Source organism: Nonomuraea sp. NPDC052116 (assembly GCF_040680035.1).
GTDB classification, from domain to species: Bacteria; Actinomycetota; Actinomycetes; order Streptosporangiales; family Streptosporangiaceae; genus Nonomuraea; species Nonomuraea angiospora_A.
On sequence record NZ_JBFAWA010000021.1, the window covers coordinates 1 to 226,572 of the forward strand.

At 70.9% G+C, this 226,572-nt stretch carries 203 protein-coding genes and 4 pseudogenes (1 of these 207 only partly in view); 95 read left to right on the plus strand and 112 right to left on the minus strand.

Annotation, left to right across the window (positions count from 1 at the left end; all coding sequences use genetic code 11):
* Positions 1-172: 172 nt before the first annotated feature.
* Both AB0L65_RS34840 and AB0L65_RS34845 read right to left on the minus strand, forming a co-directional pair.
* Positions 173-1,363: a cytochrome P450 gene (locus AB0L65_RS34840; RefSeq protein WP_364254111.1), complete on the minus strand. Its 1,191-nt coding sequence runs from the start codon at positions 1,361-1,363 to the stop codon at positions 173-175.
* A gap of 328 nt (positions 1,364-1,691) precedes the next feature.
* A complete protein-coding gene (locus AB0L65_RS34845; RefSeq protein WP_364254114.1) occupies positions 1,692-2,138 on the minus strand; it encodes a hypothetical protein in 447 nt (148 codons plus the stop codon).
* Between the two features lie 10 nt (positions 2,139-2,148).
* Here AB0L65_RS34845 and AB0L65_RS34850 point away from each other — a divergent pair, with 10 nt between their 5' ends.
* The gene (locus AB0L65_RS34850; RefSeq protein ID WP_364254117.1) at positions 2,149-2,490 is read left to right on the plus strand and encodes a hypothetical protein; all 342 of its coding nucleotides are present in this window, start codon (positions 2,149-2,151) and stop codon (positions 2,488-2,490) included.
* A gap of 211 nt (positions 2,491-2,701) precedes the next feature.
* Here the strand turns inward: AB0L65_RS34850 and AB0L65_RS34855 are convergent, their stop codons facing one another.
* The 4 genes from AB0L65_RS34855 to AB0L65_RS34870 form a co-directional block, all read right to left on the minus strand.
* A complete protein-coding gene (locus AB0L65_RS34855; RefSeq protein WP_364254120.1) occupies positions 2,702-3,580 on the minus strand; it encodes a hypothetical protein in 879 nt (292 codons plus the stop codon).
* Positions 3,581-3,656: 76 nt separating this feature from the next.
* Positions 3,657-4,703, minus strand: coding sequence for a CU044_5270 family protein (locus AB0L65_RS34860; RefSeq protein ID WP_364254123.1), 1,047 nt, complete (start codon positions 4,701-4,703; stop codon positions 3,657-3,659).
* Positions 4,703-5,287, minus strand: coding sequence for an RNA polymerase sigma factor (locus AB0L65_RS34865; protein ID WP_364254126.1), 585 nt, complete (start codon positions 5,285-5,287; stop codon positions 4,703-4,705). The genes AB0L65_RS34860 and AB0L65_RS34865 overlap by 1 nt, the downstream gene beginning before the upstream one ends.
* A 67-nt stretch (positions 5,288-5,354) precedes the next feature.
* Positions 5,355-8,060, minus strand: a complete 2,706-nt coding sequence (locus tag AB0L65_RS34870; RefSeq protein ID WP_364254129.1) for an AAA family ATPase — start codon at positions 8,058-8,060, stop codon at positions 5,355-5,357.
* A gap of 194 nt (positions 8,061-8,254) precedes the next feature.
* Between AB0L65_RS34870 and AB0L65_RS34875 the strand changes: the two genes are divergently transcribed.
* Positions 8,255-8,818 carry a permease gene (locus AB0L65_RS34875; protein ID WP_364254132.1) on the plus strand — a complete coding sequence of 188 codons (564 nt, stop codon included), beginning with the start codon at positions 8,255-8,257 and terminating at the stop codon, positions 8,816-8,818.
* A gap of 13 nt (positions 8,819-8,831) precedes the next feature.
* Positions 8,832-9,614: an alpha/beta hydrolase gene (locus AB0L65_RS34880; protein ID WP_364254135.1), complete on the plus strand. Its 783-nt coding sequence runs from the start codon at positions 8,832-8,834 to the stop codon at positions 9,612-9,614.
* Between the two features lie 6 nt (positions 9,615-9,620).
* Here AB0L65_RS34880 and AB0L65_RS34885 read toward each other — a convergent pair whose 3' ends face one another.
* The 5 genes from AB0L65_RS34885 to AB0L65_RS34905 form a co-directional block, all read right to left on the minus strand.
* Positions 9,621-9,968, minus strand: coding sequence for a DUF2809 domain-containing protein (locus AB0L65_RS34885; RefSeq protein WP_364254138.1), 348 nt, complete (start codon positions 9,966-9,968; stop codon positions 9,621-9,623).
* Positions 9,969-10,033: 65 nt separating this feature from the next.
* Positions 10,034-13,468, minus strand: a complete 3,435-nt coding sequence (locus tag AB0L65_RS34890) for a DNRLRE domain-containing protein (protein ID WP_364254141.1) — start codon at positions 13,466-13,468, stop codon at positions 10,034-10,036.
* A gap of 59 nt (positions 13,469-13,527) precedes the next feature.
* Positions 13,528-15,168, minus strand: coding sequence for an extracellular solute-binding protein (locus AB0L65_RS34895; protein WP_364254144.1), 1,641 nt, complete (start codon positions 15,166-15,168; stop codon positions 13,528-13,530).
* A gap of 83 nt (positions 15,169-15,251) precedes the next feature.
* Entirely contained in the window at positions 15,252-16,136 is an 885-nt protein-coding gene (locus AB0L65_RS34900) for a carbohydrate ABC transporter permease (protein WP_363968083.1), read from the minus strand.
* Positions 16,133-17,107 carry an ABC transporter permease subunit gene (locus AB0L65_RS34905; RefSeq protein WP_364254147.1) on the minus strand — a complete coding sequence of 325 codons (975 nt, stop codon included), beginning with the start codon at positions 17,105-17,107 and terminating at the stop codon, positions 16,133-16,135. The genes AB0L65_RS34900 and AB0L65_RS34905 overlap by 4 nt, the downstream gene beginning before the upstream one ends.
* Before the next feature lie 187 nt (positions 17,108-17,294).
* Here AB0L65_RS34905 and AB0L65_RS34910 point away from each other — a divergent pair, with 187 nt between their 5' ends.
* Together AB0L65_RS34910 and AB0L65_RS34915 are read left to right on the plus strand one after the other, a co-directional pair.
* Positions 17,295-18,332 (plus strand): LacI family DNA-binding transcriptional regulator, encoded by a 1,038-nt coding sequence (locus AB0L65_RS34910; RefSeq protein WP_364254150.1) that lies wholly within the window; start codon positions 17,295-17,297, stop codon positions 18,330-18,332.
* Between the two features lie 37 nt (positions 18,333-18,369).
* Positions 18,370-19,353, plus strand: a complete 984-nt coding sequence (locus AB0L65_RS34915; protein WP_364254153.1) for a hydroxyacid dehydrogenase — start codon at positions 18,370-18,372, stop codon at positions 19,351-19,353.
* A 27-nt stretch (positions 19,354-19,380) separates the two neighbouring features.
* On the opposite strand, the gene AB0L65_RS34920 is transcribed toward AB0L65_RS34915, so the two are convergent.
* The 7 genes from AB0L65_RS34920 to AB0L65_RS34950 are packed head-to-tail and all read right to left on the minus strand — an operon-like array spanning position 19,381 to position 26,999.
* The gene (locus AB0L65_RS34920) at positions 19,381-20,373 is read right to left on the minus strand and encodes an Lrp/AsnC family transcriptional regulator (protein WP_364254156.1); all 993 of its coding nucleotides are present in this window, start codon (positions 20,371-20,373) and stop codon (positions 19,381-19,383) included.
* Between the two features lie 19 nt (positions 20,374-20,392).
* Positions 20,393-21,232 (minus strand): alpha/beta hydrolase, encoded by an 840-nt coding sequence (locus AB0L65_RS34925; protein WP_364254158.1) that lies wholly within the window; start codon positions 21,230-21,232, stop codon positions 20,393-20,395.
* An 11-nt stretch (positions 21,233-21,243) separates the two neighbouring features.
* On the minus strand, positions 21,244-22,413 hold the full coding sequence (locus AB0L65_RS34930; RefSeq protein WP_364254161.1) for a Xaa-Pro peptidase family protein: 1,170 nt from the start codon (positions 22,411-22,413) through the stop codon (positions 21,244-21,246).
* A complete protein-coding gene (locus AB0L65_RS34935; RefSeq protein ID WP_363968068.1) occupies positions 22,410-23,264 on the minus strand; it encodes an ABC transporter permease in 855 nt (284 codons plus the stop codon). Before AB0L65_RS34935 ends, AB0L65_RS34930 begins: the two co-directional genes overlap by 4 nt.
* Positions 23,261-24,214, minus strand: a complete 954-nt coding sequence (locus tag AB0L65_RS34940; protein WP_357750328.1) for an ABC transporter permease — start codon at positions 24,212-24,214, stop codon at positions 23,261-23,263. The genes AB0L65_RS34935 and AB0L65_RS34940 overlap by 4 nt, the downstream gene beginning before the upstream one ends.
* A gap of 5 nt (positions 24,215-24,219) precedes the next feature.
* Positions 24,220-25,791 carry an ABC transporter substrate-binding protein gene (locus AB0L65_RS34945; RefSeq protein WP_364254164.1) on the minus strand — a complete coding sequence of 524 codons (1,572 nt, stop codon included), beginning with the start codon at positions 25,789-25,791 and terminating at the stop codon, positions 24,220-24,222.
* The gene (locus AB0L65_RS34950) at positions 25,791-26,999 is read right to left on the minus strand and encodes a membrane dipeptidase (RefSeq protein ID WP_364254167.1); all 1,209 of its coding nucleotides are present in this window, start codon (positions 26,997-26,999) and stop codon (positions 25,791-25,793) included. Before AB0L65_RS34950 ends, AB0L65_RS34945 begins: the two co-directional genes overlap by 1 nt.
* Positions 27,000-27,128: 129 nt before the next feature.
* Between AB0L65_RS34950 and AB0L65_RS34955 the strand changes: the two genes are divergently transcribed.
* A complete protein-coding gene (locus AB0L65_RS34955) occupies positions 27,129-28,130 on the plus strand; it encodes an ABC transporter ATP-binding protein (RefSeq protein WP_364254170.1) in 1,002 nt (333 codons plus the stop codon).
* A 7-nt stretch (positions 28,131-28,137) separates the two neighbouring features.
* Positions 28,138-29,112, plus strand: a complete 975-nt coding sequence (locus AB0L65_RS34960) for an oligopeptide/dipeptide ABC transporter ATP-binding protein (RefSeq protein WP_364254173.1) — start codon at positions 28,138-28,140, stop codon at positions 29,110-29,112.
* 42 nt (positions 29,113-29,154) lie between these two features.
* Here AB0L65_RS34960 and AB0L65_RS34965 read toward each other — a convergent pair whose 3' ends face one another.
* The 4 genes from AB0L65_RS34965 to AB0L65_RS34980 form a co-directional block, all read right to left on the minus strand.
* The gene (locus tag AB0L65_RS34965) at positions 29,155-30,120 is read right to left on the minus strand and encodes a metallophosphoesterase (RefSeq protein ID WP_364254176.1); all 966 of its coding nucleotides are present in this window, start codon (positions 30,118-30,120) and stop codon (positions 29,155-29,157) included.
* 88 nt (positions 30,121-30,208) lie between these two features.
* Entirely contained in the window at positions 30,209-30,436 is a 228-nt protein-coding gene (locus tag AB0L65_RS34970; protein ID WP_350741191.1) for an aldehyde dehydrogenase family protein, read from the minus strand.
* 58 nt (positions 30,437-30,494) lie between these two features.
* On the minus strand, positions 30,495-30,689 hold the full coding sequence (locus tag AB0L65_RS34975) for a ferredoxin (protein ID WP_364254179.1): 195 nt from the start codon (positions 30,687-30,689) through the stop codon (positions 30,495-30,497).
* 14 nt (positions 30,690-30,703) lie between these two features.
* Positions 30,704-31,924, minus strand: coding sequence for a cytochrome P450 (locus AB0L65_RS34980; protein ID WP_364254182.1), 1,221 nt, complete (start codon positions 31,922-31,924; stop codon positions 30,704-30,706).
* A 299-nt stretch (positions 31,925-32,223) separates the two neighbouring features.
* Between AB0L65_RS34980 and AB0L65_RS34985 the strand changes: the two genes are divergently transcribed.
* The 4 genes from AB0L65_RS34985 (at position 32,224) to AB0L65_RS35000 (ending at position 34,393) form a co-directional block, all read left to right on the plus strand.
* Complete coding sequence (locus tag AB0L65_RS34985; protein WP_364254185.1) at positions 32,224-32,865, plus strand: TetR family transcriptional regulator; 642 nt, start codon at positions 32,224-32,226, stop codon at positions 32,863-32,865.
* Positions 32,866-33,008: 143 nt separating this feature from the next.
* On the plus strand, positions 33,009-33,764 hold the full coding sequence (locus AB0L65_RS34990) for an SDR family oxidoreductase (protein WP_364254188.1): 756 nt from the start codon (positions 33,009-33,011) through the stop codon (positions 33,762-33,764).
* 13 nt (positions 33,765-33,777) lie between these two features.
* Positions 33,778-33,900, plus strand: a complete 123-nt coding sequence (locus AB0L65_RS34995; protein WP_364254191.1) for an SDR family NAD(P)-dependent oxidoreductase — start codon at positions 33,778-33,780, stop codon at positions 33,898-33,900.
* A gap of 67 nt (positions 33,901-33,967) precedes the next feature.
* A complete protein-coding gene (locus tag AB0L65_RS35000; protein ID WP_364254194.1) occupies positions 33,968-34,393 on the plus strand; it encodes a nuclear transport factor 2 family protein in 426 nt (141 codons plus the stop codon).
* A 4-nt stretch (positions 34,394-34,397) separates the two neighbouring features.
* Here the strand turns inward: AB0L65_RS35000 and AB0L65_RS35005 are convergent, their stop codons facing one another.
* The 5 genes from AB0L65_RS35005 to AB0L65_RS35025 all read right to left on the minus strand — a co-directional run bounded on the left by AB0L65_RS35005 (position 34,398) and on the right by AB0L65_RS35025 (position 39,961).
* Positions 34,398-35,399, minus strand: coding sequence for a LacI family DNA-binding transcriptional regulator (locus AB0L65_RS35005; protein ID WP_364254197.1), 1,002 nt, complete (start codon positions 35,397-35,399; stop codon positions 34,398-34,400).
* Positions 35,400-35,437: 38 nt separating this feature from the next.
* The gene (locus tag AB0L65_RS35010) at positions 35,438-36,529 is read right to left on the minus strand and encodes a glycoside hydrolase family 172 protein (RefSeq protein ID WP_364254200.1); all 1,092 of its coding nucleotides are present in this window, start codon (positions 36,527-36,529) and stop codon (positions 35,438-35,440) included.
* A gap of 11 nt (positions 36,530-36,540) precedes the next feature.
* The gene (locus AB0L65_RS35015; RefSeq protein ID WP_192783722.1) at positions 36,541-37,338 is read right to left on the minus strand and encodes a carbohydrate ABC transporter permease; all 798 of its coding nucleotides are present in this window, start codon (positions 37,336-37,338) and stop codon (positions 36,541-36,543) included.
* Positions 37,328-38,275: a sugar ABC transporter permease gene (locus tag AB0L65_RS35020; protein WP_364254203.1), complete on the minus strand. Its 948-nt coding sequence runs from the start codon at positions 38,273-38,275 to the stop codon at positions 37,328-37,330. Before AB0L65_RS35020 ends, AB0L65_RS35015 begins: the two co-directional genes overlap by 11 nt.
* Before the next feature lie 336 nt (positions 38,276-38,611).
* Complete coding sequence (locus AB0L65_RS35025) at positions 38,612-39,961, minus strand: sugar ABC transporter substrate-binding protein (protein ID WP_364254206.1); 1,350 nt, start codon at positions 39,959-39,961, stop codon at positions 38,612-38,614.
* Positions 39,962-40,588: 627 nt separating this feature from the next.
* Here AB0L65_RS35025 and AB0L65_RS35030 point away from each other — a divergent pair.
* From AB0L65_RS35030 to AB0L65_RS35055, 6 genes are read left to right on the plus strand one after another with little or no spacing between them, the layout of a single operon-like run.
* Positions 40,589-42,004: an L-fucose/L-arabinose isomerase family protein gene (locus AB0L65_RS35030; RefSeq protein ID WP_364254209.1), complete on the plus strand. Its 1,416-nt coding sequence runs from the start codon at positions 40,589-40,591 to the stop codon at positions 42,002-42,004.
* On the plus strand, positions 41,994-44,399 hold the full coding sequence (locus AB0L65_RS35035) for a glycoside hydrolase family 172 protein (protein WP_364254212.1): 2,406 nt from the start codon (positions 41,994-41,996) through the stop codon (positions 44,397-44,399). The genes AB0L65_RS35030 and AB0L65_RS35035 overlap by 11 nt, the downstream gene beginning before the upstream one ends.
* Positions 44,396-45,901 carry a sugar ABC transporter ATP-binding protein gene (locus tag AB0L65_RS35040; protein WP_364254215.1) on the plus strand — a complete coding sequence of 502 codons (1,506 nt, stop codon included), beginning with the start codon at positions 44,396-44,398 and terminating at the stop codon, positions 45,899-45,901. The genes AB0L65_RS35035 and AB0L65_RS35040 overlap by 4 nt, the downstream gene beginning before the upstream one ends.
* Complete coding sequence (locus AB0L65_RS35045; RefSeq protein ID WP_364254218.1) at positions 45,898-46,968, plus strand: ABC transporter permease; 1,071 nt, start codon at positions 45,898-45,900, stop codon at positions 46,966-46,968. Before AB0L65_RS35040 ends, AB0L65_RS35045 begins: the two co-directional genes overlap by 4 nt.
* Positions 46,965-47,936 (plus strand): substrate-binding domain-containing protein, encoded by a 972-nt coding sequence (locus tag AB0L65_RS35050; RefSeq protein WP_364254221.1) that lies wholly within the window; start codon positions 46,965-46,967, stop codon positions 47,934-47,936. The genes AB0L65_RS35045 and AB0L65_RS35050 overlap by 4 nt, the downstream gene beginning before the upstream one ends.
* Positions 47,936-49,375 carry an FGGY-family carbohydrate kinase gene (locus AB0L65_RS35055; RefSeq protein ID WP_364254224.1) on the plus strand — a complete coding sequence of 480 codons (1,440 nt, stop codon included), beginning with the start codon at positions 47,936-47,938 and terminating at the stop codon, positions 49,373-49,375. Before AB0L65_RS35050 ends, AB0L65_RS35055 begins: the two co-directional genes overlap by 1 nt.
* Here the strand turns inward: AB0L65_RS35055 and AB0L65_RS35060 are convergent.
* Positions 49,372-50,349: a LacI family DNA-binding transcriptional regulator gene (locus tag AB0L65_RS35060; protein WP_364254228.1), complete on the minus strand. Its 978-nt coding sequence runs from the start codon at positions 50,347-50,349 to the stop codon at positions 49,372-49,374. The two genes, AB0L65_RS35055 and AB0L65_RS35060, sit on opposite strands and share 4 nt — an antisense overlap.
* A gap of 306 nt (positions 50,350-50,655) precedes the next feature.
* Here AB0L65_RS35060 and AB0L65_RS35065 point away from each other — a divergent pair, with 306 nt between their 5' ends.
* Genes AB0L65_RS35065 through AB0L65_RS35080 form a run of 4 tightly spaced genes read left to right on the plus strand, consistent with a single transcriptional unit; the run spans position 50,656 to position 60,062 of the window.
* Entirely contained in the window at positions 50,656-53,259 is a 2,604-nt protein-coding gene (locus AB0L65_RS35065) for an FG-GAP-like repeat-containing protein (protein WP_364254231.1), read from the plus strand.
* A gap of 13 nt (positions 53,260-53,272) precedes the next feature.
* Positions 53,273-54,745 (plus strand): VCBS repeat-containing protein, encoded by a 1,473-nt coding sequence (locus AB0L65_RS35070; RefSeq protein ID WP_364254234.1) that lies wholly within the window; start codon positions 53,273-53,275, stop codon positions 54,743-54,745.
* A 14-nt stretch (positions 54,746-54,759) separates the two neighbouring features.
* Positions 54,760-56,790, plus strand: a complete 2,031-nt coding sequence (locus tag AB0L65_RS35075) for an N-acetylmuramoyl-L-alanine amidase (protein ID WP_364254237.1) — start codon at positions 54,760-54,762, stop codon at positions 56,788-56,790.
* Between the two features lie 11 nt (positions 56,791-56,801).
* Positions 56,802-60,062: a DUF2961 domain-containing protein gene (locus tag AB0L65_RS35080; RefSeq protein WP_364254240.1), complete on the plus strand. Its 3,261-nt coding sequence runs from the start codon at positions 56,802-56,804 to the stop codon at positions 60,060-60,062.
* A gap of 6 nt (positions 60,063-60,068) precedes the next feature.
* On the opposite strand, the gene AB0L65_RS35085 is transcribed toward AB0L65_RS35080, so the two are convergent.
* On the minus strand, positions 60,069-60,926 hold the full coding sequence (locus AB0L65_RS35085) for a helix-turn-helix transcriptional regulator (protein ID WP_364254243.1): 858 nt from the start codon (positions 60,924-60,926) through the stop codon (positions 60,069-60,071).
* 84 nt (positions 60,927-61,010) lie between these two features.
* Here AB0L65_RS35085 and AB0L65_RS35090 point away from each other — a divergent pair, with 84 nt between their 5' ends.
* Positions 61,011-61,853: an NAD(P)H-binding protein gene (locus AB0L65_RS35090; RefSeq protein ID WP_364254246.1), complete on the plus strand. Its 843-nt coding sequence runs from the start codon at positions 61,011-61,013 to the stop codon at positions 61,851-61,853.
* A 9-nt stretch (positions 61,854-61,862) separates the two neighbouring features.
* Here AB0L65_RS35090 and AB0L65_RS35095 read toward each other — a convergent pair whose 3' ends face one another.
* Entirely contained in the window at positions 61,863-63,203 is a 1,341-nt protein-coding gene (locus AB0L65_RS35095; RefSeq protein WP_364254249.1) for a serine hydrolase, read from the minus strand.
* 135 nt (positions 63,204-63,338) lie between these two features.
* On the opposite strand from AB0L65_RS35095, the gene AB0L65_RS35100 reads away from it, so the two are divergent.
* The 3 genes from AB0L65_RS35100 to AB0L65_RS35110 are packed head-to-tail and all read left to right on the plus strand — an operon-like array spanning position 63,339 to position 66,622.
* On the plus strand, positions 63,339-65,090 hold the full coding sequence (locus tag AB0L65_RS35100) for a histidine kinase (RefSeq protein ID WP_364254252.1): 1,752 nt from the start codon (positions 63,339-63,341) through the stop codon (positions 65,088-65,090).
* Positions 65,083-65,757 carry a response regulator transcription factor gene (locus AB0L65_RS35105; protein WP_364254255.1) on the plus strand — a complete coding sequence of 225 codons (675 nt, stop codon included), beginning with the start codon at positions 65,083-65,085 and terminating at the stop codon, positions 65,755-65,757. The genes AB0L65_RS35100 and AB0L65_RS35105 overlap by 8 nt, the downstream gene beginning before the upstream one ends.
* A 37-nt stretch (positions 65,758-65,794) precedes the next feature.
* On the plus strand, positions 65,795-66,622 hold the full coding sequence (locus AB0L65_RS35110; protein ID WP_364254258.1) for an alpha/beta hydrolase: 828 nt from the start codon (positions 65,795-65,797) through the stop codon (positions 66,620-66,622).
* A gap of 60 nt (positions 66,623-66,682) precedes the next feature.
* Here the strand turns inward: AB0L65_RS35110 and AB0L65_RS35115 are convergent, their stop codons facing one another.
* Together AB0L65_RS35115 and AB0L65_RS35120 are read right to left on the minus strand one after the other, a co-directional pair.
* Positions 66,683-67,867: an FAD-dependent oxidoreductase gene (locus AB0L65_RS35115; RefSeq protein ID WP_364254261.1), complete on the minus strand. Its 1,185-nt coding sequence runs from the start codon at positions 67,865-67,867 to the stop codon at positions 66,683-66,685.
* Positions 67,864-68,064 carry a ferredoxin gene (locus tag AB0L65_RS35120; protein WP_350741946.1) on the minus strand — a complete coding sequence of 67 codons (201 nt, stop codon included), beginning with the start codon at positions 68,062-68,064 and terminating at the stop codon, positions 67,864-67,866. Before AB0L65_RS35120 ends, AB0L65_RS35115 begins: the two co-directional genes overlap by 4 nt.
* 179 nt (positions 68,065-68,243) lie before the next feature.
* Between AB0L65_RS35120 and AB0L65_RS35125 the strand changes: the two genes are divergently transcribed.
* The 6 genes from AB0L65_RS35125 to AB0L65_RS35150 all read left to right on the plus strand — a co-directional run bounded on the left by AB0L65_RS35125 (position 68,244) and on the right by AB0L65_RS35150 (position 74,279).
* Complete coding sequence (locus tag AB0L65_RS35125) at positions 68,244-68,894, plus strand: helix-turn-helix domain-containing protein (protein ID WP_364254265.1); 651 nt, start codon at positions 68,244-68,246, stop codon at positions 68,892-68,894.
* A 102-nt stretch (positions 68,895-68,996) separates the two neighbouring features.
* Entirely contained in the window at positions 68,997-69,266 is a 270-nt protein-coding gene (locus AB0L65_RS35130; protein ID WP_364254268.1) for a cytochrome P450, read from the plus strand.
* 608 nt (positions 69,267-69,874) lie between these two features.
* A complete protein-coding gene (locus AB0L65_RS35135; RefSeq protein ID WP_364254271.1) occupies positions 69,875-71,020 on the plus strand; it encodes an epoxide hydrolase family protein in 1,146 nt (381 codons plus the stop codon).
* Positions 71,021-71,704: 684 nt separating this feature from the next.
* Positions 71,705-73,165 carry a sulfatase-like hydrolase/transferase gene (locus tag AB0L65_RS35140; protein WP_364254274.1) on the plus strand — a complete coding sequence of 487 codons (1,461 nt, stop codon included), beginning with the start codon at positions 71,705-71,707 and terminating at the stop codon, positions 73,163-73,165.
* Positions 73,158-73,853 carry a TetR/AcrR family transcriptional regulator gene (locus AB0L65_RS35145; RefSeq protein WP_364254277.1) on the plus strand — a complete coding sequence of 232 codons (696 nt, stop codon included), beginning with the start codon at positions 73,158-73,160 and terminating at the stop codon, positions 73,851-73,853. Before AB0L65_RS35140 ends, AB0L65_RS35145 begins: the two co-directional genes overlap by 8 nt.
* A gap of 27 nt (positions 73,854-73,880) precedes the next feature.
* Entirely contained in the window at positions 73,881-74,279 is a 399-nt protein-coding gene (locus AB0L65_RS35150) for a sulfatase-like hydrolase/transferase (protein WP_364254280.1), read from the plus strand.
* Here the strand turns inward: AB0L65_RS35150 and AB0L65_RS35155 are convergent.
* The gene (locus AB0L65_RS35155) at positions 74,237-75,172 is read right to left on the minus strand and encodes an AraC family transcriptional regulator (RefSeq protein WP_364254724.1); all 936 of its coding nucleotides are present in this window, start codon (positions 75,170-75,172) and stop codon (positions 74,237-74,239) included. The two genes, AB0L65_RS35150 and AB0L65_RS35155, sit on opposite strands and share 43 nt — an antisense overlap.
* A gap of 254 nt (positions 75,173-75,426) precedes the next feature.
* On the opposite strand from AB0L65_RS35155, the gene AB0L65_RS35160 reads away from it, so the two are divergent.
* Positions 75,427-76,071, plus strand: coding sequence for a TetR/AcrR family transcriptional regulator (locus tag AB0L65_RS35160; RefSeq protein WP_364254283.1), 645 nt, complete (start codon positions 75,427-75,429; stop codon positions 76,069-76,071).
* Here the strand turns inward: AB0L65_RS35160 and AB0L65_RS35165 are convergent.
* Genes AB0L65_RS35165 through paaA form a run of 8 tightly spaced genes read right to left on the minus strand, consistent with a single transcriptional unit; the run spans position 76,059 to position 82,094 of the window.
* The gene (locus AB0L65_RS35165) at positions 76,059-76,880 is read right to left on the minus strand and encodes a 3-hydroxyacyl-CoA dehydrogenase family protein (protein ID WP_364254286.1); all 822 of its coding nucleotides are present in this window, start codon (positions 76,878-76,880) and stop codon (positions 76,059-76,061) included. The genes AB0L65_RS35160 and AB0L65_RS35165 overlap by 13 nt on opposite strands.
* Positions 76,877-77,608, minus strand: a complete 732-nt coding sequence (locus AB0L65_RS35170; protein WP_364254289.1) for an enoyl-CoA hydratase/isomerase family protein — start codon at positions 77,606-77,608, stop codon at positions 76,877-76,879. Before AB0L65_RS35170 ends, AB0L65_RS35165 begins: the two co-directional genes overlap by 4 nt.
* Positions 77,605-78,444: a thiolase family protein gene (locus AB0L65_RS35175; RefSeq protein ID WP_364254292.1), complete on the minus strand. Its 840-nt coding sequence runs from the start codon at positions 78,442-78,444 to the stop codon at positions 77,605-77,607. Before AB0L65_RS35175 ends, AB0L65_RS35170 begins: the two co-directional genes overlap by 4 nt.
* A gap of 11 nt (positions 78,445-78,455) precedes the next feature.
* Complete coding sequence (paaE, locus tag AB0L65_RS35180) at positions 78,456-79,511, minus strand: 1,2-phenylacetyl-CoA epoxidase subunit PaaE (protein ID WP_364254295.1); 1,056 nt, start codon at positions 79,509-79,511, stop codon at positions 78,456-78,458.
* Position 79,512: 1 nt separating this feature from the next.
* Entirely contained in the window at positions 79,513-80,013 is a 501-nt protein-coding gene (paaD, locus tag AB0L65_RS35185; protein WP_364254298.1) for a 1,2-phenylacetyl-CoA epoxidase subunit PaaD, read from the minus strand.
* Positions 80,010-80,846: a 1,2-phenylacetyl-CoA epoxidase subunit PaaC gene (gene paaC, locus AB0L65_RS35190; protein ID WP_364254301.1), complete on the minus strand. Its 837-nt coding sequence runs from the start codon at positions 80,844-80,846 to the stop codon at positions 80,010-80,012. The genes paaD and paaC overlap by 4 nt, the downstream gene beginning before the upstream one ends.
* 13 nt (positions 80,847-80,859) lie before the next feature.
* On the minus strand, positions 80,860-81,153 hold the full coding sequence (gene paaB / locus AB0L65_RS35195; protein ID WP_192783751.1) for a 1,2-phenylacetyl-CoA epoxidase subunit PaaB: 294 nt from the start codon (positions 81,151-81,153) through the stop codon (positions 80,860-80,862).
* Entirely contained in the window at positions 81,150-82,094 is a 945-nt protein-coding gene (gene paaA, locus AB0L65_RS35200) for a 1,2-phenylacetyl-CoA epoxidase subunit PaaA (RefSeq protein ID WP_364254304.1), read from the minus strand. The genes paaB and paaA overlap by 4 nt, the downstream gene beginning before the upstream one ends.
* Positions 82,095-82,202: 108 nt before the next feature.
* Between paaA and paaZ the strand changes: the two genes are divergently transcribed.
* The gene (gene paaZ / locus AB0L65_RS35205) at positions 82,203-84,254 is read left to right on the plus strand and encodes a phenylacetic acid degradation bifunctional protein PaaZ (protein WP_364254307.1); all 2,052 of its coding nucleotides are present in this window, start codon (positions 82,203-82,205) and stop codon (positions 84,252-84,254) included.
* A 1-nt stretch (position 84,255) separates the two neighbouring features.
* Positions 84,256-85,059, plus strand: coding sequence for an enoyl-CoA hydratase-related protein (locus AB0L65_RS35210; protein ID WP_364254310.1), 804 nt, complete (start codon positions 84,256-84,258; stop codon positions 85,057-85,059).
* Positions 85,060-85,063: 4 nt separating this feature from the next.
* Here AB0L65_RS35210 and AB0L65_RS35215 read toward each other — a convergent pair whose 3' ends face one another.
* Positions 85,064-85,555, minus strand: a complete 492-nt coding sequence (locus AB0L65_RS35215; RefSeq protein WP_364254313.1) for an Lrp/AsnC family transcriptional regulator — start codon at positions 85,553-85,555, stop codon at positions 85,064-85,066.
* A gap of 119 nt (positions 85,556-85,674) precedes the next feature.
* Here AB0L65_RS35215 and pdhA point away from each other — a divergent pair, with 119 nt between their 5' ends.
* The 4 genes and pseudogenes from pdhA to AB0L65_RS35235 form a co-directional block, all read left to right on the plus strand.
* Positions 85,675-86,754: a pyruvate dehydrogenase (acetyl-transferring) E1 component subunit alpha gene (gene pdhA, locus AB0L65_RS35220; protein ID WP_364254316.1), complete on the plus strand. Its 1,080-nt coding sequence runs from the start codon at positions 85,675-85,677 to the stop codon at positions 86,752-86,754.
* Entirely contained in the window at positions 86,751-87,767 is a 1,017-nt protein-coding gene (locus tag AB0L65_RS35225) for an alpha-ketoacid dehydrogenase subunit beta (protein ID WP_364254319.1), read from the plus strand. The genes pdhA and AB0L65_RS35225 overlap by 4 nt, the downstream gene beginning before the upstream one ends.
* Positions 87,764-89,158, plus strand: coding sequence for a dihydrolipoamide acetyltransferase family protein (locus AB0L65_RS35230; RefSeq protein ID WP_364254322.1), 1,395 nt, complete (start codon positions 87,764-87,766; stop codon positions 89,156-89,158). The genes AB0L65_RS35225 and AB0L65_RS35230 overlap by 4 nt, the downstream gene beginning before the upstream one ends.
* A gap of 157 nt (positions 89,159-89,315) precedes the next feature.
* A pseudogene (locus tag AB0L65_RS35235) lies at positions 89,316-89,846 on the plus strand (aminotransferase class I/II-fold pyridoxal phosphate-dependent enzyme); the annotation flags it as partial.
* 150 nt (positions 89,847-89,996) lie between these two features.
* On the opposite strand, the gene AB0L65_RS35240 reads toward AB0L65_RS35235, so the two are convergent.
* From AB0L65_RS35240 to AB0L65_RS35250, 3 genes are read right to left on the minus strand one after another with little or no spacing between them, the layout of a single operon-like run.
* Positions 89,997-91,307 (minus strand): MFS transporter, encoded by a 1,311-nt coding sequence (locus AB0L65_RS35240; RefSeq protein ID WP_364254325.1) that lies wholly within the window; start codon positions 91,305-91,307, stop codon positions 89,997-89,999.
* A gap of 10 nt (positions 91,308-91,317) precedes the next feature.
* Positions 91,318-92,835, minus strand: a complete 1,518-nt coding sequence (locus AB0L65_RS35245; RefSeq protein ID WP_364254327.1) for an AMP-binding protein — start codon at positions 92,833-92,835, stop codon at positions 91,318-91,320.
* Positions 92,832-93,587, minus strand: a complete 756-nt coding sequence (locus tag AB0L65_RS35250) for an enoyl-CoA hydratase/isomerase family protein (RefSeq protein ID WP_364254330.1) — start codon at positions 93,585-93,587, stop codon at positions 92,832-92,834. The genes AB0L65_RS35245 and AB0L65_RS35250 overlap by 4 nt, the downstream gene beginning before the upstream one ends.
* Positions 93,588-93,704: 117 nt before the next feature.
* Here AB0L65_RS35250 and AB0L65_RS35255 point away from each other — a divergent pair, with 117 nt between their 5' ends.
* A complete protein-coding gene (locus AB0L65_RS35255) occupies positions 93,705-94,598 on the plus strand; it encodes a LysR substrate-binding domain-containing protein (protein WP_350742003.1) in 894 nt (297 codons plus the stop codon).
* Positions 94,599-94,622: 24 nt separating this feature from the next.
* On the opposite strand, the gene AB0L65_RS35260 is transcribed toward AB0L65_RS35255, so the two are convergent.
* On the minus strand, positions 94,623-95,558 hold the full coding sequence (locus tag AB0L65_RS35260; RefSeq protein ID WP_364254333.1) for an AraC family transcriptional regulator: 936 nt from the start codon (positions 95,556-95,558) through the stop codon (positions 94,623-94,625).
* Positions 95,559-95,640: 82 nt separating this feature from the next.
* Here AB0L65_RS35260 and AB0L65_RS35265 point away from each other — a divergent pair, with 82 nt between their 5' ends.
* Positions 95,641-96,477: an NAD(P)H-binding protein gene (locus AB0L65_RS35265; RefSeq protein WP_364254336.1), complete on the plus strand. Its 837-nt coding sequence runs from the start codon at positions 95,641-95,643 to the stop codon at positions 96,475-96,477.
* Positions 96,478-96,573: 96 nt separating this feature from the next.
* Here the strand turns inward: AB0L65_RS35265 and AB0L65_RS35270 are convergent, their stop codons facing one another.
* Entirely contained in the window at positions 96,574-97,173 is a 600-nt protein-coding gene (locus AB0L65_RS35270; protein ID WP_364254339.1) for a hypothetical protein, read from the minus strand.
* Positions 97,174-97,406: 233 nt separating this feature from the next.
* On the opposite strand from AB0L65_RS35270, the gene AB0L65_RS35275 reads away from it, so the two are divergent.
* The gene (locus tag AB0L65_RS35275; protein WP_364254341.1) at positions 97,407-97,700 is read left to right on the plus strand and encodes a hypothetical protein; all 294 of its coding nucleotides are present in this window, start codon (positions 97,407-97,409) and stop codon (positions 97,698-97,700) included.
* Positions 97,701-97,802: 102 nt separating this feature from the next.
* Here the strand turns inward: AB0L65_RS35275 and AB0L65_RS35280 are convergent, their stop codons facing one another.
* On the minus strand, positions 97,803-97,994 hold the full coding sequence (locus tag AB0L65_RS35280) for a hypothetical protein (RefSeq protein ID WP_364254343.1): 192 nt from the start codon (positions 97,992-97,994) through the stop codon (positions 97,803-97,805).
* 316 nt (positions 97,995-98,310) lie between these two features.
* Between AB0L65_RS35280 and AB0L65_RS35285 the strand changes: the two genes are divergently transcribed.
* Positions 98,311-99,051, plus strand: coding sequence for an SDR family oxidoreductase (locus AB0L65_RS35285; protein ID WP_364254346.1), 741 nt, complete (start codon positions 98,311-98,313; stop codon positions 99,049-99,051).
* A 96-nt stretch (positions 99,052-99,147) separates the two neighbouring features.
* Here the strand turns inward: AB0L65_RS35285 and AB0L65_RS35290 are convergent, their stop codons facing one another.
* A complete protein-coding gene (locus tag AB0L65_RS35290; protein ID WP_364254349.1) occupies positions 99,148-100,089 on the minus strand; it encodes an aldo/keto reductase in 942 nt (313 codons plus the stop codon).
* A gap of 92 nt (positions 100,090-100,181) precedes the next feature.
* On the opposite strand from AB0L65_RS35290, the gene AB0L65_RS35295 reads away from it, so the two are divergent.
* A complete protein-coding gene (locus AB0L65_RS35295; protein ID WP_364254352.1) occupies positions 100,182-100,802 on the plus strand; it encodes a TetR/AcrR family transcriptional regulator in 621 nt (206 codons plus the stop codon).
* A gap of 224 nt (positions 100,803-101,026) precedes the next feature.
* Here the strand turns inward: AB0L65_RS35295 and AB0L65_RS35300 are convergent, their stop codons facing one another.
* Complete coding sequence (locus AB0L65_RS35300) at positions 101,027-101,956, minus strand: hypothetical protein (protein ID WP_364254355.1); 930 nt, start codon at positions 101,954-101,956, stop codon at positions 101,027-101,029.
* Positions 101,957-102,276: 320 nt separating this feature from the next.
* Here AB0L65_RS35300 and AB0L65_RS35305 point away from each other — a divergent pair, with 320 nt between their 5' ends.
* From AB0L65_RS35305 to AB0L65_RS35330, 6 genes are read left to right on the plus strand one after another with little or no spacing between them, the layout of a single operon-like run.
* On the plus strand, positions 102,277-103,290 hold the full coding sequence (locus tag AB0L65_RS35305) for a LacI family DNA-binding transcriptional regulator (RefSeq protein ID WP_350742018.1): 1,014 nt from the start codon (positions 102,277-102,279) through the stop codon (positions 103,288-103,290).
* Positions 103,291-103,298: 8 nt separating this feature from the next.
* On the plus strand, positions 103,299-104,903 hold the full coding sequence (locus AB0L65_RS35310) for an FAD-dependent oxidoreductase (RefSeq protein WP_364254358.1): 1,605 nt from the start codon (positions 103,299-103,301) through the stop codon (positions 104,901-104,903).
* A gap of 19 nt (positions 104,904-104,922) precedes the next feature.
* Complete coding sequence (locus AB0L65_RS35315) at positions 104,923-106,176, plus strand: sugar ABC transporter substrate-binding protein (RefSeq protein ID WP_364254361.1); 1,254 nt, start codon at positions 104,923-104,925, stop codon at positions 106,174-106,176.
* Positions 106,177-106,183: 7 nt separating this feature from the next.
* Positions 106,184-107,119: a sugar ABC transporter permease gene (locus AB0L65_RS35320; RefSeq protein WP_364254364.1), complete on the plus strand. Its 936-nt coding sequence runs from the start codon at positions 106,184-106,186 to the stop codon at positions 107,117-107,119.
* Complete coding sequence (locus AB0L65_RS35325) at positions 107,109-107,939, plus strand: carbohydrate ABC transporter permease (protein ID WP_350742026.1); 831 nt, start codon at positions 107,109-107,111, stop codon at positions 107,937-107,939. Before AB0L65_RS35320 ends, AB0L65_RS35325 begins: the two co-directional genes overlap by 11 nt.
* Before the next feature lie 2 nt (positions 107,940-107,941).
* A complete protein-coding gene (locus AB0L65_RS35330) occupies positions 107,942-109,798 on the plus strand; it encodes a hypothetical protein (protein WP_364254367.1) in 1,857 nt (618 codons plus the stop codon).
* 23 nt (positions 109,799-109,821) lie between these two features.
* Here AB0L65_RS35330 and AB0L65_RS35335 read toward each other — a convergent pair whose 3' ends face one another.
* Together AB0L65_RS35335 and AB0L65_RS35340 are read right to left on the minus strand one after the other, a co-directional pair.
* Positions 109,822-110,916 carry a winged helix DNA-binding domain-containing protein gene (locus AB0L65_RS35335; RefSeq protein ID WP_364254369.1) on the minus strand — a complete coding sequence of 365 codons (1,095 nt, stop codon included), beginning with the start codon at positions 110,914-110,916 and terminating at the stop codon, positions 109,822-109,824.
* A gap of 33 nt (positions 110,917-110,949) precedes the next feature.
* Positions 110,950-111,366, minus strand: coding sequence for a VOC family protein (locus AB0L65_RS35340; RefSeq protein WP_364254372.1), 417 nt, complete (start codon positions 111,364-111,366; stop codon positions 110,950-110,952).
* 95 nt (positions 111,367-111,461) lie between these two features.
* Here AB0L65_RS35340 and AB0L65_RS35345 point away from each other — a divergent pair, with 95 nt between their 5' ends.
* Genes AB0L65_RS35345 through AB0L65_RS35355 form a run of 3 tightly spaced genes read left to right on the plus strand, consistent with a single transcriptional unit; the run spans position 111,462 to position 114,222 of the window.
* Positions 111,462-112,469: a WYL domain-containing protein gene (locus AB0L65_RS35345; protein ID WP_364254375.1), complete on the plus strand. Its 1,008-nt coding sequence runs from the start codon at positions 111,462-111,464 to the stop codon at positions 112,467-112,469.
* 44 nt (positions 112,470-112,513) lie between these two features.
* Complete coding sequence (locus AB0L65_RS35350; RefSeq protein ID WP_364254378.1) at positions 112,514-113,365, plus strand: phytanoyl-CoA dioxygenase family protein; 852 nt, start codon at positions 112,514-112,516, stop codon at positions 113,363-113,365.
* Positions 113,362-114,222 (plus strand): helix-turn-helix domain-containing protein, encoded by an 861-nt coding sequence (locus AB0L65_RS35355; RefSeq protein ID WP_364254381.1) that lies wholly within the window; start codon positions 113,362-113,364, stop codon positions 114,220-114,222. Before AB0L65_RS35350 ends, AB0L65_RS35355 begins: the two co-directional genes overlap by 4 nt.
* A 10-nt stretch (positions 114,223-114,232) precedes the next feature.
* Here AB0L65_RS35355 and AB0L65_RS35360 read toward each other — a convergent pair whose 3' ends face one another.
* Positions 114,233-115,111: a hypothetical protein gene (locus AB0L65_RS35360; protein ID WP_364254384.1), complete on the minus strand. Its 879-nt coding sequence runs from the start codon at positions 115,109-115,111 to the stop codon at positions 114,233-114,235.
* A gap of 114 nt (positions 115,112-115,225) precedes the next feature.
* On the opposite strand from AB0L65_RS35360, the gene AB0L65_RS35365 reads away from it, so the two are divergent.
* On the plus strand, positions 115,226-116,044 hold the full coding sequence (locus AB0L65_RS35365) for an APH(3'') family aminoglycoside O-phosphotransferase (RefSeq protein WP_364254387.1): 819 nt from the start codon (positions 115,226-115,228) through the stop codon (positions 116,042-116,044).
* 87 nt (positions 116,045-116,131) lie between these two features.
* On the opposite strand, the gene AB0L65_RS35370 is transcribed toward AB0L65_RS35365, so the two are convergent.
* From AB0L65_RS35370 to AB0L65_RS35390, 5 genes are read right to left on the minus strand one after another with little or no spacing between them, the layout of a single operon-like run.
* Positions 116,132-117,286, minus strand: a complete 1,155-nt coding sequence (locus AB0L65_RS35370; protein WP_364254390.1) for an alpha/beta hydrolase — start codon at positions 117,284-117,286, stop codon at positions 116,132-116,134.
* 13 nt (positions 117,287-117,299) lie between these two features.
* On the minus strand, positions 117,300-118,718 hold the full coding sequence (locus tag AB0L65_RS35375; protein WP_364254393.1) for a S41 family peptidase: 1,419 nt from the start codon (positions 118,716-118,718) through the stop codon (positions 117,300-117,302).
* Positions 118,715-119,767: an ABC transporter permease gene (locus tag AB0L65_RS35380; protein WP_364254396.1), complete on the minus strand. Its 1,053-nt coding sequence runs from the start codon at positions 119,765-119,767 to the stop codon at positions 118,715-118,717. The genes AB0L65_RS35375 and AB0L65_RS35380 overlap by 4 nt, the downstream gene beginning before the upstream one ends.
* The gene (locus AB0L65_RS35385) at positions 119,764-120,654 is read right to left on the minus strand and encodes an ABC transporter ATP-binding protein (protein WP_364254399.1); all 891 of its coding nucleotides are present in this window, start codon (positions 120,652-120,654) and stop codon (positions 119,764-119,766) included. The genes AB0L65_RS35380 and AB0L65_RS35385 overlap by 4 nt, the downstream gene beginning before the upstream one ends.
* On the minus strand, positions 120,651-121,043 hold the full coding sequence (locus AB0L65_RS35390) for a GntR family transcriptional regulator (RefSeq protein WP_350730930.1): 393 nt from the start codon (positions 121,041-121,043) through the stop codon (positions 120,651-120,653). Before AB0L65_RS35390 ends, AB0L65_RS35385 begins: the two co-directional genes overlap by 4 nt.
* Positions 121,044-121,249: 206 nt before the next feature.
* On the opposite strand from AB0L65_RS35390, the gene AB0L65_RS35395 reads away from it, so the two are divergent.
* Positions 121,250-121,435, plus strand: coding sequence for a hypothetical protein (locus tag AB0L65_RS35395; RefSeq protein WP_364254402.1), 186 nt, complete (start codon positions 121,250-121,252; stop codon positions 121,433-121,435).
* 216 nt (positions 121,436-121,651) lie between these two features.
* Here the strand turns inward: AB0L65_RS35395 and AB0L65_RS35400 are convergent, their stop codons facing one another.
* Positions 121,652-122,308, minus strand: a complete 657-nt coding sequence (locus AB0L65_RS35400) for a helix-turn-helix domain-containing protein (protein WP_364254405.1) — start codon at positions 122,306-122,308, stop codon at positions 121,652-121,654.
* Between the two features lie 65 nt (positions 122,309-122,373).
* Between AB0L65_RS35400 and AB0L65_RS35405 the strand changes: the two genes are divergently transcribed.
* The gene (locus AB0L65_RS35405) at positions 122,374-123,348 is read left to right on the plus strand and encodes an NAD(P)-dependent alcohol dehydrogenase (protein ID WP_364254408.1); all 975 of its coding nucleotides are present in this window, start codon (positions 122,374-122,376) and stop codon (positions 123,346-123,348) included.
* Positions 123,349-123,373: 25 nt separating this feature from the next.
* Here the strand turns inward: AB0L65_RS35405 and AB0L65_RS35410 are convergent, their stop codons facing one another.
* From AB0L65_RS35410 to AB0L65_RS35420, 3 genes are all read right to left on the minus strand, one after another.
* A complete protein-coding gene (locus tag AB0L65_RS35410) occupies positions 123,374-124,411 on the minus strand; it encodes a zinc-dependent alcohol dehydrogenase family protein (RefSeq protein ID WP_364254411.1) in 1,038 nt (345 codons plus the stop codon).
* A gap of 208 nt (positions 124,412-124,619) precedes the next feature.
* Positions 124,620-125,501 carry a helix-turn-helix transcriptional regulator gene (locus tag AB0L65_RS35415; RefSeq protein ID WP_364254727.1) on the minus strand — a complete coding sequence of 294 codons (882 nt, stop codon included), beginning with the start codon at positions 125,499-125,501 and terminating at the stop codon, positions 124,620-124,622.
* Between the two features lie 205 nt (positions 125,502-125,706).
* Positions 125,707-127,569, minus strand: coding sequence for a serine hydrolase domain-containing protein (locus tag AB0L65_RS35420; protein ID WP_364254414.1), 1,863 nt, complete (start codon positions 127,567-127,569; stop codon positions 125,707-125,709).
* Positions 127,570-127,736: 167 nt separating this feature from the next.
* On the opposite strand from AB0L65_RS35420, the gene AB0L65_RS35425 reads away from it, so the two are divergent.
* Entirely contained in the window at positions 127,737-128,867 is a 1,131-nt protein-coding gene (locus AB0L65_RS35425) for a histidine kinase (protein WP_364254416.1), read from the plus strand.
* Complete coding sequence (locus tag AB0L65_RS35430) at positions 128,842-129,495, plus strand: response regulator transcription factor (protein WP_364254419.1); 654 nt, start codon at positions 128,842-128,844, stop codon at positions 129,493-129,495. The genes AB0L65_RS35425 and AB0L65_RS35430 overlap by 26 nt, the downstream gene beginning before the upstream one ends.
* Positions 129,496-129,552: 57 nt before the next feature.
* Here AB0L65_RS35430 and AB0L65_RS35435 read toward each other — a convergent pair whose 3' ends face one another.
* Genes AB0L65_RS35435 through AB0L65_RS35445 form a run of 3 tightly spaced genes read right to left on the minus strand, consistent with a single transcriptional unit; the run spans position 129,553 to position 132,598 of the window.
* On the minus strand, positions 129,553-130,035 hold the full coding sequence (locus tag AB0L65_RS35435; protein ID WP_364254421.1) for a CoA-binding protein: 483 nt from the start codon (positions 130,033-130,035) through the stop codon (positions 129,553-129,555).
* On the minus strand, positions 130,032-131,369 hold the full coding sequence (locus AB0L65_RS35440; protein ID WP_364254424.1) for an O-acetylhomoserine aminocarboxypropyltransferase/cysteine synthase family protein: 1,338 nt from the start codon (positions 131,367-131,369) through the stop codon (positions 130,032-130,034). The genes AB0L65_RS35435 and AB0L65_RS35440 overlap by 4 nt, the downstream gene beginning before the upstream one ends.
* Positions 131,366-132,598, minus strand: coding sequence for a homoserine O-acetyltransferase (locus AB0L65_RS35445; protein ID WP_364254427.1), 1,233 nt, complete (start codon positions 132,596-132,598; stop codon positions 131,366-131,368). Before AB0L65_RS35445 ends, AB0L65_RS35440 begins: the two co-directional genes overlap by 4 nt.
* A 78-nt stretch (positions 132,599-132,676) precedes the next feature.
* On the opposite strand from AB0L65_RS35445, the gene AB0L65_RS35450 reads away from it, so the two are divergent.
* Both AB0L65_RS35450 and AB0L65_RS35455 read left to right on the plus strand, forming a co-directional pair.
* On the plus strand, positions 132,677-133,225 hold the full coding sequence (locus AB0L65_RS35450; protein ID WP_355196847.1) for an OsmC family protein: 549 nt from the start codon (positions 132,677-132,679) through the stop codon (positions 133,223-133,225).
* Between the two features lie 43 nt (positions 133,226-133,268).
* Positions 133,269-134,483, plus strand: a complete 1,215-nt coding sequence (locus AB0L65_RS35455; RefSeq protein ID WP_364254730.1) for an NAD(P)-binding domain-containing protein — start codon at positions 133,269-133,271, stop codon at positions 134,481-134,483.
* Between the two features lie 12 nt (positions 134,484-134,495).
* Here AB0L65_RS35455 and AB0L65_RS35460 read toward each other — a convergent pair whose 3' ends face one another.
* Genes AB0L65_RS35460 through AB0L65_RS35495 form a run of 8 tightly spaced genes read right to left on the minus strand, consistent with a single transcriptional unit; the run spans position 134,496 to position 140,946 of the window.
* Complete coding sequence (locus tag AB0L65_RS35460) at positions 134,496-135,377, minus strand: ABC transporter substrate-binding protein (protein ID WP_364254430.1); 882 nt, start codon at positions 135,375-135,377, stop codon at positions 134,496-134,498.
* Entirely contained in the window at positions 135,374-136,474 is a 1,101-nt protein-coding gene (locus tag AB0L65_RS35465; protein ID WP_364254433.1) for an LLM class flavin-dependent oxidoreductase, read from the minus strand. Before AB0L65_RS35465 ends, AB0L65_RS35460 begins: the two co-directional genes overlap by 4 nt.
* Positions 136,464-137,282: an LLM class flavin-dependent oxidoreductase gene (locus tag AB0L65_RS35470; protein WP_364254436.1), complete on the minus strand. Its 819-nt coding sequence runs from the start codon at positions 137,280-137,282 to the stop codon at positions 136,464-136,466. The genes AB0L65_RS35465 and AB0L65_RS35470 overlap by 11 nt, the downstream gene beginning before the upstream one ends.
* Before the next feature lie 12 nt (positions 137,283-137,294).
* Entirely contained in the window at positions 137,295-137,435 is a 141-nt protein-coding gene (locus AB0L65_RS35475; RefSeq protein WP_364254439.1) for a hypothetical protein, read from the minus strand.
* Positions 137,432-138,175: an ABC transporter ATP-binding protein gene (locus tag AB0L65_RS35480; protein WP_364254442.1), complete on the minus strand. Its 744-nt coding sequence runs from the start codon at positions 138,173-138,175 to the stop codon at positions 137,432-137,434. Before AB0L65_RS35480 ends, AB0L65_RS35475 begins: the two co-directional genes overlap by 4 nt.
* Positions 138,172-138,993, minus strand: a complete 822-nt coding sequence (locus AB0L65_RS35485) for an ABC transporter permease subunit (RefSeq protein WP_364254445.1) — start codon at positions 138,991-138,993, stop codon at positions 138,172-138,174. The genes AB0L65_RS35480 and AB0L65_RS35485 overlap by 4 nt, the downstream gene beginning before the upstream one ends.
* Positions 138,990-139,979 carry an ABC transporter substrate-binding protein gene (locus tag AB0L65_RS35490; protein WP_364254448.1) on the minus strand — a complete coding sequence of 330 codons (990 nt, stop codon included), beginning with the start codon at positions 139,977-139,979 and terminating at the stop codon, positions 138,990-138,992. Before AB0L65_RS35490 ends, AB0L65_RS35485 begins: the two co-directional genes overlap by 4 nt.
* Positions 139,972-140,946 carry an ABC transporter substrate-binding protein gene (locus AB0L65_RS35495; protein ID WP_364254451.1) on the minus strand — a complete coding sequence of 325 codons (975 nt, stop codon included), beginning with the start codon at positions 140,944-140,946 and terminating at the stop codon, positions 139,972-139,974. The genes AB0L65_RS35490 and AB0L65_RS35495 overlap by 8 nt, the downstream gene beginning before the upstream one ends.
* A gap of 126 nt (positions 140,947-141,072) precedes the next feature.
* On the opposite strand from AB0L65_RS35495, the gene AB0L65_RS35500 reads away from it, so the two are divergent.
* Complete coding sequence (locus AB0L65_RS35500; RefSeq protein ID WP_364254454.1) at positions 141,073-141,846, plus strand: IclR family transcriptional regulator; 774 nt, start codon at positions 141,073-141,075, stop codon at positions 141,844-141,846.
* Positions 141,847-141,894: 48 nt separating this feature from the next.
* Here the strand turns inward: AB0L65_RS35500 and AB0L65_RS35505 are convergent, their stop codons facing one another.
* Complete coding sequence (locus tag AB0L65_RS35505) at positions 141,895-142,509, minus strand: helix-turn-helix domain-containing protein (protein ID WP_364254457.1); 615 nt, start codon at positions 142,507-142,509, stop codon at positions 141,895-141,897.
* A 49-nt stretch (positions 142,510-142,558) separates the two neighbouring features.
* Here AB0L65_RS35505 and AB0L65_RS35510 point away from each other — a divergent pair, with 49 nt between their 5' ends.
* The gene (locus tag AB0L65_RS35510; RefSeq protein ID WP_364254460.1) at positions 142,559-143,509 is read left to right on the plus strand and encodes an NADP-dependent oxidoreductase; all 951 of its coding nucleotides are present in this window, start codon (positions 142,559-142,561) and stop codon (positions 143,507-143,509) included.
* A gap of 152 nt (positions 143,510-143,661) precedes the next feature.
* Here the strand turns inward: AB0L65_RS35510 and AB0L65_RS35515 are convergent, their stop codons facing one another.
* The 6 genes and pseudogenes from AB0L65_RS35515 to AB0L65_RS35540 all read right to left on the minus strand — a co-directional run bounded on the left by AB0L65_RS35515 (position 143,662) and on the right by AB0L65_RS35540 (position 149,125).
* Complete coding sequence (locus AB0L65_RS35515) at positions 143,662-144,237, minus strand: dihydrofolate reductase family protein (RefSeq protein ID WP_364254463.1); 576 nt, start codon at positions 144,235-144,237, stop codon at positions 143,662-143,664.
* A 113-nt stretch (positions 144,238-144,350) separates the two neighbouring features.
* Positions 144,351-144,840: pseudogene (locus tag AB0L65_RS35520) on the minus strand (transposase); the annotation flags it as partial.
* 101 nt (positions 144,841-144,941) lie between these two features.
* Positions 144,942-145,103, minus strand: coding sequence for a hypothetical protein (locus AB0L65_RS35525; RefSeq protein WP_364254466.1), 162 nt, complete (start codon positions 145,101-145,103; stop codon positions 144,942-144,944).
* Positions 145,104-145,205: 102 nt separating this feature from the next.
* Positions 145,206-145,898 carry a hypothetical protein gene (locus AB0L65_RS35530; protein ID WP_364254469.1) on the minus strand — a complete coding sequence of 231 codons (693 nt, stop codon included), beginning with the start codon at positions 145,896-145,898 and terminating at the stop codon, positions 145,206-145,208.
* A gap of 347 nt (positions 145,899-146,245) precedes the next feature.
* Positions 146,246-147,199 (minus strand): prolyl aminopeptidase, encoded by a 954-nt coding sequence (gene pip, locus AB0L65_RS35535; protein WP_364254733.1) that lies wholly within the window; start codon positions 147,197-147,199, stop codon positions 146,246-146,248.
* A gap of 300 nt (positions 147,200-147,499) precedes the next feature.
* Positions 147,500-149,125, minus strand: coding sequence for a DHA2 family efflux MFS transporter permease subunit (locus AB0L65_RS35540; RefSeq protein ID WP_364254471.1), 1,626 nt, complete (start codon positions 149,123-149,125; stop codon positions 147,500-147,502).
* A gap of 461 nt (positions 149,126-149,586) precedes the next feature.
* Between AB0L65_RS35540 and AB0L65_RS35545 the strand changes: the two genes are divergently transcribed.
* The 3 genes from AB0L65_RS35545 to AB0L65_RS35555 all read left to right on the plus strand — a co-directional run bounded on the left by AB0L65_RS35545 (position 149,587) and on the right by AB0L65_RS35555 (position 151,794).
* On the plus strand, positions 149,587-149,964 hold the full coding sequence (locus AB0L65_RS35545; RefSeq protein WP_364254474.1) for a hypothetical protein: 378 nt from the start codon (positions 149,587-149,589) through the stop codon (positions 149,962-149,964).
* Between the two features lie 41 nt (positions 149,965-150,005).
* Entirely contained in the window at positions 150,006-151,202 is a 1,197-nt protein-coding gene (locus AB0L65_RS35550; protein WP_364254477.1) for a serine hydrolase domain-containing protein, read from the plus strand.
* 172 nt (positions 151,203-151,374) lie between these two features.
* Complete coding sequence (locus AB0L65_RS35555) at positions 151,375-151,794, plus strand: hypothetical protein (protein WP_364254480.1); 420 nt, start codon at positions 151,375-151,377, stop codon at positions 151,792-151,794.
* A gap of 12 nt (positions 151,795-151,806) precedes the next feature.
* Here AB0L65_RS35555 and AB0L65_RS35560 read toward each other — a convergent pair whose 3' ends face one another.
* Complete coding sequence (locus AB0L65_RS35560) at positions 151,807-152,118, minus strand: beta-propeller fold lactonase family protein (RefSeq protein ID WP_364254483.1); 312 nt, start codon at positions 152,116-152,118, stop codon at positions 151,807-151,809.
* 104 nt (positions 152,119-152,222) lie between these two features.
* Between AB0L65_RS35560 and AB0L65_RS35565 the strand changes: the two genes are divergently transcribed.
* The gene (locus tag AB0L65_RS35565) at positions 152,223-152,867 is read left to right on the plus strand and encodes a methyltransferase domain-containing protein (protein WP_364254486.1); all 645 of its coding nucleotides are present in this window, start codon (positions 152,223-152,225) and stop codon (positions 152,865-152,867) included.
* Here the strand turns inward: AB0L65_RS35565 and AB0L65_RS35570 are convergent.
* On the minus strand, positions 152,864-154,378 hold the full coding sequence (locus AB0L65_RS35570) for a hypothetical protein (RefSeq protein ID WP_364254489.1): 1,515 nt from the start codon (positions 154,376-154,378) through the stop codon (positions 152,864-152,866). The genes AB0L65_RS35565 and AB0L65_RS35570 overlap by 4 nt on opposite strands.
* Positions 154,379-154,529: 151 nt before the next feature.
* Here AB0L65_RS35570 and AB0L65_RS35575 point away from each other — a divergent pair, with 151 nt between their 5' ends.
* Both AB0L65_RS35575 and AB0L65_RS35580 read left to right on the plus strand, forming a co-directional pair.
* Positions 154,530-155,192, plus strand: a complete 663-nt coding sequence (locus tag AB0L65_RS35575; RefSeq protein WP_364254492.1) for a response regulator transcription factor — start codon at positions 154,530-154,532, stop codon at positions 155,190-155,192.
* Positions 155,189-156,292, plus strand: a complete 1,104-nt coding sequence (locus AB0L65_RS35580; protein WP_364254495.1) for a HAMP domain-containing sensor histidine kinase — start codon at positions 155,189-155,191, stop codon at positions 156,290-156,292. The genes AB0L65_RS35575 and AB0L65_RS35580 overlap by 4 nt, the downstream gene beginning before the upstream one ends.
* Here AB0L65_RS35580 and AB0L65_RS35585 read toward each other — a convergent pair.
* The 6 genes from AB0L65_RS35585 to AB0L65_RS35610 all read right to left on the minus strand — a co-directional run bounded on the left by AB0L65_RS35585 (position 156,261) and on the right by AB0L65_RS35610 (position 162,032).
* Positions 156,261-157,424, minus strand: coding sequence for a DUF418 domain-containing protein (locus AB0L65_RS35585; protein ID WP_364254498.1), 1,164 nt, complete (start codon positions 157,422-157,424; stop codon positions 156,261-156,263). The two genes, AB0L65_RS35580 and AB0L65_RS35585, sit on opposite strands and share 32 nt — an antisense overlap.
* A 90-nt stretch (positions 157,425-157,514) precedes the next feature.
* On the minus strand, positions 157,515-159,026 hold the full coding sequence (locus AB0L65_RS35590) for a SpoIIE family protein phosphatase (protein WP_364254501.1): 1,512 nt from the start codon (positions 159,024-159,026) through the stop codon (positions 157,515-157,517).
* 155 nt (positions 159,027-159,181) lie between these two features.
* On the minus strand, positions 159,182-159,544 hold the full coding sequence (locus tag AB0L65_RS35595; protein WP_364254504.1) for a hypothetical protein: 363 nt from the start codon (positions 159,542-159,544) through the stop codon (positions 159,182-159,184).
* Positions 159,545-159,802: 258 nt separating this feature from the next.
* Positions 159,803-160,045 (minus strand): hypothetical protein, encoded by a 243-nt coding sequence (locus AB0L65_RS35600; RefSeq protein ID WP_364254507.1) that lies wholly within the window; start codon positions 160,043-160,045, stop codon positions 159,803-159,805.
* Positions 160,046-160,219: 174 nt separating this feature from the next.
* Entirely contained in the window at positions 160,220-161,389 is a 1,170-nt protein-coding gene (locus AB0L65_RS35605) for an MFS transporter (protein ID WP_364254510.1), read from the minus strand.
* Positions 161,390-161,567: 178 nt separating this feature from the next.
* Positions 161,568-162,032, minus strand: coding sequence for a MarR family transcriptional regulator (locus AB0L65_RS35610; protein ID WP_364254513.1), 465 nt, complete (start codon positions 162,030-162,032; stop codon positions 161,568-161,570).
* 81 nt (positions 162,033-162,113) lie between these two features.
* On the opposite strand from AB0L65_RS35610, the gene AB0L65_RS35615 reads away from it, so the two are divergent.
* Positions 162,114-162,494, plus strand: coding sequence for an ester cyclase (locus AB0L65_RS35615; protein ID WP_364254516.1), 381 nt, complete (start codon positions 162,114-162,116; stop codon positions 162,492-162,494).
* 80 nt (positions 162,495-162,574) lie between these two features.
* On the opposite strand, the gene AB0L65_RS35620 is transcribed toward AB0L65_RS35615, so the two are convergent.
* Positions 162,575-164,656 carry a hypothetical protein gene (locus AB0L65_RS35620; protein WP_364254519.1) on the minus strand — a complete coding sequence of 694 codons (2,082 nt, stop codon included), beginning with the start codon at positions 164,654-164,656 and terminating at the stop codon, positions 162,575-162,577.
* A gap of 144 nt (positions 164,657-164,800) precedes the next feature.
* Between AB0L65_RS35620 and AB0L65_RS35625 the strand changes: the two genes are divergently transcribed.
* The 6 genes from AB0L65_RS35625 to AB0L65_RS35650 all read left to right on the plus strand — a co-directional run bounded on the left by AB0L65_RS35625 (position 164,801) and on the right by AB0L65_RS35650 (position 170,091).
* Complete coding sequence (locus AB0L65_RS35625) at positions 164,801-165,184, plus strand: hypothetical protein (protein WP_364254521.1); 384 nt, start codon at positions 164,801-164,803, stop codon at positions 165,182-165,184.
* Between the two features lie 273 nt (positions 165,185-165,457).
* Complete coding sequence (locus AB0L65_RS35630; protein WP_364254524.1) at positions 165,458-166,210, plus strand: rod shape-determining protein; 753 nt, start codon at positions 165,458-165,460, stop codon at positions 166,208-166,210.
* Between the two features lie 31 nt (positions 166,211-166,241).
* A complete protein-coding gene (locus AB0L65_RS35635) occupies positions 166,242-166,583 on the plus strand; it encodes a TraR/DksA family transcriptional regulator (RefSeq protein ID WP_364254527.1) in 342 nt (113 codons plus the stop codon).
* Positions 166,584-166,638: 55 nt separating this feature from the next.
* Positions 166,639-168,186, plus strand: coding sequence for a helix-turn-helix domain-containing protein (locus tag AB0L65_RS35640; RefSeq protein ID WP_364254530.1), 1,548 nt, complete (start codon positions 166,639-166,641; stop codon positions 168,184-168,186).
* A 120-nt stretch (positions 168,187-168,306) separates the two neighbouring features.
* A complete protein-coding gene (locus AB0L65_RS35645; protein ID WP_364254533.1) occupies positions 168,307-169,551 on the plus strand; it encodes an FAD-dependent oxidoreductase in 1,245 nt (414 codons plus the stop codon).
* Positions 169,552-169,755: 204 nt separating this feature from the next.
* Complete coding sequence (locus AB0L65_RS35650; RefSeq protein WP_364254536.1) at positions 169,756-170,091, plus strand: hypothetical protein; 336 nt, start codon at positions 169,756-169,758, stop codon at positions 170,089-170,091.
* Positions 170,092-170,190: 99 nt separating this feature from the next.
* Here AB0L65_RS35650 and AB0L65_RS35655 read toward each other — a convergent pair whose 3' ends face one another.
* The gene (locus tag AB0L65_RS35655) at positions 170,191-170,637 is read right to left on the minus strand and encodes a helix-turn-helix domain-containing protein (protein WP_364254539.1); all 447 of its coding nucleotides are present in this window, start codon (positions 170,635-170,637) and stop codon (positions 170,191-170,193) included.
* A 130-nt stretch (positions 170,638-170,767) separates the two neighbouring features.
* Between AB0L65_RS35655 and AB0L65_RS35660 the strand changes: the two genes are divergently transcribed.
* The 3 genes and pseudogenes from AB0L65_RS35660 (at position 170,768) to AB0L65_RS35670 (ending at position 173,037) form a co-directional block, all read left to right on the plus strand.
* On the plus strand, positions 170,768-171,640 hold the full coding sequence (locus AB0L65_RS35660) for an aldo/keto reductase family oxidoreductase (protein ID WP_364254542.1): 873 nt from the start codon (positions 170,768-170,770) through the stop codon (positions 171,638-171,640).
* A 236-nt stretch (positions 171,641-171,876) separates the two neighbouring features.
* Positions 171,877-172,209, plus strand: a pseudogene (locus AB0L65_RS35665) (transposase); the annotation flags it as partial.
* A gap of 324 nt (positions 172,210-172,533) precedes the next feature.
* Positions 172,534-173,037, plus strand: coding sequence for an inclusion body family protein (locus AB0L65_RS35670; protein ID WP_364254545.1), 504 nt, complete (start codon positions 172,534-172,536; stop codon positions 173,035-173,037).
* Here the strand turns inward: AB0L65_RS35670 and AB0L65_RS35675 are convergent.
* The 7 genes from AB0L65_RS35675 to AB0L65_RS35705 form a co-directional block, all read right to left on the minus strand.
* Positions 173,034-177,347 carry a WD40 repeat domain-containing protein gene (locus AB0L65_RS35675; RefSeq protein ID WP_364254548.1) on the minus strand — a complete coding sequence of 1,438 codons (4,314 nt, stop codon included), beginning with the start codon at positions 177,345-177,347 and terminating at the stop codon, positions 173,034-173,036. The two genes, AB0L65_RS35670 and AB0L65_RS35675, sit on opposite strands and share 4 nt — an antisense overlap.
* Positions 177,348-177,459: 112 nt before the next feature.
* On the minus strand, positions 177,460-177,588 hold the full coding sequence (locus AB0L65_RS35680; protein WP_355196773.1) for a hypothetical protein: 129 nt from the start codon (positions 177,586-177,588) through the stop codon (positions 177,460-177,462).
* A gap of 165 nt (positions 177,589-177,753) precedes the next feature.
* Positions 177,754-178,446 (minus strand): hypothetical protein, encoded by a 693-nt coding sequence (locus AB0L65_RS35685; RefSeq protein ID WP_364254551.1) that lies wholly within the window; start codon positions 178,444-178,446, stop codon positions 177,754-177,756.
* A gap of 94 nt (positions 178,447-178,540) precedes the next feature.
* Positions 178,541-179,185, minus strand: coding sequence for a hypothetical protein (locus AB0L65_RS35690; RefSeq protein WP_364254554.1), 645 nt, complete (start codon positions 179,183-179,185; stop codon positions 178,541-178,543).
* Between the two features lie 236 nt (positions 179,186-179,421).
* Complete coding sequence (locus AB0L65_RS35695) at positions 179,422-179,949, minus strand: hypothetical protein (protein ID WP_364254557.1); 528 nt, start codon at positions 179,947-179,949, stop codon at positions 179,422-179,424.
* A gap of 595 nt (positions 179,950-180,544) precedes the next feature.
* Entirely contained in the window at positions 180,545-181,363 is an 819-nt protein-coding gene (locus AB0L65_RS35700; RefSeq protein ID WP_364254560.1) for a hypothetical protein, read from the minus strand.
* A 176-nt stretch (positions 181,364-181,539) separates the two neighbouring features.
* Complete coding sequence (locus AB0L65_RS35705; RefSeq protein WP_364254563.1) at positions 181,540-181,839, minus strand: SDR family NAD(P)-dependent oxidoreductase; 300 nt, start codon at positions 181,837-181,839, stop codon at positions 181,540-181,542.
* 122 nt (positions 181,840-181,961) lie between these two features.
* On the opposite strand from AB0L65_RS35705, the gene AB0L65_RS35710 reads away from it, so the two are divergent.
* On the plus strand, positions 181,962-182,396 hold the full coding sequence (locus tag AB0L65_RS35710) for an aldo/keto reductase (protein ID WP_364254566.1): 435 nt from the start codon (positions 181,962-181,964) through the stop codon (positions 182,394-182,396).
* 214 nt (positions 182,397-182,610) lie between these two features.
* Complete coding sequence (locus AB0L65_RS35715) at positions 182,611-183,513, plus strand: hypothetical protein (RefSeq protein WP_364254569.1); 903 nt, start codon at positions 182,611-182,613, stop codon at positions 183,511-183,513.
* A 129-nt stretch (positions 183,514-183,642) separates the two neighbouring features.
* Here AB0L65_RS35715 and AB0L65_RS35720 read toward each other — a convergent pair whose 3' ends face one another.
* Both AB0L65_RS35720 and AB0L65_RS35725 read right to left on the minus strand, forming a co-directional pair.
* The gene (locus tag AB0L65_RS35720) at positions 183,643-186,732 is read right to left on the minus strand and encodes a TIM-barrel domain-containing protein (protein WP_364254572.1); all 3,090 of its coding nucleotides are present in this window, start codon (positions 186,730-186,732) and stop codon (positions 183,643-183,645) included.
* A 727-nt stretch (positions 186,733-187,459) separates the two neighbouring features.
* The gene (locus AB0L65_RS35725; protein WP_364254575.1) at positions 187,460-188,560 is read right to left on the minus strand and encodes a hypothetical protein; all 1,101 of its coding nucleotides are present in this window, start codon (positions 188,558-188,560) and stop codon (positions 187,460-187,462) included.
* 442 nt (positions 188,561-189,002) lie between these two features.
* Here AB0L65_RS35725 and AB0L65_RS35730 point away from each other — a divergent pair.
* The 6 genes and pseudogenes from AB0L65_RS35730 to AB0L65_RS35755 all read left to right on the plus strand — a co-directional run.
* Positions 189,003-189,191 (plus strand): annotated as a pseudogene (locus AB0L65_RS35730) (alpha-L-arabinofuranosidase C-terminal domain-containing protein); the annotation flags it as partial.
* A gap of 100 nt (positions 189,192-189,291) precedes the next feature.
* Entirely contained in the window at positions 189,292-190,023 is a 732-nt protein-coding gene (locus AB0L65_RS35735; RefSeq protein ID WP_364254735.1) for a substrate-binding domain-containing protein, read from the plus strand.
* A 58-nt stretch (positions 190,024-190,081) separates the two neighbouring features.
* On the plus strand, positions 190,082-191,161 hold the full coding sequence (locus tag AB0L65_RS35740; RefSeq protein ID WP_364254578.1) for a LacI family DNA-binding transcriptional regulator: 1,080 nt from the start codon (positions 190,082-190,084) through the stop codon (positions 191,159-191,161).
* 180 nt (positions 191,162-191,341) lie between these two features.
* Entirely contained in the window at positions 191,342-191,929 is a 588-nt protein-coding gene (locus AB0L65_RS35745) for a hypothetical protein (protein WP_364254581.1), read from the plus strand.
* A gap of 5 nt (positions 191,930-191,934) precedes the next feature.
* Complete coding sequence (locus tag AB0L65_RS35750) at positions 191,935-193,098, plus strand: sugar ABC transporter permease (protein ID WP_364254584.1); 1,164 nt, start codon at positions 191,935-191,937, stop codon at positions 193,096-193,098.
* A gap of 5 nt (positions 193,099-193,103) precedes the next feature.
* Complete coding sequence (locus AB0L65_RS35755; RefSeq protein WP_364254587.1) at positions 193,104-193,733, plus strand: carbohydrate ABC transporter permease; 630 nt, start codon at positions 193,104-193,106, stop codon at positions 193,731-193,733.
* Positions 193,734-193,886: 153 nt separating this feature from the next.
* On the opposite strand, the gene AB0L65_RS35760 is transcribed toward AB0L65_RS35755, so the two are convergent.
* Positions 193,887-194,858, minus strand: a complete 972-nt coding sequence (locus AB0L65_RS35760) for a YafY family protein (RefSeq protein WP_364254590.1) — start codon at positions 194,856-194,858, stop codon at positions 193,887-193,889.
* A gap of 91 nt (positions 194,859-194,949) precedes the next feature.
* Between AB0L65_RS35760 and AB0L65_RS35765 the strand changes: the two genes are divergently transcribed.
* From AB0L65_RS35765 to AB0L65_RS35780, 4 genes are all read left to right on the plus strand, one after another.
* Positions 194,950-195,933 carry an NADP-dependent oxidoreductase gene (locus tag AB0L65_RS35765; RefSeq protein WP_364254593.1) on the plus strand — a complete coding sequence of 328 codons (984 nt, stop codon included), beginning with the start codon at positions 194,950-194,952 and terminating at the stop codon, positions 195,931-195,933.
* Positions 195,930-197,030, plus strand: coding sequence for a winged helix DNA-binding domain-containing protein (locus AB0L65_RS35770; protein WP_364254596.1), 1,101 nt, complete (start codon positions 195,930-195,932; stop codon positions 197,028-197,030). Before AB0L65_RS35765 ends, AB0L65_RS35770 begins: the two co-directional genes overlap by 4 nt.
* A 239-nt stretch (positions 197,031-197,269) precedes the next feature.
* Positions 197,270-197,575, plus strand: a complete 306-nt coding sequence (locus AB0L65_RS35775) for a hypothetical protein (protein ID WP_364254599.1) — start codon at positions 197,270-197,272, stop codon at positions 197,573-197,575.
* On the plus strand, positions 197,572-198,720 hold the full coding sequence (locus AB0L65_RS35780) for an NlpC/P60 family protein (RefSeq protein ID WP_364254602.1): 1,149 nt from the start codon (positions 197,572-197,574) through the stop codon (positions 198,718-198,720). The genes AB0L65_RS35775 and AB0L65_RS35780 overlap by 4 nt, the downstream gene beginning before the upstream one ends.
* On the opposite strand, the gene AB0L65_RS35785 is transcribed toward AB0L65_RS35780, so the two are convergent.
* Positions 198,698-198,898 (minus strand): hypothetical protein, encoded by a 201-nt coding sequence (locus AB0L65_RS35785; RefSeq protein WP_364254738.1) that lies wholly within the window; start codon positions 198,896-198,898, stop codon positions 198,698-198,700. The genes AB0L65_RS35780 and AB0L65_RS35785 overlap by 23 nt on opposite strands.
* A 504-nt stretch (positions 198,899-199,402) precedes the next feature.
* Here AB0L65_RS35785 and AB0L65_RS35790 point away from each other — a divergent pair.
* Complete coding sequence (locus tag AB0L65_RS35790) at positions 199,403-200,542, plus strand: hypothetical protein (RefSeq protein WP_364254604.1); 1,140 nt, start codon at positions 199,403-199,405, stop codon at positions 200,540-200,542.
* Positions 200,543-200,819: 277 nt separating this feature from the next.
* Positions 200,820-205,664: a DUF4132 domain-containing protein gene (locus AB0L65_RS35795; RefSeq protein ID WP_364254607.1), complete on the plus strand. Its 4,845-nt coding sequence runs from the start codon at positions 200,820-200,822 to the stop codon at positions 205,662-205,664.
* 98 nt (positions 205,665-205,762) lie between these two features.
* On the opposite strand, the gene AB0L65_RS35800 is transcribed toward AB0L65_RS35795, so the two are convergent.
* Together AB0L65_RS35800 and AB0L65_RS35805 are read right to left on the minus strand one after the other, a co-directional pair.
* Positions 205,763-206,395 carry a helix-turn-helix domain-containing protein gene (locus AB0L65_RS35800; RefSeq protein ID WP_364254610.1) on the minus strand — a complete coding sequence of 211 codons (633 nt, stop codon included), beginning with the start codon at positions 206,393-206,395 and terminating at the stop codon, positions 205,763-205,765.
* Between the two features lie 32 nt (positions 206,396-206,427).
* Positions 206,428-207,624 carry a cytochrome P450 gene (locus AB0L65_RS35805; protein ID WP_364254613.1) on the minus strand — a complete coding sequence of 399 codons (1,197 nt, stop codon included), beginning with the start codon at positions 207,622-207,624 and terminating at the stop codon, positions 206,428-206,430.
* A 152-nt stretch (positions 207,625-207,776) separates the two neighbouring features.
* On the opposite strand from AB0L65_RS35805, the gene AB0L65_RS35810 reads away from it, so the two are divergent.
* From AB0L65_RS35810 to AB0L65_RS35820, 3 genes are all read left to right on the plus strand, one after another.
* Positions 207,777-208,547, plus strand: a complete 771-nt coding sequence (locus AB0L65_RS35810; RefSeq protein ID WP_364254616.1) for a methyltransferase domain-containing protein — start codon at positions 207,777-207,779, stop codon at positions 208,545-208,547.
* A gap of 75 nt (positions 208,548-208,622) precedes the next feature.
* Positions 208,623-209,630 (plus strand): aldo/keto reductase, encoded by a 1,008-nt coding sequence (locus AB0L65_RS35815; protein ID WP_364254619.1) that lies wholly within the window; start codon positions 208,623-208,625, stop codon positions 209,628-209,630.
* Between the two features lie 170 nt (positions 209,631-209,800).
* Positions 209,801-211,201: a hypothetical protein gene (locus tag AB0L65_RS35820; protein ID WP_364254622.1), complete on the plus strand. Its 1,401-nt coding sequence runs from the start codon at positions 209,801-209,803 to the stop codon at positions 211,199-211,201.
* Between the two features lie 125 nt (positions 211,202-211,326).
* Here AB0L65_RS35820 and AB0L65_RS35825 read toward each other — a convergent pair whose 3' ends face one another.
* The 4 genes from AB0L65_RS35825 to AB0L65_RS35840 all read right to left on the minus strand — a co-directional run bounded on the left by AB0L65_RS35825 (position 211,327) and on the right by AB0L65_RS35840 (position 217,515).
* A complete protein-coding gene (locus AB0L65_RS35825; RefSeq protein WP_364254625.1) occupies positions 211,327-214,338 on the minus strand; it encodes an NEW3 domain-containing protein in 3,012 nt (1,003 codons plus the stop codon).
* 650 nt (positions 214,339-214,988) lie between these two features.
* On the minus strand, positions 214,989-215,816 hold the full coding sequence (locus tag AB0L65_RS35830) for a hypothetical protein (RefSeq protein ID WP_364254628.1): 828 nt from the start codon (positions 215,814-215,816) through the stop codon (positions 214,989-214,991).
* 312 nt (positions 215,817-216,128) lie between these two features.
* Positions 216,129-216,992 carry an SDR family NAD(P)-dependent oxidoreductase gene (locus tag AB0L65_RS35835; protein WP_364254631.1) on the minus strand — a complete coding sequence of 288 codons (864 nt, stop codon included), beginning with the start codon at positions 216,990-216,992 and terminating at the stop codon, positions 216,129-216,131.
* A 118-nt stretch (positions 216,993-217,110) separates the two neighbouring features.
* Positions 217,111-217,515, minus strand: coding sequence for a hypothetical protein (locus tag AB0L65_RS35840; RefSeq protein WP_364254634.1), 405 nt, complete (start codon positions 217,513-217,515; stop codon positions 217,111-217,113).
* Between the two features lie 1,034 nt (positions 217,516-218,549).
* Between AB0L65_RS35840 and AB0L65_RS35845 the strand changes: the two genes are divergently transcribed.
* Positions 218,550-219,905, plus strand: a complete 1,356-nt coding sequence (locus tag AB0L65_RS35845; RefSeq protein WP_364254637.1) for an FAD-binding protein — start codon at positions 218,550-218,552, stop codon at positions 219,903-219,905.
* A 9-nt stretch (positions 219,906-219,914) separates the two neighbouring features.
* Here the strand turns inward: AB0L65_RS35845 and AB0L65_RS35850 are convergent, their stop codons facing one another.
* From AB0L65_RS35850 to AB0L65_RS35870, 5 genes are all read right to left on the minus strand, one after another.
* Positions 219,915-221,345: a PLP-dependent aminotransferase family protein gene (locus AB0L65_RS35850; RefSeq protein WP_364254640.1), complete on the minus strand. Its 1,431-nt coding sequence runs from the start codon at positions 221,343-221,345 to the stop codon at positions 219,915-219,917.
* Positions 221,346-221,707: 362 nt separating this feature from the next.
* Positions 221,708-221,950: a hypothetical protein gene (locus tag AB0L65_RS35855; RefSeq protein ID WP_364254643.1), complete on the minus strand. Its 243-nt coding sequence runs from the start codon at positions 221,948-221,950 to the stop codon at positions 221,708-221,710.
* A gap of 10 nt (positions 221,951-221,960) precedes the next feature.
* Positions 221,961-224,126, minus strand: coding sequence for a hypothetical protein (locus AB0L65_RS35860; RefSeq protein WP_364254646.1), 2,166 nt, complete (start codon positions 224,124-224,126; stop codon positions 221,961-221,963).
* A complete protein-coding gene (locus AB0L65_RS35865; RefSeq protein ID WP_364254649.1) occupies positions 224,123-225,709 on the minus strand; it encodes a peroxidase family protein in 1,587 nt (528 codons plus the stop codon). Before AB0L65_RS35865 ends, AB0L65_RS35860 begins: the two co-directional genes overlap by 4 nt.
* A gap of 2 nt (positions 225,710-225,711) precedes the next feature.
* Positions 225,712-226,572, minus strand: partial view of a cytochrome P450 gene (locus tag AB0L65_RS35870; protein WP_364254652.1) — the 3' portion only. The gene runs 456 nt beyond the window's last position; only the last 861 of its 1,317 coding nucleotides appear in the window; its start codon lies off the right edge, out of view — the gene reads right to left on this strand; it ends in the stop codon at positions 225,712-225,714.

Sequence of the window (226,572 nt, forward strand, 5' to 3'; positions counted from 1 at the left end):
GGGGGGGGGCGCCGCCCGGGCCGCGGCCCGGGGGGGCGGCCGCGCCCCCCCCCCACGGCCGATGGAGATGGACTACCAGATGAACCATGCCTGCCGGTTGACCCGGCGGCCGGTGACCCGGCGCAGCAACTTCCTCACGGAGCTCACCTCCTTTCCTGACGACCGAGGGTGGTCAGGTCTGATGCGGGATCCGGCGCAATTGGAACGGGGGAGGGGTGATGATGCCCGCGACGTGGGGCTGCCCGTGACCGCCGCGTACCTCCAGGCGGGCGCCGTCGGTCACGGCGGCGAGCAGGTCGGAGGCCAGGTTGCGGGCGACGACGGCGCCGGCGCAGGTGAACGGGCCCCCGCCGAAGGGCAGGTAGGGCCCACGCGGACCGGGGCCGTCCCATCTGCCGGGCCGGAAGCGAGTGGCCTGCGGCCAGTGCCGTTCGTCGCGGTGCAGGAGATAGGCGCAGACCGACACGCTTTCTCCCGGTTCCAGCCGTACGCCGCCGACCTGGTGGGCGCGGAGCACGGGGCGGCCCATCAGCCAGGCCACCGGCCACAGCCGCAGCGACTCCCGTACGGCCGAGTCCGCGGGCACGGCCGCCAGGTCGACGCCGTCGGTCGCGGCCGCCAGCAACGCCCAGGCGACCACGTGGCCCACGGGCGCCACCGAGGTCCGGAACAGCAGCAGGTACACCTGGGCGAGCTGGGCGGCAGGCGTATCGGGCGGGGCGGCCTCGAGTATGGCGTCCAGCAGGTCGCCGGGCACGCCGCGCCGCGGACCGGCCCGCCGCGCTAGCACCTCGACGGCGAGCGCCCGCACCACGCGCACCCACAGCGCCCGCCGCATCGCGCTCGCCAGCCGGCCGCTGGGGCGGATCAGGACATCGTTCCGCACCACCTGCCCCATCAGCTCCCGCAAGGGCGGCGGACTGTCCGGCCGCAGCAGAACCTCGGTCAGGAACCGGTACGCGGCGGCGCGCCCGGCCGAGGGCCACTCGCTGACCTCCCCGAGTTCGGCCACCACGGCGGGCAGCCGCTGGCGATGCGCGGCCAGATGGGCGCGTAACGTCGCGCGGGCCGCCCGCCCGATCGCGACCTGCGTCTCCCGCGGCTCCAGCCGGCCGCCGCGGACATGGAAGAAGTCGGACACGTCGTCGTAGTGGCCCTCCTCGTCCTGCAGCACCCGCAGGGCCTCCGCCGGGTCGGCCACGCACAGCGAACCGTCGTCGGGCAGCCGGAACACCGGGCCCCGCTCGCGGGCCGCGTGCTCGACGAACCCCAGCGGGTCCCGCCGGTAGCACCGCGCCGCCCCACCCGGCCACGGCCGCGTCGCGCCGGGAGCGGCCCGATCAGGTCCTCCGACCGTCGTCATTCCCACCTGCCCATTTCGGGTATACGCGCACGCCCGCCGGTACGTGGTCGACACCAAATCAGGAATAGTGCCGGTTAATAAGTTAACGCCGAGGAGTATCGCCACTGAATTTACAGAATTGGTGGAATCTCGGCAATGAATGCGTTGCGTCGTAATGGCATTGCTGACCGTATACGCCGTGCGCGAACGGGGCTACTTCGATGTCAAAAGGAAGCTCGCGCTACATATCCGAGAGCGTGAAATGGCATTTCAAAGGCGGGCCGCCGCCCGGAGCCCGCGACGCCGCGCCGGGATCGCGGCGTCGCGGGCTCGGCTTTCGGGCGCCCCGCTACGAGCCGACCGCCCAGGCGCGGGTGATCGTCTGGACGACGCTCGCCCCCGCCTGGTCGCTGGCCGTCGCGCGGAGCGAGACGTGGCCCGCGCGCGGGTTGGTCACCAGCGCGGTCCATCCGCCGCCGGTACGCACGACGGGCACCGCCCGCCACGTCACTCCGTCGTCGGTGGACGCCTCCAGTGCGAGCTCGCGCACGGCCGATTCCGGCGCGCCCGGATCGCGCTCGACCCGGATCGGCACCCTGGTGACCGAGCCCGGACGCGCCCGGTTGGCCGCGTCGAGCCCGGCGGGTGCGAAGCGGACCGCCATCAGCGGCAGCCCCTGCCCCTTGTCCGTGTGCTGCGAGCGGAACGACCACACCGACTCCACCGCGGTGGACAGCGGGCCGGGCCGCGTGGCGGTGGCCATCAGCGTGTAGGCCGCGGGTTCGGGCGGCAGCATCGCGACGAGCGTGCAGCCCTCTTCGAACGTGCACTCCGCGACCGAGTTGCCGCCACGTCTGGGCGGCGGCGTCCTTACGGATGCCGCCCGCGGTCAGGCCGAGATCGGCGAAGCCGCGGGCCTGCCTGGCTCCCGCGGGCAGGCTCGACTGACTGATGACTGGGATGTCGGGACGGTCGGCGTCGCCGTACCGGGAGGAGAGCAGCCCGGTCACGTCGAAGAGCCGCTCGTCGAGGACGCCGCGCGCGATGAGCGGGGCGGCGTCGGAGGGGATGACGATCAGGTGGCCGGCACGTTCGCGGATCGTGAAGCGCACACGCCTGCCCTGTGCGGGCTCGACGCGATGGCCTGAGGCGCTCACCACGACCCTGTCCCCGGTCAGCAGCGTCACCGTTCCCGCGGCCGGGGGAGGAGCTCCGCCGGGAGCCGGGGGAGGCGCTCCGGGGACCGGGGGAGCGCCTAAGAGCGCCAGCGAGAGCAGAACCTTGATCATACGCACGCCTTTCTGCAGCGTGAGGGCGGGCCGCTCGGGGTGCTACGAGCGGCCCGCCGTCACCGTCCGGTCAGATGATCTTGCGGTAGATCCGGGACGCGATCGCCTGGGCCGCGCCCTCCCTGCCGAACTCCTGGTAGACCCGCGACGTGATCTCCACGGCCCTGGGCGAGTAGGCGGGGTAGAAGGCCTTGCCGCACTCCAGGTCCTTCAGCGCCGCCTTGATCTCCTTGTCCAGGTACGGCTTGGCCTCCGCCGGCTTCAGGTTCGGACGGAAGATGACGGTCTTGCCCTTCGGAGCCTTGGGGAGTTCGCCCTTCCAGGCCTTCCTGGCGACCTCCGAGGCCTGCCGCACGATCTTCGTGTGGCTCAGGCCGTCCAGCGCGGTCGGCCTGGTCTCGCCGACGCCCAGGCACGAGGCGAACTGCTTGCCCAGCCGCACGAGCTCCTTGTCCTGGTCGAGGACGCTCAGCGACTTGTTCACCGCCGCTTCGAGCCGGTCGTAGTAGTCCTCCTGGGAGGTGACGGTCTTGCCCAGCACGTCCTTGACCGCCTGGGAGAAGCAGGCGTCGTCGGCGGCGCGCCACTTCTTCAGGTCGGCGGCCGAGAGCGACATCAGCGTCTTGTTGTTCGGGTTGTCCGGCGAGGTGGGGTTGACCACCTCGTCCTTCGGATAGACGTTCGGGGACCAGACGCCGAAGCCGTACTTGGCCCGGTACGTCCGCAGCGCCTTGAGGTCGCCCGCGAGCCGTTCCCGCTCCCCGGGCTGCCACTGGCGCTGGGGCGCCAGTGCGGCCACGTAGGTCAAGCCCTGCTCCGTCATGCAGGCGACGCGCTTGTCCTCCATCTGCCGCTGCTTGTCGTACGCGGCGTCGTCCCCAGGCGCTGCGGCGAGAGCACCGAACGAGCCGGCGAGCAGGGTGGCCGCGACGGCCTTGGCGATGAACATGGATGTACTCCTTCGTTGAAATGTGGGCATGCGAAACTGAACTCCCGGCCGAAAAGGCCGGATCAGGGGGAAAGTCTCAGCAGGGGATCTTCATGCGGGACGCCTTCGGCGACACCTCGGGCAGCCCCGGGACGAGATCGACGGCGAGCACGGCGACGCCGTTCACCGAGCCCTTCTTCTCGAAGTACTCGCCCTCGGGCAGCTTCACCTTCTTGGCCTCGGTGATCACCGTGCGCTCGCCCAGGTAGCGATAGGTCTGCCGGTCGAAGATCAGCTCGGACCGGCGGCCGTCGCCCTCGTCCATGGCGACGGCCAGCCCGGGGCGGCCGGAGACGTCCACGGCGTCGCGGATGAGCACGATGCCGTCCAGCCCGGCGGCCACCTGGTAGAGCGCGGCGCCCAGGCTGGGCCGTACCACGGACTCGCGGATCAGGCTCTGGAGGGAGGACCAGATGCGCGGCGGCTCCTCGCCCGTGTCGGCCACGATCTTCGCGCGCACCTGGGCGGGGTCCGTCGGCCAGGCGCCCAGCCGGGCGTAGGCCGGCTTGCCGGGGCAGCCCGACGACTCGGAGAGGATGTCCTCGACGCCGCGGTCCCAGAACTTCCGGGGCGCCGGTCCCGTGGCCGACAGGGCCTGCTTGCGGCTCAGCCAGGGCTTGCCCGCGTCGGCGGCCTCCCAGCGCTCCTCGTTGACCATCACCTTGGTGTACTGCGTCGCGCCCGCCTTGTCCTTGGTGTACAGGCTTTGCTGGGCGAGCGTCTTGGTGTGGACGTACTGGCCTCGGGACGGCACCGTGTCACCCTGGTCGGTGGCGGCCCGCGCGGCCAGGGTGAGCAGCGCCTTGGCGTCGGCCGGAGGCGCGGCGAGCAGGTTTCCCGGGGTGTGCGGGGCGGAGCCGCCCAGGCCCACCTCGGTGACGAGGAGGCCGGCGGTGAGCGTCACCGCCATCGCGCCGACCATGATCACGCGCCGGGCCGGCAGCGCGGTGGCCCACCTGCGGCGCAAACGGCCGGTCTGGGACGCCTGTGCCTGCCGGAGGAAGCGGTCCCGCCCCGCCGCGGCCGCCTCCGGCGTGGGGTCCGGCTCCGCGAACACGGTCTCGATCAGCTTGAGCTCGTCCATCACCACTCCTTCATCGGGTTGACGTCGCCCAGGGCGGTACGCAGCTTCTTCCTCGCCCTGTTGATCCGGGACCCGACGGTCCCGACCGGTATGTCCAGCGCCGTGGCGATCTCCTCGTAGCCGAGCCCGCCGAACACGAGCAGGAACACCGCGTCGCGATCGCCCTTCGCGAGCCCCTTCAGCCCGCGTACCAGCTCCGGCCTGCTGGCCTCCGCCGCGAGCTGCGAGGTCACCCGGTCCTCGTGCCCGTCGGCGGAGTCCTCGGCCGGGACCTTGCTGAGGGCGTTCAGCCGGCGGCCTTCTCTGCGGCGGTGCCGGGCCACGACATTCGTCGCGATGCCGTACAACCACGACCGCACGGTGCCCCGGTCGGAGTCGAAAGCGCCTCTGCCGTTGAACGCGATCAGGAAGGCGTCCGCGACCATGTCCTCGACGTGTTCGCTGCCGAGCCGGGCGGCCAGATATCGGTAGAGCTCGTGGAAATACCGGTCGTACAGGAGGGCGAAAAGGTCAGGGTTGTCCATCGACCGCTCGACCACGGTGACGTCTTCCATCACGTCACTGGCGTCAGGTGGTGCAGCCATGGCGTCCTTTCGGAGGGAACTGTCACCCCGGAGTTCGCCGCTCAGCCGTTTTTCTTCACGGCCATTTTCAGCCCAGGTCGAGGCGGGCGAGTTCGGTGCGGGTGGTGACGCCGAGCTTGGGGAAGGCGCGGTACAGGTGGTGGCTGACGGTCTTGGGGCTGAGGAACAGCTGGGCGGCGATCTCCCGGTTGGTGGCACCCGTGGCGGCCAGGCGTACCACCTGGAGTTCCTGGGGTGAGAGCGAGGCGGCCAGGTCGGGGGCGCCCTGGGCGACGGTCTCGCCCGCCGCGCGCAGCTCGGCGCGCGCCCGCTCGGCCCACGGTGTGGCGCCGATGCGTTCGAAGGTCTCCAGCGCCGAGCGCAGGCGGGTCCTGGACTCGTTCTTGCGGCGGGCGCGGCGCAGCCACTCGCCGTAGAGCAGGTCGGTACGGGCCCGTTCGTACGGCCGGTTCGCGTCGGCGTGCGATCGTACGGCCTGCTCCCAATGCCGCTCCGCCGCCGCGTCGTCGGTGGCGAGGAGGGCACGGCAGCGGTGCAGGACGGCCTCCGCCCACGGATGGCGGGCGGCGGCGGCCCAGGACTCGAAGCGGGCCAGCGGTTGCGCGGCGCGGGCGGGCAGGCCCAGCCGTACGGCGGCCTCGATCTGGTCGGGAGCGAAGTAGACGGGCATGATCTGGTGCCGGAGCGGCCCGCGGGCGGCGGCGTCGAAGCGTTCCAGCGCGGCCTCGAAGCGGCCCTGACCGAGGTCCAGCAGGCCGAGCGCCCACTCGGCCCAGCCCACGATCGTCGCCACCGGATGGGCGCTGACGTGCGCGATCGTGCGCTCGGCGAGCTCCCGGCAGTCCTGCTCCCGGCCCTGGACGGCGGCCACCATGGCCATGACGCTCTCGAAGTGCGCGATGCGGTGCGTCTGGCCGATGTCGGTGGCGAGCCGGCGCCCCTCGGTCGCGGTCGTGACGGCGTCGCGGAAGCGCCCGAGGTACATCTGGTGGATCGCCAGCACCGCCTGAGCGAGCGGCAGCAGCCCGATCATGCCGTCGGCCCGGCATTCCTCGATCGCCGCATGGGCGATGGCGAGCCCGTTGTCGAAGTCGCCCGAGATCCCGGCCAGCGAGCAGATGCTGATCCGCAGGGCCGTCATGCCGGAGGGGATCGCCGCGGCCAGGTCGATGAGCTCGCGGAACGGCGGCAGCGCCCGGTCCAGGTCGCCGGCCAGGAAGTCGGCCATCGCGTGGGCCGCCCGGACGAACCCGTCGAGCCCGTCCTCCGGCGTCAGCGGCAGGCCGGCCAGCCCCGCCGAGGACTCGGCGACGGCCGCCGGATCGCTCAGATACCAGGCGTTGCGCACCGCGTCGAGCAGGAGGAGCGCCGCTCCCTTGCGGTCCAGGCCGGCGATGGCGGCGGCGCCGTCGACGAGGATCCGGTGGGCCTCCTGCACCGCGCCCCGGTCGAACGCGATCCGGCCGCGCAGCCCCGCCAGCCGGGCGAGGGTCAGCGGGTCGTCGCCCAGCCGCCGGGCCTGATCGGCCAGGACCTGCGCGTGCTCCAGAGCGCCGGCGTCTGCGGCGGCCTCGGCCGAAAGAGCCAGCCGCCGGGCACGCTCGGCAAGGCCGGGGGTGAGCCGGGCCGCCCGCTCCAGGGCCGCGGCGGCCGCGGCGTGGCCCGCGCGTTCGCGGGCGCGGCCGGCCGCCTGTTCGAGCGCGGCGGCGATCGGCTCGTCGCGGCCGGTCACGGCGGCGGCCAGGTGCCAGGCGCGACGGTCGGCGTCCTGCTCGTCGTCGAGCACGCCGGCGAGGGCGCGGTGCACGGCCAGGCGCTCGTCGTAGGCCGCCCGGCGCGCCGCCGCCGTACGCATCAGCGGGTGACCGAAGGACAGCCGCCCGCCGGTGGTGGACAGGAAACCGGCGCGCTCGGCCGGGCCCAGGGCGGCGGCGTCGACCCCCAGCCTCCCGGCCGCGCGCACGACCACGTCGAGATCCCCGGCGTCGTCAAGGGCGGCGACCATCAGCATCGTCTGGCTGTCCGGCGGCAGGACGGCGATCCGCGCCTCGTACGCCTCCTGGATCCGGCGCGGCAGCGGCAGCGGCTCCGGCGCGTGGTGCGGCGAATCGGGCATGCGGGGCAACTCGATCAGGGCGAGCGGGTTTCCGCCGCTCTCGGCGAGGATCCTCTCCCGTACGTTGGGGCCCAGACCGGGTGTGTGCTCGCGCAGCAGATCGCCGGCGGCCTGCCGGTCGAGGCCTTCGAGCCGCAACTCGGGCACCCCGGGCGCGTGGAAGGCGTCCCTGGCCGCGAACAGCAGGGCGATCCCCTCCGAGTGCAGCCGCCGGGCCGCGAACAGCAGCGCCTCGGCCGACGACCGGTCCATCCACTGCGCGTCGTCGACCAGGCAGAGCAGCGGGCCGTCCTCGGCCAGTTCGGTGAGGAGCGACAGGGCGGCCAGGCCGATGAGGAAGCGGTCCTCCGGTGCGGTGGCGAGGCCGAACGCGCCTTCCAGCGCCCTGGCCTGCGGCGCCGGAAGCCTGCCGATCCGGTCGAGCGCCGGGCGGAGCAGCAGGTGGAGCGCCGCGAAGGGCAGCTCGGCCTCGGTCTCGATGCCGGTGCCGCGCAGTGGACGCATGCCCTCCGCCGACCGGGCGGCGTGGTCGAGGAGCGCGGACTTGCCGATCCCGGGCTCGCCCCGCAGGATCAGGCTCCCGCTCCGGCCGCCTCTGGCCTGCGCGATCAACGTGTCGATCTGCGCCTGCTCCTTCTCCCGTCCCCACAGCACCATCAGAATGTAGCGCCCCCCGCTACCAGACAATCGTCCGATACCGGGCAGACGCCCTGTCTCCCTAACGTCGTACACGCCACGTAAGGAGAGACATGGATTTCTTACTTTTCTTGCTGTTGTTCGTCGTGCTGTGCGGGTGGCTCGACCGCTGGGCCACCCGAACCCCCGAGCCGGTCTCCCAGGAGGGACGCTGAATGTTCGTCGGACACTTCGGTCTGGCCGCCGCCGTCAAGGCCGCCCAGCCCCGCGTCCCGCTGTGGTCGCTCATGCTCGCCACGCACTTCCTCGAGGTCATCTTCGTGATCCTGTTCCTGGCGGGCGGGATCGAGTCCTTCCAGGCCGTCGCCCCGGGCACCTACGGCGAGGCGCTGATCGACGCGCAGTACTCGCACTCACTGCTCGGCGCGTTGCTGCTGTCGGCGCTGTACGGCGGCCTCGCCGCCTGGCGGTGGGGCCGCACGGCCGGGTGGGTGCTGGGCGCGGTGACGTTCAGCCACTGGCTGCTCGACCTGCTCGTCCACCGGGCCGACCTGCCGTTGCTGCCCGGTAACGCCGGTGACCTGCCGCTGCTCGGCTTCGGGCTGTGGCAGATCCCTTGGCTCACGGCCGTCGTCGAGGGGGTTCTCGTGGTGGTCGGCGCGGTCCTGTACTTCCGCTCGGTACGGGAGCGCGCCACGGTCACCTGGCGCGCGATGGTCTCCGGCGGCGCCATGGCCCTGCTGCTCGCGCTGGGGCTGATCGTGGACATCGTCAGTTAGGGAGGTGGCTGACATGTTCGTTGACGTTCCGGGCGGTCGCCTGGCCTACGACAGCGCCGGCGAAGGGCCGCTCGTCGTGTGCGTACCCGGTCTGGGGGACACCCGCGAGGCCTACCGGTTCCTGCGCCCGCCGCTGGTGGAGGCGGGGTACCGGGTGGTGACGGCGGACCTGCGCGGCCACGGGGAGTCCTCGGCGGGCTGGGACGACTACTCCCAGTCCGCGGTGGGCGGCGACATCGTGGCCCTGCTGGAGGAGCTGGACGCGCCCGGCGCCGTCCTGCTCGGCAACTCCTACGCTGCGGGCGGCGTCATCCACGCCGCCGCGGAGGCGCCCGAGCGGGTGGCCGGCATCGTCGCGATCGACGGCTTCATCAGAGCCGTCCCTCTCAACGCGGCCGTCCGCGCGCTGGTCCGGCTGATCGCCGCCTCCCCGCGGCTGTGGAGCCTCTACTACGCCATGGCACACCGTACGGCCAGGCCCGCCGACCTGGCCGGACACCGCGCCGAACTGGTGGCCATGCTGCGCGACCCGAAACGGCGCGAGGCGATGCGCGCCATGCTCCTCGACCGCGAACCGGACGCCGAGCGGGCCATCGCCCAGGTCCGCTGCCCGGCCCTGGTCCTCATGGGCGCCAAGGACCCCGACTTCCCCGACCCGGCGGCCGAGGCGCGGACCCAGGCGTCGCTGCTGCGCGGGCAGGCCGTCGTGATCGACGGTGCGGGCCACTATCCGATGTCGGAGTATCCCGAGCGTACGGCCGAGGCGCTGCTGCCCTTCCTGAAGAACGCGTTCTGACGGCGCTCATCCCGCCCTCCGCAGCCAGAGCGTGTGCGCGGCCCAGGCCGCCGCCGCGCCCACCGCGTACCAGAAGAGGTCGGGCGGGTTGAACGTGCTGCCCAGCAGCGGCCGCAGCACGGCCGGGATCTCCCCGAGCTGGGCGAACTCGATCGCCCAGCTCGCCCCCACCGCCGGCACCGCCGCCACCCAGGGGCGCACCCGGGGGAGGACCAGCACCACGAGCGTGTAGATCAACACGGTGTAGAGGGCGTCGCCCGCGTACTTCGACACCGGGCCGTCCAAGAACGCGCGCACCCCCAATCCGGCCGCGACGGTCAGGACGGCTGCGCAGAGAGCGACTGGGCGGGGCACCGGATCACGTTATCGATACTGCGACATCGGTGCGGCCGTCCTCGGCGACGGCGCCGTCGCGCGGGTCAGGACAGCGTCAGTTCCAGGTAGGGGTGGTTGTCGGTCGCTTCCTTGCTGGAGAAGGAGGTGAACGGCCCGTACGCCGTGGCGGTGGACGTGATCGCGAGGCTGACGTCCTGCCCGGCGGCGAGCCGGGCCTGGACGAACGCGGTCACGTCGACGGTGTGCCAGGACGCGGCGGTGTCGAGCGTGAACGTGCCGAGACCGGCGCCCAGCGGCGGCCGGGTGTTCCAGGTCAGCGTGGCTTCGCTCCAGGTCGCGTCGGTGACCGCGTGGACGGCGTCGGTCGCGCCCGCGGCGTCGCTGGTCGAGCCGTAGACGTGCAGGGTGGCCGAGACGACCGTGCCGTGCGCCGCGGTCAGCGGGAACGTCAGGTACGCGACCCGGTCGAATCCGCTGCCCAGGCTGGGATTGTTGCGTACTTCGAGGACGGAGCCCGTGCCGAAGGCGGTGGCGGCGTAGGCGCCGTCGCGGACGAACCCGTCGGCCACGGGTTCGATGTGCGACGGGTCGACCACCGACACCGGCACACGCACGACCTTCATCATGGGTGGGTGAATGACCAGCGCGCCGACTTTCGCGCTGCCACCACCGGCGGCGGTGACCAGGCCGGAGCCGTCCACCGTGGCCACGGCCGGGTGGCTGCTGGTCCAGGTGATGGTCGCCGTGGACAGATCGGCCGGGCGGCCGTCGGTCTGCTTGCCGGTCAGGCTCAGCCGCAGGGTGTCGCCGATTGACAGGGCCGGCGGGCCGGCCGGGGACGGGGTCACGGTACCGAGAACGACCGGCCGGGGTGCCGCGTCCGCCTGGGCGTCGGACTTTCCGGCGTAGACCCGGATCTCCGTGACGCTGTTGTAGCTGCTGACGGAGTTTCCGTGGCCGACCAGCCGGACGTGGCGGGCCGGCCGCGCCGTGAAGGAGAAGACTTCGGCGTCGTCGGACGTGCCGGCGGAGACGGCTCCCGTGAGCGCCGCGTTCCAGGTGGTGCCGTCGGTGGAGGTGAGGACGTCGAAGGTGGACGTTCGCGCGTGCCCGTTGAAGAAGGCGACGGCGACGGCGCCGACGGTGCGCTTGGCGCCGAGGTCGAGCGTGAGTGTCCGCCCGTCGCCCGCCGCGGCCCAGCGGCTGCCCATGTTGCCGTCGACGGCGTCGGCCGCGGGGCCGCCCTCGTTCGCGCTTGCGGTCACCGACGCGACGGGCAGTGCGGTGGCGGTCTTTCCCGCCTGCCGGAAGTGCACCTGGTAGGCAGGGCCGTAGACCTTCTGGCGGTTGGCGTCGAGCCGGAAGGTCGTCACGGTGGCCGTGCCCGGGATCGCGGTCGCCCGGGTGACGGTCGCGTAGGTGCCGCTCGGCGTCAGGGGGACGACCTTGGGCGGGGCGGTGGTGTTCGCAGGCAGGGTGATGTCGTAGCGGTAGCGCCGCGGATCGAATCCGGCCAGGTGGTCGGCGCCGATCATGATGTCGGTCAGGGCCGCCGGGCCGGTCGCGCTCGGCGTCCAGGAGGCCAGCGGGGTTACCGCCGGGGTGTCGGTGGGCGGCTTCTGCCCGGCGGCGAGAGGAACCATCCGCATCGCCACCGTGGTGGTCCCGGCCGCGGTCAGCTGGATCGCGAGGGTTCGTGAGCCGGGCTGGCGGCTCTGGCCGGTGGGGTCGGGGCTGTCCGGCAAGGGCCGGGAGTCCCCGATGAGCAGCCGCCCGTCGGTGGTGAGCAGTTGGACCCAGAGCCGCTGTCCGCCGCGGTGGAGGGTGGCCGACCGTCCGTCGGCGGCCACCACGACGTCGGCGCGGGTGTGCAGGAACGACCAGTAGCCGATCGGTTCGCTCGTCTTCACCTCGTCCTGGAGCAGCACCTGCCGCCGGTCGTCGAACAGCTGCAGGCCGCGCTCGGCGCGTTGCACCCGGCCGCCGTAGAGGCCGGTGAGGTCGGTGATCTCGTACCACTTCTGGGGCGTCGAGCTGACGGTGGTGATCGGAGCGCCGACGGTCAGCGCGGTGGAGGGGGTGGGCCCGGTGCCGAGCCGCATCGTGTTCTGGCCCTCGGGACGGGTCACGTAGTAGTCCCATCGGCCGCCGGTGTCCTTGGTCCAGTCGAAGTACCCCGGGAGGCTGTAGCTGTCGAGGCCGAGGTCGTCGAACCAGCGCACGCCCGCGGCGTCGAGGACGAAGTCTCCGGCGTCGAGGTTCTCGTGGGCGGCGATCTGGTCGTACCCGGCGCGCATGCCCTTGGTGGCGACGGAGACCGCGTAGGGGTCGTCCCAGGCGCCGCGGGCGGTGGCGATCTCGACGCCGTCGAAGAAGGCGTCGGTCGCCGCCGGATGGCCGGCGCCGCCGGCGTCGGCCGGGTCGTACCAGAGGATGTCCATCGGGCTGGCCGAGCGGTCGGCGAGCCGCGCCTGCCAGGCCATGTAGTACGGCTTGCCGTAGCGGGTGGCGAGCCACATCATGAACGGCGCCTGCCAGGTCGGGGTGACCGCGCCGAGCAGGTCGGTTCCGCCGTCGCCGTAGTTGAAGGTCAGGCCGGTCGCGCCGGTCACGTGGATGCCGTAGTCGCCGGTGCCGGCGAGGCCGGGCAGGTCGGACAGGCCGAAGTCGGTGCCGGTCGCGGTCTTCATGGCGGCGAGGTAGAGGACGAGGTACTCGGTGGCGTACTGCCAGTACTGCGGACTCTCGCCGCTGCCGCCGTCCGGGCCGTAGCCGCTGATCCCGTTCTGGATCGACGTGATGCTCGCCCTGAGCACCTGGTCGACGACGCCGCGCTCGTCGGCGGTCAGGCCCGGGTCGTCGCCGATGGCCAGCGCCCCGAGCGCGACCGCGTTGCAGACGAGGTTCCAGTTGTGGTTCTGGGTGTAGAAGCTGGTGGCGTACCCGTAGCGGACGAGGGCCGGTCGCAGGGCCTTGGTCACGATGGCGGAGCGGATCGTGGCCTTGTCACTCGCCGACAGGTAGTCGTAGAGCCAGTCGTAGCCGATCGCGACGCTGTTGGACAGCTCTCCGACCTCCAGGAACTGTTCCTTGTCCCAGGCCGGGGCGGAGGAGAGGGCGACGAGTTCGCGCGCCGCGCGTTCGGCGTACCGGGTCTCGCCGGTGATCCGGTAGACGAGCGCGAGGGCGTAGACGCGGCGTTTCGCCTCGTCGATGACGGAGGTCGACAGGGCGGTCGGCGGCGAGGTGGCGAGGACGCCGTCCGCGCCGGCCTTGACCTGCGCATACCAGGCCTTGAGCCGGGGGTCGGTGCCGATGCGCCGGGCGGCGGCGCTGAACGTCTGCGCGGTCGCCAGGAGGCGGGGGTGCTGCGGCGTCAGCAGCTCGACGACGCTGGCCGGAGGCTGGACGGGATCGGCGTGCGCGGGCGTGTCCACCGCCGCCAGGGTCGTCAACGTGGCGAGGGTCAGGACGAGGGCGGCGGCGCCCGCGCGGAGCCGGGCGGCGGTTGTGCTCAAGGACGGCATGGCACAGCCTTCTCTCTTCGATGGAGTTGCCCCCATGCGTCTGCGGTGGGTCAGTGGTTGGCCGCGTGCTGCTCGGCGAGTTCCTTGGCGATCGCGTCGCCACCCTGGGACTTCCACTGCGAGACGGCCCCGCTCCAGTCCGACACCGGGCGCTTGCCCGTGATGATCGCGTTGGTCACGTCGGTGATCTGCTGGTTGAGCTTCGTGCCCTGCGCGGCCTGGGTCGGCGAGACCAGGCCGTAGGACGGGTCGCCGACGCCGATGGGGACGATCTCCTGCTGGGCCTGGTAGCTGCGGCGGGTGGCGTCGGCGTTGCCGGGCAGGTAGAGCACGTACGGAGCGGCCGCGATGTACTGCAGGGGCAGGTTCGTCTTGTTCTCGCCGCCGGTGGTGGCCAGCGCGGTGGGCAACGGGTCGCCGTCGGCACCGGTGGTGAAGTGCACCCCGGCGACGCCGTAGTTGATCAGCTCGTACTCCTTGCTGCCGAACGGCGCGGCCAGGAAGTTCAGCACTCGAAGCAGCATCTTGATGCGCTCCGGCGACGCCTTCTTCAGGGCGGTGAAGCCGCCGCGGCCGCTGTTGGAGAACACCCCGTTGCCCAGCCATGGAGTCGGGTCGTCGCCGTACGGGCGGACGAAGTCGACCGTGAAGGCGTCGCCGACCCCGGAGACCATTCCCGGGTAGCCGCCGATGCCGCCGCCCAGGGTCAGCGTCGTGCCGTTCATGAAGAACGTGTTCGCCTGGGTCGCCTGGGTGCTCAGCAGGTCCGGGTAGAAGTAGCCCTTGGCGTACCAGTCGCGCAGCCGCTGCAGCACCTCCGGGTAGACCGGGTTCTCGTAACGGCTGGTGAACGCGCCGTCGGCGAGCACCCAGTTGCTGGGGACACCGGCCGCGCCGAGGTGGATGTTCTCGCTGAAGTTGTTGCCGCCCAGCGGGAACTGCTTGCCGGTGGCGAGCTTGGCCAAGCCCTCGGCGAACTGGGCCGTGGACACGCCGAGCCCCATCTTGACGCCGGCGGTCTCGAGCTTCTCCCTGTTGCCGAACATCACGCCGGCGAGCTGGGGCCGGGGCACCGGGACGCCGTACAGGCGGCCGCCGATTCGGCCGACGTTCTGCCATGAGATCGTCGGCAGGTTGGCCAGGTTCGGGTAGTCCTTGATCGCGTCACCGGATATGAACTCGGTCAGATCGGCACACTTGGCCTGGGTGAACTGCAGGGCGTTGGACATCGCCAGGTCGATGGTGGCGATGATGTCAGGCAGGTCGCCGCCGGCCATCATGGTGGCGTACTTGGCGTTGAGGTCGGCCGCCGGGACGAGGGTGAGGCGCAGGTCCACCCCGAGTGCCTCGTTGATCGCGGTCCACAGCTTGTTGCTCGCGGCCGGGGACGGCGCCGTGCCGTAGGTGATGACCATGCAGGTGACGACCGAGCCGTCGCCCGGCTTGCCGTCGACGGTCTGGGCCAGTTTCTGTGGATAGGTCAGGAAGGCGTCCTGGACGCCTTGGGCGGTGCCAGGCAGGTCTGGCTTCACCAGGTTGATCGGGGTGTAGGTGGGGAGCGGGGCGAGACCCTTGCCCGCGTTGCCCACCGAGGTGGCCGAGCCGTCGCCGCAGGCGGCGAGGCCGGGTACGGCGGAGGCGAGCGCGAGGCCGCCGGTCAGTCTGAGCAGCGATCTCCGGGTGATGTCCATGGCAAGCGCTTTCCCTTCCGGGTGGGTTGTGCGGTCCGCGCCGGGCGCGGAAGGTGTGCAGGGGGGTGGGCCGTCGGGCCAGGTCAGCCCTTGATCGCGCCGGTGAGCACGCCTTTGGTGAAGAAGCGCTGCACGAGCGGATAGACCGCGAGAATCGGCAGCACCGCGACCACGACTGTGGCCATGGTCGTGGTCTGCGGGGCGACACTGGCCCCGGCACCGGCCGCGATCGACGTGTCGGGGTTGGCCCCGAGCATGACGATCTGCCGCAGCATCGGCTGCAGCGGCCAGGTGGACTGGTCGTCGAGGTAGAGCATGGCGTTGAAGAAGCTGTTCCAGTAGCCGACCGCGTAGTAGAAGCCGACCACCGCGATGATCGCCTTGGACAGCGGAAGCACGACGTGCCACAGCACGCGGCCGTCGCCGGCGCCGTCGATGCGGGCGCTCTCCGACAGCTGGGCCGGCAGGCCCTGGAAGTAGCCCCGCATGATGACCAGGTTGAAGGAGCTGATCAGCACCGGGGCGATCAGCGCCGCGTAGTGGTTGCGCAGGTCCAGGTTGCTGACGACCAGGAAGCTGGGGATGATCGCCGGCGGGAACAGGAAGGTGAGCAGGACGCCCAGCATGATCGGCTTGCCGCCGAAGACGTTCGGCCGGGCCAGCGCGTAAGCCATCAGCACGGTGGCGGTGAGGCTCACCGCGGTGCCCACGATCGTGACCACGGCGGAGACGAGCACCGCGTGCGAGATAACCCCGGAGCCGAACAGCCGCCGGTACGCGTCCAGCGTCACCTGCTCGGGCCAGATCGACCAGCCGCCGTTGCGGATCACCTGCAGGTCGGGCGACAGGCTGGTGGCGACGACCACCCAGAACGGGATGATCACCAGCGCCACCGTGATCGTCACCGCGACGGCCTTCGCCGCCTTGGTGCTCGGCCGGGGCGGCTCCATCCAGACCGGACGTGTCATCGGTAGACTCCTTCCTCGCCAAGCCGGTGCGCGACCTTGTTGGCCACGACGATCAGGACCAGGCCGACGAGGCCCTTGAAGATGCCGGCCAGGGCGGCCGGTCCCCAGCTGCCGTTGACCACCCCGTGGTAGTAGGTGTAGGTGTCCAGGACCTCCGCGACGCCGGGGGAGAACCCGTCGCGCTGCAGCAGGACCTGGTCGAAGCCGACGCTCAGGATGTCGCCCAGCCGCAGGATCAGCAGCAGGACGAGGACGGGTCGCAGGGACGGCAGGGTCACGTGCCACAACCGCCGGCCCCACCCCGCGCCGTCGATCGCGGATGCCTCGTAGAGTTGATCGTCGACGTTGTGCAGGGCGGCCAGCACGATGATCGTGCCCCAGCCGCAGTCCTTCCAGATCAGCTCGGCGATCATCAGCGGCTTGAACAACGACGGCTCGCTGAAGACGTTGACCAGGTGGTAGCCGTTGTCGGCGAACAGCCCGTTGAGGACGCCCGCCGCGCCGAGCAGTTGCTGGAACAGCGCGACGACGATCACCCACGAGATGAAATGGGGCAGGTAGACAATGCTCTGGACCGCCTTGCGCACCCACCCCCGGGTCAGGCTGTGCAGCAGCAGCGCGAGGACCACCGGCACCGGGAAGTAGAAGATCAGTTGCAGCGTGGCGAGGCTGACGGTGTTGACTGCCGCCTGCCAGAAGTCGGGGTCGGCGAACAGCGTCCGGAAGTTGTCCAGGCCGACCCAGGGGCTGTTGGCGATGCCCGCGAACGGCAGGTAGTCCTGGAAGACGATGACGTTGCCCAGCAGAGCGACGTAGTGGAACACCAGGAAGTACAGCACTCCCGGTGCCATCATGAGCAGCAATAAGCGGCTGCGGCGCAGCCGCTGCCGCCGGCCGCCGCGCCGGCGCGCGGACCCGGCCGCGCTGGTGGGCGGATCGTCCGTCCGCCGGTCAGCGAGGGTGACGGCCACGTTGCCTCCTGGAAACAGCTACGTAATGGCGCTTGGTCCTCGGCACGTTAAAAGGGTTTCACTCGTACGTCAAGACCCACACTTCGCAAACGGGCAGATAGGGTCTCTCCCCTGGACCGGCCGCGAGGGCACGGGCTAGGCTCTGAAGTAAACCCTTTTAACAAGGCGCACGGAGGTAGAGAACGGCATGGCGAACAGGCGGGCGAGCATCCGCGACGTGGCGGCCCGGGCGGGCGTCTCGGTGTCCACCGTGTCACGCATCCTCAACGGCAGTTATCCACCGGCGCCGGAAACGCGCGACAAGGTCATGCGCGCGGTCCGCGACCTCGCCTACGTCGCCAACCCGCACGCCCGCGCACTGATCCACCAGGAGACCGGCACGATCGCCATCGTGGTCCGGATGCTCGACGACGGCTTTCTCATGAGCCTGGTCCAGAGCATCGCCAACACCCTCGCCGACGCCGGGCGGTTCTGCCTGATCGGCACCACCGGCGGCGACCCCGATCGCGAGCTGCAGGTGCTGCGGCAGATGAGCGCCCAGCACGCGCAGGCCATCGTCCTCATCGGCGCCGTCACCGAAAGCCCGGAATACGTGCGCGAGACCAGCGCCTTCGCCGCCTCCCTCGCGCAGACCGGCTCACGTCTGGTGCTGTGCGCCCGCCCCCCGCTCGGCCCGGACGTACCCGCCGGCGTGGTCGAGTACGACAACGAGGGCGGTGCCTACGCCGCGACCAGTCACCTGCTGTCGCGCGGCCACCGCCGCATCCTGCTCCTGAGCGGCCAGCAGGACCACAGCACCACGGTGCGGCGGCGGGACGGATACCGCCGTGCCCTGGCCGACCTCGGCGGCGACCTCGACCCCGGGCTGGAGGCGGGCCCCGCGTGGAGCCGCGAGACCGGCTACGCCCGCATGCGCGACATCCTGCGGGCCGGGCCGCCGGACTTCACCGCCGTGTTCGCCCACACCGACCACGTCGCGAGCGGCGTCCTGCAAGCCCTGCGAGAGGCGGGGCTGCGCACGCCCGAGGACATCTCGGTCGTGGGGTTCGACGACGCCGCCTTCGCCGCCGATCTCGGACTGACCACCGTGCACATTCCCGCCCGGGAACTGGGCCGGCTCGCCGCCACGATGGCGATGGCGCCGGACACCGTCGACCCGCGGGTCGTGCTCGGCACTCACGTCGTCGTACGGGACAGCGTCGCGATCGCAGCCACCACCGCATAGGAGCATGATGACCCGCCGGCCCGTGACAGCACTGGTCATGTCCGAACCCACCATCCGCCAGCTTTTCGACGACGCACGATTCGAGCGACTACACACCCTCGCCCGGCTCGACCGCCCCGAAGCGCTGACCGAGCTCGGCTCACCGTCGAGCCGCGCCCGGCTCCGCGACATCGAAGTCATGATCACCGGTTGGGGGTGTCCGCTCCTGACCGGCGAGGTCCTCGATGCCGCTCCCCGGCTGCGCGCCGTGCTGCACGCGGCCGGCACCGTGAAGACGCATCTGACCGACGCCTCCTGCTGGGAACGCGGAATCCTCGTCACCTCCGCGGCCAACGCCAACGCGGTGCCCGTCGCGGAGTACACCCTCGCCGCGATCCTGCACAGCGGCAAACGCGTGAGCGCCTTCGCCGAGGCGTACCGGCGGCGGGGAGCCGACTCCGCGTGGCGGGAACGGGTGACCGCCGGGTCGAACTACGGCGGCGTCGTCGGCATCGTCGGCCTGTCGCACACCGGCCGGCGGGTGGCACGCCTGCTGCAGGCCTTCGACCGTACCGTGCTCGTGAGCGACCCCTACGCCACCGAGGCGGACGCCGAGGACCTCGGCACGACCCTCGTGCCCCTGCCCGACCTGCTGCGCCGCAGCGACATCGTGACCCTGCACGCGCCGTCACTGCCCGAGACCCGCAACCTGCTGGACGCCGACCGCCTGGCTCTGCTTCCCGACCACGCCACGGTCATCAACACCGCCCGGGGCAGCCTGATCGACACCGACGCGCTCACCGCCGAATGCGTGAGCGGGCGGCTCAGCGCGATCCTCGACGTCACCGACCCCGAACCGCTGCCGGTCGACTCACCGCTGTTCGGGCTGCCCAACGTGCAGCTCACGCCGCACATCGCCGGAGCCATGGGCACGGAGGTCCATCGCCTCGCCGAGGCCGCCCTCGACGAACTCGAGCGGTACGCGAAAGGGCTGCCTCCGGCGTACCCGATCCACATGCGCGACCTCGCCCGCATCGCCTAGGAACCCGGCTCTCTTCCCGCGTAACGGTCAGCCGGCCAGCGCCGCGGCGATTCGCTCCTCCGCCCAGGGCACCATGAGGAAGCCGCGTTTGACCGTCAGCACCTGCACGCCCGCCGTCCACGACTGGATGCCCGGCACGGAGGCCAGCGTGCGCGAGGTGAAGTGGTGGATGTCGGCCGTGGTCGGCACGATCACCTCGCAGATCAGCGACGTCTGGCCCAGCAGGGAGGCGATCATCCGCACGCCGCGCTCGTTCGCGAGCCGCTCGGCGACGGCGTCCTGCATGCTGGGTTCGACCGACAGCCAGAAGAGCAGCTCCGCCTCGTAGCCGAGTGCGGCGGCCGGGATGAACGTGGCCGTGATGGCGCAGCCGCGCTCGACCATGGCCTCGAAGCGCCGCCTGGCCGTGCTCTCGCTGATGCCCAGCCGGTTGCCGACCGACTGGAAGCTGGCCCGCCCGTCCTCGCGCATCGCCGCCAGCACGGCGCGGTCGACGTCGTCGAGGTGCCCGCGCTCGCAGGCGTGCAGGGGCGGCTCCAGCGCGAACGGCGCCGCCTGCTCCCCGACCACGGGGACGCTCCAGTCGTAGCTGCGCTTGTAGGTGTGCAGCACGAGGTCGGCGACGCTCTGCTGGGTGCCGGGGATGGCGTGCACGACGTCGACCAGCATCGAGTACAGGTCGCGGTCCTTGGGCGCGACGAGCTCGAAGACGATGTCGTAGCCGCCGGTGACGATGGAGACGTACCGGATGTCGGGGTTCCTGGCCAGCAGCCCGGCGACCCTGAGCTGGCTGCCGGGCGCACACGACAGCCGCACGATGAACACGTGCACGGGCCCGTCGTGCTCCAGGTGCGGCAGCACCGCCACGCGGGCCAGGCCCGCGGCGAACAGGTGCTGGGCCCGCCGCGCCACCGTGCTGGTGGAGATGCCCAGCAACTGGGCGATGTCGGTCCAGCTCGCCCTGCCGTTCACGTGGAGCGCGGCGAGGATCTTCCGGTCGAGGTCGTCGAGATCTTCCATCGGGGGCATCATCGCGTGTTCAGCGCCGCCCGCGCACCTTGTCGAGGAAGTCGCGGACGGTCGCCTCCCACAGCTCGGCCTCCTCGACCTGCGGCGAGTGGCCGGACTTCTCGAACACCCGCAGCTCAGCCTGGGGGATGAGGCGGGCGATGGTCTCGCTGCACTCGACCGGCGTGATCCAGTCGTGCCTGCCGACGGTCACCAGGACCGGGGCCGTGATGCCGGGCAGCAGGTGCTTGATGTCGTAGTTCGGCTGGTTGACGGCGAAGGCGTGGTTGTGGGTGAGGTAGTGGTACGGGGTGGCGGCCACGCGCTGCTCGACCTTGGCCGGGTCGTAGTCGTGGTCGTAGAGCGGCAGGATCTCCCGCCAGCAGTCCTTCAGGTCCGCGTCGTCGCGGACGGTGCCGGACATGATCCGATCCAGCTTGGCCGGGTCGATCCGCACCCGGGACGAGGCGGCGGCGTTGCGGGTGGCCAGCTCCTGGTTGGCGTTGTCGGCCGAGGTGTCGCGCAGCACGACGGCGCTGACGCGGTCAGGGTGGCGGGCGGCGTACTCCATGGCGATGAAGCCGCCGTACGAGCCGCCGGCGATCACGATGCGTTCGGCGCCGAGCCATTCGCGCAGGCCCTCGACGTCGGCGACCCACTGCTCGTGCGTGAACGGCCCGTTCTGTCCGCTCCTGCCCGATCCCCTGGCGTCGAAGACGACCACCCGGTAGGCGTCGGCGAGCCGCCCGAAGCCGGCCTTCGGCTCGGCGAGCGAGCCGAGCCCCGGGGCGCCGTGGTGGGCGATGATCGTCTCCTCGCCGTCGCCGAGGACCTCGACGTTCAGGGGGTTGCCGTTGATGTCGACGAACACGTGTCTGCCTTTCAGATGATGACGTCGGTGAGCTCGCGCGGGTACGCCGTGAGCCGACGCGGCCCCGACTCGGTGACCAGGACGGTGTCGGAGATGCGGTAGCCGGCGTGCCCCGGCACGTACACGCCGGGCTCGCTGGACAGGATCATGCCGGGGGCCAGCTCGGTGCCGTCGCCGTCGGACAGCCACGGCGGCTCGTGGAAGCCGAGCCCGATGCCGTGCCCCTGCCGGTGGCGGATGTACGCGCCCAGCCCGGCCTCCTCGATCACCGCCAGGCAGCGGCGGTTGGCCTCCTCACAGGTCAGGCCCGCGACCAGGGCCTCGGTACCGGTCTCCTGGGCCTCGCGGACGGTCTCGTAGTAGCGGGCCTGCAGCGTGGTGGGCTCGCCGATGACGAACGTGCGCTCGCTCTCGACGAACCGGCCGCCGACCGCGCAGCCGAGCGAGAGCATGAACGTCTCTCCCGCCCGCAGCCGGTCGCCGCCCGGCAGCCGGTGCGGCTGGGCCGAGTTGGGGCCGCCGTAGACGAGGCCGCCGGTGAGCATGGGGACCACGACGACGTCCTGGTGCCTGGCGTGCATGAGGCGGGCGCCGTGGGCGATGACGTGGGAGGCCAGCTCCGTCTCGGTCGGCAGCTCGCCGCCGGCTTCAAGGGCCGCCCTGACCAGCTCGACGCCGGCCTCCAGCATGGCGTCGGCGATGCGCGCGGCCTCCTCGTGCAGGGTGATCTCCTCGGGCGTCTTGCGCAGCCGGACGCGGCCGACGGCCTCGCAGGTGCTCCAGCGGGTGCCGGGGAACGCCTCGGCCAGGGCCCGGGCGCGGGCGACGCTGGTGGAGCCCGCGTACGCGGCGGTCGCGGGCCGGCGTACGTGGTCGGCGAGCACCGCGAACGGCGGGCGGCGGCCGGGGAACTCGGGATAGGCCACGATCTCGGCGCGGGCCCGCTGGTCCTGGGCGTACTCGCGTTCGAGGTCCGGCACGAGCAGGACCGGGTCGCCGTCGAGCGGCAGCCAGCAGGCGACCGGGCGCTCGTTCGGGAAGTGGTGGAAGCCGGTGAGGTAGGCGACGTCGAGCGGGTCGTCGAGCAGCAGCGCCGACAGGTCCTCCGCGGCCATCTCCGCGCGGACGCGGGCGAGCGCGCCGGCGTAGAAGGCGTCGGGGAGCCGCTGGCTGAAGGTCATGAGTCGCTCCTGTGGTTGCGGGCGTCGTTGTAGGCCACGGACAGCAGCGTCGTGGACAGGACGAGCAGCAAGATGGCCAGCGACGGGAAGAGCGTGGTCCACCAGGCGGAGGCGAGCGAGCCGGACTGCTGCGCCTTGTGCAGGATCGTCCCCCACGACCAGCTGTTGGGGTCGCCGAGGCCGAGGAAGGAGAGCCCGGCCTCGGCGAGCACGGCGCGGGAGGTGGTCAGCACGACCGACACGCCGACGACGGGGATGACACCGGGCAGCAGGTGCTTGCGGACGATCCACAGCGACGAGCCGCCGACGACCTTGGCCGCCGACACGAACGGCATGGGCACGATCGCCAGCGCCTGCGAACGGACCACGCGGGCCACCTCGGGCCAGCTGAACAGCGCGATGACCACGGCCAGCGTGCGCACGCTCGGCCCGGCCAGCGCCGCCACCAGGATCATCAGCGGCAGCACGGGCAGCGACAGCGACAGGTCCACCAGCACGCCGAGCGGCGTGTCGAGGCGGCGGAAGTAGGCGGCGCTGACGCCGATGAGCAGGCCGATCACGATGGCCAGCACGGAGGCGCTGACGCCGACCGCCATGCTGACCCGGGTGCCCCACACGACCTGGGCGAACACGTCCTGCCCGATGTCGTCGGTGCCGAACCAGTGGGCGGCCGACGGCGGCTGGGAGGTGTCGGCGCCGTACCCCTCGGGGAAGGGCGCGATCAGCGGCGCGAGGACCGCGACCAGTGCCAGCAGCACCAGCACGACGCCGCTGGCGAGGCCGAGCGGGTTGCGGCGGAACGCGCTCCAGGTCCGCTGCCTGGGCGTGAGCTCGATGGCGGCCACAGTCATGAGGTGCGCACCCTGGGGTCGAGGATTCCGTAGGCCACGTCGGTGATCAGGTTGGCGGCCACGACGGCCGCCGCGAGCAGCACGAACGCGCCCTGCAGGACGGGGAAGTCGAGCTGGCCGACCGCCTCGTAGATGGCGCGGCCGATGCCCGGGTAGGCGTAGATCGTCTCGGTCAGCACCGCGCCGCCGACCAGGGTGCCGAGCTGGAGCCCGGCGATGGTGGTGGTCGGCAGCAGCGCGTTGCGCAGGGCGTGCTTCCACACGACCTTCCCCGGGCGGACGCCCTTGGCCTTGGCCAGTGCGACGTAGTCCTCGCCGAGCGCGTCGATGAGCGTGGTGCGCATGGTGAGCACGTAGCCGCCCAGCTGGATGAGGACCAGGGACAGGCACGGCAGCACCAGGTGGTGCAGCATGCTGAGCGTGGCGCCGAAGCCGGTGGCGTCGAGGTCGACCGCGCCGCCGATGGGGAACCAGCCGAGCCAGACCCCCAGGACGTACATGAGGAAGATCCCGACGCTCGGCACGAACAGCGACTGCGCGGTGACGCCGGTGACCTGGATCAGGCGGTCCAGCCACCCCTTGGCCTTGGTGGCGGCGAGCACGCCGAGCGGGATGCCCAGCGCGATCGTCACCACCATGGCCGAGACCGTCAGGATCAGCGTCCACGGCAGCCGCTCCATCAGCACGGTCGTGACGGGGACCGACTGGCGGAACGACATGCCGAGGTTGCCTTGCAGGAGCTGGCCGAGGTAGTCGACGTACTGCGCGCCGAGCGACTTGTCCAGGCCGAAGTCGGCCAGGAGCTTCTGGCGCAGCTCCTCGGTCATGTTCGGGTCGGCCACGGCCAGCACCGGGTCGCCCGGCAGCAGGCGCACCAGGAAGAACGTGACCGTGACCGCGAACCACAGGGTGAGCAGGCCGCGGGCCAGCCGCAGGCCGATGAACCGCATGGCGATCAGCCCGCCGGCTTGGCCGCGGCGAGGGAGAGCGGGTTCAGGATGGACAGCAGCTCGCTGGGCATCGGCTTGAACCCGGTCCACTTCGTGGAGTGCGCGATGTTGAACGTCTCCACGTACAGGACGTTGTCGTAGACCTGGTCGTGGATGATCCGCGCGGCCTCCTGGATCGGCGCCTTGGCGTCGGCGGCGCTGAGCGCCCGCTGCGCCTGGTCGATCAGGTCGTCCAGCTTGGGGTCGCTGACCTGGGCGTAGTTGATGAACCCGCCGGTCTTGAAGGCCAGCCCGAGGTTCGCGGGCGGGTTGTCCATGACGGCCCACGAGCCGGCGTAGATGTCGAAGTCGCGCTTGAGCGTCTTGTCCAGGTACGTGTTGCGCTCCAGGCCCTGCAGCTTGATCGTGATCCCGGCCTTCTTCGCCGAGTCGCGGACCATGGGGGCCCAGCGGGCGATGTTCGGGTCGGCCTGGTCGTAGATCATGCTCAGGCTGAGGTCGGTCGCCCCGGCCTCGGCCAGCAGCTTCTTGGACTGCTCCGGGTCGAAGACGTACTCCTTCGAGGCCGGGTCCACGTAGTCGGGCAGCGACGGGGTGAGCACGCTGGAGTTGGAGGACTTGGCGTAGCCCTTGAGCGCGATGTTCCTGATGGCCTCGTAGTCGACGGCCTGCGCGAGCGCCTGCCGGACGCGGACGTCGTCGAGCGGCTTGCGCTTGGTGTTGTACTGCAGGTGCGCCCAGCCCAGCGACGGGATCTGCTGCAACGTGACCTTCGGGTCGTTCTTCAGCTCGGTCGCGGTGGCGGGCGGCAGCACGTTGCCGATCAGGTCGATCTCGCCGTTGCGCAGCGCGAGGACCTCGGTGTTCACGTCGGGGAAGACCCGGAAGACGATCTCCTTGACGGCAGGCGTGCCGGGGCCGAAGTCGTCCACGCGCTGCATGATGTAGCGCTGGCCGCGCTCGACCTTGGTGAGCTTGAACGGCCCCGCGCTCACCCAGTCGGCGTCGTTGGCGAACTTCTGCACGCTGGGCGCCTTCTCGAAGACGTGCTTGGGCACGACCGGCAGCCAGAAGCCGACGTTGTCGAGGAACGTGCCGTCAGGGCGCTTGAGGGCGAATCGCACCTCGGTCGGCGAGACGGCCTCGGCCTTGTCCAGCGCGGTGATGAGCCCGGCGACCACGCCGAACTTCTCCTTCTGCACCGTCGTCACCGAGAACACCACGTCGTCGGCGGTGACCGGCTTGCCGTCGGACCACTTCATGTCGTCGCGCAGCTTCACCGTGGCGGTCTTGCCGTCGTCGGAGTAGGACCACTCGGTGGCCAGGTACGGGACGCGCTTGCCCGACTCGTCCATCTGGGTCAGGTGCGGGTACATGAGGTTGGTGACCCACGAGTCGGTACGGCTGTTGCCGACCAAGGGGTTGTAGTTGACCACGTCGGCGGTCGTGCCGATGGTCAGCCGGTCGGCGTTGGCCGGCGGCGCGCTCTGGGACGACGACGACTGTCCCGGCACGCTCGGGGCGCAGGCCGCCGTCGCGATCGCCAGCGCGGCGAAGACGAGGATGGAGCGTCTCATCAGAACCAGACCTCTTCCAGCACACGCATGACGTTGCCGCCGATGACCTTGGTGATCTCGTCGTCGGAGTAGTCGTGGGCGACGAGCCAGGAGATGATGTTCCAGAAGCACTCGGCCGGGTTCTCCAGGCCGTCCACGTAGGCGACCTTCTCGTACGGGGTGCCCGCGTGCGCCTCGTTGAGCGACAGGTGCTCGGCGAAGGTGTCGTGCAGCCCCACGTGGTCGCCGAACAGCGTGTCGGGGCCGAAGGCGACGTGATCGATGCCGACGAGGTCCACGCAGTAGGTGAAGTGGTCCATGACCGACTCCAGGCTGTGGCGGGGGTGGTCGGGCGAGAGCGTGGTGTGCGGGGCCGCCTCCAGCCCGATCACGCCGCCGCGCTCGGCCGCCGCCTTGATGACGGAGTCCGGCTTCATCCGGTTCGTCGGCCAGACCGAACGGGCGCCCGCGTGGGTGATGAGGATCGGCTTGGTGGAGTGGCGGATCGTGTCGAGCGAGGTCTGGTCGCCCGAGTGGGAGACGTCGATGGCGATGCCGAGCTTGTTCATGCGGCGCACGGCCTTCTCGCCGAACAGGGTCAGGCCGCCGTCGCCGCGCTCCTTCAGGCCGCTGCCCAGGGTGTTGGCCTCGCTGTAGGCGATGCCCATCTGGCGGACGCCGAAGCCGTACAGCATGTCGATCCTGTCGACCTCGTTCTCGATCATCGTGGCCGCCTCGAGAGCGAGCACGAGGCCCATGCGGCCGCCGGCGTGCGCCTCGCGCACGTCGGCCAGGCGCTCGACCTTGATGAGGAAGTCCTGGTGGGCCAGGTCCGACAGGCGCATGCCGATGTCGGCGATCACGTCGTTCCACTTCCAGCCCGCCTGGCTGGTGATGCAGCAGGTGCCGTCCATGAGGTTGTCGAAGACGACCGTCATGCCGGAGCGGGCCAGGCCGGCGTAGCCGGTGTGGTGGCGGGCGGTGCGGTTGTAGTCGACGGTCTGGCCGATGTCGTCGGGGAAGATCGACGGGTGGTCGTGCAGCGACACGACCAGGCTGTCGACGAGCAGGCGGCGGACGCGCTCGGTCTGCTCGGTGGAGAGCTCGGGCCCCTGGTACGCCGGAACCCTGCCGAACTCGGGCGCCAGGTCGAACTCCCGGTAGTCGACGCCCGCTTCCAGGTACTCGTAGGAACGGTAACCCTTATAGCTCTTCGCGGCTTCCAGCACTGGCAATCCCTTTCATCCGATTTCGAGGAAGCTTGCCAGGATCGGGCGTGAAAGGCAATATGAGAGTTGTTTTTCGGCAAGTTCGGCTAAGTCGATGCCAAGTTTCGTCACATCTGAGAAAGGGGTGCAGTGAGCGAGGCACCCGTCCTGGAGATCCGCGACCTCCACGTCACCTTCACCGCCCACGGACGCGAGGTCCCGGCGGTGCGGGGCGTGGACCTGACCATCGAACGCGGCCGGACACTGGCGCTGCTGGGCGAGTCGGGGTCGGGCAAATCCGTCACCGCCAAGGCCGTCATGGGACTGCTCGACGGCCCGAACGTCCGGGTGCGCTCCGCGGCGGCCCGGCTCGGCGGCCGGGACCTGACGGCGATGTCCGCCGAGGAGCGCCGAGCCCTGCGCGGCAGCGCGATGACGCTGGTCTTCCAGGACGCCCTGTCGGCGCTCAATCCGGTGCTCAGCGTCGGTGACCAGGTCGGGGAGCTGTTCCGGGTGCACCGGGGCGCCTCGCGCAAGCAGGCCAGGGCCCGCGCGGTCGAACTGCTCGACCTGGTGGGCATCCCGGCCGCCGCCACGCGCGTGGACGACTACCCGCACCAGTTCTCCGGCGGCATGCGCCAGCGCATCCTCGTGGCCATGGCCGTGGCGCTCGAACCCGACCTGATCATCGCCGACGAGCCGACGACCGCGCTGGACGTGACCGTCCAGGCGCAGATCCTGGAGCTCATCGACCGGCTGCGGCGCGAGCTGGGCACCGCCGTGCTGCTCATCACCCACGACCTGGGGGTGGCGGCCGAGGTCAGCGACCGGGTGGCGGTGATGTACGCCGGGCGCATCGTGGAGAGCGGCGAGGTCGGCGAGCTGTACGACCTGCCGGCCCACCCCTACACCGACGCGCTGCTGGCCGCCATCCCCGACCTGGACAGCCCGGCCGCGTCGCTGCGTGCCATCCCCGGGGCGCCGCCGAGCCCGGCGAGCGTACCGCCCGGGTGCTCGTTCGCGCCGCGCTGCGCGCGGGCGAGCGAGGTGTGCTCGACCACGCGCCCGGAACTGACGTTGCTGCCGACCGGCACCGGCCGGTACGCCGCCTGCCACCACTCGGAGGAGATGCTCGATGCCGCCCGCGTCTGACCAGCCCGTGTCTGACCAGCCCGTGTTGCAGGCCGTCGGGCTGCACAAGACCTACCGCGGCGGGATGCTGTCCAGGGGCGGGGCCGTGCGCGCGGTCGCGGGCGTGGACCTGGAGCTGCGTGCCGGCGAGACCCTGGGCATCGTCGGCGAGTCGGGCTGCGGCAAGTCCACGCTGGCCCGCATGCTCGTCGGCCTCGAACGCCCTGACCAGGGCGAGGTCACCTTCCGCGGCCGGCCGTTCTTCGCCCGCGGCGGCGTGCCGCGCGACATCAGGCGGCGCGTCCAGATGGTCTTCCAGGATCCGCTGACCTCCCTGAACCCCCGCATGACGGTGCATGACATCGTCGCCGAGCCGCTGCGGGTGCACCGGCTGTGCCCGGACGCGCGCGCCATGCGGGAGCGGGTCGGCGACCTGCTGGAGCTGGTGGGCCTGTCCCCCGACCGGATGAACCGGTTCCCGCACGAGTTCTCCGGCGGGCAGCGGCAGCGGATCGGCATCGCCCGCGCGCTGGCCACCGAACCGGACGTGATCGTGTGCGACGAGCCGGTGTCGGCGCTGGACATGTCGGTGCAGGCGCAGGTGGTCAACCTCTTCGCCGAGCTGCAGCGCACGCTCGGCGTGGCGCTGGTGTTCATCGCCCACGACCTGGCCGTGGTGCGGCACGTGTCGCACCGGGTCGGCGTGATGTACCTCGGGCGGATGGCCGAGGTCGGGCCCGCGGGCGGGGTGTACGGGGAGCCGGCGCACCCGTACACGATGGCGTTGCTCTCCGCGGCACCCGTGCCGAAGCCCCGGCTACGCGGCCGGCAGCGGATCATGCTGGCGGGCGACCCGCCGAGCCCCGTCGCGCCGCCACCCGGATGCCGCTTCCACACGCGCTGCTGGAAGGCGACCGAGCGGTGCGCCGAGGTCGAGCCCGTGCTGGAGGCGGTCGGCGACCACTACGCCGCCTGCCACCACGCCGAACGGGCGGCCGGCTGAATCCGCGGCCCGGAGCGGGCGCTCCGGGCCGGCGGCCTTCCTTCAGGAGGCGGGCACCGTCTGGGGCCGCCATGAGAACACCGCGCGCGAGCGGGGCTCGACCGTGACGCGCAGCCACTGGGTCGCCGTGACGCCGTAGGTCTCCAGCCTCGTCAGGTTGGGGACGCCCGCGTAGCCGGGCTCCACCTCGTACACGTGCTCGTCACCGTGCACGAGCAGGACGGGCTTGCCGTACGCCTTGGCGCGGTCGGTGATCCGGGCACGGATCTCGGAGAATCCAGGAGTGTCGGTCGGCTCGGCCTGCATCAGGAGCAGCACACCGGGGGCGTTCGTCTGCCGTGCGGTGTCGAAGGCGGTGTCGATCCAGTCGAGGGCCGCCGCCTTGCGCGCGGTGAACTCGGCCAGTCGCAGGTCGGGACGGTCGCCGCCCGGCAGTTGGGACCATGGCGCCAGGTCGTTCTCGCTGCCGACCACGTGCACGGTCGCGAACACGACGCCCTGCCGGCGGAACAGCACGTTCTCCTTGTAGGCGCTGTGCCGGCTGTCGGACGCCTGGGTCCGCACGCCGATCGGGTTGCGGCCGAGCGTGTGACCGGCCTTCGGGTAGAAGAACGTGCGGACCGCGTCGAGCCGCTCCGTGGGCACATAGCCCCCCGCGGCGGTGCGGTGGCAGTCGGTCCACTCGTTGTCGCCGGGGGTCAGCACGAACGGGTCGTCGAAGGTGCCGAACAGCTTGGCCAGGTCGGCGAAGCGCGCGTCGTCACAGGTGGACGCGCCGTCCTTGACGTCACCGGCGTGCAGGACGAAGCGGACGTCCGGATCGGCGTTCACCGCGCCGACCAGCGCGGGGAACGCCGCTCGCTGGTCGGCGCCGTACGGAGTGTCGCCGAGCAGGGCGAAGCTGAGAGACGGGCCGCGGGTCTCCTGGGCATCGGCCGACGCGGGAGTGACGGTGCCGGCGACCAGGGCTGCCATCAGCGCGGCGACGGCAGCGGAAGATTTACGCATGGGACGATTCTCCGCACAGCCCCACAACCCGGACATGACGCCAAGTCGACAAGTCACCGACGGCTCCCTGACATAGACGTGGCCGGCCTCATCCCGGCCATCCTGAGGTCAGGCCGATCGGGCGCCACGGGCCATGGTCGAAGGCGGCGCGGGCGGCGGCCACGGCGCGGTCCATGTCCTCCACGGTCGCGACCGGTACCTCGCCGACGACCTCCTCGCTCGACGGGGAGACGACCTTCAGCACCTCGCCGCCCGCCGGTTTGACCCACTCACCTCCGACGTAGAACTCACGCCGGTACATCAGCCGATCGTCCATGACGCTTGCCTTCCTGCTGGGGGGATGGTGGACCCGCATCGGCCCTGGCCGCCTTCGGTCACTCCTCGACGGTGATGGCCAGGGCGGGGCAGACGAGGGCGGCCTGCCGCACGTCCGCCAGCCGCTCGGGCGACGGGTCGTCGTTCAGCAGGATCACGACCCCGTCCTCGTCCCGCTGGTCGAACACGTCGTCGGCGGCCAGGACGCACTGCCCGGACGCGACGCACTTGTCCTGCTCGATGATGATCTTCACGATGTCCTCCTCGGTCACCAGGTGACGGGCAGCTCGTAGGCCCCGTAGACGAACCCGTCGTGCTTGAACGGGATCTGCTCCAGCTCGGCGGCGAGCGCCAGGGTGGGGATCCGCCGCAGGAGAGCGGGGTAGGCGACCTGCAGCTCCATCCGCGCCAGCGGCTGTCCCAGGCACTGGTGCACCCCGTACCCGAAGGTCACGTGCAGCCGGGGGTTGCGCTGGAGGTCCAGCCGGTCCGGGTCGGGGAAGACGGACGGGTCGCGGTTGGCGGTCTCGTTGACCGTGATGATGCCCTCGCCGGCCCGGATGACCTGGCCGGCGATCTCGATGTCCTCCAGAGCCACCCTGCGCAGCCCGCCGTGGGTGATCGTGAGGTAGCGCAGCAGCTCCTCGACCGCCGACGCGATCAGCTTCGGGTCGTCGCTCTCGCGGAGGAGGGCGAGCTGGCCGGGGTCCCGCAGCAGGGCCAGGGTGCCCAGTGTGATCATGTTCGCGGTGGTCTCGTGGCCGGCGAACAGCATCAGCACGCCCATGCGGGCCGCCTCCTGCCGGGACAGCTCGCCGGCCTTGACCCGCTCGACCAGCCCGGACAGCAGGTCGTCGCCGGGCTTGGCGAGCTTCTCGCCGATCAGCCCGTCCAGGTACTCGGCCAGCCGGTGCTGGGCCTGTCCGCGTTCCTCCGCGGTCGAGTTGCGGTTGATGATGGTCCTGCTGTTGGCCTGGAAGAACTCGTGGTCGTCGTACGGGACTCCGAGCAGGTTGGAGATCACCAGCGAGGGCAGCGGCAGCGCGAACGCCTCGACGAGGTCGGCGGGCTTCGGGCCGGCGAGCAGCCGGTCGATCAGCTCGTCCGCGATCTCCTGTGTGGCCGGGCGCATCGCCTCGACCCGCTTGACCGTGAACGCGGAGGTCGCCATCCGCCGGAGGCGGGCATGCTCGGGATCGTCCATCATGATGAAGCCGAGGCTCGCCGAGCCCGCCTTGGCCAGGCTGTCCATCGTCGCGGCCTCCGCCGGGGAGAGCCGGGGGATGCCGCGCGCGGGCTCGACGCTGACCTTCGGGTGACCGAGCACGGCGCGGTGCTCGGCGTGGCCGGTCACCAGCCACGCGGTGCTGCCGTCCCACAGCCGGACCCGGGCCAGCGGCCCTTCCTCCTGCCGCGCCCGCATCGCGGGCGCCGGGTCCAGCGGGCACTTCGCCGATCTGGCGATGTTGTACTCCGGGATTGTCGTCACTGTTTCCTCCTGGAATGCGCTTAAGCGAGCTCCACCGGCCGTCTCGCGGGCCTGGCCGATCCCCGCATCCGCGTCGGCCGGATGGTTTAAATCAACCGATTGATTTAAACTCTAGCGTGGGGCGGATGCCTGTCAAGCCGGAGCGGCCCTCGACGGGACGACCGTCGGTCCGTCGCTTGAATAGGCTGTCCTTCCGTCACACCTCGCCGGCACGGCCGAGGACCTGCGGCGGCCTGTGGGACTGGGCCGTCGCGGGCTGCGCGAGAGTCCCGGTGCGGTGAATGACGATGATCAGCAAGATGACACGGGACGAGCAGGTCAGCGCGACCCGGGAGGCGCTCCTGGCCGCGGCCGAGCGGCTGTTCGCCGAACGCGGCGTGCACGCCGTCGGCAACCGCCAGATCAGCGAGGCCGCCGGCCAGGGCAACAACGCTGCCGTCAGCTACCACTTCGGCGCCAAGGCCGACCTGATCCGCGCGATCGCCCGCAAGCACGCCGAGCAGATCGAGCGCATCCGCGCACGCATGATGGCCGACATCGACGGCTCCACCGACCTGCGCGACTGGGTCGCCTGCCTGGTCCGCCCGCTCACCGAACACCTGGAGACCCTGGGCAGCCCCACCTGGTACGCCCGCTTCGCCGCCCAGGTCATGGCCGACCCCGCGTTCAACGCCATCATGGTGGACGAAGCCCTGACCGCCGCCCCGGTGCTGCGGCTCTTCAGCGACGGCCTGGCCCGGTGCATGCCCGGCCGCCCTTCCGGCCTCCACCGCGAACGCACCACCATGGCCCGCCACCTCATCGTGCAGATGTGCGTCGAGCGGGAACGGGCCCTGGCCGAACACGCGCCCACCTTCCGGCCCACCTGGGACGACACGGCCGACGGCCTGATCGACGCGATCGTCGCCATGTGGCAGGCCCCCGTCCGGGGCACGCCGTAGCTCCTTCTCCACCACGCTGACCGGAGAGATCGTCCCTCGGCTGTGAAGAAATTTCGCCGCGGCTGTCACAGGCCCGGAGGCTGTCCGGTCTTAGCTGGCGACCGGGTGGCGACGAGGCGGCCCGGTGGAGCGAAAGGATCGCAATGAAGATCGTGGTAATCGGCGGGACGGGCCTGATCGGGTCGAAGCTGGTGGCGAAGCTGGGCGAGCACGGTCACGAGGCGGTGGCGGCGGCGCCGAACACGGGCGTCAACACCCTGACCGGCGAAGGGCTGGCCGAGGTGCTGGCGGGTGCGCAGGTGGTGGTCGACGTGTCGAACTCGCCGTCGTTCGAGCGGGCCGCGGTGCTGAACTTCTTCGAGACCTCCACGGGCAACCTGCTCGCGGCGGAGGCGGCGGCCGGCGTGGGTCACCACGTCGCGGTGTCGATCGTCGGTACGGAGCGGATGCCGGACAACGGCTACTTCGCGGCGAAGATCGCTCAGGAGCAGCTGATCGAGAAGTCGGGCATCCCGTTCTCGCTCGTGCACTCGACCCAGTTCTTCGAGTTCGCCCGTGGCATCGCCGACGAGGCCACGGCGGACGGCAAGGTGCACATCGCGCCCGTGCTGTTCCAGCCGATCGCGGGTGACGACGTGGCCCAGGCGGTCGGCCGGACCGCGGTCGGAGCGCCGTTGAACGGCAGGGTCGAGATCGCCGGGCCCAAGGAGTACCGGATGGACGAGTTCTTCCGCCAGGCGCTCACCGCCTGGGGCGACCCGCGCGAGGTGGTCACCGACCCGCACGGGCGCTACTTCGGCAGCGAGCTGAGCGAGCGGTCGCTGGTTCCGGAGGGCGGCGCCGTCCTCGGCACGATCAGCTACCGCGACTGGCTCGGCCGGAACGCGACCGGCAAATAGCCGGAGGAGGCACGTGGGCAACCCGTTGCCCGCAAAGGTCGCCCTGGTCGCCGGGGCGTCGTCGGGCATCGGCGAGGCCACCGCGCCGGCCCTCTCGGCGGAGGGGGCCCGGGTCGCGGTCAGGGCCCGGCGCTGACGGCCTGGCGGGTGCCTTTATCTCGGAGGTAATCGACGTCCCGTGCGTTTGCCGAGAGGGTTGCGGCATGAGTGCTGACACCCGTGACGTCGTTGAGGAGCTGCTGCGCAGGATGGCCAAGGGCGATCATCCCCGCACCGCGGAGTTGTTCGCCGAGCCGGTCGACTGGCAGCTCGACTGGCCCGCCGAGGGGCATCCCGCGGTGCCGTGGATCCGGGCTCGGTCCAGCCGGGCCGACGTGGCGGACCATTTCCGGTCGCTGGAGGCCCACCACGTGCCCGAGCTGAACGGCACGTCGGTGACGCGGATCCTGGTCGACGGGACGCACGCCGTCGTGCTCGGGGAGATCGCGCAGACGGTACGCGCCAGTGGCGTCGCGTACACCTCGCCGTTCGCGCTGCACCTCACGGTCGAGGACGGGCTCATCACCCGCTACCACATCTACGAGGACAGCCTCACGGTCGCGCGAGCCCTCGGCGACCGCCGGCCCTGAGCGCTCAGTCGTGCCGGGGGCGGGAGCTTTCGCGGGGGTGCAGCTCCGTCTGCAGCACCATCCGGGCCGCCGGCCGGGCCGGGTTGTCGATCCGGCTGGCCAGCAGTTGCGCCGCCGCCCGCCCCAGCTCGTACGTCGGCTGCCGGACCGTGCTCAGCCCGGGCCGGAACAGCCGGGCCCACGGGATGTCGTCGAACCCGATCACCCCCACCTGCCCGGGGATCGGCACCCCCCGCTCGGTCAGGCACTCCACCGCCCCCACCGTCATGAGGTTGTTGGCCGCGAACACGGCGTCCATCTCCACCCCCTCGTCCAGCAGCGCGGCCATGGCCGAGTAGCCGCCCTCCTCACGGAAGTCCGCGTGCCGCACCAGGGCACGATCCACCGGCACGCCGGCCGCGCGCAGCGCCCGATGGTAGCCGCGCAGCCGCCGCATGGCGGTGGACATCCGCCGCGGGCCCGTGATGCACGCGATCCGCCGGTAGCCGGACGACAGCAGGTGCGCGGTCGCCATCTCCGCGCCCTTCTCGTTGTCCACCATCACCGCGTCGACCTCGGTCTCGGCGAGCTCGCGGTCGATGGTGACGACGGCGGTGCCGGCGGCGACCAGGGCGGAGATGTCCGTCGAGTCGTCCGCCGGAGAGATGATCACGCCGGCCATGTTGTCGGCCAGCGCCACCGCGATGTACTCGGCCTCCCGGGCCCGGTTCTCGTCGGTGTTGCACAGGACCACCGAGTACCCGAACTGCCGGCCCCCGTCCTCCACTCCCCGTACCAGGGAGGTGAAGAACGGGTTGCCGACGTCGGAGACCAGCACCGCCCACAACGTCGTCTGCCTGCGCCTGAGATTGCGCGCCACCCCGTTGGGCCGGTAGCCGAGCTCCCGCACGGCCGCGAGCACCCGCCCCGCGAGTTCCGGGTTGACCGTGGAACGGCCGTTGAGCACGCGGGAGACCGTCGCGGCGGAGACCCCGGCGTGCCGCGCGACATCTTGGATCTTGATCAACCTCGTCCGATCTCGGAGACACGGGCAGGAGAAATCGATTACGCCAGGGCGGGCGGCGGTGGGAACGGCAACCGCTCCGCCACCGGCGCGAGCCCGAACGGCTTGTGCGGCAGCGTCTGGTACCAGTACGCGACCGAGGAGAAGTCGTCCGAGCGCTTGTTGGCGTGGCCGTGCTCGATCGTCACCCTGATGGACTCGGTGAACGTGATCGGGTCCTCGACGTGGAAGCGGTAGAGGGAGATCTCGCCGCTCCAGTTGTCCCCGCCGGGCATGGTGATGCCGTGGTACGGCGCGTGGTAGGTCTGCGTCGGGCACCAGGCGGTGTTGAAGTAGTCCTCGGTGCCGGTGCCGTGCAGCGAGGGCGGGAACGGCTCCCCGTCGATGAAGATCATGTCATCGCCCTCGCCGTACCAGTTCCAGTCGCTGGTCTCGCGCAGGTTGCGGATGTTGAGCACGCAGCCCACGTAGTGGCCGCGCCCCTCGGCGTCGAGGATGACGTAGTTGCCGTCGCCCGTGTCGTTGATGCCCTCGACCTGGTACTCGCGGTTGCTCTGCGTGCCCTGTGGGACCCCGTCGGTGGGCCGCTCGCGCCGCCACTGCGCGTGGAAGTAGCCGAGGTCCTCGGCCGCCGAGTCGAACAGCTCGTAGTCGACGTAGTAGTAGAAGAAGACCGGCTCGGCCGACAGCTCGCTGATCAGCTCCACCTTCGCGCGGCTCGCGAACGGCATGTGGAACCACGAGTTGAAGCTCTTGCCGTCCTGCGGGCTCATCTGCAGCGGCGCGGAGACGAAGTTCGCGGTCTTGGCGTGGCCCATACCGAAGAAGTCGCCGAGCGGCACCAGCACACTGGGGTGCTCCTGGTCGTCCCAGGTGATCTTCAGTACGAGCCTGCGCAGGTAGTCGACGTCCACCGCGTCCGGCACGTCCTTCAGGGGGAGCGCCACCGTGCACCAGATGTGGTTGATCGAGCCGGGGCCCTCGATGTCGGCCAGGGTCACGGTGGTGCCGGCCTCGACGGTCAGCCGGTCCTCGTTGCCGCCCGTGCGGTCGTAGCTGGAGACCCGCTTGCGCCTGGAGGCCCGCAGGCGGGGCAGGTCGCGCAGGCTGCTGCCGTGGTTTCCGTAGCTCATATGATCCTCATTCACTTCAATCCGGAGGTCTTGATCGCCTCGACCAGGCGGCGCTGGCCGAGCACGAACGCGATCAAGGTGGGCACGGCCGCGATCACCGTCGCGGCCAGGACGTAGTTCCAGGCCGAGCCGTACTGGCCCTGGAGGGTGGCGATGCCGACCTGCACCATGCGCAGCTCGGGGTCGCGGGTGGCGGTCAAGGGCCAGAGGAACGCGTTCCAGTTGGCCAGGAAGAACAGCACGGCGAGCGAGGCGAGCACGGGCCGGCTGAGCGGCACGACCACCTGCCACCAGCGCCGGAAATATCCGCATCCGTCGAGATCTGCCGCCTCTTCGAGCTCGCGCGGGATCGTCAGGTAGTACTGCCGGAGCAGGAAGATCCCGAACGCGTGGAAGATCGCCGGCAGGATCAGCCCCGCGTACGTGTCGAGCAGCCCGAGCTGCCTGGCCACCAGGAACAGCGGCACGAGGATCACCGGCAGCGACACCAGCAGCGTGGAGACGATCATCGAGAAGATCACCTGCCGCCCGGGGAAGCGCAGCCGGGCCAGCGCGTAGGCGGCCATCGAGTGCAGCACGAGCGCGACCACCGTGACGGCCACGGAGACGACGAGGCTGTTGAGCATGTACCTGCCGATGGGCACCTCGGTCAGCACGTAGAGCAGGTTGTCCAGGGTGAAGCGGCTGGGCAGCGCCACCTCGAACAGCTCGTCCGCCGGCTTCAGCACCGTCACCAGCAACCAGACCAGCGGCGCCACCGTGACGGCCGCCAGCACGTACCCGACGAGGGCGCGCAGCCTAACCGACATCGAACCTGCCTCCCTTCGTGAGCCCGAACATCAGCCCCGTGGCCACGACCAGGAACCCGACCACGACCGTGGTCAGCGCCGCCGCGTAGCCGTAGTTGTTGAAGGTGAAGGCCTGCTGGTAGATGTAGAAGACCACGCTGGACGTGCTGTTGGCCGGACCGCCCTTGGTCAGCACGTAGACGAGGTCGAAGGCCTGCAGGCCGGTCACCGCGCCGACGGTCGAGTTGACCAGCACGAAGAAGCTGGTCGGCCGGAGCAGCGGCCAGATGACGTGGCGGAAGCGCTGCCAGGAGGTGGCCCCGTCGACGCGCGCCGCCTCCTCGTACTCCTTGGGGATGTCCTTGAGCCCGCCCAGCAGGATCAGCATCTGATATCCCATGAGGAACCAGATGCTGATCACCACCAGCGACCCGAGCGCCAGCGCGGGGTTGCCCAGGAACGACACGTCGCCCAGCCCCACCGGCCGCAGCAGCGCGGGCACCGCGCCCTGCTTGTCGGCCAGCAGGAACTGCCACACCACGCCGACCACGACGAGGCTGATGACGTGCGGCAGGAAGAACATCGTGCGCACCAGGCCGACGCCGGGGAAGTGGTCGCGGACCAGCAGCGCGAGCCCGAGGCTGACGACGAACCCGAGGGGGACGAAGGTCACCATGTACGTCAGCGTGACCTTGACGCTCTGCCAGAGCTGCGCGTCCTCGGCCATCTGGCGGAAGTTGTCCAGGCCGACGTACGTGTAGCCGCCGAACCCGTCCACGCTGAACAGCGACACGCCGACGGCCAGCACCATGGGGAGGCCGACGAAGACGAGCAGGCCGAGCAGGTCGGGCGCGACGAACGCGTACGCGGCCAGGGCCTCCCTCCTGCGCCGGGTCCACCACACGCGGGGCACGGCCTCGCCGGCGACCGCCGTACCCGGATCGACCAATGTGGCCACGACTACCGCCTTTCGCTCATAGGTCCGCCCGCCGGGTGCCGCCGGCGCGGTTTCACTGGGGGCACACGGGCGCCTGCCCCCAACCGGACCGCTGCGACGCGACCCTCCGGCCGCGTCGCAGCGGCCCGGCTGGAACATGACCGCCCGCCCATCGTCCGGCCGGACGGTAGTGGTCGTGGGGTGGCGCCCGTGCGGGTGGCAGAGCATGACCGCACGTCCGTCGCCCGGCCGGACAGTTGTGGTCGTGGGGTGGCGCCCGTGCGGGTGGCAGAGCATGACCGCACGTCCGTCGCCCGGCCGGACAGTTGTGGTCGTGGGGTCGCGCCCGAGAGGGCGTCAGAGCATGACCGCACCCTTGTAGCCCTTCAGGAAGGTGTCGATCTTGGCGGCGGCGTCCGCCGCAGCCTTGGCCGGGTCCACCCCGCCGAGCTGGGTGGCCTGGATGGCGTCCGAGACGGCCTTGTACACCTCGGGCGTGTAGCGGGGCTCACCCCGGCCGCCCGGCACCACCTGCTCCAGGAACACCTTGAGCGCCGGCTTGTCGAACGCCCCCGCCGCCTTCGCCGCCTCCTGGACGGACTTGCGGGCCGGCAGGTTCGTCTTGACGACCGTGTTCCACTGCCGGCCGCGCTCGACGCCGGCCGCGTCGGTGGCGCCCAGCGCCCAGGCGATGAACTTGGCCGCCGCCTCCGGGTTCGCCCCCTTGGCGTTGGCGACGAACGCCCACCCGCCGATGTCGGTGGTGTAAGTCCCGCCTTCGGGAACGGGAAGCCGGAACACCCCGTATTTGAAGTCCTTCTTCTCCTGCTCCAGCTGCGACACCGACCAGATGCCGCTCTGCTGCATGGCGACGGACCCGCTTGCGAGGTTCGCCGGGGCGTTGCCCGCGCCGTCGCCCTGCGGCTTGCGCGGCGCGACCTTGTTGTTGACCGCGTCCTGCCAGAGCTTCAGCGCCTGGTGTACGCCGGGCACGTTGAACCCGGCCCCGCCGTTCTGCGGCACGGCCGAGCCGCCGGCCATCCACATGAACGGGTACCAGGTGAAGTTCTGGTAGTAGCCGGGGATGGTCTCGAAGAGGATGCCGAACTGGTCCTTGGTGGTCAGCTTGGCGGCCACGTCCAGCAGTTGGTCCCAGGTCTGGGGGAGGTCGCCCTCGGCCAGCTTCGCCTTCTCGAAGGCGTCGATGCTGTAGTACATGGCCAGCGGCTCTTGTTCCATCGGCAGGCCGTAGATCTTGCCGTCCACCTTGCGCGTGTCCAGCACGCCGCCGTCGAAGTCGGCGATCTGGTCGGGCTTGAGGTGCGGCATGAGATCGGCCAGTACGCCGCCGTTGTGGTAGCGGAGGAAGTCGCCGGGGCTGAGCAGGAAGATGTCCGGCCCCTGACCGGCGGAGAACGCGGTCTGCAGCGCCGTGCCGGCGAGGTACTCGGAGACGGGCAGGTAGTGGAGCTTGACCTTGACCTCGTTGTTGGCGTTCCACGCCGCCACCAGGTCGGTGAACCACTTGCTCTGCGCGTCGGCCTGCGGGTTGGGGCCGTAGAAGTTCCAGAACGTCAGCTCTTTGGCGTTGCCGGTCTTCCCGCCGCCCCCGCACGCGGACAGCAGCGGTGCCGCCATCGCCGACCCTAAGACGACGGCGCCGCCACGCAGCAGAGATCGGCGGGTCACCCTCTCGAAAGCCGACATGTCGCATCCTCCTGATCTTGCAGAAAGCTCGGGGGGTGAATGAGCAATCGATTTCCCAGAAAGGTAGGCGTCGGGGCGGCCATCGTCAAGAAGTTCCTGCTACAGCTTGCCGAATCCGGGAATCGATATCTCCCCGAGACCTGCGACCCCGCTCCGGGCGGCAACCATCGCCACGATGGGCGCGTCCCCCTGCCGGCTCAGCACCGCGACGGCCACCCTCCACGGCAATCCGCCGGCGACCTCCCGGGCCTCCCGCCCGTCGTGGTGATGCCGTCGTGACGGGGCTCAGGCGCTGAGGTGCGGGGCTCCGTTGGGAGCGGATGCCTGCGCGGAGAGGGGCTGTCGGGCGGTGCGGCACGGGCATGCCCTGGAGGGTGCCCGGTGTGCTGGTGGTCGGGCTCGGTGGTGGTCGGGCTTGGGTGGACGGGGCGCTGGGGCTAGGTGCGGCGGCTGCAGGTTATGTGCGACGGAGTGCCGGTGTGGGGCCTCGGCATCGGGGTTCGAGAAATCGGTTCACCGTTGTGATTCTGTGATGTGAAGCGGGATTGACGGGTTAAAGGGTCGGATCTAGGTTGAGGGAAATCGATTTCTGAGCAATCGATTTCTCGTATGCATGGAGGACAACCCGTGGCACGTATCGGAGTGCTGAGCATCTCGGACGGGCGGGACTTCGTCGCCCGCGATCTCGTTGAGCACATCACCCACGCCACCACCGCCCTCGCGGAGGCGTTGCGCAAGGAGGGCCACGAGGTCATCGTGGCGCCGGAGATCGTGTGGACCAACGAGCTGGCCACGTCGCAGGCGCGGTGGCTGGCCGACCGCCGGCCCGACCTGACCATCTTCAACTACGCGGTCTGGGCCTTCCCGCATTTCACCATGCTGGCCGCCGAGTCCACCCCAGGACCGCTGCTGCTCATGGCGAACATCGACCCCGCGCAACCCGGCATGGTCGGCATGCTCGCCGGCGGCGGTGGCCTGGACCAGATCGGCCGGGTGCACGCCCGCGCCTGGGGAGACATCGACGACCCCGCCGTCAGGGAGCGCGTGCTGACCGAGGTGCGGGCCGCCCAGGCGGTCCGGGGCCTGCGCGGCTCGACGTTCGGCCGGATCGGCGGCCGGCCGATGGGCATGTACACCGCCGTCGCCAACACCGACCAGTGGATGCGTACGTTCGGCGTCGACGTCGAGGAGATCGACCAGTGGGAGATCGTCCGGCGGAGTGAGAACGCCTCCCAGGCGCGGGTCACCCAGGCCCGCCAGTGGCTCGAGGCCAAGGGGAACGTGCACTACGACGGCAAGCAGCTCACGCCGGACCTCCTCGAACGCCAGATCCGCACGTACTACGCGATGCGCGAGCTCATCGACGAGTGGAACCTGGACTTCTCCGGTATCAAGGGCCAGCCCGAGCTGACCACCCACTTCTGCACGATGGACCTCGCCGAGGCCTTCCTCAACGACCCGTACGACTGGGAGGGCCCGAAGGACACCCACGTCTGCGCCACCGAGGCCGACATGGACGGCGCGCTGACGATGCAGATCCTGAAGCTGCTGAGCGGCGACCCCGTGCTCTTCGCCGACGTCCGCCACTACCACGCGGACAAGGACGTCTGGGACCTGTGCAACTCCGGCCAGCACGCCACCTGGTACGCGGCCAGGTCCGACGACCCCGAGGAGAACCTCGCCAGGACGCACTTCTACCCCGAGGTGTTCTTCTTCCCGGCGGGCGGCGCGAGCGTGCACCACCTAGCCGCGCCCGGCGCCGCCACGTTCGCGCGCCTCACCCGCAGGGACGGCCGGTACCGCATGCACGTGATGCGCGGCGACTTCGAGCTGTACGACGACGCCACCAACGAGGCGATGGCCCGGCAGTCCACGTTCGAGTGGCCGCACGCGTTCACCAGGCTGCACGTGCCGGCCACCGAGTTCCTCGGGCGGTTCGGCTCCAACCACATCCACGCGGTCCCCGGCGACTACATCGCCGAGCTGGAAGCGGTCTGCAAGCAGCTGGACGTCGAGTTCGAGGGGTTCGGCGATGCGGCTTAGTCCTCTCCTCCTCGCGGCCGCGCTCGTCCTGGGCGGGTTGAGCGCACCGGCGCAGGCGCAGGCGAGCGCCAAGGGACCCGTCGGGTGGGACGTCTACCGCAGGCTCGACCGGCTGCCCGAGCTGCCCGTCGGCGTGCAGACCAAGCAGTTCTCCAGCTTCGACCGCACCGGCGACAACAACGACGGGTTCGAGGGCACGTACTCGTGCCTGAGCAGCACCGATGACGGGGGCTGCGTGATCGCCGAGCACACCGGCGCCGGCGAGGTGCAGGCCATCTGGTTCACCAGGGACGGCGGCGACGTCAGCAGGACCGGCAGGATCACGGTCGAGCTCGACGGCAGGAAGGTGGTGGACGCGAGCCTCCAGGACCTGGTGAACGGCAAGCTCGGCGCCCCCTTCGCCTACCCCCTCGTGGGCAACGCCGACCAGAGCTCCGGCGGCGTCTACGTCGAGGTGCCGATGCCGTTCACCCGCTCGATGCGCATCACCACCGAGCACAACCCGCTCTTCCACCACGTCAGCTACCGCACGTTCGCCGACGCCGAGGGCGTGAGCACGTTCGACCCGGCCGACAAGGCGCAGGACGTCATCGACCGGCTCAAGGCGGGCGGCGACCCCAAGCCCGCCGTCCCGGGCGCGCGCTCCCAGGACGCCGCGATCCGCCTGGCCCCCGGCCAGTCGGTACGGGTCGCGCGCACCCAGGGCGCCGGCCTGCTGTCGGCCATCAAGCTGAAGCTGCCCCAGGCCGAGCAGGTGCTGCCCAAGACCGAGGCCGACGAGGGCCGGGCGTTCGGCCGGAACGGCTCCAGCGAGTTCACGGTGAAGATCGACCCCGCCAACGACGGCGTGCGGCTGACCAGGCGCATCGACCCCGCCATCGGCAGGCAGGTCGCCAAGGTCCTGGTGGACGGCCAGGAGGTGGCCCAGTGGCCGCCGAGCAGGCTGGGCGCAGCCGGGATGTGGGCCGAGGAGGTCGTGAACCTGCCGGCCACTGCCACCAAGGGCAAGTCGCAGATCACGGTCAAGAACGTGTTCGCCTCGTCGGACCTCGACTACAACGAGTTCACGTACTGGGTGGACGGCGCCGGCAAGCGTACCGACACCGTGGACGTGGGCGACGCGGCCGACGAGGCCGCGCACCGCTACACGATCGTCGCGCAGACCTGGCAGGGCGAGCGGACCTTCGCCTTCCCGATGGACCAGCCCAAGCTGGCGAAGATCAGGACGGCGCAGGAGATCCTGCAGGGGCTGCGGCTGCGGATCACGTTCGACGGCCGGCGCACCGTCGACTCGCCGGCCGGCGAGTTCTTCGGCAGCGGGCACGCGATGCTGCCCGTCAAGTCGCTCATGTACGCCGTTGACGCCGCGACCAGCACGCTCAGCGCGTGGTGGCCGATGCCGTACCGGACGGGCGCGACGGTCGAGCTCTTCAACGACTCCGGCCGCACGATCGAGGGCCAGGCGACGGTCACGTCAGCAAACCGCCCTGTATCAGGAAATGTCGGTTATTTCAGGACGCAGTCCCGCGCTGGCGGCACCACCCCCGGCACGAGCTGGCCCTTCCTGCGGGTCTCCGGCGCGCAGGGCAAGTTCGTCGGGATCAGCCACACGATGCGCGGCCCGACCAACCGCAACTACCTGGAGGGAGACGAGCGCGTCTATGTGGACGGCTCGCGCACCCCGCAGATCCACGGCACCGGCACCGAGGACTTCTACCAGGCGGGCTGGTACTTCAACCGCGAGACCTTCAGCACCCCGTTCCACGGCAACACCGCCCACCTGGCCCCGGCGACCGGCTGCCCGGCGGAGAACGACTGCACCGGCGCGTACCGGCTGATGATCGGCGACGCCGTGCCGTTCGCGGGCTCGCTGACGTTCGACATCGAGCACGGCTGGACGAACGACGTCGAAGGCGTCTGCTCCTCCACCGCCTACTGGTACGGCTCCGACCGAAGCGCCACGGCGCAGACGGACTCGCTGACGGTCGGCGACCCGGCGAGCGAGCGGCAGCACGGCTACACCGGCCAGGGCGAGGTCACCACGCTGGAGTCCGCGTTCGAAGGCGACTTCAGGAACCCCGTCACGCTCAAGGCCACCCAGCGGGTCACGCAGGCCCCGGTCACGTTCAGGCTCACGATCGACCGGAACAACCAGGGCGTCGAGCTGCGCCGTACGAGTGACCAGAGCGTCGCCGGGCAGCACGCCGAGGTCACCGTCAACGGGCGGCGGCTGGCCGACTGGGTGCAGCCGCTGGGCAACCGGACCCGCAGGTGGCTGGAGGACGACTACCAGATCCCGGCGGGCGTCACGCGCGGGCAGCGGGAGATCACCGTCCAGCTGACCCCGAAGACCCCCTGGTCGGCGGCCTCCTACACGGCGTGGAGCCTCCGGTGACCACCGTCCTGGCGATGCGGGCCATCGGCAAGTCCTTCCCCGGCGTGCGGGCCCTCGACGGGGTGTCGCTCACCGTGGCGGAGGGCGAGGTGGTGGCCCTGCTCGGGGAGAACGGCGCCGGCAAGTCCACGCTGATGAACATCCTGGCCGGGGTGTTCAAGGACTACGAGGGCGAGATCGAGATCGGCGGCGAGGTGGCGCACATCCACTCGCCCAAGGACGCGCGGCGGCACGGGATCGCCATGATCCACCAGGAGCTCAACCTGGTGCCCGAGCTGTCCGTCGCGGACAACATCTTCCTCGGCCGGGAACGCGCGCTCCTCGACCGCAAGGTCACCGAGGCGCGCACCGCCGAGCTGCTGCGCGGCCTCGGGCTCGACCTGTCGCCGCGCACCCTCGTCAAACAGTGCAAGATCGCCGAACGCCAGCTCATCGAGGTGGCCAAGGCCCTGTCGCAGAACGTCCGCGTCCTGGTCATGGACGAGCCCACCTCGGCCCTGGCCGACGCGGAGGTGCAGCGGCTGTACGAGGTCATCCGCGACCTGACCGGGCGCGGCGTGGCCGTCATCTACATCTCGCACCGGCTGGAGGAGCTGGAGGAGATCGCCGACCGGGTCGTCGTGCTGCGCGACGGCCAGTACATCGGCGAGCGCACCGGCATCAACCGGGACGAGCTCATCCAGATGATGGTCGGCCGCCCCCTGGGCGAGATGTTCCCGCGCGCCGACGGCGCCACCGAAGGTGAGGAGTTGCTGCGGGTCAAGGGGCTCCACGTGCCGGGGGACCGGGACACCGGGCGCACGGCGCTGCGGGATGTCTCGCTGACCGTGCGCACCGGGGAGATCGTCGGCGTGGCCGGGCTCATGGGCGCCGGGCGCAGCGAACTGCTCGAATCGATCTTCGGCGTGCACCGGCCGTCGGAGGGATCGATCAGCCTGCACGGCGCGCCGTACCGTCCCAGGAGCCCCAAGCAGGCGATCGAGCGGGGTGTCGCGCTGGTCGCCGAGGACCGCAAGGCGCAGAGCCTCGTGCTGGGGAACAGCGTGGCCTTCAACGCGAGCCTGTCATCGCTCAGGCGATACCTGCGGTTCTGGACCGTGGACCGGCGGCGCGAGGGCGCGGCCGTCGAGCAGCAGGTGCGCGCGCTGCGGGTCAAGACGCCCGGACTGCGCTTCACCGTCGGCAACCTCTCGGGCGGCAACCAGCAGAAGGTCGTGCTGGCCAAGTGGCTGCTCACGGCGCCCTCGCTGATCCTCATGGACGAGCCCACGCGCGGCATCGACGTGGGCGCCAAGGCGGAGATCCACGCGCTCATGTCGTCGCTGGCCGCCGAGGGCAAGGGCGTGCTCGTGGCCTCCTCCGAGCTGCCCGAGCTGCTCGCCATGTGCGACCGGATCCTCGTGCTCTGCGAGGGCCGCATCACCGCCGAGTTCCCGAGAGGCCAGGCGACGCAGGAGGCGATCCTCGAGGCCGCCATGGCAAGACAGCAGGTGACCATATGACAACCATGAAGACCGCGCCACCCGATCCAGCGCCGCCCGTGAAGGCGCCGGGGGAGAGCCGGATGCGGCGGACGCTCTCCGCTCTCGGGGCCGCGCAGGCGTACATCGGCCTGGTGCTGATCCTCGCTGTCGGGATCGCCACCAAGGGCGAGATGTTCCTGAACGAGACCAACCTCACCAACGCCATCGGCGCCTTCGCCTCCCGCGGCATCCTGGCGGTCGGCGTCACGCTGGTGATCCTGACCGGCGGCATCGACCTGTCCGTGGGCTCCCTGCTGGGCATCGCGTCGATGACGGCCGCGATGATGCTCGCCAAGTTCTCGCTGGAGCCGTGGCAGATCGTGCCGATCTGCATGGCGGTGGGAGCCCTCTTCGGGTTCCTGAACGGCGCCGGCACGGCCTGGCTGCGCATCCAGTCGTTCGTCATGACCCTGGCCATGCTCTCGGTCGTACGCGGGCTCGACCGGCAGGTCAGCGACAACGTCAGCGTCGGCACCCAGATCGCCGGGGCCGACGGGAAGCTGACGCCGCAGGCGGAGGCGTTCCAGCTGTTCGGCACCCCCGGGCACAACCTCTTTGATCGCATCTACTATCCGGTGCTGGCCTTCATCGTGGTCTGCGTCGTCTTCCACCTGATCCTGACGAAGACCCGGTTCGGCCGGCACGTGTACGCCGTCGGCGGCAACCCCACCGCGGCCCGGCTGTCCGGCGTCAACGTCACGGCGGTCACGATCGCCGTCTTCACCCTGTCCGGCATGCTCGCCGGCTTCGCCGGGCCGATCGACGCCGCCTACAGCGCCTCGGCCGACCCCCAGGCCGGGCAGTCGTTCGAGCTGGACGCCATCGCCGCCGCCGTCATCGGCGGGGCGTCGCTGGCGGGCGGCAAGGGCACCATCGCCGGCACGTTCGTGGGGGCGCTCATCCTGACGCTCCTGGACAACGTGCTCGGCCTCAACGCGGTCAGCGACAACTGGCAACTCGTCATCAAGGGACTGATCGTCGTCGTGGCGGTCGTCCTGCAGCGTCCCGATCTCTTCAAGATCTTCCGAGGAGGGTCTCGATCATGAAGAAGACCATCACCATCGCGCTGTGCGCGCTCCTGGCCGCCGCGTGCGCGTCCAAGGCGCCCGCGCCGTCGGCATCGTCCGGCGAGAAGAAGAAGTTCGTCGTCGGCTATTCGCAGTCGAACAACGCCGAGCCGTACCGGGCCCAGCTCAACCTGCAGTTGCAGCACTTTTTGAAGAAATATCCGGACATCGAGTTGCTGCCGATCGCCGACGCCAAGCAGTCGAGCGCCACGCAGGTCTCCCAGGTCCAGAACTTCATCACCCAGAAGGTCGACGCGCTCATCGTCTCGCCCACCGAGCCCGCGCCGCTGACGGCGGCCGTGCAGCAGGCCTGCGACGCCAAGATCCCCGTGATCGTCCTCGACCGCACCGTGAACACCGACTGCTACACCGCCTTCATCGGCGGCGACAACGTGCTCATCGGCAGGAAGGCGGGGGAGGAGGCGGTCCGGCTGCTGCCGGACGGCGGCAACATCGTCGAGCTGCGCGGCATCATGTCCAACCAGCCGCAGATCGACCGCGACAAGGGCTTCCGCGAGGCCGTCGCGGCCAACCCCAAGATCAAGATCATCGCCGACCGCGAGGGCAAGTGGGTGAAGGAGCAGGCCACCCCGATCATGCAGCAGTGGCTCGCCCAGCACGACCAGATCGACCTCGTGTACGGGCACAACGACCCGATGGCGCTGGGCGCGTACCTGGCGGCCCAGGCGGCGGGCAAGGCCGACAAGATCAAGTTCATCGGCATCGACGGCCTGGCCATCCCCGACGGCGGCATCCGCGCGGTCCAGCTCGGCCAGCTCTCGGCCACGTTCATCTACCCGACGGGAGCGCAGGAGGCGGCCGACACCGTCAACAAGATCCTGCACGGCCGGCAGGTCGAGAAGAAGCAGGTGCTCGGCACGACGCAGGTCACCAAGGACAACGCGGCCGAGCTCTACAAGCAGTTCGACCTGTCGGGGCAGAACTGATGTTCCTCGGGGTCGACATCGGCACCTCCAGCTCCAAGGGGGTGCTCGTGGCGTCCGACGGCACGGTCGTGGCGACGGCGGTCCGCGAACACCGCACCGCCTCGCCGCGGCCGGGCTGGTTCGAGCACTCGGCGCAGGACGTCTGGTGGGCGGACTTCACCTCGATCGTGGCGGAGCTGGCCCGCCCGGACGTCGCCGCCGTCGGGCTGAGCGGGATCGGGCCGTGCGTGCTGCCCTGCGCGCAGGACGGCACGCCGCTGCGGCCCGCGATCCTGTACGGGGTGGACACCCGGGCCACCGCCGAGATCGCGGCGCAGACCTCCCGGTACGGCGCCTCCGCGATCCTGGAGCGGTGCGGGTCACCGCTGACCTCCCAGGCGGTGGGGCCGAAGCTGGAATGGCTGCGCACCCACGAGCCCGAGGTGTGGGCGCGGACGCGGCGGATCTTCATGGCGCACTCGTGGCTGGCGTACCGGCTGACCGGCGCGTACGTGCTCGACCATCACGCGGCCAGCCAGTGCACGCCCCTGTACGACACCCGTACCCACGAGTGGATCGACGACTGGGACCTCTTCCCCGAGCTGGAGCTGCCCGCGCTGGCGTGGAGCGGCGACGTCGTCGGCACCGTGACGGAGGCGGCCGCCGCCAGCACCGGGCTCCCGAAGGGGATCCCGGTGGTGGCCGGGACCATCGACGCGTGGGCCGAGGCGCTGAGCGTGGGGGCGACCTCGCCGGGCGACGTCATGCTCATGTACGGGACGACGATGTTCCTGGTCGAGGTGCTGGCCTCGCGGGCCGTCTCGCCGCGGTTGTGGGGGACCGTGGGGGTGGCGCCGGGGACGTACAACCTGGCGGCGGGGATGGCCACGTCGGGCGCGGTCACCGGGTGGCTGCGCGACCTGACCGGGGCCTCGTTCGAGTCGCTCACGGCCGAGGCCGCGGTGGTGGGGCGCGGGGCTGAGGGGCTGCTCATGCTCCCGTACTTCGCGGGAGAACGCACGCCTCTCTTCGACCCGGACGCGCGCGGCACCCTCATCGGCCTGACGCTGCGGCACGGACGCGGTCACCTGTACCGGGCCGCGCTGGAGGCGACCGCCTTCGGCGTGCGGCACAACCTGGAGGCCATGCGTTCAGCGGGCGGGTCGGCCAAGCGGCTGGTCGCGGTGGGCGGCGGCACCAAGGGCGGGCTGTGGACGCGGATCGTGTCCGACGTGCTCCAGCAGGAGCAGGTCCTGTCCACCCACACGGTGGGCGCCGCCTTCGGCGACGCCATGCTGGCGGCCCAGGCCTGCGGCGTCTCGTGCGCGGGCTGGAACCCGGTGGCGTCCGTCGTGGAGCCCGACCCGGCCGCCGCCGAGGACTACGCACGGTTGTACGGGCTCTACCGGGACCTGTACGACTCCACCGCCCACATCGCCCACGAGCTCGCGACCCGTTAACGGGGGGTGCTGCTCTGGCGGGCGTGGAGCTCGGCGGGCAGGACGATCGTGGCGGGCTTGGCGGCCGGGGTGGCGATGCGGTCGACCAGCAGGCGGGCGGCCATGCGGCCCAGCTCGTACGTCGGCTGCGTCACCGTCGACGGCGACGGGCGCACCAGGTCCGCCCACGGGATCTCGTCGAAGCCGACCAGGCCGACCTGCCCGGGCACGTCCACCCCGCGCTCGGTCAGGCAGCGCAGCGCGCCCACCGTCATGAGGTTGTTGGCCACGAAGACCGCGTCGGGAGGCTCGGGAGAGGACAGCAGTGCGGCCATCGCGTCGTAACCCCCCTGCTCGCGGAAGTCCGCGCGGACGATCACGGGGTCGCCGCGCAGCGCCGTCGTGTAGCCGCGCAGGCGCAGGTCGGCGGTGCTCACACCCTCGGGCCCCGCGATGCACGCGATCCGCCGGTATCCGGCCGCGAGCAGGTGCTCGGTGGCCGTGCGCGCGCCTCCCTCGTTGTCGACCACCACCGTGTCCACGGCGCCCCGGGGCAGCTCCCGGTCGACGGCGACGACGGGCACGGGCGAGTCGACGAGCGTCTTGGCCGCCTTGACGCTGCCCGAGGAGGAGATGATGACGCCGGCCATCTGCTCGCTCAGCGCCGCCGCGACGTAGGTCTCCTCCTTGGCCGGGTCCTCGTCGCTGTTGCACAGCACGACCGAGTAGCCCTCCTGCTGCGCGACGTCCTCGACGCCGCGCACCATGGAGGTGAAGAACGGGTTGCCGATGTCGGAGATGATCACGGCCCAGAGCGACGTACGGCTGCGCCGCAGGTTGCGCGCGACCGCGTTGGGGCGGTAGCCGAGCTCGCGGACCGCCGTGAGCACCCGGGCGACCATGGCGGGGTCGACGGTCTGGGCGCCGTTGAGCACGCGGGAAACGGTGGCGGCGGACACGCCTGCCTCCCGCGCGACATCGTAGATAGTGGGCATCGCACCAAGTTTCTACCATCGCGGAGCCCCGCGCCCCTCATCGCCGCAGGTTGGGGTCGAGGTCCTGGTCCAGGAATCGCTTTCCGGTCATGATCATACTTCCACATTTCTTGAAATATTGAAATGTGCCGGTTTACCTGGGCAAATGCTCAACTGAAATCCTGACAAATCAGGGCTTGACGGCTGTCAGGCCGCGATTGTACGTTCATCCAGAAATCGATTGCTCAGATCTCTTCTCCCTTCACCCCCACTCCACGGCCTCCTGACTGCCATGCGCTCAGGAGTCCCGCACCGCCAGGAGAAGTCATGTTCTCGATCGTTCGACGATGTTTGGGCGCGGGCCTGGCCACGCTGCTCACGATGACCATCACCGCCGTCCCGGCGGCGACGGCCGCCGCCTCGCCGCCGCCCAGCCCGTTCTTCTCGACCGTGCAGATCGACTCCGGCGCGACGGTCGGCGCGCCCGCCGCGGGCGACAACCGCAACCACGGCGACCTGTGGCCGAACTGCTGGTCCGACGACGACAACGTCTACACCGCCTACGGTGACGGCATCGGGTTCGCGGGCGCGTACAGCGACATCGGCGTGGCCCGCATCTCGGGCATGCCCGGCAACCTGACCGGCGCGCAGCTGCCGATCAGCGACAACGTCGGCCAGGTGTGGACGGCGAACCACACGCGCAAGCCCACCGGCATGGCCTGCGTGGGCGGCACGCTCTACCTGGCCGTGCAGGACCTGGCGTTCGACTTCGACGACGCCCCGGCGGCGACGATCGCGAAGTCGACCGACCACGGCAGGACGTGGACGTGGGACAGGTCGGGGCCGATGTTCGGCAACGGGGTGTTCACCACGATCATGTTCCTGGACTACGGCAAGGCGTACGGCAACGCCCCCGACGGCTACGTCTACGCCTACGGCCTCGACCACAACTGGCGCGACTCCTTCGCGAACCGGGTGCCCGACCCGGTGGACCTGTGGCTGGCCCGGGTGCCCAAGGGCCAGGTGCAGAACCGGTCGGCCTGGGAGTTCGTCAGCGGCTTCGCCGCCTCCGGCGCGCCCACTTGGTCCGCGGACATCGGCCGGCGGGTCGCGGTCATGCACGACGACCGGCGCATCTACCAGGACGTCTACACCGCCAACCGGGCCAAGAACCTGACCGTGCTCAGCCAGGGCGGCGTGGTGTACAACAAGCCGCTCAACCGCTACCTCTACACGTCCTGGACGGAGTACACCTTCGAGTTCTACGAGTCGCCGACGCCGTGGGGCCCGTGGAAGCACTTCTCCGGCAAGGACTTCGGCGGCTACCCGTGGACGACGACCAAGCACGGCGGTTACGCCACCACGATCCCGTCCAAGTACATCAGCGCCGACGGCAAGTCGATGTGGCTGCAGTCGAACGTCTGCCCGTGCGGCGGCGGCTTCCCCGACGGGCAGCACTGGGCGTACACGTTCTCGCTGCGCAAGATGCGCCTGGAGCCGCACGTGGACACCACCCCGGCGAACCTGCCCGACGGCGCCAGGAACCTGGCCCGCGAGCCGGGCACCGTCGGCGTCGAGCGGGTGGCGCATTTCGGCAACGTCGACTTCTACAACGACGGCAACAAGGCGCAGACCGAGGACGACTGGAACGACGAGCGCAAGGGCGCGAGCTGGTGGGGCTACACCTGGCCGCGCGAATACCTGATGAACAAGGTCGCCTTCACCAGCGGGCAGATCTTCGGTGACGGCGGCTGGTTCGCGAGCGATCTGCGGGTGCAGGTCCGCAGGAACCACGAATGGGTGAACGTCACCGGGCTGCGCATCACGCCTGACTACCCGTACGACAACACGGCGGGCCCGAACCGCACGTACGAGCTGGGCTTCAACCCGGTGGACGGCGACGGCGTGCGCGTCATCGGCGCCCCGGGCGGCACCCGCACCTTCACCTCCGTCGCCGAACTGGAGGTGTACTACACGGGCACCGGCGGGACCATGTTCGGCGGCTCGCCGGCGGATTTCACCGGTGACGGCAAGGACGACATCGTGGCCTTCACCCACGGGGCGAACGCGGACGTGTGGGCCGCCGCCTCGACCGGCACGGGCTTCGGGGCGTCCGCGAAGTGGCACGACTTCTTCGCCCCGAGCGGGGAGATCCCCTACACCGGCGATTTCACCGGCGACGGGAAAGCCGACATCATCACCTTCACCCAAGGGACCACCGGCGACGTGTACGTGGCGCCGTCCACCGGCAACGGCTTCGGACCGGGCGTGAAATGGCACGACTTCTTCGCCCCAAGTGGTGAGGTCCCGGCGGTGGGCGACTTCGACGGCGACGGCAAGGACGACATCGCCACCTTCACCCGTGGCACGGCCAACGACGTGTACGTGGCGCTGTCGACCGGGACCGGTTTCGGCACGGGCGTGAAATGGCACGACTTCTTCGCGCTCAACGGCGAATTCCCGGCCGTCGGCGATGTCAACGGAGACGGCAAGGACGACCTGATCGTCTTCACCCAGGGTTTGACGAATGACGTGTACGTGGCGACGTCCACCGGGACGGGTTTCAACGCCGCGGTGAAGGCGCACGACAATTTCGCGCTGGCGGGTGAGCAGCCCCGGATCGCGGACGTCAATGGTGACGGCAAGGACGACATCGTCACGTTCACCAACAACGGCCTCGGTGATGTGTGGGTCGCCGTTTCCGACGGCGGGGGCTTCGGTCCGGGCGTGAAGTGGAACGACTGGTTCGCTCCGAACGGCGAATTCCCCTACACCGGTGATTTCGACGGTGACGGCAAGGACGACATCGTCACCTTCACCAAGGGCGCCACGAACGACGTGTTCGTCGGCCTGTCGAACGGCACTTCCGCCTTCGGCGCCGGCATCAAATGGCACGACTTCTTCGGCCTCGACGGCGAAACCACCCTCTGATCCAGGAGACATCATGCGCAAGTCCCGAATCGGCCGCGTGTTATCCGTCACCGCGGGCGCGCTGGCGATCGCCGCCGCCTCGGCCATGCCCGCCCAGGCGGCCCCCGACCCCGGCAAGCACCGCTCCAACGCCGAACTCCTCCTCGCCTGCCCGTCCGTCCCCGCCGGCCACGACCAGTGGGTGACGACCGCCGTCTACCGGGTCGGCCGCAGCCTCAACGCCAACGACAAGGTGATGCTCGCGGCGTTCGAGACCGGCTGGGTCGAGTCCCACATGAACAACCTCAACTGCGGCGACAAGGACTCCCTCGGCGTCTTCCAGCAGCGCCCGAGCCAGGGCTGGGGCGCCCCTGAGCAGATCCTCGACGTCAGCTTCGCCGCCAACTCCTTCTTCACCCGGGCCATCAGGAACGACGCGGCCAACCCCGGCTACACCCCGGGGCAGCTCGCCCAGAGCGTCCAGCGCTCCGCCTTCCCCGACCGCTACGACCAGTCCGAGGCCAAGGCCCGCTCGCTCCTGAACGAAGCCGCCTGGATGCACGGCATGCAGGCGGGCTCACCGGCCGACTTCGACGGCGACGGGAAGGACGACATCATCACCTTCGCCAAGAACGCCTCGGCCGACGTGTACGTCTCCACCTCGAGCGGCACCGCTTTCAACGGCACGTCGGTGAAGTGGCACGACTTCTTCGGGCTGGGCGGCGAGACCACCTATACCGGCGACTTCACCGGTGACGGCAAGGACGACGTCGTCACGTTCACGCACGGCTCCAGCGGCGACGTGTACGTGGCGCCGTCCACCGGCACGGGCTTCGGTCCCGCCGCGAAATGGCATGACTTCTTCGCGCCCGGCGGCGAGATCGCGGCGGTCGGCGACTTCGACGGCGACGGCAAGGACGACATCGCGACCTTCGCCCGCGGGACGACCCAGGACGTCTTCGTGGCCCTGTCCAACGGAAACGGGTTCGGCGCCGGCCAGAAATGGCATGACTTCTTCGGCCTGAACGGCGAGTTCCCGGCCGTCGGTGATGTCAACGGCGATGGCAAGGACGACATCATCGTCTTCACTCAGGGTTCGACGAATGACGTGTATGTGGCGACGTCCACCGGGACGGGGTTCAACGCCGCGGTGAAGATGCACGACAATTTCGCACTCGCCGGTGAGCAGCCCCGGATCGCGGACGTCAATGGCGATGGCAAGGATGACATCGTCACGTTCACCAACAACGGCCTCGGTGATGTGTGGGTCGCGATTTCGGACGGCCGGGGCTTCGGTCCGGGCGTGAAGTGGAACGACTGGTTCGCTCCGAACGGCGAGTTCCCCTACACCGGTGATTTCGACGGTGACGGCAAGGACGACATCGTCACCTTCACCAAGGGCGCCACGAACGACGTCTTCGTGGGGTTGTCGAACGGCACCTCGGCTTTCGGGGCCGGGGTCAAGTGGCACGACTTCTTCGGCCTCAACGGCGAAACCACCCTCTAGAAGGAGCCGGAACAATGCAGTGGAAGCATGTGCGTAAGGCCGCCTTATGCGCGGCCGTCGGCGGGCTGCTGCTCACCGCCAGGCCCGCCGTCGCCGCCCAGCCGGATGGGCTGGACAAGGCCTTCGCCGACGCGACAGCGGAATATCAGGTCCCCAAGGACCTGCTCGTGGCGGTCGGTTACGGTGAGACGCATCTCGACGGCCACAACGGCGCACCCAGCAGCGACAACGGCTACGGCGTCATGCACCTGGTGAGCAATCCGCAGCACAGGACCCTCGAACAGGCCGCCAAGCTCACCGGCGAGTCCGAGGCCGACCTGAAGAGCGACGCCGCGGCCAACATCCGCGGCGGCGCGGCGGTCCTGCGTGCCCTCGCCGACCAGGCGGGGCTCGACGCGTCCAAGCGCAAGGACGTCAACGCCTGGTACCCCGTCGTGGCACGCTACGGCGGCGCCGCCGACGACCAGGTGGCCCGCCTGTACGCCGACACCGTCTACGGCCTGCTCGCCCAGGGCATCAAGGCCGAGGTCGTCGTCCAGCCGCGCAAGGTGCGGCCGGAGCGCGGCACGTATGAGAAGGTCAAGCCCCTGGCGGCCACCACCGGTGAGCCCCAGGCCGGCATCCTGAGCACCGACTACCCGCCGGCGCACTGGGTCCCCGCCAACGGCAACAACTACTCGCCCGGCCGCTCCAGCCCCATCCGCAAGATCGTCATCCACGTCACCCAGGGCTCGTACGCCGGCACGATCAGCTGGTTCCAGAACCCGTCCGCGCAGGTCAGCGCCCACTACGTGATCCGCTCGTCCGACGGCGACGTCACGCAGATGGTCCGCGACACCGACACCGCCTACCACGCACGGTCCTCGAACGCCGAGGCCCTGGGCATCGAGCACGAGGGCTTCGTGGACAACCCGTCGTGGTTCACCGACGCGATGTACCGCTCCTCGGCCGCCCTGACCCGCTACCTGGCCGACAAGTGGGGCATCCCGCGCACCCGCGCGAACATCGTCGGCCACAACGAGCTCCCCGGCAACGACCACACCGACCCCGGCCCGAACTGGAACTGGGACTACTACATGTCCCTCGTCAACGGTGGCGGCTCGCTCCTGGGCGGTTCTCCGGCGGACTTCGACGGTGACGGCAAGGACGACATCGTCACTTTCACGCACGGCGCGAACGCCGACGTTTATGTGGCGAAGTCGACCGGCAACGCCTTCGACGGCACGTCGGTGAAATGGCACGACTACTTCGCGTTGAGCGGCGAGGTCCCGCTGACCGGCGACTTCACCGGCGACGGCAAGGACGACATCGTCACCTTCACCCAGGGGGCGAACGCCGATGTCTTCGTGGCGCCGTCCACCGGGAACAGCTTCGGGGCGGCGACCAAGTGGCACGACTTCTTCGCGCCGAGCGGTGAAGTGCCGGCGGTCGGCGATTTCGACGGTGACGGCAAGGACGACATCGTCACGTTCACCCGTGGCACGGCCAACGACGTGTACGTGGCCTTGTCCAACGACCACGGATTCGGCGCCGGCGTCAAATGGCATGACTGGTTCGCCTTGAACGGCGAGTTCCCGGCGGTGGGTGATGTCAACGGTGACGGCAAGGACGACATCATCGTCTTCACTCAGGGTTCGACGAATGACGTGTATGTGGCGACGTCCACCGGGACGGGGTTCAACGCCGCGGTGAAGATGCACGACAATTTCGCGCTCGCCGGTGAGCAGCCCCGGATCGCGGACGTGAACGGTGACGGCAAGGACGACATCGTCACGTTCACCAACAACAATCTCGGTGATGTGTGGGTCGCGATTTCGGACGGTCAGGGCTTCGGTCCGGGCGTGAAGTGGAACGACTGGTTCGCTCCGAACGGCGAGTTCCCCTACACCGGTGATTTCGACGGCGATGGCAAGGACGACATCGTCACCTTCACCAAGGGCGCCACGAACGACGTGTTCGTGGGGTTGTCGAACGGCACCTCGGCTTTCGGGGCCGGGGTCAAGTGGCACGACTTCTTCGGTCTCAACGGCGAGACCACCCTGTGAAAGGCACGCGGATGATGCGAAAGCTGCTCGCCGCGCTGGCGACGAGCCTGCTTCTCGTGGCCGCCCCCGTCGCCGTGACAGCGCAGCCCGCTGTCGCGGCGGCGGGGGCCGACAAGGGGCCGATCGGCTGGGACGTGTTCCGGCGCCTCGACCGGCTCCCGTACCTGAGCCCCGGCACCCAGACCCGGCAGTTCTCCAGCTTCGACCGGGCCGGCGCCAACTTCCAGGACGGGTTCGGCGGCGTGTACTCCTGCCTGCGCACCTCGGGGAGCCAGTGCGTGATCGCCGAGGACACGGGCGCCGGCGAGATCTCCTCGATCTGGTTCACCAGGGACGGCGGCGACGTGTCGGCCACCGGCACGATCACCATCGAGCTCGACGGTGCCGTCGTCGTCAGCGCGCCCCTGCAGAGCCTGGTCAACGGGCAGGTCGGCGGGCCGTTCGTCTTCCCGCTGGTGGCCAACGCCGACCAGAGCTCGGGCGGCGTCTACATCAAGGTGCCGATGCCGTACCGCCAGTCCATGCGGGTGTACACGCAGCACAACCCGCTCTTCTACCACGTCACCTACCGCCACTTCCCCGACGCGGAAGGGGTGCGGCGGTTCGACCCCGCCGAGAACGCCTCCGACGTCGTCAACCTGCTGAAGGCGTCCGGCACCCGCGACCCCAAGCCGGCCCGGCCCGGCGCGCAGACCGTCACCCAGAAGGCGAGCCTGACGGCGGGGCAGCAGCGCGAGTTCGCCAGGGTGACCGGGTCCGGCGCGATCTCCGCGCTGCGGGTGCGGGTCCCGGACGCGCTGGCCACCGACGACACCCTGGCCGGGCTGCGGCTGCGGCTCGACTTCGACGGCCGGACCACCGTCGACTCGCCGGTCGGCGAGTTCTTCGGCGCCGGACTGGGCGAGTACCCGGTCAAGTCGCTGCTGTTCGCCGTGGACACCGCGGGCGGCGGCTGGTACACCACATGGTGGCCGATGCCGTACCGGTCCGAGGCCAGGGTCAGCCTGGTCAACGGCGCCGGGCGCACGCTGGACGACCTGGAGGTGCAGGTCACCTCCGCGGCCGACGCCTCCTGGGCGGACGCGCTCGCGCCCGCCGGCCAGGCCGGCTACTTCACCACCGAGTCGCGGCGCGGCTCGGCCGTCCGTGACTCCGACTGGCTGTTCTCCGACCGCACGGGACGGGGCAAGTTCGTCGGCGTCTCGCACACCATGAACGGGCTCATCTCCGAAGGCCTCACGCGGGAGTACCTGGAGGGCGACGAGCGCGCATACGTGGACGGCGCGCTGACGCCGCAGCTCCACGGCTCCGGGACCGAGGACTTCTACGAGTCCGGCTGGTACTTCAACCGCGGTGAGTTCAACGATCCGCTGGCCGGCAACCCGGCGCATGAGAAGGCCGGCGGCGGCTGCCCGTACGAATGCGACGCCGCGTACCGGCTCATGCTCTCCGACGGCGTGGAGTTCTCCTCCGCGCTCAGGTTCGGCATCGAGCACGGCCCGCAGAACGACAAGCCCGCCACGTACGGCTCCACCGCGTTCCTCTACGCGCAGCCCACCTTCGGCACGCACCGCACGAGCGTCCTCGACGTCGGCGACGCGGCCGGCAGGGCCGCGCACGACTACCGGGAGAGCGGCGCCGCCACCCAGGCCACGCTCGCCTCGGTGTACGAGGGGGACGAGGACCACCAGACCGTGCGCGGGGTGACGCGGTCCACGTCGAGCCCCGTGTCGTTCCAGCTCGGCGTGGACGCCGGCAACGCGGGCGTGCTGCTGCGGCGCACCTCCGACCAGGCTGCCGCCGGCCAGGCGGCCCGGGTCCTGGTGGACGGGGTGGACGTCGGCGAGTGGCGGCAGCCGCTCGGCAACGGCACCCAGCGCTGGCTGGCGGACACGTTCGCGCTGCCGGTGAGCGCGACCGCGGGCAAGTCCTCCATCAGGGTCGAGCTGCGGCCCACGGCCGGCGCGCCCCCGTGGACCGCTGCCCGGTACGCCGCCGACAGCCTCGTCCCGGCACAGCACGCCGACGACCGGGCGCCCACGGCGAGCGGGGGTCCGTCCCTGGTCGGCGGCGACAGGCACGCGCTGCACCTCACGTGGCGCGAGCCGGACGACGACCTCGGCATCCGCGAATACCGCGTGTACGGCTCCACCTCGCCGTCCGCGCAGAACACGCTGCTCGGCACCACCCGCGCGCCCGGCTTCACCCACGGCCCGCTGGCCGCCGGCGCGACCTGGTACTACCGGGTGGAGGCGGTGGACCTGTCAGGCCGTACGGCCGCCGCCGGGCCGGTCGTCTCCGGCCGCACCGGTACGCCCACCCGCACCGACCTCGACAAGGACGGGCGGGACGACGTGCTGACCTTCACCCGGGGGAGCACCGGCGACGTGTACGCCTCGCTTTCCGACGGGACGAGGTTCGTGCAGGACGGGTGGAAGTGGCATGACTCGTTCGCCGTCGGCCAGGAGATCGCCCTGACGGGCGACTTCGACGGCGACGGCCGCGACGACGCGGTGACGTTCACCCGGGGGAGCGCCGCCGACGTCTTCGTGTCGCTGTCGGACGGGACGAAACTCGTGCAGAACGGCTGGAAGTGGCACGACTACTTCGCCGCCGGCACGGAGATCCCCGCCGTGGGCGACTTCGACGGCGACGGGCGTGACGACATCGCGACCTTCACCCGGGGCGACTCGGGCGACGTCTGGGTGGCCCTGTCGACCGGGTCCGGGTTCGGGGCGTCGCGCAAGTGGCACGACCGCTTCGTGATCGGCGACGAGCTCCCGGCCGTGGGCGACTTCGACGGCGACGGCCGGGACGACGTCGCGGCCTTCACCCGGGGCACGTCCGCCGACGTGTTCGTGGCGCTGTCCAGCGGCAGCGTCTTCCGGCACGACGGGTGGCGCTGGCACGGCAACTTCGCCGTCGGCTCCGAGACGCCCGCCGTCGGCGACTTCGACGGCGACGGGCGCGACGACATCGCGACCTTCACCGGCGGCGCGGCGGCCGACGTCTTCGTGTCGCTGTCCGACGGCGGGAGGTTCGTGGAGAACGCCTGGAAGTGGCACGACAACTTCGCGGGCGGCGACCAGGTCCCGGGCGTCGGCGACGTCAACGCCGACGGCAAGGCCGACGTGATCGCCTTCACGCGGGGCGACGCCGCGGACGTGTTCGTGGCCACCTCGGAGACCGGCCGTTTCCAGCCGACGCCGATCAAGTGGCACGACCGCTTCGCCGCCGGAACGGAGTGGCCGCAACCGAGCCAGATCCGCTGACCTGCCTCACGGCACCCGAGCCCGCTCCCGTCCCTCCGGGAGCGGGCTCATTGAGCTGCTTTCGGTGAGTGCCCGCAGGCGCTGGAGCCCGCGGTGTGATGGCGAGCCCGGGGCAGCGGTGTAGAGGACGATGCGATGTTCCCCGCCGGGCAGGGGCAGGACGTCGCAATCGAGCTCCATCACGCCCACCACCGGGTGCATGGCTCGCTTCGTCACGGTCCGCTGCACTTCGATGTCCTGCGCCGCCCACAGCTCGGCGAACAGCGGGCTGGCCGCCGTCAGCTCGTCCACGATCTCCCGTACGTCTGGATCGTCCGGGTAGCGGCCGCTGGCCCGCAGATCGGCGACGGCCTGGCGGGCGTGGTCGGCGTGGTCACTCAGCAGGGCGGGAGCGCCGCCGAACAGCCAGCGCAGCGTGTTGCGCCGGCGGGGCGGTCTGGCCGCCGGGTCGCCGATGAGCGCGACCAGCATCCGGTTCCAGGCGAGCAGGTCCCAGCAGACGTTGACGATCACGGCGGGGAACTCCTCGAAGCGATCCAGCAGGCGCCGCGCGTACTCGGGAACCTCCGGCGCGGAGCCGGTCCGGACCGGGGCCTGGCCGCCCATCCGCAGCAGATACTCGTGCTCGTCGCCGGTCAGCCGCAGCGTGCGGCTCAGCGCGGCGAGCACCTGCGCGGACGGCTGCGGCCCGCGGCCCTGCTCCATCCGGATGTAGTAGTCGACCGAGATCCCGGCCAGCAGCGCGACCTCCTCGCGGCGCAGGCCCGGCGTCTGGCGCCGGCGGCCGGGCGCCAGCCCCGCCTCTTCCGGCCTGACCCGCTCGCGCCTGCTCCGCAGAAAACTGCCCAGCTCGTCCTTTTTCATCGTCTTCCATCATGGCCTGGTATCACGAGTCCCAGGCCCACGGGGGCCTACCCGCCGTTCCGGCCGCGCGGCCAACCTGGTGGCATGACGATTCTGGTGACCGGGGCGCGCGGGCACGTCGCGCGCGGCCTCGTACAGCGACTTCTCGCCGCGGGACAGCCCGTCCGCGCGGCCGGCCGGAACCCGGGCGCGGCCCGCCTGCCCGCCGGGGTGGAAACGGTGCTCTGCGACCTCGCCGACCCGGACACGTTCGACGCCGCGCTCGCCGGTGTCGCCAGGGTCTTCCTGTACGCCGAGCGACGCGGCCTGGACGACTTCGTCACCCGTGCTGCGAGCGCCGGGGTGGAGCACATCGTCCTGCTGTCCGCGCTGCTCGCCGACCCCGCCTCGACCGACGCGATCGGCCGCATGCACGGCGACGCCGAGCAGGCCGTGGCCGGCTCGGGAATCGCCTGGACGTTCCTGCGCCCGGGCGCCTTCGCCACCAACACGCTCCAGTGGGCGCCGTCGATCCGGGCCGAGGGGATGGTCCGCGACCCGTTCCCGGACTCGCGCTCGGCCCCCGTGCACGAGGCGGACATCGCGGCGGTCGCCGCCCTCGCCCTGACCGAGCCGGGACACCAAGGCGCGACCTACCCGCTGACCGGGCCGGAGCTGGTCAGCCGCAGCCGCCAGGCCGAGCTGATCGGGGAGGCCATCGGCCGTCCGGTCCGCTTCGCCGTCCAGGATCTGGAGGAGTACCGCGCGGAGCTGAGCGCCTGGACGACGCCCCAGGTCGCCGACGTGGTGATCAAGGAGTCCGCCGCCGCCGTCGACCGGCCCCTGCCCCCCACGGACACGGTCGAGAAGGTCACCGGCCGGCCCGCCCGCACGTACGGCGAGTGGGCCCGCGACCACGCCGAGGACTTCCGCGACGAGCCCTCGTGATCGTGACCGTCAGGAGCCCTTGACCAGCGCGAACGCGCCACGGGTCAGCCCCAGCTGCTCCGAGAGCGCCCGCGCCTGGTCGAACGGGGTCTTCGGATCGATCGCCAGGGTCGTCACCACGAACGACCTCCCGTCCGCCGTCCTGGCGAGGTAGCCCAGGTCGCTCACCCCGGGCTCCGACCCGCCCTTGAACCAGACCGACGGCCACTGGGTCCTGTCCAGCGCGAGCCCCGCGTCGTCGATCGACAGGGCCTCGCCGACGTGCTTGTCGGGCAGCTTCGACAGCCGGGCGAAGGCCTGGCACACCTGGGCGGGGGAGGCGTACCACTCGATCGTGTCCAGCCCGCGCGGCGCGGTCCACCCGGCGACGCGGGACAGCGGGACCTTGGCGACCACCCTGTCCAGGTAGGCCCGCTTCCCGGCCGTTCCCAGCGAGAGGTACTTCTTGGCGTGCCGCGGGTAGCCGGCGCCCTTGAGCACGAACATCTCCCGCGTGGTGAGCCAGGGGGTGTCGCGCCGGTCGCGGGCGCCCCAGGCCCGTGCCGTACGCTCGACGTTCTTGCGGCCGGCCCGGTGGATGAGCAGGTCGGCGGCGGTGTTGTCGCTGACGGAGATCATCAGCTTGGCGGCCTCCAGCACCGACACCTTGGTGTTGTCCGGGCGGTTCTGCAGCTCGCCCGACCCCAGGCTCTTCAGCTCCGGCGTGATCGTGAGCCGGGTGTCCCAACCGAACGCCCCGCTCGCGATCCGTTCGGCCACGGCACCCAGCACGTAGAGCTTGAACATGGAGCCGAGCGGACGCGCCGTACCGGGGGCGACGGAGTGCACGGGGCGGCAGGCCCCGTCCTTGGCCACCTCGGCGGCGAGGAAGCCGGCCTGCGGCGCGAGCCTGCTCAGCCGCCGGCCCAGCTCCGCCCAGTCCTTGGGCGCGGGGGAGACCTGCGGCCGGAACAGCAGCCCGCTGATGAGGCCGGCGCCGTCCGTCGTGAGCGACAGGTCGAACAGGACGCCGGCCGCCTCGACCGTGGCGACGAGCAGGGCGTTCTCCGACCTGGTGAGCTCCTGGAGCCGCATGCCCTTGAAGGCGGCCAGGGTCTGGTTCAGCCGGTCGGCGGGGACGCTCTGGAGGAACTCGGCGGCGAAGTGCTGCCTCAGCTCGCTCTCCGGGATCGGCGGGCGCGTGGCGGCGTCGAGCAGCCAGCGCAACTGCCGGCCCGCGGGCGTGTCGGGGATCTCGGGCGCGGCGACGGCGGCGGCCTGTACGGGCGCGGTCTGGCTCACGCCGACCGCCGTCATCGTGGCCGCGACGGCTGCCGCCGTCAGAAAGCGGACGGGCTTGTTGCTTCTCATGGTGCTCAAGGCAATCGCGGCGGGGTCGCGGCGGGCCACCATGGGAGCCACCGTTCTGGCTGGTGGGGATGGCCGTACGAAATATGCGGATAACCTCATAGCCCTCTCGCCGATCACTCACGACGATGGGGGCTTATGGGTTCGAGGCTGGTGGCCGGGGTACTGGCGACGGGCGCGGCCGCCGGCATCGTGGCCAACGTGATCATCACGAGCCGCATCACGGCGAGCCGCGGCGTCCCCCTCCCGGTGACCGAATGGGTGTACATGGTGGTGGCGCTGCTCATGCCCGCGCTGGGCTGGTTGCTGGCCACCCGGCGTCCCGAGCTGCGGTACGGCTGGCTGCTCCTGCTCTGCGCCCTCTTCCTGGGGGTCGGCCTGACCGGCGCGGGGTTGTCGATCATGGGCGCCGTACCGCTCTGGCTGACCGCCCCGCTCTCCTCCGTCCTCGCTGTCTTCTACGGCCTGAACTGGATCTTCGTCCCGCTGCTCTTCCCCGAAGGACGGCTGCCCTCGCGCCGCTGGCGCGCGTTCGCGTGGATCTCCGGCATCGCGATCGCCCTGCACGCCGTGGGGAACACGCTGAGCGGCGGCGCCGCGCGCGAGCCGACGCCGGTCCTGGAGTCGACGCTCACCCTGGTCGGGCTCTTGATGTCTGCCGCCGGCCAGCTCATCACGTGGATCATGGCGGCGATCGGGTTCTGCGGGCTCGTGCTCCGCCGGCGGCGCAGCGCGCGGGTCGAGCGGCGGCAGTACACCTGGATGGTCGGGGGCGTGGCCGTGAGCCTGCTGGGCGGCGTCGTCCAGATGGCGTTCCTCACGAGGCTGCCGATGCTCGCGCTGTTCGGGATGGTGGCCATGACGGGGGCGCTGCCCGTCGCGATCGGGGTCACCGTGGTCCGCCACCGGCTGCTCGACATCGGGATCGGCATCCGGGGCTCCCGCCTGCACCTGATCTTCGACGTGCGGCCGACGGTGGACGAGGTGCTGTCCGACCTCGGCACCGCGCTGGAGGACGCGCCCGAGCCCGCGGAGCAGCTCGGCCGGGTGGCCGCGGCCGTGCGCACCGCGTTGGAGGCCACCTGGGCGGCCGTGACGCTGGCGGACGGCACCCGCGTGGTCGCCGGCCGGCAGGAGGGCCCGGCGACGCTGACGGTGCCGGCGCACGGAGGGCTCGGCCGGATCGAGTGCGGCCCCCGAGGCGTGGGCGGGCTGACGCGCGTGGACCGGCGGCTCCTGGAGGCGCTGGCCGTGCCGGCCGGGCTGGCCATCCAGAGCGCCGGCCTGGCCACCCGCCTGGTCAACGCCCAGGAGGCGGAACGCCGGCGCATCGAGCGCAACATCCACGACGGCGTTCAGCAGCAGCTCGTCGCGCTCATCGCCGGTCTGGAGCTGGCCCGCTCCACCGGCGCGAGCCCCGACATGCTCGCCCACCTGCGCGAACAGGCCCGCCAGACGCTCACCGACCTGCGCGAACTGGCGGCCGGCATCCACCCGTCGGCCCTCAGCCAGGGCGGCCTGGTGGAGGCGGTGGAGGAGCGCTGCTCCCGCCTGCCCGTGCACACGACGGTGGCCTCGGACCCCGGGCTGCGAACCAGGCGCTTCGCCGACGAGGTCGAGGGCGCGATGTACTTCACCGTCAACGAGGCCCTCGCCAACGCGCTCAAACACGCGGGTGCCGCCACCATAGAGGTGGGCCTGTCGCACGCGGGCGGCCGCCTGCGCGCCACGGTCGCCGACGACGGCAAGGGCTTCGACCCGGGGGCCACCGCCCGCAGGGGGCTGGCCACGCTGTCCGACCGGCTGGACGCGCTCGGCGGCGGGCTCGACCTCGACAGCTCGCCGGGAAAGGGGACACGGGTGAAGGCGTGGGTGCCGGTCGATGGGTGAGCGGATCCGTACGGTGGTCGCCGACGACCACTACCTCGTACGCGAGGGAACCCGCCAATTGCTCGACATGTCGGGCGAGATCACGGTCGTCGGCGCGGTCGGCAACGCCGACGAACTCCTCGACGCCGTCCGCCGCCTCAGCCCCGACGTCGTGGTCACCGACATCCGGATGCCGGGCGGCGACTGGCGGCCCGGCTTCGAGGGCATCGACGCCGCCCACCGCATCAGGACCGCGCATCCGGGGGTGGGGGTCGTGGTGCTGTCGCAGTTCGCGGACGCGTTGTTCGCGTTCGAGCTGTTCAAGCACGGCACCGAGGGCTACGCCTACCTGCTCAAGGACCGGGTCGGGGACCTGGACGAGCTGCTGGGGGCCATCAGGGCGGTGGCCTGCGGCGGCTCCGTCATCGACCCGAAGGTCGTGGAGGGCCTGCTGGCCAGGCGCGACGTCCGCGGCCAGCAGGAGGCGCTGACCGGACGCGAACGCGACGTGCTCCGGGAGATGGCGCGCGGCCGCTCCAACTCGGCCATCGCCAGGGCGCTTCATCTGTCGATCTCGTCGGTGGAGAAGAACGTCAACGCCATTTTCACGAAACTGGGGCTGGAGAACAGCGGGGACGTGCACCGGAGGGTGGCGGCGGTCCTCGCCTACCTCGGCCCCGATCGATAGGCGCTGCACGCCCGACCGCTGACTACCATGGGTAGTCATGGAGTTGACGGAGCGATTCGAGTGGCGTGGGAGGCAGATCGCCTGGGGGCGCGCGGGCGCCGGTCCGGCGGTGGTGTTCTGTCATGGCACGCCGTTCTCGTCGGCGTTGTGGCAGCCGTTCGCGGAGGCCCTGAGCCGCGACTTCACCGTCTACCTGTGGGACATGCCCGGATACGGCCGTTCGTCCAAGCATGCCGAGCATCCCGTGGACTTCGGCGCGCAGGCCGACGCGTTCGCGGCGCTGCTCGCGCACTGGGGGCTGGAGCGGCCGCACGTGATCGCCCACGACTTCGGCGGTGCGGTGTCTCTGCGGACACACCTGATCCTGGGCGTCGGCTATGCCTCACTCATGCTCGTCGACGTCGTGGCCATCCCGCCCAGCGGCTCGCCCTTCTTCAGGTTCGTGCAGGACCATCCTGACGTCCTGGGGCAGCTGCCGGCGTACATCCACACCGCCATCGTGCGGACCTACATTCAGGGCGCGAGCCATCGCGGCCTGCGCGACGACGATCTCGACGCCCTCGTGCGACCGTGGACGGGGGAGGACGGCCAGCCCGCCTTCTACCGGCAGATTGCCCACTATGACGAGCGCTTCCTCGAAGAGAACGAGGAACGGCTGGGCCGGATCAGCATCCCCGTACGGATCCTGTGGGGCTCCCGCGACGCGTGGATCCCCACCGAGATCGGCCGGCGGCTGCAGGGCCTGATCCCCGCCGCGGAGCTCTCGCTGATCGACGCCGCCGGCCACCTGGTCCACCACGACGCGCCCGTCCCGCTCATGGACGAGATCCGCGCCTGGCTCACCCGGTATGAATCTACAATGTAAAGGCGCCGGGGTCGGAAGCCGCGGCCACGCCGGTCTCTCAAGGTGACCGCGGCCTGCCGGTCAGGCCGATCCCGCGAGCAGGGAAGTCGCGGTGAGCTCCTGCCGGTGCTGACGCGCCTGTTTGGGCATGTTCCAGCCGAGTACGCCGGTGGCCCGGCCATTGTGGCGGTAGACGGCGACGAAGCGGCGTTCGGCCACGGAGCCCTCCGCGATGGACACCTCGGCGTCGGGTGACGGCATCCCGTGTACGTGGATCTTGGCGTCGAACTGGTCGGTCCAGAAGTAGGGGATCGGGGTGTAGGGGCGGTCGTCGCCGAGGATGTTGCCGGCGACGGCGATCGCCTGTTCGGTGGCGTTGGTCCGGTTCTCCAGCCGGAGCGACCTGCCCAGGGTCTCGTGGTGCCAGCGGGCCACGTCGCCGACCGCGTAGACGCCTTCCGCGGCACGGCAGCGGGAGTCGCACACCAGCCCGTTGTCCAGGTCGAGCCCGCTGCCGGCGAGCCAGTCCGTGGCCGGGGCGGCGCCGAACGCGACCACGACGACGTCGGCCGGCAGCACGTCGCCGGTCTCCAGGCGTACCCCGGTGACGTGGCCGTGCCGTTCGGTCAGGCCGCTGACGGCGGCGCCGAGCCGCAGCTCGACACCGTGCTCGGTGTGCAGGTCGGCGAGCAGCCCGGCGGCCGGTTGGCCGAGCTGGCAGGCCAGCGGCGCCGGTTGGGGGCCGGCCAGGGTGACGTTCACGCCCATGCCGCGCGCGGTGGCGGCGATCTCGGCGCCGAGCACGCCGTCCCCGACGACCACCAGGCGGGTGCAGGACAGCAGGTCGGCCCGCAGCGCCAGCGCGTCGTCGAGGGTGCGCAGCACGTGGACGCCGGCCAGCCCGGCCTGGTCCGGCAGTGTGCGAGGGCGCAGCCCGGTGGCGACCACCAGCGCGTCCGCGCTCAGAACGCGTCCCGACGCCGTGCGCACGGTACGGGAGGAGACGTCCAGCCCGGTCGCCGGGTCGCCGAGCACGAACTCCGCGTTCAGCGCGGACAGCGCGGCCGGGGGTCGCAGCTGGGCTCGCTCGGGTTCCCAGCTGCCGGACAGGATCTGCTTGGAGAGCGGCGGCCGGTCGTAGGGCAGGTGGGGTTCGGCGCCCAGCACGGTCACCCGGCCTTCGTATCCCTTGCGGCGCAGGGCTTCCACGGTGGCCAGGCCGGCGGCGGAGGCGCCGGCCACGAGCACGTGGTCGGGGGTGCTCACGCGTCCTCGCTCACGAAGATCGCCGCTCCGGGGCAGACGTCGGCGGCCTCGCGGACGACGGGGTGGAGCTCCGCGGGCGGTCGCTCGTTGAGCAGGATCACGATCCCGTCGTCGTCTCGCTGGTCGAACACGTCCGGCGCGACGAGCACGCACGTGCCGGCGCCGCAGCATTTGTCCTGGTCAATGGTGACTTTCATGGTTTCGTCTTCCTTTAGGGGGATGGGGTTGGGTCATCGGTGGCGCCAGGACGGCGCTGGAGGAGCCTTCCGCCGTGGGATGGGTAAGTCAGTCGCTTGATTTAATTGAATCATATGATTGAGTTGGATGGATGTGAGGTTCCCTACGATGCGGTGAAGGCCGCAGGAAGGAGAGGGTGATGGCGGGCGGGACTGCGCGGCCCGAGCGGGGGAGCGCGACGCGGGAGGTGATCCTGGCCACCGCGGAGCGGCTGTTCGCCGAGCACGGGGTGCACGCGGTGTCCAACCGCCAGATCAGCGAGGCCGCGGGGCAGGGCAACAGCGCCGCGGTGGGCTACCACTTCGGTACGAAGGCCGACCTGGTCCGCGCCATCGCGCGCAGGCACGCCGACGAGATGGAGCAACTGCGGGTGTGGATGGTCGCCGACGCCGCCGGCTCGACGGACGTGCGTGACTGGGTGGCCTGCCTGGTGCGCCCGTTCACCCGGCATCTGGAAGCGCAGGGCAGCCCCACCTGGTACGCCCGGTTCCGCGCGCAGGTGATGGCCGATCCGGCGCTCTACCAGATCACGGTCGAGGAATCACTGCCGTCGCCGTCGCTGCGGCTGCTCGTGGACGGCCTGAACCGGTGCGTGAGCGACCTGCCGGCCACCGCGCAGAAGGAGCGCTGGGCCATGGCGCGTCACGTGATCGTGCACATGTGCGTCGAACGGGAACGCGCCCTCGCCGAGGGCGCCACCACCCTCCATCCGAGCTGGGATGACCTCGCCTCCAGCCTGATCGACGCGATCGTCGGACTGTGGCAGGCCCCGGTGACGCCTCGCCCGTAAGCCGGGTCCTGCCCGTCAGCCTGTGTGAATCACGTGATTGACTGAATTAAATCATGTGATTCACTGTGTGGCACGGACAGGCCGCCGAGCAGAGGAACGGTCGTGGGCAACGAGATGGGCAACCGCGACCCCGAGGTGTTCCCCGACCCCGACGAGCTGGACATCCGGCGCGACGCCCGCCGCCACGTGGCCTTCGGCTTCGGCGTCCACCAGTGCCTCGGCCAGCCGCTGGCCCGCATGGAACTGCAGGTGGTCTACGGCACCCTCTACCGGCGCATCCCGGCCTTGAAACTGGCGACCGAGCTGGACCGGGTGCCGTTCAAGCACAACGGGCTGGTCTACGGCGTCTTCGAGCTCCCCGTCACCTGGTGACCCGGCAACGGTAGGAGCGGTGCCGGTCAAGGTGACCCGTGCCCGCGCCTATCCGGTGAACGAATTGGCATGAGCGCTATGTGGATAGTGGGACCTCGTGCAACGCTCATAGGCTCGCATGGCCAGAAGGCATCGGCATCTCCGGCCCCGCGAAAGGAAACTGAACGTGAATCGTGTCCTGCTTGTCTTGGCCGCGACACTTGCCATGGGGGTGGGAGGCGTCATGGTCGCCGCATCGCCGGCCGTGGCCGCCGGTTCGGAATCGGGTAACGGCGCTGTCCCGAGGACGGTCGTGGGTGACGAGAGCGACAGCGTCCGCATCACGGGAGAAACCCCCACTCCATGAATTCAGGCGGCACCGCGCGCATTGCTCCGGGGTAAGCGCGGGAGTCGCGTGCTTTCTTGACGAAATCAGCACGGCGGCTGCTCGACCCCAGGCAGAGGGGCCGTCCAGAGCTCGTCCAGGACGTTCTGATCGTGTACGCGGGCGTAAGCGTGGCTGGGTCAACCGGCGGCATGGGCCCGTTTCCCGGGAATGGCGGTGAACCGCAAACAACGGTCCACCGCTTTTTTCATATAAGTATTCCGTTGCTGGAAGGAACAGTTCGATGATCAACCCGTTCCGCATTGACATCCCGCAGGACGAGCTGGATGACTTACGAGACCGGCTCGCCCGTACCCGCTGGAGCGGCGAGATCGGCGGCCAAGGCTGGAGCCGCGGCGTCCCGACCGGCTATCTGCAGCAGCTCGCCGCCTACTGGGCCGACGGCTACGACTGGCGCAAGCACGAGGCCAGGCTGAACGACCTGCCCCAGTTCACCACCGACATCGACGGGCAGACCATCCACTTCGCGCACATTCGCTCTCCCGAGGCCGACGCCACCCCGCTGATGCTCGTCCACGGCTGGCCCGGCTCGATCGCCGAGTTCCTGGACGTCGTCGGCCCCCTGACCGACCCGCGCTCTTACGGCGGCGACCCTGCCGACGCCTTCCACCTGGTGATCCCCTCCCTGCCCGGGTGCGGCTTCTCCGTTCCGCTGCGCGAGGCGGGCTGGGCGCACGGCCGCATCGCCGGCGCTTTCACCGAGCTGATGAACCGGCTCGGCTACTCCCGCTACGGCGTGCAGGGCGGCGACGTCGGCGCCTTCGTCGCCCCGGAAATGGGCCGCCAAGATGCCGAGCGCATCCTCGGCGTGCACGTCAACGCCCTGGTCACCTTTCCGATCGGGCTCGATGGTGAGATGGACGGCCTGACCACGTCCGAACTGGAGCGACTGGCGCGCCTGGAGCACTGGCAGCAGGAGCAGAGCGGCTACGACAAGATCCAAGGCACCCGCCCGCAGACCCTGGGGCACGGCCTGAACGACTCCCCGGCCGGCCAGCTCGCCTGGATCGCCGAGAAGTTCAAGGAATGGACCGACAGCGCCGCGGACCTGCCCGAAGACGCCGTCGACCGCGACGCTCTCCTCACCGACGTCAGCATCTACTGGTTCACGCAGACCGGCGCCTCGTCGGCCCACCTCTACTACGAGGCCCACCACGACCCCTCGGCCTGGGCGCCGCGCGACCCCGGGACCGTGCCCACCGGCGTGGCAGTCTCCCTCACCCAGGACGTCGCCATCCGTCGCTTCGCGGAACGCGATCACACCATCGTGCATTGGACCGAATTCGAGCGCGGCGGACACTTCCTGGCCATGGAACAGCCCGGCCCGTTCGTCGCCGACGTGCGCGAGTTCTTCCGCTCCCTGCGCTGACCGTTCACACCGCCGCCAGACCCCGATGGCGGCGGTCCGAGGCCGACCTTGACCGGTGCCGGCCGGCACGCTGGTGCCGACCGGCCCATAGTGCATCCACCGCCATTCGGCCTCCGGCGGTCCACCGGATCCTGTGACTCGTGGCCGGTCGTGGAGGCCGACGCCCGAGCAAGCGGACGGTGCCGCAGCACGATCCGGAAGCATGACCCCTAATTTTTTTTGTCGCGCTAACCTACCGAGCACTCGGTTAGTTAGGTAGGGTCCCGTTACGTTCCGCGAGATGCTCGTCGCACCTGGGGAACGACGAGAGCGCGAGGAATGATCGCCATGCCTGCTGGACGTTCTGGGCCGCGACGCGGTCTTGTCGGTCAACTGCTCGGAGTCGGGACGGGCCTGCTGGTGGCCCCGACCGCCTGCACGTCAGCGGTCGACCGGGCCGCCGAGACCCCCGCCGAGCCGCGCCGCGGGGGAAGCGTCACGATCGTCCAGAGCGCCCCGCCGGCCGCAGCCGCTGCTGGCGAAGAGCTGGAAGCTCGCGGACGACGGACACGCCATCACCCCTGCACGCTCATGGCGACCTCCGGCGCCGCGTACCCGCTGTGACCTCCCGCGGCTACCTCGACCTGTCGCAGGCGTACACCTCGGGCTCCTGGCCCCCACCCGTCGAACTCTCAAGTAGGTGTGATGTCGAAACAACCGAACGTGCTCCTGATCGTGGCGGACCAGCACCGCCACGACTGGATCGAGGGAGCGGGCGACCTGCCGGTACGCACGCCCCACCTGCGGAGACTGGCCGAGCGCGGCATGACGTTCCGCCGCGCCGTGACCCCCGCGCCGCTGTGCGCACCGGCGCGGGCCTGCCTGGCCACCGGTCTGGACTACGACTCCGGCCCGGTGCCGAGCAACTCCCACGACCTGCCGCCGGAGACGCGTACCTATTTCCGGACGCTCCGGGACGAGGCGGGGTACCACGTGGCGGGCGTCGGGAAGTTCGACCTGCACAAGGCGACGTTCGACTGGAACCTCGACGGCTCGCGGTGCCTGCGCGAGTGGGGTCTGGACGGTGGCATCGACAACGAGGGCAAGTTCGACTCGCTCTGGTCGGGGCGTACCAGACCCAAAGGCCCGTACATGAACCATCTGTACGAACGCGGGATCGCGGACCTGCACCTGCGGGACTTCGAACGCAGACGGCACGAGCCCTACTTCGACGTCGAGCCCAGCCCGCTGCCGGAGGACGCCTACCTGGACAACTGGATCGCGCGTAACGCCCGAGACGTCCTGTCGAGCTGCCCCCAGGGGCGGCCCTGGCACGTGGTGGTGAACTTCGCCGGCCCGCACGATCCGATGGACGTGCCGCCAGGGCTGATCGACAGGTGGCGGGACGTCGAGTTCCCGGTTCCGGCCGGCCAGGATCCGGCCGACCCCCGCCACCAGGAGGTGCGGCGCCGCTACGCGGCCATGATCGAGAACATCGACGGCCACGTCGGCGGGCTGCTCGACCTGATCGCGGAACGGGGCGAACTGGAGAACACGGTGGTCGTCTACACCAGCGACCATGGCGAGATGCTCGGTGACCAGGGCATCTGGGGCAAGCAGGTCGCCCTGGACCCGAGCATCCGCATCCCGATGATCATCGCCGGACCGGTCGTCAGGCACCCTGGCGTCACCAGCGACGCCCTGGTCTCGCTGGAGGACCTGGCCGCGACCTTCCTCGACGTGGCGGGGCCGGCCCCCGCGCGGTGGATGACCGCACGGTCGCTGCTGCCCGTCGTGCGCGGGGAGACGTCCGAGCACCGCGACCATGTCGTGTCCGGGCTCGACCGGTCCGCCCGCGAGATCGAGCTCGCCCAGCGTCACTACGGGGACAACCGGTGGGTGGCCCTGCGCCGCTGGCGTGCCGTCTCCACCAGGACGCGCAAGCTCGTGGTGAGCGCCGACCTGCCCGCGCCGGCGCTGTTCGACCTGGAGTCCGATCCGTACGAGACCACGGATCTGGCCGGTTCGGAACCGGCGACGGTGCGTGAGCTGCTGGCCTGCCTCGACGATGACCTCGTGGCCACGCTGCTCTGCCGGCGGGGGAGTTCGACCGCTTCCAGCCAGACAGCCGACCACGACGACGTACGGGAGAAGAGCGATGGATGACGAGGGCTCCGCACCACACGGAGGGGCTCAGGACGGCGCCGCGGCGCCGAAGAGGCGACGCAGAAAGGTCGTCACGCGCCCGCACGGCGATCAACGCCGCCGCGAGATCCTCGACACGGCCGTCACCGTGTTCTCCGCCAACGGCTTCAATGCCGTGAGCCTGCGGGAAGTCGCCGACAAGGCCGACATTTCTCAGGCCGGTCTGCTGCATCACTTCCCCAACAAGGCCTCGCTCCTGATGGCCGTGCTGCAGGACCGCGAGGACAGGAACCGGGAGGACGAGCGGCGCCGGCTGGCCGAGGGGGAGGACCGGATGGAGGTGTTCCTCCGCACCCTTGAGGACAACGAGCGCAATCCCGTGCTCGTCCAGCTGTTCGCCCTCCTGTCGGCGGAGGGGCTGAGCCTTGAGCACCCGTCCCACGAATGGTGGGTCGAGCGGTACCGGGCCATCGTGATCTCCGTGCAGGGGTGGCTCACCGAGGTGATCGACGAGCGCAACCTGCCTCCGGGGCTGACCACGGAGACGGTCGCGCGATGGCTCATCGCGCTCGCCGACGGGCTGCGCATCCAATGGCTGCTGGACCCCGACGCGGTGAGCCGGGCGGAGGCGGTCCGCCGGTTCGCCGACCTGCTGCGCTCACTGACCCGGCCGAACACGAACCCGGCCGGCGAGACCTCGGATACGTGAGCACAACTCAGAAACAGAGAGGCCCGCATGCCCGCCCCCAACGTGATCGTGATCCTCGCCGACGACCTCGGCTATTCCGACCTCGGCAGCTTCGGTGGGGAGATCGACACTCCGAACCTCGACCGCCTCGCCCGCAGCGGCGTCCGGATGACGTCGTTCTACGTCACGCCGCGCTGCAGCCCATCCCGCGCGGCCCTGCTGACCGGCCGGCACCCTCACTCCGTGGGAATCGGCGTCCTGACGCGCGACAACAGGCCGGCCGGCTACCGGGGTGGGAACAATGGGCCAAGGACAACGCGGTCATCCCCTGGTCGGACGTGCTGGCCGACTTCCGCCGCCGGGGCCGGCCCGAGACCGAGGCGCTGGGGTAGGCGCCGACGGCCTCATCGGTGTCCTTGCCGGGTGCTGGACGGAAGCCGGCCGTAGGTCTGCCTGTACAGGGCCGAGAAGCGGCCGAGATGGGTGAATCCCCATCGCAGGGCCACCTCCGTGACGGTCGTCTGGCTGCCCGTATCCGCGATACGGACGAGATCGGCGTGAACGTGAGCCAACCGTACGGAACGGAGATAGGCCATCGGGGTGGTCTGCAGGTGTTCACGGAAGCCGAGTTGGAGGGTACGGACGCTGACTCTGGCCGCGACGGCGATGTCGCCGAGGCAGATCGCCTCGCCGGCGTGGTCTTCGCAGTAGCGGATGGCACGCCGGAGAGCGGCGGGGGTCCAGGGGGCAGCGGACTCGCTGAGCGCGTCCGAGTAGTTGTGCGGCTGGGAGGCGAGCAAGGTGTGCAGCAGAAACTGCTCGAAGTGATGCTCGGCCAGTTTCGAAGCCGCGAAGAGCAGCGGGCCGCCCGATGACAGCATGGTGAGCGCGTGGCCGAGCGCGCCGGTGGCATCCACCCCAGGCTCGAACCGCAGCCGCTCCTTGGGAGGATCGCCAAGGTAGGCCTCGAGCGCCTCTTCCATGGCCGCCAACGGAACCTGCATCATCAGAACCTCGTGGTCGAGGCTCCAACGCATGTCGATCTTCTGCTTGGGCCCGATGAGGGAGATCGGCGCCGTGACGTCCTGTCCGTTGAGCGTCACCCCGCCGGTTCCCCGCAACGGCATCATGACCGCATAGAAGTCGAACGACTCCGACGTTCCGACGCGAATCTCCGCCCCGTATGTCGCGGTGTGCAGGGCGATCTTTCCCTTGTGGAGAAGCTGGTATCGAGCGCCGCGCGGGTGCGGCTTGCCGATTTCGAGATAGTAAGGCGGGAAATGCTGCACCAGCAAATCGCGCAGCTGGTCGACATCTGCTGTGACAACCGGGTGGTTCATCGCGTTCAAGTCTTTCTTGGCGCTGATTCCCTTTCGCGTTCAGCAGATTAACGACTGGATCGCGACGTTGTAAACGTAAATCCGAATGCTTTGAAGAATTTTCAAATCAATCGTTTCTTGGCGGGCCGCGGCTAAAATGCCCACGACGTGAGTTCTCCTCGCACAGGGCACCTCGGCTGCGTGACGGCGCGCTGACCTGGACCCCACCCGCTGCGCGTGGAGGGGTGCCTGATGCGTCGTGAGATGCTGCATTCGTGACGACTCAGCCTGCCGAACCGTCCCCGCGCCGCGGGCGTGGCCGTCCCGGCCATGACCAGGCCGCGGTCCTGCGCGCCGCGGTGGAGCTGTTCAACCGCAAGGGGTACGACGCCACCAGCATGGGCGACCTGGCCAAGGAGCTGGGCCTGACCAAGCCGGCCATCTACCACCACGTCACCGGCAAGGAGCAACTGCTCGGCCAGGCCCTGGACGACGCGCTCGACGAGCTGACCGCCGTCGTGACCGAGGCCTCCAGGGACCAGGCCGGGACGAGCGCGTACGGACGGCTGCGCGAGGTGCTGCGCCGCAGCGTCGAGGTGCTGGTGGCGCACCAGCCCTCGGTCACGCTCCTGCTGCGGGTGCGCGGCAACAGCGAGGTCGAGCTGGCGGCGCTGGAGCGGCGCCGCTGGCTCGACGACCGCCTGGCCGCGCTCGTCACCGACGCCGTCGCGGAAGGCGCGCTCCGCGACGACGTGCCGGCGACGCTGGTCAGCCGGCTGCTGTTCGGCATGGTGAACTCGCTGGTCGAGTGGTACCGGCCCGACGGCGCCTACGACCGGGCGATGGTCGCCGATGCCATCACCGCCATCGCCTTCGACGGCCTGGCCCGGCACGAGGCCGGGGGGTCTCACCAGGTGTAGAAGCCCTGGCCCGTCTTACGGCCGAGATGCCCGGCGGCGACCAGGTCGCGCAGGATCCGCGGCGGCTCGAACCGGGGCCCCAGCTCGCGCGCCAGGTGCTCGGCGATCGCGAGCCGCACGTCCAGCCCCACCACGTCGGTGGTCCGCAGGGGCCCCATCGGGTGCCGGTAGCCGAGGGTCATCGCCGTGTCGATGTCGGCCGCGCTCGCGACGCCCTCCTCCAGCATCCGCATCGCCTCCAGCGCCAGGCAGACGCCCAGCCGGCTGCTGGCGAACCCCGGCGAGTCCGCGACCGTGATCGGCGTCTTGCCCAGCCCGGCCGCCCACTCCTGGGCCAGCGTCACGAGCGCCGGATCGGTACGCGGCCCGGTGACGATCTCGATGAGCGCGCTCACCGGGACGGGGTTGAAGAAGTGCAGCCCGAGGAAGCGCTCCGGCGCGGCCAGGCCGGCGGCCAGCGCGCCGATCGACAGACTGCTGGTGTTCGAGGCCAGCACCGCGCCCGGCGCCACCTTCTCGACCAGGGCGAACACCTGGGCCTTGAGCGCCGCGTCCTCCGGGACCGCCTCGACGACGAGCTCGCACGGGCCCAGCTCGCCGGGGTCCGACGTCGTCCGCAGTCGCGTGAGGGCGTCCGGGTCCGCGTTCCCCTTGGCCAGGCCGTCGCGTACCCGGACCCTGGCCCGCTCGGCCGCCTCCGGACCGTCCTCGACGACGATCACGTGGCCGCCCGAGGTCAGGAACGCCTGCGCGATCCCGGACCCCATCCGCCCGCCGCCGAAGACGCCGACCGTCCGTGGCAGGCTCATGAGCGCCGCTCCAGGAATGCCGTCATGCGCATGTGCTTCTCCTCCGTCTCGAACAGGACCGCCTGAGCCACGTCGTCCACGAACGGGTGCGCGCCCCGAGGGGCGTGGAAGACCGCCTTGGTCAGCCGGGTCGCCAGCGGCGCCCGCGCGGCGATCCGGTCGGCCAGCCGGTGCCCGGCCGCCATCAGCTCCTCCGGCTCCACGACCTCGTTGAGCAGCCGTACGGCGTGCGCCTCCTCGGCCGTGAGCACCCGGCCCGCGAGCAGGATCTCCTTGGCCAGCGGCTCCCCGACCAGCTCGGCCAGCCGCCAGGCCGCCCCGGCCGCCGCCAGGATGCCGAGGCCCGTCTCCGGGTTGCCGATCCGCGTGCCTGGGGTGCCGATCCGGAAGTCGCAGGCGTAGGCCAGCTCGGCCCCGCCGCCCAGGGCGTACCCGTCGAGCAGGGCCACGGTCGGCATCGGCAGCCGGTGGATCCGATCGAAGAGCTTCGAGTTGATGCCGCGCAGCGCGTCGTACAGGTCGCGTTCGCGCAGCTGGGCGATGTCCGCCCCGGCCGCGAACGTCGTACCCTCGCCGGTGAGCAGGACGACGCGCGGCTCCTCCTCGACGGCGGCGCACGCCTCGTGGAGCCTGGCGACCAGCTCGCGGTCGATCGCGTTGCGCACCTCGGGGCGGTTGAGCCGCCACACCACCCGGTCCGCGGCCTCCTCGACGATCAGGCTGGTCATGGGCGCTCCACCAGGAGAGCGCTGCCCTGGCCGACGCCGACGCACATGGTCGCCAGGCCGCGCCGGCCTCCGGAGCGTTCGAGCGCCTTGCGGGTCGCCGGGACCGGGCCGACGCCCATGATCTCCGGCGCCACCCCGGCGTTGGCCGCCGCCACCAGCCGCGCGCGGGGTGTCAGGCCGTGCCGCTCGAGGAAGCGGTCGCTGACCACGACGACGGCCGCGGCGCCGTCGTTCAGCGAGCTGGAGTTGCCCGCGGTGACGACCCCGTCGGGGCCGTTGACCGGGCGCAGCCGCGCCAGCCGTTCCAGGCTCGTGTCCGGCCGCGGCCCCTCGTCGGTGTCGACGACGCCCGCACCCGTGGGAACCGGCACGATCTCGCCGGTGAACCGGCCCTCCTTGATGGCCGTGACCGCCCGTTCGTGGGAGCGCAGCGCGTACGCGTCCAGCTCCTCGCGGGTCAGCCCCCAGCGCCGCGCGACGGTCTCGGCCGTCTGCGGCATGGAAGCGGTGGTCGCGGCGTCGAAGCGCGGGTTGGTGAACCGCCAGCCGATCGAGGTGTCGAACGACGGCCCCGGCTTCGCGAACGCCTTGGCCGGCTTCTCGGTCACCCACGGCGCCCGGGTCATCGACTCCACCCCGCCCGCGACCACCACGTCGCCTGCCTGGTTGGCCGCGCCGAGCACCACCTCGTCCACGAGGTCCGGGGCGATCCCGGCGCGGGCGACCGCCTCACCCACGACGAGGGCGGCCAGATCGTCGGGCCGGACGTGGGCGAGCGCGCCGCCGTAGCGGCCTATCGGCGTCCGCACGCCGGAGACGACGAAGGATTCGGGCATCGGTGGGCTCCTTATGCGTCGTAGTCGACGGTGACGCGCTCGCCGACCGGAAATGTCTGGCAGGTCAGGACGAACCCGGCGTCAATCTCGGCCTGTTCGAGGGCGTAGTTGCGGCGCATGTCCACCTCGCCTGCCCGTACGACCGCGCGGCACGTCCCGCAGACGCCGCCCTTGCAGGCGAACGGCAGGTCCGCGCGCGCCGCCTGGGCGCCGTCGAGCAGCGTCGCGTCGCGGGAGACCGTCGAGGTCGTGCGCAGGCCGTCGAGCACGGTCGTCAGCTCGCTCGTCGCGCCGGGCGCGACCCCGTCCACGGCCCGTCGCGGCTGGGGCGGCGGCTCGTCGACGTAGAACAGCTCGACGTGTACGCGGGAGGCGGGTACGCCCAGGTCGGCGAGCACCGTACGCGCCTCCTGGATCATCGCCAGCGGCCCGCAGAGCCAGACGTGGTCGAACACCTCGACCGGCACCACCGCGGTCAGCAGGCGGCGCAGCCGGTCGCCGTCGAGCCGCCCCGAGAACAGCTCGACGTCGCGCGGCTCCCGCGAGAGCGCGTGGACCACCTGGAGCCGGGGGCCGTAGCGGTTCTTCAGGTCGCCCAGCTCCTCGGCGAACATCACGGTCCGGCTGGTCCGGTTGCCGTACAGCAGCGACACCTGGGCTTCCGGGTGGGTGAGCACGGTCGAGGCGAGCGACAGCAGCGGGGTGATGCCCGACCCGGCGGCGACGCACAGGTGCCGCTCGCCCGTGGCGGGGTCGGCCCGCCAGGAGCCGGTCGGCGTCTGGACCTCGATCCGCGTCCCGGGCGCGACCTCGCGTACCAGCCAGGACGAGAACAGCCCGCCCGGGATCTCGCGGACCCCGATCCGGGGCCGCGCGCCGGCCGGCGCGCAGATCGAGTACGACCGGCGCTCCTCCCGCCCGTCCACGACGCGGCGCAGGGTGAGCGACTGCCCGGCGCGGAAGGCGTACGCCTCGCGCAGCTCGGCCGGGACGGCGAACGTGATCGCCGCGGCGTCCTCGCACAGGCGGTCCACCGCCGACACGGTGAGCGGGTGGAAAGCGGCCATGTCAGATCTCCTTGACGTGCTCGAACGGCTCAAGGCAGCCGGTGCAGCGGTAGAGGGCCTTGCAGGCGGTCGCGCCGAACTCGGACGTCAGCCGGGTCGCCGCCGACCCGCAGCGCGGGCAGGGCGGGGCGCTCCTGGCCGGCCCCAGCGTGAGCGGGATCGGGCCGCTCCGCCGAGGGGCGGGGCCGGGGGCCGACAGCCCGGCCTCCCGCAGGGCGGCCCGGCCGCGTTCGGTGATCCAGTCGCTCGACCAGGGCGGATCCAGGACGATCCGCACCTCGACCCGGTCGAACCCGGCCTCCCGCAGCCGGTGGACGAGGTCGTCGCGCATGGTCGCCATGGCCGGGCAGCCGGTGTACGTCGGGGTGATCGACACGACCACCTCCTCGCCGGCGGACACCTCGACCCCGCGCAGCACGCCGAGGTCCGCGAGGGTGAGCATGGGCATCTCGGGGTCGCGTACCCGCGCCGCGACCTCGGCGGCCCGGTCGCGGGCGCTCACCAGCGCCCGCTCGGGTGGGCGCGGGCGACGACCTGCATCTCGGCGAGCAGCGGGCGGAGGGAGTCGGTGTGCGCGCCGTCGCGGCCGGTGCCGGCCAGCGGCGCGCGCTCGGGCCGCTCGACGCCGCTCACGGTGAAGACCTGGTCGAGGACGGCGTTCACCTCGTCGCGCAGATCCTCGCCGACATCGGTGAGCTCGGCCTGGTACGGCCACAGAGCGTCCAGCGCCGCCACCAGCCTGCGCCGCGACTCCTCGGTCCCCTGCGCCAGGGTGCGGAACCAGCGTCCCGCCCAGTCGCGGTGGTAGGTGATCTCCTTCACGCCCTTGGCCGCCACCGCCGCCAGGACCTGGTCACGGCTCGTCCGCAGCCGCTCCAGCAGCGCGAGCCGGGCCACCGAGAACAGCAGCAGCCGCACGACGACGTGCGCGAAGTCCCCGTTCTCCACCTCGGCGAGCCGGACGTTGCGGAACTGCTCCGCGTCGCGGAAGTACGCCAGCGCGTCCTCGGCCGGCACGGGCGAGCCCTCTGGGAGGGCGGGCACGACGCCGGGATCCGCGGCGGCCGCCCGCGACAGCAGCAGGCGGGCCTGTCCGAGCAGGTCGAGCGCCATGTTCGCCAGCGCGATGTCCTCTTCCAGGTCGGGCGCGCGGCTGCACCACTCGGACAGGCGCTGCGACATGATCAGCGCGTCGTCGCCGAGCATGAGGCAGTACGCGGCCAGTTCGGCGGCGTCCACGCCCGGCGGCACCGTGGTGTCGAGCCCGGCCAGGGGGTCCTCGAAGCCGGTGCCGAAGGCCCACTGCGAGGAGTCGCCGGCGAATTCGTCGTTCATGAGTGCCAACCGATCACATGTGCGGGACGTTGTCGGGAATGTCGTAGAACGTCGGGTGTCGGTAGACCTTGTCGCCGCTCGGCGCGAACAGCGGGTCCTTCTCGTCCGGGCTGGAGGCCGTGATGGCGTCGGCCCGTACGACCCAGATGCTCACGCCCTCGTTGCGCCGGGTGTAGACGTCACGCGCGTGCCGTACGGCCATCGCGTCGTCGGCGGCGTGCAGCGACCCGACGTGCACGTGGTTGAGGCCCCGCTTGCCGCGGACGAACACCTCGTACAGCGGCCACTCCCGCCGGTCGGCGCTCATCGCGTGCCCGCCCGCTCCGCGAACGCCGACGCGGCCTCGCGAACCCAGGCGCCGTCCTCGTGCGCGGCCCGGCGGTGCGCCATGCGCTGCGCGTTGCACGGCCCGTCCCCGCGGATCACGGCGGCGAGCTCCGCCCAGTCGGGCTCGCCGAAGTCGTGGTGGCCGCGTTCGGCGTTCCAGCGCAGGTCGGGGTCGGGCAGCGTCACCCCCAGCACCTCGGCCTGCGGGACCGTCATGTCCACGAACTTCTGGCGCAGCTCGTCGTTGGAGTTGCGCTTGACGCCCCAGGCCATCGACCGCGCGCTGTTGGGCGAGTCGGCGTCCGGCGGGCCGAACATCATCAGCGACGGCCACCAGAACCGGTCCACCGACTCCTGGACCATCGCCCGCTGGGCGTCGGTGCCGCGCATCATCGTCATCAGCAGCTCGTAGCCCTGCCGCTGGTGGAACGACTCCTCCTTGCAGATGCGGATCATGGCGCGCCCGTACGGGCCGTACGAGGTGCGGCAGAGCGGCACCTGGTTGCAGATCGCGGCGCCGTCCACCAGCCAGCCGATCGTCCCGACGTCGGCGTACGACGGCGTCGGGTAGTTGAAGATCGAGGAGTACTTCTGCCGGCCCGTGAGCAGCAGCTCGGTCAGCTCGGCGCGGGAGACGCCCAGGGTCTCGCACGCCGAGTACAGGTACAGCCCGTGCCCGGCCTCGTCCTGCACCTTGGCCAGCAGGATCGCCTTGCGGCGCAGGGACGGCGCGCGGCCGATCCACGCGCCTTCGGGCTGCATGCCGATGATCTCGGAGTGCGCGTGCTGGGCGATCTGGCGTACGAGCGTCCGGCGGTAGGCGTCCGGCATCCAGTCCCGGGGCTCGATCCGGTCGTGGCGCGCGATCGTCGCCTCGAACGCGGCTTCGAGCGCTTCCGGCTCCGCCGGTGTCGTCGTCATCGATTTCCCTCCTCGGGCGTCGAGTCGTATTTACTTATCGCTCGGTCAGTAATACCGTGGCACGTGTTGGGGTACCTGCGCAAGGGGCCCGTGGAGAGGAGAGGACGCGTGAGCGCGCTGCTGGAGAGCTACGCCGCCGGACGATGGTTCCGGGCGGCCGATGAAGGGGAGCCCCTGCGCGACGCCGCCACGGGCGAGGAGGTCGCGCGGATCTCCAGCCGGGGGCTGGACGTCGCCGCGATGGTCCGCCACGCCCGCGACACCGGCGGGCCCGCGCTGCGGTCCCTGACCTTCCACGAGCGGGCGGCCCTGCTGAAGGCGCTGGCCAAGCACCTGACCGAGCGCAAGGAGGAGCTGTACGCGCTGTCCGTGCGGACCGGCGCCACCTCGCGCGACACGATGATCGACGTGGACGGCGGCATCGGCACCCTGTTCAGCTACGCGAGCAAAGGGGTGCGCGAGCTGCCGAACGACACCGTCGTCCTGGACGGCGGCCTGGAGCGCCTGGGCAAGGGCGGCACGTTCGTCGGCCAGCACCTCTACACCTCGCGGCCGGGCGTCGCGGTGCAGATCAACGCCTTCAACTTCCCGGTCTGGGGGATGCTCGAGAAGCTGGCCCCGGCCTTCCTCGCCGGGCTGCCCTCGATCGTCAAGCCCGCGAGCCAGACCGCGTACCTGACCGAACTGGCCGTACGGCTGATCGTCGAGTCGGGCATCCTGCCCGAGGGCACGCTCCAGCTCGTCTCCGGCGGCGCCGGCGGGCTGCTCGACGAGCTGACCGTCCAGGACTCCGTCGCCTTCACCGGCTCCGCGCACACCGCGGGCATCCTGCGCCGCCACCCGAACGTGCTGGACGGCGGCGTCCTGCTGGGAGTCGAGGCCGACTCGCTGAACTGCTCGATCCTGGGGCCGGACGTGCGGCCGGAGGAGCCGGAGTTCGACCTGTTCGTCAAGGGCGTCGTCACCGAGATGACGGTCAAGGCGGGCCAGAAGTGCACCGCCATCCGCCGGGTCCTCGTGCCCTCGGCCATGGCCGACCAGGTCGTCGAGGCGCTGGCCGCGCGCCTGGCCAAGGTGACCGTCGGCGATCCCCGCCATCCGGACGTGCGGATGGGCGCGCTGGCCAGCCTCGGCCAGCGCGACGAGGTACGCAAGGCCGTCGAGGCGCTGCGGGCCGGCGCCGAGATCGCCTTCGGCGACCCCTCCGGCTCCGCCCTGCTCGACGGCGACCCCGAACGCGGCGCGTTCATGACCCCGCTCCTGCTGCGCGCCCGTCCCGGCGCCACCGAACCGCACGACGTGGAGCCGTTCGGGCCGGTCGGCACCGTGCTCGCCTACGACGGCCTGGACGCGGCGATCGCGCTCGCGGCGCGCGGCAGGGGCAGCCTCGTCGCCTCCGTCGCCACCCATGACCCGGAGGTCGCGCGGACCGTCGTGCTGGGGCTGGCGCCGTGGCACGGCCGGGTCCTCGTCCTGGACAGGGACGACGCCAAGGAGTCCACCGGGCACGGCTCGCCGCTGCCCGTCCTCGTCCACGGCGGCCCGGGCCGGGCCGGCGGCGGCGAGGAGCTGGGCGGCGTCCGCGGGGTCCTGCACCACATGCAGCGCACCGCCGTCCAGGCCTCCCCGGACCTGCTCACCGCGGTCACCGGCCGCTGGACCACGGGCGCCGCGCGCGCCGAGTCGGGCGTCCACCCGTTCCGCAAGTCCCTGGCGGAGCTGCGCGTCGGTGACACGATCGCCTCCGCGCCGCGTACGGTCTCGCTCGCCGACATCGAGCACTTCGCCGAGTTCACCGGGGACACCTTCTACGCGCACACCGACGCCGAGGCGGCAGCGCGCAACCCGCTGTTCGGCGGCATCGTCGCCCACGGGTACCTCGTCGTGTCCCTGGCCGCCGGGCTCTTCGTGGACCCGGCGCCCGGACCGGTCCTGGCGAACTTCGGCGTCGACTCCCTGCGCTTCCTCACCCCCGTGAAGGCGGGCGACACGATCGACGTGACGCTGACCGTCAAGCAGATCACCCCGCGCAGCTCCGCCGACTACGGCGAGGTCCGCTGGGACGCCGTCGTGGCCAACCAGGACGGCCAGCCGGTCGCCACGTACGACGTGCTGACCCTCGTGGCCAAGACCTGGCCGCTGCCCGGACAGGAGGCCTGAGGTGGAGCCTGAGCTGGACGGGGCCTCGATCCTGCTGGAACGCGACGGCGCCGTGGCCGTGCTGACCCTCAACCGCCCGGACCGCCGCAACGCGCTGGACACCGGGCTGAAGACGGCGTTGCGCCGGGCGCTGGAGGAGGTCGCGGCCGACGACGCCGTACGCGCGGTGTTGCTGACCGGGGCGGGGACCGCCTTCTGCGTCGGCCAGGACCTCGCCGAGCACGCGGCGGCGCTCCGCTCGGACGCCGGGCACGCCTTCGACACCGTCGAGGAGGACTACGCGCCGATCGTCCGGCTCCTGGCCACCATGGGCAAACCGGTCGTCGCCGCCGTCAACGGCACGTGCGTCGGCGCCGGTCTGGCCCTCGCCCTGGCCTGTGACCTGCGGGTGCTCGCGGAGGAGGCCGTCTTCGCGACGGCGTTCACGGCGATCGGGCTGACGTGCGACTCGGGGCTGTCCCTGACGCTCGTACGGGCGGTCGGCGAGGCCAGGGCCAAGGAACTGGTCCTGCTCGGTGAGTCGTTCGGCGCCCGGCAGGCGGTGGAGTGGGGGATCACGGGGCGCGTGGTCCCGCGCGAGGAGACGGGTGCGGTGGCGCGTGAGCTGGCGGCCCGGCTCGCCGCCGGGCCGACCGCCGCGTACGCGGAGTCCAAGCGGCTGATCGCCGGGGCCTGGGACCAGGACCTCGGCGCGGCACTCACCGCCGAGGCCCGCGCCCAGGCCCGCCTGGGGCTGACCGCGGACCACGCGGGAGCGGTGGAGGCGTTCCTCGAGAAACGCAAACCCACCTTCGAGGGCCGCTGACCGCTCACCCGGCTCCGGCGCCCCGGGCCTCCTCGAACACCAGCCACGTACGGGTGGCGCGGATACCGGGGATGTCCTGGATGAGCTCCAGTACCACGTGCCGGAGCGTCGCGTTGTCCGGGGTCCTGACCAGGGCCAGGACGTCGTAGTCGCCGCCGACCAGGGCGAAGTTCTCGACGTACGGGGTCTCCTGGAGCCGGGCCGACACCGCGCGCCAGGAGTTCTGCTCGATGGTGAGCGAGACGTACGCGCTGGTGCCCAGGCCGGCCTTGTGCGGCGCGATCCGCGCCGTGAAGCCGGTGATCACCCCGGCGTCCATCAGCCGGGTGATCCTGGCGTAGACGTTGGCCCTGGAGACGTGCACGCGCTCGGCGAGGGTGCGCATCGAGATCCGGCCGTCCCGCCGCAGCTCGGCGATGATCGCCCGATCCACCCCGTCCAGCGGCGCGGCCGAATGTCCCGCCGACCCCTCTCCGGCACCGTCGTTGAACGACAATCGGTCCTCCTGAAGACTGGTTTCAGACCTTTTGTCGCTCATCATGCCTGATGTCTTGAACACCTGGCTCCATGCGCAGACGCTTTCCCTGTCAAACGTCCAGAGAAAGGGAGCGTCGCATGTCCGTCGACGTCCTTCTGCCCTCACCCGTGCCGGTGCGCTTCGTCGCCGAGGACGGCACGGCGGTCCAGCCGCCCACCGGCTACCAGGTGCCGGAGGAGGAGCGGTTGCTGGAGGCCTACCGCCGGATGGTCGTCGGCCGCCGCTTCGACCGCCAGGCGACCGCGCTGACCAAGCAGGGGCGCCTGGCCGTCTACCCCTCCAGCCGCGGGCAGGAGGCCTGCCAGATCGCCGGGGTGCTCGCGCTGCGCGAGGACGATTGGCTGTTCCCGACCTACCGGGACTCGGTGGCGCTGGTCTCCCGGGGCCTCGATCCCGTTGAGGTGCTGACCCTGCTGCGGGGCGGCTGGCACTGCGGGTACGATCCCGCCGCCACCCGGGTCGCGCCCCAGTGCACCCCGCTGGCCACTCAGACCATCCACGCCGTGGGCATGGCCGACGCCCTGCGCCGCAAGAACGAGAGCGGCGTCGTCATGGCCTTCATCGGCGACGGCGGCACCAGCGAGGGCGACTTCCACGAGGCGCTGAACTACGCCGCGGTCCTGCACGCGCCCGTCGTGTTCTTCGTGCAGAACAACAAGTACGCGATCTCCGTACCGCTGGCCAAGCAGAGCGCCGCGCCCGCGCTCGCGTACAAGGGCATCGGGTACGGCATCCGCTCCGAGCAGGTGGACGGCAACGACCTCGTCGCGGTGCTGTCCGTTCTGACCGCGGCCGTGGAGCACGCGCGTACGGGCGGCGGTCCCTTCCTGGTGGAGGCGCACACGTACCGGATGGACCCCCACACCAACGCCGACGACGCCGGCCGGTACCGGGACAAGCGGGAGGTCGAGCAGTGGGAGGCGGCCGACCCGCTCGCCCGCCTGGAGACCTACCTGCATGGGCGCGGCGTGCTCGACACGGCCGCCGTCGAGTCGGCGCACGAGGCCGCCGAGGAGTTCGCCGCCCGGGTGCGTACGGAGATGAACGCCGACCCGAAGGTGGATCCGTTCGAGCTGTTCGAGCACGTCTTCGCCGAGGCCACGCCCCAGCTGCGCGAGCAGCGGGCCCTGCTGGCGTCCGAACTGGAGGACCGATGACCGCTTTGAGCATGGCGCAGGCGCTGAACGCCGCGCTTCGGGACGCCCTGCGCGAGGACGAGCGCGTTCTCGTCTTCGGCGAGGACGTGGGCCCGCTGGGCGGCGTCTTCCGCGTCACCGACGGGCTGACCAAGGAGTTCGGCGAGGAGCGGTGCTTCGACACGCCGCTGGCCGAAGCCGGGATCGTGGGACTGGCCGTGGGACTGGCCATGGGCGGCTTCCGGCCGGTGATCGAGATGCAGTTCGACGCGTTCGCCTACCCGGCCTTCGAACAGATCGCCTCGCACGTGGCCAAGCTGCGCAACCGCACGCGCGGGCGGCTGTCGCTGCCGATGGTGATCAGGATCCCGTACGCGGGCGGCATCGGCGGTGTCGAGCACCACTGCGACTCCAGCGAGGCGTACTACGTGCACACGCCGGGCCTGAAGGTCGTGACCCCCGCGACGGCCGATGACGCGTACTGGCTGCTGCGCGACGCCATCGCCGACCCCGACCCGGTGATCTTCATGGAACCCAAGCGCCTGTACTGGTCCAAGGGCGAGACGTCCGTCGGGGACCGGCGGGCGGCGGGGTTCGGGCGGGCGGCGGTGCTGCGCGAGGGCCGCGACGCGACGCTGGTCGCCTACGGGCCGAGCGTTTCGGTGGCGCTCCAGGCCGCCGACACCGCGGCCCAGGACGGGCTCGCCCTGGAGGTGGTGGACCTGCGGACGATCGTCCCGTTCGACGACTCGACCGTCGTGTCCTCCGTGCGCAAGACCGGGCGCTGCGTGGTGATCCAGGAGGCCCAGGGGTTCGCCGGGGTGGGCGCGGAGATCGCGGCCCGCGTGCAGGAGCGGTGCTTCCACTCGCTGGCGGCTCCGGTGCTGCGGGTCACGGGGTTCGACATCCCGTACCCGCCGCCGATCCTCGAGCACTCGCACCTGCCGGACGCCGACCGGGTGCTGGACGCGGTGGACCGGCTTCAGTTCGGTGACGAGCCCGATCTGGCGCACCTGAGCGGGGAGGCGTCATGACGCGGCACGTGTTCCGCCTGCCCGACCTGGGCGAAGGGCTGACGGAGGCTGAGATCGTCGACTGGAAGGTCGCCGTCGGGGACACCGTCGAGATCGACCAGATCGTGGTGGAGGTCGAGACGGCCAAGGCGGCGGTGGAGGTGCCTGTGCCGTACGCGGGGACGGTGCTGAGCCTGCACGCTTCGGCGGGGGCCGTCCTGTCGGTGGGGGAGCCGCTCATCGAGGTCGGCCCGGCGGGCGGCGTGGGCGATTCGGCCGCCGCGGAGCGCTATCGGGAGGAGGAACGCGCCGGATCGGGAAATGTCCTCATCGGCTACGGCACCGGCCACACCCCCACCACCCGCCGCCGCTCCCGCAAGGCCCCCGCAACCCCCGCCCAACCACCTACGGCCCCGGCCTCCCGCCCCACGTCTCCGTCCCCGGCCGCGCCTGCTTCCCCGCCCGCGTCCGCGGCTGGTGAGCGGCAGGCGCCTCGAGTGATCTCCCCGCTCGTACGCAGGCTCGCCCACGAGCACGGGGTGGATCTCTCCGCCGTCACCCCCACCGGGCCCCGCGGTGTGATCCTCCGCCGCGACGTCGAACGTGCCATGGCCACCCCCGCCGCCTCCACCGTCCCCGCCGCCCCGGCGACAGCGGGAGCAACCGAGACGACATCGGTCGCAACCCGGACGACATCGGAGGCGACCGGAACCCCGCTGCGGGCCGAGCGCATCCCCCTGCGCGGACTGCGGCGGGCGGTGGCCGACAAGCTGAGCCGCAGCCGTACCGAGATCCCCGACGCCACCACCTGGGTGGACGTCGACGCCACCGGCCTGCTCGAGGTCAAGGACGCGCTCCGGCGGGACCGCCCGGACCTCGGCATCGGGCTGCTCGCGCTCCTGGCCCGCAGCTGCGTGGCCGCCCTGCGCCGCTTCCCCGAGCTGAACTCCTCGGTCGACACCGCCCGCGCCGAGATCGTCCGGCACGGCCACGTCAACCTCGGCTTCGCCGCCCAGACCGATCGCGGCCTGGTCGTGCCGGTGGTCCGCGACGCGCACCTCATGACGACCGCGCAGCTCGCCGCCGAACTGACCAGGCTCACCGCCCTCGCCCGCGAAGGCACGCTGCCGCCCGCGGCGCTGACCGGGGGCACGTTCACGCTCAACAACTACGGCGTCTTCGGCGTGGACGGATCCACCCCGATCATCAACCACCCCGAGGCGGCGCTCCTCGGCATCGGCCGCATCATCGACCGCCCCTGGGTGAAGGACGGCGCGGTCGTGCCCCGCAAGGTCACCCAGCTGTCGTTCACGTTCGACCACCGCGTCTGCGACGGCGGCGCGGCCGGCGGCTTCCTGCGCTTCGTAGCCGACTGCGTGGAGAACCCCGCCGTCCTGCTCGCCCACGTCTGAACGGAAGGAAGTGACATCAGGTGGTCAACGTACGCTCGTCTCTGCTCGACCTTCAGTCCTACGTGCCGGGCCGCAAGTCGCCCGGGGCCGTCGTCCTGGCCAGCAATGAGTCCCCGTACGGGTCCCGCTGCGTGACCACGTCCAGGACCTCCGGGCCATGGCGGCGGCCATCGCCCCGCGGACCAGGCTGGTGTTCGTCTGCAACCCGAACAACCCGACCTCCACCCCCGTCGGCGAGGCAGCCCTGCGCGCCTTCGTGGACCAGGTGCCCGAGCACGTGCTGATCGCCGTTGACGAGGCCTACCACGAGTACGCCGTGCCGGACGCGCTCGCGCTCTTCGGCGACCGGCCGAACGTCGTCGTGCTCAGGACCTTCTCCAAGGCGTACGCGCTGGCCGGGCTGCGGGTCGGCTACTGCGTCGGACCGCCGGAGATCATCGCCCAGGTACGCAAGACGCAGACGCCTTTCAGCGTCAGCGCCCTGGCCCAGGAGGCGGCGATCGCGGCGCTCCGCGAGCACGAGGAGGTGGACAGGCGGGTCGCCCTCACCGTCAAGGAACGCGACCGCGTCACCGGTGAGCTCCGGGCCCTCGGCTACGACCTGCCGCCGTCCCAGGCGAACTTCCTGTGGCTCCCGCTCGGTCAGGACAGCGCGTCCTTCGCCGACCACTGCCACGCCAACGGGGTGATCGTGCGGGCGTTCCCGGGGGAGGGCGTGCGCGTCACGGTGGGCCTGCCGGAGGAGAACTCGGCCTTTCTCACGCCGGCCGCCACCTGGCGACGACCTGGCCGTACGCCGTACCCTCCGCCGCCCCGGCTGACCGGCCGGCTCTGCCGGTCAGGCCCCGCTGGTGACCTCGTCCACGCCCCGGTCCAGCCGCAGGCCGCGGGTCTCCCTGAACGAGGTCAGCACCACCACCAGCGACACGGCCGCGAGCCCCACCATGTAGTAGGCGGGCGCGACGGAGCTGCCCGTCGCGGAGACCAGCCCGGTCGCCGCGAACGGGGCGGTGCCGCCGAACAGCACGTACGCCGCCGTGTACCCGATGGCCGAGCCGCTCGCCCGCACCTTCGCGGGGAACATCTCCACCAGCGCGGGCACGTTGGAGGTGCCGATCACCGCCACGAGCATCGCCAGCACCGACGTGCCGACCATCGCCCCGGCCAGGCTCGACCCCATCAGCCAGAACGCCGGCAGCGGCAGCAGCACGAAGCCCGCGCACGCGACGACGAGCATGGGCCGGCGGCCGAACCGGTCGCTGGCCGCCGCCGCGAACAGGCAGGCCACGCTGTAGGCGAGCATCGAGACCACGTTCGTGAGCTGGGCCTGGCTCTTGGTGTAGCCGAGCTCCTCCGACATGTACGCGATCATGTAGCTGCTCATGAGGTAGTACCCGACGGCGTTGGTGATGCTGTAGCCGAAGAGCGTCGCGATCTGGCGACCGCAGCGGCGCACGGCCTCGCGCAGCGGCGCCGGCTCGACCGCGTCGTGCTGCTGCAGCGACCGGAACACGGGCGTGTCCTCGACCTTGGACCGCAGGTACAGGCCGATGAGTCCGAGCGGCGCCGCCAGCAGGAACGGGATGCGCCAGCCCCAGCTCTGCAGGGCCTCGGTCGTGACCGTCGAGGTGATCAGGAAGCCGACGCCGGAGCCCGCCACGCTGGCCAGGCCCACGGTCACCGGCACGGCGGCGGCGAAGCGGGCCCGCCGCTCCTCCGGCGCGTACTCCACGATGAACGCCGACGCCCCCGTGTACTCGCCGCCGGTCGAGAACCCCTGGGCGCAGCGCAGCAGGAACAGCAGGATCGGCGCGGCCATGCCCCAGGCGGCGTAGGTGGGCAGGATGCCGATGAGGAACGTGGCGCCGCTCATCGTCAGGATGGTCAGCGCCAGCATCCTGTTGCGGCCGAGGCGGTCGCCGTACCTGCCGAAGAAGGCGGCCCCGAGCGGGCGGGCGACGAACCCGCCCGCGAAGATCGCCCAGGTGGCGAGCAGCGCGGCCGTCGTGTCGTAGTCGGGGAAGAACAGCTTGGCGATCGTCGCGGACATCACCGCGTAGGCCGCCGAGTCGAACCATTCGACGAAGTTGCCGATGGCGGAGGCCAGGGTGACCTTGCGCCGGACGTCCGTGGAGGCGTGGGGGGTCATTGCTTGCTCCCTAGTTCTGGTGACGGAGTCGGAGCTGGGCGCGCTGGATCTTCCCGGTCGCCGACCGGGGCAGCTCGTCCACGAACTCGATCTCCCTGGGGTAGGCGAAGCGCGAGTGCGTGGTCTTGGCGAACTCGCGGATCTGCCGTGCCAGCTCCTCGCCTGGCAGGTAGCCGGGCGCCGGCCGGACCCACGCCTTGACGGCCTGGCCGCGTACGGGGTCGGGCACCCCGGCCACGCCCACGTCCGCGACGGCGGGATGGGCGCGCAGCGCCTCCTCGATCTCGTCGGGACCGACGCGGTAGCCGGAAGTCTTGATCACGTCGTCGACGCGGCCGAGGAACCAGTAGTAGCCGTCCTCGTCCACCCGCGCGTGGTCCTTGGTGTGGAACCACCCGCCGCCGAACACCTCCAGGGAGGGCTCGGGGCGGTTCCAGTAGCCGAGCGGGAACTGCGGGTTGCTCCGCGCCCGCAGGCAGATCTCGCCGACCTCGCCCGCCGGGACCGGCCGCTCGTGCTCGTCGAGGAGCGCCACGTCCCAGCCGGGCAGCGGCCGGCCCATGGATCCCTCCTTGACCGGGGTGCCGGGGAAGTTCCCGATCAGCGGGTACGACTCGGTGGAGCCGTAGTAGTCGAGCAGCGTGACCCCGAACTGGTCGCGGAACCAGCGGATCAGGTCGGCGGTGAGCGGCTCGTTGGCGCAGCAGATCGTGCGGAACCGCTGCGGGTGACGGCGGCCCGCGTCGGGCAGCTGCTCGCGCATCTTGCGCAGGAACGTGGGGTTGACCAGGCCGGTCGTGACGCCGTTGCGCGCCATGCTGGCCAGCAGCCCCTCCGGGTCGAACCCGGCCGCCGGCCGGTAGACCAGGTGCGTGGCGCCCGCCCTGAGCGGGCCCATGAGCTTGGCCATCGACCAGGCCCACTCTCCCGCGCCGTAGAAGACGTCGCCGGGACGCAGGTCGTGGCAGTGCCGGAACTCGTTGTGGCCGAGCAGGGTGCGGTGCGCGTGCACGATGCCCTTGGCGGGGCCGGTCGTGCCGGAGGTGTAGAAGATCAGCGCGGGGTCGTCGGCGGCGGTGTCGGCGTCCTCGAACTCCGGCGTCAGCAGGCCGATCGCCGGGTCGTCCACGTCGACCACGGTCCCGCCGTACCCGCTCGCCCGCCGGATCGCGCCCGCCTCGGTGACCAGCACGGACGCGCCCGAGTCGGCGAGCCGGTAGGCGATCTGGTCGTCGGCCCAGAGCAGCGACATGGTCACGAGCACGGCGCCGGTACGCAGCACGCCCAGGTACGTCGCCGGGGTGTCGGTGCGCTGGGGGAGCATGACCGCGACCCGGTCGCCGGGGCGGACGCCGAGGCCGTGCAGGCAGGCGGCCACCCGGCGGGAGCGGTCCTGCACGGCGCCCCAGCGGACCTCCTCGCGCGCTCCCGTGTGATCCTCGAAGATCAGCGCCAGGTTCTCGCGGGGGTGGCGGTCGGCCACGTCCACGGCCATGTTGTAGCGTTCGGGAACGCTCCACTCGGTCACTTGGCGCGTCCCTTCAGAAAACGGGCCATCTCCCGCTGGGGTTCGCCCGTGGCGTACGCGGCGGCGTGCACCTTCTTGGCCGCCGCGACCGAGTCGGCCAGGGCGTCCCGCTCCAGTTCCCTGAGTCGGCCCTTCGTCAGCGCCACCGCGCCGGAGGGCAGCGCGGCCAGCTCCTTGGCCTGCGCCACGGCGGCGGCCGGTACGTCGTTCTCCGCCACGAGCCTGGTCAGCAGGCCGAGCCGCTCCGCCTCCGCCCCGTACACCAGGCGTCCGGTCAGCGCGAACTCGATGGTCTTCGCGCGGCCGAGCACGCCCCACATGGCCCAGATGCCGGTGATGCTCGGGATGCCCGACAGCACCTCCGGCTGGCCCATCCGGGTGCCCGCGTGGCCGATGCGCAGGTCGGCCAGCAGCGCGAACTGGAATCCCGAACCGGCCGCCACCCCGTTCACCGCAGCCACGACCGGCTTGTCCAGGTCGAGCACCGCCCGGTAGAGCCGGTCGAAGCCGTCGATCCAGGCGTCGGAGGCGGCGTGGTCGTCGGGGTCGATCCCGGCCGTCTCACCCAGGTCCTGACCGGCGCAGAAGGCGCGCCCCGCCCCCGTGAGGACGACGGCGCCCACCTCCGGGTCGGCTCCCGCCGCGCGCAGCAGCTCGATCAGCCGCTCCCGCATCCCGGCGGTCCAGGCGTTCAGCTTCTCCGGGCGGTTCAAGGTGATCACCGCGACGGGTCCGTCACGGTCCAGCAGCACACTCACTAGCGTCCCTCCGCAGGTCAACGGGCTTGTCGGGATATAACCAGGTCCTGCGGGGTGCTGGCCAACATCAATGTGGACTCTTGGCGATATCAGCGCGATATGGTCAGGGTGATGGAGCTACGCCACCTGCGCTATTTCGTCATGGTCGCCGAGGAGCTGCACTTCGGCCGGGCCGCGGAGCGGCTGCACATGGCGCAGCCGCCGCTGTCCCAGCGCATCCGCGACCTGGAGCGGGAGCTGGGCGTCCGGCTGTTCGACCGTAACCCGCACCGCGTCTCGCTCACCGAGGCCGGCGCGCTGCTGCTCGAGCACGCGCGCGGCGTGCTGGAGCGGGCGGACGCGGCCCGCGAGGCCATGCGCCGCATCCGCCCGGGCGACTCGGGCGTGCTCCGGGCCGGGGTGCCGCCGGACACGACGCCGATGGCGCTCAGGACGCTGGTGGCCACGTTCGCCGAGCGCGTCCCCGACGTGCTGCTGGAGCTGCACGAGCTGACCACCGCCAGCCAGCTCGCCAAGCTGCGCGCGGAGGAGCTTGACGTGGGCCTCGTCCGGCATCCCTGCGACACGGTGGGGCTGGAGTCGAGCGAGGTCGTCCACCGGCGGCTCGGCGTGGTGCTGCCCGCCGGCCACCGCGCGGCCGGTCAGGAGGTGGTACGCCTGCGCTCGCTCGACGGGTCACCCCTGGTGATCTTCCCCCGGGAGATGGCGCCCCAGCTCTACGACCACGTGCTGGAGGCGTGCCGGGACAACGGGTTCCTGCCGGGCGCGATCAGGCACGCCAGGAACCCCCACTTCGTGCACGGCCTCGTCATGTCGGGGCTGGGGGCGCACCTCAACGAGGAGCCGTACGACGAGCTGCCCGCCGGGCTTGTGTGGCGGCCGATCGACGAACCCCGGCTGACCTGGTCGACCTCGGCGGTGTGGCTGCCGGTGCAGGGCGGCGAGGTCGCCACCGCCTTCGCCGCCGCGGCCCTCGCGGGGCTGCGCGAGGTCGGCCATGCCTAGTGCCGCGGTCCGCGACGGCGGAGGTCAGCGGGCCTGGCGGCGCCAGACCGAGGGGCTGAGGGCGCGGGCTCGCTTGAACGCCACGCTGAAGGCGAAGGCGTCCTCGTACCCGACCTGCCGGGCCACGGTGGCGACGGTCGCCTCGGTGTCACGGAGCAGGTCCGCCGCCAGGGCCATGCGCCAGCCGGTGAGGTAGGTGAGCGGGGGCTCGCCGACCAGGCTGGTGAAGCGCGCGGCGAAGGCGGCGCGGGACATGCCGACCTTGGCGGCCAGCTCGGCGACCGTCCATCGGTGGGCGGGGTCCTCGTGCAGCAGGCGCAGTACGTCGCCGATCGCGGGGTCGGCCAGCGCCCGATGCCAGGCGGGCAGTGCCGGATCCGGCCTGGCGCACCATGCGCGCAACGCCAGCACGAGCACCAGATCGAGCAGGCGGTCGAGGATGGCGTCCTGGCCGGGTTCGTCGCAGGCGGCCTCGGTGGCCAGCAGCTCCAGCGCCGCTCGGGTCCGCGGCCCGGCGGGTACGACCGCCAGCGGCGGGAGCATGTCCAGCAGACGGTCGCCCACGTCGCCGCGGAGTTCGTACGCGCCTCGGATCATGACCGTGGCCCCGGGCAGGCCGTCACCGTAGGTGCGGGGCGCCAGACTCCGGCGAGCCGCCACCTGGTCGCCGCCGACGGCGTACTTCTTCTGCCCATGAATCACCACCTGAGGTGGGGTGGAGGGGCTGTCGGCGATCGTGTAGCGGCTCGTGGCGCTGATGATGGCGATGTCACCGGCGGCGAGAGGTACGGGGGCGACGTCCTCGCCGAGCCGGACCGACGCGTGGCCGCCGAGCGTGGCCACGACCGTGAGCGGGGGAGCGTCGGTGAAGCCCAGCGACCACGGCGGCCGCTGGACCAGCTTCCTGACCGGCGCGTTCTTGGCGCGGGCCCGGTGCAGCAGGTCGCTCAGGACATCCATGCCCATCACGTTAGACGATCACAAAGGTATCCCGGATGTTCTCCCATGGATCGTCTTCGCTTTGTGGAGTTCCCTTGGGGGAATGACGAACATCCTCATCCTGGGCGGCAACGGCAAGACCGGTCGCCGCATCGTCCGGCGTCTGCGGAGCGCCGGCCATCCGGTACGGGCGGTGGCCCGTACCACCGGAGATCTCCCCTTCGACCTGGGCGATCCGGCGACGTGGGCGCCCGCGCTCGACGGCGTCACCGCGGCCTACCTCATGGAGCCCGACCTGCGGGGGAGTGTCGACCACCGCGCGCGCATCCCCGGGCTCGTGGCCGAGGCGGTGGCGTCGGGGGTGCGGCGGCTGGTGCTGCTGTCGGCCTACGGCGTCGGCGAGGCTGGCGACAGCCATCCCCTCAAGACCGCCGAGCAGGCCGTGCGCGGCTCCGGCGTCGGCTGGACCATCCTGCGGCCGGACTGGTTCGCGCAGAACTTCAGTGAGAGCTTCTGGCGGCAGGGGGTTCTCTCCGGGGAGCTGTTCCTGCCCGCCGGTGACGGGGGTACGCCGTTCGTCGATGCCGAGGACATCGCCGAGGTCGCCGCGGCGGCGCTCACCGAGGACCGCCACAGCGGCCGGACCTACCAGTTGACCGGACCGCGGGCGATCAGCTTCGGCGAGGCGGCGGATCTCATCGGCAAGGCCACCGGGCGTACGATCCGTCACGTCGACATCGAGCCCGAGGTCTTCGTCGAGCGTCAGGTCGCCAATGGCGTCCCCGCCGACGTCGCCCGGCTGCTCACCGGCCTCTTCGTGGCCGTCCGCGACGGCCGGGGCTCCCCGGTCTCGGACGGCGTGGAACGGGCCCTCGGCCGGCCACCGAGATCGTTCGAGGACTACGTCGTCGAGACCGCCGCCGCCGGCCACTGGGACTGACCGCCACGACAGGGCGGGTTCGTCAGGCCGGTGGCCTGTGTCCGCAAACTGGCCTCGGCTCTCGAACCCGCAGCCACCTCGGTGGAGGCATCCTCGTCAGAGGAATTCACCCCACACCGGGACGGCATCCCCCTGCTCCCAAGGTTCCGCATCGTCATCGCGCGGGTGGAAGTCGTTGGTGATGTATTCGGCAAGGTCCCGGCCGTAGTTGATGATGTCCGTTCCCCAGATCGACAGCACCTGACTGCCGGATGTGCCGCGTCCGCCGGGCAGGAAGCGATGGGCGTAGAGCGGGATCAGCTTCGGCGCCCTCGCCAGCGCGTCCCCCGCGATCCGGAGCGCCTCCGCGTTGTCCTTCGGCCGGGCTCCCCATGAGCTCAGCCAAGCGCCGTACTCCACGTCGCGCAGGACCTGGCGTACCGGCCATTCCACGTGGTGGCGAAGCTCCTCCTCCTCGCCGTCGCGCCAGTCCGGCCAGGGACGTTCCCAGGTGGCGCCTGCCTCTGGGCGGGCGGAGTTGATCGGGAGCCCGGCGGCGAGGAAGGCGCGATGATCGTCGGCGAACTCGATGCCGTACTCCGCCTCGATCCAGGTGAACTCCCTGTCGGTCAGCCCCGGCGTGATCTCACACGCCCCGGACAACGCCAGGCGCCGAGCGGCTTCGCGCCCGAGTCGGACCGCGGCTGGATGAAGCATGTCGTCCACCATAGCGAGCCATGATCGCCCGCTCCGGCATGTGCGACCTCGCCGCCCGCGATGCTAGGGTCCGGCCATGGATCACGGGCGATCAACGGGGCCGACCGGCTTCACGTAGTCCGCCAGGAGATACCTGGCGGTGCTACCAGGGGAGCCCCATGTCCCGCACCGCCCATCACCTTGACCGCCCGCTTCCCCCCGGAGGCGAACAGCGGGGAGACCCGTGGAGATCGGTGACGATAGTCGATCTCCGTTACAGTGCCGCGTGCCTGCGCGAGGCAGAACGAGCCGGCCATCGAGCACGCCCGGCCCTCGTCCGCCGCAGGGTCGACGTCTACTCCTGGGCCAGGGCCGATCGTCGGGACCGGTCGGTGGCGGAATGGGCCAAGGTCGAGGAGCGCCGAGCACGCCAGCGCCTGCGTCTCCGGCTCGAAGCGATCCGCCAGAGGGCCAACGCCACCGAGGCGGTCGACGATCTCGAGGTCCGCCCTGCCCGACACCGTCGCAACGCCATCTGGCTGTACTGATCGGGGGATATCCCCTCTATCGGGACGGCCTGCCGCGTGCCCGTACCGGCGGCACCGCGAGCGTCTCGACGACCGCTGTGCCGCCGGGCCTCTGGAGTCGGCTCAGCTCAGAGCCTGGAAGCTGCCGATGTTGCCGTACCTGTCCTCGCCGGGCTCGACCGGGTCGAAGATCCTGGTCCGGCAGTCGAAGTCCGGGAAGATCAGGATCGTGCCCCGGGTCCGGTTCACCACGGCGGTGTCGTCGCCGAAGCCCTGATGGCAGACGAAGGGCTCCGGGTCGACGACCGTCGCCACCTGGCCGTCAGATGAGTACAGGCGTACGAACCCTGGCGCGGCGGCTCGACGAAGGCGGTGGTGTTCTTCCCGTCCTTCTGCGCCGAACGAATCTACATCGTAAAGGCGCCGGGCGGGGGTGGTGCGACAACCTGACCGACATCCGACCTTCGCCCCGAGGGGGTCGTCGGACGTCGCGTGTATCGTGGCTGGTCAGGGGTATATTCGGTCGCGGGAGTCGGGCTGAACGCTGATGGCCGGCAGAGGGTGTGATCGCGGTCCCGGTCCTCGCTGGAGCGGCCTCAGGCTCGGCATTTCTCTGATCAAGGGCTCGATCATGGAACTTCAGAACCAGACCGCGCTGGTGACCGGAGGCGGCTCGGGCATCGGCCGGGCGACCGCGCTGGCGCTCGCCCGCGAGGGGGCCTTCGTCATCGTCGCCGGTCGCGGCGCCGACCGCCTCTCCGAGACGGTGGCGGAGATCGAGGCCGCGGGTGGCAGGGCTCGTGCCGTTCCCACGGATCTCAACGACCTGGACGCGCTGCGGCGGCTCGCCGACGAGGCCGGTGACGTCGACATCCTGGTCAACAACGCGGGTGTCTATCCCTTCATGCCGACCCCGAAGCAGGATCTGGAGTCGTTCATGCAGGTGTTCGACACCAACGTACGGGGGCCGTTCTTCCTGACCGCCGCCCTCGCGCCGAGGATGGGGGCCAAGGGGTCCGGCAGCATCGTCAATGTCAGCTCGATCGCCGCTCTTCAGGGCATCCCGGACGCCGCCGCGTACGGGGCGACGAAGGCTGCTCTCGACGCGCTCACTCGGTCTTGGGCCGCCGAGTTCGGCGATCGCGGGGTGCGGGTCAACTCCGTCGCCCCTGGCAACACCAGGACCGACAACGTGGTGAAGGCCCTCGGTGAAGAGATGTTCGAGGAGTGGGGGCGGACGGGCAACCCGCTCGGCCGTCTCGGCCGTCCGGAGGAGGTCGCCGAGGCGATCCTCTTCCTCGCCTCCCCGCGGTCGAGCTACATCACCGGGGTCACCCTGCCGGTAGACGGCGGCTACGTCGCGCGCGGCTGAGCGGGCTTCGGCGGGGTCGGGTCCATCGCGGTGTCCGACCGGCTCGCGAACGAACGCCGTATCCCGGCCTCAGCGGACCTCGGCGTCAGGCGGGGATCACCCGAGCGGGACCTCTGCCGAGCGGGAGGGGATGGCGTCGAGCGTGCTGAGCGTGGCGCGGTCGAAGGTGATCGTGGCGGCGGCGATGTTCTCTTCGAGGTGCTTGATGCTGGAGGTGCCGGGGATGAGCAGGACGTGGGGGGCGTGGTGCAGCAGCCAGGCGAGGCCGACCTGTGAGGGTGTGCGGTCGAGGGATGCCGCCGCGGTGAGGACGGCCGCCTCGTCGGTCACCTTCGGCATCTGGGGGAAGGCGCCGCCGAGGGGGAAGAACGGGACCCAGGTGATGCCCTCGGCCTGGCACAGCTGGAGCAGGGCTTCGTCGTCGCGGGTGGCGAGGCTGTAGGCGTTCTGTACGCAGGCGATGCCGGCGGGGATCGCTCGGCGCAGCCCGTCGAGCGTGACGCTGCCCAGCCCGATCGCGCCGATCTTGCCCTCGTCGCGCATCGCCGTCATCGCGGCGAGCTGGTCGTCGAGGTCGACCGCCTGTTCGCCCGTGGCCCGTAGTCCGGGGCCGGCGTCCAGGCGGCGCAGGTTCACGACCGGGATCTGCTCCAGGCCGAGGCTGATGAGGTTGTCCTCGACGCTGGCGCGGAGTTCTTCGGGTCGCTGTGCGGGGCGCAGCGGGATCGGGCCGCCGGGGTTGGGGTCGGCGCCGACCTTGCTGACGACCATGACGTCGTCCTGTGGCCGGATCGCTTCGCGCAGGAGCTCGTTGGCGAAGCCGTTGCCGTAGAACTGGGCGGTGTCGATGTGGTCGACGCCGAGGTCGATCGCGCGGCGCAGGAGCGCCAGGGCCGTGTCGCGGTCGTGGTGCAGGCGTTCGAGCTGTGCGGTGCCGTAGCCGACGCGGGACACGGTACGTCCGGCGAACGGCGCGGTGCCGCCGGGCCGGGGAGCGTTGACCGGCTGTTCGTCGGAAAGGGGGTTGCTGGAGGCCATGAGGATCCCCGTCCACGTAGGATGTCAGAGATAACGGAGGATCCTCCGTTATCTCTGACTGACTATAGAGCAATACCGGAGGTTCCTCCGCTTTGACTTCGCCCGAATCGGCGTCCGCCGGCACCTCCGCCGAGCGGCCGGCCGCGACGCAGCGCCCGCTGCGTGCTCACGCTCAGCGCAACCGGGACACGCTCATCGCCGTCGCCCGGACCGCCTTCGCGGCGGCCGACGACACCGTCCCGCTCGAAAGCATCGCCCGTGAGGCGGGCGTCGGGATCGGCACCCTCTATCGCCACTTCCCCACCCGCGAAGCGCTGGTGGAGGCGGTCTACGCCGCCGAGCTCGACGACATCGCCACGAGCGCCCCCGCCCTGCTCGAACGGTTCCCGCCGCAGATCGCGCTGCGCGCCTGGATGGAGCGGTACGCGGCGTTCAGCGCGGTGAAACGCGGGATGGCCGACGCGCTGCGCGCCGGCCAGGCCTCGGGCCGTATCCCGACCTCCGTCACCAGGGAACGCATCACCGCCGTGATCGCGACGATCCTCGCCAAGGGGGCCGAAACGGGCTCATTCCGTGCGGACGTCGATCCGGACGAGGTCACCACGATGCTCCTCGGCATCTTTCTCGCCACGGCGGCCCGCGATACCCCCGAGCAGACCGGCCGGCTCCTGGACCTGCTCGTCGACGCCCTCCTCCCCGGCGCGGGCCGGTAGCGGCTGTCCGGAGCGGCCCGCGCCCGGCGACAGGACCGTGCGTGCGGAGGTGGCACGACCGAGCCGGCCGACCGTCGGCGCATCCTCCTGACGTGATGGCACTCAGCCCACCGGGCGATCGCGAGGTGTTCGGTGAGGAGGAGGCGGGCGTCGCTCTCAGGTCGGGGCCCGGCCTGAGAGCGAGGTCGTCGACGGGCATGCGGGTGCCCGGACGTGCGGGCAGGTCAGGCGGGAACGGCGCGGGCGATGCAGATGCGAGCCTGCAGCCGGGGCCCGGCCTCGTAGAACATGAACTCGACCCCGTCCTGGGTGCCGAACGAGGGCGCGGCCACGCGGCCGTTGTCCGAGGCGATCGGCGAGTGGAAGACGCCGAGGTGGACCTCCTTGTCGAAGGCGTTGCCGACCTCGGTGATGCGCATGTTGCCGTCGTTGCCGTGGTACGCGACGTACGTGGTGCCGTTGCGCTTGACCAGGGACGGGCCCGAGATGTCGGTCACGCCGTCGGGTTCGGGGTTGACCAGCGGCTGCTGACTGAACTGCCAGCCGTCCCAGCCGTTGGGGGACCAGCCGTAGAAGAGGCGGCGGCCGTTCTTCACGCCCATGAAGACCATGACGTACTTGTTGCCGCGGCCCGGAAGGGAATGCTCGAAGACCCGGGCGTAGGAGGTCTCGGAGGTGCCGGACACCAGGCGGGTGCTCAGGATGGGGGTCTCGTCGGTGAAGGTGATGCCGTCGGTGGAGCGGGCCACGCGGGTGGTGAAGTTCTCGCCGTGGAAGTAGCAGAAGAACTGCCTCGTGGCGGCGTCCCAGGTGATGTGCGGCGAGGACACGTGGCTGACCGTCGTGGTGGGCAGGTTCCTGTCGATGATCGGGTTGCCGCTGTAGTCGTGGAACGGGCCCTCCAAGGTGTCGCTGAAGGCCACGCAGATGCCGCCGGGGTTCTCATGAGGGGCGTAGTAGAGGTAGTAGCGCGAGCGCGGGTTGCCGAGCTTGTCGTACACCCCTCTGATGCAGGGGAAGATGAACTCCCCGGTGCGGTTGTAGTGCAGGGGGAGGGCGAGAGCGTCCCGCACGTATCGGAACACCGGCATGCCCGCCGGCTGGGCGGCTCTCCTGGCGCCGGCCGGCCGGGCGACGACGCCGCCCGTGGTCACGGCGCCCAGAGAAGCGGCGCCCAGAGTCGCGGCGCCGCGTAACACGCCGCGTCGGGTGAGCGGACGTAAGTCCCGGCCTGATTGATGGATGGTCAACATGCCCTCCGATCCTGGTCGCGACAGGCGATGAGCGCCGTGCGGCTGGCAGTGCCTTCGACGAGTCGTCGCCCCTCGGCGTCACTGTATGTTGCCATGCCTGGAGGAAGCCGTACCACCTGATAATACGAATTACTCAGCGATTATCTCTTGACGCTCAGCTCTGCCCGGTCCCAGAATGACCGAACTAATACGCATTATCGAAACGACGGGTGATACGCACTGTGACTGCTTCAGGGCGGCGGCTGACGCAGCAGGACATCGCGCGCATGGCTGGAGTGAGCCAGACGACGGTGTCCCTGGTGCTCAACGGAAGGGCCGAGGGCGAGGTACGGATCTCGCCCGAAACCCGCGATCGGGTCCTTCAGGTGATCAGGGAGACCGGGTACGTGGCCGACCCCGCCGCGCGTCGGCTCGTCGAACGGCGCAACCGCATCTACGGCGTGTTCACCTACGAGGCCGTCTTCCCCGCGGAGAGCGCCGACTTCTATCACCCGTTCCTGGTCGGGATCGAGGAGTGCGTCGAGGAGGCGGGCTGTGACCTGCTGCTGTTCACCAGCGCCAAGGTGCAGCAAGGGGAGCGGCGGCGGATCTTCAGCGCGGAGAGCCGGATCCGGCTGGCCGACGGATGCGTCCTGCTCGGCCGGACGATCGACCGGGAGGATCTGTCCAGGCTGCTGTCCGAGGGCATTCCGTTCGTCTCGGTCGGCCGCCGCGACGACGCGGGCGGTCCGGTGCCGTACGTCGGGGCGGATTACCCGCCGGCGGTGCGCGCGCTGGTCGAGCGGGCGGCGGCGCTCGGGCACCGGCGGATGGCCTATGTCGGAGCGGGGGAGGGCCCGGAGTCCTACGCCGACCGTTTTCGCGGTTTCACCGAAGGCGTGGCCGCGACCGGTGTCGAGGGGCTGCACCTGACCACCGCGGACGGGCTGTTCGACTGTGGCGCGACCGTGGTGTTCGCCGAGGAGCTGGCCGACGGCGTGGCCATCGCCGAGGCCGCCGAGGCCCGCGGGCTGGACGTGCCGCGCGACCTGTCCATGGTCGCGATGGGCGCGCCCACGAGGCCGGTGTCGACCGACATCGACTTCTCCGGGCTCCGCATCCCCCGTCGGGAGATGGGCCGCAGGGCCGTCGAGCTGCTCACCCAGGTGCTGGAACGCGGCGGCATCCCGCAGGAACTGCTGGTGTGCGAGCTGGTCGAGGGATCGACGCTGGCACCCGTACATGAGGAGAGGTAATCCCCCACGTGGTTGAGATATCGGCAGACGCGCTCGTCGTCGGCGGTGGGCTGGGCGGCGTGGCCGCCGCGCTGGCCCTGCTGCGGGCCGGGCGATCGGTGGTGCTCACCGAGGAGTACGACTGGCTGGGCGGCCAGCTCACCAGCCAGGCGGTGCCGCCGGACGAGCACACCTGGGTGGAGCGGTTCGGCGTCACGGCGAGCTACCGCGCGCTGCGTGACGGCATCCGGCGCTACTACCGCGACCATTACCCGCTGACCGAGCGGGCGCGGGCGTGGCCGGAGCTGAACCCGGGCGCCGGGCACGTCAGCAAGTTGTGCCACGAGCCCAGGGTCGCGGTCGCGGTCATCGAGGCCATGCTGGCCCCGTACCGGGGGTCGGGCAGGCTGCGCGTGCTCCAGCCGTACCGGCCGGTCGGGGCCGAGGTGGACGGCGACCGCGTCACGGCCGTGCGGCTCGCGCACCGCGACGGGGGCGAGGAGATCACCGCGGTGGCGCCGTACGTGCTGGACGCCACCGAGACCGGCGAGCTGCTGCCGCTGACCGGCATCGAGTACGTGACCGGGTTCGAGTCGCAGGCCGACACCGGCGAGCCGAGCGCCCCGGCGGCGGCGCAGCCGATGAACATGCAGGCCGTGTCCGTGTGCTTCGCGATCGACCACGTGGACGGTGACCACACCGTCGACAGGCCCGCCTCGTACGACTTCTGGCGCGCCTACCAGCCGCCCTTCTGGGGCGACCGGCTGCTGTCGTGGCGCTGCCCGAGCCCGCGGACGCTGGAGATCGTGGAGCGTTCCTTCACCCCGAACCCGGGTGACGACCCCCGCCTGGTGGCGGCCGACCAGCGGGTCAACCCGGGCGACGGCAACCTGTGGACGTTCCGTCGGATCGCCGCCCGCGACAACTTCCTGCCGGGCGCGTACGACAGCGACATCGCGCTGGTCAACTGGCCGATGATCGACTACCTGGAGGGGCCGGTCATCGACGTGCCGGACGCCGACCGGCACCTGGCGGCGGCCCGTGAGCTGTCGATGTCGGTGCTGTACTGGCTGCAGACCGAGGCCCCCCGCCACGACGGCGGCACCGGCTATCCGGGCCTGCGGCTGCGCGGCGACGTCACCGGCGGCGCCGACGGGCTCGCCCAGGCCCCCTACATCCGCGAGTCCCGGCGCGTCCGGGCCCTGACCACCGTCACCGAACAGGACCTGTCCGTGGCGGTACGCGGCGACAAGGGCGCCGTCTCCTATCACGACTCGGTGGGCGTGGGCATGTACCGCATCGACCTGCACCCGTCGACCGGCGGCGACAACTACATCGACGTCGCCTGCTCCCCGTTCGAGATCCCTCTCGGGGCGCTGATCCCGCAGCGGATGAGCAACCTGCTGCCCGCCTGCAAGAACATCGGCACCACCCACATCACCAACGGCGCCTACCGCCTGCACCCGGTGGAGTGGAACGTCGGGGAGGCGGCCGGCGCGCTCGCCGCCTTCTGCCTGGACCGCGCCACCACGCCGCACGCCGTGCGCGCGGACGGCCGGCTCCTGGCCGACTACCAGGACCGGCTCGTCCGCGACGGCGTGGAGCTGCGCTGGCCCGACGTCACCGGCTACTGACGCCAGAAGGAGATCCCCCATGAAAGCACCCCTGGCAGCCCTCGCGCTGGCCGCCCTCCTTACGGTCACCGCCTGCGGCGGCGGTGAAGCGCCGGCCGCGCAGGGCCCGCAGCCGCTGCGCATGTCGATCTGGACCTCCAACGAGGCCCACCTGAAGCTGTTCAAGGAGATCGCCGCCGAATACCGCAAGTCCCACCCGCAGGTCGGCGAGATCACCTTCGACCCGATCCCGTTCGAGAACTACACCACCACGCTGACCACGCAGATCGCCGGCGGCAACGCCCCCGACCTGGCCTGGATCCTCGAGAACTCCGCCCCCGACTTCGTCGGCTCCGGCGCCCTCGTCCCGCTCAAGAGCAAGGTCGAGAACGCGGCCGAGCTGGTCCCCGCCGCCACCCGGCTGTGGGAGCGCGACGGCGAGCTGTACGCCTACCCGTTCTCCACCTCGCCCTTCGGCGTCTTCGTCAACACCGACCTGGTCAAGGCCGCGGGCCAGAAGGCGCCGCGCGAGCTGATCAAGGCCGGCCAGTGGGACTGGGAGCACGCCAACGAGATCAACAAGGCCGTGGCGGCGAAGGGCAAGAACGGCCTGACCATCCTCAACTTCGACTACAAGGCCTGGGACAACCTCGCCACCGTCTGGCAGGGCTGGGGCGCCAAGGCGTGGAGCGACGACGGCGGCACGTGCCAGTTCAACGCGCCCGAGATGGTCGAAGCCATGACGTTCATGCACAAGGCGATCTTCACCGACAAGTCCATGCCGGGGCCGGGCACCGCCGTCGACTTCTTCTCCGGCGACACGGCGATGGCCGTCGCCCAGATCTCCCGCGCCGCCATGCTGAAGGACGCGACGTTCAAGTGGGACCTGGTGCCGCTGCCCGCCGGGCCGAAGGGTGAGTACGCGGTCATCGGCCAGGCCGGGATCGGCGTGCTGAAGAAGTCGCCGAGGGCCGCGCAGGCCGCCGACTTCCTGGCCTACTTCACCAACTCCGCGAACTCCGCCAAGCTCGCCGCGTACTTCCCGCCCGCGCGTACCTCCCTGCTGACGGCCGACACCATGGCCAAGACCAGCCCTCTGCTGAACGGTGATCAGCTCCAGAAGGTGGTGATCGACGGCATCGAGAAGGGCGTGGTCAAGCCCAGCCACAAGGGGCAGGCCGAGCTCGCGCAGACCGCCAGGGCCGCACTCGACCCGCTGTGGAAGCCGGACGCCGACGTCAAGGCGGTGCTGGACGGCGTGTGCGCGAAGATCCAGCCGCTGCTGGGCGGATGACGTGGCGGTGACGGATCTCGGCAACCGGGTGGCTGACCGCGCCGCCGCCCGGCCCCGCCACTTCTGGACCATCCCCCGGCGCGACGCCCTCGTCGGTTACCTGCTGATCTCGCCGCAGCTCGCCGGAAGCGCGCTGTTCGTCCTGCTGCCGCTCGGCCTGGTCGTCTACTTCAGCCTCCAGGAGTGGAACGTGCTGGCGGGCACGTTCGAGTTCGTCGGGGGCGAGAACTACGCCAAGCTGCTCGCCGACCCGAACATGGGGCAGGTGCTGACCAGCACCGCGCTCTTCTCGGTCGGCCTGGTCGTGCTCAACCTCGCCCTGGCCCTCATCCTGGCCATCCTGCTCGACCAGCGGCTGCGCGGCACCACGTTCTTCCGCACGCTGTTCTTCTCGCCGGTGCTGGTGTCGCTGGTCGCCTGGACCATCGTCTGGCAGTTCCTGCTCCAGCAGGACGGCGGCATCAACGGCCTGCTCGGCGCGGCGGGGGTGGACGGCCCCAACTGGCTGCGCGGCGAGACCACCGCCCTGCTGTCGGTCGTCGTCGTCCAGGTCGTCAAGAACGTGGGGCTCAACATGGTCCTGTTCCTGGCCGCGCTCCAGGGCGTGCCGCGCCAGCTGTACGAGGCGGCGCAGCTCGACGGCGCCGGCGCCTGGACCCGGTTCCTGCGCATCACGGTGCCCCTGATCAGCCCGACGATCCTGCTCACCTCGATCATCACCGTGGTGGGGTCGCTGCAGGTGTTCGCGCAGATCGCCGTGCTCACCCAGGGCGGGCCCGGTATGTCCACCACTGTCCTCGTCTACTACCTGTACCAGCAGGCCTTCCAGTTCCGGCACCTCGGCTACGGCGCCACCCTGTCGGTCCTGCTGTTCCTGATCGTCGCGGCGCTGACGTTGCTGCAGTGGCGGCTGCGCCGGAGGTGGGTCTTCCATGAGTCGTAGGGTCAAGCTCGCGTTGTACGCGCTGCTGTGCGTGTTGTGCGTGCCGTTCGTCTTCCCGACCTGGTGGATGGTCACCTCGTCGGTGAAGCCGATCAGCGACATCTTCGCCTTCCCGCCCGCGCTGGTGCCCTCCAGGTTCGACTTCTCCACCTACAGCCGGGTCTTCGAGCTGCAGCCGTTCGGGCAGCAGTACCTCAACAGCCTCTACATCGCCGCGGTGGTGACCGTCGGCACGATGGCGGTGGCCGCGATGGCCGGCTACGCCTTCGCCCGCATCCGCTTCCCCGGCCAGAACGTGCTCTTCCTGGTCGTGCTCGTCGGCCTGCTGATCCCCAGCGAGGTGACGATCGTCCCGCTGTTCCAGATGTTCCACGCGGCGGGGATGACCGACACGCACTGGCCGCTGATCCTGGTGCCGATCCTGGGCGCGCCCAGCGTGCTGGCGACGTTCATCATGCGGCAGTTCTTCATCACGCTGCCGGACGAGCTGGAGGAGGCCGCCAGGGTCGACGGGCTCGGCCGCTTCGGCACCTTCTGCCGGGTCGTGCTGCCGCTGGCCAGGCCGGCGCTCGGCGCCGTCGCCATCTTCACCTTCCTGCACTCGTGGAACCTCTATCTCGAACCCATCGTGTTCCTGTCGACCCCGTCGAAGTTCACCCTGCCGCAGGCGCTCACCCAGTTCGTCGACGCCTACGGCTCGCCCCTGTGGAACGTGCAGCTGTCCGCCGCCACGATGACCGCCCTGCCCATCCTGGTCGTCTTCGTGCTGGCCCAGCGGCAGTTCATCGAGGGGCTCGCGCACACCGGTCTGAAAGGCTGACCATGCTCTCCCGCCGCACCCTCCTGCGCGCCGCCGCGCTGCTCCCGGCCGTCCCCGTGCTCGCGCCCGGCACCGCCTTCGCCGCCATCCCGTCCCTGCCGCCGGCTCTGGACCGCACGGCGTTCGCCCCCCACGAGCAGCGCTTCGCGCCGTACCTGGCCACCCTCGCGCCCATGGTCAACGACATGGACGCCGGCGGCTTCTTCGCCGGCGGCTGGTGGCGCACGCCGGCGGCGTCGTACAACGCCCGCGTGCAGGAGCACGTCTTCACGCTGGCCTGGTTCCACGCCAACGCCCGCGCGTGGAACCCGTACGCCGGGGACGCGAGCCTGCTGGCCGCGCTCGACGCGGCGCTCGGCCACTACCTGTCACTCCAGCACCCCGACGGCTCCTTTCCCGAGTACAGTCGCGACCAGCACGGTCTGGCCCCCACCGGGTTCGGCCTCGGCTACCTGGCCAAGACCCTGCGCCTCCTGCGCGCGTCCGGGGCGCTGCCCGCGCGGCAGGCGCAGCTCACCGCCGCGTTGCGAAAGGCCATGACGTGGTTCCTGGACGCCGGCAACCGGGTCGTCTGGCAAGATCGCCTCACCTGGGCGAACCAGACCACCTCGGGCCTGGCGGGGGCCACGCACGCGCTCCAGCTCGACCCCGACCCCGCGCTCGCCACCCGCCTGACCGAGGCGTTCGCCCGGCTTCCCGCGGTCGGCCAGAGCCCTGCCGGCTTCTTCTGCGAGGAGGGCGGCCACGACATGAACTACAACTTCGAGGTCATGCTCCCCGAGCTGGCCGACGCCTACCTCCACAGCCAGGACCCGCACCTGGTGGACATGGCCCGCGCGTTCACCGGCTTCCTGTCCTACAACCTGCTGCGCGAGCCCGACGGCGCCGGATACCTGGTCAACGTCGCCCCCTCCACCCGCACCAGCGCCCGCTGGTACGACGAGGTCCGGCCCGACCCCGACAGGACCGCGCTCAACTGGACGTTCACCCGCCAGGTGCCGCTGCTGTCGGCCTTCATGACCGCCCGCGAGGACCTGGCCGACGCCCGTACGGCCTGGGCGGCCTCCACCGACCCGGTGACGCCGCTCGCCAAGCAGGACACCTCGCCCCGCATCCTCACCCACGGCCTGTACGGCGAGCGGTTCCCCAGCAGGCGGCAGCGGGCCGAGGCCATCGCGGACCTGCCCTACCTGCGCTCGAACGACTTCGCCGAGCTGCGCAGGGACGGCAGCCAGGACTTCCTGTACGTCCGCAAGCCCGGCCTGTACCTGGGCGGCTACTTCGGCACGCGCGCCTCCCGCAGCCGTACCGGTCTGACCTTCCTGTGGCACCCCGACGCCGGCACGATCATCTGCGGGCTCAACGACAACAACTACGCCTGCTGGTCCACCGTCTTCCCCGGCCAGGCGCCCGACTCCAACGGCTCCCTGCCCGCCACCTACTTCCACGGCGCCCCCGGCGGCCGCGAGTGGACCGGCGGCCGGGCCCCCGCCGCCCTCGGCATCCGCTACGGCAACGCGAACGTCACCACGGACGTCCTGGTCACCCGCCGGACGATCCGGCGCACGGTCACGGCGAACGCCGCCGCCACCGAGCAGATCCCCCTTGTCCTGCATCCCACGGACGTCCTCACCTTCACCGACGGCACCCGGGCGGCGTTCGGCGGCACGACCACCGCCACCGCCGACGGGTTTGACCTCAGCCGGGGCCGCACCACGATCCGCCTGCGCTGGAACACCCCCTTGCAGGCGACCCTGGCGGCCGGCAGCGTGCGCTACTTCCGCGACGGCGCCCGCCGCTTCCACGCCCTCCGCATCCCGCACCAGGGCACGTTCGACCTCACGGTCATCATGGGGTGACGCGACCGCCGGGCTGGGTGACCTCAGCCGTCGCCGATCCGCACGCGGTGGCTGTCGCCGTCGGACAGGAACGCCGCCAGCGCCCGCCCCTGCTCGCCGACGGCGTCGCGGTCGGCTCCGGACAGGTGGCCCAGCGGGGTGACGGCCACCGTGCCGTCCTCGACGGTCCAGGTCGCGCGGACCCGGCCGTCGACCAGGACCACGCGGGCGCCGGCGACCGACAGGCCGCGGTGGGCGTCGTCGATGATCCGGCCGCGGTCGTGGTAGCCGAGGATCGCGTTGTCGAAGGCGGGCAGGAACCGCACCGGCGCGGGCGTGCCGGGGTCGGGACGCGGCGCGTCGGGCAGGTCCAGCAGCTCCCGGCCGCGCTCGTCGCGGAAGGAGACGAGCTCGGGGCGGACCGCGGCCACCGCGCCCGGCAGCCCGGCCAGGCCGCACCAGGCGCGCAGGTCGGCCGAGGCCGCCGGGCCGTAGGCGGCCAGGTAGCGCCGCACGAGCGCCTCGCCGACCGGGTCCGAGCCGTTCGCGGCGGGCGGGTCGATCTCGCGGCCGAGCCAGGAGGACAGCAGCGCGTTGCGCACGCCCGCCTTCGTCCGCCACAGCCCGCGCGGCGGCAGCTGCACCATCGGGATGAGGGCGGCGACCAGCATCTCGCCCAGCACGCGCGGTCCCGGTGCCGGCCAGCGCTCGGCGACCGCCCGCCCGATCTCGCCCATCGTGCGGGGCTCCCCGTCGGCCATCACCGCCCGGCCCGCCGCCAGGAGCTCGTCGAGGTCCACCCCGTCGAGCTCGCGGCGGTAGGTGCCGAGCATCCGCTGGCGCAGCATGGCGTCGTGGCGGGCGCGCCAGGCCAGGGCGTCCTCTGCGGTGAGGAGGTGGACGGTGCGGCGCATGAGAATGGTCCGCACCAGGAGCCGCCCGGTCAGCAGGTCCGAGAGCGCCGCCGGTTCGAACGCGCGCAGCCGCGACCAGAGCCCCACGAACGGCTCCTGCGGTTCCTGCGCCTGCAGGCCGCACAGGTGCGCGACGGCGTCCCGCACCGGTAAGTCGGCGCGGTCGAGCAGTAGCTGCCGCGCCAGCGTCGCGCGGTTGAGTGTCCGGGTGTCGAGCACAGTCATGCGATCATCCTGCCGCAGCGCGTCCTGTGATGATCAGTACTGGGCCGCGACGTCGATGACCCAGGTCACGCCGAACCGGTCCGTCAGCATCCCGTACAGCGGGGCCCACTGCGCGGGCCCCAGAGGCTGCAGCACGGTCGCCCCGTCGGACAGCTTCTCCCAGTACGCGGTGATCTCCTCGGCCGTCTCGCCGCGCACCGAGACGAAGAACGCGTTCTCCCCCCGGCTGTACGGCAGGCGCGCGGGCACGTCGTAGGCCATGACCTCGAATCCGCCGGCGGCGCTCACCTGGCCCCACATGACCTGGTCGGCCTCGGACGGCTCCTGGACGTCGCCGGCGTCCTTGTAGGTGACCACGGCCAGGTCCCCGCCGAACACGGACCGGTAGAACGCGAGCGCCGCCCGGGCGTCTCCGCGGAAGTTCAGATGGGTCACGGTGTTCACGGACATGATGTGCTCCTTTGTCGGTCGTCTTCCCGGTCGCCGACCACACTTCCAGGGGTAGCGGTCAGGTTGTGGCCTCTTCTCCGGGCGATACTGGACGGGTGCAGAAAACCTCGGCTCGGCTGCTGTCCTTGCTCTCGCTGCTCCAGGCACCCCGGGACTGGCCGGGAGCGCTGCTGGCCGAGCGCCTCGGCATCAGCCCGCGCACCGTGCGCCGCGATGTCGACCGGCTGCGTGAGCTCGGCTATCCGATCGTGGCCACCAAGGGTCCCGAGGGCGGCTACCGGCTCGACGCCGGTACGCGGCTGCCGCCGCTGCTGTTCGACGACGAGCAGGCGGTCGCCCTGGCCATCGCGCTCCAGGCCGCGACCACGACCGGCGCCGGCATCGAGGAGGCCGCGGCCCGTGCGCTGACCACCGTCCGGCAGGTCATGCCCGCACGGCTGCGCCACCGCATCGACGCCCTCCAGATCACCGCCGTCGAGCGGTACGCGCCGGATCCCCCGGTCGACAGCGGGGTGCTGGTGTCCGTCGGCTCCGCCGTACGTACGGGGGAGGTGCTGCGTTTCGACTACGCCACGCCAGGAGGCGACGACGGCGGCCCGCCGCGCCGCGTGGAGCCCCACCACCTCGTCACCTGGGGCGGGCGCTGGTATCTCGTGGCATGGGATCTCGACCGGGAGGACTGGCGGACCTTCCGGGCCGACCGGATCACGCCGCGCGTCCCCTCGGGGCCCCGTTTCGCGCCGCGCGAGCTGCCCGGGGGAGGGGTGGCCGCCTTCGTGGCCGATCGGTTCCGGGGCTCCGGCGGCTCCGGCGACTGGCCCTGCCGCGGCGAGGTCATCCTCGGCCTGCCGGCCGCCGCCGTGTCCCCCTACGTCCACGACGGGGTCGTCGAGGAGCTCGGCCCGGACCGGTGCCGGCTCATCCTGGGCTCCTGGTCCTGGGTCGGGCTGGCCGCGAGCGTCGGCAGGTTCGACGCCGAGATCGAGGTCGTCGGCCCCGCCGCGCTCAGGGACGCCTTCGCGCACCTGGCCCGCCGCTACGCCGACGCCTCCTCGTCGCAGGTGGGGTCGGCGGGTGACACGATTCGCCATCCGGATGCGTGATCGGGCCATGGCCCGGAGCGGGCCGCGATGGCGATGATGGGGCGATGACGAACCCCGACCTGAAGTCCCCGTACGAGCGCGACGGCTACCTCGTCCTCGATCGCGCCCTCGACCCCGGCGAGGTGGGCGAGCTGCTCGAAGAGGCCGTCCGCATCTGCCGGGGCGAGTTCGGCGACATCAGCGGCGCGCTCCCCGCCGGGGACGCCGACAGCGACGACGACGTGCTGCGCAGGTTCCTGTGCGTCCACTACCCGCACAAGCTGTCCGGCCTGATGCTCGACACGATGCGCCATCCGGCGATCGTGTCGGCGCTGACCTCGCTGATCGGCCCGAACGTCAAGGCGATGCAGTCGATGTTGTTCATCAAGTCCGAGGGTGAGCCGGGGCAGGCCTGGCACCAGGACGAGCTGTTCATCCCGACCCGCGACCGTTCGCTCGCGGCGGCCTGGATCGCGCTCGACGACGCCACCGTGGAGAACGGGTGCCTCTGGGTGCTGCCCGGATCGCACCGGCGCGGCGTGCTCTACCCGAACCGCGAGCACGACGACCCCCGCTACGACTGCACGGTGGAGTCCTACGGCTTCCCGTTCGACGACTCCGACGCGGTGCCCGTCGAGGTCGCGGCGGGCAGCGTAGTGGTGTTCAACGGCTACCTGTTGCACAAGTCGCTGCCCAACACCGGACGGCGGGGCTACCGGCGGGCGCTGGTCAACCACTACATGAGCGCCGAATCTCTGCTGCCCTGGGCCGTCCCGGCGGAGGGGACGGGCATGGCGCAGGCGGACTTCCGGGACGTCGTCCTCGTCGCCGGCACCGACCCGTACGCCTACAAAGGGCTCCAGGACGTGCGCCGGCCGCGGATCCGCCCGAATCGCGACGGCGGCTGTGACAGATGACGATCTCCGTCGATCTGGTGGCCCGGCTCGAGCCGAGTGTCGCGGACTATCCGCCCGGCTCGACCTTCGGCCCGCGGGAGGCCAGGTCGTACCAGTTCGTCTGGCTGCTGCGCGGCAGCGCCACCTGGCTGTGGGACGACGTCGCGCTGTCGCTGACCCCGGGAAAGCTGCTGCTCATCCGGCCGGGTATGCGTGACGCGTTCCGCTGGGATCCCCGCACCCCGACCCGGCACGCGTACGTGCATTTCACGCTCACGGGTCAGGTGCCGGCCGACTGGCCGTTGGTACGGGACCTGACCGGGCGGCACGACCCGATGGGCGCTTTGTGCCAGTATCTGCTCTGGCTGGGCGCCGAGTGCCCGCCGCGGTGGCGGGTCCAGGCCTGCGAGACGCTGCGCCTGCTGGTGCTGACGTTCCTGGCCGATCCGGCGCCGGCGCAGCGCCCGCCCTCGGTCCTGCCGTCACCGGTGATCGCGATGCTGCGCGCGGTGCGCGAGCACTGGTCCGACGGGGTGGCCAGGGCGGTCCCGATGCGGGAGCTCGCCTCGGCCGCCCGGGTCTCGCCGAGCACGCTGTGCCGTACGTTCCGCCGCACGTTCGGGGTCGGTCCGGTCGCCGCCCTCGAACTCCTCCGCCTGACCAGGGCCGAACCGCTGCTGTGGCAGAGCAACCTGTCCATGCGGGCGATCGCCGCGCAGTGCGGCTTCGCGGACGCGTACCACTTCTCCCGCCGCTTCCGCGCGATCTACGGGATGGCGCCGACCACGTTCCGCCGCACCGCACCGGAGGCCGCCCCGCCGTCACCGGCCGAGTCCTACGGCCTCACGGTGCTGCAACCGCTCGTCCAAGCCCCCTGACCCCGCACTTTCACCGGCGCCCGTACGCCTGCGACAACGCCAGCAGGACGGCGAGGCCGGCGACCACGGAGACGCAGTGCTCGGCCACGGCCACCCCGCGAAGTTCGACCGGCTGGTACGTTCCGGCCACCATCCATGCCAGCCGCCACGCTCCCCATGAGAACAACGACCCGGAGGCGACGAACCCCACGGCCATGGGCAGCCACACCGGCGTCCGCCCGCTGCCCCACGGGCCGAGCGCCCACAGGCTCCACCCGGCGCCCGCCGCGCACAGCGCGCTGTTGGCCATGAGGAGGCTGCCTTGGGTGTCGCACACCGTGAGCAGTCCGTAGGTGCTGCCCGCGGCCCAGGAGATCCAGGTCGCGGTGAGCACCCCGAGCGGCGGCAACACCCAAAGAAAGCGGCCGTCCGCTCGTTCCCGGCCCACCCGCCCGGTGAAGGCGCGGGGCCAGCGTTCACGCAGGAAGAGCGGCAGGCCCACGACCAGCGCCACCGCCATGCCCGCGAACCCCACGCCGATGAGCGCGCTCTCCCAGGCCGGCGTGGTGGTCGCCGGCTCGGGCGCGCTCGGCGCCACCAGGCCGGCGACGATCATGTACGGGATCATGGACACCAGGAAGCCGCCGGCGACCCACCCGAGCGGCAGCGCCAGCCAGTCCGGCAGCCGCGTCCCCCACGACTGGGCCAGCGCCAGGCCCAGCGCGACGCCGGCCAGGGCCATCACCACCGTGATCGCGTTGAGCAGCACCCACTGGGCCGTGCCCTGCCACACCTCGGCGGCGATCCAGACCAGCTTGACCAGCAGGTAGAGGGACATCGCCGCCGCCGCGCCGAACCCGGCGACGCGGCGCACCAGCACGAGCGTACGAACCTCGATGTGTAGACGCATGGCAGGAGCCTCGCGGCCGGCGGGGGTGCCCGGGCACCCCCGCAAGAGGCAGACCCCTCCCCAGTGTGGGGGAGGCGGGCTGCACGGCCGGCCCCGGCGGCTAGGGTGGTTCACATGATCGACTCGACATCGGCCTGGCGGGCCCTGCTGTACGACGGCCGCGACGGGGACGGGTGGATCCCCGTCACCGACGGCGAGTCCGGGGCCGATGTCTTCCGCTCCGAGGACGGCACCCGATACGCCAAGTGCGTCCCCGCCGATGCCGTGACCTCGCTGGAGGAGGAGCGGGACCGCGTCGAGTGGCTGGGCACGCAGGACGTTCCGGGCCCGCGCGTCCTCGACTGGCGCGCCACGGCCGACGGCGCCCGCCTGGTGACCAGCGCCGTCGCGGGCGTCCCCGCCGACCGGGTCCCGGCCGCGGAGCTGCGGGCGGCGTGGGAGAAGATCGCGGATGCCGTACGCCGCCTGCACGACCTGCCCGCTCGCGGGTGCCCGTTCGCGCGGGATCTCACCTGGATGTTCGCCACGGCCCGCGACGTCGTCGCGCGGGGCGCGGTCAACGCCGCGTTCCTCCCGGAAGAACAGCAGGACACGCCCGCCGGCGAACTGCTCGCCCGCCTCGAACCCCAGCTGGAGCACCGCCTCGCGCAGGAGGCCGCCGAGACGGTCGTCTGCCACGGCGACCTGTGCCTGCCCAACATCATCCTCGACCCGGAGACCCTGGACGTGGCGGGCTTCATCGACCTCGGCCGCCTCGGACGGGCCGACCCGTACGCCGACATCGCGCTCCTGCTCGCCAACGCGCGGGAGACGTGGCCCGACGAGCGGCAGGCGAGCCTGGCGGACGAGAGGTTCGCCGAGCGGTACGGCATCGTCCTCGACCGTGACCGCGAGCGGTTCTACCTCCACCTCGACCCGCTCACCTGGGGTTAGCGCCGGTTTAAATCTACAATGTAAAGGGCGTCGGCTGGGGCAAACCCCACTCAAGACAACAAAAAGGCATAAGCTCCACGACGGGTCTCAGGATTGGCCGCAGGTCGCGGGGCAGAATTTGACCTCTGGGTAGCGCGAGGACGGCTTGTCCAGGAGGGGCTGCCGCTGCGATTTCAGGTGCTGGTCGAGGAAGGCCGCCACGTACGTGCGGGTGAGCTCGGCGGCGCGCGCCGCGGGCAGGAGGCCGTAGGCGGGTTTGATGCCGAGGGCGCCCGCCAGCAGCGGGAGGTCGGTGAAGGACTGGTGGTCCGCGCCCGACAGCACGATCCAGCGCTTCCAGCCGGTGAGCAGTTTCCAGTCGCGGTCCCACGAGTTGTCCCTGCCGCCGGGGATGTGCTGCGGTGAGCCGATGAACATGAAGGGCCGGGAGAATCCGGTTTTGGGGATCCGGGCGTAGGTGGTGCCGTCCATGTCGATCCCGGCGCGTATCCGGGGGTCCTTCACCATGGTCGCCATGGCGCCGGCCCCGCCGATGGACTGGCCGACCATGGCGATGTGGGAGCGGTCGATGCGGTTGGCGCCGTTCCAGGTCGAGGGCAGTTGGTCGAGAACGAACGAGACGTCGGCGGCCCGGCCCGCGACCACGCCGGTGCCGAAGCCGGGGTCGGCGTCGCTGTCGCAGGCGAGGCATTCGGCGACGCGTCCGTCGGCGAGGGTCGTGGCGTAGCTCTCGTAGGTGTGGTCGATGCCCGCGACGACGTAGCCGCGGCTGGCCAGGTCCTCGGCCAGGGCGGTGAGTGTGCTCATCGGTTTGGTGAAGCCGGGGGAGAGCACCACGAGTGGAAGCTTGTGGCCTGTGGGTTCGGCGTCTTTGGTGGCGTTCGTTCGGGTCTTGCTCAGGGTGTCGTCCGGGACGCCCGCGATCCTGCCTCCCTTCAGGGTGAGCTCGGATTCCTTGGGGGTCATGTACGGGGCTCGCTGTCCACCGCGCTGCTCGGTCGGGTACCACAGGGTGACCTTGAGCTGTCTGGTTTTGGCGTCGAGGTCCCAGGGGTCAGGGCGGGAGGTGTCGTTGAGGTACAGGGCGGTGGTGCCGACCGGATGAGGGCCGGTGGGGGCGGGCAGGGTGGCGGGGCCGGTGGGTGTGGCCGAGGGGGCGGCGGAGCGGGGCGGGGTGGGTGCTGAGCAGGCGGACGCGGCGAGGACGGCCAGTCCGGCGGCGACTGCCAGGAGGTGTCTCATCGGAGAGGTCCGTTCACTTGTGCAGCAAGGTCAGGGCCTTGGCCAGGGCGGGGTCGCGTCCGGCGGCGGCGTCCTTCGGGGTGAGGGGTACGTGGTGGTCGGGGGGTACGCCGATCCGGTCGATCACCTCGTGGTCGGGCCCCAGGTGGTGTCGGGTGGGGAAGTTCAGTGTGGTGTTGTTGGCGAGGAGGTACGGCTGTGCCGGTCCGGAGATGACGCCGGCGGTTCTGGTGCCGATCAGCTTGCCGACGCGCAGGTCTTTGACGGCGGAGCTGAAGTGTTCGCAGGCCGAGGCGCAGCTGCGGTCGATGAGCACCATCAGGGGCAGGTTGACCAGTGGGACGGTGTCGTCGGTCCGCAGGGTCTCGCATTTGCCGTCGACGGTGCACAGGTGGGCGGTGGCCTTGCCGTGGGCGAACGCGCTCTCCAGCCGGATGGCCTCCTGGGGGCTGCCGCCGCCGTTGCCGCGCAGGTCCAGGACGACGCCGGTGAGGGTGCGGCCGGTGCGTAGTCTGGTGATCGCCTTGAGGACTCTGTCGGCGGAGTCGGGGGCGAATCCGCGCATTCGTACGTAGGCGACGTCGTTGTCCAGCAGTTTCGACTGGACCACTTGCAGGGTGGCCAGGTCGCGCTGGTAGAGGCCGGGTTTGAGCGTCACGTTCCAGCGGCGGCCGGTGCTCTGCCGCTGCAGCCGTAGCCGGACCGGGCGCGCCTCCGGGTATCGGGGGTAGAGGGCGGCGATGGCGGGGGTGGGCTTGCCGTCGATGAAGGGCGCTGATCCGTTGATGGATTCGATGAGGTCGCCGGGTCGCAGTCCGGCGGTCTGTGCCGCGCCGCCCTGGACGGTGGTGATGAACAGCGGGGGGAGGGCGACGCCGGGGTTGCCCTGCACCTGGGGGCCGTTGACGTTCGCTTCGAGGCCCAGGCCGTAGCCGTCGCCGTCGTGGTAGTCGGGGGGTCGCTTGATGTCGTGGGCCCAGGCGGCGTGGTTGTCGCCGAGGGCGGCCACGAGGGCTTCGAGGGTGGCGACGGCCAGTTTGTCGCGCAGGTCGGGGACCTGGTCGGTGGTCCTGCGGTAGGCGGTCTCGAAGGCGGTCCAGTCGGTTTTCCGGTCGCCGGTCAGGGCCGGCATGGTGGCTTCGGGCAGGTCGCGTCCGTTGCGGTTGAGCTCCTGGGTCAGGGCGGCGAACGCGGTGGTCAGGAGTGAGCGGGCGTCCAGGGTGGCGCCGCTGTAGTAGTTGCCGAGGATGCAGAAGTACGCCTGCTCGATGACGTCGATGGTGGTGGCCGTCTCCGCCCCGGTCGGTCCCTGGGGGCGCGCGCAGGCCGTATCGGCTGCGGCGCTCGCCTCGCTGCGCGGCGGCGTCGGTGCCGTGCAGGCCGCGGCCAGGAGGAGGGCGAGTCCGGCCGTCATGGTCCTGATGGCGGTCATGACAGGCGCCTGCGGATCCACCAGAAGGAGAGCCAGGTGAGGCCGAGGGTGAGCAGGGCGTAGATCCCGGTCTCGATCCACTGGAAGGGCCAGAAGCGCTCAAGGGGCTGGTAGGTCGCCTTCTGCCGGTAGCCGAGCCGGTTGATCTCCGCCGGGCACGCGCCCATCGCTGTCGACGGCGACGGTGCGCAGGGTCCCGACGTCGTCGAGATCTGGACGATCCCGATTCCGGGCTCGGGGCCGGCGGTCGGACGTCCGGACGGATCGACGAGATCGCTGGACAGGACCCAGGCGCCCGCGTGGCCGGGAACAGCCGCGTTCAGGCGAATCTCCACGCGTCCGCCTTGGTCACGGTTTATGCCGATGCCGTCCACGTTCGTCTCGCTGAGCTCGAAGGTCGAGGTGACCGGGGTCATCAGGTGGGGCCGGACCAGCAGCGGCATGGCGAGCTGGATAGCGGCGAAGACGGCCAGCGTGAGGGCCATGGCGGGCAGTGTGCGGCGCACCAGCATGCCCACGGTCACGCCCAGGACGAAGGCGAACGCCGCGTACCCCATCGGGGCGATGCCGCGCGCGCCGAACACCAGGGGAGCCATCAAGGCCAGGTCGCCCGGGGCCGACTTGTCCAGGGGGTCGGACCACCAGGTCACCGCGAGGCCGCACAGGCAGGCGGCGGCCATGGCGACCAGGCCGGTGAGCCCGAGCTTGACCGCCAGCCAGCGGCCGCGGGTGATGGTCTGGTTCCACACCAGCAGGTGCGTGCCGGCCTCCAGTTCGCGGGTGATCAACGGTGCTCCCCAGAAGAGCCCGACGACGGCGGGCAGGAGCAGCACGATGAGGCTGGCGGCCATGAAGGGCGTGTCGTACGCGCCGAAGAACCGGTCGTAGAAGCGGCCGCAGGTGTCGTCCTGGGTGCAGGCGGCGATACCGGTGGTGTAGTCCGAGGCCAGGTCCGGGCCGGTCAGGGCCAGGACGGTGGCGAGGATGACGAGCAGGGCGGCCAGCATCGCGGCCGAGCCGCGCAGCTGGCGCCAGGTCAGCCAGATCATCGCTGGACCTCCAGGGCGACGCGCTTGTTCTCGGCGGTGCGCTTGTCCATGTAGGCCAGGACGAGGTCTTCCAGGCTGAGCCGGCTGACCGTCCAGGCGGGGTCGTGGATCGGGGCGTCGGTGCGGATGATGAAGGTGCTCTGCCGTTCGGTGTGGCGTGCGGAGATCACGTGCTGGTCGGCGGGCAGCCGGTCGGGGTCGCGGCGGGGGCCGGTGAGCCTGTGATGGGTGGCCAGCAGCTCGTCGACCTCTCCGGCGATCTGGACGCGGGAGTCGACGAGCACGACGAGGAAGTCGCAGACGCGTTCCAGGTCGGAGACCAGGTGGGAGGAGAGTACGACGCTGAACTCGTGCTCGACGGTGGCCTCCATCAGTCCCTGCAGGAACTCGCGGCGGGCCAGCGGGTCGAGGGAGGCGACCGGTTCGTCCAGGATCAGCAGTTCGGGCCGTTTGGCCAGGCCCAGGGTGAGGGCGAGCTGGGCGCGCTGGCCGCCGGACAGTTTGCCCGCCCGGTGTCCGGGGACGAGTCCGAGTTGCGCGATGCGTTCTCGTGCCATGGTGTCGTCCCAGCGGGGGTTGAGCCGGGCTCCGAGCCGCAGGTGTTCGGCGACGGTCAGGCCCGCGTAGACGGGGGTGTCCTGGGCGACGAACCCGATCCTGGCCAGCTGGGCGGGCGTGGCCGCGGGCCGGCCGCCGAGCACGGTGATGCCGCCGGCCGAGGGTTGGAGCTGGCCGCTGGCGAGCTTGAGGAGCGTGGTCTTGCCGGCTCCGTTGGGTCCCACGAGCCCGACGACGTGGCCTGCCGGGATGTCGATGGTGCACTCGCGCAGTGCCCAGCGTCTGCCGTATTTCCTGCCCAGTGCCTGGGCCTGCAGGACAGCGTTCACGCTATGTCCTCCTGAGCGAAGGTCCGAAAGGTGGTCATGAAGAGGGCCTCGATGCTTTCGTCGTCGAGGCCGGCTCGGCGGGCCTTGGCGAGCCAGCGCTGCAGTTCCATCCGCAGCGGGCCGTGCGCGGCCAGGGAGGTGTCGGCGAGCGTCGCCGTCACGAACGTCCCCACCCCTGGCCGGGCGGCCACCAGGCCCTCGTGCTCGAGTTCGCGGTAGGCCTTGAGGACGGTGTTGGCGTTGATCGCCAGTTGCGCCACGACCTCCTTGACGGTCGGCAGCTGGTCGCCTTCGCGGAGGAGGCCGAGCCGCAGCGCGTGCCGTACTTGCTGGACCATCTGCAGGTACGGCGAGACACCCGACCTGCCGTCCAGATGGAACTCGATCACCGATTTCTCCATTTATCTAGCTTGCTAGCACTTTAGGAGTCTAGATGTTAAAGGATCATAAGGATCGGTGTCAGCAGGCCGTCCGGTTCGGGCCGCGAAGAGCAGGGCGGGGCGGCCGTCGGCCCAGGGGCATCCTTGATGAGCTCGGTGATCAGCTCGTCGCGGCCCACGCAGGCCGCCACCGGCTACGACGGTGGTGGGCTCCAGTGCCGGGGGAAGGCGTCGATCCCGCCGCCAAGATCCGCTATCGGACCGAAATCTTGATCAAGGCGCCCCTGCGCCAGATCGAGACCGACGTGCTCCTGGCCACCGACTTCCTCGGGAAAGGCCTCGAGTCCTGGCTGCACGACCTGAAGGCCACCGCCGAAGCCCGCACCGGCGACCGCCGCTGACCCAGGGCGGCCCGGAGCCCTGCGGCTCCGGGCCGGCGCCGCCCACCGCGGCTGGTGATCGGCGGCTACGCGCAGGCGTGCCAGAAGAAGTAGCCCGTGGTGGCGTTGCCCTCAATGGGCTTCAGGTAGTCGCAGCCGCGGACCTCGTAGTACCTGTGCCGATTGTGGGTGGGCCGGGTGGGACCGACCAGGGTGCCGACCGGGCATTTCCCGGGGCTACCGCGCCGTAGCCGCGCCGTGCAGGAGGTCGAGGGTGAGGGGCGGCACCGGCGGCAGGGGCTCGGCGTGCTGGGCGCGGAAGGACTGCAGCAGGTACGCCACCAGCCGCCGCGACCCCGCCGCGGCGACCTCGTTCGTCCCGGTGGCGACGCCGCAGTTGGCCTTGAGCAGCAGCGTCAGGTCGGCCGGGTCGAAGTCGGCCCGCAGCCGCCCGGCGGCCTTGGCCCGCCGTACCACCTCGGCGAGGCCCTGCTCGGCCCGCACCCGCGTGCGCTCGTAGTCGATCGCGTCGGGGAAGGCCGTCAGGAACGCCTCGGTGAACCCCCGGTCGGCGACCTGCATGGCGCACACCGTCTCGATCATCGAGCAGAACCCCCGCCACGGGTCCGGATCGGCCAGCGCCTCGTCCACGACCGACGCGCACGTGGCCAGTTCGTCGCCGAACACCTCCGTGATCAGCGACTCCCGCGAGGGGAAGCGCCGGTAGAGCGTGGCCACGCCGACCCCGGCGCGCCGCGCGATGGCCGCCATGGGCACGTCGAGCCCGCGCGTGGCGTACGCCTCCCGCGCGGCCTCGAGGATGCGTACGCGGTTGTGCCGCGCGTCGGCCCGCAGCGCCGGCGCGGGCTCCATCTGAGAGGGATGACCAGGCATGTTTCTCACATTAACGTAAGTGGACGGTGTCATCCGTTTAGCCCGGTAGCGTCGCTCACGTGGAGATGAATGCGACTGAGATGCGCGCGGCCCTGTTCGACCGGTACGGGCCGCCGGAGGTGCTGTATGTGGGCACGGTGCCCAAGCCGGTCCCCGGACCCGGCGAGGTGCTGGTGCGTGTGCACGCCATCAGCGTGAACGGCGGCGAGCTGCACGGCCGGGCGGGCAAGGTGCGGCTCGTGACGGGGCTGACGCGGCGGGGGTTCCCGAAACGCATGGGGCTCGACTTCACCGGAGAGGTCGTCGCCCTGGGCCCGGACCCGGCCGAACCCGGCCCCCGGGCAGGCGATCGGGTGTGGGGTGTGCTGGGCCGCACGTTCGGCAGCGCCGCCGAGTACCTGATCGTCCGGCCCCGTCAGCTGTCCTTGGTCCCGGAGGGCCTGGACCTGGTGGAGGCCGCGGCGCTCCCGGTGGGGACGACGGCGATCACGGCGCTGCGCGACAAGGCGGAGCTGCGGCCGGGCGAGCGCCTGCTCGTACGCGGCGGCAGCGGCGGTGTGGGCGTCGTCGCGGTGCAGCTCGGCAGGGCACTCGGCGCCCACGTCACCGCCCTGGCCGGGGCGCGCAACCTCGACCTCGTCCGCGACCTGGGCGCCCACGAGGTCTACGACTACGCCACCACGCGGCCCGCGGATCTGCCGCGGTTCGACGTGGTCCTGGACACCGTGGGCACCGAACACCCCGCCTACCGGCGCCTGCTGACCCCGTCGGGTCGCATGGTGGCGATCGCCTTCGACGTCAACCGGGCCGCCTCGACGCTGTCGTACCTCGCCGCCTCCACCGTGTACGGCCGGCGGCGCGTACGCATCTTCAGCGGTCAGCCCACCCACCGCCTTTTCGCCGATCTGGCCCGGTACGTGGAGAGCGGCGCCATCCGCCCGGTCGTGGACACCGTGTTCCCGCTGGAGGAGATCGCCAAGGCGCACCGGGCGCTGGAGTCGGGCGGCGTGCGCGGCAAGATCATCGTCCGCGTCGTCTGAGACCCGCCGGCCCGGGGGCGGAGGGTCAGGGCTGGATGAGGACCTTCAGCGCGGTCCTGCCGTCCATGGCGCGGTAGCCGTCGGGCACCTCGTCCAGCGTGACCGTGCGGTCGAACACCCGGCCCGGCTCGACGGTGCCGTCCAGCACGCCGGGCAGCAGGTCCTCGATGTAGGCGCGCACCGGGGCGGGGCCGCCGGTCAGGGTGATGTTGGGGCCGAACAGGCTGCCGAACCCGACCGGGGCGTCCTCGTACTGCGGCACGCCGACGCGGCTGATCACCCCGCCGGGGCGGACGATGCCGACCGCCGTCTCGTAGGCGTTCATGTAGCCGACGGCCTCCAGCACCGCGTGCACACCCTGGCCGCGGGTCAGCTCGCGTACCTTCTCGATGCCTTCGGCGCCGCGCTCGGGCACGACGTCGGTGGCGCCGAAGTCGATGCCGAGCTTGGTCCGGTCGTCGTGGCGGCCCATCAGGATGATTCGCTCGGCGCCGAGCTGCCTGGCCGACAGCACGGCCAGCAGGCCGACCGCGCCGTCGCCGATGACGGCCACCGTGGTACGCGGGCTGACCTGGGCCTGCTTGGCGGCGTGGTAGCCGGTGCCGTACACGTCGGCCAGGGTCAGCAGCGACGGCAGCAGCTCGGAGTCCTCGCCGACGGGCAGCTTGACCAGGGTGCCGGCGGCCTGCGGGACGCGGATCGCCTCGGCCTGGCCGCCGCCGACGTCGCCGGAGGCCCAGAAGCCGCCGTTGGGGCAGGAGGTGTGCAGGCCCTCGCGGCACAGGGCGCAGGTGTTGTCGGAGTAGGCGAACGGCGCCACCACCAGGTCGCCGCGCTTGAGTCCGGACACCTGCGGGCCGAGGTCCTCGATCACGCCGAGGAACTCGTGCCCCATCGGCGTGCCCTGCTCCGAGGCCGGCAGGTTGTGGTACGGGTGCAGGTCGCTGCCGCAGACGCACGAGCGCAGGATGCGGACGATCGCGTCGGTGGGCTCGCGCAGGACCGGGTCGGGCGCGTGCTCCACGCGCACGTCGCCGGCACCGTACATGAAAGTAGCTCGCATCAAAGGTTTTCCGTCTCTTGTCTTCGTCGTCGGGCGTGCGGCGGAGCGGCGCCGGGGCCACGGGCCGCGGCCGCTCCCGCCGCCGCGTCGAATGCCAAGGTTTCCCCTGGTCAAGCTCCATGGAACAGGCTCATCCGGGCATGTGGCAGGGCCTGCCGTTACAGGTAATGGCAGAGCCCCCCATGGGGTCAGCGCCGGTCAGCGCCGGTCAGCGCTGGTCGGCGGCCGTCGGCTGCGCCTCGGCGAGGTCCTGGGTGGCGGCCCAGCTGGCGAGCATCCTGAGCCCGTCGGCGCCGGGACTGCCGGGGGCGGCGGTGTAGACGTTGAGGGTCAGGCCCGGCTCCGACGGCAGCTCCATCGATTCGAAGTCCAGGTCGAGCCGGCCGACCACCGGGTGACGCAGCCGCTTGCGGCCGCTGCGGTGGAACTGCACGTCGTGGGAGGCCCAGCGCTGCCGGAAGACCTCGCTCCGCGTCGACAGCTCGCCGATCAGCTCGATCAGCGCCCGGTCGTGCGGAGCGCGGCCCGCCTCCAGCCGGAGCATGGCGGCGGCGTCGTTGGCGATCCGGTCCCAGTCGACGAAGAACTCCCGCGCGGCCGGATCCAGGTAGAGGAAGCGGGTGGTGTTCGCCGGGCGGCGCGGGTCGGCCAGGACGGGGGAGTACAGGGCGCGGGCCAGGCGGTTCATGGCGACGATGTCGTGGCGGCCGTTGCGTATCCAGGCCGGCGCGTCCGTGATGGCGTCGAGCACCTGCTGGATGGCGGGCCGTACCGTGGCGGGCGGCGTGCGCCGCTGGCGCTGGCCCGGCCCGGCCGCCCGGGCCAGCGCGAACAGGTGCTCCCGCTCGGCCTCGTCCAGTTGCAGGGCGCGGGCCAGGGCGTCCAGCACGTTGTCGGAGGCGCCGGACAGGTTGCCGCGCTCCATGCGGACGTAATAGTCGATGGAGACGCCGGCGAGCATCGCGACCTCCTCCCGCCGCAGTCCCTGGACGCGGCGGTTGCCGCCGTAGGCGGGCAGTCCCGCTTGCTCGGGCGTGATGCGTGCGCGCCGCGTGCTGAGGAATTCGCGGACTTCGGCGCGGTGCTCGATCTGGCCCATAACCCCAGGGTAGGCAAGGTGACGGGCGTGAAGGAGGTAACGCCAGTACCCCGAACGACGGTCACTCCCTCGGCTGCGCGGATCCGGCGGCATCCGATCCGCACAAGAGGGGCAGCATGCGATCCATCCGCGCCGACGGCGCCGCAGAACAATCTTCCGCGGCACGCCCGACGCCGGAGCCGCCTCCGGCCGGGGGTCAGCCGAACTGCCAGCCGAGCAGGTTCCAGTGCAGGCAGAACCAGACGAGGGCCAGCATTCCGGCCAGCAGGGTCACCTGGTGACCGCGGGCCAGGACGCCGAGGCGCCGGTGTCTCCAGCCGATCACGGTGGTGGTGATCGCGGCGATGGTGAGGGCCAGGAACAGCGGGGGAAGGAGCAGCAGAACCCGCAGGGAGGCAGGCACGCCGTACAGGATGCTCGTGTCCCCGATCAGCGTCAGCGTGAACAGGACGACGAACACCAGCCCGACGGCGCCGCCCAGGCCCGCGAGCACGCGGCCGGCACGCCAGGCGCGCGGCGTTTCAGAGGGACGCCTGCGCAGCCGCCGGACCGCGGCGGCCAGTGGCAGGCCGAGCACGGCCGTCAGGGCGGTGACGGCGAACGCCAGGACGACGATGACGTTGGCCGGAGGGGTCTCCCACCAGGGGATGAGCTCGTAGGCGGGCCCGTCGGTGGCCGCGTACGTGTCGCCGGCGCCGTCCGTGACGAACGCCAGCCGCTGGGAGCCGCCGTCCTGCTGGTAGAGGCCCGCGGCCAGCGGGCTCCACGTCATGCCCTTGAAGGCGAGTTTCCCGCCGGCCTCGACCCGCAGCCGGGAGGAGGTGGTGAGGGTGAGCACCTTCTCGATGGTCGACTCGACCGTGCGGGCCGGTCTGTAGAAGCCCGCCACGGGCGTGGCCGACCTGCCAGGAGGGGCGGCGGGCGTGGCGCGCTCGCCGGGCAGGAAGCGGTCGAAGAAGGCGGGCAGGAACTCGGTGACGGCGTCGATGCCGCCCACGCTGTTGGTGGAGACGAACAGGCCGATATCGGCGTCGGGCACCAGCAGCAGCGCGCTCTGGAAGCCTTCCCAGCTGCCGTCGTGCATGATCACGCGATGCCCGTTGAGGGTCTGCTCCTTGAACCCGTGGGCGTACCCGTCGATGCGGGGGTCGGCGGCGAAGGACCGCCGGTGCATGAGACGGGCGGTGGGCCCGTCGAGGAGGGGCCCGTCCTCCAGATGGGCGATCATGAAGCGGGCCATGTCGTCCGCGGTGGCGCTGATCGATCCGTCGGGCGCGAGGTTGTCGAAGACGAAGGGTTTGCGCTGGTACGTCCCGTCCGCGTAGTCGTAGCTGCGTGCCTGGCCGGCGGCCAAGGGGGCGGGGACCGGCTCGGAGGCCGTGCTGTGCCGCATGCCGAGCGGGTCCAGGATGTGGTCCTTCACGTACTGGTCGTAGGGCTGCCCGCTCACCTGCGCCACGATGTGTCCGGCCAGCGCCGCGCCGTAGTTCGAGTAGGCCGACACCTGCCCGGGCGGGCGCACCCGCGCCGGCACGTGCTCGGCGAGATACGTGCCCAGAGGCGGCACGTCGGCCTTGCTGCGCGCGCCCACGCCGATGGTGCTGTCCTCGAACCCGGCGGTGTGGTCCATCACGTGCGCGAGCGTGATCGGCTGAGGGTACGTCGCGGGGATGCGGAAGGCGGTGAGGTAGCGGTTCACGTCCGCGTGCAGGTCCAGTCTGCCCCGCTGCACCTGTTGCATCACCGCGGTCCAGGTGAACAGCTTGGTGATCGAGGCGATCCGCACCAAGGAGGTGCCGGGGTCGAACGGCGTCCCGTTCTCGCGGTCGGCCAGGCCATACCCCTTGCTGAAGAGGATCTTCCCGCCGCCGACCACCGAGACCACCGCGCCCGGCACGTGGTCGGCCCGCAGCCCTTTGGCCATCGCGGCGTCGAAGAAGTCCGCCAGCTCACGGGTGTCCGGAATACGCGCCGAGGCCGCCGCGGTGGCGGGGGGCCAGAGGGCCGCCAGGGACAGGGCGGCGACGATCAGCAGGCGGAGGAGGGGGACTGGGCGCACGGCGTGACTCCTGACGTTGTCGGTGTCATCAACGCTGGTGCCTGCGCGGGCACGGCCGCATCGCCATCACGGCCATCGCCGCATCACACTAAAGTCGGAGATTTCCGGGCGGCCGGCATCGACGCTCGGAGGAGGTGACGCGCCGCCGCCCTGGCTACGCTGGGCCGATGGTGACGTACCGGGAGGCGCTGCGGCGGGTCCGCACGCCGGGCCCGCACGCGATCAGCGTGGCCTCCGTGACGGTCTGCCTGTTCCTGACGGTCCTGGCGGTCAAGACGCCGTGGGCGCCGCTGCCGCGCGTGGTCATCGCCGCCGCCGGGCTGGTCGCCACGGGCGCGGTGTGGTTCCGCGATCGGTGGCCGACCGCGGTCGCCGCCGTCGGGGCGGGCGCGTACGCGCTGTCGGGCAACCCCGGGCCGCTGCTGATCGGCCTGTTCTCCGGTGCGGGAGCGCGGCTGGGCGCGCGGTTCGCGGCGCTGGCGGTGATCGGCGTGGCGGGGTTCGTGGCGCAGCAGTGGGTCGACGACGGCCGGCTCGGCACGGACGCGCTGGTCCCCGCGCTGGCCGCCACCGCCGCCGTGCTGGTGACGGGCGGGTACGTCGCCACCCGCCGCGAGCTCACCCGATCACTGCGCGAACGCGCGGAGCGCGCCGAGGCCGAACAGCGCCTGCGCGACGAGCAGGCCAGGGCCGCCGAACGCGGCCGGATCGCCCGGGAGATGCACGACGTGCTCGCGCACAAGGTCACCCTCATCTCGCTGCACGCCGGCGGCCTGGAGGTCAATCCCGGCGCGGTACCGGCACGGATCGAGCGGGAGGCGGCGCTGATCCGGGGCACCGCGCAGGAGGCCCTCGAAGAGCTGCGGAAGATCGTGGGCGTGCTGCGGGCCGGACATGACAACATATTTCCTGACCTGCGGCGATTGGTGGAGTCCTGGGCGGCGGCCGGCAACACCGTCATGCTGCACGGCGACCTCGACACGTTGCCGGTGGCCACGGCCCGGGCCGCCTATCGGCTCGTGCAGGAAGGGCTGACCAACGCGCACAAGCACGCCTTCGGCGCACCCGTCACCGTCTCGGTGACGGGGAGCCCGCGGGACGGCATCACCATCACGGTCACCAACGAGCGCTCGCTTCACCCCGCCGCGGGCACCCCTGGCGCCGGTCTCGTGGGCCTGGCAGAACGTTTCCGGCTGATCGGCGGAACGGTACGCGGCGCGCCCGACGATGCGGGAGGCTGGCGTCTCGAGGGCCGGTTGCCGGGGGACACACATGATCAGAACGCTGCTGGTGGATGACGAGTCGCTGATCCGCGCCGGGCTGCGGTTCATCCTCGAATCCGCACCTGACGTGGAGATCGTGGGGGAGGCCGCGGACGGGGACGAGGCGATCGACGCCGTCCACCGCCTGGGACCGGACGTCATCCTGATGGACATCAGGATGCCGCGGACCGACGGCCTGGCCGCCACCGAGGCCATCCGCCGGCGCGTCCGTCCGCCCGCGGTCGTGATCCTGACCACGTTCGACAGCGACGAGCACGTCTTCACCGCTCTGGAGGCCGGGGCCTGCGGCTTCCTCCTCAAGGACACCTCGCCGCACGACCTGATCCGTGCCGTACGCCTGGCGCACGGCGGTGACGCGATGCTGTCCCCGCAGGTGACGCGGCGGCTGATCCACCGGGTCACCACCGACGCGCCCGCCCGGCGCCGCCGTGACGCGCTCGCCCGGCTGGAAACCCTCACCGGCCGCGAGCGTGAGGTGCTCACCGAGGTGGGGCTCGGCCGCTCCAACGCCGAGATCGCGACCGGCCTGCACATGAGCGAGGCAACGGTCAAAAGCCACATCTCCCACTTGTTCGACAAGCTCGCCGTCACCAACCGGGTCCAGGTGGCCATCGCCGCCTACCGCGCCGGCCTGGTGGACTGAGCGTCTCCGCACGCGTCGAGCGGGCGGCACGGCCGCGCCTCGCGGGCCGAGGGGTGGCTACTGGAGCCCGGCGCGGACGGAGGTGATGCGCTGGGTGTTGAAGCCGAGCCAGTGCATCCGGCCCACATACCGCGCGTGCTCGACCTTGAGACAGCGGTCCATGATCACGGTCGCGCCGCCGTCCCCGGCGATCCGCGCGCCCTCCTCGTTGATCACGCCGAACTGGCACCACAGGGCGGCGGCGTGTATCGCCACCGTCTCCCGCGCGATGGCGGGCAGCGCGTCCGGCGCGCGGAAGACGTTCACGAGGTCCACCGGTACGGGCACGTCGAGCAGGCTCGGGTAGCTGGTCTCCCCGAGGATCTCCGTCTCGCGGGGGTTCACGGGGATCACCCGGTAGCCGTGCCGCCTGAGGTAGTAGCCGACGAAGTAGCTGGCTCGCAGCTCGTTGCCCGACAGGCCCACGATCGCGATCGTCCTGGTGGAGTGCAGTACGCGCTGGATCGTCAGCGGGTCCTGGTATCGCCCGAGATCGGTCATGGCGTCTCCACCTTCTTTCCGTTCGTCCCGGCGACGCGGGCGAAACCCTGCTCCAGGTCCCAGATCAGGTCCTCGACGGACTCGGTGCCGACCGACAGCCGCACCGTCCCCGGCCCGACCCCGGCCGCCCGCAGTTCGTCGTCGGCGAGCTGGCGGTGCGTCGTGCTGGCGGGGTGGATGATCAGGCTCTTGGCGTCGCCGACGTTCGCCAGGTGGGACCAGAGCGTCAGGCCGCCGATGAGACTCTGCCCGCCGGTCCGGCCGCCGGCGCAGTCGAAGGAGAAGACGGCGCCGGCGCCGCGCGGGAGGTACTTCTCCACCAGCGGCCGGTACCTGCTCTCCGGCAGGCCGGGGTAGGTCACGTTGGAGGCCAGGTCGTGCGTCTGGAGGAAGGCCGCGACGGCCCGCGCGTTGTCGATGTGGCGGTCCATGCGCAGCGACAGCGTCTCCAGCCCCTGCAGGAACAGGAAGGCGTTGAACGGCGAGAGCGCCGCGCCGAGGTCGCGCAGGGTTTCGGCCCGCAGTTTCATCAGGTAGCCGTACGTCCCGAAGGTCTCGTGGAATCGCAGGCCGTGGTAGGCGGGCGACGGATCCGCGACCACCGGGAACCGTCCGTTGGACCAGTTGAACGTGCCGGCCTCGACCACGACGCCGCCGATGCTCGTGCCGTGGCCGCCGATGAACTTGGTCGCCGAGTGGAGCACGATGTCGGCGCCCCACTCGATCGGGCGGCACAGGTACGGCGTCGCGAACGTGTTGTCCACGATCAGCGGCAGCTCGTGCTCGTGGGCGATGGCCGCCACGGTCTCGATGTCCAGCACGTTACCGGCGGGATTGCCGATCGTCTCGCCGAAGAACGCCTTCGTGTTCGCCCGTGCCGCCTGGCGCCAGGCGTCCGGATCGTCGGGATCGACCCATGTCAGCTCCACGCCCATCTTGCGCAGCAGGTGCTTGAGCTGGTTCACCGTCCCGCCGTACAGAGCGGAGGAGGAGACGACGTGGTCGCCCGGCTGCAGCAGCGTGAACAGCGCGGCCGCCTGCGCGGCGATCCCGCTGGCGAAGGCCACCGCGCCGCTGCCGCCCTCGAGGTTCGCCACCCGCTCCTCGAACACCGCGACGGTCGGGTTCATGATGCGCGAGTACGTGTTCCCGTACTCCTGCAGGTTGAAGTACGCCGCCGCGGACTCGGGGTCTTCGAAGACGTAGCTGGTCGTCTGGAAGATCGGCACCGCGCGGGCGCCCGTGTTCGGGTCGGGCCGCTGCCCGGCGTGCAGTTGCCGGGTCTCGAACCCGAACGCGCGGGCCTGCTCGGCACGGGGGAACTGATCGGTCACGAAGACCCCTTCCTCGACGTCGCCCCGGCCAGGAACCGGCTGATGATGGGCGTCTGCCGCGCCTCCTCGAGCAGGAAGCAGTCGTGGCCGTACGGCGCCTCGATCACCTCGAACTCGACCGGTTTGCCGAGGGCGCGCAGCGCCTGCTCGATCTCCTCCGACGCCGACGGCGGGTACAGCCAGTCGGAGCTGAAGGCGATGAGCAGCGTCCGGGCGCGAACGTCTTCGAGCGCCTGCGAGAGGGATCCGCCGCCATGCTGCCGCGCGAGATCGAAATACGTCAGCGCGCGCGAGGTGTAGAGGTAGGTGTTGGCGTCGAAGCGCTTGACGAACGAGTCGGCCTGGTGGCGCAGGTAGCTCTCCACCTCGAACTCCGGCTCGGTGAGCGTGTAGCGCAGCGCGTCGGCGGACTGCAGCCGCCTGCCGAACTTCTCGCTCAGCGCGGGTGCGGACAGGTACGTGATGTGGCCGACCATCCGCGCCACCCCCATGCCCGCATGGGGCGCGCGGCCCGTGCCGTAGTAGTGGCCGCCCTGCCAGGCCGGATCGCGCATGATCGAGTCACGCGCGATCGCGTTCCAGGCCACCCCCTGCGGGTGGAGGGCGTGCGTGCTGGCGATGGCCACGACCGCGTCGACCTGGCCGGGGAACAGGACCGCCCACTGCAGCGCCTGCATCCCGCCGAGCGAGCCCCCGGCCACCGCCGCGAGCCGTTCGATGCCCAGGACGTCGAGGAACGCCCGCTGCGTGCGCACCATGTCCGCGACCGTGACCACGGGGAAGTCCGGCCCGTACGGCCTGCCCGTCGCCGGGTCGATCGACGAGGGACCCGTCGTCCCGCGGCAGCCGCCGAGCAGGTTCGTGCAGATGACCAAGAACCGGTCGGTGTCGAACGCCTTGCCGGGGCCGATCATCCCGTCCCACCAGCCGAGCCCCTTGCCGCCCGCACCGTCGCGGTCCTCGGCCCCGAAACCGTCGCGCGTGCTCTGGCCGGACGGCGCCTTCGCCAGGCCCGCGGCATGGGCGTCGCCGCTGAGCGCGTGACACACCAGGACGACGTTGTCGCGCCGGGGGGAGAGGGCGCCGTAGGTCTCGTAGGCCACGCGGACCGGGTGCAGCTCCCGGCCGCAGTCGAGGTGCAGCGGCTCCGGCAGGTCGAGGTACCGGGTTTCCACGGTGCCGACCGTGCCGATCGTGCCGGCCGCGAGCGCCGGGGCTGGCTGCGACATAGGGCTATGGTAGCCGCCACGGCGCGTGTATGGTCAAATACCTACCGGGAATGCGGGAAGATCCGGAAGGGGCGGGACATGACCACGGTCGCCAATGGCGTGAACGTGCAGGCGCTGCTGGACGCGCGCGAGGCGCTGAAGGGCGCGCCCGAGGCCGCGCAGTTCGTCTGGCGGGCATCCTCCAGGTGGCAGAACGGCGTCCACAGCACCACCACGGTCAAGGAGTTCTTCGGGCTCGGGCAGGAGCAGAGCCACCGGACCGAAGCGGTGTTCGACGCCGACCACCCCGAGGTCTTCGCGGCCGAGGACAACGGCATCACGCCGATCGAGTACCTCCTCGTCGGCCTGGCGAGCTGCCTGACGGCCGGCGTGGCGTCCGTCGCGCAGAACCGCGGCATCCAGCTGCGCTCGGTCGAGGCGACGCTGGAAGGCGAGCACGACATCCGCGGCATCCTCGGCGTCGACGCCGACGTCCGCAACGGCTTCAACGACATCAAGGTGACGTTCACCATCGACGCGGACGCCTCCAAGCAGGAGATCGAGGCGCTGGTGGCCCAGTCCCAGAAGCGGTCGGCCGTGTTCGACGCCCTCACCAACCCGACGAACGTCACCGTCGACGTCGCCTGAAAGCCTGAAAGGCCGAGCCATCGAGCATGTCACCACGGTCGTCATCGGCGCGGGCCACGCCGGTCTCGCCGCGAGCCACTTCCTGCGCGAACGGTCGCTCGATCACCTCGTGATCGAGCGCGGCGAGGTGGCCAACTCCTGGCGGCGCGAACGCTGGGACTCCTTCCGGCTGCTCACCCCCAACTGGCAGAGCCGCCTGCCGGGCCTTCGCTACGAAGGCCCGGAGCCCGACGGCTACATGACCACGAAGGAGGTGACGCAGTTCATCGAGCGCTTCGCCGCGTTCTCCCGGGCTCCCGTCCGGACCGGCACGAACGTCACGTCCGTCCGGCGTGGCGGCGACGGATACCACGTGACCACGAGCCGCGGCGAGATCCGCTGCCGGACGGTGGTCATCGCCAGCGGAGCCTGCAACCGGCCGGCGGTGCCGATCTTCAGCGACGCGGTTCCGTCGTCCGTCGAGCAGCTGACGCCGTTCGACTACCGTGCCCCCGATCGGCTGCCCGACGGCGGGGTGCTCGTGGTGGGAGCGTCGGCGACCGGCGTGCAGCTGGCCGCCGAGCTGCGCGGGTCCGGCCGGCCGGTGACGCTCTCGGTGGGGGAGCACGTGCGGCTGCCCCGCACCTACCGCGGACGCGACGTGCTGTGGTGGATGGACGCCTCCGGCGTGTGGGACCAGCGATACGACGAGGTCGACGACCTCGCGCGGGCCCGGCGGCTGCCCTCGCCCCAGCTCGTCGGCACTCCCGAACGCGGGACGCTCGATCTCAACGCGCTCACCTCGATGGGTGTCGAGCTGGTCGGCCGCTGGGCGGCCGTGCGCGACGGATGCGCGCTGTTCTCCGGCGGGCTGCGCAACGTGTTCTCGCTCGCGGACCTCAAGATGGAGCGCCTGCTGGGCACGTTCGACGAGTGGGCGCGTACGTGCGGCCGCGACGCCGAGGCCGGCCCGCCCGAGCGCTTCGCGCCGACCCGGGTGCCCGAGCCGGCGCGCCTGCGGCTCGACCTGCGGAGCGGCGAGATCCGCACGATCGTGTGGGCGACGGGTTTCCGGCCCGATTACGACTGGCTCGACGTGCCCGTGCTCGACGAGAAGGGCCGGCTGCGCCACGACGGCGGTGTCGTCGGCAGCCCGGGACTGTACGCGCTGGGGCTGCCCGTGCTGCGGCGGCGCAGGTCCACGTTCATCCACGGCATCGAGGACGACGCGCGCGAGGTGATCGACCACCTCGCGCGGTATCTGGCCGTACGACGGTGATCCCCGGACGGCTCAGCGGGTCCGCAGCACCAGTTCGCCGATCTCGGGAAGTACGGCGTCCGCGACCGAGATCTTCTTCTGGACCAGCCCGTTGGCGTGGAAGAGGTCGGCGGCGTGCTGCTGCTCGGCGACGAACTCCTCGCTGACCGGGTGCAGCCCCCAGGGACGGGTGCGCAGCGCGTGCTCCCAGGCGTCGAGGTCGCCGTCGAACAGGGCGGCCGCCTCGCGCGGATGCCCGGCGGTCCAGCGGTCGGCCTCCTGGAGCGCGGTGACGATCCTGGCCAGCTCGTCGGGCCGGTCGCGCGCGAAGTCGCGGCGGGTGAACCAGAGCGAGCGGTGGCTGAACAGGCCGTCGGTCTCCACGAGCGTCCTGGTGCGCGACTCGACCGGCGTCAGGTACGGGTAGGAGCCCACCCAGGCGTCCACGACGCCGTTCACCAGGAGTTCGGCGGCGTCGCCGTAGGCGTCCACGGGCACGATGTCGCCCCAGCCGAGCCCGGCGCGCTCCAGGGCCAGCAGCAGGAGCGTGGTCTGCCACGAGCCGTGCCCGAGCGCCACCCGCCTGCCCTTCAGCTCGGCCACGGAGCCGATCGGCGAGTCGTCCCGCACCACCAGGCGGCCGTTCTCGACCCGCGACTCCGAGATCGCCACGTACACGATGTCGTGCCCCTTGGCCTGGGCGGTGACCGGGGGAGTGGAGCCGGTGCCGATGAAGTCGTACCCGCCGTCGAACAGATGGTCGCCGTGGGCGGACGGGAGCGCCCTGGTGGGATCGACCGGGGCGCCCCGGCCCAGTGCGTTCAGGTCCACCCATTCCACGCCGGGCAGCAGGTCGCGGTGGCGGGCCACCCACAAGGTGTTGTTCTGCGGGAAGAAGCCGGCGCGGGTGGTCATGAGGTGCGTCCTTTCAGTAGCGGCAGTACCTGGCGGCCCACGCGGCGGGCCTCTTCGAGATGGGGGATTCCGGCCAGGATGAAGGCGTCCACGCCGAGGTCCAGGAGCTGGTCGAGGCGTTCGGCGACCTGGTGGTAGTCGCCGACCAGGCCGAAGGCGGGGCCGTCGCGCAACTGGCCGAACCCGCCCCACACGTTCGGGGCGACCTCCAGGGCGCGGGGGTCGTCACCGGCCCCGGCGAGGAAGGAGCGGCTGCGCCGCACGCCGACCGAGTCGCCCCCGCCGGAGTCGTCGCCGCCAGGCCTGGCCGCCCAGCCCTGCCGGATCTCCTCCCACGCCTCCTCCTCGCTTTCCCGGGCCAGCACGTCCACGCGCACGGCGAAGCGGGGCGGCGTGGCGCTGTGCGCGCGTACGGCGTCGAACTTCTCCGCCAGCGCGTCGAACGGCTCCAGCCAGGACAGGTAGTAGTCGGCGTGCCGGCCGGCGGCGTCGATCGCGGCGGGGGAGGAGCCGGAGAAGAAGATCTCCGGGAACGGCTGCCCGGCCAGCTCCTCCGGCAGGCCCGCGTCCTCCACCTGGTAGAAGCGGCCATGATGGGTGTGCCCGCCCTGCCAGACGCCCTTGAGCACGTCCAGGAACTCCGAAGTGCGCGCGTAGCGGTCGTCGTGGTCCACCTTGTCGCCCCACCAGAGCTGGGCGGGACCGCCGCCGCCGGAGATGACGTTGTAGACGATCCGGCCGCCGGTCGCCCGCTGCAGCGTGGCGGTCATCCGGGCCGCCTGCACCGGGTGCAGGAACCCGGGCTGGAAGGCCACCATGAAGCGGTAGGAGGTGGTCTCGCGGGCCAGCGTCGCGGCGGCGGCCCACGGGTCGTCGGTGTGCGGGAAGTTCGGCAGCAGCCCTCCGACGAAGCCGGACTCCTCGGCCGCCCGCGCGACCTCGGCCATGTAGTCGACGTGGGTGTAGCCGTCGTCGCGGCCGTCCCGGGTGCCGGGGGCGGTGCCGTCCGGGGCGAAGCCGCCGCGGCTGCGGACCCTGCGGCGCAGCGACGGCTGATCGCCCTCCATGTGGATGCGCCAGTAGATGTCAACCGGCAAGAGCCTGCTCCTTGAGGTGCTCACCGAGGTGGTAGACGTCCTCGGCGGGGACGAAGAACTCGCTCACGCCGCGGCGGGCGTACTCCTCCACGTGGTCGAGCGAGGACAGGTGGACGGCGTGGCGCAGGCCCGGCAGCTCGGGGACGAGGGCGTCCAGGTCGTCGCCCTCGGCGAAGACGTGCACGTCCGCGTGCCGCCGCGACAGCGCGAGGGCCTCGGGGGAGGTGCCGGAGAGCTGCACCTCGGGGAAGGGCGGCGCCGACAGCGGCGGGCCGAAGCCGCCCGCGGCGACCTCGTAGAAGTCGCCCCGGAAGTCGAACGGCCCGCCCTGCCAGACGCCCTTGGCGACGGTCAGGAACTCGCCGGCGCGGGCGTGGCGGTCGGGGCCGGTCAGGAAGTCTCCCTGCGCCCTGGCCGTAGCCGGGTCCAGGTCCACCGTGAGCCGCCAGCCCAGCCGGCCGGCGGCGAAGCGCTGCAGCGAGGCCGCGAGCTTGGCGGCGTAGACGGGGGTGGCGGCCGCGGCGTGGAACCCGGCGACCACGCGCAGGTGCCGGGTACGGCGCAGGACGTTCGCGGCGACGGTCAGGGACTCCTGCCCGCCGGGATCGAACGGCACCAGCGCCCCCGCCAGCCCCGCCAGGTCCGCGGCCATGGCGGTCCGTCCGGCCGGATCGGTCAGGCCGGGCCGCACGTCGGTGACGAACGCGGGCAACTCCGGCGCGGCGGCGCTCCTGGTGGGGAGGACGACATGGAAGCGGGATGTCACGGGGCGGGTCGTGCCGTGGCGGGAGATGGGCAGGACGGTCATGTCAGATCTTTCCTAGGAGTTCGGCGGAAACGGGCGGCGTCCTGATCGGGCGCGCCACTCGCGCAGCGACGGCTCGGCGTAGGCCCAGATGCGGTCCGCGAGCCCGGTCAGCACGGGCGCGTTCTCGTCGATCCACGCGGTCGGCGGGGTCACCGTGCCACCTCCTCGCGCGGCGTGCCCGCGTGGGTGTCGACGCCGAGGTCGGCGAGGAGGCGGCGGCGCAGCTCGACGAAGACGGGGTCCGTCCTGTCGCGCGGACGGTCGATGCCCACCCGCAGGTCCGTGACGAACCGGCCCTCGCGCAGCACCGCGATCCGGTCGGCGAGCAGGATCGCCTCCTCGACGTCGTGCGTGACCAGCACCACGGCCGGGCGGTGCCGGGCGCACAACTCGGCGATCAGGTCCTGCATGTGCAGCCGGGTGAGCGCGTCGAGCGCGGCGAACGGCTCGTCCAGCAGGAGCAGCTCCGGCTCGCGTACCAGGGCCCTGGCCAGCGCCACCCGCTGGGCCTCGCCGCCGGACAGCGTCGCGGGCCAGGCGTCGGCGTGCCGGCTCAGGCCCACCTCCGCCAGGGCTTCGAGCCCCTTGGCGCGGGCGGAGCGGCCCTGCCCGATGATCACGTTCGCGAGCGCGCGCTTGGAGGGGATGAGCCGCGGCTCCTGGAAGACGACCGTGCGCACCGGGGGTACGAGCACGGTACCGCCGGTGGCGGCGTCCAGGCCGGCGAGGATGCGCAGCAGCGTGGTCTTCCCCGTGCCGCTCGCGCCGAGCAGCGCGAGGAACTCGCCACGGCGCACGTCCAGGTCCACCCCGTCGAGCACGGCGCGCTCGCCGAAGACCTTGCGCAGCCCTCTCGTCCGTACGGCGAGGCCCGCCGATCCTGGGCTGCTCATCGGATGCTCACCGCCTTGCGCCAAGGCATCGTCCCCCGTTCGACCAGCCGCAGCGCCAGGTCGGCCAGCAGCCCGATCACGGCGTAGAGCAGCACGCACAGCGCCAGGATGTCGGTACGCAGGTAGTCGGTGGCCCGGGCCATGAGGTAGCCGAGCCCGGCCGTCACGTTGATCTCCTCGGCCGCGATCAGCGCGATCACGCTGAGCGTGGTGGCCAGGCGCAGCCCGGCGAAGACCGACGGCAGCGCGCCCGGCAGCACGACCTCGCGGGCGATCGCGAGCCGGCCCAGGCCGAACGAGCGCGCCGCCTCGACGACCTTGCGGTCCACGTTGCGCACGCCGCTGGAGACGTTGACGTACATGGGGAAGGTGCAGGCCACGCCGATCAGCAGGATCTTGGAGGCCTCCTCGATCCCGAACCAGACGACGAACAGCGAGGTCAGCGCCAGGAAGGGGATGGCGCGCAGCGCCTGCATCGAGGAGTCCACGAGCTCCTCGCCGAGCCGGGTGAAGCCGGAGACGACGCCGAGCAGCAGCCCGGTGGAGGCGCCCAGCACCAGGCCGAGGCCGGCCCGGGTGACGGACACGCGCAGCGCCTCCGGGAGCTGGCCGTCGGCCCACAGCTCGCCGAAGGTCGTGACGACGTCCTGGGGGCCGGCGAGCACGTCCTTGGTGAGGGCGCCGGAGGCGGTGGCCGCGTACCAGGCCGCCAGCAGCAGGACGGGGCCGATGGCCCGCAGCGCGAACGTCAGCGCGGGCGCGCGCCCGGCGGCGCGGGGCGGGTTCGGGGCGACGAGCCCCTGCGCTGCGGCGCTCATTGCTTCGCCTTCCCCAGCGTCGTCACGTCCACGACGTGCCGGGAGACGTCCAGTGGCGCGGTGAGCACCTTCTGGTCGAGGAAGAACTTCGCGACCTCCTGATATTTCGCGATCTCGGGCGCGGTGACCGCCTGGGCGGGCTTGCCCTTCTTCTGGATGTCGACCACCAGGTCCTTCTGCCTGCCCTGCACGGCCTGCGGGCCCGCCTGGGTGAAGACGTTCAGGTACGCCGCCGGGTCGGCGATCTCCTTCGCGCTGCCCTCCTCGAGGAACTCGAACAGGGCCTTGACCACCTCGGGGTGCTCGTCGAGCAGCTTGTTGGCGGCCACGTAGATCACGTAGTTGTCCGACTTGATGGCCTCGCCGTCGGCCAGGATCCGCGCGTCCAGGTCGGTGACGGCGGGGATGAGGAAGGTGGAGAACGTCGACCAGGCGTCCACCTTGCCCGAGCCGAAGACCGGCGCGGTCTGCGGCGGCAGCAGGTAGACGCGCTTGACCTTGTCCACCGGCACGTTGAACGTCTGCAGCGCCTTGAGCAGCAGGTACTCGCTGGTGCCGCCGTGCCCGACGGCCACGGTGCGCCCGGCCAGGTCCGCGACCGACCTGATCGGTGAGCCGTTCTTGACCACGATCCCCTCGCCGGCGAGGTCGGGCGGCACCGTGGCGAAGATCTTGAAGCTGGGCTTGACGGCCAGCGCGGTGACGCCGGAGGTGATCGAGCCGGTCGCGATGTCGAGCGAGCCGGCGTTGATGGCCTGGACGGCGGGGGCGAAGACGGAGAAGTCACCGGCCCACTTGACCTTGGCGTTGACCTTGGCCAGGGCGGCGTCCAGGCTGCCGTCCTTCTTCGCGACGGCCAGGAAGCCGCTGTTGCCCGGGTCCGCGATCCGGACGACCACCTGCTCCTGGGCGGTGGTGGCGCCGGTGCCGCCGCCACAGGCCGCGGCCAGGAGGGCGAGAGGGACGGCGAGCAGCAGCTTACGCATGGGTGACTCCTTGGAGCGGGGTGTGGTCGGCCCAGGCCGCGACGTCCACGGGCGATTCGAGGAAGTGGTGGCGGCGCAGGAAGTGCTCCTGCTCGGCCAGCAGGTCGAGGCGTTCGGGCGACAGGTCCAGGTGGAGCGAGGCGCCGGGGACGTAGGCGGCGGCCACGCCGGTCGCGCCCGCGCCGGTCTCGGCGCCGAGGATTCTGGCGACCTCGGCCGGGTGATCGGCGGCCCAGTCGGCCGCCCGCAGCAGGACGCCGAGGAAGCGGGTGACCACGTCGGGGTGCTCGTCGAGCAGGCGCTGGTGCACGGTGATCGGCCGCGGGGTACCGTTGTTCACCCGCGCCCGCCGGTCCGGCACGGCGTCGAGGTCGATGCCGACCTCCGCGCCATGGCGCAGGGCGGCCTCGACGGCGAGCGCGCCCTTGACGTAGACCGCGTCCACCTCGCCGGCGGCCAGCGCGGCGAGCTCGGCCTCCCACTGGCCGCCGCCCGGCTCGGCCGCGACGTCCACCAGCTCGGCGTCGCCGAGGCCGAGCCCGGCCAGCGACAGGGCTCCGTGGAAGCCGCGCAGGGCCATGGCCCGCCAGAAGTCGATCGCGATGCGGTGCCGGGGGACGGCCAGGCGCAGGCCCTTGAGCTGCTCGGGGCGTTCCAGAGCGGTGCCGGCGCGGACCAGGACGGCCTGGTGCTCCTCGATCCAGGTGAGCCCGATGAGCCGGGTGGCCTCGCCGCGGGAGCGCGCCCAGAGCGCGGGCACGTTGCCGCCCTCGCGGAACAGGCCGGTCAGGGCGTGGGTGTAGTGCGTCTCGCGGGGGACGTCAGGCGAGTCGTCCTGCAGGGACCGGACCTCGATCCCGTCGGCGGCGAACTCCCCGGCCAGCCAGCCCCGGTCCGCCGCGATGCCCGTCGCGGTGGGCACGGGACAGCGGGTGAACCAGACGGTGTCGAGTGCGGCGGTGGTCATGGCAGAGAGTTTGCTTGTAAATTGGTAGGAAATGCAAAGAATATCCCGCGATGCGGGAAGCGTTCCCGGCCGGACCGGCTCCCACCTGGTCACGGCTCTCCCTACTCGGAAGACGGAGTTTCCCGCATGGCAGCAGAAGGCGGCGTGCAGTCCGTACGCAGGGCGATCGGCGTGCTCGACTGCTTCGGCGGCGGGGACGCCTCGCTCGGCCTGTCCGACCTCTCGCGCAGGATGGGCCTGTCCACCTCGACCACGCACCGCCTGGCCAGGACGCTGACCGCCGCGGGCTTCCTCGAACAGGAGGCGCGCACGGGCCGCTACCGGCTCGGGCCGTCGGTCACCGAGCTGGGACAGCTCTCCTTCCACCGGCGCGGCCTGCACCGCATCCCGCCCGAACTGGCCGAGCTGGCCCGCGTCACCTCCGCCACCGTGGACCTGGCCGTCCGCAACGACCGGCACGCGGTCATCCTGAGCGGCGGCTCGCTCAACCCCGACAGCGGCATCGGCCTGCGCCGCCCGCTGCACTCCACGGCGCTGGGCAAGGTCCTGCTGGCCTGGGACCCGGAGGGCAGGGCTGACCTGGAGGCGCTCGGGCCCCTGCGGGCGCTGACCGGCCGCACGATCGTGGACCACGGCGAGCTGCGCGCCGAGCTGGACCGCGTACGCGAGGCCGGGCACGCGCTCAACGACGGGGAGTCGGGCGACGGCATCCGCACGGTCGCGGTGCCGGTCCTCGACCGGCAGGGCCACGTACGTTACGCGCTGGCCGTGCGCTCCACGCCGCTGGTGATGAGCGAGGCGCGGATCGACTGGTTCGTCACGCACGCGCGGGCCTGCGCCCGGGCGCTGGAAGTGCTGCTGATCCCGCCCGCCGAGCGCCGCTTGCGCACCTCCTCGTGAAGCGGTTTGCCCGTCGTCTCACGGGGCGACTCTCCGAGCGCCGAGGCGCTACCGAACGGCCGGCAGCAGCCGGACCGCCGGCGGAAGCGGCGCGCGGACGGGGTCGGCACGGAACGACTGGATCATCAGGGCCGCGAAACGGCGCGACGCCGCCGCTCGCTGCTCGGGTGACTCGGCGCGGATGCCCTCGTTCGCCATCATTGCCAGGATGAAGTCCTCCAGGACGAAGTCCGCCCGCAGACCGCCCGCCTCCTTCGCGCGCCGGATGAGTTGGAGCAGCAGCCGGATCGTACGGTCGCGGTCCGCGGCGAAGTACGGCAGCTGCGAGGTGAACGCGCCGGACAGACCCCGGTCGAGCGCGTGCACCTCCATGAGCTTCTCGATCACCAGACAGAACCCACGCCACGGATCGGCCTGCGCCAGCCCTTCCTCGACGACCGCCGAGCACATGGCCATCGGCTCGGCGAAGACCTCGCTGAGCAGCGCTTCCTTGGTCGGGAAGTGCCGGTAGACGGTGGCCGCGCCGACTTGCGCGCGCCGGGCGATCTCCCGGATCGGCGCGTCGAGGCCCTCGGCGGCGAAGGTCGCGCGGGCGACCGCGAGGATGCGCGCGCGGTTGTCGCGGGCGTCCGAGCGCAGCTTCTGACTCACTTCGGCCGTCACCGCTCTCACTTTAGTCAAACGGACGGGGTGTTCCGTTACGGTACGGCGCATGAGAGCAGTTCAGTTTTCCGAGTACGGCCCGGCCGGCGTGGTGCACGTCGCCGAGGTCGAGGAGCCGCATGCCGGGCCGGGGACGATCCGCGTCGCCGTGCGGGCGTCCGGATTGTCGACGGGGGAGACGTCCATCCGCTCAGGGAAGATGCGTGACGTGGTGCCCGTGACGTTTCCGTACCGGACCGGGTTCGACGCCGCCGGCGTGGTGGACGAGGTCGGCGACGGCGTCACGGGTGTCGGAGTCGGCGACGAGGTGTTCGGCATGACCGCGACGACCGCGCGCGGCGCCAACGCCGATCACGCGGTCCTGGTCGCCTGGGCGCCGAAACCGGCCGCGTGGAGCTGGGAGGAGGCCGGTGGTGCCGCAGGCAGCGTCGAGACGGCCACCCGGGTGCTCGACCGGCTCGCGGTCGGCGCCGGGCACACCGTGCTGGTGCAGGGCGCGGCCGGCGGGGTGGGCACGGTCGCCGTGCAGCTCGCGGTCGCCCGTGGCGCCACCGTCATCGGCACGGCAGGGGAGCACAACCACGACTTCCTGCGCTCGCTTGGCTCCGAGCCGACGACGTACGGGGCGGGTCTGGTCGAACGGGTTCGCGCGCTGGCGCCGGGCGGGGTGGACGCGGTGTTCGACTGCGCAGGAGGGGCACTGCCCGACCTGATCGCCATCACCGGGAACCCGGCGCGCGTGGTGACGATCGCTCCCGACCTCACCGCGGCGGCTCTCGGCGTGCACCTGTCACACGGCGTGCCGGCCGGCGACACGGCGGCGGCCGTTGGAGCCGCCGACCCGCTGGCGGTGCACGGCCTCGGCATCGCGGTCGAGCTCGCCGGACAGGGCCGGCTGCGGGTGCCGGTCGCGGCGGCGTTCCCGCTCACCGAGGCCGCCGCCGCACACGAGCTGAGCGAGAGCCGTCACGCCCGCGGGAAGATCGTGCTGGTGAACTGACCAGCCCCACCGGCTTTTTTGGTAGACCGAAAACGTGGCCGACGGCCGGCGCCGGGGATGCCAACGTGTCGACGTCAGGAGCACAGCGCCAAACCCCACGCACGCGGCGAGGATGACGATCCCGGCATGGCCCAACGACGCCCCGTCGCCGGTCAACTGTGTCGGGTCGGTCGATAGGTCAGCACCTGCGTGTGGCCGTCGAAGGTCCGGGCCTCGAGCAGTTCGAGGTCGAAGTCGTCCGCACCGTCGAAGATCCGGTCCACGCCGGTCGTCCCGGAGATCACTGGGAAGACCGTCACCTCGATGGTGTCGATCAGGCCGGCGTTCAGCAGCGCCCGGTTGAGCGTCAGGCTGCCGTGGGAGCGCAGCGGCACATCGGATTCGGCCTTGAGGCGCGTGACCACCTCGACAGGATCGCCGGACTCGATGGTCGTGCCCGGCCATTCGAGCGGCTCGGTCAGCCGGCTGGAGAGCACCGTGACCGGCGAGTCGAACATGCGCGTGATCCACCCGTCGAACAGGCTGCGGTCGAAGCCTGCGTCAAGGAACGGCGCGTTCGACGAGTAGGTCTTGGCCCCGAGCACCATGCGCAGCGGGTCGCGGTAGGCAGCGGCGCGATAGGCGAGGAATTCGGGGCCCTGCTTGCCCCAGTAGCCGCCCCAGTCGCCGTTGTGGTTGGCGAAGCCGTCGAGCGTGGAGAAGATGTCGAAGGTGTACGTGGCAGTCATGGTGTCTCCTTGCGGGAAGTTGGTCGCGCTCCTTGTGGCGACCTCACCCCTGCTACGAACACCCCCGCCCCGATCCGACACGCCTCCCGGATTTCTTTCAAAACTTTCCGAGCTCATCTGATGTGGTCTGACCCGCCGGCCTCGAGTAGTGATCTTGCGAGGTTGCGTAGGTGTTCGAGGCGGCCGTTGATCGCTTCGGCCGGTCCGTCGCTGGTGCCGGCCCGATCGAAGTAGGCCGGCACGTCGGCGGCCCGGCGTTTGAGCGTTCGCCCGAGTGTGATCAGCTCGGTCAGGGCCGTGGGCACCGCCGCGCTGATGACGGTGATGGTCTTCGCCAGGTCGGTCTTCGCGGAGGCTCGATCCGGGTTGCGGTAGGCGGCGACGATGCTTTGATAGGTGGCCCAGGTGGCCCAGGTGGCCTCGACCTCGACGTGCTGCTCGGTGGCGAACACGGCAGTCAGTTCTTTGGTGTTGTCGAGCAGTTCGACACCGGTGCGCAGCACGCGGCGGATGCCGTACGCAGAGCGGGTCACCGGTGCGCCCGCAGGTTTGTTGCCGAACACGCTGCCGGCAGCGGTCGAAGGCGTCGCCGGCCAGGGCTACCTCCAGCACCGACTCCCTTACCTCGGCCGGCTGTTCACGGGTCAGCGGCGGAACCATCACGGCTTCGGCCGGCTTGCGGAAGAGCTTGCGCAGCGCCGACCTCACTCTGCTGGCCCGGACGTCCACCCCGGCCCCACGATCCGCTGCGCCGCATGGTCCACCGCCAGCCACACCACGGGAGTCACCAGCGCGGCGACCTCGCCGAGGCCGAAGCCCAGGGTCTGGCGTCGCCGGCCCCAGCCGCCGTATGGCCGTGGCGTCATCGTGGCCGAAGGAACCCGACGTAGGCGAAACTCGTGAAACGTACGGATTCGCTCTCGGCGACCCTGGCTCGGCAAAGCCGGTCCCGGCGCCGCTCGGACGCCTCAACCGCGCAGCAGCTCCTCGCGCCTGACCAGCAGTCGCGCTCGTTCGTTGGCCAGCTCGGCGTCGCGGTGCCGCAGGTGCGTCCCCACGCCCTGGACCCATCGGGCTGTCCGCTCGACCTCGGCGCGGGTGTTCTCGATGCGCTGATGCTTCATCACATCGGTGATGATGTTGTCGAAGAACGTGTCGACGAACCACCGCGTGTCCACCTTGGGCAGGCGGGCTCGCGCGGAGACGCCGACGTCAGCGAGTTCGCGGGAGAAGACGTCCAGGGCCCGTTGGGCGTGCCAGGCGGCCTCGTCGGCGGAGCGCAGCCGGTTGTGTTCGACGGCGTCGGCGATCAGGCCGCCGCCCAAGAGGTCCCAGGTGGAGGCGCCCTTGGCCGAGCCGAGGTAGCCGAGTACCTGGGCCAGCGCGTGGAGTGCAGCCTGCCCGGCCTGGTACGCCTCGGTGTGCTCCCGCCGCTCCGCCGAGACACGGTCGAGGGCGGCGCCGAGGTCCGTCAGCTCACTGGCGCGGGCATCACCACGGGCGAGGAGCTGCCGCTCCTTCTCGGCCAGCAGCTTCTCGTACCTCCGAGGCCGTCGCGAGCTCTGCCAGCTCGGCCTCGATCGCCCGCGCGTCCGCCTCGATCTGGGCCAGCCGAGCTCGGTGGCCGTCGAGCCGCTGCCTGGCGGCGGCGGCCTCGGCACGCTCGCGATCCAGCCGCTCCTCGCGCTGGCTCACCAGGCGGGCCAGGAAAGCGGTCAGCCCGCCTTCCAGGCGGGTGACGTCGGCCTCCTCCTTGGACAGGTCCTTCTCCAGGCCGGTCAGGGTGTCGTGGGCCTGCTGGAGCTGCTCCTTGGTGGCCGCGTGTTGGCGCCGCAGGTGGTCGGCACGGTGCGTTCGGGCGGCCGCCACGCGCAGCCGCTCGTCGAGATCTGAAGAGCTCGTCACACTCCGGATGACGAACGAACAACCCCAGACGTTCCAACCAGGCAGTCGCCGAGCGCTCGGCCCGCCCACCGGGCCGCCGCGGCCGCGGCGGACGGCGTGACCGTCAACGTTGGCGGAAGCGGTCGGTGGTGTCGATCAGGCGGTGCCGGGTGCCGGGTTCGGCGCCGCCGTGGCCCGCGTCCTCGACGAGGTGGAACTCGGCCTCGGGCCAGGCCTGGTGCAGATCCCATGCCTGGTCGGGCGGTGTCTTCATGTCGTAGCGGCCGTTGACGATCACGGTGGGGATGTGCCGAATGCGGTCGACGCCCGCCAGGAGGCCTTCCTTGGGGAGGAAGCCGCCGTTGCTGATGTAGTGGTGGGTGATGCGGGCGAAAAGGAGGATCGCGTCGTCGTCGAGCTCCGGCGGGTCGACGGGCAGCAGGGTGTTGGCCGAGAACTCCCAGTCCATCCAGGCGCGGGCGGCCGGGAGATGGACGGCAGGGTCGGCGTCGCCGATGCGGCGGCCGTACGCGGCAATCAGGTCGTATCGTTCGTCGGCGGGGATCGCGTCGCGGAACGTGGCCCACTCGGCGGGAAAGAGGCGGGCCGCGCCGACGGAGGTGAACGTCCAGTCCTCGTCGGAGGGCCGGACGAGGTAGATGCCGCGGAGCACGAGTTCGGTGACACGGTCGGGGTGGGCCTGGGCGTACGAGAGGGCGAGGGTGCTGCCCCAGCTGCCGCCGAAGACGAGCCAGCGGTCGACGGACAGGTGCTCGCGGAGCCGCTCCATGTCGGCGACCAGGTGCGAGGTGGTGTTGTGGCGCAGCGACACCCCCGGGTCCGCGGCGCTCGGCCGGCTGGCGCCGCAGTTGCGCTGGTCGAACAGCACGATCCGGTACGCGGCCGGGTCGAAGAACCGGCGGAAGGCGGGCAGGATGCCGCCGCCGGGCCCGCCGTGCAGGAAGACGGCGGGCTTGCCGGCCGGGTTGCCGCAAATCTCCCAGTAGATCTCGTTGCCGTCTCCGACGTCGAGCAGACCGGAGTCGTACGGTTCGATCGGTGGGTAGAACTCTTTCAGCGCCATGTGATCAAGTAGACCACCCGAACCGGGCGATCGCGCACCGCGCCGTAGGAGACCTTGCTCGTGGCCCCGGCCAGCCGTTCGCTGGCAGTGACGCGAACGGGACCGATGCCGAGTGTCGGCTGTACGAACGAGACGGCGGATCTTCGACGACCAGGGCAAGGCGAAGCGCATCCGCATGGCACGCAAGCCGCCCATGGGCCATGACCTCGGTGCGGCGCTGCGCGAAGTACACGATGAGGACGATGGAGCGACAACGGTCGCGGCCGTCGGACCGCGACCATTGTCATCGCGGGGTCAGTCCTGTGGTGCGGTTTCGGCCTGCCGGTTCTGGGCGGGCTCGGTCGTCGCCTCCTTGCGTGAGCTGAACAAGAAGCAGAGCAGGGCGGCGGCCACCAGGGTGATGGCGCATGCCACAAGGGCTGTCTGCATGGCGTTGACGAAGCCGGCGGCGAACGTGTCGGCGGTGACGCGTTCGTACAGGCTGGTCGTGGCAGGGTTCAGGCCGCTGGGCGGCGCGGGTGGGCTGTAGTGGTGCGCGGCGGCCGTGCTGCTGTCGATGAACCGGGCGCGCAGATGCTCCGGGAGCTGACCGGCGCGTTCCTCGGCCTCGGTGCGCAGGGTCGAGGAGAGACGGGCCGACAGCAGGGTGCCCAGCACGGCGGTGCCCAGGACGCCGCCGATCTGCCGAATGGTGCTGGAGACGCCGGAGGCCGCCCCGGCCAGCCGGGGATCGACGCCGTCCATGGTGGCCTGCTGCAGTGGTGCGAACGTGGCGCCGCCGGCGAGCCCGATGATGGTCAACCCGGGCAGCAGACTCCACGCGCTGCTGCCGGGTCCGGTCATGGCGACCAGCACCAGCAGGCCGGCGGCCAGCAGCGTCATCCCGGTCATCAGGATGTACTTGCCGCCGAAGGTGTCCGACAGCCGCCCGGCGTACGCCGAGCCGACCGCGGTGAGCACGGCGTTCGGCAGCACCACCAGACCGGTCTCCAGCGCCGAGTACCCGCGCGCCATCTGCAGGTACAGCACCACCACGAACATGATGCCGATCATGCCGAGCTGGAAGACGAACCCGACCCCGTTGCCGACGGCGAAGTTGCGCACGCCGAACAGGGCCGGCGGCATCAGGGGCTCCTCGCGTTGCCGGTGCTGCCAGACGACGAACACCGCCAGCAGCGCGACGCCGGCGACGATGACCGAGGGGATGCTGATCGGCCCGGTGACGGTGCCCCAGTCGAAGCGTTCTCCCTCGATCAGGCCGAACACGAGGCCGCTCAGCCCTGCGGTGGCGAGCGCGACGCCGACCAGGTCGAGGCGGTGTCGCCGGTACGGGCGCATGGGCGGCGCGACGGTCAGCGCCAGCACGGCGGCGATGATCCCCACGGGGACGTTGATGAAGAAGATCCAGCGCCAGTCGAGGTGGGCCAGCAGGAAGCCGCCGAGGACCGGGCCGACGATCGGGGCGAAGCCGACGATCGCGCCGAACAGGCCGAACGCGCGGCCCCGCAGTCGCGGTGGAAAGATCGTCAGAATTGATGAGATGACCTGCGGGAACAGCAGCGCCCCGCCCAATCCCTGCAGCAGCCGGGCGGCCAGCAGTTGGGATGGCGAGCCGGCCAGCCCGCACAGTGCCGAGGCGACGGTGAAGACGACGATGCCGATCACGTACACCCGGCGGTATCCGAAGATGTCCCCGAGCCGCCCCGTGGTGATCAGCAGCACCGAGAAGATGAGCAGGTAGCCGTCGATGATCCACAGCACCTGGTCGTAGGTGGCGCCGATGCTGTGGATCAGTGTGGGGATGGCGACGTTCACGATGGATCCGTCGAGCAACGACATGAAGAAGCCGATGCACATGATCGCGAGAACCAGCCACGGACGCTGCGTGACCGGTTGTCCGGCGGATTTGAATTCCGGCACTCCGGAGACCTCCCTGAGGAGAACCGTCTGCTGGAGTGGCGACGCGGACCAGGGCCGCTGATGTCCGACAGCGCTCACCCCGGCCGGATGCCCGAAAGGTCGCAAATGAGCAGGAGGGTTGACACGCGTCGCCACCGTCACAGAACACCCTTTTCCAGGATGTAGTGGGTGACTTCCACCTTCCCCGTGTCATCGGGACCCGGGTGAAGCTGGTTGGCGAGGCGGAAAGCCCAACGGTGAGAAGTCGGCTCGAAGCCTAGCACAGCGGTTCGGCCGGCCCGATGGCGTCCTGCGCCGCTCCCGATGGCTCGCTCTCGAAAAACTCGTCTCTCTTGTAGACGAGGTTTCTCTCGGCGCGCTAACGTTGTCTTCGCTAGAGACGACGTTGGGGAGAGCTCCGCGTCGGCCGTGGTAGTACTGGAAATCCGCGAAGGAGGCCGCACAGACAAGCAGGTGCATCCATGATCGAGCGCTATCTCGGTGTCCTCGGCATCGCCGAGGCCCTGGGAGTGAGCCGTCATGCGGTGCACAAGTGGCGCAGCCGCTATGCGGACGACTCCGATCACCCGTTCCCCCTGCCCGACGTCGAAGTCGACGGAGCTCCGGGCTGGCGGTCCGAGCGGCTGGCGGAGATCGTGCGGTGGCGCGAGGGGCTGCCCGGCCGCGGCGCGGGCGGAGGCCGTCCTTCCCTCGCACGTCAGGAGTACCTCAAGGAAGCAGGGTCGCGCGGCCTGACCCGGGACGAGGCCATACGCGCGCTCGCCACGTTCGGCGAGGAGTTTCCCGAGATGACCGAGCCGGAGATCTGCGCCTGGCTCGTGGGGAAATGGCGCGGCTAAAGCCCTTCCCCACACCCCATCAGCACGGAAGGCGATGACGCATGCCCGAAATCGGCGGAGAGACCGCACCGGGATTCGAAGCAGTACGTGAGGCGTTCGCGACCGATCTGGCCGGCGCGCCGGAAACAGGCGCCGCGGTCAGCGTCTACCTGAACGGCCGGAAGGTCGTCGACCTGTGGGGCGGCATCGCCGACCCCGGCACCGGCCGCCCCTGGGAGCGCGACACCCTGCAGCTCGTCTACTCCACCACCAAGGCCGTCACGGCCACCTGCGCACTTCTGCTGTCCCAGCGGGGCGAATTGGACCTGGACGCACCCGTGGCGGAGTACTGGCCGGAGTTCGCGGCCAACGGGAAGAAGCGCATCCCGGTGCGGTGGCTGCTCACCCATCAGGCCGGGCTGCCCGCGATCGACCACCCGATCACCCCGCAGGAGGCGATCGCCTGGGAGCCCATGGTGACCGCGCTGGCGGCCCAGCGCCCGTACTGGGAGCCGGGCACGGAGCACGGCTACCACGGGCTCACCTACGGCTGGCTCGTCGGAGAGGTCGTCCGCCGGGTGTCCGGCCGTAGCCTGGGCACGTTCCTCGCGGACGAGATCGCCGCCCCGCTCGGACTGGACCTGTGGATCGGGCTGCCGGAAACCGAGCGGCGCCGGGTCAGCCGGATCATCGACACCCCGCCCGACTTCCAGGCCATGGCCCGGATCGACCTGAACGCCCTTCCCGAACCCATGCGCGAGGTCATCACGGCCTTCGCCGACCCCACGTCGTTGACCAGGCGCTCGCTCGCCGTCGTCACGCCCCCGCTGGACCACAACAGACCGGAGGAGCAGGCCGCCGAGATGCCCGCCACCAACGGCATCTGCACGGCCCGCGCGCTGGCCCGCTTCTACGCCGCGCTCATCGGCGAGGTCGACGGTCACCGCATTCTCACCCCAGGCACCCTGACCGCCGCGACCGCGGAACAGGTCAGTGGCATCGACCGCATCCTGCGCATGCCCGTCCGCATCGGCACCGGTTTCGGCCTCCCGACGCCGGACGCGTTCTGGTACTCACCGACCGCCTTCGGATTCCCCGGCCGCGGCGGCTCGCTCGGTTTCGCCGATCCGGCGACCGGTCTCGCCTTCGGTTACGTCATGAACCACGTCCTGGAAGGCGTGCCGGACCTGAGGGCCGCGAACCTTCTCGCCGCGGTCCGGAACGCCCTCGGCGATCCGACCGAGCCAGGCGGCAAGTGATCGTCAAGCGTTTTCCAACCGCGGTTCCTTATGTTCTGGGCATGTTCGGCATCGGTTTCGTTGAGATCATCTTCGCGTTCCTCATCCCCCTGGCGGCTCTCTGGGTCGTCATCTACACGGCCGTACGGGCGGCGATCCGCCACAGCAAGTGACCAAGGCTGGTATTCGACGCATGACGACATCGCCCGGACAGGGTGACCTGATCGACGACATCCAGGTCCGGCTGGAGAGCTGCGGATGGCAGGCCGAAAGCGGCCAAGGATGGCGCTGGGTCGACCACACCTACCGGAACGACGACGCCACGCTCCGCATCAGGTATCTGCCGGACACCAGCGCGATCCGATTCGATTTCGAATCCGAGGAGCACCTGGCGTGGCTGTCCATCTCCGTCCAGGACTCCCCGGACCGGATTCTCGATCTGATCATCCGCGACCAGTCGTCACTGTCCGAGGAGACCTGGCGGGTCTTTGTCGCTTCGCTGATCGAGCTGTCTCCCCGGGTCCTTTCGCTGTCCGACGAGGACGGCGACGACGAGGTGCTCACCGACCCGGACGAGGGTGCGGCCGCGCTGCGCGAGATCGAGTGGGAGTGAGGAGCCGGCACCTTACCGACAGGGTGCGGGGACCGGGCGTACGACGATGGACTGGCTCAGCGGGCGCTCCCCACCCGTGAGGAACGGCGATCCGGTGGCCTCCTTCAGCGTGCCGCCGGACCCGATCTCGAACGCGGCCACCTGGTTCGTGTCCCGGACGGCGGCGAAGACGTCCCGGCCGTCCGGTGTGATCGCGACCGCCGCGACCTCGGCGTGGTCGGGGGTGCGGACGGGGGAGTCGGCGGTCGGCCTGAGCGAGCCGTCCGCGCCGCGCCGGAACCCCCACGCGCTCCGGGCGGCCCAGCTCTGGCGGTGCGACAGCACCCGCGCCTCGCTCGCCGCCGTGCACGAGAAGCGGCACGACGAGTGTAGGCACGGCCGCTCACCCATTTGACTTCAAGCACACTTGAAGTCGTTGACTGGCGATCATGCAGACAGCAGGCACGTCTCTCAAGCAACGCGTGATCAGGTACCTGGTGCGCCAGGCGCACCACCCCCGGGGCATCGTCGGGTGGGCGAACGGCCAGATGTTCGCTCATCGCCCCTCCAACCGGCAGCGCAACATCTGGGCGGTGTCGTTGCTGGACGTGCGGCCCACCGACCGGGTGCTCGAGATCGGCTTCGGTCCCGGCATCGCCATCGCCGAGTTCGCCCGCCGCGCCACCCGGGGCCACGTCTTCGGCGTCGACCACTCGCAGGCCATGGTCCGGCACGCCACCCGTCGCAACGCCGCCGCCGTCCGCGCCCACCGCGTGCACCTCACGCACGCCTCCGTGGAGCAGTTGCCGAGCTTCGGCGATCCGCTCGACGCCATCCTCGCCGTCAACTCCGTGGGGTTCTGGCCCGACCCGGTGGAACGGCTGTGCGAGCTGCGCCGCCTGCTCCGCCCCGGAGGACGCATCGCGCTCGTCAGCCAGCCCCGCTGCCCCGGTGCCACCCGGGACACCACCGCCAGGGCCGCCCAAGAGCTCCAGGACCTGCTCACCCGGGCCGGCTTCACCCATCTGCGGGTCGAAACCCTCGAACTCGACCCGCCCGTCGCCTGCATGCTGGCCGACAATCCGCCCTCTTAGGCGAGCGGAAGCTGACCTGGCTCTTTCCTGCGGCGTACGGCGATCGCCGCCCCGAGCGCGATGGCCGCATAGCCGCAGGTCACGGCCAGCCCTGCCCACGGCGGGAGCGGGTAGTAGCCCCCGATCAGCGACGGGTCCACGTCCACATGCGCGAACGTGGGGACGCTCTGCGTGATCGCGAACCCGGCGGCAGGAGTGATCACCAGCAGCCATGGCGCCAGGCCCCCGGTCGCCAGCAGGTAGGGCACGACGACCAGCGCGACGGCCAGCCCGATGGCGACGAAGCCCCGCTTGACCAGCGCCGCGAGGCCCAGCGCCAGCACCGCGACGGCCGCGGTCAGGGCCGCGTAGCCGACGATCACCCGCAACTCGGTCGCCAGGGTGAGCGGCTGGATCGGGTTCTGATTGGCGCGCAACATCGCCAGGCCGACGGGGATCACGACCCCTGAGGCCACCAGCCCCGTCACGAACGCGACCGCGCCGACCACCACGGCCTTGGCCGCCACCAGCCGCGCCGGATGCGGGCCGGTCCTGATCAGCCCGCGCCGGTGTTCCGCCGTGAAGAACATGACCGCCCCCACGAGCACCGGGATCAGCCCCACGGCCCCGCCGATCAGCAGGAGGTCGGCGCGCAGGCCGCCCTCCATCGTGGCGGGCCCGATGTCACCGCCCCCGGTCACGATGAGCTTGTCGCCGGACTCGACGACCCCGCCCGGGTGATGCGGGGTCTTGCCGTCGGACTCCATGGAGACGCCGACGTCGTCGCGGCGCCACGAACCGTTCGCCCCCTGCAGCGTGATCTGGTCGAAGGTGGCGGTGGCCTGGGCGAAGGCTTTCGCCATGCTCCACAAGGCGCCTGGTGAGGTGGCGAACATCCCGATCTCGACCGTCTCCGGCAGCCCGGTCAGCTTGACGGTGCTGACCTGGGTCCACGCCTTGCCGTCGTCCGACTCGTAGCCGGTGACGGTGTCGCCCGACCTGGTCAGCCGCAGCCACTGGGGGCCGTTGTGCGGACCGCCGGGCACGTCGTGGGTGAAGTTGTACTGCATCCGCACGCCGTGAGCTCCGGTGAGCATGACGGCGGCGTACGGTGTGCCCTCCTTGAGGCTCTGCCTGACGAGGAGCCCGGCCTTCGCCCACGGCACCACTCCCTCCTTGACGTTGCGCACCCCGGGTACGGCGTCCGGCAGCCGGATCTGCCCGGTCATGTCCGATATGCGGGCGGTGATGCTGCCGTTGCCCTTGAGCGGCTGGTGCACGAAGTAGTACTTGTCCTTCACCGCCGTGCCGTCGGGCCCCACCAGCGGCGCGGGGCAGGGGCCCTCCCCCTTCCCGGTCACGCAGGTGGTGCGGGCGCCCCCGGCGATCAGCAGTCCGAGCGCCACGGTGACCAGTACGGAGGCCGCCATGGCGAGCGCCCAGCCGCGCGCGGTGCGGAACTTGGTCCACTCCGCGCGCAGCAACGGCGGGAAACGGTCCTGGCCGGATCGGTGGGGCGTGAATGAACTCATGCCGACGGTTGTACGCGGCACCCGGTTCCAGCAGGGTCGCAGCCACTGCGACCTGGCTGGAACCGGGGATCTGGCATCGTTGACCCATGGCACCTCGACCCGGCGGCCGGTCCGGCCGCTCAGCCCGCACGACGACCTGCGGTGAACGGCGGTGAGGGTCCTCGTCGTCGAAGACTTCGAGGTCCTCGCCCGCTCCATCGGAACCGGGCTGCGCCGCGAGGGCATGGCCGTCGACGTCGTCCTGGACGGAATCGCGGCCCTCGACCGCCTGGCCGCCACCCGTTACGACGTGGTGATCCTCGACCGCGACCTGCCCGGCGTCCACGGGGACGAGATCTGCCGGCGACTGGCCCACGGCCGCTGTGAGACCCGCGTACTGATGCTCACCGCCTCCGGCACGATCGAGGACCGCGTCGACGGGCTCAGCCTCGGCGCCGACGACTACCTGCCCAAGCCGTTCGCGTTCGCCGAACTGGTCGCCCGCGTCCGGGCCCTGGCCCGCCGCGCCACCCCGCCGCTGCCGCCCACCCTGGCGTGCGGGGACATCACCCTCGATCCGGCCCGCCGTATCGCGTTCCGGGCCGGCCGGCGCCTTGAGCTCAGCCCCAGGGAGTTCGCCCTGCTCGAATGCCTGCTCGCCGTGCCCGGCGTGGTCATCTCCGCCGAGGAGCTGCTCGAACGCGTCTGGGACGAGGCCGCCGACCCCTTCAGCAGCGCCGTCAAGCACACCATGCACCGGTTGCGGGCCAAGCTCGGCGACCCGCCCGTGATCGAGACCATCCGCGAAGGCGGCTACCGCATCGGATCGTCATGACCTCCCCGCAACTCGCCAGACGGTCCTTGCAGACGCGGCTCGCACTCGCTTATGCGGCGGGCATCTATGCCGCCGGGGTCTTCGTGCTCATCTTCGTCGACGTCCCGCTCGCCGGCATCCACGCGGCCAAGCCTGTAGGCCGGCCCTCATCGGGCGCGATCACCGAAACCGGGTCCGGGATCAGCCTGCCCCAACTCCTCATGGGGTCCGCCGTCGCCCTGGTCATCCTCATTCCCGTCGCCCTGGCTCTCGGCTGGTATGTCGCCGGCCGGTTCCTGCACCCGCTGCGCGCCATCACCTCCACCGCCAAGGTCATCTCCGCCGGAGACCTCCACCGGCGCCTCGACCTCGGCGAGCCCACGGACGAGCTGACCGAGCTCGGCCACACCCTCGACGACCTGTTCGCCCGCCTGCAAGCGTCCTTCGACGCCCAACGGCACTTCGTCGCCAACGCCTCCCACGAACTGCGCACCCCCCTCGCCGGCCTGCGTACCCTCCTCGAAGTCGCCCTCGCCGACCCCGACGCCGACGCCGACACCCTGCGCTCGGCCTGCCAGGAGGCCCTCGCCCTCGGCGGGCACCAGGAGCGGCTCGTCCAGGCGCTGCTCGCGCTGGCCACCAGCGAGCGCGGCGTCACCCGCTGGGACACCCTCGACCTCGCCCACGTCGTCGAAGGAGTGCTCGCCTCCCGCCGCGACCGAGCAACCGAGACGGGCATCGACCTCGCCGAACACCTGACGCCCGCGGTGACGGCCGGGGACCCGAGACTGATCGAAAGCCTCGTCGCCAACCTCATCGACAACGCCATCCGCCACAACCACGCGGACGGGCAGGTGAAGGTCACCACGCAGACCTCCGGCACGCAGGTGGCCCTGACGGTCACCAACAGCGGGCCGGTCATCCCCGACGACCAGATCCAGCGCCTGTTCCAACCCTTCCAGAAACTGGCGCCCGATCGTCACGGCCGGCGCGACGGCTACGGTCTCGGCCTCGCCATCGTCAATGCCGTCACCCAAGCTCACCACGCCACCCTCACCACCCGCGCGCGCCCCGAAGGCGGCCTGGCCATCACCGTGCGGTTCGCCAGTCCCAGTTGGTGACGCCGCGCAGGACGTACTCGACCGGTCCGTAGCGGTGCGTACGCAGCCAGCGCGCGCTCAGCCAGAGCAGGACCGTGTAGATCGCCAGGGCCACGCCCATCACGGCGAGCGGCGACAGTTCGCCCGCCAGCGCCAGGCCGTACCCGGTGAAGACCAGGCAGCACAGCACCGACTGCCCGACGTAGTTGGAGGCCGCCACCCGTCCGGCGGGGGACAGCGCGCGCCCGGCGGCGGGGAAACGCCGGATCACCCGCAGCAGGGTCACCACGTACGCGGCGGCCAGCAGGATCGAGGTCACTGTGGACACCGCCATGCCGGCCAGCTCCCACGTGCCTCCCGCACCGGCCGTCAGCGTGAGCAGGATCCCGCCGGGCAGGCCGAGGCCGAAGCCGAGCCACTGGACGCGCGGCGCGAGATGCCACCACCGCTCGGTCTCCTCCAGCAGCCTGGACCGGCCCGCCGCCAGCCCGAACAGGAACATGGCCAGCGCCATCGGCCCCTGGAAGATCCAGACCATCGCGACGAGCGGCGGGTAGAGCTCCAGTTGCAGGGTCAGCACGTCGAGCGGGCTGCCGGTGGCCAGGGCCAGCGTGTGGGCCGCCGCCGCGGTGTCGGCCGGCGGAGCCTGGCCGGCCGTCGGGTCGAGGGTGGACAGCCACGCCAGCCCGGTCCACAGCAGGGCCAGCACGCCGACGATGACCGATCCGGTCACGACGGCGGTCTTCGGCCTGATGTTACGCAGCGCGAGCAGGAGCAGGCCGAGCATGGCGTACAGGGTGAGGATGTCCCCGATCCACAGCAGGATCCCGTGTGCCAGGCCGATCACGAACAGGCCCAGGCACCTGCGCAGCGTCCTGGCCCGCACGCTCGCGCCCGCCCGCTCCGCCGAGCGCATCTGCAGCGTGAACGAGTAGCCGAACAGGAACGAGAAGATGATGTAGAACTTGGTCAGCACGAGGGCGGTGATGACCGTGGCCACGGGCCCGTCCGGGATGGGCATGGTGCCGTTGACCGCGTAACCGGGGTCGGCGAAGAAGCCGATGTTGGCCACCAGGATGCCCGCGAGCGCGAAACCGCGCACCGCGTCGATCTCGTGGACCCGGCCGGCGAGCGGCGTGCTCACTTGTGTCATGGACCTGAAGCTACGGACGGCATGCCTGCCGGGGCATCCGACCTTGGTCTGCCTCCGGGCGACTAAAGCAGCACGGTCCCTCTCTCCGTCTCAGGGGTGGTCGGGGATGCGCACCGTGAGCAGGGCGACGTCGTCGTTGTCCGCGGGGCGGACGCGGTCGATGAGTACGTCGCCCAGCGAGGCGACGGGCCGCTGGGCCATCGAGGCGGCGTACCGGCTCAACCGGGACATCCCCTCGTCCAGCGTCCGGGTCGGGGACTCGATCAGGCCGTCGGTGTAGAGCACCAGCGTGGAGCGGGGCGGCAGGTCGGCGGTGGCGTCGACGCGGACGGTGGGGATGCCGGTGCCCAGGAGCAGGTCCTGGCCCTCCTCCAGGAAGCGGGTCCGCCCGTCCCGCTCCACCAGCAGCGGCGGCGGGTGGCCCGCGTTGGTCCAGCGCAGCCGCCATCCGCCGTCGTCGCGGCGCTTCGCGCCGTCGGGCAGGACGAAGGAGTCGTACCAGTCGCCGCCGACCTGCGAGGCGTGGGGCGCGGGCCGGTAGGAGGCACTCATCTCCAGCCCGGGCACCGACGGCAGCTGGGGGAGCAGGTGGCGCTGCATGGTCTCGGCGACCCGCCGCTGCCGCTCGTACAGGCGGGCGTTGTCCAGCGCCAGGCCCGCCCGGCGGGCGATGTCCTCCACCAGCAGCAGATCGGCGGTCGTGAACGTCGCCGGCTGCCCGGAACGTCCCAGCGTCAGGGCCCCGACCACGTCCCGCACGCCGCGGATCGGCGCGATGCACGCCGAGTGCATGCCCGTCACCCGGAACAGCTCCTGCTGGACGACCGCGATGCCCGAGTCGGGAAGCCCCTGGTAGGTCTCGGGGCTCACGAGCGTGGCGGTGACTCCGCGTAGCGCCCGCGACAGGGGCATCGGCGACTCCTGGGGAACGGGCGGCATCGGCCCCTCCAGGTCGTCCCGGTACGTCAGGAGCCCGCCCTCGAAGTGGGCGACGGCGGCCCGCGACACGCCGCCCTCCTCGGTGAGCAGGTCGACCACCGCCCAGTCCGCCAGCAGCGGCAGGACCAGGCGTACGAGCTGGCGCAGCGTCTCGTCCACGTCCAGGCTGGCGGTGAGCGTCGTGGTCGTCTCCGCGAGCAGGGCCAGCCGGTCGAGCTGCGACATCGAGGCCGTGGCGGCGGCCGTCTCGTACGGGGCCGGCCCAGGTGACTCGTGGAAGAGCACCAGCGCTCCCGTCCTGCCCTCGTCGAGCCGGCAGGGGGTGACCATCCAGGAGACCCGCATCAGCACGCCGTCGCCGTGTTCGAACCATTCCCCTTCGCCCTGCGCGCTGCCGCCCACGATGAGGGGCTGCCGCATCGCGCACCGGCTGCGCGGCAGGGGCTCGCCGTACTTGCCCCGGTGCAGCAGGTCGTGGGCGTCCCGGCCCAGCAGGTCCTCGGCGGGGCGGCACAGCAGCCGTTCGGCCTGGGCGGTGACCTCCACGATCCGCCCGCGGTCGTCCACCACGTACGCCCCCGCGTCGGAGAGGTCGGGCAAGCGGCACAGCCGCCTGCCGTCCGCCGTCCACGATGCCCCGGTATCGCCCGCTGGCACGTTCATGGACGGCGCTCCTTCCCTGGCACCGGTGACCTGTCTCGTCACAGGCAGCCTAGAGGAACGCGGCATATGCCCCGGCAAACGTCGTCACGCGCCGTCGGGCCCCGGGCATGGGCCGGCCCCGGCCGACGGACGACCGGGGCCAGGTGCGCCGGACGTCAGTCGGCGCAGATCGCGAAGACGCTGATGCCGACGTCGTTGTAGCCGTCCTGACGGCCGATGCCGATCCAGCCGCGGCCGTCATCGGTGGGGAAGGACCCGACCAGGATCGCCCTGTTGCCGCGGGCCTCGGCGCCGCCGCCGAGAACCCTCTTGTTGCCGGGGCAGAAGAGCGTGCGGCGCTGGAAGTTGGGGACGTTGGCGTTGGGCAGGGTGACGAGCTGGTAGCCCGGCGGGAGAGCCGACAGGTGGGCGGCCGCCTGGACCGGTGCGGACGCCTGGCTGGCGGCGGCGGTCGTCGTCAGACACGCCCCCGCCGCGATGACGGTGAGGGGGAGGGTCAGGAACCACTTCGACTGCATCGTTCTCCTTCTGTCCTGTCCCCAGACGGCCACGACTCCGGGCAGCGCGCGGCACGCCGGCGAATGCGCGCACTGAGAGTGGTGGTCTGATCACGGGGGGCAAAGGCTCTGACACGATGAGTATCGGTGTTATCACGTACCGTGTCCATGCGTATCTGTGTTCGGGTGCGGCACCAGCCCTTTGACCGCCGCCTGAAAGAACGCTCCGGCTGGGCGGCGGCGTCCCCGGGGGGACGGACCGCCGCCCGGCTCCCGTGATCAGCCGCTGTAGGAGATCCAGCCGTATTCGTACTGAGTCCAGCCGTTCTCGTCGCCGCGGTGCCCGCGGCCGATCAGCACTTCGTTCGTCGGGCAGTTGAACTTGCTGTTCGACTGTTTCAGGGTCGAGACCTGCCCGGGACGGATCTCGATCGTGGCAGCCGCGGCGGGGCCCGCGGGGACCAGGGTGAGGGCGGCGACGGCCGTCGCCGCCAGCGCGGCCGGCAGAGCCTTCTTGAGCATGTCGTGTCCTTAGAGGAGAGCCTGCGGTGAGCGGAGTCCATGATCGCCGTCACGATGGCGACCGTCGTCCGCCTGCAGGGTGAGCGCAGGTCCGCCTGTACGGTGATCCACCCGCCGCAGAGAGCCCCGCCCCAGCCTTCCACCAGGTGCTGGGCGGGGCCTCCACCGAACCTCTCAGTCGTTGTGGGCGATGAGCATGAGCTGCCGCCACAGCAGCACCACGAACACCGCGGAGCCGGCGAAGGCGAACCAGAAGGGCGCCGCGACGCCGAAGCGGGTGGCCAGGACGCCGCCGATCAGCGAGCCGACCACCAGACCGGCGTAGACGCAGATGGCATTGACGCTGCCCACCCGGCCCTGGAGTTCGCGCGGGACCGCGCGCTGGCGGACGGTGACCGAGGTCGTGCCCCAGATGAACGCGTGCGCGCCGAAGGCCAGGAAGATGCCCCCGGCGACCCACGGCGAATGGGTCAGGGCCAGGCCCAGGTGGGTGAACGTCTCGATGATGAGTCCGATCCGCATCAGGGCGCCGAGGCTCACCTTGCGGGTGATGGCCCCGTACAGGCCGGTGCCGATCAAGCCGCCGATCCCGCCGATGGTGGTCATCAGGCCGAAGCCGATGGCGCCGAGGCCGAGTTGCTCCTGGGTGTAGAGGACGAGAACCGACCAGGCGGCGCCGAACGTGAAGTTGAAGATCAGGATGGTGAGCGCCAGCGTGCGGACCGCCGCGTGCTGGATGGTCCAGGTGAACCCGGCGATGAGCTCCCGTACGGTGTTGGGCCTGGGATCGTCGGCCTGCCGGCCGTGCGGCGGCAACGTGATCCGGGAGACCAGCACGATCCCCGCCACCACCAGGAGCAGCTGGCTCGCGAACGGCCAGGTCAAGCCCAGGCCGAACAGCGCCGCGCCGATCGGCGGCCCGGCGAGCTGGTTGAGCGTGATGAATCCCGTGCCCAGGCGGGCGTTGGCGATGACGAGATCGTCCTTGCCGACCATCATGGGCGTCAGCGTGGCCGTCGCGTTGTCGGCGAACACCTCGGCGATCGACCGGAGCGTGAGCGCCACCAGCGCCGTCGCCACGGTCACGGTGCCGGTCACCATGAGCGCGACGAGCGCCGCCAGCACCACGGCCCGCACCGCGTTCGCGACGAGGACGATCCTGCGCCGGTTGTACCGATCCGACAGCACGCCCGCGTACAGGCTGAACATCAGCGGCGGCGCCCAGCTCACCAGGGCCGACAGCGAAATCATCAGCGGGTCGCGGGTCAACGTCGCGATCAGCAGTGGGCCCGCGGCGGCCGCCACCCCGTCACCGAGATTCGTCAGCCAGCTCGAGGCCAGCAACCATCGGAATCCTGTCCCCAGCCGGGCAGGCAGCACTCGCTCAACCACTGTGACCACGAGCGCAAAACCATACGTTGCGAGGGTATTCGCGGCAACGCGTTTTCGCGTCCACGCGCTGTGCGGTGAGGAGGTCGCTTGCGCCGCCGGTGTTCGGACGCACCCGGCTGCGTCCCCGATGTCACTCGGCGCGCATGCGCCCGACCTCTGACTGGAAGACCCCCTCCGTCCTGTCCAGGAAGTCGGCGATCAGCTCCAGCTGCTCCTCGGTGTAGCCGTCCAGCGCGCCGCGCCACGCCCGTACGAACGGGGCGAACACCGGGCCGATCACCTGCGCGGCCTCCTGGGTCTGGAGCGTCACCACGACCTTGCGGCGGTCGACGCGGTCGCGCTCGCGCCGTACGTACCCCACCGCCTCGAGCCTGTCGATCACCCCGGTGACGGACGCGGTCGTGATGCCCGCGCGCCTGGCCAGCTCGCTCGCCGTCAGGGGGCCGTCGCTGAGCAGGTTGAGGCAGTGCAGGTCGGTGGTGTTGACGCCGATCCGCTCCGCGGCGCCCTGGCTCATCGCCACCGACAGCGCGTTGGTACGGCGCAGCGCGTCGAGCAGCTGGGCCACGAGCTCGGCACGCCTTGACATCGCCATCCAAACTCCTTAGCGTTCCAAGTGTTTAGGAAAACTAGAGATATGGTTCTCTAGTGGCTAGCTTAGCGGAAGGACGGCACGATGAAGGATGTCATCAGGCGCTTCTACGACGAGGTGCTCAACGCAGGCGACCTCGACGTCGCCGACGAGATCGTCGGCCCCGGCTTCGCGCCTCAGGGAGGCGAGGTCACCGGCCCCGAAGCGCTCAAACAGGTCGCCCGCTACCTCCGCTCGGCTCTGCCCGACCTGCGCTTCGACATCGAGGACCTGATCGCCGAGGGCGACCGGGTGGCCACCCGGTGGACGTTGCGGGGCACGCACGAGGGGGACTTCTTCGGTTTCCCGCCCACCGGCAAGCCGCTGGAGGTGCGCGCCTGCGTCATCTTCCGCATGGAGAACGGCAAGGTGGCCGAGATCTGGCCGGTCATCGACTCCAGCTCCCTCGCGGCCGCGAGGGGATGACGTTCTCTGACGGGCGGTCCGGTGCATGACTGATCCCGTTCCGCCCGCCTCGGCTCACCTCCGCCGCACCACGGTCGCGATCATCGCGCATGCCCGCCGACGGCGGTCAGCGCCGCTCGGCAGTGGTCGAGCAACCTCTCGTCCTCGGTGACCTGAGCGGTGCTGTAACCGTCCGCGCGCGCGTTGTGCCGGCGTACGCGGCCCAGTTCGGCGGTCAGCAGCGGAGCCGAGTCCGCCGCGACCGGGCCCAACTCGGCCCAGAGCGCGGCGACCCTGCGCCGGGTGTGGACGTTTGTCGTCCACACCCGTTCCAGCACCGGCAGCGCCGGGGCCGGGTCGCCGGTGATCCGCCACAGCGCGTGGGCGGCCGAGAGCACGAGCCAGCCGTGCGGGTCCTTGCGGCGGGCCAACCGGCGTAGCCGCGTGCCCTGGGACTTTGTGGCCTGACCCAGTTCGGCCAGGAGGCCGGCCGCGTCGCGCCAGGCGTACTCGCTGTCGCCGTCGAGACACCGGCCCGCGACCGCGAGGGCCGCGTCAGTGGAGCCGTCGACCTGCCACAAGGCCCGGGCGGCCGGCACCGCGAGCCCGAGGTCCGCTGCGGCGGCGGCCCGGCAGAGCACCGGCAGGCATTCCCCGGCATCGGGAACGATCGCCGCGAGCGCCACGAGCACGGCCGGGGTGACGGGGCCGCCGAGCAGGCCGGGCAGGGCTTCGGCGGCGGCCGGGCCGATCGCGGCGAGCGCGCGGACGACGCTCTCGCGACGGTGATCGTGCGGGTCGTCGGCGGGCAGGTCGCGCAGGCGGCGCAGCAGCAGCGGCATCAGCGGCGCCGCGCCGGGCCCGAACCTGATCACAAGCGAGCCGGCGTCGCTCGGCATCGGCTCGCGATCGAGCGCCCAGGCCAGCATCGGCAGCGCACGCGGGTCACCCGCCCCGCTGAGAGCCCGCAGCGCCGGCGAGACGGTGGGCAGTTCGCGCGACCACTCGATCACCCACGGCAGGTGCGCGTCCGCCTCGGTGTGCGGCAGGGCCCGCCGGGTCGTGGACTCCAGGGCCGCCGCCAAGGCGTCCGCGGCGGGAGCGGTCAGGTCACCCAGATGCTCCAGTACGCCGACCGCCCGCGCTCGCGTGCGCGGGTGCCCATCGCCGATCCGCTCGCCGACCAGACCGATCAGCTCACGGTAGTCGCCGCGCCAGCCGTCGACGAGATTGCCCGCCGAGGTCAGGGCGTCCAGGTGACGCTCCCAGCCCTGGGACCGCAGCAGGCCCGTCAGCAGACGCACCCGCTCGTCCACGCGGTCGCCGAAGGACGCGCTCAGGCCGCGCACGAGCGCGTCTGCTCCGGGGGCCCGCCGGCCTTCGTCGTCCTGTTCGCGTAACCGGCGTACGGCACCGATGAGGGTGCCGGTCTCGAAACCGGCGGGCGCGGTGACTGCCGTACCTGATCCGTACACGGCCGAGAGCATCTCCAACGCGTCGTCGACCTCGGCAACCGGTGGCTCGTCCGGCGCGCCGGGCAACGAGGTGAGCTCGGCCAGCGCCACCAGCCGGAGCGACAGGTCGGGCTCCGCCGCGACGATCCCCGCCATCCACACGCGCAGCGCGGGGTCGACGCCTTCCTCGAACCGCGCCAGCGTGCCGGCGGTACGCACGATCGCGCGCCGTACCTCCTCGTCGGTCTCCTCCGCCAGGCGTCCGGTCAGGCGCGTCAGCGCCGCCCGCCGCCGGCGCGTGCAGGCGGGCAGCACCTCGAGCACCGCCCCGCGCACCCGCGGGTCCGCGTCCTCCAACAGCCGCTCCCACAGCGGGTACGCCGCCTCGACCGCCTGGTTGGCCTGCCGGTACGGCCCGGAAAGTTCGGTGGGATCCTCCGCCGAACCCATGCCGGCCAGCAACTCCACGACACCGGGCCGGCCGGGGAGGTCCGGGCGCTCGGCGATGCGCAGCAGAAACGGGATCGCCGCGACCGTGCACGGATAGACGTCGCCCTGGTGGTGCACCGCGCCGTAGATGCCGTCGAGCGCGCTCTCGCGGACGGCGGGATCGGGGTCGACCAGGTCACGCAGCAGGCCCGGGACCTCGGCGGCGGACCCATAGGCGTGGCGCATGCGCCCCCAGCGAATCTCGTCCAAGCCGGCGAACAGGTCATCCTCGACTGTCATGGCCAGACATCTTGCCAAAAGGCACGGGCCGCGGGCTCCCGCGAGGCCTGCTCGTGGGCATCTGAGCGGCGGGATTGCGGCCGCACACGCCGCCGGTGATGACCTGGCATGCCTTTTCCGGTGGTGTGGGCTATGGTCGGCCGTATGACGGGACCGTGGAGAACACCACAAGGGTCCATCTCGCTTGTCGGCGTGATGGCCCTGGTCCTGCTGTCCCTGGTGTCGCTGATGCTGACCAGCGCTTCGGGCAGGTCGAGCGGCGACCCCGTCGTCGTGCAGGGGCCGGCCTCCGGCCCGGCGTGGAGCCTGGGCGGAGGGGACGCCGACCTGTCCAGCCTGCCGCCGCAGGCGAGCGGCGTCCGCGAGCACCACGTACTGTCGCTGTGGCCACCGATGCGCGGCCAACGCCACGGCGAGCTCGCCCATCTGGCGCTGCTGCCGGCACCGGGCTCGATCGCGGACACGTTCCGCGATCCTCAACAGCTGGCGCACCGCACCGCGGGATCGCGCAGCCCGCCGCTCAGCTAGCCGACGTCTTCCCCGTTCGGCTCTGCGGCCACGCGCGCCGCGGAGCCTGACCGCGCGCCCACGCTGTTTGCGGGCGCCGGGTCTCTGCGTGCCGTTGCGCCTGGAGACGTCTGATGACCGTCCCTATGGCAGGAGAAGGGACAGGGCCACCTGTCCCATGCCGCCTTTTTCTCTCGACGTCAGCTAGGAGCTGATCATCGTCATGCCGTTTGTTGGATCTCTGTGGCCGGAGCGCTTGCGCGAGCCCGGCCCGGTGGCACGTGGGAGCGCGGGATGAGCCCGACGCGGCGCCTGGTGGCGCTCGACCTGGGCACCGCGCGTACTCGATCGCTGAGCGGGCACGCCATCGCCGACCGGCCGTCGGCGGTCATGGGGCGAGCCTCCGGCGTGGCGGATGTGGTGCGGCCCATCCGGCACGGCATGGTGGCCGACCCCGGGGCCTGCGTTCGGCTGGTGCGCCTGGTGTTGCAGGACACCCGGCTCTACGACGGCCGGCCGCCGGCGCGAGTCCTGGCCGGGGTGCCGATCGCGGCGTCGCCGAGCGATCGCCGGGCGGTCCACGCCGCGGTATCCGAGATCGCCGGGTGCGAGGTGACGCTGGTGGAGGAGCCGCTGGCCGCCGCCGTCGGCGTCGGCCTGGACGTCCTCGATCCCCAGTCCTGCCTGGTGCTGGACGTCGGGGCGGGCATCGTCGAGGCCGCGGCCATCGGCGCCGGGGCCGTCGTCGACGCGGTCTCCCTCCAGCTCGGCGCCACCACCGCCGAGGGGCTGCCGCCGTACGCGCTGGAAAGCGTCGTCGAGATGACGGCGGGCCTGCTACGCCGCCTGCCGACCGCGTCGCGCTCCCGGGGCCTGGTGGTCACCGGCGGCGGCGCTCATCAGGAGCTGCTGCTGAGCCGCCTGCGCACCGCGCTGCGGCTGCGGATCAGCGTGGCGCCCCAGCCGCAGCACGCCACCATCCGCGGCCTGATGCGCCTGTGCCTGCAGCCGGCCCTGGCCGAAGGCCTCGGCCTGCGCGCCCGCTGACGTATTCCGTTCACAGAAAGGACCTTCCACCATGACCGACAACCACGAGACCTCACACCTCAGCAGCGTGCAGCTCCAGTCGCTGCGCCAGGACCTGCAGCAGCAGCTGGAGCAGCGCAGGCGGCACCTGGACGGGCTGCGGGTGCAGGAGCAGGACGGCAGCGGCGCCGACGGCACGTGGCAGGAACTGGTCATCTCGATCACCGCCGCCGAGCGCGCCGTCGCCGACCTGTCCCAGGCCTACGACAGGCTGGTGGCCGGCACCTACGGCCGCTGCGCGCGCTGCCAGGCGGCCATCCCGTTCGAACGGCTCAAGGTCCGGCCGCTGGCCCGCAACTGCATCGACTGCCAGCGGCGGCACGAGGCCGCCTGACACCGCGGAAGGGAGCGGGGCAGCCCGCTCCCTTCCGCCGACCCGGAGTTTGAACATGATCACATTGGATCGCCTGGTGAACGTGCTCGGCGGGTACGGCGTGCGGCTGTGCGGCAACCCCGAGGCACGCTCGGCCTGGCTGCGCAGCGTGGCGATGCCCGATGCCACCGACCGCCACGCCGCCGGCGACCTGCTCCTGGCCGTCGGCACCACCTCGATCGCCGAGGCGGTGCAGTGGGCCGCCGCGTCCCGAGCCACGGCGGTCCTGGTCCGCCCGGCCGAAAGCGGCGCGGACGTCGAGCGGGACGCCGCCGCGCTCGGCGACCGGCACGGGGTGGCCGTCCTGCTGGCCGATCCCGCCGTCTCGTGGAGCCAGCTCGCTGGCGTGGTGTACGGGCTGGTCCTGGAGAGCCGCGAGACCGCCTCCGGACGCGGCCCGACCGACCTGTTCGCCCTGGCCGACAGCCTGGCCGACGTCATCGGCGGGGCGGTGACCATCGAGGACCGGCACTCGCGGGTGCTGGCCTACTCCCGTTCCCAGCAGGCGGGCGACCCGGCCCGGCTGGAGACCATCCTCGCCCGGCGCGTTCCCGACCGGCTGCGCGAGCTGTTCCAGGAGCAGGGGGTGTTCGCCCGGCTGGCTGCGACGGACGAGCCGGTGTTCGTCCCCGCCGATGCCGGGCACGGCCTGACCGGGCGGATGGCCGTGGCGGCGCGGGCCGGCCGCGAACTGCTCGGCTGGGTGTGGGTGACCTGCGAGCGCCCGCTGACCGGCGCTCATCTCCGCGCGCTGGCGGACGGCGCACGCACCGTCGCGCTGCACCTGCTGCGCTCCCGGGCCAGCGCCGACCTGGAGCGGCAGGTGGAGTCGGACCTGGTCATCCGGCTGCTGGAAGGCAGCTCCGACGCCGAGACGGTGATCAGCCGGCTGGGCCTGGCGCCGCAGCCGATGCGGGTCATCGCCGTCCGCGCGCACACCGCCGATCGCCACGCCGCGCTGCTGCTGGCCTTCGAGCAGGCGACCACCGGATTCGGCTGGTCCAGGCCCGGCCGCAGCGCGCTGCTCGGCGACACGCTCTACACCATCATGCCGGCCGAGCAGGCCGACGCGGCCCGGCAGTGGATCACCGCCCTCCACCGCGAACTGCCCGCTCAGATGCACGTCGCGGCCGGGATCAGCGCACCCGCCGAGGTCGCGGAGCTGCCCGCCGCCCGCCAGGAAGCCGACGAGTGCCTGGCGCTGCACGAGAGCGCCAGGCCCGGCGCCGTCCCGCCCGCCTACGACGAGTCCTGGGACGACATTCTGCTGCGGCGGCTGCGCGCGGCGGCGCGTACCGGCCGGACTCCGGCCCGCGGGCCGGTGAGCACGCTGCTGCGGCACGACACCCGTCACGGTACGCGCTTCGTGGCCACGTTGCGGGCCTGGCTGATGAGCCAGGGCGACCTGGCCCTGGCCGCCGAGCAGCTCGGAGTGCATCCCAACACCGTGCGCAACCGGCTGCGCAAGATGGACGAGCTCGTTCCCCTGGACCTGAACGACGGTCGCAAGCGTCTCGCCATGATCATCACGTTGGCCGCCGTCGAGGACGAGCCCCGTCACTGAGACGTTGTGCCGGATCGACAACGGCGGCGCCGCGATTGTCGCCCGCCCACAACGCCGCAGGTCGCCGCCAGGGCCATGCTGACTGGGACACCCCGTCATTCGTTCCGTTGGAGGTTGGGCATGGACGGCAACTGGCCGAGATCGGTGATCGTGGTGGGCGCGGGCATCGTGGGCCTGTCGACCGCCTGGTTCCTGCAGGAACGCGGCGTCCAGGTCGACGTGGTGGACCGCGGGGGAGTGGCGGCCGGCGCCTCCTGGGGCAACGCCGGATGGATCGCCCCCGGCCTGGCCATCCCGCTGAACGAGCCCGCCGTCCTGCGCTACGGCCTTCGCTCGCTGCTGAACCCGGCCGCGCCGCTGCACGTGCCCGCGAGCCTCGACCCGGGCCTGTGGAGGTTCCTGGCCGGGTTCGCCGCGAACAGCCACTGGCGGTCCTGGACCCGCGCCGCGCGCGCCAACGTGCCGCTCAACGACGAATGCATCGAGGCCTACGAGGTGCTCGCCGCCGACGGCGTGTCCGCCCCGGTCGTCGCGGCGCCGATCACGGCCGCGTTCCGTACGCCACGCCAGGCCCAGGGGCTGCTGCGCGAGCTGCGCAGGCTCCAGGAGGTCGGGCAGCCGGTCGACCACACCGTGCTGGACGGCGACCGGCTCAACGAGCACGTCCCGCTCGCCGGCGACGCGCTGAGGGCAGGGGTGCGGATCGACGGCCAGCGCTACGTCGACCCGGGCGCCTTCGTGCACGCTCTGGGCAAGGCCGTCATGCGGCGCGGCGCGACCGTGTACGCCGTCGAAGTCGACGAGGTGCGTACCGATGACAGGAAGGTGATCGTCCGCTCGACCAAGGGCACCGTCCTGTCCGCCGACGCGGTGGTGCTCGCCACCGGCGCGTGGCTGCCCCGGCTGGCCCGGGAGTGGGGCGTGCGCGTCCCGGTGCGGGCGGGCCGCGGTTACTCCTTCACCGTGCCGGTCGATCATCCCGTCCCCGGTCCCGTCTACCTGCCCGACGTACGTGTGGCGTGCACGCCGTACCAGGGCCGGCTGCGGGTGGCGGGCACCATGGAGTTCCGGGACCCGGACGCCCCGCAGGTGCCCGCCCGGCTGGGGGCCATCATCGCCTCCGCCCGTCCGCTGCTGCGGGGTGTGCATTGGGAGGAGCGGACCGACGTCTGGGTGGGGCCCCGCCCCGTCACTTCGGACGGACGGCCGCTCATCGGCGCGACGGTGGCCCCCACCGTCTACGTGGCGGGCGGGCACGGCATGTGGGGCATGGCCCACGGCCCGATCACGGGACGGCTGCTGGCCGAACAGATCACCACCGGCAAGCAACCCGCCGCCCTGGCCGACTTCGACCCCCTCCGCTGACCCATTCGTCCCGCGGGCCCGAGCGCCGTCGCGCCTGGCGGAGACGTTCCCCAGGAGCCGCGTGAGACAGCTATTGCATAGGAAGCTTTCCTATTTAATACTGCGATCAACGCAGCGTATCGCGGCGCGCGATGCTCCATCGCGCTCCTGCTGCACGTGACGCCCTGTCCCACTGACTCGGCGACTTACTGCCCGGAGGTCCTCGTGGTTCGTCGTGTCCCTGCCCTCCTCACCGTCATGCTCGCCGCGCTCGGCGCTCTCTCCATCTCCGCCGCGCCGGCGCAGGCGGCAGACGTGGAGGTGACCTACAGCCCGATCTCGCTCGGCGACTACTGCTCCGCCAAGGTCAATTCCTCCTCCACCATCGGCTTCTACAACGGCGGCCTGAGCTGCTACCGCTGGGGCACCGGCGGCTCCGGCATGACCTACACCGGCAGCGGAAGCGCCTCCGCCGCGTGCGCGTACTTCAACCCCACCTACACCTACCTCGGCTCTGCCCAGGGCGCCAGCCAGGCGCTGATCTGCAGGTACTCGGTCTGACCCACGCCGATGCCGCCGCGCGGGCGAGGTCCGTCCGCGCGGTCGCCGCCTGGTGTAGCGCCGAGAATGTAAAGCCGCTGGACGGTTGGACGTGAGTCGTCAGGAGGTGCGAGCGTCGTAGTTCTCGCGGTTTGCGAGGACCTCGGCCATGTGCGTCTGCGCCCAGTTTCTGAGCCCGCGCGTCATGTGGTGGAGCGAGAGACCGAGGTCGGTCAGCTCGTAGGAGACGGTGACAGGGACGGTTGGCGTCACGGTACGGGTGAGCAGACCATCGTGTTCCAGCGACCGTAGCGTCTGGGTCAGCATCTTCTGGCTGACCCCGGCCAGACGCCGAGAGATCTCGGAGTAACGCATCGCCTTCGGAGCGTCTGCGTGTGCCGGACCGGGTCGGCGAGGGCTGTTGTCGCCGCCCAGCGCGCACAGGATCAGGACGACCCACTTGTCCGAGATTCGGTCGAGCAGCTGCCGGCTCGGGCACTCTGCCAGGAACGCGTTGTACTCCACCTTGGCCTGAGCCCTCTTCTGGGCCGCCTTCGTCGTCGTCACCGATCGCACCTCTCACCTATAGGTGGGTTACGCACTCCAGAGTGCCTACTTCCTGACAGGAAGTTTCTCTCCAATGCTGATGCAGGCAGGCAGAAGGCGCCACCCCCAGTGCACGACGAAAGGCAACAAGATGAGCACGCCCTCCCTCTCTCTTCCCGGCGGTACCTGGCCCTTGGGCGACCTGACCGTCACCCGGTTCGGTTACGGCGCCATGCAACTGGCCGGCCCGTGGGTCATGGGGCCGCCCGCCGATCGCGACGGTGCCCTGGCTGTTCTGCGCGAAGCGGTCTACCTCGGTATCACCCACATCGACACCAGCGACGCCTACGGGCCGCGCGTCACCAACGAGTTGATCGGCGAGGCACTGCACCCCTATCCCGAGTCGCTGCACATCGTGACCAAGGTGGGCGCGACCCGCGACGAACAGGGTGGCTGGCCTCCGGCCCGGCGACCCGAAGATCTGCGCCGCCAGGTCCACGACAACCTCAAGTCCCTCCGGCTCGACGTACTCGACCTGGTCAACCTCCGGCTCGGCAACGCCGAAGGTCCCCAGCCCGGCTCGCTCGCCGAGGCGTTCGAGACGCTCGTCGAACTCCAGCAGCAGGGCCTGATCCGCCACCTCGGGGTCAGCAACGCCACCGCGGAGCAGGTCGCCGAGGCACAGAGCATCGCGCCGATCGTGTGCGTGCAGAACATGTACAACCTCGCCCACCGCCACGACGACAAGCTCATCGACCGGCTCGCCACCGACGACATCGCGTACGTGCCCTTCTTCCCCCTCGGGGGCTTTACCCCGCTTCAGTCCTCGGCGCTCTCGGCGGTCGCCGCTCGATTGGAGGCGACACCGATGTCCGTCGCACTGGCCTGGCTGCTGCAGCGATCACCGAACATCCTGCTCATCCCCGGCACGTCATCCACGGCACACCTGCGCGAGAACATCGCCGGCGCGGGACTCTCCCTCTCTCATGAGGACTTGACCGAGTTGGACGACATCAGCCGCTGAATGCCCCAGAGCCAAACGGCCCACAAGCCACGACCGAAGCCGCGATTCAAGTTCCGGCCCCGGTCACCTTCGCGCGACCGGGGCCGAAGCAGGACGATTCGCCCTCACCTGGATGACTTCAGATCATCAACCGTCAGGGAGCGGCGGTGGCAGCTCACTCCGCGTCGGTGGCCGGGTAGGCGTCGAGGTCTCCCGAGGAAGGGGATTCCCAGCCCAAGCCCATCCGGAAGAAGCTCGGGCTCTACCAGCGGATGATCGCCGCCTACCGGGAATCCGATCGGAGGAAGGGCCGAGAGCTGATGGTGAAGTTGATCGGGTCGGTCAGCCAGGGCGTCCCGAGCGCGTTGAGCGAGATCATCACGCTCGGCCGGACACCGAACAAGCGAGCCACCGACGTGCTGGCCTACTTCGAACGCCCGGGCACTCCCAACGGACCGACCGAGGCCATCAACGGACGGCTCGAACACCGCCGCGGCTCCGCCCTCGGAGTCCGCAACCTCACCAACTACATCGCCAGATCCCTGCTGGAAACCGGCGGCTTCAGGCCACGACTACACCCTGGATTGTGAAGAGCCGTTTTGCCCTGACCGCCACTGCGCGATATGTGATCAAGCCGGAAGCGCGCATTTCAGTAATGCACACCTGTCCTGTCTGCCACATTTAGGCGGGGGAACGGCGCGCCCTTCCGTCCCTCCAGGGACGTGTCCCGGCTGCTCATCACCTCGGCGCGAAGCGTTACGGGATAACACGACTTTAGTTCGGTGACATTATGCATCCTTGACAGCACTCAATGTCAAAGATCATGGTGGAGGCATTCGCCCAGCGGTCTTCAAGTCGTGATCGAGGTCTGGGCACGGTCTGTTTTCGTCGGATACGACAGGGGGAATTTCTGCATGTCAGAATTCATCAACGTCCTCATCGCCATCGACGCGGAAACCATTCTCGGAAGGTTCGGCAAGAACACCGATCCGAACGGGCCGACATCGATCCCCGACAGCAGCAACCTGATCTACATGACCACCCGGCAGAACCAACTCGGCGGCGCTCCGGGCAGCGAGCTGACCATCAACGCCTCCCCAATGGACATCATCAGGTGGCGCGAGACGACACTGTCCCTGAACTCCGAGTACACCGGCATCCTCTACAGGTTCAACACCCTGGCCGGACAGGATCTGATCAGCACCCCCACACCAAGGTCGGTGATGCTCAGCGAGCCACAGCCGAACAGCCAGGACCCGCTGAATCCCACCACCCAGAAAATCAACAGCTATTACTGGGAGTGCGAGGTCCTGGACACGGGGACGGTCACCTACAACTTCAGCTTCATGATTCTCAACCACAAGGGTGAGAAGCAGGGTTACTACTGCTGGGACCCCTTCATCAATATTCAGCCCTAGGGGCCGGCGCACACCGGCTCGTACGCTCTGCCCGGCACGTACAGGCCCCATTCCTGCCGGGTGAGCGCCCGCTGGGCCAAGGCGCAGACATTCTCCTGGCTCACGGCGGGCAAAGAAACGTTCCACAGCCGGACCGTCTTGTCGTAGCCGGTGCTCACCAGCGTGCGACCGTCGGGGGTGAAGGCCACAGCGGAGACGTCCTCGCGGTGGCCGGTCAGCGGGCGGCCGAGCTGCCGCCCGGTGGCGACGTCCCAGAGCCGGATCGTCCGGTCGCGGCCGGCGCTGGCGAGCAGCCGGGCATCGGGGGAGAAGGCCACCATCCAGACCGTGTCGGTGTGTCCGACCAGTGGCTGCCCGAGTTGTCGTCCGGTGGTCACGTCCCACAGCCGGATCGTCCGGTCGGCGCTCGCGCTGACAAGGAGGCGGCCGTCCGGGCTGAAGGTGATGTGCTCGACGGCGTCGGTGTGGCCGCGCAGCGGGGCGGCCTTGTCGCTGCGTGTGCGCTGGTCGAGGAGCCTGATGGTCCCGTCGTCCATGCCGATGGCGAGTGCGGCGTCCTTGGGGGCGAAGGCCAGGGACGAGGCTTGGACGCCGGTCACCGGCGCGCCGATCTGCCGGTGCGCGCGCACGTCCCAGAACCGCAGCGTGTGGTCGAATCCGGTGCTGGCGAGCGTCGCGCCGTCAGGGCTGAACGCCAGCGCCAGCACCCAGTTGTCGAGGGGCGCGGCGTGACCGAGCAGCGGTTCCCCGATCTCGCGTCGCGTGGCGACGTCCCACAGCCGGATCGCCCCGTTGTTCTCTCCGGTGGCGAGCACCTTGCCGTCGGGACTGAAGGCGACCGGGCCGAGCTCGCCCATCTCACCGGCCGACAGGGGCCCGCCAAGCCGGTCGCGCGCGGCCAGGTTCCACAGGAAGGCGCCGGGCACGCTCGATGTGGCCAGCGTGCTCCCGTCGGGGCTGAGCGCCATGCGGTAGATGGTGCCCGTGCCCCGCTTGGTGACAGGTCTGCCGGCCTGCCGGCCGCGCAGGAGGTCCCACACGCGGACGGTGCCGTCGACGCCGGCGCTCGCCAGCCGCGTCCCGTCCGGGGAGAACGTCACGTCCTGGGGCGTGCCGGTGTGGCCCACGAGGGGCGTCCCCACCTGCTCGCGGGTGACGGTGTCGTACAGGACGACTGAGCTGCCGCCGCCGTCGGCGGCCAGGAGCGTGCCGTCGGGGCTGACGGCCAGAGCAGCGCCGGGCCCTTTGAGCGGGGCGCCGATCTGTGTGTGGGTCGCGGTGTCCCACCAGCGCACGGTGTCGTCGCTGTCGACGCTCAGCAGTCTGGTGCCGTCTGGGGTGAAGGCCACCTTCCACGCCTGGATGTTCCCCGTGCGGGTCACCGGGCTGGGCCTGATCTCGCGGTGCCGGGCCACGTCCCAGAACAGCACCTGCCCGCGCGTGCCGGCGGTGGCGAGCGTCTTCCCGTCCGGGCTGAAGGTGACGTCCTCGGCCTGGTCGGTCCGGAAGTCCCCGATCCGCCGGCGGGTGGCGACGTCCCACAGGTACAGAGTGCCGTCCTCTCCGGCGGCGGCGAGCGTCGTGCCGTCCCGGCTGACGGCCAGAGCATCGAAGGGCGTGGTGGTCCCCTCGGCGGATCCGGGGATGGTGAGCGGATCGCCGGAGGGGCGCCGGGTGGCGACGTCCCAGATCCGGATCGCGCCCCCGTCGGCCTGCTTCGTGCGGCTCGTGCCGAAGAGCAGCCGGCCGTCCCGGCTGAAGGCCAGTCCCGTCGCCCATTCCTCGGGCCCGGTGGTGAAGCGCGCGGCCTGGCGGCCCGTCGCGGTGTCCCACAGCCGGACGGTGCCGTCGCGTCCTGCCGACGCCAGGAGCCTCCCGTCGGGCGCGAACGCCATCTCTTCCACCATCACCGCGTGGCCGGTGAACACGGAGCGGGCCGGGTTGAGCAGCGCGGCGGTCATGGCCGCGCGGGCCTCCGGCGTGTCCCGCATCCTCCGGGCCGCCACCGCCAGCAGCCGCGACAGTGCCGGGTCGGTCTCGCCGAGCTCCAGGCTGCGGCCCGCCAGCTCGCGCGAGCGCGCGGCGTCCTCCTGCGCGCTCGCCTCGGCGGCGCGGTTCGCGGCGAGGCCCGCCCCGACCACCGACGTCAGGAACAGGATCACCAGCGCGGCCAGACCCGCGCGGCGGAAGCGGGTGGCCCGCCGCTCCAGCCGGTCGCTCTCGCGCAGGAACACACGTTGTGCCCCGGTCAGCGCGGGACCGCGCACGGGGTCCGCCTCCCAGCGCGGGAACACCTCTCGCAGCGCCGCCAGCCGGGTACCGCGGTAGAGGAATGCCGGGTCGCGCTTCCTGGCCTCCCAGTCGGCGACGCCGTCCAGGAACTGGCGGAACAGCACGTGGTCGCCGCGGCCCTCGTCGAGCCACTTCTTGAGCTTGGGCCACTCCTCCAGCAGCGCGTCGTGGGCGATCTCCACCGCGCCGTGCGCGTCGCCGCTTCGGCCGTCACCCGCGTCGCCGCTCCGGACCAGGAGCCGGCGCTCGGTGAACGCCTCCAGCACCGCCTCGACGTCGTCCGTGCCGCCCGCCGGACGCCTGCCGACCAGCTCGTCCCGTGCCACCCGGCGGCGCACGGGCCGCCCGTCGGGTCCGATGACGGCCAGCCTCAGGAAGGCCTCCCGCGCGACCTGACGCCGTTCGGCGGAAAGGCGTTCGTACACCTCGTCGGCGGCCGACTCCACGGCGTGGGCGATCCCGCCGACCTCGCCGTACGCCCGGCTCGTCAGCGTGCCGCCCGCGCACTTCTCCCAGGTGAGCAGCATCGCGTGCGACAGCAGGGGCAGCGCGCCCGCGCCGTAGCCGGCCTCGCCGGTCCGCGAGCGCAGGTCGTGCAGCACGTCGTCGACCAGCGCCGGCTCGACCTGCACCCCGGCCGCCGTGGCCGGTCCCGTGATGGCGCGGCGCAGGTCGGACTCCGTCATGGGGCCCAGCGTGTACTGCCCGCCGTCCAGCGCCTCGGCCAGCACGGGATGGGCGTTGCACTCGGTGGCGAAGTCGCCGCGCACACCCAGGACCACGAGCGCGGACGAGCGGGCCGCCGCCACCAGGGCGGTGGCGAACGCCTCCCGTTCCTCCCGCCCGGCCAGGAGGAACACCTCCTCGAACTGGTCAACGACGAGCACGAGCCGGCCCGGGTCGCGCCGCTTCAGCCGCTCGGCCTCGGCCAGTACGGCGTGCCGCACGGTCAGGTGCGCGTCCCGAGGGTTGGCTCCCAGCGAGCGGCGCACCGCCCCGGCCTCCAGTTGACCGAGATGGCTCAGCCGGACCGCCAGTTCGTCGAGCGGGTGCTCTCCCGGCGTCATCAGTTCCTGCGGCCAGTGCTCGCTGCCGGGCGCGCCGGGCAGCAGGCCCCGGGAGATCGCGGGCCGCAGCCCGGCCCGCAACAGCGAAGACTTGCCCGCTCCTGACGCCCCGGCCACCATGACCAGGCCCGACCCGGTCAGACGCTCCGCCAGCCGGCCGAGCAGCCGGGCGGTGTCCCGCTCGCGGCCGTGGAAGATCGGCGCGTGCTCCCGCTCGAACGGCCACAGGCCCCGGTACGGCGCCCGCCCGGCACGCCAGCGGGGTCCGGGTGTCCCTTCCGGCCGCGGGGCGTCCAGGCGCCCGTTGAGCAGCGACAGCTCTTCGAGGATCCGGATCGAATGCTCGTACTGCCTGAGCATGAGATCGCGGTCGCTCCGGGCCCGCGCCTCCTCGTGGTGCCGTACCCGCAGAAGCTCGGTCACCTTGCGCGACATGTCCTCCAGAAGCAGGCGGAACTCGGCGAAGTCGCCGCTCAGCTCGCCGAACGCCTCGGTGAGGCGCTCCTGGATCCGGCGGTCGCCGCTGACGACCGCCGCCTCGATGGCGGCGCCCGCCGCGTCCACCCGGTGCAGCACCGCCGCCATCGCGCGCCGCAGCTCGCCGGCGCCCTCCCCGCCTTGCTCCAGGCTTGCGAGGAGCCGGGCGACGACCTCTGCCTCGAGCTCCTCCTGCGTGGGAGGACGGCCGGAGGTACGTCGCCGCAGCGCGTCCGCCGCCTTGATCAGCACGTCGGCGAGCACGTTGCCGCCCACCCCGCCGAGCACGTCGGCCCCGGCGGCGAGCAGGTTGCCGGAGGTCAGCGGGATGAGGGCGCACGCGCACAGCGTCACCACGATCCCGTGCGGCGACAGCTTCAGCAGGCCGCCGCCCATGCGCCGCACCACGACGGCGATCCGTTCCCGGGCCGCGCGTGCCTGCTGGGTTCCGGGCTCCTCCCCGGTCGGCTCCATGCGCGCTCCCGTCCGTCCGCGAAGGCACCCTGCCGTACCGGTTCATCGCCGACGGCGGGCTCGCCGCTACGTCCGGTACGGGCGAGCTGCAGGCGGACCCTGACCAGCCGCGTCAGCGAGGTATGAAGCCGCGGTAGACGATGCGCCGACGCCGGAGCACCGGCCACTGCCGGTCCTTGATGCCGCTCAGCGCGAGGGCGGTCATCGCACCGGCGAGGAAGGTGCCCACGATGACGCTCATGACCAACATGAAGGCGATCTCCATAATAATCCCCTCGTCAACAGTTGAAATCTGAACTTGATGGCGTGAACAGCGCCCTTCCCCGCTCTATTCCGCGAGGTCTCCAAAGGGGTTGGTCAGCTGTGACGGTGAACCTCGAGCTTGCGACATCGAAGCTTCAGCGGCTCAAGGTGCGCTCTGGTCGTGGGTCTCGCCATGATCGGTGTCCGGCGCCATGGCGTGGATACGCGCCTCCGCGACCTGCAGCATGATGCGGCGGGCCCCGCACGCCTCGGCGGTGGCGTACGCCTCTGCGGCCAGCGCCACCGCGTCGTCCCGTCGCCCTTGCGCGGCGGCGATGTAGATCAGTCCTACCTGGTTGGCGGCGACGGCGGCCGGCAGCCCGAGCTCCCGGCATAGCCGTACCGACGCCTCCAGATGCTCCCGGGCGGCGTCCAGCCGGCCCGCGGCATGGTCCGCGATCCCCAGGTGCCGGAGCGCTTCCCACTGGGTGTATCGGTCGCCTGCCGCGGTGGCCAGGTCGTACGACTGCTCAAGGAGAGGAATGGCGCGGTCGAGGTCGCTCCGTACGACCTGGTGGAAACAGCCCTCCCAGAACACCGAACCCGCCTCGCCCGCCGCATCACCCAGCGTCCGGTACAGGTGTGTCGCACGTTCGAACAGCGCCAGCTCACGTGGGTCCGCGCGCCGGTCATCGAGGAACCGCGCGTGCAAGATCCGTCCCCTGGCCAACGCGAGATCGGCTTCGACCTTGTCCAGCTCCCGCTCCACCGCTGCCGGCTCACCGACCTCGCCGACATCGCCGACGAAGACAGCGTGCTCATTGGACAGCTTGGCCTTCTCGATGCGTCTCTCCATGCCTGCCCCTCGTTGAGGTTCATGAGACCGTACGCCGGCGATCTCCACAAGCTCTCAGACCCATCCAACCTTCGATGGCCATGTGTGCCGGGGTTTATTCGTCGTCTGGATCTGCCGGCGCCGCGGTCGGTGCGATCTGCAATGGTGCAGCAGCCCCGCCGGCGATCTCGCGCCCCTGATTCAGCGTGTAGTCAAGCTGCCTGGCCAGGAGCGGGAGAGTCGCCGGAGGTAGATACGCATCGGCGCCGGCGTCGAGCAGGCGTCGGACCGGGCCGTGGTACTGAACTCCGAGTTCGTGGTCCTCGATTTCGGTGACGATGACGCGAGCCTTCGGGAACATCGATCGGAGCGCTGCAATCAGCTGCGGGCTGCCTGGAGGTACCAGCAGCACATCGGTTGTCGCGGGAGCCGCATGCATGTCGAGCACGACGTAGTCCGCCCCGAGCTGGGTCGACAGCGCAACCCGGGCCGCGGTCGACAGCTCCATCGCGGTGGCCACGACGGTCACGCTCTCGTAGTCGATCGGTGCTTGATCGTTGGCCTCTTCCGGCGCGTCGCGATCGACGATGGCGCCTTGGACCACGTCAACGGTGCTGGAGATTGTCGCTATCGACGCGCCGTCACGCGTGACAACCAAGTTCTCGCCAGGCTCGAGGGCGTCGATGAGCGCCACGACATCATCGGGAAGGCGGGCCACGTCGATTCGCCGCACCAGGCGTGGGGTGCGTTTGCGGATCACGATGCCTGGGACACGCGCACGGCTGCGAAGGCACCCTGCGTCATGAGCAGCCCCGGTCGCCTATCGACATGGTGGCTGCTCCGGAGGCGCCGTTCAACCCGATGATCACATGAATCCCTTCAGATACCGTGACCTTGTTGGATGCCACTGAACGCTCATTGGTTCGAGCCGCGCCGGAGATTCCTTCTATCGCGAGGTAAGGCCATCTGCCCCGTGCCATCGAAGCCACACCGATGTCATCGATGCCCGATGGAATCAAGCCAGGTCGCAGACGAGTGCGCCGTGGTGAAGCGGATCACATGCAAGGGAGCAAAGCGTGGGTCATCGATGCGCTGCTGTATGTCCGCTCGTCGCGCCGCGTGCTGGGACCATGCCCACCATGCGGGGTGATCTCGCCGGAACCATTCCGCCACAGTCTCGCGGTTCCCGTTGAAGATTGATTCGCGGAGAAGCGTCCTGCGCAGTGACCGCCGCAGGATCCGAGGCATGATGACCCGCCGTGGGTAGTCCAGCCATACGACGGTGTCGGCGCGTTCCCATAGCAGGTCACGGACTTCTGGGTAGCCGAACGAGTCGAAGATCCAGGCCGGTGAGTCGGCGATCTCTGCGACCTGAGCGGGAAACCGCTCGTTCACGGTCCAACCGGGACCGGCGAAGTACAGGGCGTCCATCTCGTGATAGGACACGGCGAGTTGGCTGCTCAGGGCCCGTGCCATGGTGGATTTACCCGCCCCGCTGATGCCAACTACCAGGATGCGCTGCATCCATGCAGGCTAAGCCCTGGGGACAGTGGCGGAACGCGAGGGGACATCCGTACGATCGCGATGACCGAACTTCGATGGCCCCCGCTCGACGTCGGGTCGCCGGCCGTGCGCTTCCCCGATGAACGGGACCAGAGCGCCGTGCCCGCCTTCGTCGTTGACACGACCGACCGGGCCCGCAGGCGGATGCCGAACGGGCGGTGTCCCAGCCCGGATCGCCGGGCAGGATCAGTGCGCCGTCCAGCAGCGGGCGCAGGTAGTCCAAGGGGAGAGGCATGTCGATCGTCTTTCAGAAGGGGAAAACGACCTGATCGACGGTGCCGGACGGCGCGATCTACTCCTATCCCGCACATCAGGGGTGTTGCGCTCAGCCATCCCCCTCATTTGGGGGATGCGCTCTCGAGGAGACACCGCTGGAGGCCCGGTTGGCAGGGCGCTGTTCGAGGCGGGCGACGGCTGAGGAGGTGGGCGGTCGCGACTCGGTGGTGTCGTGCTTCCCGTTGACGTCTGAGGAAACGGTTGGGGATGTCCTGAGCCGGTGGGGTCGTACCAGCTGATGGAATCTGTGGCGGGCGCCCCGCGGGACGCCCGCCGGGGCTCACACGCTCCTGGCGCCGATGCGCCTGATCCAGTGCTGGCAGTAGACGCAGGCGCCGCGGTCCTTCCAGCCCGGCGAGGTCTCCTTACCGCCCCACTTGCCTCCGGGGTGCCACACCCGGGCGTGGAAGACGAAGGTGTCCCCGGGGATCTTCTCGACCGAGCTGATGCCGGCGCCGGGGCCGTTCAGCCAGCGCTTGAGCGCGTCCACCTCGGCGCACGACTCCGGCGGCCACTTCTCCGACTGCGTGATGCCGGTGACCAGTGCGGTGATGAGAGAGGTGGTCGCGTGCTGGTGCATGTCCTGGCCGCTGAAACCCTCGTAGGTCGCTCCGGGCGAGCCGATCACGGCCAAGCCGCAGACGACTCGTCCGACCGGTGTCTCGCTCGCTCTGCTGCTCAGCAGCCCCGCGCGGTATCGATCGCAGATGCCCGTGGCCGTGGAACGGGCCGCGTTCTCGGCGTCCCTGATCTTCCTCGCTTCGGCCTCGACCCGCTGGCGCTCCCGCTCGGCGCTGTCCTTGCGGGTCTGGTCGTCGAGATAGATCTGCCACGCCCCGTTGTCGCCGTAGCCGTCCAGCCACTGCTGGAACTGGGTGACCGCGGTGCCTGGGGTCATCTCGTTCAGGCCGACCCTGCTCTCGTAGGTCGTGAGTTTGCTCCTCAGCGCGGTCATCGTGTCCAGGCTGAAGCCCGACTTCGGGGAGTGGCCGGAGCAGAGGGCGCTGACCTGCACCTTTCGTTGGAAGAACCACACCTTTACGGTGTCGCGGTCGGCGGTGGCGGCGGGAAGGGGGGTGAAGAACTGATAGGGCTCCATCGACCTCGTCCTCGTGCCGGACCGTTCCAAAAACGGTCGGTCAGCAAAACGTACGCCCCGGGCGAGCGCCCGCAAATAGTGCCGCGGTAAGGGCCGCCCGCAACAGGACCTATTGAGGAGGCCGCAGGACCAGGGGCGAGGTGTCGATGCGCCGGCACCGGAAGAGCCTGATCGGGCTACCAGGCGGCTGCGCCGTTCTGGCCGGTGGCGAACAGGGCGCCCCAGTACTGCCCGGTGGGCGCGTCGGCGGGCAGGGTGGCGAGAGCGGCGACGACGGAGGCGCCGTCGTCGGCGGAGCGGAGGCCGGTGTGGTCGTTGAGGTCGGTTGCGCAGTAGCCGGGAATCGCGGCGGAGACCTTGATGGCGGTGCCGGCGAGTTCCTTGGCGTAGAGGCCGGTGACCATGTTGAGCGCGGTCTTGGACGCGGTGTAGGGCAGGTCGGTCAGCGCGTACATCGGCGAGGCCGGGTCGAGCACCGTGGACAGGGATCCGACCTCCCCGTCCAGGGCCGACAGATCCGGTTGAGGACCTCGAGGTCAGTCAGTCGATGGGTCAGACCCTGGCGGGAAGCGCTCATCTCCATCATCACTGTCAGTCGATGTTCATCTCGATGCAGCACCAGTATTCCCTCATGCAGCGGGAGGAGGAGCGGGAGATGTTCCCTCTGCTCGCCGACGAGGGCCTCGGATCGCTGATCTGGAGCCCGCTGGCCCGCGGTCGCCTCACCCGCCCTTGGGGGCAGACCACGACACGGAGCGACAACGACCCGATCTCCGCGGCGATGCTCGACCAGGCCCAGAACCGGCCCATCGCCGACGCCGTCCAGCACGTCGCCGAGAACCGCGGCATCCCGATGGCGCGGATCGCGCTGGCCTGGCTGCTGCGCAACCCCGTCGTGACCGCCCCGATCATCGGCGCCACCCGCCCCGAGCACCTCGCCGACGCGGTCGCCGCCCTCGACATCGACCTCACCGCTGTCGAGGCCCACCTCCTGGAAACCCCGTACACGCCTCGCACCCCATCCGGATACTGACGGCAGCCGGACCGATCGCCCTTCCGCCGTCTTCGAGACCGTCGAGCCGCCAAGATCCTTGGGACGCTCCACTTCGGCCAGCGCCCTGTTGCGGCTCTACGGCCGCTTGCGCTATTGATCATGGATGTCGTTGACAAGGGTGATCCGGACGGTCGTTGATCTACTCGACAAGACGTCACGGATGCGGCTGGGAAGGTCCTGGGAGGACCCGGCATTGGAGCAGGTCCTGCCGCAGGTGAAAGCCGGGCGACTGGAGCCCGGCCTGGAACTGATCAACCAGGCCCGCGGCGACAACGAGTTGCGGGCACTCCGTGTCGAACAGCTGGCGATCGCCGGCGCCTCGCACACCGAGACGTTGGGCCGGTTGGCTGGAGACAACGCCGACGGTCTGCTCTGGCTCGGCGCCGCGCGGATCGAGCAGGCGTGGGCGATCCGCGGTGCCTTCCGGGCCCCGTACGTGGGGGACGAGCGCTTCGTCCGTTTCTGGGAGGTGCTGTCGAGCGCGGCCGGGGCGCTGGAGCAGGCGGCGGAGGCGCTGCCGGACGATCCTGTGCCGTGGGACCGGCTGCAGCGGTATGGGATCGGCATGCAGAGCGGCAGAGAGGAGCTCGACCGTGTCTGGACGGAGCTGACCGCTCGTGATCCGCACCTGTACCTCGGGCATTACAGCCGCGCCCAGGCACTGTGCGCGAAATGGTACGGCTCCGACGAAGAGCTGCTCGCCTTCGTTCGGGGTGTGACGTCATCGGCGCGTGCGGGCGACCCGGTGACGGCCATGTTGCCGCTGGCGCACTTCGAGATCGTGTGGAATGAGATCAACGAGACCGAGCAATCCGCTCAAGATGTCCTGGAAGCCTACTTCGGCAACTCCGACGTGGCGGACCCGCTGATCGAGGCGGCCGACAAATGGCGTGACGGTGACCGGCCACATCCGCGTGCCTTGGACGCCATGCACCTGTTCGGCGCCGCGTTCTACTTCGGCGGGCACCTCACCCGCGCGCAGCGCCTGCTGGCGGGCGCGGGCAGGCGCATGCCGGAGATCCTGCCGTGGTCGGCGGCGTCTCTCACGCCAGGACGCCGCTACGCGCGGGCGCGCCGGAACCTGGGGCTTTCCTAGGCGGGCCCGGTCTTCGACGTGACCAGAGGTCATCGGCGATGGGTGCAGCAGCCCGGGGCATCGGTAGCCAGCCCAGGTCGGCCCGGCGGGCCCCTGCGAGCCCGCCGGGCGCTCACGGCGTCGGCGATATCACCTGTAGGTGAAGGTGACCGGGTTGCGCTGGGGGAGCGTGACGGTCAGGGTGCGGGTGGCGCTGTCGTAGTGGTAGGCGTTCGCGGGCAGGTTGGTGGGCGGCGCCGCGTTGCGCAGGGAGAGGGTCCACTGGCGGCCGGTCGTCCGCCCGCTGATCCTCACGGTGTGCCGCCCGCCCGCCTCCGAGTACTGGATCCTGGTCTTGTCGTGCAGCGTGACCGAGCCTGAGGCCCCCGCCGCGATGCTGACGGTCATCCTGTCCTTGGCGGTACGGGTCGGCACGATGCCCCCGGCCCTGACGAACACGGGCATCGTGTCGAGGCCGGTGGTGATGCTCCGGGTCGTGCCGCCGCTGTAGGTCTGGCCGGTGAAGTAGTCGGTCCACTGCCCCGGCGGGAACCACACCGAGGTCGTGGCCGTGGCGCCGGGCGTGGTCACGGGGGCGACCAGGAGGTCGGGGCCGTAGAAGTACTGGGTGGCGGCCGCGGCGTAGGCGGCCTCCTCTTCGGGATATTCCAGATATGTCGGGCGGACAATCGGGACACCGGTGGCGTTGGCCTCCTTGGCGAGCGTGTACGTGTACGGCACCAGGCTCTCCCGCAGGTTGAGGAACTTCTTGGCCGAGTCCTTCGCCGCGGTCCCGTACTGCCAGGGCAGCCGGTCGCCATGGTTGCTGTGCAGGCGGTCGATCGGCTGGAAGGTGCCGAACTGGACCCACCGGGCGTACAGGTCGTCGGGCAGCTTGGTGGTCCGCCTGGTCTGCCCGTTCACGATGTAGGTCTCCGAGCCCTGCAGGCCGGTGGTGTCGTTGTGGCCGCCGATGTCGTGGCTGATGGCCGCCATGCCGGTGGCCGCCGACTCGGCCGGCGTGGAGCCGACCTCGACCCGCAGGGTGCCCCAGGTGGAGGACGTGTCGCCGGTGAAGTGGAGCGTGGTGCGCTTGTCCGCCCACGGGCCGGTCGGCAGGCCGGAGCGGCCGGCGTACGAGCCGGTCTGCAGGGAACCGTACGCGCGGGACATCACGAACCCGCCGTTGGCCGCCGCGTACTGCTGGTTGATCCAGGCGTCAGGGGTCACGCCGGGCAGCGACGACTGCGAGGCGTCGCAGCACCAGTCGAGCCACCAGAAGTCGTTGCCCTGCTGGTCCATCGTCTTGTGCAGGTCCATGTACGCCTTGAGCTGGTCGGGGTCTCCCCAGTCGAAGGTGTGACAGTCCGGCCCCGCCGCCCCCGCGCAGCCGCCCTTGCGGAGTTTGCCCTTGGCCGTGGCCTGCGCCTGGGCGAACTGGGGGTCGTCGCCGACGATGCTGGGGTGGGTGTTGAGCGTGTTGTGCAGGCCCTGGGAGGCGGACCAGTCGAAGAAGGCCTTCGGATCGGGGAACTTCGCGCGGTCGATCTGCCAGCCGCTCCACGTGTTCGGCGACTTGAAGTCCGTGTCGGTGACCAGGACGTCCAGCGGGACACCCTCGGAGCGGAACCTGGGCAGGATCGTGTTCTGGTAGTCGGCCGCGGTGCGGTCGATGTACTCGGAGTACCACACGCCGTACGCCCACTGGGGCAGCAGCGCAGGCGGGCCGGTCAGGGTGGCCAGGTCCGACAGGGCCCGCTTGTGGTCACGGCCGAAGCCGAAGAAGTAGCCGTCCTGGTAGGGCCGCTGCGCGGGGCGCTGGGTGACCTTCTTCGTGGCGAGGTCGTACAGGGCCGAGGGCGTGTCGTCGAGCAGGTACCAGCCGTCCTTGTGCAGGAGGCCGGGGGTGGTCGGCGGAGGGCCGTTGTCGCCGTTCACGTTGTCGAGGCTGCGTCGGTACCCGCCGAGAGGAAGGTGCGGCGGGGGCGCGGACGTGCCGGTGGCGGTCACGGCGAGCGTGTCAGGGTTGACGCGGCAGGCGGTCGGACAGCTCAGGGTGATGTCGTTCGCGCCCGCCTTGAGGGTGACCGGGAGGGCGGCCGTCGCCCAGGTGTCCCAGTCGGCCGTCGTGGGGAAGGTCAGTAGCTGCGTGGCGGAGCCCGCGGTGACGGTGGCGGTGCGGGTCTGGTGCAGGCCGTCGCCGCCGACGCCGTTGGCGTACCGGATGTGCAGCGTGTACGTGCCGTCGGCGGGGACGTTCACCAGCCGGGCGGCCACGCCGGCGCCCTGGTTCAGCTCGGCCACGAACCCCCTGCCGGAGTAGTCCGCGTGGTCCGCGGCCACCTTCGCCGTGCCGGCCAGCCTGCCCGCCTCGGCCTCGCAGCTCACCCCGTACGCGCAGTCGATGGTCGCCCTGGCCGACGTCGGCGGGTACGCGGCGCCGGGCTGCAGGAGGGCGACGCTGTCGATGTTGACGTTGCCGGAGTCCGTCGCCGTGCGGGTCAGCGTGATCGTGTGGCGGCCCGCGGCGAGCTGGAGCGCGGGGGTGGTGACGGCCCAGGTGTCCCAGTTCGCGGTCGTCGGCAGGGACACGGTCTGTGCCGCGCCGCCGTCCACCGACAGGCTCAGGGTGCGGGTGGTGTGCTGGCCGTCGCCGCCCACCGCATTGGCGTAGCGCATGGCGAACTGGTACGCGCCCGCGGTCGTGACCTCGACGTCGGCGGACAGGGAGTTCCCCGCCCCCTCGAACCCGGCCAGGAACCCCGCGCCGGTGAACCCCGTGTGGTCGGTGGCGATGGCCAGGCCGCTGTACGACAGGTCCTCGGCCTCGCACAGGGCTCCGGCGGAGCAGGTCAGCTGCTGCCACGGCGCGGCGGTGGTGGTCCTGAGACCGACCGACAGATTGCGGGTGGTGAACGGGCCGGAGCCGACCTGGTAGCGCAGGGTGAGCGCGCTCGTCCTGATGGTGAGCCAGCCGTCCGACGTGCTGGAGGTGAAGGAGGTGGGCGCGAACGCGTCGCGGCCGACCGCGTTGAACGTCGGCGCGTCGACGAACTTGGCGTCGCCCGCGTACTCGGTCCGGATCAGGGTGGGGGAGAGCACTTGGAAGCGGGCGTTTCCCGAGGTCACCGCCTTGATCCGGGTGTCGTGGGCCGCCTCCGCCGGAGCGGGGGCGACGGTTGACATCGCCGCCGCGATGATCGCGGCGGCGGCGATGCGCTGGAAGGGGCCTGATCTCATGACGACTCCCGACCGAATGTGATCGCTCTGCCGCCACTATCGACCAATGCGGGGGTCCTGACAAGATCGAGTGGGGCCTAATCGGTCAGGAACGGGCGCGTCTCGATCGGGGAGGGGTTGACTCGGTCAGAGCTGGTCGGGGGCGGGTCAGGACGAGAAGCGGGATGCGGTCGGCGTCGAGGTCGGCGGACAGCGGGCGGAATGCGGCGACTGTCTGGACGGGGCCATGGGTCTCTAGTTGCCGCCGCGGTTCAGCCAGGCGCGGACCGCGCCGCCGTCGTACACGACCAGATAGTCGGCTTTGCCGTCACCGTCGCCGTCGGCGAACCGCACCTCATCCCCATGGACATCGTCGTCCGGGCGGTAATGGCGCCGTACCAGGCGTCGGCCATCTTGGCGTAGCCCGCGTCCGTCGGGTGCGCGTCGTCCTGCAGTCCGTCGCTGACCGGCACCCGCTTCATGTCCACCAGAAGTCGGCCGCTGTCGCCGGGGGTGTCAGGCCCAGTAACAAGGTCGCCACGATGGACATGATCAAGGCCACTTGGCCAGTCGTTCTTCGCGTCTTCACGCACACCCCCGCATTCGCGGGGTGATCATCTCCAGCCCACACGAGAACGCGGTGAATCCCTCATTGACACTCGCGGGTGGTTATGAGGGTTCACGAGAGCGGCTCGGGTTCTGAAGGTGGTCCCAGGTGGATGGTGGTGCCGCGGGCCCCGAGGGCCGACTACTTGAAGGCGCGGTGGAGCTGGGTCATGGTCTGCTCGACGCGGCTCTTGTCGCCGACGACCACGTAGGTCTCGTAGTTGACCTTGTCGCCCTTGTCCATGGCTCCACTGGGGCTGGTGACCTGGATGGTGTTCTCGCCGAAGTGGCCGTTGTAGTCCATGGGCGGGCGGGTCATCGTGTAGTAGTAGGCCTTGCCGCTGAGAACTTCGGGCTTGATGTACATGCCGAGGCAGTAGCGGTCGTCGTCCGTGCAACGGACCATGGGGTCCTTGCTCGTGTGGGACTCCACGGGCTTGGGCGACAGGCGGCCGGTGGCGGGGCTGTAGGCGAAGACCTGCGTGAAATCCGGCTGCAGGTAGGCGACGAAGACGCCACTGAAGTGGTCATACGGTTCGTCGTCCGAGGTGATCGTGGCGGTGGCGCGGAAGACGTTCTCCAGCGCGGGCACGTCGTGATCGGGGGCGAGCTCGATCTCGGTCTGCAGCCAGTACGGCGACAGTCCCATGGTGAACGGGGAGCGCTTGTCCTGGTGGTCGGCGCTGCGGCAGTTGCCCCAGCCCGGTTTCGTGTCCGCGAGGGTCACGAACATCGCGGGCCTCCCCGCCGTGCGGATGGAGCTGCCGGACCGGGCCATGGTGTAGAGCGCGCTCGTGCTGGGCCCGTGGTAGGGAGGCGGCTGGCCCACGTCATCCATGCGCGTGCCGGCCTGCGTGGGGTTGTAGCACTCGGTCGCCGCCTTGCCCCCCTGCCAGGCGTGGAAGGCGTACTGGAAGGCGGCGCCGTGGCCGCCGCTGGAGATGAACTCCTTGTTGTTCACCTTGACCGACGCGATCGCGCCGGCCAGTGCCGTCGACGTCGTGACCGACAGCTTGTTGCGCTTGTCGACCAGGACGGACGCCGTGACGTCCTGGAACGTCCGGTCGTAGTTCTTCTTCGTGGCACATTCGGACTTGTACGTGAGCACGAAGTCGTCGTAGGTGGGGCTGCTCCGCGGCGGCGCCTCGCACGAGCTCTGCGCGGCTGTCGCGGCCACTGGAGTGACCACAGCCGTCATGACCGTGACCGCGGCCAGTGCGGCCCCCTGTCGGATGGATCTCATGATCGGGATTAAACCGGCGCCCGGCGATGAGATGGGATCTGTTCGAGAAAAGGGTAAGTGTATGGGTTCGCCGGTTCGAAGAGCCCATGGTTTCGTAGCGAACGTTTTCTATGAAGGAAACTGCGTGCCGGCCAGCCGTTCGTATTCGCTGACCCGCAGCGGCAGGACCGCGCCGTGCTTGGTGTTGGGCGGGATATCGGTCTCCGCGGCCGGTACGCACCGCCAAGCGTCCGTGGTGACATCGGCGAACGGGACGTATCCATGGAAGTCCGGCCCGAAGTGGTCGGCGAACATCAGCCACCCGTCGCCCGAGTTCCGCCGGAAGGTCAGCGGCCCCTCGTAAGGGGCGATGTCCCCCGTGGCGCGGAAGGTCAGGGCCGAGCCGATGCGCTCCCACCGCTTCGCGAACCTGGCGCAGCTCGTGAACGTGATCGCCCCCATCATGACCGAACCCGGCGGGCCGGCCTGGCGGCAGACGACGTTCTTCCCGTTCTCGCTCACCGCCCGTCTTGCCACCGGGGTCGTGCTCGCCCCGCGCATCCGGACCGGAGAGTACGACAGCGCCCGGGGCGCCGCACCGCTCGTCGACGCGGCGGTGACGTTCGACGAGGCCGCGGGCTCTGCGGCGATCTTCCTGGTCAACCGCGGGACGACCGGCTCGCAGACCGTGACGATCGACGTCATGTCACTGGGGCTCACGGCCGGCGGCGAAGCGGGATCTCAAGGTCGCCATCGAGCAGACCGGCGCCTCGCGCGAGGGCGAGCTCGCCGCGCTGGCCCTGTCGCGCAACCGGCTCTACGACGGCCTCATCCTCAGCACCGTCGGGCTCGGCCCGGCCGACACCGACCTGCTCAAGGTCGACTTCCCGGTGGTGATCCTGGGGGAGCGGATCTTCGACGGCCTTGTGGACCACGTCGCGATGCCCAATGTCGAGGGCGCGCGGGCCGCCACGGCGCACCTCATCGAGCGGGGCTGCCGCCGCATCGCGGTCGTCGACGGCCCGCAGCGGGGCGAAGTCGACGTCTCCAGCCTGCGCCACGACGGCTACCGCGAGGCGTTGGAAGACGCGGGCCTTCCCTTCGATCCCGAGCTGGTGGTCCCCATCGACGCGCTCACGATGGAGACGGGAGCGGCCGCCGCGCGCCGGTTGGCCGGCTCCGGGGTCGCGTTCGACGGCGTGTTCTGCGTCACCGACACGGTCGCGACGGGGACGCTGCGCGGCCTGGCCGACTGCGGGATCCGCGTCCCGCAGGACGTCAAGGTGATCGGCTTCGACAACATCGCCGAGGGCGCCTACCTCGTGCCGTCGCTGTCGTCCGTCGACCCCGATCATGCGCTCATGGCCGGCACGGCCGTCGGGTTCCTGGCCAAGCGGATCGCGGAGAACGGGAAGAACAAGCAGGTCGCGCGCGAGTTCATCAGCCGCTTCTCCGTCGTGGCCCGCGAGTCGACCGGAGGGTAGACGCGTGCGGCCGTCGTCGTGGTGACCACGTACGGACAACGTTCTCTACACTGGTGGAGTGGCGAAACGAAGGAACGACGCGCTCGACGACCCTGAGCACCGCCAGAGCACGATCAAGGATGTGGCCGAGCTCGCCGGCGTCTCGCTGTCCACGGTCTCGCGCGTGGTGGCCGGCAACTACCCGGTGGCCCAGGCCACCCGGACGCGCGTGGAACGGGCGATCGAGGAGCTGAACTACGTCGCCAACACCCACGCCCGCGTGCTGGGCGGCGGATCGGCCCGCACGGTCGGCTTCATCGTCAACGACGTGCGCGGTGCGGCCTTCGCCGAGGCTGTGCACGGCGTCGAGCAGGAGGCCGCGCGCCGTGGGCACATCTGCCTGGTGGCCACCACCGACGGAGATCCCGTCCGCGAGCTGGCCGCGATCCAGCTCATGCGCGAGCAGCGGGCCGCCGCGGTGTTCCTGATCGGCGGCGCCACCGACAACGCCGCCTACCGGGCCCGGATGGCCGACATCGCCCGCTCGCTCGACGCCTCCGGGTCGCGGCTGGTCCTGTGCGGCCGCCCGCCGCTGGGGGACGGGATCCCGGTAACCGTCGTCGAGTACGACAACGAGGGCGGCGCCTACGCGCTGACCAGCTTCCTCGTCGGTCGTGGCCACCGCAGGATCCTTTACGTGGGCGGGGATCCCACGTTCACCACCACCGCGGGACGGCTCTCCGGTTTCCGCCGGGCGATGGGCGACCTCGGCTGTCCCGTGGACGAGAGCCTGTTGGAGCTCGGCACGGATTTCACCCGCGCGTCGGGCTACGAGCGCGTCAGCGCCCGGCTGCGGGGGGAACGCGACTTCACCGCGGTCTTCGCCGAGACCGACGTGATCGCCGGCGGTGCGATGGCCGCCGTCTTCGACGCGGGCCTCAGCGTTCCCGAAGACGTCTCCATCGTCGGCTACGACGACATCCCCCTGGCCGCCGATCTGCGTCCCGGCCTGACCACCGTCCATGTGCCCTACGAGGAGCTGGGCCGCGCGGCCGTGCGCAGCGCCCTGGACCGGCCCGCGGGCAGGGCGGAGCAGCATCAGATGCTGGGCGCCCACGTCGTCATCCGCCGGTCCGCCGAACGGCAGTCCCCGGCGTAGAGAGCGTTCTCGGCGCGAGCCGCCGCCGCGCGACAGCGTTGCACTGTGCCTTCACCAGGGACATCGCACGTAATGGGAAATTTATCCGCCTGAAATCTTGCCCTCACGGTGAGGGGAATCTACGGTCTCCGTAGACAACGCTTTCTATAGCCGCCCCCGATTCTGCGAAGGAGCGGTGCCGTGAACCGCATCCCAACGAGCGCCCTCGCCGCCGGCCTGACGATGGCCGTCGTGCTGACCGGCTGCGGCTCCCCGGAGCCCACCGCCCAGGAGTCCGCCGCCCCGGCGGGCGCGGGCACCGGGCCGGTCACCGTCACCTGGTGGTCGTGGGACGAGAGCAAGTTCCTCGATCCGGTCGTGGCCAAGTTCAACGCCGCCCACGACCACATCAAGCTCAAGGAGGCCGTCGAGGCCGGCGTGTGGATCACGACGGCCAAGGAAGCCATCGACGCCTCCTACCAGCAGGACACCAAGCAGTACGCCTGGCCCGGCGCCGTTCCCGACCCGTCTCCCTGGATCGACTCGGTGGTGCCGGAGAAGCTGTTCGGCGAGCGCAAGGGCGAGGCCAGGGGCGTGATCCTCAAGGCGACGCAGTCCGGCCGGGACCCCTGGGTGGTCGGCCCGAACTTCACGGGCGTCTTCTCCGAGCTCCAGGACCAGTGGGCCAAGATCGTCACCAAGGAGATCACCGTCTGCCGGGCCCTCGAGCACATGCAGAAGTTCACCGTCGACGACCTGAAGTCGAAGAACATCAACGTGCTGGGCTGAACGTCATGGCCCTCACCGCGAGCCCCAAAGCGTGGCGACGCACCGCCGCGCTGCAGGGAGCCACGTTCACCATCCCGTTCTTCCTCGGGTTCGTGCTGTTCAGCGTGGTGCCGATCGTGCTGGCGCTGCGGGAGAGCGTGTTCACCGAGAAGAGCTCGGGCCTCGGCTTCGGCCCGAAGACGGTCGAGTTCGCCGGGCCGGACAACTTCCTGCGCGGCGTCGCCGACGCCAAGTTCTGGGCGGGCATGGGCCGCGTGGGTCTCTTCGCGGCCATCAGCATCCCGCTCATCCAGATCGTGAGCGTCGTCATGGCGCTGCTCCTGGACGCCGCCTCGCGGCGAGTGGCCGCGCGCTTCCGGCTGCCGCTGCTGATCCCGTACATGATCCCCGGCATCGTGGCGACCCTGATCTGGATCTACCTCTACAGCCCCGACGTCGGCCCGCTGGCCCCGTTCTTCGCCCTGCTCGGCATCGACGCCGACTTCTACAGTGGTGAGCTGATCTGGGTGTCCATCGGCAACCTCGTGGCCTGGGGAGCCATCGGCTTCAACATGCTCATCGTCTATGCCGACCTGCAGTCGGTGCCGCGCGAGATCTTCGAGAGCGCCCGCGTGGACGGCGCCTCCGAGCCGCGGATCGCCTGGTCCATCAAGGTGCCCATGATCCGCCGCTCGCTGGTGCTGACCACCGTGCTCAGCATCATCGGCACCCTGCAGATCTTCAGCGACCCCATGCTCTTCCGCTCGATGACGCCCGAGACCATCACCCGCGACTTCACGCCGATCATGGCCATCTACGACTGGGCCTTCGCGCAGGGCGACTTCAACTACGCCGCCGCCCTGTCCGTCATCCTGGCACTCGTGGTCGGCCGTCTTCTACCGCCTCACCGACAAGGCACCCACCTCATGACGACCGCCACCACCGCGAAGCGTCCCGCCGCGCCGGCCGGGTGGCACACCCGGCCGAACGAGGCCAGGACCAAGGTCGCGGTCATCGCCGGCCTGGTCGCCTTCACCGTCTACTCCGTGGCGCCCGTCTGGTGGCTGGTCGTCGCCGCCACCAAGAGCCAGTCCGACCTGTACACCACCAACGCGCTGTGGTCCGCCGAGTTCCGGCTCTGGGACAACCTGCGGGGCCTGTTTTCACCTACCAGGACGGGATCTTCCTGACCTGGATGGGCAACACGCTCCTGTACGGCCTGGCCGGCACCGCCGGCATGACCCTGGTCAGCGTGGCCTGCGGGTACGGCCTGGCGATGTACCGCTTCCGCGGGCGCGGCGTCATGATGGGCGCCATCATCGGCTCGTTCCTGGTGCCGGGCGCGCTGCTGACGATCCCGTCCTTCCTGCTCTACACGGACCTGCGCCTGATCGACACGCCATGGGCGATCATCGTGCCGAGCTTCTTCAGCGCCTTCTCCGTCTACCTCGCCAAGGTCTACGCCGAAGGCGCCATCCCGCCCGAACTGCTCGAAGCCGCCCGCATCGACGGCGCGGGGGAGTACCGCATCTTCATCCTGATCGGCGCCAGGCTCATGTCCACCGGCGCCGCGACGATCTTCCTGCTCGGCTTCGTCGGGTCCTGGAACTCCTTCTTCGGCCCACTGGTCTACCTGCGCGACCAGTACAAGTGGCCGGTCATGCTTGGCCTGTACTCGTGGCTGAAGGTCAAGGTGGACAACTCCACCGACCTCACCGGCCTGGTCGTCGTCGGCTCGATCATCTCGCTGATCCCCATGGTCGCCCTGATGATCTCCCTGCAGCGCTATTGGCGCTCGGGGATCACGCTCGGCAGCCTCAAGTAACACCTGCTGAACACGGGGGACCCGTCTGTGACCCGTCGCCGCCCGAAGGCCCTGCTCGCCATGCGCCAGGTGTACGTTCCGCGGCTCTTCTGAACGTCCTTGGAGCCGCGTACGTCAAGGCGAGCCGGCCACTCTGACGAGGATGCCTCCCGGCTACGGCACGGACGGCCTGTCGGGTGCGCCGGTGGCCCGGATGAAGCGGGCGCCCCACTCCTGGACGTGCGCGGCGAACTCCGGCGGCCCCAGCACCTCGAACTCGGCCCCCACATTGCCCAGCGCCTGCGTCGGCCAATCGAGAGAGGTCGAGGTCATGGTGATCCGGCAGGTGCCGTGGCTGAGCGGTTCGATCGTGCCCCACTGGCCGATCGCCTGCCGTACCCGGGTCTCGGGGGCGTGGACGAGCGCCTGGACCGTGTACGGCGCCGGGGCCCCGCTGGCTGCCTGGACGAAGGCCGCGGCGTCCTCGGCCGGGAGCGGACGCGGCCGGAATCGCGCGCCGGTCCCGCTCGGCTCGGTCAGCCGGTCGAGGCGGAAGCTGCGCCAGTCGTGCCGGGTCAGGTCGTAGGCGACGAGGTACCAGCGTCCGCCGAGGGCGACCAGGCGGTGCGGCTCGACCTCGCGCCGGGTGGGGGCGGAGCCTCTGGCGGTGTAGCCGAAGCGCAGCCGCTCCTGGTCGCGGCAGGCCTGGGCGACTGCGGTGAGCACCTGCGCCGCGACGACCGGCCCGGCCGCGGCGACCGAGAGGGTCATCTCCCGCAGGGCGTCCACCCTGGCCCGCAGCCGGGGCGGTAGGACCCGGATCACCTTGGTGAGCGCACGCAGCGACGCCTCCTGCATCCCGGCGATCCCGCTCTGCGCCGCGTCGCCGATGCCCACCGCCAGAGCCACCGCCTCCTCATCGTCCAGCAGCAGCGGCGGCAGGACGGCGCCGGGCGCGAGCTGGTAGCCGCCGTCGGTTCCCCGGGCCGCGCTGACCGGATAGCCGAGCTCGCGCAGCCGGTCGACGTCGCGGCGCAGGGTCCGCTCGGACACCCCGAGCCGCTCGGCCAGTTCCGTGCCCGGCCAGTGGCGGTGGGTCTGCAGCAGCGAGAGCAGTCGGAGGGTCCGTGAGCTGGTGTTCGCCATATCGCCATCCTCGCGCGACTTCCGGTCAAAAAGTGACCGGAAGCCTGTTTAGAGTCGATTTCGAAGGCCGTACCGACCTAAGGACCAATAAATGATCACCCGTGAGATCCAGCTGACCGCACAGATCGCCGGCACCCCCACGCTCGACCACTTCACCGTCGCCACCACCGAGGTGGACGGCGAGGTCGTGGTGCGGACCGACCAGGTCGGGCTCGCCGCGACCTACCTGGAGCTGATGCGCGCGGACTGCACCCTCCCGGTACCGGCCTGGCAGCCGGGCCGGCGGGTGGGCGTGGCCGCCATCGGCACCGTCGTCCGGTCCGACAGCCCCGAGTTCGCGGTTGGCGACCTGGTCCAGTCGATGACCGGCTGGAGCGAGTACTCGGCGGGCCCGGCCGCCCAGTACACCAAGCTCGACCCCATCGCCGACCCCGGCTACTACCTCGGTCAGGGGCCGACGGCCTACTACGGGATGGCCGACGTGGCGGGCGTCGGCGAGGGCGACGTGGTGTTGGTCTCCGGTGCGGCGGGCGGGGTCGGCTCGCTGGCCGGGCAGATCGCCAAGTGCCTGGGCGCGGTGCGGGTGATCGGCAGCGCCGGCAGCCCGGCCAAGGTCGACTATCTGGTGAACGAGCTCGGCTACGACGCCGCGTTCGACTATCACGACGGCTCGCCGGTCGACCGGCTCCGAGAACTCGCACCCGAGGGCATTTCGGTGTTCTTCGACGTCGTGGGCGGCGAGCAGTACCAGGCCGCGCTGCAGGCGGCCAGGCCCGGCGCCCGGTTCGCGCTGTGCGGCTCGCTGTCCAGCCAGCTCGGCGACGCGGCCGAGCGCTTCCCCACGCCCGACCACGCCGCGGCCCAGGCCAGGGGCATCGAGCTGCTGCCGTTCTCCTGCTACCACACCCCCGACCAGATCGCCGCCTGGCGGGAACACTTCAGCACCTGGCTGGGCGAGGGCCGCTTCGTCTATCCGCAGACGGTCATCAAGGGCGAACTCGAGGACGTGCCGCAGGCGTTCCTGTCGCTGCTCCGGGGCTCCTACCGCGGCAATGTCTCGGTGGAGCTGTCATGACGACTCTCTCGAACAGGGCCCTGAACCGGGCTCTGCTGGACCGCCAGTTCCTGCTGGCCCGCACCGATCACACCCCGCTGGAGGTGATCGGGCGCCTGGTCGCACTGCAGGCGCAAGAGCCCAACTGGCCGTACGTCGGGCTGTGGAGCAGGATCCGCGGCTTCACCCACTCCGAACTCACCACGCTGCTGCAGGACCGGAAGGTGGTCCGTTCCGGCCTGCTCCGCAGCACCCAGCACCTCGCGGCGGCCGACGACTTCCGCCGGCTGCGGCCGCTGCTGCAGCCCGTCCTCGACCGCACCGCCCGCTCGCCCTACTTCGCCCGCAACAGCGCGGGCCTGGACACCGCCTCGCTGGTCGCCACCGGGCTTGAGCTGCTGGCGGGCGGGACGACACCGCGAAAGGAGCTGGCCCGGCGGCTGTCCGAACACCACCCGGACCGCGACGGGCGCGTCCTCGCCGGGGAGGTCGAACTCAGAACCCCCCTCGTCCACAACCCGGCCACCGGTACGTGGGGCTCCTGGGGCACCCGGTCGGCCGTCTGTGTCACGCCCGCCGAGACCTGGCTCGGCCGGCCCATGGTTCCGGCGACCGCCAAGGACCTCATCCGCCGCTATCTGGCAGCGTTCGGCCCAGCCGGGATCATGGACGTACAGGCCTGGTCCGGGCTGACCCGCCTCGGCGAGATCGTCTCCGACATGCGTGCCGAACTGCGCCACTACCGCGACCCCGAGGGCAGGGAACTGATCGACCTGGCCGACGCGGAACTGCCCGACCCCGACGCGCCCGCCCCCGTGCGGCTGCTGCCCGCCTTCGACAACGCCCTGCTCGGCCACGCCGACCGGACCCGCATCATCAGCCACGAGGACCGCAAGCGCGTGATGCCCGGCCAGGCACAGGTACGGCCCACCTTCCTCGTGGACGGCCACGTGCACGGAAGCTGGTCCCTCGAAGGAGAAACCCTGCACCTCACGCCGTTCCGGCCCCTGACCGCGACCGACCGGGCCGGGTTGGAGCAGGAGACGGAACGCCTGCTGCCGTTCGTGGGAGGCAAGAACGTGTCCTTCAGCAGCCCGACCGCGACCCGGTCGTCCTGACGCCGGCGTTCGATCGCCGCCGGATCGTCATCCAGGAACGTACCCCTGACCATTCGCGGCAGGCAGGCCGGGCTCGCGCAGGTACGGCTGCCGGCCGCTGCTCGGCGCATCGGCGCCTCGGCGTAGCGGCGGTACGGTCCGGCATCGCACCGGCCATGAGATCGCAGCCGGGCGAAGAGGCCAGGGGTGTTAGATTGTCGGGCGGTTGATGTTGATCTGACAGTAGAGGCGTGACTCACGTGGCAGGGTTTGAGATCTACTTCGACACGCTCGAAGAGTGCGCCACCAAGGCCAAGGGAGTCGCCAACCAGTTCAAGAGTGCGGCGGAGGACGGCCCCACGAGCGTCAGCACCTCCTGCTTCGGCGGCCTGGAGAACGTTTCTGACAAGCTCGCCAAGGCCGTCAACGACTTCGAGGTGAAGATCGACGCCGAGATACGCCACGCGCAACAGAACCTGACCAAGGTCGAGGCGGCCATCCACCAGGTCGTCACCAACGTCCGCAAGGCCGACCTCCCCAGCGTTCCCCGGACGGAGCAGGTGTGACGGACATCTGGGACCAGTACCTCAGTCCCATCCAGCGCGTCATCGACGACCTGAGTGGCGACCAGGCCCAGATCTCCAAGATCTCGGGGCAGTGGCGAACGCTGGCAGGCGACATCACCACAGAGAACGGCGTGATCAAACGCGCGGTCAACCGGGTGGACAGCGCGTGGAACGGCGCCGCCGCCGAGAGTTTCGCCAAGTACATGGCCAGATATCCCAAGTCCGGTACGGCACTGAGCGAGGCCCTGACCAGCTGCGCCGGCAAGCTGGATGCCGCCGGGACCGCACTGGAGACGGCCAAGGGCGAGGTCCAAGCCCTCTACCGGGAGAAGCGCGCCTGGCTGGACGAGCAGCGCAACGACCCCGACAGCACCACGATCTCGATGACGAGCATCAGGTCCCAGGTGTCCAACGCCCTCGATCGCGCCAAGGTGCACACGGACAAGGCCGCCGAGGCACTCGGTCAGGCCACGAGCGAGATCGGCAAATACCTCGGCGAGGTGCGCTTCTTCACCGGTATCCCCGCTCCCGGCGATCAAGACTTCGTCCCGGGCAACAAGGCGAAGATGCCCTGGATCCCCGACCCGGACTTCCGGCCGCACACCCCGAAGACGCAGCTGGCGTCCTACAACGGCAACGGCAACGGCCTGCCACCCGGCGATGGCATCGGGAACGGCGTCAACGGGTCGAGCGGCAGTGGAGGCGGTGGAGGCGGCGGCGGTGGGGGCGCGCCTTCGCTGGCCGTCCCGCCGAACGCCCACAACCTGGCGCCCAACCCTCGTGCCCAGGCCGTCATCGACTACGCCCTCAAGCAACTCGGCGACCCTTACGTGTGGGGAGCGACAGGACCCGGCTCCTTCGACTGCTCCGGACTTACCCTGCGCGCGTACGAGTCCGCGGGGACCACCATCCCCCGGGTGGCGAACGACCAGTGGCTGCGCGGACCGCGCATCCCTGACGGCAATGTGCAGGCCGGAGACCTTGTCTTCTTCGACAACAACGGCGACGGCACCGCTGACCATGTGGGCATCGTGCTCGACCCCGAGAAGGGCACAATGATCCACGCGCCCAGACCGGGCTCCGAGGTCAAGATCGCCCCCTACAGCCGCACCCCCATGGGCTTCACCCGGCCGGGAACGAGCTGACCCCGGCCACACCTGGAGCCCGGCTCGACGTGGCTCTACGCGCCCTAATGGAAGAGCGTGCAGACGCTCTCGGCTCGTTTGGTGTCTCGGCGGCGGCCTGGGCGAGTCCGTCATCGGTCCGCTCGATCATCATGTCGCGCTTCATCTCGGCGAACCCACCGAGCGTCGCGAAGAAGATCTTTCCCTGCCTGTGGGGTCGTAGACTCCGGCCAGCGGGCCGGACAAGATCTCAAGCTTCGCCCCGAGGGCCTGCAGCGACCATGCGGTCTCCATGACCTCGCGCATATCGCGTCCCATCCGGTCCAGTTTGGCTGACCACGGAGACGTTGGCCGGCGCGACTTCGGTCGCCACGAGGGCGGCCAGTTGGACTGTGAGGGTCTGGCCACGGGTGGAGACGCGCGCGTACCCGAATCGGCTGTGGTCGGTCGGCTCGAAGAGTGTGCCTGGTGTCCACAATCGTCATGACATCAACACGCGCGGCTCAGTAGCCAGGCGGCTACGCTCTTTTGCCTGGCGATATTCGCTCGTGCCGAGCCGCGACCGCCGGGATACTGCATCCTGATGACGGTATATGCATACGACAGCCCGGCCTCGCTCCGCGGGCAACTCCAGCGAGGCCGCGGCCTCGCAGCACGCCGTGCCTCAGCTGAGTCCGGTGCCGCCGACACGGTGTACGAGTGCGTGATCAACGACACGCGATGGGACCGGCAAGTAGACCGGCGTGACAGCTATCTCGCCGGTCTGATCGGCCGGCTCAGCCTGCCGCTGGGGCCGATCGAGCAGCACCTTTTCGACTACGACGGCGATGATGAAGAGCCGGTCGGGCTCGCTTTGCAGGTCCTCGCCCTGCTGCCATGGATCGGCCGGGGCGACGCGGCGACGATACTGCGCAGGTACGCAGTCGAGGGGCGACACTGGTCCTTGGCGCTGGAGGCGATCGGGGACAGCGGGGTCATGAAACTTCCCGCTCTCTGGGACGGGCTCGCCGACGATGTCATTGCCGTCCGCGACAACGCCCAGCTCGCGCAGGCGATCTGGTGCGACACGGAACCGTGGACGACGTTCGCGCAGTCCCAGCCACAGGTGAGGCGCATCGTTGAGGAGCTACAGGCGTCCCGCTCTCACAGGCCGGTCAGACCAAACCTCCAACTCGGCGACGCCGAACCTGGCGATCTGGTCCGGCTCGTCACAGCCGGTGGGCCCGCGCGCCGATGGGCACTGGAGGAGCTGGGCAGGCGCGGCGATGTGATCATCCTCGAATTCGCAGCAGACCCGGGCCTGCGTAACGCCGCGGGGTGGATGCCGGGCGTGCCGCAGGCCCTGCGCCACCTTGGGACCGGGGCTCTGCCACAAGCCCGCGCCTGGATCGGCAGCGGCGACGATACGCTGGCCGCGTTCGGGGAGCGCGTGCTCGCAGAGGTCGGAGACCAAAGTGACGCACCGGTACTGCTGGCCGCGCTGCGCCGCGCCGTCGCGTCCGAAGAGTGGTGTGAGGCCGAGCTCCCGGCCCGAGCCATGGGACGGCTGGGAGTTCGCGAGGCCGTGGACGAACTCGTGGCCCTCTGGGAGGGCACTGTTCATTCACTGGCCCGGGAGGCATTCTTGGTCGGGCTTCAGGGATGTGCGCCACAGGAGGCCGCGCTTATCGCAATCGAAGGGCTTGACGACTGCGAACCCACCGTCCAGCAGGCCGCCTGTGCGAGAGCACAAGACACTGTCCGGGTCCGCTCGCGCCTTCTGGAACTGGCTGACGATCCTTTGGCCCCGGAGGTTCACCAAGCCGCGAACACGAGACTGCAAACCCTGGCCGATGCATCCTGAACTCGTCGGGGCGCCAAACTGCGGCTGAGAATCAGCGCCATGAAGCCACAGCGCTGACCTCCAGCCATGAGCGCCATGCGGCACCCGGCCCGGACAACCGCGCGGCCGCGCCTGCGATCACCTCGGCAACACGCGAAGTCCCGCAGGTCGGAGACTCCTCACCTCGCAAGATCCATCTCACCGCCAATGGCTGTCCGCAGGTTCCTCAACCCCGCCACCGCGGGTAAATCATCCGTTTCCCGCAGAATGTCATAGGGATGATCAAGAATGGCGTCCCATGGGATGGATCGGGATCGCGACGGGCCACGAGCTCACCGTCGAGGGGACGCGGCGGCCGGTGCTCGCCTGCCGGACGGCCGCGGGCCGCGTGCTGGCCAAGGTGCCCGCCAACGTCAGGAAGGATCCGACCGCGGTACGGCTCGCCGCCCTCTGCGACCGGCTCGGCGAGCACGCGCGGGCGGTGCACGACCGGGTCGAGTCCTGGATGGTGCGGTCGGTGCCCGTCCCGGCCGCGGTGTTCGAGGCCGTGTGGGACGACCCGGTGTGGCGCGAGACGCTCACCGACCTGGTCATTGCCCCGATCGTCGCCCCGATCATCGACGGCGCGCCCGACCTCGGTCGCTGCGCGCTCCTGCGCGAGGGCGCGTGGACGGGCGCGGACGCCTTCGCGATCCCGCACCCGCTGCTGCTAGGCGACGAGCTGCCCATCTGGCGGGGACGGAACCTCACGCAGGTTGTCGAGCAGGTACGCCGCGAGGTGTGGACGCGTCCCGCGAGCATGGACCGTACGTTCGGCGTGGTCGACACCTTCCGATACCTGGACGCCCACTACGAGAGCGGCGCCGCGTTCGAGCGCCGCGTGCACGAGCTGGGCGGGCGCATCAAGGGGGACACGGCGCGGTTCACCGTGCGCGCGCCCGAGCCGCTCGGCATCGAGATCGACCTGCACTGGAGCGGGCCGATGAGCCCGGCCTACATGGAGTGGCTGAGCTTCACCGCGGGCGGCCGGGAGATCGGCGACATCGCCTGGTCCGAGGGCGTCCGCATTCTCATGGCTCTGTACGCGGACCGCACCGTGGACGAGACGGAGCCGGTGGTGGACGCAGCCGAGGCGTACTCCCACTACTGCGACGCCCACCAAGGCGAGCCCGGCACCGTGGCGCCCTCCGGCATCACCGGCCCGACGCGCGACGTGCTGCTGCGCGCCGGGGCGGTGCTGCCGGGCACGCCCGCCGGCTCCGACGAGGACACGTGCGTCGCCGTCCGCTACGAGCACGCCGTCCTGGACGAGCCGGTCGTCGAACTCGTCCGGCGCGCGGCCGTCGACGGCGACAAGGCCGAGAAGTCGCTGTACGACCTGGACCCGGTGGCGGAGACCGGCGTCGGCACCGTGCACGCGGGCCCGCGCGGCTTCCTCGCGTCCGCCCTGCACCGGTACCCGGCGCACCGCGCCCGCATCCTGGCCGCGCACACCGACCTGCGGGCCGCCCGCGGCCTGGCCGCACGCAAGCCCGGCCTCGCGCGCACCGCGCTCACCCGTACCGGCGACGACCTGGAGACGCACGCGCCCGAGCTGCTGCCGCCGTTCTACGAGGAGTGCGCGCGGATCATGGCCGCCGCGGGCAGCGACCGCTTCGCCGCCGCCTTCTTCGAGCTGGCCCGCGCCGCCGAGGACGCGCACGCGCTGCCGGTCGACGAGGCCGCGCTCGTCGCGGCGCACCTCGCCGCGGGACCGGACGCCGCCGGAACGGCCACGCTCAAGAAGCACGGCAAGCGGCTCGCCGCCCGCCATCCCGCCCCCGGCGCGTACCGCTGGCACCGCGGCCTGCTCACCGAGTGGTGCGAGGAAGTCCCGGACGGCGCGGACGGCGCGCTGGCCCTGGCCGACGGCTGGGCGGCGCTGGCGAAGGCCGCCGGGCACGCGCTCGGCGGGCCCGAGGACGAACGCGCCGTACGGGCCCTGCTGGAGAGCGGCTGCATGGAGTCGGCACCGCAGGCCCTCTGGACGTTCGTCCTTCCGTTGCTCGGCCCGATGGCACAAGCGGACGCGGGCATCGGCCGCGCTCTCCTCGGCATCCTGCCGCTGCCCGCCAAGGACACCCCCAAGGCGAAGAGCGCGGCAGTGTCGCTCCTGCTCGGGAACCTCGCGGGCGCGGGCCTGACCGCCCCGTTCACCGCGTACCCCGGGCCGGCGGCGAAGGACTGGCTCGGCCGCTTCCTGAAGCTGTACGCGGGGCTCGCGCTCCCCGTCGCCGGTCTCGGCGACCTCCTGCACGACGCCGGTACGCGGCTGCGCGCGGAGGGCCTCACCTGCGACGACCATGAGGCGGTACTGGGAGTGGACGAGGACGAGGTCAACGACTGGGAGGAGACCGCCGCCGACCTCCCGCTCCTCGATCTCCTCCTGGACCGCGGCGTCCCGCTCGCGCGGCCCCGGCTGCTGCACACGTTCAAGCTGTACGACCGGCTCGCCGCCGGAGCGGGCACCGACCTGGCCGCCGTCGCCGCCGACCCGGACTGGGCCCCGCTGCTGCGCGACGCGATCGTGGGCAACGTGACCAACCAGCTCAACGTCACCGAGCCCGCCGTCCCGAAGCAGACCGCCCCCGAGACCGTACGGGCCCTGACCGCGACACCGGGAACGGCGCGGATCGTCGCCGCCATCCTGGCCGAGCATGCCGAGCGGGTCCCCGATCAAGGGCTTCCGGACGCGCACGCCGCCCTGTGCGACGCCGAACGGTTCACCATCGCCGGAGTCCCCGGCCCTCTCCTGGACAGCGTCCGGACGATCGCGACCGGGACGGACCCGGCCCGCGCCCTCGCCACCACGCTGAGCGGCGGCGTCCTCGACGAACTGGAGTTGCCCGCCTTCGTCCCCGGCCACGTCAACACCATCACCGACTACCTGGAAGAGAGCGGCACCGACCTGCTCCTGATCGAGTCCGGCCGGCTCTGGGAGCACAAGTTCCGCGCCTGCGTCGTCACTCCGGATGGAGCCGGCCCGTCCCACGGCTTCGGCACCTACGAGGACATCTCCCACCGGTCCCACGAACGGACCGAGGCGCGCGACCTCTACGACCGCTGCCTGATCGCGGTGAACGGCCGGGTGACCGTACTGGACCACGGCGGCCCGCACTGCCCGCACGGCAGCACGCACCCCGCCGCCCGCCGCGTCGTACCGGCCGATGGCGAACGGGTCGCCTTCCCCGGTGGCGCCGAGGCCACCGTGTGGCGCGGCCAGGGCCGGATCATCGAGCTGCGGGACCCGGCCGGGCGGACCATCGGCCGCTACGTCCGCGGCTGGGTCATGGTGCCCGAGCACGACGGTGCCGAGAACATCAGCACGGTCGCGGACCACCGCTACGCATCCGGGACCCGCCTGGTCGCGCCTCCCGGCCGGTGGTCGGCGATGCGGCCGCGCGACCCCGAAGGATCCAGAGCGCTGCGCGCCGTCGACGAGAAGAAGGCGCAGGCCCTGATCGACGTCGTGGACGCCGCGCTCGCCGCCGACCTCATGCGGGTGCTGGACCCCGAGAGCGGGTACCAGGAGAAGGGGGCCGCCCGCGACGAGCTGGCGGGACGGCTCCGCCCGCTCCTGCCGGAGATCACCGACGAGTCGCTCCGGAAGGGCGTCACGTTCCTGGTGTGGACGGCCGTCGAATGCCGCGAGCGCGCGTTCGCCCTGCTGGAACGCCTGGCGCTGACCCCGCCGCCGCACCTGCGCCCGGCGCCCGCCTCCGCGGCACCCGCCGTCCAGCCCGAGAAGTCCCCCGAACCGGACGATCCGGGGCCTGAGTCCGCGTACGAGAGGATCGTCCACTTCGCCCGCGCCGCCGTCGATGTGCCGTACGACACGACGATCGCGACATTCGACACCTCCGCCGTCAAGGGGGTTGAGAACACGCTGGGCCGCCTCGGCGCCGCCGTCCTGGAGGCCGCGTGGGGCAACGGCGTCGGGCGCGCGCGGCTTCTGGAACTGGCCGCCGTCCGCGAACTCCTCCGTACCGACGGCACCTGGCACGTCGCCCGGCTGCGCCCGGAGTACGACCTCGGGCAGATCCGCTCGGGTCGCGGCCCCATCATGGCCGCCGCCGTCGCCGACTATGAGCAGGTGGGGCACGGGTACGCGGTCACGGCGCTCCTCCACACCCCGGACGGCCCCGACCCGCTCCTGTTCACCCGCAACCGCGCCGTCGAGCTGCGGACCTGCCGCGGCTGGGGCGACCCGGACCGGCTCCGGCGGGCGCTCGACCTGATAGCCGAGAACGGCCCGCCGCCCGTGGACCGGGAGGCGACCGTACGGGCGTTCGCCGAGGCCACCGGCCTGTCACCGGCCCAGTGCCTGATCCTGCTGTCCACCTCGGCCCGCACGCTCTCCTGGCCGGACGGCTGGGCGCGGGGCCGCGTCGCCGCCTTCGGCAAGAGCGACGCCGCCCGCGAACTCGACCTGCGCATCGCCGCGCTCTCCTTGGAGGCGCTCACCAGCACCGACGAGGCCGTCGAAGTCGTCGAGCTGCTCATGCCCGACGACCCCGACGACCTCTGGCGTACGGGCCCCGAACTGGGCCGGGCGGTCGCGTACTGGACGGAACGCCACCCGAGGCTCACCCCGCTCACCACCGAGCAGTGGGTCACCCTCGCGTGCGGCGCCGAGGACGCCCTGGAGGCGCTGATCGCCCTGCTCGGCGAGCGTCCGTCCGTACCGCCGCTGGGTCACATCGCCCGCGCCGCGAGGCTCCTGGCCGACCGCCTGCCCAAGAAGGACCACCCCGCCCGTACGACCGCCGCCGCCCGCCTGCGTGACCTGCACGAACACGTCACCGACCCGGACACGACCGTGCCCATCGCCGCCGGGGTCACCTCGGTCACCGCCCTGGAACGAGCCGCCGGAGCGACCGCGGCCCACCTCCCGGAGAGCAGGCTCGCCATCGGCGAAGCCCTCATCCTGGAGCCCGCCGGGGACGGCTATCGCGTCCACCTCCGCCCGTCCCGCCGGCCCGACCTGGACGCGCTGGCCCCGGCTCTCCGCCGCGGCGGCGCCACCGATGTCGCCCTGGTCATGGAGGACCTGCGGTTCCTCCGTTCGTCCGAGCCACTGGAGGCCGCGGCCCGGCTGGAGTGACCTTCCCGGAGGTGCGCGGTGCGGGCCATGATGTCCAGCCGCCTTCACGATCGGCTCAGCATCGCGTAAATCGACGGGAAGGCCGGGATCAGGCGGGTTCAGTGTCCGATCTGTCGCGACGTCAGGGAGGAGTCGAGGATGTGGTGCGACCGGGCGGAGGGGGCCGGCAGTTCGTCGTCCGACGGCCGCAGGCTCGACAGCAGCAGCGCCAGGTAGCGGCGGAGATCACCGCATTCGGGGTCGCCCGAATGCATGGTGGCCAGCGCCATCACCAGGATGGCGGCCAGGTCGCGGACGATCAGGTCGTGGCGTACCGCGCCCTGCCGCTGGGCCCTGGCCAGCACGACGCCCAGCGGCCCCATGAACCGTACGGCGATGTCGACGGTGAACGCCCCCGACATGCGCGCCGCCCGCAGCAGCGCGCGGTGCGCCGCGAGGGTCTCGACCGAGGCGGTCAGCGCCTCGGTCAGCGCCCGTCCGGCGTCGTCGGCGTCGCGGGCGGCCAGGACCAGCGGCTCGACCTCTTCGGCGAAGTACGTCTGGAAGGCCGCCCTGATCACGCCGTCGCGGTCGCCGAACCTGCGGTAGACGGTGGCGCTGCCGATGCCGGCGTACCGGGCGATCTCCTCGAGTGACACGTCCGGGCCGTGCTCGCGCAGACTCGCGATGGCGGCCCGGACGATCTTGTCCGCGTTACGCAGCGCGTCGGCTCGCTGTCGCTGCTCGTGCACATGTGAACGCTAGCAGCCGACGCGCCCTGGGTTCACCAGGCGACTTCGAAGCTGGTCAGCCCGAAGACGATGTGGAAGGAGCGGAACTCGGCGGGGGCGCCGCTCTCGCGCAGGCCGGGGAAGCGCTCGAACAGGGCCGGGAAGGCGATGCGCAGCTCCATCCTGGCCAGCGGCGCGCCCAGGCAGTGGTGCACGCCGTGGCCGAAGGCGACGTGGCCCATCTCGCCGCGGGTGATGTCGAAGCGGTCGGGGTCGGAGATGTACTTCGGGTCGCGGTTGGCCGAGGGCAGCGCCAGCATGACCAGATCGCCCGCCGGGATGTGCTGTCCCGCGACCTCCACGTCGGTGGTGGTCACCTTCGCCACGCCCGAGTGCACGATGCTGAGCCAGCGCAGCAGCTCCTCCACCGTGGCGCCGATCCGCTCGGGCTCCTTCTTGAGCAGTTCGAGCTGGTCGGGGTGGCGCAGCAGGGCCAGAGTGCCGAGCCCGAGCATGTTGGAGGTCGTCTCGTGGCCGGCCAGGAGCAACAGGTTGGAGATGCCGGCGAGTTCGTCGATCGACAGGTCGTCGCCGTGCTCGCGCACCAGCATGCCGAGCATGTCCTCGCCCGGCTCGACCTTGGCTCGGGCGACCAGTTCGGACATGTAGGCACGCGACTCCAGCGAGGCCGCCGTGCGCTCCTCGGGGGGCCTGGAGATGTCGAGCAGCGTGTTGGTGCGCTGCTGGAAGTCTTCGCGGTGCTCGTACGGGACGCCGAGCAGCTCGCAGATCACCAGCGAGGGGATGGGCAGCGCGAAGGTCTTGATCAGGTCGACCGGAGAGCCTGCGCGCTCCATCGCGTCGAGATGTTCGTTGACGATGTCGTGGATGCGAGGCTCCAGCCGGCGCATGCGGCGCATCGTGAACTCCGGCGTCAGCATCCTGCGCAGCCGGGAGTGCTCCGGCGGGTCGAACAGCAGCAGGTTGCCCGCCTGCATCTTCGCGACCTGCTCGGGGCTCAGGCCCTGCATGCCGGGGACCGGGAGGTTCTGCGGGCGCCTGTTGCTGAACCGCTCGGCGTCTCCGAGGATCTCCTTGACGTCGGCGAAGCGGGTGACGAGCCAGGCTTCGAGCCCGAACGGCGTGGGGACCCGCTCGATGCCCGCGCTGTCGCGCAGTTTCGCGAGCTCGGGCACCGGATCGAACGCGGTGCGCCGCATATGCAGGGGCAGAGTCACAGGATCGCTCATGTCATCTCCTGGAGAGGCCGATGTACCGGAAACGCCCTTCAAAAATGATAGTAGTCCATCACTTGCTCGGGGTGGGCGGCGACCGGCACGTGGCGCGTTCCCGCAGCACAGCCTTCTGGATCCTGTCCCGTGGGCTCTCCTATCGTCGGATCATGGAATCCCACGAGCTCCATCTGGACCGCGCACGAGCCACGTCCTTCGGCTCGGTGGCCGAGCAGTACGACCGGTACCGCCCGGAGTCTCCGGACGAGCTGATCGACGAACTCACGGCGGGCCAGCCAACCCGCGTGCTCGACGTCGGATGCGGCACCGGCAAAGTGGCCCGGACGCTGGCCGGACGAGGGCTGGCGGTGCTGGGGGTCGAGGTGGACGAGCGCATGGCGAACGTCGCGCGGGGCCACGGGGTCGAGGTGGAGGTCGCCCCGTTCGAGACCTGGGATGACGCGGGGCGTCGCTTCGACCTCATGACCTGCGGCGACGCGTGGCACTGGATCGACCCCGACGCCGGCATCGCGAAGGCCGCACGGGTGCTGGCCACCGGCGGCGTCATGGCGTGGTTCTGGAACTCCTCGCAGGTCGAGGAGCCGGTGGCCGCGGCGTTCACCCGCGTGTACGCGCAGCACGCGCCGGAGATCGTCTGGGTCTGGGGACCACGGGACACGACCCGTTCCGAACGCGTGCCGCCGTCCGGCCGCGACGCGTTCTCCCCGATCGAGGAGAAGGTCTACCGGCAGGAACGCGTTCTGACCGCCGATCAGTGGCTCGGGCTCGTCGCGACGTCGAGCGACCACCTCCGGCTCGGGGCCGAACGGCTCGCGGCGCTGCTGCGGGTGGTGCACGGCACCATCGAGTCCCTGGGCGGTCATGTACGCATTCAGCACGAAACCACCGCCCTGATCTGCCGACGGCGGCGGCGCCTTTGAGTCGTTCCCCGTTTCCTTGACCTGGAGCGCGCTCGAGCTCCTAGCGTCGGTGGCACCGAGAAGGGAGCGGATCACGTGAGAACGGTGCAGCTTGGCCGTACGGGCGAGCAGGTCAGTCAGCTCGCCCTGGGATGCATGATCATGGGAACGGCGACGCCGGAGGACGAAGCCGTCACGATCCTCGATCGGTATCTTGAGGCCGGAGGCAATTTCCTGGACACCGCCGACTGCTACTGCTGGTGGGAGAACCGGGGGAGCTACGGCGGCGAGAGCGAGGAGCTGCTGGGTCGCTGGCTGGCCAGGACTGGGCGGCGTGAGCAGGTGTTCCTCGCGACCAAGGGCAGCGCCGTAATACGCGACCTGGACGCGGTCTGGTCCGAGGGCCGGCCTGACTGGGACGCCGCCTACCGGACGTTCGTCGGGGCCGGGGCGAAGACCTTGCGCGAGGCCATCGACGGCAGCCTGCGCCGGCTCGGCACCGACCATGTCGACCTGTACTACGTGCACGTCGACGATCGCGCCACCCCCTTGGAGGAGACGCTGGAGGCGCTGGCCGGTATCGTCCAGGCCGGCAAGGCCCGCTACATCGGCTGGTCCAACGTGCGGACCTGGCGGTTGGAGCGGATCCGCCAGCTGTGCGCCCGGCACGGCTGGCCGGCGCCGGTGGCGCTCCAGCAGCAGCACTCCTACCTACGGCGCCGCGCCGGGCTCCGGCACGCGTCCATCGTGGACGACGAGCAGCTCGACTACCTACAGACCCACGACGACCTGACCCTGGTCGCCTATTCGCCGATCCTCAAAGGCATCTACGACAGCCCTGCCAAGCGGGCAGGCCACGGGGTGATGGACCCTTACCTGGGGCCGGACGCCGAGGCCCGGCTCGCCGTTGCCGCCGAGGTGGCCGCTGAGACCGGCGTCACCCCGAACGCGCTGGTCCTCGCCTGGCTGCTGCACCGGACCTCGCCGGAGATCGTGCCGCTGATCGGGCCGCGCACGCTCCAGCAGTACGAGGCGGCGCTACCGGCGCTCGACGTCAAGCTCACAGCAGAGCAGCTTGCCCGCCTCGACGCCGCCGGAGCCTGACCGGAACCCGACGCCGGGCCCGCGCGCATCGGATCGCCCGCCAGACCCGGGTGGGGGAGTGGGGGGGTGGGCCGGGCTCGGCTCTGATCCATGGTTCAAAAAGCTGTGCGATGAGCCGCCGAACCCGCGGCACGGGGAACTCGCGCATGGAAGATCGCGTCAAAGCATGAATGAGATCTTTACGCGTGTTCGTGGCGGCTGCCCTCATCGTCCTGGGGGCCGGATGCGGCGGCAACGTGGCGGACCCTCGGCAGGGTCGTCCTGCGACCACTCCAGGCCAGGCTTCCGCGACGCTGCTTCTGCCGGAGCGGCCAGGAGACCTCCATCTGGAGCAGCTGGTCACATCGGACGCCGAACAGGATCCGGTCACGGCGTACGCGGAAGGCGACACGCCCGGCGGCAGGACGCTGGCCGTCCTGGTGACACAGTCGGAGGACTGGGACCAGCCGTACGACTGGGAGCGGCCGTACCGTGGAAAGCCGGTCAAGCTGGACAAGCACGAGGCGACCATGGGCGGATCGGGACGGCACCGCTGGATCACCTGGCCGGTCAAGACGAGCCAGGACTTCGAGTCGTTCGCGGTGCTGGGCCACGGGTTGTCGGACGCCGAGCTGATCAGGGCGGCCAACGGAGCGGCAGAGGATCTGCGGCGGCCCCGGATCGATGCCGCGCATCTGCCGCAGGGACTGGACATTGTCAAGACCGGTTCGCTGCCGATCGGCAACTGGCAGGCGGAACTCGGCGGAACAGAGCAGGTCTGGACCAACCGGCGGGCACGCGCCAGGATCTCCGTCAGCCAGTTGCCCGGCGATGCCGGCATGGAGACTCTCGCCGGCGCCACGGTCAGGGGAGAGCCTCGCGAGATCCGCGGCACCACCGGCCTGGCGGGTGGCGACCTGCTGTCCAGCGGATCGCTCAGCCTGGACTGGGTGCACCAGGACCAGACCCTCATGATCCCCAAGGTCCGGCTCTGGCGGGAGAACGGCGTGATCGTCAAGGTGTCCGCGCTGGGGCTTTCCGACCCGGTGGTGGACGCGTTCGTGCGAGGTCTGCGCCCGGCCGGCCCTGAGGCCGTCGAGCGGGCGCGTGGCCAGATCCTGGAATACCCTCCCGATCTTCTGTTCCCGCCCGTCGACGATGAGAACCGTCCGTTGCGTGTCGTCACGCACGGCAGGAACGCCGAACGGGCCTGGGCCATGAGCGCCGGTCTGCAGGACGGAACCTTCACGTCCGCGCTGCGCGTGCTCTCCCGCCGGGCCGAGATCGTGGACGGTGGCGGCGGGACCTTCGACTGGAAGCCGGAGTACGGCCGGGTGCCGCTGACGATCATAAGTGACGTGTTGGAGCTCGACCTGCCCAGCGACAACGTCCTCATCGGCTTCGCGGGGACCGGAGTACGGGAGGTGCGCATCAGCTACGCGGACGGCACCTCGGCAGAGCTTCCGCTCGGTCCGGCGGGCGGTCCAGGCGGTGTCCGCTGGTTCTCTGCCGAGGTGAAGTCCCGCTCGTTCAAGCTCGCCGCAGAGATGAAGGACGGCAAGGTGACCGACACCGTACGGCGCATCCCCTGAGCGGCCGCCACGCCGCCGCCACCGGCGCCGAGCCCGGGTGGACCGGGCACGACACCGAGTACGTGCGCCACGAGCGGTGGAACGAGGGGACGGCCGCCTGACGACATCCCACCGCACGGCGGCGATCAGGCGGCGCGGCCCTCCAGACCGGCGATGGTGATCGTGCCGGAGGTGGCGCGCAGGCCGAAACCGTACCGGAAGCCCTCGCGGGCCTGCGGCGTGGCCAGCGTGGCGCCGATTCCGGCCGTGCGGAGCCGATGCCACCGGCCGCCCGTGTGGGCGAAGGAGGTGATGGTGTCGCCGGACAGCACCAGCGCGAACCGGTCGCCCGGCGCGAGCGTCAGCGGCGCGTCGCCGGGCGTGTCCAGGAAGCGGCCGCCGACCCGCACGTTGATGCCGGACTGCTTGCGGGTGTTGTTGTACCAGGCGGTCACGTAGGTGTCCCGGTCCTTGACCCAGCCGACGAACACGCTGTCCTCCGGGCTGCCGGTGCCGGCGAACGACCCGACCGTCACCACGCTGATCGCCTCGGCCGACGACGGCCCCGCCGGGCCCGCCACCAACCCGAAGAAGGGCTGCGCGCCGCTGCCCGCGAACCGGCCGCCGCCGGCCGTGGTCGCCGGCTTGGCCTCGCCGTCGAAGGGCTGGTGCACCGTGTAGCCCGCCGAGGTGTCAGCGGTGAACGTGTCCTGGGCCTCGACCCTCGCATAGGAGGCGGGGTCGAGCGGCACCTCCACGTGCGCGTACGCGCTGGCGGCCCGCGCAGACCGGTCGTACGTCGCGAAGGCGCGCACCGGGTAGGCGTCCGGGCGTGGCGAGGTCCCGGGCGGCGGCGTCACCCGCCAGCGCACCGCGAACCGGCCGCCGGGCCGCACCACGGGCGTCTCCGCGTGTCCGAGCGGCTCGGCCGACCAGCCCGGCGGCACGGCAGGCGCCACCTTGACGTGGGTGGCCGGCTTGCGGCCGTCGTTGGTGAAGGTGGCGGTCACCACGGCGGGCACGCCCTGCTCGGTGACGGCCGCGTCCAGCCGGGTGTCGCCCGCGGCGGGCGACCACACCTGCAACTCGGTGACGCCGACGTACGCGCCGGGCGGGTTGCCGAACACCAGCCGGATCCTGGTCGTGGTCAGGGCCGGGAACGTGATCCGGTTCAGCGCCGCACCCGGCTCTCGCGGCGTGCGCGCCTGGCCCGGCACCTCCCGCCACGCCGACCCGTCCCAGAACTCCAGCCGGTACGACGCCGGCGCCCGCACCCCGCCCCCGTCGTCGTAGGCGTAGAACCGCACGTCGCTCACCTGGGTCGGCACGCCGAAGTCCACCCCGAGATGGTCCCCTGGGTTCGGGGAGCGGTAGTTGGTCCAGCGGCTGTGCGGGACGTCGTCGTAGAAGATCCGCCCGTCCACCGCGTCCCACACGTTGTCGATGCCGTTGGTGTACGACGCGAACGGTTTGGGGTAGCCGGTTCCGTACGGATTCGCGGCGTCGTTGCCGGGACGCGAGGAGCGGTCGGGCTCGACGGCGGCCGGCACGCGGGCGGTCAGCTCGCCGAGCGCGGACCGCGCGGCGGCGAGCCTGCCGTTCACGTAGACGCGCAGTCCCTTGCCCTGGCCGTACCGGGTGCCGTCGCGGTCCCACAGCACCGTCACGTTGTGCCCGTGGTACGGCACGTTCTCCAGCGCGAAGTGGTCCCACTCCGCGGGTGCCAGCGGGTTCACCACGACCTTGCCGTCCGCCTTCGGGCGCAGCCCGATCAGGCCGCTGATCACCAGGTCGTCGAAGGTGGAGTGGTTGTAGTGCTCGCTGTGTCCCCGCGCGTCGTAGATCCAGCGCGGCTCGTCGGGGTGGTGCGCCTCGGCGACGTACGGGTGGCCGTCCTTGTACTGGGTGAGCGCGTAGCCGCGCAGCACCCGGTAGTAGTCGGCGGCGGTGACGACGTCCTGGTCGCGGTCGTTGAGCAGGTCGGCCATGGCGGTGAGCGTGGTCGAGGTGGAGTACGGCCAGCTCGGGCCGTCCCAGCGGCAGCAGCCGCCGAGCGCGTCCCGCATGAAGAAGGGGCTGCGCCGCTCGGCCGTGGTCGGCCCGTACGGCGCGGCGAACCCCTGCGGGTCCAGCAGTTGCGCCCACGCCTTCTCGGTTCCGGGCTTGGCCATGCCGAACGCCCACGGCACGAACCCGATCTGCTCCCTCGTGGAGACCAGCTTCCGCTGCGGGTCCAGGTCGGCGCGGGCCTTGTGGTAGAAGAACTGCCGCTCGGGGTCCCACAGGTAGCGGTGCAGCGCGTCGCGCAGCGAGGCGGCCCGCCGCTCGAACGTGCTGGACAGGGCTCCGTCGCCGCGCATCCGGGCGATGGCGGCGATCGCCCTGGCGTCGCCGTACTGGTAGGCGTTGAACGTCGGCCGGTAGCCCGCGCCGCCGTGGTAGGGATCGGCCGGGTCGGTCTCGTAGGAGGAGGCGGTGTACTCCATCGCGTCCCACACCGGCACCGACCAGTACAGGCCCAGGTCCTTGTCGTACTGGCCGCCCCACTTGTCGTACTGGCGGACCAGGTCGGGCAGCAGTCCTTCGACGAAGGACGCGTCGCCCGTGACGAGATAGCGCTGGTAGGCGGCGTCGGCCGCCCACCAGGCGTACTGGTGCGCCCAGTCGTCGGTGTCCTTGTTGAGGTACTCCTCCTTCGGCTTGGGGCCGCTGCCGGGGCCCTGCAGCCAGTAGGTGAGGTAGTCGTCGATCGGGCGGGTGTCGCGCAGCCAGCGGCCCTCGTACACGTGGTGGCCGGCGGCCGCGACGATGCCGCCGAGCGGCGCGGCGTAGCCGGGGGCGTTGTGGAACTCGGTGATGATGTCGCCGGTCGCGGGGTCGGTGTAGCGGATGTGCCGCTTGTAGGTGCTCCAGCGGTAGTAGTAGACGTCCTGGATCTCCCGGTCGGGCACCTCCAGGAAGGGGATGTTCGCCTCGTACCACTCCGGCTCGGCGTATCCGGCCAGCAGCGCCCGGTGGTCGAGGAAGGCGGTGCCCGGGCCGACCTCGGGGTATACCGGCGGGGGCTTCGGAGTGGCGGCGTTCGCCGGAGTGAGGGTCAGGGCGGTCGGCGCGACCAGCGCCGCGAGCATCGCGAGCGCCGCAGCCGTGCGTCTCATGGTCACCTCAAGCGTTCTCGGGGGGTGACGGTAGACCGCTCAGATCCGATCGCACCCGTGGATCGAATCTGACCGATATTGCCCACATATTGACCAGTCGCGAGCGAAAACGCAAGATCTGTTCGGGAATGCGCGCCGACATCCTGGCTACATGGCGTGGACCGGAGGTACGACGCGGGACGCGGAGCGATGATCGGTTCCTGACAGATCTGGCGGGCCGGACGGTCCTCGACGATGAGGGAGTCGAGACGCGCGTCCCTCTGCCGGCCCGTCAACTCGTGGCGATCCACGCGTTGCGGCCTCGGGAGTATGTGGCGTTGACGACCGCCGACACCGTCGTGACTCCGAAGAGCGCGGACGCGGCGGCATGGGCCGCGGCGATCGGCGTGATCCGCAAGCCCGCGCGACGGATTTCGATGTGGCGCACTGCTCCACCAATCTCGCACTGTTGCACGGCCCGGCGTGGTGTCTTTCGGCGGGGCCGACAGCCCGCAGCCGGCCGGTCTTCTTCTTGCCGGGCAGCCAGGCGCCGGCGGCCTCGCGCCGCTTGGCGGCGGCGCCTTCGGTTACACCAGGCGGGTGATCCCGCGCAACGACCTGCTCACCTCGGTGGCCGGGCTGGGGTCGTCGCCGTCGCCTGATGCGCCCGCTCAGTCGTCGACGGCCTGTACCGCGGCGGCGATCGGCTCGAGCCCCGCGGCCAGCTCGTCGAGCTCGTCCGCACCGAGCACGTCGTACGCCGGCGCGGCCAGCTCGTCGGTGAGCGCCTCGATCCGCTGCCTGGTCTCCCGGCCGGCGTCGGTGAACCGGCCGGCGGCGTCCACGAGGCCGCGGCCGCGCAGCCCGTCGACCACGGCGGCCAGTCGTGCCTTGGGCAGGTGGTGGATCCGGCCGAACTCCTCCGCCCTCATTCCGAGGGAGAGGGCCATGAGGACGTGGGACTCGGTGCCGCCGATGCCGTGGGCGAGAAGGGCGGCGTTGTGGCCGTCCCCGCGATGCTCCCGCAGCAGCGTCGCCGCGTGCCAGAGCCTGGCCACCGGCTCCTCGGGTACGTCGAGTGCCCGGAGCCCGGCGTACAGCACTCGGCCTTCGGTCGGCGCGCTGAGCGCTGCTCGGGTGGCGAGGTCGGCGGCCCGCACCAGACCGGGTGAGTCGGCGAGCTCCCCGATCATCTGCCGCAGCGCAGCGGCGCTGCCCCGCTCGCGCACGGCGATCGCCTCCTGCGGGCTGATCTTCCCCCACACCCAGGGGATGTGGCGTGCCACCTCGCCGTCGGCGAAGTTGTAGAAGACCGCGTGTACCACCCCGGCCGGTACCGGCCCCAGCGGCGCGGCCCGGCCCGCGAAGTATCCGTCCCAGTAGTTGCGCATGCCGACGGCCAGGAACGCCTCGTTCGCCACCTCGGAGAAGGTGACGGTGGCGATCGGCTCGACGAGCTCGAACATGCGGTGGATCTTGGCCTGTGGGTGCTGCAGCATCGGTCGGCATCTCCCTTGGTCGTGACAGCGCCCTCGTGGGCGGCCGCTCACCCTGGCTACGAACGACGCGGCCCGGATCCGACAACCCCGGTCGATAATTTCCGGTCGATTCCGCCGGGCAGCGTCGGGGTGTCACCCGGAGTCGGTCGCCGCTCGGTCGCTGCGGTCCGGTTGTCGGCTGGGCCAGACTCGGTCCGTGCTCACCACAGGTCATGTCGGCCATCAGAGCCCACGTCCGCAGGTTCGGACGTACGCCGATGAGCCTGGACCAGCGGGAGCTGCCGCGACACCGTTCCTTGAGGCGGCGAACGACTAGGCTGGTTGGCAGTCCCTATCGGTGGTAAGGGGAGTCCCGTCGGAGACGCTGAGACTGACTTCACGCCAGGCCTCGTCGCTGGCGGCGAGTTCCCGTGCCGCCTGCTGCGCCAACGGCACGGCATCGGTGCCGAGCAGCAGGCGTAGGGGGGCATCGTCTCGGCCGACGATGTCTCGGACCACCTGGGCGACACGGCGCGCGCTCGTCGCCTCGTGACCGGAGGCGGCGCGCACCAGCTCGGCGAACGCTCCGATGGTCGGCTGGTACGGCGCGCTGGGCTGCGGGATCGTCATCGACGAGCCCGCCCAGTCGGTGCGCATTCCGCCCGGCTCGAGAACAGTGATCTTCACCCCGAACGGAGCGAGCTCATGGGTAAGGCCGCTGGAAAATCCAGTTACGGCCCACTTCGCCGCCTGGTAGGCGGTCAGACCAGGGGCGGAGAAGCGGGCACTGAGCGAAGAGACCTGGATGAGATGACCATCGCCCTGCCCGCGCAGGATCGGCACGACCGCCTTCGAAACGTTGACGACGCCGTAGAAGACGGTTTCGACCTGCGTCCGGAACGAGTCGATCGTCGTGTCCTCGAACGAGCTCAAGTCGCTGTAGCCGGCGCTGTTGACGACGACATCGATGCGACCGAACCTCTCCACGGCCTGAGCGACCGCGCGCACAGCCGCGTCATGATCGGTCACGTCCAGCCGCAGCGGAAGCACCCCATCGCCGTAGGTGTCGAGGAGATCCCGCAACCGTTCCGGGTTGCGCGCCGTCGCCGCCACGCGATCACCCGCTTCGAGCGCGACCTCGACGAACGCGCGACCCAGACCGCGCGAACCTCCTGTCACGAACCACACCTTGGACATCGACACTCCTGGCTATTTGATCGACTCGCATGACAAGCTCGGTACTCCGGTGGGCATGCCCGCACGTGTGCTCGACATCGACGCCGGTGGTGCTCCCGATCGCCTTCGAGCGCCGTGGTCACCGGCCGGCGCCGTGCACCATCACGTCCTTGCCGCCGGCGGCCGCCTTGGCCTCGCGCATCGCCGTTGCGACGTCGGGCACGTAGTGAACCCAGCCGCTCTGCGGCGCCGGCGGCACGCCACGCGTGGGTACGAAGATCGGCACCCCGTGGTGATCACCGTGCCAGTGGCCGGCGTAGTCGAACGTCTTGCGACCCACAACGACCGCACCTGTCGCCATCGACTCGCCGAACACCTGCCCGCTCAGCCCCGGCGGGTCGAAGTACGGCGGGTCGGAGACGGGCTCGCCGAGCCACTCGTGCAACCGGATGCCGCCGATCCCGAGCCCGTTGCCCGGGCCGTCACCCGGACCGGTAATGAACCCGTCGAGCGACATCGACATGTACAACACGGACTTCGCCATCGGATTCCTTCCTTGCCGGCGCAGGGCGAGCGCACCTGGACGGGATGCCGTCGGCGTCGGCGGTACCGAGGACCACGTACAGGTTGGCGTCCATCAGACCACGGGCGTGGGCGTCCAGATCGACGTCGGTCATGACGCCGGCCCTTGCCGGACCCGGTAGATAACGGTCATCGGGGCCTCCGTGGCGCGTTGGGTGGTATTGCGTCGAATACGGTAGGCAGAGTGTTGGTGGCGGCGATCGGTCGGCGGGCCAACCCGCGGGCGGGGCCTGCTCTTGAGCAAGCAACGGTGTCCAGTGGATCGAGAGCTCGTCCATGATCGTCACCCCGCATCCGGGAACACGGTCGGGTCGGGCGTCGTGACCTCCTTGCTCGACGGTGTACAGCCAGTCTGGCGGGCGGCGCGCATCTGGACATCCGTGCTGAGCACTGAGCCGCTACGGAACGGTCACTGACGTACGCCATCCTGGTAGGTGTGGATCCGGTGGCCGAGCCGGCGCGCGTCCGGTGCGCATGGGTGGCGCGTTCACCCTTGCACGCGCAGCGGCCAGACCGCCGATGCCGGGTGGCTTGCGGGAGCCGTCGCGGCAGAGGTGGTGGTGACGCGTTGGATCGTCATGCCCCAATCCTCTCCGTGCCCACCGACGACCAACAGATCAAAATGTCATCAGCCCAACGGACCCAAATGTCACCGGACAGGGCGAGCAGCGTCTCCTCAGTTCCGCTGCGTCGCCGACATCCTCGCCCTGCGCCCCGTGCTCATCCGCCGTGGTCTGCATCTGCGCGTCGAATCCGGGCTGCTCTCCGGCATCGACCTGGCCAGCGACGACGCCGGCGCCAAGATGACGGTCTCCGTCCTGGCGGTGGTCGCGCGGTCGCGGTCACCTCCGTGCGCAGCGCGCTGGGCACGGAGACCCGGCAGGCGCCGAGTGCGAAGTCGATGAGCAGATCATCGGCCGGGCCCGGAATTGGTCCTCAATCGGCGTGCAGGATCGGACCTTATCGAGGGTACCGATTCCTGTCAGGCTGAGTGGCATGACGACGACAGCAGCCCGCTTCGAGGGCCAAGTACTCACGCCTGGCGACGCCGGCTACGACACCGCCCGTACCGTCTGGAACGCCATGATCGACCGGCGTCCACGCATGATCGTCCGCGCGGCGGGCGTCGCCGACGTGGTCGCCGCCGTGCGGTTGGCCCGCGAACTGGACCTCGAGATCGGCGTGCGCTGTGGTGGCCACAACGCCGCCGGCTTCGCCGTGCCTGACGGTGGTCTCATGATCGACCTGACGCCCATGGGCGGGGTGCGGGTCGACCCGGCCCGTCGCCGGGCCCGGGTGCAGGGCGGCGCGCTGCTCGGCGCGCTGGACCGGGCGTCCCAGGCGTACGGCCTGGCCACCACAGCCGGCAACGTCTCACACACCGGCGTCGGCGGGCTCACGCTCGGCGGCGGCATGGGCTGGCTGGCCCGCCAGTACGGCCTGGCCTGCGACAACGTCGTCTCCTACACGATGGTCACCGCCGAGGGCGACGTGGTGACCGCGAGCCGTACCGACAACCCCGACCTGTTCTGGGGCCTGCGCGGCGGTGGTGGCAACTTCGGCATCGTGACCGAGCTCGAGTTCGAGTTGCATCACATCGGCACGCGGACGCTGGTCGCCGAGTTCGACTTCCGCGCCGAGGACGCCGTTCCGGCCATGGAGAGCTGGCGCGACCTGAACGCCGTCGCGCCCCGGCAGGCGACGTTCACCGCCAGTGCCAGCAGCGCTGCCTCTGGCCCGATCGCCACGCTGGGGTTCGTGTGGGTCGGCGACCCGGCCGAGGGCCGCCGGCTGCTCCCCGCGATGCGGGCGCTCGGGCGTCCCGTTGCCTCCCGCGTCACCACCCCGTCCTACCTCGAACTTCAGCAACGCGAGGACTCCACCGGCGGCCACGCGTACCGCCGCTATTCCAAGGGGCACTACCTGCGGAGCTTTCCCACCGCGGCGATCGAGGCGTTCCTGCTGCGCGGCGGCTCCGACCTGAGCGCGAGCCTGGACCTGCCGGGCGTCGGCCTGCAGGCGCACGGCGGCGCGATAGCCGATGTCCCGGAAGCAGACGCGGCGTTCAGCCACCGCGGCACGATGTTCGAGTTCGGTGCAGGCTCCCGCTGGACCGACCCGGTCGAGGACGACGCCAGGATGGGTGCCGCCCGCGCCGCCGGTGCCTCGCTCGAGCCGTACGCCAGCGGGATCTACGTCAACTCGTTGACGGCCGACGAACTGGCCGATGGGCAGCGCGGCGTGCGGCGGGCCTATTCGGCCGCGAAGCTGGCCCGGCTGACCGCGGTGAAGACCGCGTACGACCCGGCGAACGTGTTCCACCTGAACCAGAACATCCGTCCGGCACTGTGACGGGCCGCGTCAGGATCCCCGTACCTCCCGGATGGCCGTCGCCAGCAGCGCGACCCCCTCGGCGATGGCGCTCTCGCTGAGGATGGCGTAGCCGAAGATCAGGCCACCGGGCCCGGCGCCGGTGATCCGGAACGGCCCGACGCCCTGGATGCCGAGCCCGTGCCGGGCGGCTGTCGCCACCACCGCCGCCTCGTCGAGGTCGGGCGGGAGCCAGGCGACCACGTGCTGCCCGGCGGCGATCCCGGCCGGTCGCAGATCGGGCAGATGGGTGCGCAGCGCGTCCAGCAGCGCGTCGCGGCGGCGCCGGTACACCGGACGCATCCGGCGCAGGTGACGGTCGAACTCACCGCGGCCGAGAAAGTCGGCGAACGTCAGCTGGTCGATGACCGACGAACCGCGGTCGGCGAGCAGCTTCGCCGCGGCGACGTCGGCGACCAGATGGGGAGGCACAACCATCCAGCCGAGCCGCAACCCCGGCGCGAGTGTCTTGCTGGCCGTGCCGCAGTAGACGACGTGATCGGGCGCCAGGCCCTGCATGGCGCCCACCGGAGACCGGTCGTAGCGGTACTCCGCGTCGTAGTCGTCCTCGACCACGATCGCGCCGCGGCGCCTCGCCCAGCGGATCACCTCGGCCCTCGCCGCCGCCGACAGCACCCCACCGGTCGGCCACTGGTGCGACGGCGTGAGCACGGCCGCATCGGCGTCGGCCCGATGGAGCGCATCGACCTGTACGCCGTCCGGACCCACCGGGATGCCCACCACCTCCAAGCCCGCGGCCCCGGCCAGCACCCGGGCATCATCGTCGGACGACGGGTCCTCCAGGGCGATCCGCCTGGCGCCGCGCCTCGCGAGCACCTGGATCAGCAGCGCGATGCCCTGCCCGTAGCCGTTGCAGACGACCACGTTGCCGGGGACGGCCAGCGTGCCGCGTACCCGGTTGAGATAGTCACACAAGGCCTGGCGCAGTTCCGGCACACCGCGCCCGTCGAGGTAGGCGAACCGGTCGTTGGGTGTGGTGGTGAGCACGGTACGAACCGAGCGCAACCAGGCGGTCCGCGGGAACTGCGACACGTCGGTGCGCCCGTATCCGAAGTCGACCCTGAAGCCGACGCTGCGGGCGTCCGGCTGCCCCGTCGAGTCCGCACCGGCGGCGGCCGGCGGCATCGACGCGGCGACCTGGGTGTAACCGCCCGATCTGCTGGCAAGATAGCCCTCGGCCACGAGCTGCTGGTACGCCTCCACGACCACCCCGCGGGAAACCCCGAGCCCGGCCGCGAGAGTGCGGGTGGGTGGCAGCGACGCACCCGCTCGCAACCGACCGGCCCGGATGCTCGCGCGGACGGACGCCTCGATCTGCCGGTGCAGCGGCACCCCGGCGTCACGGTCCAGTTCGATGAGCAAGTCCTCGGCCAGCCCGGAATTGGTCCTCAATCGCCCCACGGGAACGGACCTTATCGGCGTGTACCAATTCCTGCCAAGCAGAGTGACCTGCCGAGTCTCTCGGTGGCGAACCATCCAGATGAGCTCCTGGCCGGGGGCACGGGGACTGGGGTGGCGGAGGGCCGGCAATGCGGGACACTCGGGCGATCCAACAGCATGGTCTCGCCGTAACGACGGTGCCTCGTACCGGCAGAAGTGCGCCGAGGTCGCGTGCCGCGGTGAACCAAGCTCAACCAAGCGGAGAGCCGAGGTTCAATTCGATGGTTTACTTTGTAAAGGGCGACGGCTCATAAAATTTCAATAAGCACAAAACCGCCAAACACCAACCTCAACCACAGGTAACCGTCAACGCCTCGGCCCGGTCATGGGCTCGCCTCGTTCGCGTAGCGGCTCAGGCGCTGTGCGGCTGTCTCCAGGTCGGCGGCGGCCGCGGTGCAGGCTGCGAGGTGGGCGGTCACCGATGCGTGGAGCCAAGGCGGTGCCTCGCCGTCGGCCTTCAGCCGTGCCTCGATCGCGCGCAGGCGCTCGGCGCAGGCGGCGAGGGCGCGGGCGTCTGAGCGCAGGGTTTCGGCGTGGGCGGTGATCGCGGTGATGTGGGCGGGCATGGTTCCTCCGTCAGATGGGCGCTACCGGGACGGCGGCGTCCCGGAGCGTCTGGCGGGTGGTGGCTGACAGGCACAGCAGGGGGCGGGCTCCGTCGAGTCCCAGTTGGCGGAGTTGGTTGGCCAGTGGGTGGGTCGACTGTGGTTCGACGAGCAGCCGCAGTGATGGCGCCGGGTGGAGTCGGGCTTGCCCGCGGGTTCGTACGCAGGATCGCAGCACGGCACCGGCGTCGCGTGTGTAGCCGACGAGGCCGGGATCGTTCAGGGGTAGTCCTGGGCCGAGTCGTCCGCGCAGGGTGAGGATCTGGTCGGCGGTGACGTGGGCGGTGCGGGTGTCGAGCCGGAGTTCGAGGGGTGTCAGGTGTGTCTGGCCGCCCCACAGTTGTGGGCCGAGGGTGCGGACGATTGTGGTGTCGACTGCGGAGCCGATGAGGAAGGTGCCGGAGTGGCGTAGGTCCGCTGCTCGCAGGAGGTCGGGCCAGGCGGTGATGTTGGAGTGTCGCCTCGGCGGGTTGGGTCGCGAGCGTCGGTGGAAGGGGCCGGGTATGGCGATGCCGATGTGCAGCTCTCCGTAGCGGCCGGCGCTGGTGTGTCGGTTCCAGGCGGTGTGTATGGCGATCAGCGTGCGGCCTGCCACGTGTATGGCGGGGCCGAGGCCTGTGCCTTCCAGTAGGTCGGCGGTGGTTGTCGGGTGTGCGGTGAAGTATGCCGTGAGTGCGTTGCCGTCGCGGGATCTGATGGGTAGTTCGATGGTTCCTTCGGGGGTGTCCGTGGGGTGGGTGGGCACGGTGAGGAAGGGGAACTCGTCAGGGTCGGGTGGGCGGTCGAACAGGAGGTATGCCTGGGAGCGTACGACTTGTCCCCGGAACGGTGTGAGGCGTTCGTCGATGTGGTCGCGGGCTTCGGGTAGGTCGTGGGTGATGTTGGCGAGGTAGTGCTCGATGCTGTGGCAGTGCGGGAAGAGGTGGGTGGAGTCGCCGTAGTCGACGACGTACCAGTGGGGGTGGAGGTCGAAGCAGGTGCCGGCGCCCTGTCCGTCGAGGGTGGGGATGATGTCGTGTTGGTTGGTGATGCTGGCTACCCAGGTGCGTGGGTCGGCGGGGTGTTTGAAGTCGATGGGTGAGCCGATGGCGATGGCGTGGGTGACGGTGTGGCGGGTGCAGAAGTCGGGGTCCTGCGCGAGGTTCATGATTGCTGCTCCGCCTGCGCTGTGCCCGATGAGTGCGAGTTCGGCGCCTGGTGGGGGTCCGTAGTCGGTGACGGCTTGGGCCAGGGCGCGGCTGTAGGGGCTGCTGGACAGGACGGCGCTGCTGAAGGCGCCGAGCAGGTCTTGGGGTGATTGGCCGTCGGGGCGGCCTACTCGCATGCCTGGTGCGTGGAGGACGTGGCGGATGACGCCGTCGGGTCCTTGGATGCTCTGGATGAGGGCTCGTCCGGTGGTGCCGATGGTGCTGATGTTGGTCAGGAAGCCGAGTAGTGATCCGTGTGTGCAGAGTCGGGTGGATTCGGCTGGGGTCAGTTCGATTCGGCGTGCGGCGCCTTCTCCGGTGTCGAGGACGGCGATGGCTTTGTTGCTGATGCCGGTGATCGGGTCGGCGGTGGCGAAGCCTTTTCCTGTTGCGATGAGCCAGGCGGTGGTGTCGTTGAGTGGGTTTTCGTCGAGTAGTGCGCGTAGTGCGAGGACTTCGCCGAAGATGGGGGCGAGTTGGCTGAGTGCGTGTACTGTGCCGCGGTCTTTGAGCAGAGCGCGTAGGGCTCGGATGGCCTCGAGGTCGCGGTCGGCGGCGGCGGCGTTGATGAGCCGGGTGAGCATGGGGTCTTCGGTCAGTTCGGGGTGGGTGAGTGCGACGGCTGCTATGCGCAGGCGCAGCGATGTGGCCAGTACGCGTACGGCCAGGCTTTCGGCGCCGAGTAGGGTGCCGGTTTTGGCGGTCGCGGTGGCCAGTCGGTTGCCGGTGAATGCGTAGCCGAGGCCTTGTTTGTTTGTTGTGGCCTTCAGCAGTGCGCGGTAGGCGGGTTGGGCTGCGGTGGGGGCGTGGGGTAGGGCGCGTAGCAGTGCGCTGTCGGTGAGTGCGGTGGTGGTGTGTGCTGCTGCGTCCTGGATGGTGATGGCGATGTCCGCGAGTTCGCGGGCCATGGTGCGCAGTCGTGCGGCGGTCGGGTTGTTCTCTGCGGTCATGATGGGGTCCGGTGGGACATGCTGATGTGGCGGGGGGTGGGGTCTTCTGGTGTGTTGCGGCGAAGGATGTCCGAGAGTGTGCGTGTGGTGGCGAGGATCCGGATGCCTTGGGGGGAGAATGTGGCGGCGTTGAAGATCCGGGGTGCGAGCAGGGGGTTGGTGAGTGCTTGGGAGAAGGCGTCGATGGCGATGATTTTGGTGAGCAGGGGAGGCAGGATCGCGGTGGGGGATCCGGGTTCTTCGGCGAACAGGCCGACGTAGAGGTCGATGTCGTTCACGTCGTGGTAGAGCTCGCGTAGTGCGCTGGTGACGCGCTGGTCGCTGGAGATCTGCTCGAAGGTGCGCACTTTGGGGAAGCGGCAGTGTTCGCGGTAGCTGTTGTAGGGGGCCAGGTCGAGTGCCCGGGAGTCGGCGATGCTGGCCACGTCGATCTCGCGTAGGACGGGGTCGGTGTTGAACAGGCTGATGCGGCCGGCCCGTTGGCGGGAGGCGTCTTCGAAGAGTCGTCCGAGGCCGGGGCCGGGGATCAGTGCGCTGCCGAAGAAGGTTTGGGTCATCGGCAGGTCGTGCCCGTCTACTGACAGGTGGGAGGGGATCAGGCTGTGCCAGCGGTAGACGAGGTTGAACTCCACTGAGGCCCAGTTCTGCCGGTGCCAGGGTGCGTGGGCCAGTGTCGCCGACAGCCGGGGGTCCAGGGTGAACTGGAAGTGGTAGGGGGTGATGTGATTGATGTACTCCTCGACGACCAGTTTGATGAGCAGCACGATGAGGATGTTGCGGGCTGTCTGGAAGAGGCGTTCGTCGTCCCAGTGCGGGTGTTCCTGTGTGAGCAGTCGCGCGATCCTGTTGTGCTCCCGCAGGAACAGCACGGTGAGCATGGTGAAGCCGATCTGGCCGTTGCCGCGGTCGCTGCCGGTGGCGAACAGCGTGTCGCGTTGCGCGTCGGTGAGCTGGTCGAAGCGGATGACGCTGAGCGGGGCGAACTCCGGCTTGATCTTGCCGTTCTCGCACAGGTAGGGCGGGAACTCGCCGCCGTTGAGGAGCTGGCTCTTGAGCAGCCCGCCGTCGAAGGTGCGTAGTGCGGCTGTCGCGGCTTCGTTGAGGCCGTACACCTGGTTCAGGTCGATGTGGTGGTTGGAGCTGTTCTTGCGTGGGTCGCGCGGGGTGTTGGTGTCGCCGCGCAGGAATCCGTCGGTGAACCATTGGGCGAAGTACGCGAAGAGCACGGTGGAGCGCGGGCAGGGGATCATGGATTCGCCGCGGGTGAAGAGGTTGCCGGCGCTTTGGGGCGTGGGACGGTTCTCTTCGGTGGCGGGGGTCGGGGGCAGGTGTCTGCCGCTGTAGGTGCGGTCGGTCAGGGAGGTCCATGAGGTGTAGTCGGCCATGGTGCTCAGCGGCTCGGGGCGTGGTGGCATCTCGCGGATGGCGTGGTCGATCAGTGAGGCGTTGATGCGGCGGCGGATGGGCCGGCTGCTCTGGAGGAGGTTCCAGATTGGTCGGCCGTTGGTCAGGGCCAGGAATCTGAGCCGGTTGGCGAGGCCATCCGTGGCGATGGTGCGTGCTCGTGATCGGCTTGCCGCCATCGTCAGCCTTCCCGCCTGTCGGTGCCGGGCTCTTTGGTGCCGAGCGCGAGGGTGAAGGTGTCGGGGAAGATTCCGAGTGTCCGTTGGACGTGGCCTGCGGGTGGCGGGAGCGGGTGCACGCCGGGGCGCAGGAGCAGGCGGCGTACGGTCTCGGCGATCACTACGTCGGCGACGTGTACGCCGAGGCAGGCGTGATGGCCGGAGCCGAAGAACAGGTGATGGTGGCGGGGGCGGTCGAGGCGGAATTCGTCGGGTTCCGGGACCACGGCCGCGTCGAACATGGCGGAGGCCGGTGCCGCGAGCACGAAGGTGCCGGCGGGGATCAGTGTGCTGCGTGGGGTGCCGGCGGCCAGGAGGTGGTCGCGTTCGCACAGGCGGGGAAGGAGCTTGAAGAACGGGCTGAACCGCAGTGCCTCCCAGACGTACGGGTCGAACTGTTCGGGGTCTGCGGCGACGGCCGTGGCCTGGGCGAGCACGTGCGGGCGTAGCAGGAGTTGCTCGACTGCCTCGACCATGGCTCCCGGCGCGCTCTCCACGAAGCCCAGCGGCAGTCCGGCCATGTTGATCACGATGCGGTCGTCGGTCACGGAGGCCCCGGGGGGAAGGGAGGAGCGGGCGAGGCGGGTGAAGACGTCGTCGGGGAGGTCGTGTCCGGCTCGCAGGGTGGCCCGGTGGTCGGTGAGGCGGTTTCGCAGGTATGCGACCAGTTCGGTGCCCGCGGTGACGGAGGCGGTCTGGATCTGTGGGTCTCCGTGGAAGTTGGCGAAGCCGTCGGCGACGATGGCGCGCGTCCATCGGCCCAGGGTCTGTGGGTCGGGGCCGGGTATGCCGAAGTATTGTGCGCATACGCCGAGTGCGACGGG

Bases quoted from the DNA above. Each gene is read 5' to 3' on its own strand.
- AB0L65_RS34840 (WP_364254111.1), bottom strand. From the start codon at position 1,363: ATGACGACGGTCGGAGGACCTGATCGGGCCGCTCCCGGCGCGACGCGG.
- AB0L65_RS34845 (WP_364254114.1), bottom strand. From the start codon at position 2,138: ATGCTGCCGCCCGAACCCGCGGCCTACACGCTGATGGCCACCGCCACG.
- AB0L65_RS34855 (WP_364254120.1), bottom strand. From the start codon at position 3,580: ATGTTCATCGCCAAGGCCGTCGCGGCCACCCTGCTCGCCGGCTCGTTC.
- AB0L65_RS34860 (WP_364254123.1), bottom strand. From the start codon at position 4,703: ATGGACGAGCTCAAGCTGATCGAGACCGTGTTCGCGGAGCCGGACCCC.
- AB0L65_RS34865 (WP_364254126.1), bottom strand. From the start codon at position 5,287: ATGGCTGCACCACCTGACGCCAGTGACGTGATGGAAGACGTCACCGTG.
- AB0L65_RS34870 (WP_364254129.1), bottom strand. From the start codon at position 8,060: ATGGTGCTGTGGGGACGGGAGAAGGAGCAGGCGCAGATCGACACGTTG.
- AB0L65_RS34875 (WP_364254132.1), top strand. From the start codon at position 8,255: ATGTTCGTCGGACACTTCGGTCTGGCCGCCGCCGTCAAGGCCGCCCAG.
- AB0L65_RS34880 (WP_364254135.1), top strand. From the start codon at position 8,832: ATGTTCGTTGACGTTCCGGGCGGTCGCCTGGCCTACGACAGCGCCGGC.
- AB0L65_RS34895 (WP_364254144.1), bottom strand. From the start codon at position 15,168: ATGGACATCACCCGGAGATCGCTGCTCAGACTGACCGGCGGCCTCGCG.
- AB0L65_RS34900 (WP_363968083.1), bottom strand. From the start codon at position 16,136: ATGACACGTCCGGTCTGGATGGAGCCGCCCCGGCCGAGCACCAAGGCG.
- AB0L65_RS34910 (WP_364254150.1), top strand. From the start codon at position 17,295: ATGGCGAACAGGCGGGCGAGCATCCGCGACGTGGCGGCCCGGGCGGGC.
- AB0L65_RS34915 (WP_364254153.1), top strand. From the start codon at position 18,370: ATGTCCGAACCCACCATCCGCCAGCTTTTCGACGACGCACGATTCGAG.
- AB0L65_RS34920 (WP_364254156.1), bottom strand. From the start codon at position 20,373: ATGGAAGATCTCGACGACCTCGACCGGAAGATCCTCGCCGCGCTCCAC.
- AB0L65_RS34930 (WP_364254161.1), bottom strand. From the start codon at position 22,413: ATGACCTTCAGCCAGCGGCTCCCCGACGCCTTCTACGCCGGCGCGCTC.
- AB0L65_RS34935 (WP_363968068.1), bottom strand. From the start codon at position 23,264: ATGACTGTGGCCGCCATCGAGCTCACGCCCAGGCAGCGGACCTGGAGC.
- AB0L65_RS34940 (WP_357750328.1), bottom strand. From the start codon at position 24,214: ATGCGGTTCATCGGCCTGCGGCTGGCCCGCGGCCTGCTCACCCTGTGG.
- AB0L65_RS34945 (WP_364254164.1), bottom strand. From the start codon at position 25,791: ATGAGACGCTCCATCCTCGTCTTCGCCGCGCTGGCGATCGCGACGGCG.
- AB0L65_RS34965 (WP_364254176.1), bottom strand. From the start codon at position 30,120: ATGCGTAAATCTTCCGCTGCCGTCGCCGCGCTGATGGCAGCCCTGGTC.
- AB0L65_RS34970 (WP_350741191.1), bottom strand. From the start codon at position 30,436: ATGGACGATCGGCTGATGTACCGGCGTGAGTTCTACGTCGGAGGTGAG.
- AB0L65_RS34985 (WP_364254185.1), top strand. From the start codon at position 32,224: ATGACACGGGACGAGCAGGTCAGCGCGACCCGGGAGGCGCTCCTGGCC.
- AB0L65_RS34990 (WP_364254188.1), top strand. From the start codon at position 33,009: ATGAAGATCGTGGTAATCGGCGGGACGGGCCTGATCGGGTCGAAGCTG.
- AB0L65_RS35000 (WP_364254194.1), top strand. From the start codon at position 33,968: ATGAGTGCTGACACCCGTGACGTCGTTGAGGAGCTGCTGCGCAGGATG.
- AB0L65_RS35010 (WP_364254200.1), bottom strand. From the start codon at position 36,529: ATGAGCTACGGAAACCACGGCAGCAGCCTGCGCGACCTGCCCCGCCTG.
- AB0L65_RS35015 (WP_192783722.1), bottom strand. From the start codon at position 37,338: ATGTCGGTTAGGCTGCGCGCCCTCGTCGGGTACGTGCTGGCGGCCGTC.
- AB0L65_RS35025 (WP_364254206.1), bottom strand. From the start codon at position 39,961: ATGTCGGCTTTCGAGAGGGTGACCCGCCGATCTCTGCTGCGTGGCGGC.
- AB0L65_RS35035 (WP_364254212.1), top strand. From the start codon at position 41,994: ATGCGGCTTAGTCCTCTCCTCCTCGCGGCCGCGCTCGTCCTGGGCGGG.
- AB0L65_RS35045 (WP_364254218.1), top strand. From the start codon at position 45,898: ATGACAACCATGAAGACCGCGCCACCCGATCCAGCGCCGCCCGTGAAG.
- AB0L65_RS35050 (WP_364254221.1), top strand. From the start codon at position 46,965: ATGAAGAAGACCATCACCATCGCGCTGTGCGCGCTCCTGGCCGCCGCG.
- AB0L65_RS35055 (WP_364254224.1), top strand. From the start codon at position 47,936: ATGTTCCTCGGGGTCGACATCGGCACCTCCAGCTCCAAGGGGGTGCTC.
- AB0L65_RS35060 (WP_364254228.1), bottom strand. From the start codon at position 50,349: ATGCCCACTATCTACGATGTCGCGCGGGAGGCAGGCGTGTCCGCCGCC.
- AB0L65_RS35065 (WP_364254231.1), top strand. From the start codon at position 50,656: ATGTTCTCGATCGTTCGACGATGTTTGGGCGCGGGCCTGGCCACGCTG.
- AB0L65_RS35070 (WP_364254234.1), top strand. From the start codon at position 53,273: ATGCGCAAGTCCCGAATCGGCCGCGTGTTATCCGTCACCGCGGGCGCG.
- AB0L65_RS35075 (WP_364254237.1), top strand. From the start codon at position 54,760: ATGCAGTGGAAGCATGTGCGTAAGGCCGCCTTATGCGCGGCCGTCGGC.
- AB0L65_RS35080 (WP_364254240.1), top strand. From the start codon at position 56,802: ATGATGCGAAAGCTGCTCGCCGCGCTGGCGACGAGCCTGCTTCTCGTG.
- AB0L65_RS35085 (WP_364254243.1), bottom strand. From the start codon at position 60,926: ATGAAAAAGGACGAGCTGGGCAGTTTTCTGCGGAGCAGGCGCGAGCGG.
- AB0L65_RS35090 (WP_364254246.1), top strand. From the start codon at position 61,011: ATGACGATTCTGGTGACCGGGGCGCGCGGGCACGTCGCGCGCGGCCTC.
- AB0L65_RS35095 (WP_364254249.1), bottom strand. From the start codon at position 63,203: ATGAGAAGCAACAAGCCCGTCCGCTTTCTGACGGCGGCAGCCGTCGCG.
- AB0L65_RS35100 (WP_364254252.1), top strand. From the start codon at position 63,339: ATGGGTTCGAGGCTGGTGGCCGGGGTACTGGCGACGGGCGCGGCCGCC.
- AB0L65_RS35105 (WP_364254255.1), top strand. From the start codon at position 65,083: ATGGGTGAGCGGATCCGTACGGTGGTCGCCGACGACCACTACCTCGTA.
- AB0L65_RS35110 (WP_364254258.1), top strand. From the start codon at position 65,795: ATGGAGTTGACGGAGCGATTCGAGTGGCGTGGGAGGCAGATCGCCTGG.
- AB0L65_RS35120 (WP_350741946.1), bottom strand. From the start codon at position 68,064: ATGAAAGTCACCATTGACCAGGACAAATGCTGCGGCGCCGGCACGTGC.
- AB0L65_RS35125 (WP_364254265.1), top strand. From the start codon at position 68,244: ATGGCGGGCGGGACTGCGCGGCCCGAGCGGGGGAGCGCGACGCGGGAG.
- AB0L65_RS35135 (WP_364254271.1), top strand. From the start codon at position 69,875: ATGATCAACCCGTTCCGCATTGACATCCCGCAGGACGAGCTGGATGAC.
- AB0L65_RS35140 (WP_364254274.1), top strand. From the start codon at position 71,705: ATGTCGAAACAACCGAACGTGCTCCTGATCGTGGCGGACCAGCACCGC.
- AB0L65_RS35145 (WP_364254277.1), top strand. From the start codon at position 73,158: ATGGATGACGAGGGCTCCGCACCACACGGAGGGGCTCAGGACGGCGCC.
- AB0L65_RS35150 (WP_364254280.1), top strand. From the start codon at position 73,881: ATGCCCGCCCCCAACGTGATCGTGATCCTCGCCGACGACCTCGGCTAT.
- AB0L65_RS35155 (WP_364254724.1), bottom strand. From the start codon at position 75,172: ATGAACCACCCGGTTGTCACAGCAGATGTCGACCAGCTGCGCGATTTG.
- AB0L65_RS35165 (WP_364254286.1), bottom strand. From the start codon at position 76,880: ATGAGCCTGCCACGGACGGTCGGCGTCTTCGGCGGCGGGCGGATGGGG.
- AB0L65_RS35170 (WP_364254289.1), bottom strand. From the start codon at position 77,608: ATGACCAGCCTGATCGTCGAGGAGGCCGCGGACCGGGTGGTGTGGCGG.
- AB0L65_RS35175 (WP_364254292.1), bottom strand. From the start codon at position 78,444: ATGCCCGAATCCTTCGTCGTCTCCGGCGTGCGGACGCCGATAGGCCGC.
- paaE (WP_364254295.1), bottom strand. From the start codon at position 79,511: ATGGCCGCTTTCCACCCGCTCACCGTGTCGGCGGTGGACCGCCTGTGC.
- paaC (WP_364254301.1), bottom strand. From the start codon at position 80,846: ATGAACGACGAATTCGCCGGCGACTCCTCGCAGTGGGCCTTCGGCACC.
- paaB (WP_192783751.1), bottom strand. From the start codon at position 81,153: ATGAGCGCCGACCGGCGGGAGTGGCCGCTGTACGAGGTGTTCGTCCGC.
- paaA (WP_364254304.1), bottom strand. From the start codon at position 82,094: ATGACGACGACACCGGCGGAGCCGGAAGCGCTCGAAGCCGCGTTCGAG.
- pdhA (WP_364254316.1), top strand. From the start codon at position 85,675: ATGTCCGTCGACGTCCTTCTGCCCTCACCCGTGCCGGTGCGCTTCGTC.
- AB0L65_RS35225 (WP_364254319.1), top strand. From the start codon at position 86,751: ATGACCGCTTTGAGCATGGCGCAGGCGCTGAACGCCGCGCTTCGGGAC.
- AB0L65_RS35230 (WP_364254322.1), top strand. From the start codon at position 87,764: ATGACGCGGCACGTGTTCCGCCTGCCCGACCTGGGCGAAGGGCTGACG.
- AB0L65_RS35240 (WP_364254325.1), bottom strand. From the start codon at position 91,307: ATGACCCCCCACGCCTCCACGGACGTCCGGCGCAAGGTCACCCTGGCC.
- AB0L65_RS35255 (WP_350742003.1), top strand. From the start codon at position 93,705: ATGGAGCTACGCCACCTGCGCTATTTCGTCATGGTCGCCGAGGAGCTG.
- AB0L65_RS35260 (WP_364254333.1), bottom strand. From the start codon at position 95,558: ATGGATGTCCTGAGCGACCTGCTGCACCGGGCCCGCGCCAAGAACGCG.
- AB0L65_RS35265 (WP_364254336.1), top strand. From the start codon at position 95,641: ATGACGAACATCCTCATCCTGGGCGGCAACGGCAAGACCGGTCGCCGC.
- AB0L65_RS35270 (WP_364254339.1), bottom strand. From the start codon at position 97,173: ATGCTTCATCCAGCCGCGGTCCGACTCGGGCGCGAAGCCGCTCGGCGC.
- AB0L65_RS35285 (WP_364254346.1), top strand. From the start codon at position 98,311: ATGGAACTTCAGAACCAGACCGCGCTGGTGACCGGAGGCGGCTCGGGC.
- AB0L65_RS35290 (WP_364254349.1), bottom strand. From the start codon at position 100,089: ATGGCCTCCAGCAACCCCCTTTCCGACGAACAGCCGGTCAACGCTCCC.
- AB0L65_RS35315 (WP_364254361.1), top strand. From the start codon at position 104,923: ATGAAAGCACCCCTGGCAGCCCTCGCGCTGGCCGCCCTCCTTACGGTC.
- AB0L65_RS35325 (WP_350742026.1), top strand. From the start codon at position 107,109: ATGAGTCGTAGGGTCAAGCTCGCGTTGTACGCGCTGCTGTGCGTGTTG.
- AB0L65_RS35330 (WP_364254367.1), top strand. From the start codon at position 107,942: ATGCTCTCCCGCCGCACCCTCCTGCGCGCCGCCGCGCTGCTCCCGGCC.
- AB0L65_RS35335 (WP_364254369.1), bottom strand. From the start codon at position 110,916: ATGACTGTGCTCGACACCCGGACACTCAACCGCGCGACGCTGGCGCGG.
- AB0L65_RS35340 (WP_364254372.1), bottom strand. From the start codon at position 111,366: ATGTCCGTGAACACCGTGACCCATCTGAACTTCCGCGGAGACGCCCGG.
- AB0L65_RS35350 (WP_364254378.1), top strand. From the start codon at position 112,514: ATGACGAACCCCGACCTGAAGTCCCCGTACGAGCGCGACGGCTACCTC.
- AB0L65_RS35355 (WP_364254381.1), top strand. From the start codon at position 113,362: ATGACGATCTCCGTCGATCTGGTGGCCCGGCTCGAGCCGAGTGTCGCG.
- AB0L65_RS35360 (WP_364254384.1), bottom strand. From the start codon at position 115,111: ATGCGTCTACACATCGAGGTTCGTACGCTCGTGCTGGTGCGCCGCGTC.
- AB0L65_RS35365 (WP_364254387.1), top strand. From the start codon at position 115,226: ATGATCGACTCGACATCGGCCTGGCGGGCCCTGCTGTACGACGGCCGC.
- AB0L65_RS35370 (WP_364254390.1), bottom strand. From the start codon at position 117,286: ATGAGACACCTCCTGGCAGTCGCCGCCGGACTGGCCGTCCTCGCCGCG.
- AB0L65_RS35375 (WP_364254393.1), bottom strand. From the start codon at position 118,718: ATGACCGCCATCAGGACCATGACGGCCGGACTCGCCCTCCTCCTGGCC.
- AB0L65_RS35380 (WP_364254396.1), bottom strand. From the start codon at position 119,767: ATGATCTGGCTGACCTGGCGCCAGCTGCGCGGCTCGGCCGCGATGCTG.
- AB0L65_RS35400 (WP_364254405.1), bottom strand. From the start codon at position 122,308: ATGCCTGGTCATCCCTCTCAGATGGAGCCCGCGCCGGCGCTGCGGGCC.
- AB0L65_RS35405 (WP_364254408.1), top strand. From the start codon at position 122,374: ATGAATGCGACTGAGATGCGCGCGGCCCTGTTCGACCGGTACGGGCCG.
- AB0L65_RS35410 (WP_364254411.1), bottom strand. From the start codon at position 124,411: ATGCGAGCTACTTTCATGTACGGTGCCGGCGACGTGCGCGTGGAGCAC.
- AB0L65_RS35425 (WP_364254416.1), top strand. From the start codon at position 127,737: ATGGTGACGTACCGGGAGGCGCTGCGGCGGGTCCGCACGCCGGGCCCG.
- AB0L65_RS35430 (WP_364254419.1), top strand. From the start codon at position 128,842: ATGATCAGAACGCTGCTGGTGGATGACGAGTCGCTGATCCGCGCCGGG.
- AB0L65_RS35435 (WP_364254421.1), bottom strand. From the start codon at position 130,035: ATGACCGATCTCGGGCGATACCAGGACCCGCTGACGATCCAGCGCGTA.
- AB0L65_RS35445 (WP_364254427.1), bottom strand. From the start codon at position 132,598: ATGTCGCAGCCAGCCCCGGCGCTCGCGGCCGGCACGATCGGCACGGTC.
- AB0L65_RS35450 (WP_355196847.1), top strand. From the start codon at position 132,677: ATGACCACGGTCGCCAATGGCGTGAACGTGCAGGCGCTGCTGGACGCG.
- AB0L65_RS35460 (WP_364254430.1), bottom strand. From the start codon at position 135,377: ATGACCACCCGCGCCGGCTTCTTCCCGCAGAACAACACCTTGTGGGTG.
- AB0L65_RS35470 (WP_364254436.1), bottom strand. From the start codon at position 137,282: ATGACCGTCCTGCCCATCTCCCGCCACGGCACGACCCGCCCCGTGACA.
- AB0L65_RS35480 (WP_364254442.1), bottom strand. From the start codon at position 138,175: ATGAGCAGCCCAGGATCGGCGGGCCTCGCCGTACGGACGAGAGGGCTG.
- AB0L65_RS35485 (WP_364254445.1), bottom strand. From the start codon at position 138,993: ATGAGCGCCGCAGCGCAGGGGCTCGTCGCCCCGAACCCGCCCCGCGCC.
- AB0L65_RS35490 (WP_364254448.1), bottom strand. From the start codon at position 139,979: ATGCGTAAGCTGCTGCTCGCCGTCCCTCTCGCCCTCCTGGCCGCGGCC.
- AB0L65_RS35495 (WP_364254451.1), bottom strand. From the start codon at position 140,946: ATGACCACCGCCGCACTCGACACCGTCTGGTTCACCCGCTGTCCCGTG.
- AB0L65_RS35500 (WP_364254454.1), top strand. From the start codon at position 141,073: ATGGCAGCAGAAGGCGGCGTGCAGTCCGTACGCAGGGCGATCGGCGTG.
- AB0L65_RS35510 (WP_364254460.1), top strand. From the start codon at position 142,559: ATGAGAGCAGTTCAGTTTTCCGAGTACGGCCCGGCCGGCGTGGTGCAC.
- AB0L65_RS35515 (WP_364254463.1), bottom strand. From the start codon at position 144,237: ATGACTGCCACGTACACCTTCGACATCTTCTCCACGCTCGACGGCTTC.
- AB0L65_RS35525 (WP_364254466.1), bottom strand. From the start codon at position 145,103: ATGACGCCACGGCCATACGGCGGCTGGGGCCGGCGACGCCAGACCCTG.
- AB0L65_RS35545 (WP_364254474.1), top strand. From the start codon at position 149,587: ATGATCGAGCGCTATCTCGGTGTCCTCGGCATCGCCGAGGCCCTGGGA.
- AB0L65_RS35550 (WP_364254477.1), top strand. From the start codon at position 150,006: ATGCCCGAAATCGGCGGAGAGACCGCACCGGGATTCGAAGCAGTACGT.
- AB0L65_RS35555 (WP_364254480.1), top strand. From the start codon at position 151,375: ATGACGACATCGCCCGGACAGGGTGACCTGATCGACGACATCCAGGTC.
- AB0L65_RS35565 (WP_364254486.1), top strand. From the start codon at position 152,223: ATGCAGACAGCAGGCACGTCTCTCAAGCAACGCGTGATCAGGTACCTG.
- AB0L65_RS35570 (WP_364254489.1), bottom strand. From the start codon at position 154,378: ATGAGTTCATTCACGCCCCACCGATCCGGCCAGGACCGTTTCCCGCCG.
- AB0L65_RS35580 (WP_364254495.1), top strand. From the start codon at position 155,189: ATGACCTCCCCGCAACTCGCCAGACGGTCCTTGCAGACGCGGCTCGCA.
- AB0L65_RS35585 (WP_364254498.1), bottom strand. From the start codon at position 157,424: ATGACACAAGTGAGCACGCCGCTCGCCGGCCGGGTCCACGAGATCGAC.
- AB0L65_RS35590 (WP_364254501.1), bottom strand. From the start codon at position 159,026: ATGAACGTGCCAGCGGGCGATACCGGGGCATCGTGGACGGCGGACGGC.
- AB0L65_RS35595 (WP_364254504.1), bottom strand. From the start codon at position 159,544: ATGCAGTCGAAGTGGTTCCTGACCCTCCCCCTCACCGTCATCGCGGCG.
- AB0L65_RS35600 (WP_364254507.1), bottom strand. From the start codon at position 160,045: ATGCTCAAGAAGGCTCTGCCGGCCGCGCTGGCGGCGACGGCCGTCGCC.
- AB0L65_RS35610 (WP_364254513.1), bottom strand. From the start codon at position 162,032: ATGGCGATGTCAAGGCGTGCCGAGCTCGTGGCCCAGCTGCTCGACGCG.
- AB0L65_RS35615 (WP_364254516.1), top strand. From the start codon at position 162,114: ATGAAGGATGTCATCAGGCGCTTCTACGACGAGGTGCTCAACGCAGGC.
- AB0L65_RS35620 (WP_364254519.1), bottom strand. From the start codon at position 164,656: ATGACAGTCGAGGATGACCTGTTCGCCGGCTTGGACGAGATTCGCTGG.
- AB0L65_RS35625 (WP_364254521.1), top strand. From the start codon at position 164,801: ATGACGGGACCGTGGAGAACACCACAAGGGTCCATCTCGCTTGTCGGC.
- AB0L65_RS35630 (WP_364254524.1), top strand. From the start codon at position 165,458: ATGAGCCCGACGCGGCGCCTGGTGGCGCTCGACCTGGGCACCGCGCGT.
- AB0L65_RS35635 (WP_364254527.1), top strand. From the start codon at position 166,242: ATGACCGACAACCACGAGACCTCACACCTCAGCAGCGTGCAGCTCCAG.
- AB0L65_RS35640 (WP_364254530.1), top strand. From the start codon at position 166,639: ATGATCACATTGGATCGCCTGGTGAACGTGCTCGGCGGGTACGGCGTG.
- AB0L65_RS35645 (WP_364254533.1), top strand. From the start codon at position 168,307: ATGGACGGCAACTGGCCGAGATCGGTGATCGTGGTGGGCGCGGGCATC.
- AB0L65_RS35660 (WP_364254542.1), top strand. From the start codon at position 170,768: ATGAGCACGCCCTCCCTCTCTCTTCCCGGCGGTACCTGGCCCTTGGGC.
- AB0L65_RS35670 (WP_364254545.1), top strand. From the start codon at position 172,534: ATGTCAGAATTCATCAACGTCCTCATCGCCATCGACGCGGAAACCATT.
- AB0L65_RS35675 (WP_364254548.1), bottom strand. From the start codon at position 177,347: ATGGAGCCGACCGGGGAGGAGCCCGGAACCCAGCAGGCACGCGCGGCC.
- AB0L65_RS35680 (WP_355196773.1), bottom strand. From the start codon at position 177,588: ATGAGCGTCATCGTGGGCACCTTCCTCGCCGGTGCGATGACCGCCCTC.
- AB0L65_RS35685 (WP_364254551.1), bottom strand. From the start codon at position 178,446: ATGGAGAGACGCATCGAGAAGGCCAAGCTGTCCAATGAGCACGCTGTC.
- AB0L65_RS35695 (WP_364254557.1), bottom strand. From the start codon at position 179,949: ATGCAGCGCATCCTGGTAGTTGGCATCAGCGGGGCGGGTAAATCCACC.
- AB0L65_RS35700 (WP_364254560.1), bottom strand. From the start codon at position 181,363: ATGGAGCCCTATCAGTTCTTCACCCCCCTTCCCGCCGCCACCGCCGAC.
- AB0L65_RS35710 (WP_364254566.1), top strand. From the start codon at position 181,962: ATGTTCATCTCGATGCAGCACCAGTATTCCCTCATGCAGCGGGAGGAG.
- AB0L65_RS35720 (WP_364254572.1), bottom strand. From the start codon at position 186,732: ATGAGATCAGGCCCCTTCCAGCGCATCGCCGCCGCCGCGATCATCGCG.
- AB0L65_RS35725 (WP_364254575.1), bottom strand. From the start codon at position 188,560: ATGAGATCCATCCGACAGGGGGCCGCACTGGCCGCGGTCACGGTCATG.
- AB0L65_RS35750 (WP_364254584.1), top strand. From the start codon at position 191,935: ATGGCCCTCACCGCGAGCCCCAAAGCGTGGCGACGCACCGCCGCGCTG.
- AB0L65_RS35755 (WP_364254587.1), top strand. From the start codon at position 193,104: ATGGGCAACACGCTCCTGTACGGCCTGGCCGGCACCGCCGGCATGACC.
- AB0L65_RS35760 (WP_364254590.1), bottom strand. From the start codon at position 194,858: ATGGCGAACACCAGCTCACGGACCCTCCGACTGCTCTCGCTGCTGCAG.
- AB0L65_RS35765 (WP_364254593.1), top strand. From the start codon at position 194,950: ATGATCACCCGTGAGATCCAGCTGACCGCACAGATCGCCGGCACCCCC.
- AB0L65_RS35770 (WP_364254596.1), top strand. From the start codon at position 195,930: ATGACGACTCTCTCGAACAGGGCCCTGAACCGGGCTCTGCTGGACCGC.
- AB0L65_RS35795 (WP_364254607.1), top strand. From the start codon at position 200,820: ATGGGATGGATCGGGATCGCGACGGGCCACGAGCTCACCGTCGAGGGG.
- AB0L65_RS35805 (WP_364254613.1), bottom strand. From the start codon at position 207,624: ATGAGCGATCCTGTGACTCTGCCCCTGCATATGCGGCGCACCGCGTTC.
- AB0L65_RS35810 (WP_364254616.1), top strand. From the start codon at position 207,777: ATGGAATCCCACGAGCTCCATCTGGACCGCGCACGAGCCACGTCCTTC.
- AB0L65_RS35820 (WP_364254622.1), top strand. From the start codon at position 209,801: ATGAGATCTTTACGCGTGTTCGTGGCGGCTGCCCTCATCGTCCTGGGG.
- AB0L65_RS35825 (WP_364254625.1), bottom strand. From the start codon at position 214,338: ATGAGACGCACGGCTGCGGCGCTCGCGATGCTCGCGGCGCTGGTCGCG.
- AB0L65_RS35830 (WP_364254628.1), bottom strand. From the start codon at position 215,816: ATGCTGCAGCACCCACAGGCCAAGATCCACCGCATGTTCGAGCTCGTC.
- AB0L65_RS35835 (WP_364254631.1), bottom strand. From the start codon at position 216,992: ATGTCCAAGGTGTGGTTCGTGACAGGAGGTTCGCGCGGTCTGGGTCGC.
- AB0L65_RS35840 (WP_364254634.1), bottom strand. From the start codon at position 217,515: ATGGCGAAGTCCGTGTTGTACATGTCGATGTCGCTCGACGGGTTCATT.
- AB0L65_RS35845 (WP_364254637.1), top strand. From the start codon at position 218,550: ATGACGACGACAGCAGCCCGCTTCGAGGGCCAAGTACTCACGCCTGGC.
- AB0L65_RS35855 (WP_364254643.1), bottom strand. From the start codon at position 221,950: ATGCCCGCCCACATCACCGCGATCACCGCCCACGCCGAAACCCTGCGC.
- AB0L65_RS35860 (WP_364254646.1), bottom strand. From the start codon at position 224,126: ATGACCGCAGAGAACAACCCGACCGCCGCACGACTGCGCACCATGGCC.
- AB0L65_RS35865 (WP_364254649.1), bottom strand. From the start codon at position 225,709: ATGGCGGCAAGCCGATCACGAGCACGCACCATCGCCACGGATGGCCTC.